Annotated in this window: 216 protein-coding genes, 1 tRNA gene, 1 rRNA gene and 3 pseudogenes (2 of these 221 cut by a window edge); 98 read left to right on the forward strand and 123 right to left on the reverse strand. The window is 71.6% G+C overall.

Translation table 11 applies throughout. From position 1 onward, the window contains the following. From OG738_RS00015 to dnaE, 4 genes are all read right to left on the reverse strand, one after another. Positions 1-132: ribosomal RNA gene (locus OG738_RS00015) — 16S ribosomal RNA — on the reverse strand; it reaches 1,389 nt to the left of the window's first position. 354 nt (positions 133-486) lie between these two features. Next, a complete protein-coding gene (locus tag OG738_RS00020; RefSeq protein ID WP_329050157.1) occupies positions 487-1,686 on the reverse strand; it encodes a low temperature requirement protein A in 1,200 nt (399 codons plus the stop codon). Between the two features lie 424 nt (positions 1,687-2,110). Continuing rightward, positions 2,111-3,592 carry an MFS transporter gene (locus tag OG738_RS00025; protein WP_329056488.1) on the reverse strand — a complete coding sequence of 494 codons (1,482 nt, stop codon included), beginning with the start codon at positions 3,590-3,592 and terminating at the stop codon, positions 2,111-2,113. Between the two features lie 108 nt (positions 3,593-3,700). After that, the gene (dnaE, locus tag OG738_RS00030; protein ID WP_329050159.1) at positions 3,701-7,282 is read right to left on the reverse strand and encodes a DNA polymerase III subunit alpha; all 3,582 of its coding nucleotides are present in this window, start codon (positions 7,280-7,282) and stop codon (positions 3,701-3,703) included. Between the two features lie 379 nt (positions 7,283-7,661). Between dnaE and OG738_RS00035 the strand changes: the two genes are divergently transcribed. The 5 genes from OG738_RS00035 to OG738_RS00055 all read left to right on the forward strand — a co-directional run bounded on the left by OG738_RS00035 (position 7,662) and on the right by OG738_RS00055 (position 13,726). Beyond that, a complete protein-coding gene (locus OG738_RS00035; protein WP_329050160.1) occupies positions 7,662-8,309 on the forward strand; it encodes a FadR/GntR family transcriptional regulator in 648 nt (215 codons plus the stop codon). Continuing rightward, the gene (locus tag OG738_RS00040) at positions 8,306-9,727 is read left to right on the forward strand and encodes an amino acid permease (protein WP_329050162.1); all 1,422 of its coding nucleotides are present in this window, start codon (positions 8,306-8,308) and stop codon (positions 9,725-9,727) included. Before OG738_RS00035 ends, OG738_RS00040 begins: the two co-directional genes overlap by 4 nt. Continuing rightward, positions 9,724-10,641 (forward strand): asparaginase, encoded by a 918-nt coding sequence (locus tag OG738_RS00045; RefSeq protein ID WP_329050163.1) that lies wholly within the window; start codon positions 9,724-9,726, stop codon positions 10,639-10,641. Before OG738_RS00040 ends, OG738_RS00045 begins: the two co-directional genes overlap by 4 nt. Beyond that, positions 10,638-12,029 (forward strand): aspartate ammonia-lyase, encoded by a 1,392-nt coding sequence (locus tag OG738_RS00050; protein WP_329050165.1) that lies wholly within the window; start codon positions 10,638-10,640, stop codon positions 12,027-12,029. Before OG738_RS00045 ends, OG738_RS00050 begins: the two co-directional genes overlap by 4 nt. Before the next feature lie 71 nt (positions 12,030-12,100). Continuing rightward, the gene (locus tag OG738_RS00055; RefSeq protein ID WP_329050167.1) at positions 12,101-13,726 is read left to right on the forward strand and encodes a CocE/NonD family hydrolase; all 1,626 of its coding nucleotides are present in this window, start codon (positions 12,101-12,103) and stop codon (positions 13,724-13,726) included. Here the strand turns inward: OG738_RS00055 and OG738_RS00060 are convergent. Together OG738_RS00060 and OG738_RS00065 are read right to left on the reverse strand one after the other, a co-directional pair. Beyond that, positions 13,716-14,537: a metallophosphoesterase gene (locus tag OG738_RS00060; protein ID WP_329050169.1), complete on the reverse strand. Its 822-nt coding sequence runs from the start codon at positions 14,535-14,537 to the stop codon at positions 13,716-13,718. The two genes, OG738_RS00055 and OG738_RS00060, sit on opposite strands and share 11 nt — an antisense overlap. Further along, positions 14,534-15,163 (reverse strand): GntR family transcriptional regulator, encoded by a 630-nt coding sequence (locus tag OG738_RS00065; RefSeq protein WP_329050170.1) that lies wholly within the window; start codon positions 15,161-15,163, stop codon positions 14,534-14,536. The genes OG738_RS00060 and OG738_RS00065 overlap by 4 nt, the downstream gene beginning before the upstream one ends. Positions 15,164-15,209: 46 nt before the next feature. Here OG738_RS00065 and OG738_RS00070 point away from each other — a divergent pair, with 46 nt between their 5' ends. Beyond that, a complete protein-coding gene (locus OG738_RS00070; RefSeq protein WP_329050172.1) occupies positions 15,210-16,379 on the forward strand; it encodes an aminotransferase class V-fold PLP-dependent enzyme in 1,170 nt (389 codons plus the stop codon). On the opposite strand, the gene OG738_RS00075 is transcribed toward OG738_RS00070, so the two are convergent. Beyond that, positions 16,376-17,323 carry an SDR family NAD(P)-dependent oxidoreductase gene (locus tag OG738_RS00075; protein ID WP_329050173.1) on the reverse strand — a complete coding sequence of 316 codons (948 nt, stop codon included), beginning with the start codon at positions 17,321-17,323 and terminating at the stop codon, positions 16,376-16,378. The two genes, OG738_RS00070 and OG738_RS00075, sit on opposite strands and share 4 nt — an antisense overlap. A 55-nt stretch (positions 17,324-17,378) precedes the next feature. Next, positions 17,379-18,515: an acyl-CoA dehydrogenase family protein gene (locus OG738_RS00080; protein ID WP_329050174.1), complete on the reverse strand. Its 1,137-nt coding sequence runs from the start codon at positions 18,513-18,515 to the stop codon at positions 17,379-17,381. A gap of 31 nt (positions 18,516-18,546) precedes the next feature. Here OG738_RS00080 and OG738_RS00085 point away from each other — a divergent pair, with 31 nt between their 5' ends. Both OG738_RS00085 and OG738_RS00090 read left to right on the forward strand, forming a co-directional pair. Next, complete coding sequence (locus OG738_RS00085; protein WP_329050175.1) at positions 18,547-20,034, forward strand: AMP-binding protein; 1,488 nt, start codon at positions 18,547-18,549, stop codon at positions 20,032-20,034. A 52-nt stretch (positions 20,035-20,086) separates the two neighbouring features. Then, on the forward strand, positions 20,087-20,503 hold the full coding sequence (locus OG738_RS00090; RefSeq protein WP_329050177.1) for a cupin domain-containing protein: 417 nt from the start codon (positions 20,087-20,089) through the stop codon (positions 20,501-20,503). Here the strand turns inward: OG738_RS00090 and OG738_RS00095 are convergent. Further along, the gene (locus tag OG738_RS00095; RefSeq protein WP_329050179.1) at positions 20,500-20,964 is read right to left on the reverse strand and encodes a MarR family winged helix-turn-helix transcriptional regulator; all 465 of its coding nucleotides are present in this window, start codon (positions 20,962-20,964) and stop codon (positions 20,500-20,502) included. The genes OG738_RS00090 and OG738_RS00095 overlap by 4 nt on opposite strands. Positions 20,965-21,089: 125 nt before the next feature. On the opposite strand from OG738_RS00095, the gene OG738_RS00100 reads away from it, so the two are divergent. Continuing rightward, positions 21,090-21,584: a carboxymuconolactone decarboxylase family protein gene (locus OG738_RS00100; protein ID WP_329056490.1), complete on the forward strand. Its 495-nt coding sequence runs from the start codon at positions 21,090-21,092 to the stop codon at positions 21,582-21,584. Between the two features lie 324 nt (positions 21,585-21,908). On the opposite strand, the gene OG738_RS00105 is transcribed toward OG738_RS00100, so the two are convergent. Then, positions 21,909-22,373, reverse strand: a complete 465-nt coding sequence (locus OG738_RS00105; protein WP_329050180.1) for a hypothetical protein — start codon at positions 22,371-22,373, stop codon at positions 21,909-21,911. Between the two features lie 146 nt (positions 22,374-22,519). Here OG738_RS00105 and OG738_RS00110 point away from each other — a divergent pair, with 146 nt between their 5' ends. Next, entirely contained in the window at positions 22,520-23,974 is a 1,455-nt protein-coding gene (locus OG738_RS00110) for an MFS transporter (protein ID WP_442875920.1), read from the forward strand. Here the strand turns inward: OG738_RS00110 and OG738_RS00115 are convergent. The 3 genes from OG738_RS00115 to OG738_RS00125 all read right to left on the reverse strand — a co-directional run bounded on the left by OG738_RS00115 (position 23,934) and on the right by OG738_RS00125 (position 25,013). Continuing rightward, a tRNA-Val gene (locus OG738_RS00115) sits at positions 23,934-24,005 on the reverse strand. The two genes, OG738_RS00110 and OG738_RS00115, sit on opposite strands and share 41 nt — an antisense overlap. Positions 24,006-24,047: 42 nt before the next feature. Next, positions 24,048-24,509 (reverse strand): peroxiredoxin, encoded by a 462-nt coding sequence (locus tag OG738_RS00120; RefSeq protein WP_329050181.1) that lies wholly within the window; start codon positions 24,507-24,509, stop codon positions 24,048-24,050. Between the two features lie 72 nt (positions 24,510-24,581). Next, complete coding sequence (locus OG738_RS00125; protein ID WP_329050182.1) at positions 24,582-25,013, reverse strand: DUF3052 domain-containing protein; 432 nt, start codon at positions 25,011-25,013, stop codon at positions 24,582-24,584. Positions 25,014-25,438: 425 nt separating this feature from the next. Between OG738_RS00125 and aceE the strand changes: the two genes are divergently transcribed. The 3 genes from aceE to OG738_RS00140 all read left to right on the forward strand — a co-directional run bounded on the left by aceE (position 25,439) and on the right by OG738_RS00140 (position 31,444). Continuing rightward, on the forward strand, positions 25,439-28,234 hold the full coding sequence (gene aceE / locus OG738_RS00130; RefSeq protein WP_329050183.1) for a pyruvate dehydrogenase (acetyl-transferring), homodimeric type: 2,796 nt from the start codon (positions 25,439-25,441) through the stop codon (positions 28,232-28,234). 97 nt (positions 28,235-28,331) lie between these two features. Then, entirely contained in the window at positions 28,332-29,543 is a 1,212-nt protein-coding gene (locus tag OG738_RS00135; protein WP_329050184.1) for an alpha-hydroxy acid oxidase, read from the forward strand. 290 nt (positions 29,544-29,833) lie between these two features. Then, positions 29,834-31,444, forward strand: a complete 1,611-nt coding sequence (locus tag OG738_RS00140) for an L-lactate permease (RefSeq protein WP_329056493.1) — start codon at positions 29,834-29,836, stop codon at positions 31,442-31,444. Here OG738_RS00140 and OG738_RS00145 read toward each other — a convergent pair. The 4 genes from OG738_RS00145 to OG738_RS00160 form a co-directional block, all read right to left on the reverse strand. Continuing rightward, positions 31,425-32,060 (reverse strand): nicotinamide mononucleotide transporter family protein, encoded by a 636-nt coding sequence (locus OG738_RS00145; protein ID WP_329050185.1) that lies wholly within the window; start codon positions 32,058-32,060, stop codon positions 31,425-31,427. The genes OG738_RS00140 and OG738_RS00145 overlap by 20 nt on opposite strands. A 183-nt stretch (positions 32,061-32,243) precedes the next feature. Continuing rightward, on the reverse strand, positions 32,244-33,017 hold the full coding sequence (locus tag OG738_RS00150; RefSeq protein ID WP_329050186.1) for a mechanosensitive ion channel family protein: 774 nt from the start codon (positions 33,015-33,017) through the stop codon (positions 32,244-32,246). Between the two features lie 274 nt (positions 33,018-33,291). Then, positions 33,292-34,488: an ABC transporter permease gene (locus OG738_RS00155; protein ID WP_329056495.1), complete on the reverse strand. Its 1,197-nt coding sequence runs from the start codon at positions 34,486-34,488 to the stop codon at positions 33,292-33,294. Between the two features lie 23 nt (positions 34,489-34,511). Next, entirely contained in the window at positions 34,512-35,417 is a 906-nt protein-coding gene (locus OG738_RS00160) for an ABC transporter ATP-binding protein (RefSeq protein WP_329050187.1), read from the reverse strand. A gap of 127 nt (positions 35,418-35,544) precedes the next feature. On the opposite strand from OG738_RS00160, the gene OG738_RS00165 reads away from it, so the two are divergent. The 5 genes from OG738_RS00165 to OG738_RS00185 all read left to right on the forward strand — a co-directional run bounded on the left by OG738_RS00165 (position 35,545) and on the right by OG738_RS00185 (position 40,451). After that, the gene (locus tag OG738_RS00165) at positions 35,545-36,759 is read left to right on the forward strand and encodes a PucR family transcriptional regulator (protein WP_329050189.1); all 1,215 of its coding nucleotides are present in this window, start codon (positions 35,545-35,547) and stop codon (positions 36,757-36,759) included. Positions 36,760-36,942: 183 nt separating this feature from the next. Further along, on the forward strand, positions 36,943-37,866 hold the full coding sequence (locus OG738_RS00170) for an ACP S-malonyltransferase (RefSeq protein WP_329050190.1): 924 nt from the start codon (positions 36,943-36,945) through the stop codon (positions 37,864-37,866). Next, positions 37,863-38,846, forward strand: a complete 984-nt coding sequence (locus OG738_RS00175; protein ID WP_329050191.1) for a beta-ketoacyl-ACP synthase III — start codon at positions 37,863-37,865, stop codon at positions 38,844-38,846. The genes OG738_RS00170 and OG738_RS00175 overlap by 4 nt, the downstream gene beginning before the upstream one ends. An 81-nt stretch (positions 38,847-38,927) precedes the next feature. Beyond that, positions 38,928-39,173: an acyl carrier protein gene (locus tag OG738_RS00180; RefSeq protein WP_004559006.1), complete on the forward strand. Its 246-nt coding sequence runs from the start codon at positions 38,928-38,930 to the stop codon at positions 39,171-39,173. A gap of 27 nt (positions 39,174-39,200) precedes the next feature. Further along, positions 39,201-40,451 carry a beta-ketoacyl-[acyl-carrier-protein] synthase family protein gene (locus OG738_RS00185; protein ID WP_329050192.1) on the forward strand — a complete coding sequence of 417 codons (1,251 nt, stop codon included), beginning with the start codon at positions 39,201-39,203 and terminating at the stop codon, positions 40,449-40,451. 49 nt (positions 40,452-40,500) lie between these two features. Here OG738_RS00185 and OG738_RS00190 read toward each other — a convergent pair whose 3' ends face one another. Both OG738_RS00190 and OG738_RS00195 read right to left on the reverse strand, forming a co-directional pair. Beyond that, positions 40,501-41,088 carry a hypothetical protein gene (locus tag OG738_RS00190; RefSeq protein ID WP_329050193.1) on the reverse strand — a complete coding sequence of 196 codons (588 nt, stop codon included), beginning with the start codon at positions 41,086-41,088 and terminating at the stop codon, positions 40,501-40,503. 135 nt (positions 41,089-41,223) lie between these two features. Continuing rightward, positions 41,224-41,727 (reverse strand): DUF3145 domain-containing protein, encoded by a 504-nt coding sequence (locus OG738_RS00195; protein ID WP_329050195.1) that lies wholly within the window; start codon positions 41,725-41,727, stop codon positions 41,224-41,226. Positions 41,728-41,999: 272 nt separating this feature from the next. Between OG738_RS00195 and OG738_RS00200 the strand changes: the two genes are divergently transcribed. Next, entirely contained in the window at positions 42,000-44,132 is a 2,133-nt protein-coding gene (locus OG738_RS00200; RefSeq protein WP_329050196.1) for a hypothetical protein, read from the forward strand. 1 nt (position 44,133) lies between these two features. Here the strand turns inward: OG738_RS00200 and OG738_RS00205 are convergent, their stop codons facing one another. Beyond that, positions 44,134-45,528, reverse strand: coding sequence for a dihydrolipoyl dehydrogenase family protein (locus OG738_RS00205; RefSeq protein WP_329050197.1), 1,395 nt, complete (start codon positions 45,526-45,528; stop codon positions 44,134-44,136). A 136-nt stretch (positions 45,529-45,664) separates the two neighbouring features. On the opposite strand from OG738_RS00205, the gene OG738_RS00210 reads away from it, so the two are divergent. Beyond that, the gene (locus tag OG738_RS00210; protein WP_329050198.1) at positions 45,665-46,138 is read left to right on the forward strand and encodes an Lsr2 dimerization domain-containing protein; all 474 of its coding nucleotides are present in this window, start codon (positions 45,665-45,667) and stop codon (positions 46,136-46,138) included. Between the two features lie 22 nt (positions 46,139-46,160). Here the strand turns inward: OG738_RS00210 and OG738_RS00215 are convergent, their stop codons facing one another. The 5 genes from OG738_RS00215 to OG738_RS00235 form a co-directional block, all read right to left on the reverse strand. Further along, complete coding sequence (locus OG738_RS00215; RefSeq protein WP_329050199.1) at positions 46,161-46,892, reverse strand: lipoate--protein ligase family protein; 732 nt, start codon at positions 46,890-46,892, stop codon at positions 46,161-46,163. Next, positions 46,889-48,277: an NAD(P)(+) transhydrogenase (Re/Si-specific) subunit beta gene (locus tag OG738_RS00220; RefSeq protein ID WP_329050200.1), complete on the reverse strand. Its 1,389-nt coding sequence runs from the start codon at positions 48,275-48,277 to the stop codon at positions 46,889-46,891. The genes OG738_RS00215 and OG738_RS00220 overlap by 4 nt, the downstream gene beginning before the upstream one ends. Continuing rightward, entirely contained in the window at positions 48,274-48,585 is a 312-nt protein-coding gene (locus OG738_RS00225; RefSeq protein ID WP_329050201.1) for an NAD(P) transhydrogenase subunit alpha, read from the reverse strand. The genes OG738_RS00220 and OG738_RS00225 overlap by 4 nt, the downstream gene beginning before the upstream one ends. Beyond that, positions 48,582-49,694: a Re/Si-specific NAD(P)(+) transhydrogenase subunit alpha gene (locus OG738_RS00230; protein ID WP_329050202.1), complete on the reverse strand. Its 1,113-nt coding sequence runs from the start codon at positions 49,692-49,694 to the stop codon at positions 48,582-48,584. Before OG738_RS00230 ends, OG738_RS00225 begins: the two co-directional genes overlap by 4 nt. Before the next feature lie 123 nt (positions 49,695-49,817). Continuing rightward, a complete protein-coding gene (locus OG738_RS00235; protein ID WP_329050203.1) occupies positions 49,818-50,471 on the reverse strand; it encodes a TetR family transcriptional regulator in 654 nt (217 codons plus the stop codon). A gap of 93 nt (positions 50,472-50,564) precedes the next feature. On the opposite strand from OG738_RS00235, the gene OG738_RS00240 reads away from it, so the two are divergent. The 6 genes from OG738_RS00240 (at position 50,565) to OG738_RS00265 (ending at position 55,745) form a co-directional block, all read left to right on the forward strand. Further along, positions 50,565-51,632 carry a ferredoxin reductase gene (locus OG738_RS00240; RefSeq protein ID WP_329050204.1) on the forward strand — a complete coding sequence of 356 codons (1,068 nt, stop codon included), beginning with the start codon at positions 50,565-50,567 and terminating at the stop codon, positions 51,630-51,632. Positions 51,633-51,643: 11 nt separating this feature from the next. Then, complete coding sequence (locus OG738_RS00245; protein WP_329050205.1) at positions 51,644-52,759, forward strand: fatty acid desaturase family protein; 1,116 nt, start codon at positions 51,644-51,646, stop codon at positions 52,757-52,759. A gap of 7 nt (positions 52,760-52,766) precedes the next feature. After that, positions 52,767-52,967, forward strand: a complete 201-nt coding sequence (locus OG738_RS00250; RefSeq protein WP_285998769.1) for a hypothetical protein — start codon at positions 52,767-52,769, stop codon at positions 52,965-52,967. A gap of 359 nt (positions 52,968-53,326) precedes the next feature. Next, positions 53,327-54,643: a sensor histidine kinase gene (locus tag OG738_RS00255; protein ID WP_329050206.1), complete on the forward strand. Its 1,317-nt coding sequence runs from the start codon at positions 53,327-53,329 to the stop codon at positions 54,641-54,643. Between the two features lie 29 nt (positions 54,644-54,672). Further along, the gene (locus OG738_RS00260; protein WP_329050207.1) at positions 54,673-55,317 is read left to right on the forward strand and encodes a response regulator transcription factor; all 645 of its coding nucleotides are present in this window, start codon (positions 54,673-54,675) and stop codon (positions 55,315-55,317) included. 17 nt (positions 55,318-55,334) lie between these two features. Beyond that, the gene (locus tag OG738_RS00265) at positions 55,335-55,745 is read left to right on the forward strand and encodes a secondary thiamine-phosphate synthase enzyme YjbQ (RefSeq protein WP_329050208.1); all 411 of its coding nucleotides are present in this window, start codon (positions 55,335-55,337) and stop codon (positions 55,743-55,745) included. Here OG738_RS00265 and OG738_RS00270 read toward each other — a convergent pair. Then, the gene (locus OG738_RS00270; RefSeq protein WP_329050209.1) at positions 55,683-56,687 is read right to left on the reverse strand and encodes an ABC transporter permease; all 1,005 of its coding nucleotides are present in this window, start codon (positions 56,685-56,687) and stop codon (positions 55,683-55,685) included. The genes OG738_RS00265 and OG738_RS00270 overlap by 63 nt on opposite strands. Before the next feature lie 105 nt (positions 56,688-56,792). Between OG738_RS00270 and OG738_RS00275 the strand changes: the two genes are divergently transcribed. Next, positions 56,793-57,488 (forward strand): HAD family hydrolase, encoded by a 696-nt coding sequence (locus OG738_RS00275; protein WP_329050210.1) that lies wholly within the window; start codon positions 56,793-56,795, stop codon positions 57,486-57,488. 121 nt (positions 57,489-57,609) lie between these two features. Beyond that, entirely contained in the window at positions 57,610-59,724 is a 2,115-nt protein-coding gene (locus OG738_RS00280; RefSeq protein WP_442875855.1) for a bifunctional lysylphosphatidylglycerol flippase/synthetase MprF, read from the forward strand. 1 nt (position 59,725) lies between these two features. Here OG738_RS00280 and OG738_RS00285 read toward each other — a convergent pair whose 3' ends face one another. Further along, complete coding sequence (locus OG738_RS00285) at positions 59,726-60,610, reverse strand: hypothetical protein (protein ID WP_329050211.1); 885 nt, start codon at positions 60,608-60,610, stop codon at positions 59,726-59,728. After that, positions 60,610-62,358: a proline--tRNA ligase gene (locus tag OG738_RS00290; protein WP_329050212.1), complete on the reverse strand. Its 1,749-nt coding sequence runs from the start codon at positions 62,356-62,358 to the stop codon at positions 60,610-60,612. Before OG738_RS00290 ends, OG738_RS00285 begins: the two co-directional genes overlap by 1 nt. Positions 62,359-62,612: 254 nt before the next feature. On the opposite strand from OG738_RS00290, the gene OG738_RS00295 reads away from it, so the two are divergent. Continuing rightward, positions 62,613-63,515, forward strand: a complete 903-nt coding sequence (locus OG738_RS00295) for a 2-hydroxyacid dehydrogenase (protein ID WP_329050214.1) — start codon at positions 62,613-62,615, stop codon at positions 63,513-63,515. On the opposite strand, the gene OG738_RS00300 is transcribed toward OG738_RS00295, so the two are convergent. Further along, entirely contained in the window at positions 63,496-64,461 is a 966-nt protein-coding gene (locus tag OG738_RS00300) for a GNAT family N-acetyltransferase (protein WP_329050215.1), read from the reverse strand. The two genes, OG738_RS00295 and OG738_RS00300, sit on opposite strands and share 20 nt — an antisense overlap. A gap of 156 nt (positions 64,462-64,617) precedes the next feature. Between OG738_RS00300 and yaaA the strand changes: the two genes are divergently transcribed. Continuing rightward, complete coding sequence (gene yaaA, locus OG738_RS00305; protein WP_329050217.1) at positions 64,618-65,364, forward strand: peroxide stress protein YaaA; 747 nt, start codon at positions 64,618-64,620, stop codon at positions 65,362-65,364. A gap of 98 nt (positions 65,365-65,462) precedes the next feature. Here yaaA and OG738_RS00310 read toward each other — a convergent pair whose 3' ends face one another. Continuing rightward, positions 65,463-66,533 carry an NAD(P)/FAD-dependent oxidoreductase gene (locus tag OG738_RS00310; protein WP_329050218.1) on the reverse strand — a complete coding sequence of 357 codons (1,071 nt, stop codon included), beginning with the start codon at positions 66,531-66,533 and terminating at the stop codon, positions 65,463-65,465. 84 nt (positions 66,534-66,617) lie between these two features. Here OG738_RS00310 and OG738_RS00315 point away from each other — a divergent pair, with 84 nt between their 5' ends. After that, positions 66,618-67,172: a suppressor of fused domain protein gene (locus tag OG738_RS00315; protein WP_329050220.1), complete on the forward strand. Its 555-nt coding sequence runs from the start codon at positions 66,618-66,620 to the stop codon at positions 67,170-67,172. Here the strand turns inward: OG738_RS00315 and OG738_RS00320 are convergent. Continuing rightward, positions 67,142-68,008 carry a LysR family transcriptional regulator gene (locus OG738_RS00320; protein ID WP_329050221.1) on the reverse strand — a complete coding sequence of 289 codons (867 nt, stop codon included), beginning with the start codon at positions 68,006-68,008 and terminating at the stop codon, positions 67,142-67,144. The genes OG738_RS00315 and OG738_RS00320 overlap by 31 nt on opposite strands. Before the next feature lie 365 nt (positions 68,009-68,373). Here OG738_RS00320 and OG738_RS00325 point away from each other — a divergent pair, with 365 nt between their 5' ends. After that, positions 68,374-69,258, forward strand: coding sequence for an MBL fold metallo-hydrolase (locus OG738_RS00325; RefSeq protein ID WP_329050223.1), 885 nt, complete (start codon positions 68,374-68,376; stop codon positions 69,256-69,258). Positions 69,259-69,267: 9 nt separating this feature from the next. Here OG738_RS00325 and OG738_RS00330 read toward each other — a convergent pair whose 3' ends face one another. Further along, complete coding sequence (locus tag OG738_RS00330; protein ID WP_329050224.1) at positions 69,268-70,797, reverse strand: phytoene desaturase family protein; 1,530 nt, start codon at positions 70,795-70,797, stop codon at positions 69,268-69,270. Between the two features lie 272 nt (positions 70,798-71,069). Here OG738_RS00330 and OG738_RS00335 point away from each other — a divergent pair, with 272 nt between their 5' ends. The 3 genes from OG738_RS00335 to OG738_RS00345 all read left to right on the forward strand — a co-directional run bounded on the left by OG738_RS00335 (position 71,070) and on the right by OG738_RS00345 (position 75,261). Continuing rightward, positions 71,070-72,029 (forward strand): serine protein kinase RIO, encoded by a 960-nt coding sequence (locus OG738_RS00335; protein ID WP_329050226.1) that lies wholly within the window; start codon positions 71,070-71,072, stop codon positions 72,027-72,029. A 353-nt stretch (positions 72,030-72,382) separates the two neighbouring features. Next, complete coding sequence (locus tag OG738_RS00340) at positions 72,383-73,984, forward strand: DEAD/DEAH box helicase (protein WP_329050228.1); 1,602 nt, start codon at positions 72,383-72,385, stop codon at positions 73,982-73,984. A 101-nt stretch (positions 73,985-74,085) separates the two neighbouring features. After that, the gene (locus OG738_RS00345; protein WP_329050229.1) at positions 74,086-75,261 is read left to right on the forward strand and encodes an 8-amino-7-oxononanoate synthase; all 1,176 of its coding nucleotides are present in this window, start codon (positions 74,086-74,088) and stop codon (positions 75,259-75,261) included. Here OG738_RS00345 and OG738_RS00350 read toward each other — a convergent pair. The 4 genes from OG738_RS00350 to OG738_RS00365 all read right to left on the reverse strand — a co-directional run bounded on the left by OG738_RS00350 (position 75,258) and on the right by OG738_RS00365 (position 78,008). Then, positions 75,258-76,100, reverse strand: a complete 843-nt coding sequence (locus OG738_RS00350) for an NmrA family NAD(P)-binding protein (RefSeq protein ID WP_329050231.1) — start codon at positions 76,098-76,100, stop codon at positions 75,258-75,260. The genes OG738_RS00345 and OG738_RS00350 overlap by 4 nt on opposite strands. Beyond that, positions 76,097-76,663, reverse strand: a complete 567-nt coding sequence (locus tag OG738_RS00355; RefSeq protein WP_329050233.1) for a TetR/AcrR family transcriptional regulator — start codon at positions 76,661-76,663, stop codon at positions 76,097-76,099. Before OG738_RS00355 ends, OG738_RS00350 begins: the two co-directional genes overlap by 4 nt. 76 nt (positions 76,664-76,739) lie before the next feature. Continuing rightward, a complete protein-coding gene (locus tag OG738_RS00360) occupies positions 76,740-77,174 on the reverse strand; it encodes a GNAT family N-acetyltransferase (RefSeq protein ID WP_329050235.1) in 435 nt (144 codons plus the stop codon). An 18-nt stretch (positions 77,175-77,192) separates the two neighbouring features. Beyond that, complete coding sequence (locus tag OG738_RS00365; protein ID WP_329050237.1) at positions 77,193-78,008, reverse strand: S1 family peptidase; 816 nt, start codon at positions 78,006-78,008, stop codon at positions 77,193-77,195. A gap of 198 nt (positions 78,009-78,206) precedes the next feature. Between OG738_RS00365 and OG738_RS00370 the strand changes: the two genes are divergently transcribed. Next, the gene (locus OG738_RS00370; RefSeq protein WP_329050239.1) at positions 78,207-79,079 is read left to right on the forward strand and encodes a M15 family metallopeptidase; all 873 of its coding nucleotides are present in this window, start codon (positions 78,207-78,209) and stop codon (positions 79,077-79,079) included. Positions 79,080-79,175: 96 nt separating this feature from the next. Then, entirely contained in the window at positions 79,176-80,570 is a 1,395-nt protein-coding gene (locus tag OG738_RS00375) for a mycothione reductase (RefSeq protein ID WP_329050240.1), read from the forward strand. Positions 80,571-80,584: 14 nt separating this feature from the next. On the opposite strand, the gene OG738_RS00380 is transcribed toward OG738_RS00375, so the two are convergent. Beyond that, positions 80,585-81,817, reverse strand: a complete 1,233-nt coding sequence (locus tag OG738_RS00380) for an MFS transporter (RefSeq protein WP_329050242.1) — start codon at positions 81,815-81,817, stop codon at positions 80,585-80,587. Positions 81,818-81,866: 49 nt separating this feature from the next. Here OG738_RS00380 and OG738_RS00385 point away from each other — a divergent pair, with 49 nt between their 5' ends. The 5 genes from OG738_RS00385 (at position 81,867) to OG738_RS00405 (ending at position 85,836) form a co-directional block, all read left to right on the forward strand. Then, the gene (locus OG738_RS00385) at positions 81,867-82,550 is read left to right on the forward strand and encodes a FadR/GntR family transcriptional regulator (RefSeq protein ID WP_329050244.1); all 684 of its coding nucleotides are present in this window, start codon (positions 81,867-81,869) and stop codon (positions 82,548-82,550) included. A gap of 92 nt (positions 82,551-82,642) precedes the next feature. Beyond that, positions 82,643-83,134 (forward strand): toxin-antitoxin system HicB family antitoxin, encoded by a 492-nt coding sequence (locus tag OG738_RS00390; RefSeq protein ID WP_329050245.1) that lies wholly within the window; start codon positions 82,643-82,645, stop codon positions 83,132-83,134. Between the two features lie 71 nt (positions 83,135-83,205). Continuing rightward, positions 83,206-84,048, forward strand: coding sequence for a DUF4097 family beta strand repeat-containing protein (locus tag OG738_RS00395; RefSeq protein ID WP_329050246.1), 843 nt, complete (start codon positions 83,206-83,208; stop codon positions 84,046-84,048). A 28-nt stretch (positions 84,049-84,076) separates the two neighbouring features. After that, positions 84,077-85,033 (forward strand): ATP-binding cassette domain-containing protein, encoded by a 957-nt coding sequence (locus OG738_RS00400; RefSeq protein WP_329050248.1) that lies wholly within the window; start codon positions 84,077-84,079, stop codon positions 85,031-85,033. Continuing rightward, entirely contained in the window at positions 85,033-85,836 is an 804-nt protein-coding gene (locus OG738_RS00405; protein ID WP_329050250.1) for an ABC transporter permease, read from the forward strand. The genes OG738_RS00400 and OG738_RS00405 overlap by 1 nt, the downstream gene beginning before the upstream one ends. On the opposite strand, the gene map is transcribed toward OG738_RS00405, so the two are convergent. From map to OG738_RS00430, 5 genes are all read right to left on the reverse strand, one after another. Continuing rightward, positions 85,837-86,694 carry a type I methionyl aminopeptidase gene (gene map, locus OG738_RS00410; RefSeq protein ID WP_329050251.1) on the reverse strand — a complete coding sequence of 286 codons (858 nt, stop codon included), beginning with the start codon at positions 86,692-86,694 and terminating at the stop codon, positions 85,837-85,839. It lies immediately after the preceding gene. 23 nt (positions 86,695-86,717) lie between these two features. Beyond that, positions 86,718-88,517, reverse strand: a complete 1,800-nt coding sequence (locus OG738_RS00415; protein WP_329050253.1) for a penicillin-binding transpeptidase domain-containing protein — start codon at positions 88,515-88,517, stop codon at positions 86,718-86,720. Between the two features lie 62 nt (positions 88,518-88,579). Beyond that, positions 88,580-89,434 carry a GNAT family N-acetyltransferase gene (locus OG738_RS00420; protein WP_329050254.1) on the reverse strand — a complete coding sequence of 285 codons (855 nt, stop codon included), beginning with the start codon at positions 89,432-89,434 and terminating at the stop codon, positions 88,580-88,582. Between the two features lie 112 nt (positions 89,435-89,546). Next, complete coding sequence (locus tag OG738_RS00425) at positions 89,547-89,936, reverse strand: VOC family protein (protein ID WP_329050255.1); 390 nt, start codon at positions 89,934-89,936, stop codon at positions 89,547-89,549. Next, complete coding sequence (locus OG738_RS00430) at positions 89,926-90,735, reverse strand: helix-turn-helix domain-containing protein (protein WP_329050258.1); 810 nt, start codon at positions 90,733-90,735, stop codon at positions 89,926-89,928. Before OG738_RS00430 ends, OG738_RS00425 begins: the two co-directional genes overlap by 11 nt. Positions 90,736-90,815: 80 nt before the next feature. On the opposite strand from OG738_RS00430, the gene OG738_RS00435 reads away from it, so the two are divergent. Continuing rightward, positions 90,816-91,070: a hypothetical protein gene (locus OG738_RS00435; RefSeq protein WP_329050259.1), complete on the forward strand. Its 255-nt coding sequence runs from the start codon at positions 90,816-90,818 to the stop codon at positions 91,068-91,070. On the opposite strand, the gene OG738_RS00440 is transcribed toward OG738_RS00435, so the two are convergent. The 4 genes from OG738_RS00440 to dxr all read right to left on the reverse strand — a co-directional run bounded on the left by OG738_RS00440 (position 91,059) and on the right by dxr (position 95,371). Further along, positions 91,059-91,646 carry a class I SAM-dependent methyltransferase gene (locus OG738_RS00440; protein ID WP_329050261.1) on the reverse strand — a complete coding sequence of 196 codons (588 nt, stop codon included), beginning with the start codon at positions 91,644-91,646 and terminating at the stop codon, positions 91,059-91,061. The two genes, OG738_RS00435 and OG738_RS00440, sit on opposite strands and share 12 nt — an antisense overlap. Before the next feature lie 34 nt (positions 91,647-91,680). Next, positions 91,681-92,832, reverse strand: a complete 1,152-nt coding sequence (gene ispG / locus OG738_RS00445) for a flavodoxin-dependent (E)-4-hydroxy-3-methylbut-2-enyl-diphosphate synthase (RefSeq protein ID WP_329050263.1) — start codon at positions 92,830-92,832, stop codon at positions 91,681-91,683. A gap of 118 nt (positions 92,833-92,950) precedes the next feature. After that, a complete protein-coding gene (locus OG738_RS00450; protein WP_329050264.1) occupies positions 92,951-94,165 on the reverse strand; it encodes a M50 family metallopeptidase in 1,215 nt (404 codons plus the stop codon). Positions 94,166-94,168: 3 nt separating this feature from the next. After that, positions 94,169-95,371, reverse strand: coding sequence for a 1-deoxy-D-xylulose-5-phosphate reductoisomerase (gene dxr, locus OG738_RS00455; protein ID WP_329050266.1), 1,203 nt, complete (start codon positions 95,369-95,371; stop codon positions 94,169-94,171). Positions 95,372-95,614: 243 nt separating this feature from the next. Here dxr and OG738_RS00460 point away from each other — a divergent pair, with 243 nt between their 5' ends. The 3 genes from OG738_RS00460 (at position 95,615) to OG738_RS00470 (ending at position 97,901) form a co-directional block, all read left to right on the forward strand. Continuing rightward, positions 95,615-95,872 (forward strand): DUF2631 domain-containing protein, encoded by a 258-nt coding sequence (locus OG738_RS00460; protein WP_329050267.1) that lies wholly within the window; start codon positions 95,615-95,617, stop codon positions 95,870-95,872. 25 nt (positions 95,873-95,897) lie between these two features. Further along, positions 95,898-96,560, forward strand: coding sequence for a peptidylprolyl isomerase (locus tag OG738_RS00465; protein WP_329050269.1), 663 nt, complete (start codon positions 95,898-95,900; stop codon positions 96,558-96,560). A gap of 243 nt (positions 96,561-96,803) precedes the next feature. Further along, positions 96,804-97,901, forward strand: a complete 1,098-nt coding sequence (locus tag OG738_RS00470; RefSeq protein ID WP_329050271.1) for an acyltransferase family protein — start codon at positions 96,804-96,806, stop codon at positions 97,899-97,901. Between the two features lie 248 nt (positions 97,902-98,149). Here OG738_RS00470 and OG738_RS00475 read toward each other — a convergent pair whose 3' ends face one another. Together OG738_RS00475 and pdxR are read right to left on the reverse strand one after the other, a co-directional pair. After that, positions 98,150-99,919: an MFS transporter gene (locus OG738_RS00475; protein ID WP_329050273.1), complete on the reverse strand. Its 1,770-nt coding sequence runs from the start codon at positions 99,917-99,919 to the stop codon at positions 98,150-98,152. Between the two features lie 285 nt (positions 99,920-100,204). Further along, entirely contained in the window at positions 100,205-101,650 is a 1,446-nt protein-coding gene (gene pdxR / locus OG738_RS00480; RefSeq protein ID WP_329050275.1) for a MocR-like pyridoxine biosynthesis transcription factor PdxR, read from the reverse strand. Positions 101,651-101,678: 28 nt separating this feature from the next. On the opposite strand from pdxR, the gene OG738_RS00485 reads away from it, so the two are divergent. Both OG738_RS00485 and OG738_RS00490 read left to right on the forward strand, forming a co-directional pair. Further along, positions 101,679-102,476, forward strand: coding sequence for a methyltransferase (locus tag OG738_RS00485; RefSeq protein ID WP_329050277.1), 798 nt, complete (start codon positions 101,679-101,681; stop codon positions 102,474-102,476). After that, positions 102,473-102,709 (forward strand): hypothetical protein, encoded by a 237-nt coding sequence (locus OG738_RS00490; protein WP_329050278.1) that lies wholly within the window; start codon positions 102,473-102,475, stop codon positions 102,707-102,709. Before OG738_RS00485 ends, OG738_RS00490 begins: the two co-directional genes overlap by 4 nt. On the opposite strand, the gene OG738_RS00495 is transcribed toward OG738_RS00490, so the two are convergent. Together OG738_RS00495 and OG738_RS00500 are read right to left on the reverse strand one after the other, a co-directional pair. Then, entirely contained in the window at positions 102,634-105,873 is a 3,240-nt protein-coding gene (locus tag OG738_RS00495; RefSeq protein WP_329050280.1) for a tetratricopeptide repeat protein, read from the reverse strand. The genes OG738_RS00490 and OG738_RS00495 overlap by 76 nt on opposite strands. 229 nt (positions 105,874-106,102) lie before the next feature. Then, entirely contained in the window at positions 106,103-106,831 is a 729-nt protein-coding gene (locus OG738_RS00500; protein WP_329050282.1) for an alpha/beta fold hydrolase, read from the reverse strand. 46 nt (positions 106,832-106,877) lie between these two features. Here OG738_RS00500 and OG738_RS00505 point away from each other — a divergent pair, with 46 nt between their 5' ends. From OG738_RS00505 to OG738_RS00515, 3 genes are all read left to right on the forward strand, one after another. Then, positions 106,878-108,140, forward strand: coding sequence for a cytochrome P450 (locus OG738_RS00505; RefSeq protein ID WP_329050284.1), 1,263 nt, complete (start codon positions 106,878-106,880; stop codon positions 108,138-108,140). Further along, the gene (locus tag OG738_RS00510) at positions 108,140-109,039 is read left to right on the forward strand and encodes a LysR family transcriptional regulator (protein WP_329050286.1); all 900 of its coding nucleotides are present in this window, start codon (positions 108,140-108,142) and stop codon (positions 109,037-109,039) included. The genes OG738_RS00505 and OG738_RS00510 overlap by 1 nt, the downstream gene beginning before the upstream one ends. A gap of 91 nt (positions 109,040-109,130) precedes the next feature. Next, positions 109,131-109,877 carry an SDR family NAD(P)-dependent oxidoreductase gene (locus OG738_RS00515; RefSeq protein ID WP_329050288.1) on the forward strand — a complete coding sequence of 249 codons (747 nt, stop codon included), beginning with the start codon at positions 109,131-109,133 and terminating at the stop codon, positions 109,875-109,877. Positions 109,878-109,894: 17 nt separating this feature from the next. On the opposite strand, the gene OG738_RS00520 is transcribed toward OG738_RS00515, so the two are convergent. Together OG738_RS00520 and OG738_RS00525 are read right to left on the reverse strand one after the other, a co-directional pair. Further along, the gene (locus OG738_RS00520; protein WP_329050290.1) at positions 109,895-110,737 is read right to left on the reverse strand and encodes a carbon-nitrogen hydrolase family protein; all 843 of its coding nucleotides are present in this window, start codon (positions 110,735-110,737) and stop codon (positions 109,895-109,897) included. Further along, on the reverse strand, positions 110,704-111,498 hold the full coding sequence (locus OG738_RS00525) for a DUF1295 domain-containing protein (RefSeq protein WP_329050291.1): 795 nt from the start codon (positions 111,496-111,498) through the stop codon (positions 110,704-110,706). Before OG738_RS00525 ends, OG738_RS00520 begins: the two co-directional genes overlap by 34 nt. A 30-nt stretch (positions 111,499-111,528) precedes the next feature. Between OG738_RS00525 and OG738_RS00530 the strand changes: the two genes are divergently transcribed. Together OG738_RS00530 and OG738_RS00535 are read left to right on the forward strand one after the other, a co-directional pair. Further along, the gene (locus tag OG738_RS00530) at positions 111,529-112,020 is read left to right on the forward strand and encodes an EXPERA domain-containing protein (protein WP_329050292.1); all 492 of its coding nucleotides are present in this window, start codon (positions 111,529-111,531) and stop codon (positions 112,018-112,020) included. An 11-nt stretch (positions 112,021-112,031) separates the two neighbouring features. After that, positions 112,032-113,243: a threonine synthase gene (locus tag OG738_RS00535; RefSeq protein WP_329050293.1), complete on the forward strand. Its 1,212-nt coding sequence runs from the start codon at positions 112,032-112,034 to the stop codon at positions 113,241-113,243. Here the strand turns inward: OG738_RS00535 and OG738_RS00540 are convergent. Continuing rightward, the gene (locus OG738_RS00540; RefSeq protein WP_329050294.1) at positions 113,240-113,593 is read right to left on the reverse strand and encodes an arsenate reductase family protein; all 354 of its coding nucleotides are present in this window, start codon (positions 113,591-113,593) and stop codon (positions 113,240-113,242) included. The two genes, OG738_RS00535 and OG738_RS00540, sit on opposite strands and share 4 nt — an antisense overlap. 53 nt (positions 113,594-113,646) lie before the next feature. Between OG738_RS00540 and OG738_RS00545 the strand changes: the two genes are divergently transcribed. Both OG738_RS00545 and OG738_RS00550 read left to right on the forward strand, forming a co-directional pair. Beyond that, positions 113,647-114,240 carry a TetR/AcrR family transcriptional regulator gene (locus OG738_RS00545; protein WP_329050295.1) on the forward strand — a complete coding sequence of 198 codons (594 nt, stop codon included), beginning with the start codon at positions 113,647-113,649 and terminating at the stop codon, positions 114,238-114,240. Further along, positions 114,237-114,854, forward strand: coding sequence for an enoyl-CoA hydratase/isomerase family protein (locus OG738_RS00550; protein ID WP_329050298.1), 618 nt, complete (start codon positions 114,237-114,239; stop codon positions 114,852-114,854). The genes OG738_RS00545 and OG738_RS00550 overlap by 4 nt, the downstream gene beginning before the upstream one ends. Before the next feature lie 99 nt (positions 114,855-114,953). Here the strand turns inward: OG738_RS00550 and OG738_RS00555 are convergent, their stop codons facing one another. The 5 genes from OG738_RS00555 to OG738_RS00575 form a co-directional block, all read right to left on the reverse strand. After that, positions 114,954-116,219, reverse strand: coding sequence for an RNA polymerase sigma factor (locus OG738_RS00555; RefSeq protein ID WP_329056496.1), 1,266 nt, complete (start codon positions 116,217-116,219; stop codon positions 114,954-114,956). Positions 116,220-116,226: 7 nt separating this feature from the next. Continuing rightward, positions 116,227-116,577 (reverse strand): YciI family protein, encoded by a 351-nt coding sequence (locus tag OG738_RS00560; RefSeq protein ID WP_329050300.1) that lies wholly within the window; start codon positions 116,575-116,577, stop codon positions 116,227-116,229. A gap of 119 nt (positions 116,578-116,696) precedes the next feature. Beyond that, positions 116,697-117,584 carry a M48 family metalloprotease gene (locus OG738_RS00565; RefSeq protein WP_329050302.1) on the reverse strand — a complete coding sequence of 296 codons (888 nt, stop codon included), beginning with the start codon at positions 117,582-117,584 and terminating at the stop codon, positions 116,697-116,699. 84 nt (positions 117,585-117,668) lie between these two features. Then, positions 117,669-118,493 carry an NAD(P)H-binding protein gene (locus OG738_RS00570; protein ID WP_329050304.1) on the reverse strand — a complete coding sequence of 275 codons (825 nt, stop codon included), beginning with the start codon at positions 118,491-118,493 and terminating at the stop codon, positions 117,669-117,671. Positions 118,494-118,545: 52 nt separating this feature from the next. Further along, positions 118,546-118,917 carry a YciI family protein gene (locus OG738_RS00575; protein WP_329050306.1) on the reverse strand — a complete coding sequence of 124 codons (372 nt, stop codon included), beginning with the start codon at positions 118,915-118,917 and terminating at the stop codon, positions 118,546-118,548. A 166-nt stretch (positions 118,918-119,083) separates the two neighbouring features. Here OG738_RS00575 and OG738_RS00580 point away from each other — a divergent pair, with 166 nt between their 5' ends. Together OG738_RS00580 and OG738_RS00585 are read left to right on the forward strand one after the other, a co-directional pair. Then, positions 119,084-120,166 carry a WD40/YVTN/BNR-like repeat-containing protein gene (locus tag OG738_RS00580; RefSeq protein WP_329050307.1) on the forward strand — a complete coding sequence of 361 codons (1,083 nt, stop codon included), beginning with the start codon at positions 119,084-119,086 and terminating at the stop codon, positions 120,164-120,166. Between the two features lie 2 nt (positions 120,167-120,168). Then, positions 120,169-120,453, forward strand: coding sequence for a MoaD/ThiS family protein (locus OG738_RS00585; RefSeq protein WP_329050308.1), 285 nt, complete (start codon positions 120,169-120,171; stop codon positions 120,451-120,453). Here the strand turns inward: OG738_RS00585 and OG738_RS00590 are convergent. Beyond that, positions 120,428-121,822 (reverse strand): MFS transporter, encoded by a 1,395-nt coding sequence (locus OG738_RS00590; protein ID WP_329050309.1) that lies wholly within the window; start codon positions 121,820-121,822, stop codon positions 120,428-120,430. The genes OG738_RS00585 and OG738_RS00590 overlap by 26 nt on opposite strands. A gap of 24 nt (positions 121,823-121,846) precedes the next feature. Here OG738_RS00590 and OG738_RS00595 point away from each other — a divergent pair, with 24 nt between their 5' ends. Continuing rightward, positions 121,847-122,275, forward strand: a complete 429-nt coding sequence (locus OG738_RS00595) for a MerR family transcriptional regulator (RefSeq protein WP_329050310.1) — start codon at positions 121,847-121,849, stop codon at positions 122,273-122,275. A 37-nt stretch (positions 122,276-122,312) separates the two neighbouring features. On the opposite strand, the gene OG738_RS00600 is transcribed toward OG738_RS00595, so the two are convergent. The 13 genes from OG738_RS00600 to OG738_RS00660 all read right to left on the reverse strand — a co-directional run bounded on the left by OG738_RS00600 (position 122,313) and on the right by OG738_RS00660 (position 136,701). Beyond that, the gene (locus OG738_RS00600) at positions 122,313-123,359 is read right to left on the reverse strand and encodes a radical SAM protein (RefSeq protein WP_329050311.1); all 1,047 of its coding nucleotides are present in this window, start codon (positions 123,357-123,359) and stop codon (positions 122,313-122,315) included. 56 nt (positions 123,360-123,415) lie between these two features. Next, a complete protein-coding gene (locus tag OG738_RS00605; protein WP_329050312.1) occupies positions 123,416-123,943 on the reverse strand; it encodes a flavin reductase family protein in 528 nt (175 codons plus the stop codon). Then, positions 123,943-125,289: an FAD-binding oxidoreductase gene (locus OG738_RS00610; protein ID WP_329050313.1), complete on the reverse strand. Its 1,347-nt coding sequence runs from the start codon at positions 125,287-125,289 to the stop codon at positions 123,943-123,945. The genes OG738_RS00605 and OG738_RS00610 overlap by 1 nt, the downstream gene beginning before the upstream one ends. Then, positions 125,286-125,624 (reverse strand): hypothetical protein, encoded by a 339-nt coding sequence (locus OG738_RS00615; protein WP_329050315.1) that lies wholly within the window; start codon positions 125,622-125,624, stop codon positions 125,286-125,288. Before OG738_RS00615 ends, OG738_RS00610 begins: the two co-directional genes overlap by 4 nt. Next, entirely contained in the window at positions 125,621-126,919 is a 1,299-nt protein-coding gene (locus OG738_RS00620) for an ATP-grasp domain-containing protein (protein WP_329050316.1), read from the reverse strand. Before OG738_RS00620 ends, OG738_RS00615 begins: the two co-directional genes overlap by 4 nt. Next, positions 126,916-128,142 (reverse strand): NAD(P)/FAD-dependent oxidoreductase, encoded by a 1,227-nt coding sequence (locus tag OG738_RS00625; protein ID WP_329050317.1) that lies wholly within the window; start codon positions 128,140-128,142, stop codon positions 126,916-126,918. The genes OG738_RS00620 and OG738_RS00625 overlap by 4 nt, the downstream gene beginning before the upstream one ends. Then, positions 128,139-129,677 (reverse strand): class I tRNA ligase family protein, encoded by a 1,539-nt coding sequence (locus OG738_RS00630; protein WP_329050319.1) that lies wholly within the window; start codon positions 129,675-129,677, stop codon positions 128,139-128,141. Before OG738_RS00630 ends, OG738_RS00625 begins: the two co-directional genes overlap by 4 nt. Then, positions 129,674-130,045 (reverse strand): cupin domain-containing protein, encoded by a 372-nt coding sequence (locus tag OG738_RS00635; RefSeq protein ID WP_329050320.1) that lies wholly within the window; start codon positions 130,043-130,045, stop codon positions 129,674-129,676. Before OG738_RS00635 ends, OG738_RS00630 begins: the two co-directional genes overlap by 4 nt. Continuing rightward, entirely contained in the window at positions 130,042-131,376 is a 1,335-nt protein-coding gene (locus OG738_RS00640) for a SidA/IucD/PvdA family monooxygenase (protein WP_329050321.1), read from the reverse strand. The genes OG738_RS00635 and OG738_RS00640 overlap by 4 nt, the downstream gene beginning before the upstream one ends. 59 nt (positions 131,377-131,435) lie before the next feature. Then, entirely contained in the window at positions 131,436-133,103 is a 1,668-nt protein-coding gene (locus OG738_RS00645; RefSeq protein WP_329050323.1) for a peptide ABC transporter substrate-binding protein, read from the reverse strand. Positions 133,104-133,132: 29 nt separating this feature from the next. Further along, positions 133,133-134,308: an acyl-CoA dehydrogenase family protein gene (locus tag OG738_RS00650; RefSeq protein WP_329050325.1), complete on the reverse strand. Its 1,176-nt coding sequence runs from the start codon at positions 134,306-134,308 to the stop codon at positions 133,133-133,135. A gap of 161 nt (positions 134,309-134,469) precedes the next feature. Further along, positions 134,470-135,294 (reverse strand): isocitrate lyase/PEP mutase family protein, encoded by an 825-nt coding sequence (locus OG738_RS00655; RefSeq protein ID WP_329050326.1) that lies wholly within the window; start codon positions 135,292-135,294, stop codon positions 134,470-134,472. A 21-nt stretch (positions 135,295-135,315) separates the two neighbouring features. Then, positions 135,316-136,701: an AlkA N-terminal domain-containing protein gene (locus OG738_RS00660; protein ID WP_329050328.1), complete on the reverse strand. Its 1,386-nt coding sequence runs from the start codon at positions 136,699-136,701 to the stop codon at positions 135,316-135,318. Between the two features lie 176 nt (positions 136,702-136,877). On the opposite strand from OG738_RS00660, the gene OG738_RS00665 reads away from it, so the two are divergent. The 6 genes from OG738_RS00665 (at position 136,878) to OG738_RS00690 (ending at position 142,039) form a co-directional block, all read left to right on the forward strand. Beyond that, positions 136,878-137,162: a putative quinol monooxygenase gene (locus OG738_RS00665; protein ID WP_329050330.1), complete on the forward strand. Its 285-nt coding sequence runs from the start codon at positions 136,878-136,880 to the stop codon at positions 137,160-137,162. Between the two features lie 235 nt (positions 137,163-137,397). Further along, entirely contained in the window at positions 137,398-138,609 is a 1,212-nt protein-coding gene (locus OG738_RS00670) for an MFS transporter (RefSeq protein ID WP_329050332.1), read from the forward strand. A 203-nt stretch (positions 138,610-138,812) separates the two neighbouring features. Further along, on the forward strand, positions 138,813-140,138 hold the full coding sequence (locus OG738_RS00675; RefSeq protein ID WP_329050334.1) for a helix-turn-helix domain-containing protein: 1,326 nt from the start codon (positions 138,813-138,815) through the stop codon (positions 140,136-140,138). Positions 140,139-140,344: 206 nt separating this feature from the next. Continuing rightward, entirely contained in the window at positions 140,345-140,917 is a 573-nt protein-coding gene (locus OG738_RS00680; RefSeq protein WP_329050336.1) for a hypothetical protein, read from the forward strand. Positions 140,918-141,007: 90 nt separating this feature from the next. Continuing rightward, on the forward strand, positions 141,008-141,154 hold the full coding sequence (locus OG738_RS00685; protein WP_329050338.1) for a hypothetical protein: 147 nt from the start codon (positions 141,008-141,010) through the stop codon (positions 141,152-141,154). A gap of 87 nt (positions 141,155-141,241) precedes the next feature. Further along, complete coding sequence (locus tag OG738_RS00690) at positions 141,242-142,039, forward strand: dimethylarginine dimethylaminohydrolase family protein (protein ID WP_329050340.1); 798 nt, start codon at positions 141,242-141,244, stop codon at positions 142,037-142,039. 267 nt (positions 142,040-142,306) lie between these two features. Here the strand turns inward: OG738_RS00690 and OG738_RS00695 are convergent, their stop codons facing one another. The 4 genes and pseudogenes from OG738_RS00695 to OG738_RS00710 all read right to left on the reverse strand — a co-directional run bounded on the left by OG738_RS00695 (position 142,307) and on the right by OG738_RS00710 (position 149,718). Next, on the reverse strand, positions 142,307-142,540 hold the full coding sequence (locus tag OG738_RS00695; RefSeq protein WP_329056498.1) for a hypothetical protein: 234 nt from the start codon (positions 142,538-142,540) through the stop codon (positions 142,307-142,309). Next, positions 142,523-142,699 (reverse strand): annotated as a pseudogene (locus OG738_RS00700) (23S rRNA (adenine(2503)-C(2))-methyltransferase RlmN); the annotation flags it as partial. The gene OG738_RS00695 and the pseudogene OG738_RS00700, both read right to left, overlap by 18 nt. Positions 142,700-142,855: 156 nt before the next feature. Next, positions 142,856-143,386: a hypothetical protein gene (locus tag OG738_RS00705; protein ID WP_329050341.1), complete on the reverse strand. Its 531-nt coding sequence runs from the start codon at positions 143,384-143,386 to the stop codon at positions 142,856-142,858. 35 nt (positions 143,387-143,421) lie between these two features. Then, positions 143,422-149,718, reverse strand: a complete 6,297-nt coding sequence (locus tag OG738_RS00710; protein ID WP_329050344.1) for a PA14 domain-containing protein — start codon at positions 149,716-149,718, stop codon at positions 143,422-143,424. Positions 149,719-150,056: 338 nt separating this feature from the next. Between OG738_RS00710 and OG738_RS00715 the strand changes: the two genes are divergently transcribed. The 3 genes from OG738_RS00715 (at position 150,057) to OG738_RS00725 (ending at position 154,695) form a co-directional block, all read left to right on the forward strand. Further along, positions 150,057-151,709, forward strand: coding sequence for a DUF2079 domain-containing protein (locus OG738_RS00715; protein WP_329050346.1), 1,653 nt, complete (start codon positions 150,057-150,059; stop codon positions 151,707-151,709). A 115-nt stretch (positions 151,710-151,824) separates the two neighbouring features. Next, entirely contained in the window at positions 151,825-154,023 is a 2,199-nt protein-coding gene (locus OG738_RS00720) for an ATP-binding protein (RefSeq protein ID WP_329050347.1), read from the forward strand. A 102-nt stretch (positions 154,024-154,125) separates the two neighbouring features. Next, positions 154,126-154,695 carry an RICIN domain-containing protein gene (locus tag OG738_RS00725; protein WP_329050348.1) on the forward strand — a complete coding sequence of 190 codons (570 nt, stop codon included), beginning with the start codon at positions 154,126-154,128 and terminating at the stop codon, positions 154,693-154,695. A gap of 166 nt (positions 154,696-154,861) precedes the next feature. On the opposite strand, the gene OG738_RS00730 is transcribed toward OG738_RS00725, so the two are convergent. Together OG738_RS00730 and rlmN are read right to left on the reverse strand one after the other, a co-directional pair. Next, entirely contained in the window at positions 154,862-155,128 is a 267-nt protein-coding gene (locus OG738_RS00730) for a hypothetical protein (protein WP_329056499.1), read from the reverse strand. Positions 155,129-155,158: 30 nt separating this feature from the next. Next, positions 155,159-156,265 (reverse strand): 23S rRNA (adenine(2503)-C(2))-methyltransferase RlmN, encoded by a 1,107-nt coding sequence (gene rlmN / locus OG738_RS00735; protein ID WP_329050350.1) that lies wholly within the window; start codon positions 156,263-156,265, stop codon positions 155,159-155,161. 188 nt (positions 156,266-156,453) lie between these two features. On the opposite strand from rlmN, the gene OG738_RS00740 reads away from it, so the two are divergent. Next, positions 156,454-157,047, forward strand: coding sequence for a hypothetical protein (locus OG738_RS00740; protein ID WP_329050351.1), 594 nt, complete (start codon positions 156,454-156,456; stop codon positions 157,045-157,047). Here OG738_RS00740 and OG738_RS00745 read toward each other — a convergent pair. Next, positions 157,040-159,343, reverse strand: a complete 2,304-nt coding sequence (locus OG738_RS00745; RefSeq protein WP_329050352.1) for a transketolase-like TK C-terminal-containing protein — start codon at positions 159,341-159,343, stop codon at positions 157,040-157,042. The genes OG738_RS00740 and OG738_RS00745 overlap by 8 nt on opposite strands. 107 nt (positions 159,344-159,450) lie before the next feature. Next, a complete protein-coding gene (locus OG738_RS00750; protein ID WP_329050353.1) occupies positions 159,451-159,936 on the reverse strand; it encodes an Lrp/AsnC family transcriptional regulator in 486 nt (161 codons plus the stop codon). Positions 159,937-160,030: 94 nt separating this feature from the next. Between OG738_RS00750 and OG738_RS00755 the strand changes: the two genes are divergently transcribed. After that, positions 160,031-160,693, forward strand: coding sequence for a PadR family transcriptional regulator (locus OG738_RS00755; protein ID WP_329050354.1), 663 nt, complete (start codon positions 160,031-160,033; stop codon positions 160,691-160,693). On the opposite strand, the gene OG738_RS00760 is transcribed toward OG738_RS00755, so the two are convergent. Next, positions 160,615-161,442: a class I SAM-dependent methyltransferase gene (locus OG738_RS00760; protein WP_329050356.1), complete on the reverse strand. Its 828-nt coding sequence runs from the start codon at positions 161,440-161,442 to the stop codon at positions 160,615-160,617. The genes OG738_RS00755 and OG738_RS00760 overlap by 79 nt on opposite strands. A gap of 111 nt (positions 161,443-161,553) precedes the next feature. On the opposite strand from OG738_RS00760, the gene OG738_RS00765 reads away from it, so the two are divergent. After that, positions 161,554-162,399 carry a VOC family protein gene (locus OG738_RS00765; protein WP_329050358.1) on the forward strand — a complete coding sequence of 282 codons (846 nt, stop codon included), beginning with the start codon at positions 161,554-161,556 and terminating at the stop codon, positions 162,397-162,399. Here the strand turns inward: OG738_RS00765 and OG738_RS00770 are convergent. From OG738_RS00770 to rpsB, 6 genes are all read right to left on the reverse strand, one after another. Next, positions 162,387-163,706 (reverse strand): MFS transporter, encoded by a 1,320-nt coding sequence (locus tag OG738_RS00770; protein ID WP_329050359.1) that lies wholly within the window; start codon positions 163,704-163,706, stop codon positions 162,387-162,389. The two genes, OG738_RS00765 and OG738_RS00770, sit on opposite strands and share 13 nt — an antisense overlap. Before the next feature lie 95 nt (positions 163,707-163,801). Further along, entirely contained in the window at positions 163,802-164,920 is a 1,119-nt protein-coding gene (locus OG738_RS00775) for a phosphatidate cytidylyltransferase (protein WP_329050360.1), read from the reverse strand. Further along, positions 164,920-165,477 (reverse strand): ribosome recycling factor, encoded by a 558-nt coding sequence (gene frr / locus OG738_RS00780; RefSeq protein WP_329050362.1) that lies wholly within the window; start codon positions 165,475-165,477, stop codon positions 164,920-164,922. The genes OG738_RS00775 and frr overlap by 1 nt, the downstream gene beginning before the upstream one ends. A gap of 49 nt (positions 165,478-165,526) precedes the next feature. Next, positions 165,527-166,270, reverse strand: a complete 744-nt coding sequence (gene pyrH / locus OG738_RS00785; protein ID WP_003065595.1) for a UMP kinase — start codon at positions 166,268-166,270, stop codon at positions 165,527-165,529. Between the two features lie 113 nt (positions 166,271-166,383). Then, positions 166,384-167,199, reverse strand: coding sequence for a translation elongation factor Ts (gene tsf, locus OG738_RS00790; RefSeq protein ID WP_329050365.1), 816 nt, complete (start codon positions 167,197-167,199; stop codon positions 166,384-166,386). A gap of 94 nt (positions 167,200-167,293) precedes the next feature. After that, positions 167,294-168,169 (reverse strand): 30S ribosomal protein S2, encoded by an 876-nt coding sequence (gene rpsB / locus OG738_RS00795; RefSeq protein WP_329050366.1) that lies wholly within the window; start codon positions 168,167-168,169, stop codon positions 167,294-167,296. A 549-nt stretch (positions 168,170-168,718) separates the two neighbouring features. Between rpsB and OG738_RS00800 the strand changes: the two genes are divergently transcribed. Then, on the forward strand, positions 168,719-169,336 hold the full coding sequence (locus tag OG738_RS00800) for a M23 family metallopeptidase (RefSeq protein WP_442875921.1): 618 nt from the start codon (positions 168,719-168,721) through the stop codon (positions 169,334-169,336). On the opposite strand, the gene OG738_RS00805 is transcribed toward OG738_RS00800, so the two are convergent. The 17 genes from OG738_RS00805 to ffh all read right to left on the reverse strand — a co-directional run bounded on the left by OG738_RS00805 (position 169,337) and on the right by ffh (position 183,932). Continuing rightward, a complete protein-coding gene (locus OG738_RS00805) occupies positions 169,337-170,185 on the reverse strand; it encodes a FliA/WhiG family RNA polymerase sigma factor (protein ID WP_329050367.1) in 849 nt (282 codons plus the stop codon). Between the two features lie 109 nt (positions 170,186-170,294). Beyond that, positions 170,295-171,278 carry a tyrosine recombinase XerC gene (locus OG738_RS00810; RefSeq protein ID WP_329056500.1) on the reverse strand — a complete coding sequence of 328 codons (984 nt, stop codon included), beginning with the start codon at positions 171,276-171,278 and terminating at the stop codon, positions 170,295-170,297. A gap of 103 nt (positions 171,279-171,381) precedes the next feature. Continuing rightward, a complete protein-coding gene (dprA, locus tag OG738_RS00815) occupies positions 171,382-172,521 on the reverse strand; it encodes a DNA-processing protein DprA (RefSeq protein ID WP_329050369.1) in 1,140 nt (379 codons plus the stop codon). Further along, complete coding sequence (locus OG738_RS00820) at positions 172,518-174,029, reverse strand: YifB family Mg chelatase-like AAA ATPase (RefSeq protein ID WP_329050370.1); 1,512 nt, start codon at positions 174,027-174,029, stop codon at positions 172,518-172,520. The genes dprA and OG738_RS00820 overlap by 4 nt, the downstream gene beginning before the upstream one ends. Beyond that, positions 174,029-174,406 (reverse strand): YraN family protein, encoded by a 378-nt coding sequence (locus OG738_RS00825; RefSeq protein WP_329050372.1) that lies wholly within the window; start codon positions 174,404-174,406, stop codon positions 174,029-174,031. The genes OG738_RS00820 and OG738_RS00825 overlap by 1 nt, the downstream gene beginning before the upstream one ends. A gap of 267 nt (positions 174,407-174,673) precedes the next feature. Beyond that, positions 174,674-174,997 (reverse strand): DUF2469 domain-containing protein, encoded by a 324-nt coding sequence (locus OG738_RS00830; RefSeq protein WP_003096226.1) that lies wholly within the window; start codon positions 174,995-174,997, stop codon positions 174,674-174,676. Continuing rightward, a complete protein-coding gene (locus OG738_RS00835) occupies positions 174,994-175,836 on the reverse strand; it encodes a ribonuclease HII (protein ID WP_329056501.1) in 843 nt (280 codons plus the stop codon). The genes OG738_RS00830 and OG738_RS00835 overlap by 4 nt, the downstream gene beginning before the upstream one ends. A gap of 91 nt (positions 175,837-175,927) precedes the next feature. After that, positions 175,928-176,866, reverse strand: a complete 939-nt coding sequence (gene lepB, locus OG738_RS00840) for a signal peptidase I (protein ID WP_329050373.1) — start codon at positions 176,864-176,866, stop codon at positions 175,928-175,930. A gap of 31 nt (positions 176,867-176,897) precedes the next feature. Next, positions 176,898-177,266, reverse strand: coding sequence for a 50S ribosomal protein L19 (gene rplS / locus OG738_RS00845; protein WP_329050375.1), 369 nt, complete (start codon positions 177,264-177,266; stop codon positions 176,898-176,900). A 165-nt stretch (positions 177,267-177,431) separates the two neighbouring features. Next, complete coding sequence (trmD, locus tag OG738_RS00850) at positions 177,432-178,178, reverse strand: tRNA (guanosine(37)-N1)-methyltransferase TrmD (RefSeq protein WP_020644462.1); 747 nt, start codon at positions 178,176-178,178, stop codon at positions 177,432-177,434. Between the two features lie 91 nt (positions 178,179-178,269). Next, complete coding sequence (gene rimM, locus OG738_RS00855) at positions 178,270-178,782, reverse strand: ribosome maturation factor RimM (RefSeq protein ID WP_329050376.1); 513 nt, start codon at positions 178,780-178,782, stop codon at positions 178,270-178,272. 20 nt (positions 178,783-178,802) lie between these two features. Continuing rightward, complete coding sequence (locus tag OG738_RS00860) at positions 178,803-179,042, reverse strand: RNA-binding protein (protein ID WP_003103110.1); 240 nt, start codon at positions 179,040-179,042, stop codon at positions 178,803-178,805. Continuing rightward, positions 179,039-179,482 carry a 30S ribosomal protein S16 gene (gene rpsP / locus OG738_RS00865; RefSeq protein WP_086680523.1) on the reverse strand — a complete coding sequence of 148 codons (444 nt, stop codon included), beginning with the start codon at positions 179,480-179,482 and terminating at the stop codon, positions 179,039-179,041. The genes OG738_RS00860 and rpsP overlap by 4 nt, the downstream gene beginning before the upstream one ends. Before the next feature lie 159 nt (positions 179,483-179,641). Beyond that, the gene (locus OG738_RS00870; RefSeq protein WP_329050377.1) at positions 179,642-180,445 is read right to left on the reverse strand and encodes a CPBP family intramembrane glutamic endopeptidase; all 804 of its coding nucleotides are present in this window, start codon (positions 180,443-180,445) and stop codon (positions 179,642-179,644) included. Between the two features lie 103 nt (positions 180,446-180,548). Next, positions 180,549-181,274, reverse strand: coding sequence for a CPBP family intramembrane glutamic endopeptidase (locus OG738_RS00875; RefSeq protein WP_329050378.1), 726 nt, complete (start codon positions 181,272-181,274; stop codon positions 180,549-180,551). Between the two features lie 46 nt (positions 181,275-181,320). Then, complete coding sequence (locus OG738_RS00880) at positions 181,321-182,397, reverse strand: amidohydrolase family protein (RefSeq protein WP_329050379.1); 1,077 nt, start codon at positions 182,395-182,397, stop codon at positions 181,321-181,323. Beyond that, a complete protein-coding gene (ffh, locus tag OG738_RS00885) occupies positions 182,394-183,932 on the reverse strand; it encodes a signal recognition particle protein (protein WP_329050381.1) in 1,539 nt (512 codons plus the stop codon). Before ffh ends, OG738_RS00880 begins: the two co-directional genes overlap by 4 nt. 218 nt (positions 183,933-184,150) lie before the next feature. Between ffh and OG738_RS00890 the strand changes: the two genes are divergently transcribed. Both OG738_RS00890 and OG738_RS00895 read left to right on the forward strand, forming a co-directional pair. After that, positions 184,151-185,941 carry an ABC transporter ATP-binding protein gene (locus OG738_RS00890; RefSeq protein WP_329050384.1) on the forward strand — a complete coding sequence of 597 codons (1,791 nt, stop codon included), beginning with the start codon at positions 184,151-184,153 and terminating at the stop codon, positions 185,939-185,941. A 9-nt stretch (positions 185,942-185,950) separates the two neighbouring features. Continuing rightward, positions 185,951-186,415: a MarR family winged helix-turn-helix transcriptional regulator gene (locus tag OG738_RS00895; protein ID WP_329050385.1), complete on the forward strand. Its 465-nt coding sequence runs from the start codon at positions 185,951-185,953 to the stop codon at positions 186,413-186,415. Between the two features lie 270 nt (positions 186,416-186,685). On the opposite strand, the gene ku is transcribed toward OG738_RS00895, so the two are convergent. Beyond that, positions 186,686-187,558: a non-homologous end joining protein Ku gene (ku, locus tag OG738_RS00900; RefSeq protein ID WP_329050387.1), complete on the reverse strand. Its 873-nt coding sequence runs from the start codon at positions 187,556-187,558 to the stop codon at positions 186,686-186,688. Positions 187,559-187,610: 52 nt separating this feature from the next. Then, positions 187,611-187,970: a hypothetical protein gene (locus tag OG738_RS00905; RefSeq protein ID WP_329050389.1), complete on the reverse strand. Its 360-nt coding sequence runs from the start codon at positions 187,968-187,970 to the stop codon at positions 187,611-187,613. A gap of 121 nt (positions 187,971-188,091) precedes the next feature. Between OG738_RS00905 and OG738_RS00910 the strand changes: the two genes are divergently transcribed. The 6 genes from OG738_RS00910 to OG738_RS00935 all read left to right on the forward strand — a co-directional run bounded on the left by OG738_RS00910 (position 188,092) and on the right by OG738_RS00935 (position 193,994). Continuing rightward, positions 188,092-188,679, forward strand: a complete 588-nt coding sequence (locus OG738_RS00910) for a TetR/AcrR family transcriptional regulator (protein WP_329050390.1) — start codon at positions 188,092-188,094, stop codon at positions 188,677-188,679. Positions 188,680-188,701: 22 nt separating this feature from the next. Continuing rightward, on the forward strand, positions 188,702-189,454 hold the full coding sequence (locus OG738_RS00915) for a glucose 1-dehydrogenase (RefSeq protein ID WP_329050391.1): 753 nt from the start codon (positions 188,702-188,704) through the stop codon (positions 189,452-189,454). Between the two features lie 578 nt (positions 189,455-190,032). Next, positions 190,033-191,337: a GGDEF domain-containing protein gene (locus OG738_RS00920; protein WP_329056502.1), complete on the forward strand. Its 1,305-nt coding sequence runs from the start codon at positions 190,033-190,035 to the stop codon at positions 191,335-191,337. A gap of 71 nt (positions 191,338-191,408) precedes the next feature. Further along, on the forward strand, positions 191,409-192,011 hold the full coding sequence (locus tag OG738_RS00925) for a TetR/AcrR family transcriptional regulator (protein ID WP_329050393.1): 603 nt from the start codon (positions 191,409-191,411) through the stop codon (positions 192,009-192,011). Then, positions 192,008-192,670: a VC0807 family protein gene (locus OG738_RS00930; protein ID WP_329050395.1), complete on the forward strand. Its 663-nt coding sequence runs from the start codon at positions 192,008-192,010 to the stop codon at positions 192,668-192,670. The genes OG738_RS00925 and OG738_RS00930 overlap by 4 nt, the downstream gene beginning before the upstream one ends. Beyond that, positions 192,663-193,994 carry an FAD-dependent oxidoreductase gene (locus tag OG738_RS00935; RefSeq protein WP_329050397.1) on the forward strand — a complete coding sequence of 444 codons (1,332 nt, stop codon included), beginning with the start codon at positions 192,663-192,665 and terminating at the stop codon, positions 193,992-193,994. Before OG738_RS00930 ends, OG738_RS00935 begins: the two co-directional genes overlap by 8 nt. A gap of 15 nt (positions 193,995-194,009) precedes the next feature. Here OG738_RS00935 and OG738_RS00940 read toward each other — a convergent pair whose 3' ends face one another. Genes OG738_RS00940 through OG738_RS00950 form a run of 3 tightly spaced genes read right to left on the reverse strand, consistent with a single transcriptional unit; the run spans position 194,010 to position 198,048 of the window. Continuing rightward, the gene (locus tag OG738_RS00940; protein ID WP_329050398.1) at positions 194,010-196,319 is read right to left on the reverse strand and encodes a [protein-PII] uridylyltransferase; all 2,310 of its coding nucleotides are present in this window, start codon (positions 196,317-196,319) and stop codon (positions 194,010-194,012) included. A gap of 11 nt (positions 196,320-196,330) precedes the next feature. Then, positions 196,331-196,669, reverse strand: coding sequence for a P-II family nitrogen regulator (locus OG738_RS00945; protein ID WP_247062350.1), 339 nt, complete (start codon positions 196,667-196,669; stop codon positions 196,331-196,333). Then, a complete protein-coding gene (locus OG738_RS00950) occupies positions 196,666-198,048 on the reverse strand; it encodes an ammonium transporter (RefSeq protein WP_329050400.1) in 1,383 nt (460 codons plus the stop codon). The genes OG738_RS00945 and OG738_RS00950 overlap by 4 nt, the downstream gene beginning before the upstream one ends. 174 nt (positions 198,049-198,222) lie before the next feature. Here OG738_RS00950 and OG738_RS00955 point away from each other — a divergent pair, with 174 nt between their 5' ends. From OG738_RS00955 to OG738_RS00965, 3 genes and pseudogenes are all read left to right on the forward strand, one after another. After that, positions 198,223-199,071 carry a putative RNA methyltransferase gene (locus OG738_RS00955; protein WP_329050401.1) on the forward strand — a complete coding sequence of 283 codons (849 nt, stop codon included), beginning with the start codon at positions 198,223-198,225 and terminating at the stop codon, positions 199,069-199,071. A 24-nt stretch (positions 199,072-199,095) separates the two neighbouring features. Beyond that, positions 199,096-199,272 (forward strand): annotated as a pseudogene (locus tag OG738_RS00960) (Fe-S oxidoreductase); the annotation flags it as partial. A gap of 423 nt (positions 199,273-199,695) precedes the next feature. Then, positions 199,696-200,136: pseudogene (locus OG738_RS00965) on the forward strand ((2Fe-2S)-binding protein); the annotation flags it as partial. A 6-nt stretch (positions 200,137-200,142) separates the two neighbouring features. Here the strand turns inward: OG738_RS00965 and OG738_RS00970 are convergent. The 4 genes from OG738_RS00970 to OG738_RS00985 form a co-directional block, all read right to left on the reverse strand. Then, positions 200,143-201,000, reverse strand: coding sequence for a sigma-70 family RNA polymerase sigma factor (locus OG738_RS00970; RefSeq protein ID WP_329050402.1), 858 nt, complete (start codon positions 200,998-201,000; stop codon positions 200,143-200,145). Positions 201,001-201,275: 275 nt separating this feature from the next. Next, positions 201,276-201,713 carry a VOC family protein gene (locus tag OG738_RS00975; RefSeq protein ID WP_329050404.1) on the reverse strand — a complete coding sequence of 146 codons (438 nt, stop codon included), beginning with the start codon at positions 201,711-201,713 and terminating at the stop codon, positions 201,276-201,278. After that, positions 201,710-203,008, reverse strand: a complete 1,299-nt coding sequence (locus tag OG738_RS00980) for a serine hydrolase (RefSeq protein ID WP_329050405.1) — start codon at positions 203,006-203,008, stop codon at positions 201,710-201,712. Before OG738_RS00980 ends, OG738_RS00975 begins: the two co-directional genes overlap by 4 nt. 40 nt (positions 203,009-203,048) lie before the next feature. Continuing rightward, entirely contained in the window at positions 203,049-203,561 is a 513-nt protein-coding gene (locus OG738_RS00985) for a DUF3887 domain-containing protein (protein WP_329050407.1), read from the reverse strand. Between the two features lie 293 nt (positions 203,562-203,854). Here OG738_RS00985 and OG738_RS00990 point away from each other — a divergent pair, with 293 nt between their 5' ends. From OG738_RS00990 to OG738_RS01005, 4 genes are all read left to right on the forward strand, one after another. Beyond that, a complete protein-coding gene (locus tag OG738_RS00990) occupies positions 203,855-205,141 on the forward strand; it encodes an O-acetylhomoserine aminocarboxypropyltransferase/cysteine synthase family protein (RefSeq protein ID WP_329050408.1) in 1,287 nt (428 codons plus the stop codon). Then, positions 205,138-205,614 (forward strand): CoA-binding protein, encoded by a 477-nt coding sequence (locus tag OG738_RS00995; protein WP_329050410.1) that lies wholly within the window; start codon positions 205,138-205,140, stop codon positions 205,612-205,614. Before OG738_RS00990 ends, OG738_RS00995 begins: the two co-directional genes overlap by 4 nt. A 35-nt stretch (positions 205,615-205,649) precedes the next feature. Continuing rightward, complete coding sequence (locus OG738_RS01000; protein ID WP_329050412.1) at positions 205,650-206,399, forward strand: MBL fold metallo-hydrolase; 750 nt, start codon at positions 205,650-205,652, stop codon at positions 206,397-206,399. 337 nt (positions 206,400-206,736) lie between these two features. Further along, positions 206,737-206,913 (forward strand): hypothetical protein, encoded by a 177-nt coding sequence (locus OG738_RS01005; RefSeq protein ID WP_329050413.1) that lies wholly within the window; start codon positions 206,737-206,739, stop codon positions 206,911-206,913. Here OG738_RS01005 and alc read toward each other — a convergent pair. Further along, positions 206,910-207,926 carry an allantoicase gene (gene alc, locus OG738_RS01010; protein ID WP_329050414.1) on the reverse strand — a complete coding sequence of 339 codons (1,017 nt, stop codon included), beginning with the start codon at positions 207,924-207,926 and terminating at the stop codon, positions 206,910-206,912. The two genes, OG738_RS01005 and alc, sit on opposite strands and share 4 nt — an antisense overlap. 1 nt (position 207,927) lies before the next feature. Further along, the gene (allB, locus tag OG738_RS01015) at positions 207,928-209,256 is read right to left on the reverse strand and encodes an allantoinase AllB (RefSeq protein WP_329050416.1); all 1,329 of its coding nucleotides are present in this window, start codon (positions 209,254-209,256) and stop codon (positions 207,928-207,930) included. A 231-nt stretch (positions 209,257-209,487) separates the two neighbouring features. Here allB and OG738_RS01020 point away from each other — a divergent pair, with 231 nt between their 5' ends. The 6 genes from OG738_RS01020 to OG738_RS01045 all read left to right on the forward strand — a co-directional run bounded on the left by OG738_RS01020 (position 209,488) and on the right by OG738_RS01045 (position 214,173). Beyond that, complete coding sequence (locus tag OG738_RS01020) at positions 209,488-209,964, forward strand: helix-turn-helix domain-containing protein (RefSeq protein ID WP_329050417.1); 477 nt, start codon at positions 209,488-209,490, stop codon at positions 209,962-209,964. 78 nt (positions 209,965-210,042) lie between these two features. Beyond that, positions 210,043-210,507 (forward strand): 2-oxo-4-hydroxy-4-carboxy-5-ureidoimidazoline decarboxylase, encoded by a 465-nt coding sequence (gene uraD, locus OG738_RS01025; RefSeq protein WP_329050419.1) that lies wholly within the window; start codon positions 210,043-210,045, stop codon positions 210,505-210,507. After that, positions 210,504-210,821, forward strand: coding sequence for a hydroxyisourate hydrolase (gene uraH, locus OG738_RS01030; RefSeq protein ID WP_329050420.1), 318 nt, complete (start codon positions 210,504-210,506; stop codon positions 210,819-210,821). Before uraD ends, uraH begins: the two co-directional genes overlap by 4 nt. A gap of 3 nt (positions 210,822-210,824) precedes the next feature. Then, positions 210,825-211,706 (forward strand): factor-independent urate hydroxylase, encoded by an 882-nt coding sequence (gene pucL, locus OG738_RS01035; protein ID WP_329050422.1) that lies wholly within the window; start codon positions 210,825-210,827, stop codon positions 211,704-211,706. A 167-nt stretch (positions 211,707-211,873) separates the two neighbouring features. Beyond that, positions 211,874-212,458 (forward strand): TetR/AcrR family transcriptional regulator, encoded by a 585-nt coding sequence (locus tag OG738_RS01040; protein ID WP_442875856.1) that lies wholly within the window; start codon positions 211,874-211,876, stop codon positions 212,456-212,458. Positions 212,459-212,586: 128 nt separating this feature from the next. Further along, on the forward strand, positions 212,587-214,173 hold the full coding sequence (locus OG738_RS01045) for a glycoside hydrolase family 27 protein (protein WP_329050424.1): 1,587 nt from the start codon (positions 212,587-212,589) through the stop codon (positions 214,171-214,173). On the opposite strand, the gene pucD is transcribed toward OG738_RS01045, so the two are convergent. From pucD to OG738_RS01065, 4 genes are read right to left on the reverse strand one after another with little or no spacing between them, the layout of a single operon-like run. Further along, positions 214,160-216,418, reverse strand: a complete 2,259-nt coding sequence (gene pucD / locus OG738_RS01050; protein WP_329050426.1) for a xanthine dehydrogenase subunit D — start codon at positions 216,416-216,418, stop codon at positions 214,160-214,162. The genes OG738_RS01045 and pucD overlap by 14 nt on opposite strands. Beyond that, positions 216,415-217,755, reverse strand: coding sequence for an 8-oxoguanine deaminase (locus tag OG738_RS01055; RefSeq protein ID WP_329050427.1), 1,341 nt, complete (start codon positions 217,753-217,755; stop codon positions 216,415-216,417). The genes pucD and OG738_RS01055 overlap by 4 nt, the downstream gene beginning before the upstream one ends. Continuing rightward, positions 217,752-218,234, reverse strand: coding sequence for a (2Fe-2S)-binding protein (locus OG738_RS01060; RefSeq protein WP_329050428.1), 483 nt, complete (start codon positions 218,232-218,234; stop codon positions 217,752-217,754). Before OG738_RS01060 ends, OG738_RS01055 begins: the two co-directional genes overlap by 4 nt. Further along, entirely contained in the window at positions 218,225-219,088 is an 864-nt protein-coding gene (locus tag OG738_RS01065) for an FAD binding domain-containing protein (RefSeq protein ID WP_329050430.1), read from the reverse strand. The genes OG738_RS01060 and OG738_RS01065 overlap by 10 nt, the downstream gene beginning before the upstream one ends. Positions 219,089-219,212: 124 nt before the next feature. Between OG738_RS01065 and OG738_RS01070 the strand changes: the two genes are divergently transcribed. Both OG738_RS01070 and OG738_RS01075 read left to right on the forward strand, forming a co-directional pair. Continuing rightward, a complete protein-coding gene (locus OG738_RS01070; RefSeq protein WP_329050432.1) occupies positions 219,213-220,544 on the forward strand; it encodes a PucR family transcriptional regulator in 1,332 nt (443 codons plus the stop codon). 8 nt (positions 220,545-220,552) lie between these two features. Further along, entirely contained in the window at positions 220,553-221,041 is a 489-nt protein-coding gene (locus OG738_RS01075; RefSeq protein WP_329050434.1) for a MarR family winged helix-turn-helix transcriptional regulator, read from the forward strand. On the opposite strand, the gene OG738_RS01080 is transcribed toward OG738_RS01075, so the two are convergent. Continuing rightward, the gene (locus OG738_RS01080; RefSeq protein ID WP_329050436.1) at positions 221,038-221,364 is read right to left on the reverse strand and encodes a DoxX family protein; all 327 of its coding nucleotides are present in this window, start codon (positions 221,362-221,364) and stop codon (positions 221,038-221,040) included. The genes OG738_RS01075 and OG738_RS01080 overlap by 4 nt on opposite strands. A gap of 56 nt (positions 221,365-221,420) precedes the next feature. Here OG738_RS01080 and OG738_RS01085 point away from each other — a divergent pair, with 56 nt between their 5' ends. Then, positions 221,421-222,620: a DUF2786 domain-containing protein gene (locus OG738_RS01085; protein WP_329050437.1), complete on the forward strand. Its 1,200-nt coding sequence runs from the start codon at positions 221,421-221,423 to the stop codon at positions 222,618-222,620. A 41-nt stretch (positions 222,621-222,661) separates the two neighbouring features. Here OG738_RS01085 and OG738_RS01090 read toward each other — a convergent pair whose 3' ends face one another. Together OG738_RS01090 and aceB are read right to left on the reverse strand one after the other, a co-directional pair. Further along, entirely contained in the window at positions 222,662-223,849 is a 1,188-nt protein-coding gene (locus OG738_RS01090) for a DUF6986 family protein (protein WP_329050438.1), read from the reverse strand. Continuing rightward, complete coding sequence (gene aceB / locus OG738_RS01095; protein ID WP_329050439.1) at positions 223,849-225,426, reverse strand: malate synthase A; 1,578 nt, start codon at positions 225,424-225,426, stop codon at positions 223,849-223,851. The genes OG738_RS01090 and aceB overlap by 1 nt, the downstream gene beginning before the upstream one ends. A gap of 113 nt (positions 225,427-225,539) precedes the next feature. Between aceB and OG738_RS01100 the strand changes: the two genes are divergently transcribed. After that, positions 225,540-226,316, forward strand: a complete 777-nt coding sequence (locus tag OG738_RS01100) for an IclR family transcriptional regulator (protein WP_329050442.1) — start codon at positions 225,540-225,542, stop codon at positions 226,314-226,316. Between the two features lie 63 nt (positions 226,317-226,379). Here the strand turns inward: OG738_RS01100 and OG738_RS01105 are convergent, their stop codons facing one another. Further along, positions 226,380-226,880, reverse strand: coding sequence for a GNAT family N-acetyltransferase (locus tag OG738_RS01105; protein ID WP_329050444.1), 501 nt, complete (start codon positions 226,878-226,880; stop codon positions 226,380-226,382). Between the two features lie 138 nt (positions 226,881-227,018). Between OG738_RS01105 and OG738_RS01110 the strand changes: the two genes are divergently transcribed. Together OG738_RS01110 and OG738_RS01115 are read left to right on the forward strand one after the other, a co-directional pair. Next, on the forward strand, positions 227,019-227,492 hold the full coding sequence (locus OG738_RS01110) for a hypothetical protein (protein ID WP_329050445.1): 474 nt from the start codon (positions 227,019-227,021) through the stop codon (positions 227,490-227,492). A gap of 70 nt (positions 227,493-227,562) precedes the next feature. Next, positions 227,563-228,302, forward strand: partial view of a hypothetical protein gene (locus OG738_RS01115; protein ID WP_329050447.1) — the 5' portion only. The gene runs 103 nt beyond the window's last position; the window shows 740 of its 843 coding nt (coding positions 1-740); its start codon is at positions 227,563-227,565; its stop codon lies beyond the right edge, outside the window.

A 228,302-nucleotide genomic window follows, 5' to 3' on the forward strand; every position in this document is an offset into this window, starting at 1 on the left:
CAGGGCAGATTACCCACGTGTTACTCACCCGTTCGCCACTCATCCCCCACCGAAATGGGTTCAGCGTTCGACTTGCATGTGTTAAGCACGCCGCCAGCGTTCGTCCTGAGCCAGGATCAAACTCTCCAACAATGTCTTCGAATTCAATCGAGGCAAAATACTTGCTCTCAAAGGAACCTCATACGAGGTTCAAAACAATAAGCTCTACTGGCTTAGTTCACTAGCACACTGTTGAGTTCTCAAGCAACACACTCCGAATCCGCCCGCTTTATCGGCGGCTGAGACTCTCGGCGTTTGTTTCAAGCTTTGTTCCGAGGCTAGCACCTCGGTTCAGGACCACCCACTCTACCACGTTCGTGGGAGCTTGGTTCGTGGCCCCGGCGGCCGCCCGGTTTCCCCGGCGACTTGGAGAAGTTTACATGCCCCCGAAACCCCCTCGCGCCGGGGGGTCCCTTTTATCGCGCCAGGCCGCTGACCTGCGTCGATCTACGTCCGGGGCGCCCCGTGGGTCACGACGACCGTCAGCGCGACAAGCGCGGCCGTCAGCACCGCGGCGACGTGGATCGGCGCCGGCGTGAACGACGCCGCCAGGACGAGCACCGCCGTCACCGGGAAGCCGATCGCGATCGGACGGCACTCGTTGGTCGGCCCGATGTGCAGCAGCCACACGCTGAGCAGGAAGACCGCGACCGGCAGCGTGGTCGGCACCGCCGCGGCGACTCCGCCGAGGTGCAGCGTCCCCGTGTCGTAGGCGACCGCCACCTCGAGCCCCGCTCCCACGGCCGCTGCGGAGGCGAAGACGAAGTAGTGCCCGTAGCCCCAGCTCATCGCCGTGAACATGGTCCGGCGGCGGACGAGCCGCAGGTGCCCAGGGCGGTCGAAGTACAGCCACCACATCGAGAACACCAGCACCAGCCCGGCCGCGGCCAGCGAGATCAGCGAGCCGAGGTGCCCGGGCTCCGCGGTGCCTTCCTTGATCGCGTTGGTTGCGCTCAGCACCGTCTCGCCGAGCACGATCAGCGTGAACAGGCCGTATCGCTCGGCGATGTGGTGCGGGTGCCACGTCGTTTTCGCGCGGCGCTCGGCGATCACCGGCACCGCGAGCTCGCACAGCACGACGGCCACGAACGTCACGCTCGCGAGCGACGCGGGCAGGAACAGCCGGAGGACCCAGAGCACCTGGCAGAACGCGATGCCGGCGGCGAACCGCAGCGCGGCGGGCCGGGTCTCCGGCGCCGAGCGCGCCGCCCGCAGCCACTGGGCGACCAGGGACAACCTCATCAGGACGTACCCGGCGACGATCGCGCGGAAGTCGCCGTCGAACGCGCGGTCCACCCCGGCCGCGACGGTCAGCCCGCCCGCGATCTGCACGAGCGTGGCCAGCCGGTACGGGACGTCGTCGGTGTCGAACGCCGAGGCGAACCAGCTGAAGTTCAGCCAGCCCCACCAGATCGCGAAGAACACCATCGCGAACGACGAGACGCCGTGGGCGGCGTGCCCCTCGGCCAGCGCGTGGTGCAGCGAGGCCGCGGCCTGGCCGACGGCGACCACGAAGCAGAGGTCGAACAGCAGTTCCAGGGGCGTCGCGACGCGGTGGTGCTCACCGCTGTCGCGCGACCGCATCGGCCGGTACCACACCTGGATCCGGCTTGCGGGCCGCGACGGCTGCGACGGCTGCTCGGTCATGGGGCTCCCCGCGTCTGCGTCGGACGAACGCGTCCATCCCAGCATGATCAGCGCGGCGGGGCCGCACACGACACGGGCGAAAGACGGGCGGGCCCGGTTCCCCCTCACCCGGGCCCGCCCGCTGCCGTCACGCGCCGGCGGCTGTCGATGGGCATCCCTTCCGCGACTGCCGGACGGTCCCCCGCGGACGCCGACATTCACTGGATGGAAGGTGACCGAGTGTGTCCATTCCCTCGAACTCCGGACGCCTCGATCGCTCGGGCCGGTCACCCCATCCCCGGGTGGCCGACCGATTGCCACTGTCGGTAGCCGAAGCCGCGCAGTGAAGGCTCCACTAGATCTACTCGGTGGCTCTCCGTAGCACCAGTGCCTTTCCGCGCTCGTCACTCGGATGGAGCATCGCAAATCTGCCGAAAGTAGTGTCTCAGCCCCGCTGGACGTCCGCGGCGGACGTCTCGGCTTTCCGAGCCTCGTCCTCGTCCCCGGAATGTTGCGCACGGTGGCGCCGCGCCCGGAGTTCGGCGATCGCGAGGGCCAGCGCGGTGCACGTCAGGACGGCCGCGCAGCACAGCGCGACGGTGAGCGCGAGCGGGTAGTCCTTCACCGCGCCGACGACCGTGCCGAACACCGACGCGAGCACGGCGGTGCCGATCGCCGTGCCGATCCGCTGGCCCGTCTGCAGCGCGCCGCCCGCGACGCCGGCCATCCGGACCGGCACGCACTCCAGCGTCAACGTCGTGTTCGGGGAGATCACCATGCCGCCGCCCACGCCCGCGAACAGCAGCGGCAGCGCGAACGCCCACCCGGACACCGACGGCGGGACGAGCTGGGCGAGCAGCGCCACGGCCAGCAGGCCCAGCGCGACCATGGCCAGCCCGGTGACGGTCAGCCGCCGGCCGTACGTCGGCACGAGCCGTCCGGCGACGGCCGCGGACACCGCCGACCCGAGCGCGAACGGCGTCACCGACAGCCCCGACTGCAGCGGCGTGTAGCCCAGGCCCTGCTGGAAGAACATCGCGAAGACCAGCCAGATCCCGGCGAACCCGCAGAAGTAGAGGGCGCCGACCGACGCACCGGCGGCGTATCCCGGCGTGCCGGTGAACAGCCGGGTGTCGAGCAGCGGCGTCCGGCCGCGCCGGACCACCGAGCGCTCCCAGCGCACGAACGCGAAGCCGAACACCAGCGCGACGACGAACATCCACCACAGCCGCGCGGGCCCGTCGGAGTCGGAGTCGATGACCGGGAGCAGCACGCCGAGCACGGCGACCGCGAGCAGGGCGATACCGAGGAAGTCGATCTCCGAGCGCATCCGGAACTGTTTCTTCTCGCTGCGCGGCAGCAGCCGCAGGGCCAGCGCGAACGCGACGACCCCGATCGGCACGTTGACGTAGAACACCCAGCGCCAGCCCTCCTGGGTGCCGAAGACGGCGAGGATGAACCCGCCGAGGATCGGCCCGACCGCCGTGGAGATCCCGACGACGGCGCCGAACATCCCGAACGCGCGGCCGCGCTCGGCGCCGCGGAAGAGGTCCTGGATCAGGCCGGTGTTCTGCGGCGTGAGCATGCCGGCCGCGACGCCCTGGGCGAGCCGCGCGATCACGAGCGTCGTCTCGTTCGGGGCCGCGCCGGCCAGCGCGCTCGTGACGACGAACGCCGCGAGGGCGCCGAGGAACATGGTCCGGCGGCCGAACGCGTCGCCGAGCCGGCCGCCGGTGACCAGGACCAGGCCGAACGCCAGCGCGTAGCCGGAGACGACCCAGCGGATGCCGCCGCTGCTCGCGTGCAGGCCGGACTGCATCGACGGGAGCGCGACGTTGACGATGCTGACGTCGAGCAGCCCCATGAACCCGGCCGTCAGCGAAACGGCAAGCGCTTTCCAGCGCCGGGGATCGGGTTCGTACGACATCGAAGAGCTGACCTCACGCGTGTTCACCGGCCGGGGATACCCCACCCAGCAAACACGAAAGGCGGGATCCGCGCGCGTTGTACGCCCACGGATCCCGCCCTCGGCGACTCAGGTGGAGGCAGTGATGCCCCGGATGCCCTTCAGCTCGCCGATCAGCATCGAGCTGACCTTGACCGGGTAGTCGTAGAGCGCGAAGACCGTCTGGTTCTTGCCCACCAGCTTGAGGTGGACCGGGGTCTCCCCCTTGTGGGCGAGCAGCGTGGACCGCAGCTCGCTGACCACGGACTGGTCGATCTTCTCCGCCGCCGCGAGCAGGACCAATGGCGGCTCGTCGTCGCCGTTGCCCGTGCCGACCTCGGACAGGTCCAGTGTCGCGAGACCGCCGCCGAAGACGGACATCTTGTCTTCGCGCCAGTTGACCCGGCCCTTGACCAGCACCGCGTTGTCTTCGATCAGCTCGCTCGCGAACAGCGCGTACGACTTCGGGAAGAAGAGCACCTCGAGGGAGGCGTCCATGTCCTCGACCGTGCAGATCGCCCAGGGCTCGCCCTTCTTGTTGACCCGCCGCTCGAGCGACGTGATCAGCCCGGAGATGACGATTTCGCCTTCGCGCGGCGGATCGGCGAGGATCCCGGCGATCGGCTTCGGGGCGTGCTTGCGCAGGATCCGCTCGGCGCCGTCCAGCGGGTGGGCCGAGACGTACAGGCCGAGCATCTCGCGTTCGTAGGCGAGCAGCTGCTTGCGCGGGTACTCCTCCTCGCCGAACTTCAGGTGCGCGAGCGGCGACGAGGCCACTGTTTCATCGTCGTCCCCGCCGAAGCCGAAGAGGTCGAACTGGCCCATCGCCTCCTGGCGCTTGAGCGGGACGACGGCTTCGACCGCGTCCTCGTGGACCTGGATCATCGACAGCCGCGTGTGGCCCAGCGAGTCGAACCCGCCGGCCTTGATCAGCGACTCGATGACCCGCTTGTTGCAGGCCACGAGCTCGGACTTGTCGAGGAAGTCGATGAAGGAGGCGTACTTCCCCTTCTCCTCGCGGGTCTTGATGATCGACTCGACGACGTTCGCGCCGACGTTGCGGACGGCACCCAGCCCGAAGCGGATGTCCTCCCCGACGGCCGCGAACCGCAGGGCCGACTCGTTGACGTCCGGCGGGAGCACCTTGATGCCCAGGCGGCGGCACTCGGACAGGTAGACCGCCGACTTGTCCTTGTTGTCGCCGACCGACGTGAGCAGGGCCGCCATGTACTCGGCGGTGAAGTTCGCCTTGAGGTACGCGGTCCAGTAGGAGACCAGGCCGTACGCGGCCGCGTGGCTCTTGTTGAACGCGTAGCCGGCGAACGGGAGGATCGTGTCCCAGAGCGCCTTGACGGCCTCGGCGGAGAACCCGCCCGGGACCAGGTCACTGGCCTTCATCCCGGCCTCGAAGCCCTCGTATTCGAGGTCGAGGACTTCCTTCTTCTTCTTGCCCATCGCGCGGCGGAGCACGTCCGCGCGGCCCATCGTGTAGCCGGCCACCTTCTGGCCGATGTGCATGATCTGCTCTTGGTACACGATCAGGCCGTAGGTGTCGGCCAGGATCTCGCGCAGCGGCTCGTCGAGCTCCGGGTGGATCGGCTTGACCTTCTGCCGGTTGTTCTTCCGGTCCGCGTAGTCGTTGTGCGCGTTCATGCCCATCGGGCCGGGGCGGTACAGCGCGCCGACCGCGACGATGTCGTCGAAGACCGTGGGCTCCATCCGGCGGAGCAGGTCGCGCATCGGCCCGCCGTCCAGCTGGAACACGCCGAGCGTGTCGCCGCGGGCGAGCAGCTTGTACGTCTCCGGGTCCTCGACGCCGAGGGTGTCGAGGTCGATGTCGATTCCGCGGTTGGTCTTGATGTTGTCGATCGCGTCGCCGATGACCGTGAGGTTCCGCAGGCCCAGGAAGTCCATCTTCAGCAGGCCGATGGCCTCGCACGACGGGTAGTCCCAGCCGGTGATGATCGAGCCGTCGTCACGCTGCCAGAGCGGGATCGCGTCGGTCAGCGGGTCGCACGACATGATGACCGCGCAGGCGTGCACGCCCGCGTTGCGGATCAGGCCCTCGAGGCCGCGGGCGGTCTCGAAGATCGTCTTGCACTCTTCGTCGGTCTCGACCAGCGCGCGGACCTCGGCGGCCTCGCCGTAGCGCTCGTGCTTCGAGTCGACGATGCCCGAGAGCGGGATGTCCTTCGCCATGATCGGCGGCGGCAGCGCCTTGGAGATCTTGTCCGCGATCGCGTAGCCGGGCTGGCCGAAGTGGACCCGCGCGCTGTCCTTGATCGCGGCTTTGGTCTTGATCGTGCCGAAGGTGATGACCTGGGCGACCTTGTCCGCGCCGTACTTGTCGGTCGCGTACCGGATCATTTCGCCGCGGCGGCGGTCGTCGAAGTCGATGTCGATGTCGGGCATCGAGACGCGCTCGGGGTTGAGGAACCGCTCGAACAGCAGCTTCTGCGGGATCGGGTCCAGGTTCGTGATGCCGAGGACGTACGCGACGAGCGAGCCGGCGGCCGAACCACGGCCGGGGCCGACCCGGATGCCGACGCGGCGAGCGTAGCTGATGAGGTCGGCGACGATCAGGAAGTAGGCCGGGAAGCCCTTCCCGATGATGACGTCGAGTTCCTTGTCGATGCGCTCCTGGTAGCCGTCCGGCGCGCCCTCCGGGAATCGCCACTTCATGCCGCGCTGGACCTCTTCGCGCAGCCAGCCGCCCTGGTCGTAGCCCTCGGGCACCTCGAAGAACGGCAGCCGGTCCTTGTGCGCGTACACCTCTTCGTACGACTCGACGCGCTCGGCGATCATCAGCGTCGTGTCGGCCGCGCCCGGGACCTCCTTGTCCCAGTACTCGCGCATGTCGGCGGCGGACTTGAGGTAGTAGCCGTCGCCGTCGAACTTGAACCGGGTCGGGTCGTTGAGGGTCTTGCCCGCCTGGACGCACAGCAGCGCCGAGTGCGTGTCCGCCTGGTCCTTGGTGACGTAGTGCGAGTCGTTGGTGGCCAGCGGCTTGAGGTCGAGCAGCCGGCCGACCTCGAGCAGGCCCTCGCGGACCGACCGCTCGATCGGCAGGCCGTGGTCCATCAGCTCGAGGAAGAAGTTGTCCGCGCCGAAGATGTCCTTGTAGTCGGACGCGGCCTGGATCGCCGCCTCCTTCTGGCCCAGCCGCAGCCGGGTCTGCACCTCACCCGACGGGCAGCCGGTGGTCGCGATGATGCCGGCGTGGTTCTCGGCGATCAGCTCGCGGTCCATCCGGGGCTTGCGGTAGTAGCCCTGCATGCTGGCAAGCGAGGACAGCTTGAAGAGGTTCCGCAGGCCGGTCGCGTTCGCGGCGAGCATGGTCATGTGCGTGTACGCACCGGCGCCCGAGACGTCGCCGCCCTCGCCCAGCTCGTCGGAGCCGCGCTGGTTCGACTGGCCCCAGAAGACCGGCTTCTTGTGGAACCGCGACTCCGGCGCGACGTACGCCTCGATGCCGATGATCGGCTTGAGGCCGTGCTTCTTCGACTGCTGGTAGAACTCGTCGCCGCCGTACATGTTGCCGTGGTCGGTCATGCCGACCGCGGGCATGCCGAGGCGCGCCGCCTCCGCGAAGAGGGGACCGATCTTCGCCGCACCGTCGAGCATCGAGTACTCGGTGTGGACGTGCAGGTGGACGAAGGAATCGTTCGACACCAGCGAAAACCTCCCCTGTGTGGATGGGTCCGGCGCGCCCGGGTCCCCCAGCCTATCCCGCACTCGCCGGGCTCGATTGTGCGCCTCTGGAGCCCGCACCGGGTGGCGCGACGCGCCACCGTTTCGGGCAGTGATGATCACGGTGCGGCCGGCGGGCACGGGGCGCGGTCGGGTGGTCACCCGGCGACGCCCGACGCGTTGCGCATCGGGGCCGGCCGGGTTCGCACCCCGATCGGACGCGCACGAACGGACCGGTGAGCTGAGCCACACCGACGTCTGCTCGCGTTGACAGGCGCCGGGCGGGACACCGAGCATCCCTTCCATGAACCTGTCTGACAGCCAGACAGCCGGACAAGGTGGTCCCCGGCGGGTCAGTGCCATGGAGGCCGTGCTGGCCCACCTGCGGCAGCTGATCGAACGCGGCGACTACCCCGTCGGCGCCAAGCTGCCCTCCGAAGCGACCCTGAGCAGGGAGTTCGAGGTCAGCCGCTCGGTCATCCGGGAAGCGCTGCGCGGCCTGCAGGCGCTCGGCATGACCGAGTCCAAGACCGGCAAGGGCACCTTCGTCACCGCCACCGGGCCCGCCGACAACCCCACCTTCGGGCCCTACTCCGCCCGCGACCTCATCGAGGTGCGCCGGCACGTCGAAATCCCCGTCGCGGGCTACGCGGCCGTGAGACGGAGCCAGGACGACCTCGACCTGCTCGGCCACCTCGTCGAGCGGATGGACGCCGAGACCGACAACACCGCCTGGGTCGCGCTCGACTCGCTCTTCCACATCACCATCGCCCAGGCCTCGGGCAACCCCGTCTTCGGGAAGGTGATCGAAGAGATCCGGGACGCGCTGGCCCGCCAGTCCGCCTTCCTCAACCAGCTCGGCGACCGGCGGCGGCAGTCGAACGTCGAGCACCGCGAGATCGTCACGGCCATCGAGAGCGGTTCCGAAGAGCAAGCCGTCGAGGCCATGACCGCGCACCTCACGCACGTCGAAGCCACTCTCACCAGCATCGTGAACGGGGACCAGTGACCGAGCAGACCCTCACGGCCACGACCGCGGACGCGGGCGACGCCGGCTACCGCAAGGCCCTCAAGCCCCGGCACGTGAACATGATCGCGATCGGCGGCGCGATCGGCACCGGCCTCTTCCTCGGCGCCGGCGGGCGGCTCGCCCAGGCCGGGCCGGCCCTCGCGATCGTCTACGCCGTGTGCGGGCTCTTCGCCTTCTTCGTCGTCCGCGCGCTCGGCGAGCTGATCCTGTACCGGCCCTCCAGCGGCGCCTTCGTCTCCTACGCCCGCGAGTTCATGGGCGAGAAGGGCGCGTACGTCGCCGGCTGGATGCACTTCCTCAACTGGTCGACCACCGGCATCGCCGACATCACGGCCATCGCGCTGTACGCGCACTTCTGGTCGTTCTTCTCGCCGATCCCGCAGTGGGTGCTGGCGCTGATCGCGCTCGCCGTCGTGCTGACGCTCAACCTCGTCTCGGTGAAGCTGTTCGGTGAGATGGAGTTCTGGTTCGCCATCGTCAAGGTCGCCGCGCTCGTGCTGTTCCTGGTGATCGGCATCTTCCTGCTGGTGACGCAGACGCCGATCGACGGCACCGCGCCCGGCCCGCAGCTGATCACCGAGCACGGCGGGATCTTCCCCACCGGCCTGCTGCCGATGGTGCTGATCGTGCAGGGCGTCGTGTTCGCCTATGCCTCAGTGGAGCTGGTCGGCGTCGCCGCCGGCGAGACCGAGCACCCGGAGAAGATCATGCCGAAGGCGATCAACTCCATCATGTGGCGGATCCTCGTCTTCTACGTCGGTTCGGTCGTCCTGCTGGCAATGCTGCTGCCGTGGAGCTCCTACACGAAGGACCAGAGCCCGTTCGTCACCGTGCTCTCGCACCTGGGCGTGCCCGCGGCCGACAGCGTGATGAACCTGGTCGTGCTCACCGCCGCGCTGTCCAGCCTGAACTCCGGCCTCTACTCGACGGGCCGGATCCTGCGGTCGATGGCCAAGGCGGGCTCGGCGCCGAAGTTCACCGGCGTGCTGAACCGCAACCAGGTGCCCTACGGCGGCATCCTGCTGACCGCGTCGGTCTGCGTGCTGGGTGTCGGGCTGAACTACCTGGTGCCGAAGGAGGCCTTCGACATCGTGCTGAACTTCGCCGCGATCGGCATCCTGGCGACCTGGGCGATCATCGTGCTCTGCCACCTGCTGTTCGTCCGCAAGACCCGGCGCAACGGCCTCGAGCGGCCCGCGTTCCGGCTGCCGTTCTCGCCGTACACCGAGATCGCGACGCTCGTGTTCCTCGCCGCCGTCGTCGTGCTGATGGGCTTCGACGAGACCGGCCGGATCACCCTGCTGGCGCTCCCCGCGATCGCCGTCGCGCTGGTCGTCGGCTGGTTCGCCGCCCGCAGGCGGATCGACATGCGCGCGTTCGACGAGGAGGGCATGTGACCACCGAACCCCTGGTCGAGCTGGTCCGCGACGGCATGGTCGAAGGCGGGCACCACGGCTCGGCGATCGTGCTCGCCCCGGACGGCACCACGCGCTTTTCCGCGGGCGACCCGGACGCGCCGATGTACCCGCGGTCGACGGCGAAACCCTTGCAGGCCACGGCGATGGCGCGACTCGGGCTGCGCCTGTCCCCCGCCGGGTTCGCCGTCGCGGCGGCCAGCCACTCCGGCGAGCCGATGCACCTCGACGCCGTCCTGGACGTGCTCGGCGGACGCTCCCCGGACGCGCTGGGCAACCCCGCGGACTTCCCGTTCGACCCGGTCGAGCGCGACCACTGGATCGCGGCCGGGCGGGCTCCGGGCAAGCTCGCGCACAACTGCTCCGGCAAGCACGCGGCGATGCTCGCGACCTGTGACCTGAACGGCTGGGCGGCCGAGGGCTACCTCGACCCGGCCCACCCGCTGCAACGCGCGATCGCCGCGACCGTCGAGGACCTGACCGGGCACGGCATCGAGCGGGTCGCCGTCGACGGCTGCGGCGCACCCCTCTTCGCGACGACGCTGCGCGGTCTCGCCACCGCCGTTTCGAAGATCGCCACGGCCGCGCCCGGGACGCCGGACCACCTGGTCGCCGACGGCATCCGACGGCACCCGGAGCTGGTCGGCGGCAGCCGCCGCGACGTCACCGCCGTCATGCGCGCGGTGCCGGGGCTGCTCGCGAAGGACGGCTTCGAGGCCGTCCAGGTCGCCGCCCTGCCGGACGGCACGGCGATCGCGTTCAAGATCGCCGACGGCGGTGACCGGGCGCGCTACCCGGTGCTGGCCGCGACGCTGAAGCTGTGCGGCATCGACGTGCCGCCCGGGCCGGAAAACCTGCGCGTGACCGGAAACCTTTCGGTGGGGAGCCTCCTGTGACCACTCGTCGCGAACACGACCTGCTCGGCGACAAGGACGTCCCCGCCGGCGCCTACTGGGGCGTGCACACCGCCCGCGCCCGCGAGAACTTCCCCATCACCGGCACGACGATCGCCGCCTACCCGCACCTCGTCGAGGCGCTGGCCGCGGTGAAGGAAGCCGCGGCACGCGCCAACGCCGAGCTGGGGCTGCTCGACCCCGAGATCGCCGATGCCATCGGAAAAGCCTGCCGGGAGATCCGCGCAGGCGCGCTGCACGGCGAGTTCGTCGTCGACGTCATCCAGGGCGGCGCCGGGACGTCGACCAACATGAACGCCAACGAGGTGATCGCGAACCGCGCGCTCGAGCTGCTCGGGCACGCCAAGGGCGACTACCACGTCGTGCACCCCAACGAGCACGTCAACCTCGGGCAGTCGACGAACGACGCGTACCCGACCGCGGTCAACGTCGCGACGATCATCGCGGTGCGCGAGCTGTCCGAAGCGATGGTCGTGCTGGAGAAGGCGTTCGCCGCCAAGGCCGTCGAGTTCCACGACGTGCTGAAGATGGGCCGCACGCAGCTGCAGGACGCGGTCCCGATGACGCTCGGCCAGGAGTTCGGCACCTACGCGGTGATGCTCGGCGAAGACCGGCTGCGGCTGAACGAAGCCGTCGCGCTCCTGCACGAGATCAACCTCGGCGCGACCGCGATCGGCACCGGCCTCAACGCCGCGCCGGGGTACGCCGAGGCCGCGTGCCGGCACCTGCGCGAGATCACCGGGCTGCCCGTCGTCACCGCCGCGGACCTGGTCGAGGCCACGCAGGACTGCGGCGCGTTCGTGCACCTGTCCGGAGTGCTCAAGCGCATCGCGGTGAAGCTCTCGAAGAGCTGCAACGACCTGCGGCTGCTGTCGTCCGGCCCACGCGCCGGGCTGAACGAGCTCAACCTGCCGCCGGTGCAGGCCGGGTCGTCGATCATGCCGGGGAAGATCAACCCGGTGATCCCCGAGGTGGTCAACCAGGTCGCGTTCGAGGTGATCGGCAACGACGTCACCGTGACGATGGCCGCCGAGGCCGGCCAACTGCAGCTCAACGCGTTCGAGCCGATCATCCTGCACGCGCTGTCGGAGAGCATCACGCACCTGGGCGCGGCCTGCCGGACGCTCGCCACCAAGTGCGTCGAGGGGATCACGGCGAACGTCGACGTCCTGCGTTCCTCCGTCGAGAACTCGATCGGCCTGGTCACGGCGCTGAACCCGAGCATCGGCTACGCGGCCGCGACCGAGATCGCGAAGGAGGCCCTCGCCACCGGGCGCGGCGTGGCCGAGCTGGTCGTCGAGAAGGGCCTGATCCCGGCCGAGGAGCTGGCCAGGCTCCTGCGGCCCGAGACGCTCGCCCGGGTGCGCTAGCGGGGCGGGCACGCCCGGCAGCCGGTATCGTCGATCCGGAAGGTAGGACTCCACTTCGGAAGGCGGCGCCCGTGCTGGACCGACTTGTCGACAGGATGCTCGGGCTCCCCCGCTCCGAAGGGCCGAAGCCGGTCGTGACGCGCGACCTGACCGTGCCGATGCCCGACGGCGTCACGCTGCTCGCCGACCGGTACGCCCCGGCCGGGACGACGTCGGCGCCGGTCGTGCTGATCCGCACGCCGTACGGGCGCAAGGGCATCCTCTCGAAGCTCTTCGGCGACACCTTCGCCCGGCACGGGCTGCAGACGGTCGTCCAGAGCACGCGCGGCTCGTTCGGCTCCGGCGGCGAGTTCCGGCCCTTCCACCTCGAGCGCGAAGACGGCGTCGCGACCGCCGAGTGGCTGCGCGCGCAGCCGTGGTGCGACGGCAACCTCGCCATGGCCGGCGCCAGCTACCTCGGGCACACGCAGTGGGCGGTCGGGCCCTACCTCGACCCGCCCCTGGCCGCGATGTGCCTCGGTGTCACGGCGTCGGAGTTCATCTCGACGTTCTACCCGGGCGGCGTGCTCGCGGCGGACAACATGGTGTCGTGGTCGGCGATGATCGGCCGCCAGGAAGAGCGCTTCGCCGCGCTGCCGAACCCGCTGCAGAAGCGCAAGACGCGCAAGGCGATGTCGTTCCTGCCGCTGAGCCGCGCCGACGTCGCCGCGATCGGGAAGCCGGTGCAGTTCCTGCAGGACATCACCGAGCACTTCGTGCCCGAAGACGACTACTGGGCGATGTCCGACCACAGCGCCGAAGTCGCGAAGCTCGACATCCCGGTGTCGATGGTGACCGGCTGGTACGACCTGTTCATCGGCTCGCAGCTGCGCGACTTCCGGCTCCTCGCCGAGGCGGGCAAGACGCCACGCATCACGATCGGGCCGTGGGCGCATGGCGAGCCCGCCAGCATGGGCCCGATGATCCGGGACCAGCTGGGCTTCCTGCGCGCCCACCTGCTCGGCGACCGGACGCAACTGCAACGCGCGCCGGTCCGGCTCTTCCTCCAGGGCGCCGGCACCTGGCTGGACTTCGAGTCGTGGCCGCCGCCGTCGACGGCGACCGCGTCGCACCTGCGGCCGATCGGCGGGCTCGGCGAACAGGCCGGCGACGAGGCGCGGCCGACGACGTTCACCTACGACCCGGCCGACCCGACGCCGTCGGTCGGCGGGCCGCTGCTGACCGGCGACTGGAAGCAGAAGGACAACCAGGAGGTCGAGGCGCGCCCGGACGTCCTGGTGTTCACCGGCGAGCCGCTGCCGTCGGACCTCGACGTCATCGGCGAGGTGGCCGCGACCGTGCACGTGCGCACCGAGCTGCCGCACGCCGACGTCTACGTCCGGCTGTGCGACGTCGACGCGAACGGGGTCTCCCGCAACGTGACCGACGGGATCCTCCGGCTGCGGCCCGGTTTCCCGTCAGCGGACGCGGACGGCGTCGTGACGGCGGAGGTCGCGCTGGACCCGACGGCCTACCGCTTCCGCCGCGGCCACCGGCTGCGCGTCCAGGTGGCGGGCGGCGCGTTCCCGCGCTTCGCGCGCAACCACGGGACCGACGAGCCGATCACGTCGGCGGTGCACGGGAAGCCGAACCGGTTCGAGGTGTTCCACGACGCCGCCCGGCCGTCGAAGATCACGCTGCCGGTGTTCAGCAGCTGACCGTGCGGTGGTGGCTGGTGACGCGGCCGTCGTCGTGCAGGACGTGCAGCAGCAGCGAAGGCGGCCGCTCGTAGTCCAGCGGCCCGCCTTCGTCCCAGCCTCGGTCGGCACCCGGCTCGACCGGCAGCAGCGACTGCGACACCACGCCCGGCGCGATGCGCAGCGGCACGCCGGCGAACGTCGTCGACGCGCCCGTGTGCACGTGCCCGGCCAGCAGCGCCACCACGCGCGGGTGGCGGCCCAGCACCGCCGCGAGCCGGTCCTCGCCCGATTGGCGGATGGCGTCGACCAGCGTGACGCCCACCTCGACCGGCGGGTGGTGGAACGCGACGAACGCCGGGCCGTCGCCGCCGGCGAGCGTGTCGTCGAGCCATTCCACCGTCGAATCGGCCAGGAACCCCGCGCCACGGCCGGGGATCGTCGAATCGCAGAGCGCGAACAAGACTCCGCCTACTTCCCGCACGGCGTCGATCGGATCGTCGGAGGCGGGAAGACCGTGACGACCGGGGCTTCGCCCCAGGCCGGGGGCTCCGCCACCCGGAACCCCCGAAAGGCGGCTGAGCAGCCCGGTGCGGAACGCCGCGCGGACGTCGTGGTTGCCCGGGCACACCAGCACCGGGGCCGGGTGCTTCAGCAGCTCGGCGGCGCGCGCGTACTCCGACGCCGCGCCGTGGTCGGCGATGTCGCCGGTGACGACGACCGCGTCGATCGGGCGGGCCAGCCCACCGAGCCACGCCATCACGGCGGCGACGCGGTCTTCGGCCCGCTGCCCGCCGTCCAGGTGCAGGTCACTCAGGTGCGCGATGATCACCTTTCGTCCTTCCCCAGGTACGCCAGCGCTTTCACCCAGTTGCGGACCAGCACCGCGGACGCGGCCGGCAGGTCGCCGTCGCGCAGGGCGGCGGCGATCCGGCGGTGCTCGCCGATGCTCTCCCCGGCCCGGCCCGCGCCGCCGAAGTACTGCGATTCGTACCGCTTGAGCAGCGGCCTGGTCTGCTCGATCAGCCGCAGCAGGTGCGGGTTCGGGCACCGGGACAGCAGCAGCACGTGCCACCGTTCGTCCACTTCGGACAGATCGGTGTCGGCGGGCGCCGCGGCCATCTCGTCGGCGACGGCGTCGAGCGCGTCGGGCAGCCCGGCCAGCTCCAGCGGCGACGTCCAGCGCAGGGCGAGCGCTTCGAGCTCGGCCACGAGCGGGTAGAGGCGGCGGGCCTCGTCGAGGTCGAGCGGCGGCACCAGGAACCCGCGGCCCGGCGCGGAAACGAGCAGGCCGCGGTCGGCGAGCCCGATCAGCGCCTCCCGCAGCGGCGTCCGGCTGACGCCCAGCTCGCGGGCCAGGTGCACCTCGTTGAGGCGGGCGCCGGCGGGCAGGCGGCCGTCCAGCACACGGGCGGTGATCTCCTCGATGAGGTCGCTGCGCAGCGGGGTGCGGGCCATGGCGGGCAGTATTGCATACAGAACACCGCTACTGTATTCAGTTCACATGACCTTCGACGTCGACCGCGCCCGCCGTGAAACGCCCGGCTGCGCCGAAGTGGTCCACTTCAACAACGCCGGTTCCGCGCTCCCGCCGTCCGTCGTGACCGACACCGTCGTCGACTACCTGCGCCACGAAGCGCTGGTCGGCGGGTACGAAGCGGCCGCCGAGGCGGCGGACCGGCTCGACGCGGTGTACGCGTCGGCGGCGCGGCTCGTCGGCGGCGAACCGGACGACATCGCGCTCACCGACAACGCGACCCGCTCGTGGCAGGCGGTGTTCTACGCGCTGCCGTTCAAGACCGGCGACCGGATCCTCACCTCCCGAGCCGAGTACGCCAGCAACGCCATCGCGTTCCTGCAGGTCGCCAAGCGCACGGGCGCGGTCGTCGAGGTGATCGGGGACGACGAGTCGGGGCAGCTGGACGTCGAACAGCTGCGGCGGCGCGTCGACGGCGACGTCAAGCTGATCGCCGTCAGCCACGTGCCCACCCAGGGCGGGCTGGTCAACCCGGCCGAGGAGATCGGCGCGGTCGCGGAGGCGGCGGGCATCCCGTTCCTGCTCGACGCGTGCCAGTCGGCCGGCCAGGTCGACCTCGACGTCACGCGCCTGAAGTGCGACGCGCTGTCGGCGACCGGCCGCAAGTACCTGCGCGGCCCGCGCGGCACCGGGTTCCTCTACGTGCACCCGCGGCTGCGCGAGCACCTGGAGCCCGCGATGCTCGACCTGCATTCGGCGAGCTGGGAGTCGCCCACGGAGTACGTCGTCGACCCGACTGCCAAGCGCTTCGAGGTGTGGGAGCGCGACTTCGCGGCGGTGTTCGGCCTCGGCGCCGCGATCGACTACGCGCTCGAGTGGGGCCTGCCCGCCATCGAAACGCGGGTCGCCGCACTGGCCGCGACGCTGCGCGCCCGGCTCGCCGACGCCGGGGCGCGCGTGCACGACGTCGGCGCCCGCAAGTGCGGCATCGTGACGTTCAGCGTCGACGGCACCCCGGCCGAGGCGATCAAGGCCCGGCTCGCGGAGGCGACCATCACCACGTCACTGTCGACGCGGACGTCGGCCCAGTTCGACTTCACCGCGCGCGGCCTGCCGGACCTGGTGCGGGCGTCGGTGCACTACTACAACACCGACGACGAGATCGACCTGCTGATCCGGCAGGTGGAGAAGCTCTAGAAGGCGGTCACCCCGGTGAGCTCCGCGGACACGGTCCACAGCCGCTCGGCCTGCGCGGGGTCGATCGCGTAGCCCTTGACCCCGGTGCGGCCGCCGTCGGCGGGCGCGGGCTCGGCGATGTCGCAGTCCTCGAGGTAGACGCCGCCGAGGCCGTCGAGCTGCGGGGACGTCGCGGCCCAGACCTGCGTCGCGGCGCCCTGCTCCGGCGTCTTCGCGCCGCCGGTGACCTGGCCTTCCGCGTCGACCATGCCGGCGTCGACCAGTTCCTGCCGGTCGAGGTAGCGCACCAGGTCGGTGAGGATGCGGCCCGGGTGCAGGGCGAACGCGCGGACGCCGTGCTCGCGCGCCAGCTTGTCGAGCTGGACCGCGAAGAGCACGTTGGCCGTCTTCGCCTGGCCGTACGCGAGCCACTTGTCGTAGCCCTGCCGGAATTCGAGGTCGTCGAAGCGCACCGGGCCGAAGTGGTGGCCGCGCGAGGACACCGAGACGACGCGCGCACCGGAGGTGAACGCGGGCCACAGCCGGTTCACCAAGGCGAAGTGGCCCAGGTGGTTGGTCGCGAACTGCGCTTCCCAGCCCGGCCCGACGCGCGTCTCCGGCAACGCCATGATCCCGGCGCTGCCGATGAAGATGTCGATCCCACGTCCGGAAGCGAGGAACCGCTCGGCGAACGCGCGGACGCTGTCCAGGTCACCGAGGTCCAGCTCGTCGACCTCGACGTTTTCGAAGCCCCGCAACGCTTCTTCCGCCGCGGCGCGGCGGCGGGCCGGAACGACGACGTGCGCGCCGGCGGCGGTCAGCGCCCGCGTCGTCTCCAGGCCGATGCCGGAGTAGCCGCCGGTGACGATCGCGAGCTTGCCGGTCAGGTCGAGGCCGGCCACGACCTCGGCCGCCGTCGTGGTGGCGCCGAACCCCGAACCGATCTTGTGCTGTGCAGTGGTCATCCCCCGACGCTACGAGCTGGAGTGAACTCCAGCGCAACTCCGAGTGACGCAGGGATCAGTCCTTGAGCAGCTGGCGCGCGATCACGAGCTTCTGGATCTCGCTGGTGCCCTCGTAGATCCGGAACAGCCGCGCGTCGCGGTAGATCCGCTCGACCGTGACGCCGCGGACGTACCCCATGCCGCCGTGCACCTGCACCGCGCGGTCGGCGACGCGGCCGAGCATCTCGGTGCAGAACAGCTTCGCCGACGACGGCCCGAGCTTGCGGTCCTCGCCCGAGTCGTACTTCGCGGCGGCTTCGTGCGCCATCGCGCGGCCGGCCGCCAGTTCGGCGTGCGACTCCGCCAGCAGCGCCTGGACGAGCTGGTACTCACCGATCACCCGGCCACCCTGACGCGCCGTCCGCGCGTACTCGACGGCTTCGGCGAGCGCGCGCTCCGCCATCCCGACGCACAGGGCCGCAATGTGCAGCCGGCCGCGGGCGAGCGAGGCCATCGCGATGCCGAAGCCCTTGCCTTCCTCGCCGATCAGCGCATCGGCCGGCAGCTCGACGTCGTCGAAGACCACCTCCGACGTCCACGCGCCGGCCTGGCCCATCTTGGCGTCGTGCGGGCCGACCGTGACGCCGTCCGCGCCCGCGCACACCAGGAACGCCGAGATCCCGCGGCTGCCCGTGCTGTCGGGGTCGGTGCGCGCGAACACGACGAAGACCTCGGCCAGGGGCGCGTTGGTGATGAACCGCTTGGTGCCCGAGAGCCGGTAGCGGTCGCCGTCGCGGACCGCGCGGCTGGTCAGGCCGCCCGGGTCCGAGCCGGCCTCGGCCTCGGTGAGCGCGAACGACGCGATCGCCTGGCCCGCGGCCAGCCGCGGCAGCCAGCGGGTGCGCTGGTCCGGCGTCCCGTAGTGCACGATCGCCTGGCCGGCGATGCCGTTGTTGGTGCCGAACAGCGACCGGAACGCGGGCGTCGTGTGGCCGAGCTCGATCGCGAGCCGGACATCCTCGGCCATGCCGAGGCCGAGGCCGCCGTACTCCTCGGGCAGCGCCCAGCCGAACAGGCCCAGCTCGGCGGCCTTTTCCCGGATCTCCGCCGGGATCTCGTCGCGTTCGTCGATCTCCGCCTCGCGCGGCACGACCTCCTTGCGCACGAACTCCCGCACCGCACCGAGCACCTGCCCGAAAAGCTCCGCGTCCATGCGTCGCACGGTACCCGGTAGCGTGCGGGGCGTGAGCACCTTCTTCGACGTCGCCGAGCAGCACCCGGACCGGCTCGCGGTGCTCGCGCCCGACGGGACCACCGCGACCTTCGGCGAGCTGGCCGCGCGGGCGAACCGCCTGACGCACGCCCTGCACCGGCTCGGCCTCGGGGCGGGCGACGGCGTCGTCGCGATCGTCCACAACGGACTCCCCTACTTCGAGCTGCTGTTCGCCACGCTGCAGGCCGGGATGTACTTCACCCCGGTCAACTACCGGTCGTCGCCCGCCGAAATCGCCTACGTCGTGGAGAACAGCGGCGCGCGGGTCGTCGTCGCCGACGCGGACATCGCGCGCGAATGCGACCTCGACCTGCCGCGGTTCGCCGTCGGCGCGGCCGACGGCTGGGGCGACTACGCGTCCTGGGGCGAGGACGAGCCGTCGACGCCACCGGAGCCGCGGACCGCGGGCCAGACGATGCTCTACACGTCGGGCACCACCGGGCGGCCCAAGGGCGTCCGGCGCGCGCTCAGCGGGAAACCGCCGTCGCTGCACCCGATCCACCGCGACCTGCTGGCGATGTTCGACGTCGAGCCGGGGCCGGGCGTGCACCTGGTGGCCTGCCCGCTCTACCACGCCGCACCCGGCTCGTTCGCCGTGAACGCGATGCACCTCGGGCACCGCGCGGTGCTGATGGACCGCTTCGACGCCGAGGAGACGCTCCGGCTCATCGAAGAGCACCGTGTCACCGACACGCACCTCGTGCCGACGATGTTCCACCGGATGCTGCGGCTGCCCGACGACGTCCGCGCGCGGTACGACCTGTCGAGCCTGACCAGCGTGATCCACGGCGCGGCGCCCTGCCCGCCCGAGGTCAAGGAGCGGATGATCGCCTGGCTCGGCCCGGTGGTGCACGAGTACTACGGCGCGTCCGAGGGCCTGATCTGCGGCGTCACCGCCTCGGAGTGGCTCGAAGCGCCGGGTACCGTGGGCCGGCCGCTGACCGGCGTGCAGGTGAAGATCCTCGACGACGACGGTTCCGCGGTGCCGGACGGCGAGCCGGGCACGCTCTACTTCAGCTCCGCCCACACCGCGCTCGACTACCTCGGCGACCCGGAGAAGACCGCGGCCGGCCGGTCCGGCGAGTACATCACCGTCGGCGACTTCGGGTACCGCGACGCCGAAGGCCGCGTCTTCCTGCTCGACCGGCGGACCGACCTGATCCTCTCCGGCGGCGTCAACATCTACCCCGCCGAGATCGAGGCGCGGCTGCTCGGCCACCCGGACGTCGCCGACGCGGCGGTGGTCGGCGAGCCGGACGAGGAATGGGGACAGCGGGTCGTCGCCGTCGTCGAGCCGGTCCCCGGCGTCTCCCCGGACGACGCCCTGGCCGCGCGCCTGGCCGAGCACTGCCGGGCGGCGCTGGCCGGGTTCAAGACGCCGAAGCGGTTCGACTTCACCGATCGCCTGCCACGCACCGAATCGGGCAAGATGATGCGGCGCACCCTGCGCCGGGACTGACTGCCCGATCGGCCGCCCCCAGGGTCACGGCGGTTCGCGGTAGCTTTTGCCCATGCGCAAGCCGATCACCGTGACCCTGGCCGCCGTCGCGGCCGCCGTGCTGCTGCCCGCGACGGCGTCCGCGACGCCCGGCAGCGGCGTCACCGGCACGATCCTGACCCAGAAGACCATCGGCCACACCGACTACACGCTGCGGGAGATCACCATCCAGCCCGGCGGCTACACCGGCTGGCACTTCCACGACGGCACGCTCTACGCGTACGTGAAGGCCGGGACGCTCACGCACAACATGGCCGACTGCAGCCTCGACGGCGTCTTCGGCACCGGGCGCGCGTTCACCGAGAAGCCGGACCAGGTGCACATCGGCCGCAACCTCGGGTCGACGCCGCTGGTGCTGGACGTCCTGTACGTGCTCCCGGCGGGCAGCCCGCTGTCGGAGGACGCGCCGGACCCCGGCTGCGGCTTCTAGCTGGAGAACCAGCCCGCCGCGTCGAGCCGGTAGGCCGCCGGGCCGACGACCGCACGCAGGTCGGTCTCGAGCGCGGTCATCCGCTCGGCGCCGACCGTGCGGGCCCAGTCTCGTCGCAGATCGTCGAAGATTTCCGCGGACTTCGTCAGCGCGTCGACGCCGTGCGCGGTGAGCCGCACGATCTTGCGGCGCGCGTCGTCCGGGTCGTCGGCGCGCTCGGCGTACCCGAGTGCCTCGAGCCGCTCGACCGTCTTGCCCGCCGCCTGCTTGGAAACGCCGAGCCGGCGGCCGATCTCCGACGCCGTCGCGCCCCGGACCCCGATGGCCTGCATCGCGAAGCCGTACGACGGGCGGACGTCCGGGTGCCCGCGGCGCGCGAGCTCGGCGTGGAGGCGGTCGATGAGCGTGCGGAACCCGCCGAAGAGCAGGAAGGGCAGCTCGTAGCCGGGCGCGTCGGTCATCGCCCCTTGCCCTTTTCGACAACCAGGTTTACGGTTCCGACAACCACATTGTCGATCCTACGTCTGGAGCCGTCTTGTTCCCCGATCACACCCCGGAGTCTGCACCCCCGGCCGCCCGCCCGGCGATGGCGGCCACCGCGAAGAAGTTCGGCCGGGTCCCGGCCGCCGTCGCGCGCCTCGCGACGTCGCCGGAGCTGCTGAACGGCTTCCTGAAGCTCAACGCGATCTTCGAGTCCGCGACACTGCCGGCGCTGGACCGCGAAGTGCTGGTCATGACGGTGGCCGCACGCAACGGGTGTCACCTGTGCGTGGCGATGCACACGGCGACCCTGCACGGCCTTTCGGCTTCACCCGAGCTGGTTTCGGCACTGCGGGCGCAGTCCGCCCTGCCCTCGCCGCAGCTGGAGGCACTGCGGCGGTTCGTGCTGACCGTCCTGGACACGACGGGCGACGTCCCGCCCGCGGAGCTGGCCGCTTTCACCGACGCCGGCTACACGGCCCGGAACGCCCTGGAAGTCGTGCTGGGAATCGGGACGTACACGCTGTCGACATTCGCGAACCGCCTGACCGCGGCCCCGCTCGACGAGGCCTTCGCCGGCCACGCCTGGCACGCGGCGTGAAGCCCGTGGGGGCCGCCTTCACCGGCGGCCCCCACCCTTCTGGAACGGCGTGGTGCCCGCCGGCACCGCGGTCGCAGGTCAAGCACGACGTCATCATCCGCGTTGTCGAGATCCGACCACAGGTCGCGGAAATTGTTGGCACCGGAGCAAAACGCAGCAAGCGGTAGCGGGTGATCGGCCGCCAGGATCCCGCCCAGGCCGCTGCCCGGGATCGGCTCGTCGAACGTCCCGCCGGTGAGCGTGATCAAGCCACCGTCGGTGATCTTCACGCTTGCGACGCTACCGTCGCCAACCTCCGGTCTTCGTCGAGATCGCCCGAGAAGCTCAGAACGGCCGGGAGAAGTTGCCCAGGACCATGCAGTCCGGCGGCAGCCCGTTGGGCGTCTCGAGGTAGGAGCACCGGGTGATCCGGATCCGGTCGAAGCCGCCGACCAGGTCGGGGTTGCCGAGGGTGAAGTGGATGGACCGGGTCCCGTGCGGGTAGTCGTCGAAGGTGACCGTGCGGCCCTCCGACGCGATCCGGGTGGAGCCCTTCATGGCGTCGAACACGATGTTGATCATCGTGACCGGGTTCGCGTCGCCGCTCATCCGCCAATCCGCGATGTGGACGTCCCCCTGCACTTCGGTGACCCGGTTCCACCAGGTGAACGAGCCGGCAGTGCCGTAGCTGTACCCGACGTCGAACGTCGTCGAGTCGCCGACCTGCCCGGCGCTCGCCGTGCCGGTCGCGACCACGAGGCCGCCGGCCAGTGCCAGGCCCACCAACAGTGCGCGCAGCTTCCGATTCATCGATGACCCCTTCACGTCCGCGCTTGTCACCGACTACTCGCGTGCCAGGCCGTTCCGGTTTATGTGACCCAGGTCTCCTTTCGTCGTGTCCGGCCGGCTCGTCCCGCTCCGACCCCCAGGTGAACAACCACCGAGAAGGAGTCGACATGGACAAGCCGGCCGGACGGCGGGAGTGGCTGGGGCTGACGGTGCTCGTGCTGCCCACCCTGCTCGTCGCGATGGACATGACCTCGCTGTTCCTCGCACTGCCGCGACTGAGCGCCGACCTCGGGGCGAGCGCCACCGAGCAGCTCTGGATCACCGACAGCTACGGCTTCGTCGTGGCCGGGTTCGTGATCACCATGGGCACCCTCGGCGACCGCATCGGGCGACGCCGGCTGCTGATGATCGGGGGCGCCGCCTTCGCGGTCACCTCGGTCGTGGCCGCGTTCTCCACGAGCCCGGCGATGCTCATCGTGGCCCGCGGCGCGCTCGGCATCGCCGGGGCGACGCTGATGCCGTCGACGCTCGCCCTGATCACCAACATGTTCCGCGACGAGAAGCAGCGCGGGAAGGCGATCTCGATCTGGGCGACGTGCCAGTTCGCGGGCGGCTCGGCCGGTCCGGTGCTCGCCGGGTTCCTGCTGCAGCACTTCGCGTGGGGCTCGGTCTTCCTGGTCGCCGTCCCGGCCATGGGTGTCCTGCTGATCGCCGGGCCGGTCCTGCTGCCGGAGTTCCGGGCACCGGCGTCCGGACGGCTCGACTTCGCCGGCGTCGGGCTTTCGCTGGCCGCCGTGCTGCTGATCGTGTTCGGGCTCAAGCAGCTGACCACCGGGCAGCTGCTCGTGCCGGTCGCCGCGATCGCCGTCGGCGCCGCGCTCGGCGCCGTCTTCGCCCGCCGTCAGCTGACCACGTCGTCGCCGCTGCTGGACCTGCGCCTGTTCCGGAACCGGCCGTTCACCGCGGTGCTGGTCGCGCTGGTGGTCGCCGGGGTCGCGATGGCCGGCGTCGGACTGCTCGTGACGCAGTACCTGCAGAGCGTCCTGGGGTATTCGCCGCTCGCGTCGGCGGTGCTGTTCGCGCCGATGGGCCTGGGCGTCGCGGCGGGCACGATGACGGCGCCGGCGCTGACCCGCCGGATGACCCCGGCCACGGCGATCGCGGGCGGCCTGGTGGTCTCGGCAGCCGGCGGCGTCCTGCTGGCCTTCACCGGCGGCGTGGGGCTGGTCATGGTGGGCATCGCGGTGCTGACGCTGGGCACGGGCCCGCTGTTCGCGCTGGGGATCAGCCTGGTGCTGGGCGCGGTCCCACCGGAGCGAGCGGGCTCGGCGGCCTCGATGGCGGACACGGGCAACTACCTGGGCGGCTCACTGGGCATGGCCCTGATCGGCCTGACGGCGACAGCGGTGTACCACGCGGCGTTCCCGGCGGGCACCACCCTGGCGGCGGACGTCACCCACCCGGAACTGGCGAACCAGGCGAAGGAAGCCTTCACGACGGCCGTGAACGTCACGGGCGTGATCGCGGCGGTGCTGTTCGCGGGATTGGCGGTGCTGGTGCGGACGATGAACCGCACGAGGGTGGGCGCAGCAGGGTTCGAACCTGCGACCGCTCGGGTGTAAGCCGAGTGCTCTCCCGCTGAGCTATGCGCCCGTGCGGCGGCGGCCCCACGCCGGGAGCCGCCGCCGACGAAGATCAGGCCAGTTCGGCCACGGCCTTCTTCCAGCCCTGCTGGTCACGCGCCTCGCCCGGCGCGTTGACCTCGGCGAACCTGACCACACCGGACGTGTCGATCAGGAACGTGCCGCGGACCGCCAGGCCCGCCTGCTCGTTGAAGACGCCGTACGCCTGCGCCACCTCGCCGTGGGGCCAGAAGTCGGACAGCAGCGGGAACTGGTAGCCCTCCTTCTCGGCCCACGCCTTCAGCGAAAACGGCGTGTCGACCGAGACGCCCAGGACCTGGACGCCCTTGTTGTCGTAGTCGGCGAACTCGTCGCGGAGCTGGCACAGCTCGCCGGTGCAGATGCCGCTGAACGCGAACGGGTAGAAGACCAGCAGGACCGGCTTGTCGCCCCGGAAGGACGACAGCTGCACGGGCTGCTTGTTGTAGTCGTTGAGCGTGAAGTCAGGGGCCTCAGAACCGACCTCGACGGTCATACCGCGTTTCCTCTCCCGTACGGACACGTGCCTGCGACGACAACCCTATCGTGTCAGCCGGGCGGGACCTGTTCAGCGCTGCTTCGACTTCGACTTCGGCGAGACCAGGCGGGTGCCGATCCAGTTCGCGCCGACGCTCATGTTGGCGGTCTGGGCCAGTCCGACGGCAGGCACCGCTTCGGCGATCTCGCTCGGCTCGACGTGCCCCGGCTGCCCGTTCTTCGGGGTCAGGACCCAGATCACGCCGGTCTCCTCCAGGGGGCCCCTGGCGTCGATGAGCGCGTCGCCCAGGTCGCCGTCGTCCTCGCGCCACCAGAGCAGCACCACGTCGATGACCTCGTCGGCGTCCTCGTCGAGGATGTCCCCGCCGATCTGCTCCTCGATCGCCGCGCGGAGGTCGTCGTCGACGTCCTCGTCCCAGCCGATCTCCTGGACCACCATCTCGGGCTTGATGCCGAGCCTCTCGGCGACGCTGCTCTGATCAGCGTCTCCCGCGGCGACCACTGCTTTCACTCCTCCAACTACGACGGAGCGTGGCGTCCGACCCCCGTTGCGAGGGTACGGCCGCGCCACACTCGGCGACCCGGTTGCCGATAGCGAACACTGGTGCGGCTCCGCGCGCAACCGTCCACACCGGATCTTTGACAACTCGTGTCGCAGGATACGGCCCGCGACCGGCTCACCATGGCGGCGTTGACGGCGTTTCGGGGCCTCGCGAGACCGGTCTGCCACCCCTTCGGGTGCCGTCCCCTAGGGTGGGGGAGAAGAAAACGCGCGCGCGATACACCGCGCGCGGGGAGTGGCTCGACCGGGTCGGCTGATGTTACCGCTGAGTAGCGGTGCGGAAGCCGGGACGGAAGACGACGATGGAGAGTCGTACACCCCCGAGTACGAGCACCACCGGCTGCAACTTTTCGCAAGGAGACCCCTTGGCCCCGCAGAACGACGGCGCCTCCGGCAAGGAGACCCCGGCACGCGTACGCGTCATCCGTGACGGATTGGCGGCGCACCTGCCCGACATCGACCCGGAGGAGACCGCCGAGTGGCTGGACTCCTTCGACGAGGCGCTGGCCAGGGGAGGTCAGCAGCGGGCCCGGTACCTGATGCTGCGCATCCTGGAGCGCGCCCGGGAACGCAACGTGGGCGTCCCGGCGCTGACCTCCACGGACTACGTCAACACCATCCCCACCGAGAACGAGCCCTGGTTCCCCGGCGACGAGGAGATCGAGCGCCGCTACCGGGCCTACATCCGGTGGAACGCCGCGATCATGGTGCACCGCGCGCAGCGTCCGGGTGTCGGCGTCGGCGGGCACATCTCGACGTACGCCTCGTCCGCCGCGCTCTACGAAGTCGGGTTCAACCACTTCTTCCGCGGCAAGGACCACTCCGGCGGCGGCGACCAGATCTACATCCAGGGCCACGCCTCCCCCGGCATCTACGCCCGCGCGTTCCTCGAGGGCCGGCTCTCGGAGTCGCAGCTCGACGGCTTCCGCCAGGAGTACAGCCACGCCGGTGAGGGCGGCGGCCTGCCGTCGTACCCGCACCCGCGGCTGATGCCGGAGTTCTGGGAGAACCCGACGGTGTCGATGGGCCTCGGCCCGATGAACGCCATCTACCAGGCGCGGTTCAACCGCTACCTGCGCGACCGCGGCATCAAGAACACCGACGACCAGCACGTCTGGGCGTTCCTGGGCGACGGCGAGATGGACGAGGCGGAGTCGCGCGGCCTGATCCACGTCGCGGCCGGCGAGGGCCTCGACAACCTGACCTTCGTGATCAACTGCAACCTGCAGCGCCTCGACGGCCCGGTGCGCGGCAACGGCAAGATCATCCAGGAGCTGGAGTCGTACTTCCGCGGCGCCGGCTGGAACGTCATCAAGGTGATCTGGGGCCGCGAGTGGGACTCGCTGCTGCACGCCGACCGCGACGGCGCGCTGGTCAACCTGATGAACGTCACGCCGGACGGCGACTACCAGACGTACAAGGCCAACGACGGCGCCTTCGTCCGGGAGCACTTCTTCGGCCGCGACCCGCGGACGAAGGACCTGGTCAAGGACCTCTCCGACGCCGACATCTGGAACCTCAAGCGTGGCGGGCACGACTACCGCAAGGTGTACGCGGCCTACAAGTCGGCGCTGGAGCACCACGGCCAGCCGACGGTGATCCTGGCCCACACGATCAAGGGCTACGGCCTGGGCCCGGCGTTCGAGGGCCGCAACGCCACGCACCAGATGAAGAAGCTCACCCTCGACGACCTCAAGCTGTTCCGCGACTCGCAGCGGATCCCGATCAGCGACGAGGAGCTCGAGCGCGACCCGAAGCTGCCGCCGTACTACCACCCGGGCGCGAACTCGCCCGAGATCGAGTACCTGATCGGCCGCCGCAAGGCGCTCGGCGGCTTCCTGCCGGAACGCCGTCCGAAGGCCGCCAAGGCGCTGGTCCTGCCCGGCGACAAGGTCTACGAGGGCATCCGGAAGGGTTCCGGCAAGCAGGAGGTCGCCACGACGATGGCGTTCGTCCGGCTGGTCCGCGAGCTGGCGAAGGACTCCGAGATCGGCAAGCGCGTCGTCCCGATCATCCCGGACGAGGCCCGCACCTTCGGCCTCGACTCGATGTTCCCGACGGCCAAGATCTACAACCCGCACGGCCAGACGTACACGTCGGTCGACGCGAGCCTGATGCTGGCCTACAAGGAGTCCGAGAAGGGCCAGCTGCTGCACGAGGGCATCAACGAGGCGGGCTCGACCGCGTCGTTCACCGCCGTCGGCACGTCCTACGCGACGCACGGCGAGCCGATGATCCCGATCTACATCTTCTACTCGATGTTCGGGTTCCAGCGGACCGGTGACGGCCTCTACGCCGCCGCCGACCAGATGGCCCGCGGGTTCGTCCTCGGCGCCACCGCCGGGCGCACCACGCTGACCGGTGAGGGCCTGCAGCACGCGGACGGGCACTCGCTGCTGCTGGCGGCGACCAACCCGGCCGCGGTGGCCTACGACCCGTCGTGGTCGTTCGAGATCGCGCACATCGTGAAGGACGGCCTCCGCCGGATGTACGGCGAGACCGGCCCGGACGGCAACGGCGAGAACGTCTTCTACTACATGACGATCTACAACGAGCCGTACCAGCAGCCCGCCGAGCCGGAGAACCTCGACGTCGACGGCCTGCTTCGCGGGCTCTACAAGTACGCCGACGCGCCCTCGGGCGACGGTCCGGAGGTGCAGATCCTCGTCTCGGGCGTCACGATGCCGGACGCGCTCAAGGCGCAGAAGATGCTGGCCGAGGACTGGGGCGTGCGGGCCGCGGTGTGGTCGGCGACGTCGTGGACCGAGCTGCGGCGCGAGGCCGTCGAGATCGACCACGACAACCTGCTCTACCCCGGCAGCGAGCCGCGGGTGCCGTTCGTGACCGAGAAGCTGCAGGGCGCGAACGGGCCGGTCGTCGCGGTGTCGGACTGGATGCGCGCGGTACCGGACCTGATCCGCCCGTACGTGCCGACCGACATGCTGACGCTGGGCACGGACGGCTTCGGGTTCTCCGACACCCGGCCGGCGGCGCGGCGGAAGTTCCTGGTCGACGCCGAGTCGATCACCGTCGGGGCGCTGTCGATCCTCGCCAAGCGCGGCGAGGTCGAGCAGGCGAAGGTCCTCGAAGCGGCCACGAAGTACCGGCTCGACGACATCGCGGCCGCCGGGCCGCAGACGTCGGATTCCGGCAGCGCGTGACTTGCTGTTAGAAGCACAGTGCTAGAAAGGGACCCGGCAGACATCCGATGTCTGCCGGGTCCCGCTTGCCGTGATTGGTCGTAGGGAGTTGATGAAGGTGACGAAGCGCCGACTGCCGAAGCCGGACGAGCTGAAGCAGCTCCTGCGACCGAAGCCGATCGTGCTGAACCCGACCGACCGGCGGCTCGCGAACGCGCACACCATCGCCGACCTGCGGATGATCGCCCGCAAGCGGACCCCGCGGGCGGCCTTCGACTACACCGACGGCGCGGCCGAGCTGGAAGACAGCCTGCGTCGCGCCCGCCAGGCCTACCGGCGGATCGAGTTCCACCCGAACGTGCTGCGCGGAGTGTCCGATGTGGACACCACGCGCGAGATCCTCGGGAAGCCGTCGGCACTGCCGTTCGCCTTCGCCCCCACGGGGTTCACGCGGATGATGAACCACGAGGGCGAGGCCGCCGTCGGCCGCGTCGCGCAGCGCAACGGCATCCCGATGGGCCTCTCGACGATGGCGACGACGTCGATCGAGGACCTCGCCGCGGCGGCACCCGAAGCGCGCAAGTGGTTCCAGCTCTACGTCTGGCGCGACCACGGCGCGGGCGAAGATCTGATGAATCGCGCGTGGGCGGCGGGCTACGACACGCTGATGCTGACCGTGGACACCCCGGTCGGCGGCGCGCGCCTGCGCGACGTCCGCAACGGCCTGACGATCCCGCCCGCGTTGACGCTCAAGACGTTCCTCGACGGCGCGACGCACCCGGCGTGGTGGTTCAACCTGCTCACCACCGAGCCGCTGCAGTTCGCGTCGCTCAGTCACTTCGACGGCACGGTCGCGGAGCTGCTGAACAAGCTGTTCGACCCCACGCTGAACTTCGACGACCTGGACTGGGTGCGCCAGACCTGGCCCGGGAAGCTCGTGGTCAAGGGCGTGCAGAACGTCGACGACGCCCGCGACGTCGTGAAGCACGGCGCGGACGCGGTGCTGCTGTCCAACCACGGCGGCCGCCAGCTCGACCGCGCCCCGACGCCCCTGGAGCTGCTGCCGGCGGTACTGGACGAGATCCAGGGCGGCGCCGAGGTCTGGATCGACACGGGCATCCTGTCCGGCGGCGACATCGTCGCGGCGATCGCGCGCGGCGCGGACGCCGTGCTGATCGGCCGCGCGTTCCTCTACGGCCTGATGGCCGGCGGCGAGCGCGGCGTCCAGCGGTGCGTCGACATCCTGCGCACGGAGATGGTCCGCACCATGCAGCTGCTCGGCGTCCGGACGCTGAAGGACCTCACGCCGTCGCACGCGACCCTGCGTTAGACCTGCGCCTGGCCGCCGTCGACGACGACGGGCATCACGCGTGATCCGGCGGGCATCACGGCGATGCCGCGCCAGTCACGCGTGATGCCCGTCCAGTCACGCGTGCTGCCTCTCCAGGCACGCGTGATGCCTCTTTCCGCACGCAGCCCGGCCGTGAAGCACTGACTCGTTGGGCCAACCGGTCTCAGCTTCTTGACGGACCGACCAGTTTGTGACGAAGATCTCGGGCACTCGCCGAAAGGCCGTTTTCGCATCGTGGAAAACGGAGGTCGCCCGTGTTCGTGCAGGCCGTGTTCGTGCAAGACGTGACTCCCCTGGGTTCGCTGGGCCTCTCGGCGCTCGTCGCCGTGCTGCCGCTGGCCACCGTCCTCGTCCTGCTCGGCGTCGTCCGGCTGCGGGCGCACCACGCCGCCCTGCTCGGGCTGCTCGTCGCGCTCGTCGTCGGGATCGCCGCGTACGGCATGCCGATCGTCCAGGCCGTCTCCGGCGCGCTGCAGGGCGCCGCGTTCGGGCTGTGGCCGATCATGTGGATCGTCGTCAACGCGCTGTGGGTCTACCGGCTCACCGTGCGGACCGGGCACTTCGACGTCCTGCGCCGCTCGTTCGGCCGGATCTCCGACGACCCGCGGATCCAGGCGCTGATCATCGCCTTCTGCTTCGGCGCGCTGATGGAAGCCCTCGCCGGGTTCGGCGCGCCGGTCGCGATCAGCGCCGTGATGCTGGTCGCCGTCGGCTTCCACCCGGTGAAGGCCGCGGTCGTCGCGCTGGTCGCGAACACCGCGCCGGTCGCGTTCGGCGCGATGGGCACGCCCGTCGTGACGTTGGCCCAGGTCACCGGCCTGCCGCTGCAGCAGGTCTCCTCGATCGTCGGCCGCCAGACGCCGTTGCTCGCCCTGGTCGTGCCGCTGCTGCTGGTGATCATCGTCGACGGCAGGCGCGGCCTGAAGGACACCTGGCTGCCCGCGCTGGTCTGCGGAGTCGCGTTCGGGCTCGTGCAGTTCCTCGCGTCGAACTTCGTGTCGCCGCAGCTGGCCGACATCGGCGCCGCGCTCGCCGGCGCCGCCGCGCTGGTCGCGCTGCCCCAGACTCGCCGTGCGGTGCCCGAATCCGTCCGCGTCGGGATGGGCGGGACGGCGACCGAGGAAGCGCCCCAGGCGGACTCGCGCAACGACGTCGTCAAGGCCTACCTGCCCTACGCGCTGATCATCGTGATCTTCTCCCTGGCCGTGCTGCCGCCGATCAAGAAGCTGCTGGACAAGGCGACCTGGAAGTTCCACTGGCCGGGGCTGAACGTCGCCGGGCCGAACGGGAAACCGGTGTCCGGCAACACGTTCTCGCTGCCGTTCCTCAACACCGGCGGCACGCTCGTGCTCCTGGCCGGCGTCATCACGGCGGCGATCCTGGCGGTGTCGGCGAGCGGCACCGTGCGGGAATGGCTGGCGACGGTCAAGGAGCTGCGGTTCGCGATCCTCACCGTCACCGGCGTGCTCGCGCTGGCCTACGTGATGAACCTGTCCGGCCAGACCACCACGATCGGCACGTTCATCGCGGCCGCGGGCGCCGGATTGGCGTTCCTCTCGCCGGTGCTGGGCTGGTTCGGCGTCGCCGTCTCGGGCTCCGACACGTCGGCGAACGCGCTGTTCGGGGCACTGCAGGTGACGGCGGCTAACAAGACGGGCCTGCCGGCCGACCTCCTGGCCGCGGCCAACAGCTCCGGCGGCGTGCTCGGCAAGATGGTCTCCCCGCAGAACCTCACGATCGCCTGCGTGGCGGCGAACCTGCCGGGCGAGGAGGGCAAGCTGCTGCGGAAGGTGCTGCCGTGGAGCGTGGGGCTGCTGCTGGCGATGTGCCTGATCGTGCTCGGGCAGAGCACGCCGGTGCTCAGCTGGATGCTGCCATGACCTGACGCTCGGCGACGCGGCGCGCGGAGCGGTTCCAGCTCCACCAGCCGTGGATGACCAGCCCGGCGAAGACGATGTAGATCGCGGCCGAGAAGTAGAGCCCGGACGAGATCTGCAGCGGCACGCCGATCGCGTCGACGACCAGCCAGACCAGCCAGAATTCGACGAGCCCGGCGCCCTGCGCCCCGAAGGCGACGAGCGTGCCGACGAAGATGGCGGCGTCCGGCCAGGGTGCCCAGGAGGCGTTCAGCGCGTCGAGCACCAGGGCCATCACGGTGGTGCCGGCGAGGAAGGCGCCCAGCATGGCGAGCCGTTCTACCAGCCGCCCCTGCCGCACGACGACGCCGAACACCGGGTCCTGGCGGCGCGTCCAGGCCCACCAGCCGTAGACGGAGATAGCGAGGATGGCCACCTGACGGGCCGCGAGCCCGCCGAGGTGCGCGGAGGCGTAGACGGCGAAGAGCAGCACGGTGGCCCCGACCTGCACGGGCCACGTCCACAGGGTGCGACGCTGCGCGAGGAACACGACGGCGAGCGCGAACACCTGCCCGGCGAGCTCCGCGATCGAAATCCACTGACCGAGCACCGTGATTCCGTGGTGCAGCAGGAAATCCACCTGACGCCCCTTTCGTCCTACCGCATCAAACATGCTCCGGACGGGGTGAATTCCCTAGAGACTGTGAGCCGCGGAACCTCCCGGATCGTGGGACATGGACCGTGGTGCGGGCGGACGTGAAACAGGGCGGGTCCGGCGTCTTCCCCGACCGCCGGACCCGCCCCGAAACCCCGCCTGCTTCGCTCAGACCTGCGGGCGCGGCGTGCCCGCCGGCGGCGTCGGGGTGTTGTCCGCGCCGACCGTCGCGCGCGGCGGCGCGCTCGTGCCCATCTCGCCCCTCCGCTGCTGCGGGGTCTCCAGCTGGTGCTCCATGTTCGCCATCCAGCCGCGCCAGCGGTCCTGCGCCGGCTTGATCAGGCCGCCGCCGAAGCCGACCACGATCACGCCGCCGATCGTGGCCAGCACCGCGATCAGGACCGGGCCGGTGATGGCCGTCGCGATGTTCACCTGGCCGAGCGCCGCGATGATGCCGAACGCCATGATCAGCCAGTAGGCGCCCAGCGACAGCGGCCGCGCCGCCCCCCGGCCGGACAGCGCCGACGCCACGACGTCACGCACGACCTTCGCGATCGCGGCGGCGACCACCACGAGCACCAGCGCCACCACGATCCGCGGCAGGAACGCGATGATGTCGTTCAGCAGCTGGCTCACCGGGTTCGTCGGCCCGAACACCCCGAACGCCAGCTGCAGCGCGATCAGCAGAATGAAGTAGTAGACCAATTTGACGAGGATCCCCGTCGCGTCGATGTTCTGCTGGCCGATCTTCCCGCTCAGGCCGGTCCGCTCGACGAGTTTCCCGAAACCGGCTTTCCCGAGCACGAGCGCCAGCCCTTTCGAGACGGCTTTCGCGATCAGCCAGCCGATCAGCAGGATGATCAGGAATCCCACGAGTTTCGGGACGAATGTGGCCACCATGGCCCACGCCTGCCCGAGTCCGTCCTTCAGTTGCTGGCCCATACCGACTCCCTCCACGGATTTGCACCGGATCGTTGATCAGGTACCCGGCGGCGGCAACTCGTGCGCCCCACGATCGAGTGAGACGACTGGCGCGCGAAGATCAGCCGTGGCCATACTGGTTTCACCGGTGGGGACCGGGGAGACGAGGCCGTCCGGCGCAGCGTAAACCGCAAGCGCCGGGCGGCCTCGAGCATTCACCGGGTTCGACGCTCCATCCGAAAAGCGGCCCCCGGAAGCCGGAGCTTCCGAGGGCCGGGTGAACGATCGGCGAACTTCAGGCAGCGCGCAGGGCGTCGCGCAGTTTCACCTTCGCGCCGGTGCGCATCACCGCGTTCCGGTAGATCCGCGCGGCCAGCCAGATCAATCCCGGAATCATCAGCACCACCAGCACCACCGACAACGCGGCCTCCCACACCGGCACCCCGCCCATCGCCAGCCGGATCGGCATCAGCGTCGGCGCGAACACCGGAATCACGGAAAGCACCTCGACGAACGTGCTGCCCGGGTTCGACGGCAGCACCGAAATGCCGATCACGTACCCGGCGATCACGAACATCAGCGCCGGCATCGTCGCGCCGCCGACGTCTTCCTGGCGCGAAACCAGCGCGCCCAGCGCGGCGAACACGATCGAGTACATGAAGAACCCGAGCAGGTACCAGACGATCAGCCACACGACGGTGCCGACGGCCGAGGACAGCGAGAGGTCCGGCAACGCGCCGGTGGCCGTCACCGTGACCAGCCCGCCGACGCCGATCACGAGCATCTGGATCAGCCCCACCACGCCGATGCCGAGCACCTTCCCGGCCATCAGCTGCCACGGCTTGATCGTCGACAGCAGCAGCTCGACGACCCGTGACGTCTTCTCCTCGACGACGCCCTGGGCGACGCTCTGGCCGTTGATCATCAGCGACAGGTAGATCAGGATGCCGGCGGCGATGCCGAGGCCCAGCTGCGCGCCGTTGTAGTCGTACGGCTGCTCCAGCGGCGGGTCCTCGACGTACTTCGCCGACGCGATCGCCGCCTTGAACCGCGCCGGGTCGCCGCCCAGCGCGGTGATCTGCTGGTCGATCGCCACCTGCTGGGACAGCAGCTGCAGGACGTTGGCCAGCTTGCCGTCGAGGTCCTTCTTCACCTGGACGTGCACGGTCCTGCCGTCGCCGGTCAGCAGCGCGTCGAGCGAGCCGTCGGCGAGCTTCGCGCGGCCGGCGGCCTCGTCGGCGACCTGGGTGACGTCGATCTTCTCGCCGACCGTCTTCCCGCCCGCCTGCAGCGGCGCCGAGAGCGCGGCGGTCGCCGGGGTGTAACCGACGGTCGCGTCGGCGCCGCTCCCGCCCGAGATCAGCTTGAGCAGCACGATGCCGACCACGATCAGCAGCAGCATGACGACGGTGGCGACGCGGAAGGCCTTCGACTTCACGCGGGTGGTGATCTCGCGGGAGGCGACCAGCCCCACCGCCGCGACCGGGCTCATCCGGACGTCCTGGACCGGGGTACTCACGCGGGGACCTCCTCGGTCACGACGGAACGGAACAGTTCGGTCAGGGACGGCTGTTCGCGCGCGAACTCGCGGACCGGCCCGGCGGCCAGCGCCGCCTTGAGCACGGCCTGGTCGTCGGCGCCCTCGCCCAGCTCGAGCTCGGTCACCGACCCCTTCCGGCCCAGCACCTGCACACCGGCGAGGCCGGCGGCCCAGCCGTCGCCGGCCTCGGGCACGTCGACCCGCAGCCGGACGGCACCACCGGCGCGCAGCTCGCCGACCGTGCCGACCTCGACCATCTGTCCACTCCGGACGATCCCGACCCGGTCGCAGAGCCGCTCCACCAGGTCGAGCTGGTGGCTGGAGAACACGACCGGCACGCCCTCGGCGGCCTTCTCCTTGAGCACCTGGCTCATCACGTCGACCGCGACCGGGTCGAGGCCGGAGAACGGCTCGTCCAGCACCAGGATCCGCGGCTCGTGCACCAGTGCCGCGGCCAGCTGGACGCGCTGCTGGTTGCCGAGGCTGAGCTTCTGCACCTCGTCGTCGCGGCGGCCGGCGACACCCAGCCGTTCGGTCCACTTCTCCGCCGACGCCCGCGCGTCGGCGGCCGGCATGCCGTGCAGCCGCGCGAGGTAGGTCAGCTGCTCGGCCACCTTCATCTTCGGGTAGAGGCCGCGTTCTTCGGGCATGTACCCGATGTGGCGGCGCGTTTCGTGCGTGACGGGCGCGCCGTCGTACCGCACTTCGCCGCCGTCGGCGGAAAGCACGCCGAGCGCGATCCGCATGGTCGTGGTCTTGCCGGCGCCGTTGCTGCCGACGAAGCCGAACAGCTCGCCGGGCCGGACGTCGAACGTCATTTCGTGCAAAGCGACCACGTCGCCGAAGCGTTTGGAGATCCTGTCGATCTCTAAACCGGTCATTCCGGTTCCCCCGTTCATTTGTGGCTTCCCCGCTGGTGATCCTAGGCAGTGGAGACACGCTCGGCATACCGTCGCGCGTTGCCACCGGGGGCTACGAAAGTTGCGGGAACGTAGGATCGCGTCCGTCATGGATGGAACCACCGCCCCGCGCCGGGTGCCGAAGCACCACGGACTCTCCGCGAAGACGCTTCGGCGGCTGGAGCACGCGTCCGGCAGCCTCGCGAGCGCGAGCGTCGCGGTGATGGAGCGGCGGCTGACGTGGTTCGCCCGGCTGCCCGCCGACCAGCGCGCGAGCGTGCTGCTGATCACCCAGGCGGGCGCCGCGGGTTTCGTCGACTGGCTGCGGGACTCCAAGGAGGCCCTGAAGCTCACGACGGAGGCGTTCCGCGACGCGCCGGCCGAGCTGTCCCGGTGGGTCAGCCTGCGGCAGGCCGTCGGCATGGTCCGCCTGGCCATCGAGGTGTTCGAGGAGCAGCTGCCGGAGTTCGCCGCGAACGAAGCGGAACGAGCGGCGCTGATCGAGGGAATCCTGCGCTACGGCCGGGAAATCGCGTTCGCGGCGGCGAACTCCTACGCGGCGGCGGCGGAAGCGCGCGGCGCGTGGGACGCCCGGCTGGAGGCACTGGTCGTCGACGGGATCGTCCGTGGCGACGCCGAGGAGTCGGTGCTTTCGCGCGCGACGGCGCTGGGCTGGGAGCCGTCGGCGGCGGCGACGGTCCTGGTCGGCAACCCGCCGTCGGAGGACCCGCCGACGGTGGTGTTCGAGGTCCGCAGCCGCGCGGCCCGCGTCGGGCGCCCGGTGCTGCTGTCGGTCCAGGGCTCCCGCCTGGTGGTCGTGGTCGGCGGCCCGACCGACGGCGGCGTGAAGGAGCGCGAAATCCTCGCCCGGATGTCGGTGGCGTTCGCGGACGGCCCGGTGGTGGCGGGCCCGACGGTGCCGACGCTGGCGGAGGCCCACCACAGCGCGACGGAGGCGTTGTCCGGGCTGCGCGCGGTGGTCGGCTGGCCGGGCGCGCCCCGCCCGGTCCGCTCGGCGGACCTGCTGCCCGAGCGCGCGTTGTCGGGTGACGCGGAGGCGGAACGCATCCTGGTCGACACGATCGCGCGGCCGCTGGAGGAGGCGGGTCCCACGCTCCAGCGCACGGTCGAGGCGTACCTGGAGAGCGGCGGGGTCCTGGAGACGTGCGCGAAGACGCTGTTCGTCCACCCGAACACCGTCCGGTACCGGCTCCGCAAGGCGGCGGACCTGACGGGCTGCCAGCCGACCGACCCGCGGGACGCGCTGGTGCTGCGGATCGCGCTGACCGTCGGCCGGCTGGCGCGAGCACGCGGCCTCTGGTGACCCCTTCCCGAGACGGGCGTCACGTGATGGACTTAACAGCGAAAGGTGATTGAACCCGACAAGGCATCCGGGTTACGCGCGAGCTTCTCCGGCGCGTCTTTGGAGGGTTCCGACAAAGACGCCGCGTAGACGCTGTGAGCGTCGGCATCACGCCGAGGCGCCGTGAACGTGTTGTCTTGAAGGGTGACAGCAGCAGTCCTCGCTCCCGGTCAGGGGTCCCAGGCCCCCGGTATGTTCACGCCCTGGCTCGACCTCGACGGCGCGCGCGAGCGCGTCGCGCGGTGGTCCGAGCGCGCGGGGCTCGACCTGCTCCGCCTCGGCACCGAGGCGGACGCCGACGAGATCCAGGACACCGCCGTCGCGCAGCCGCTGATCGTCGCGCTGTCGCTGCTCACCTTCGAGCACCTCCAGGCCACCGCGCCGGTGCCCGCGGACGCGCCGGTCGCCGGGCACTCCGTCGGCGAGCTCGCGGCCGCCGCGATCGCCGGGGTGCTCGAGCCCGAAGACGCCGTCGCGCTCGCCGCCGTCCGGGGTGCCGAGATGGCGAAGGCGTGCGCGCTGGAACCGACGTCGATGGCCGCGGTCATGCTCGGGGACCCCGAGCAGGTCGTCGCGTGGCTCGAAGCGCAGGGCCTGACCGCGGCGAACCGCAACGGAGCGGGGCAGATCGTCGCCTCCGGTGCCGCCGACGCCATCGCCAAGATCGTCGCCGAGCCCCTCGAAGGCACGAAGATCCGCGCCCTCAAGGTCGCCGGCGCGTTCCACACGCAGTACATGGCGCCCGCCGAGGAGGCGTTGCGCGCCCACGCCGCCAAGCTGACGCCGGCCGACCCCACCCGCCCGCTGCTGTCCAACGCGGACGGCGCGGTCGTCACCAGCGGGGCCGAGTACCTGGACCGCCTGGTCGCGCAGGTCACCCGATCGGTCCGCTGGGACCTGACGATGGACGGCCTGGTCTCCCTCGGCGTCACCCGCACCGTCGAACTCGCGCCCGCGGGCACGCTGACCGGCCTGGTCAAGCGGCAGCTCAAGGGCGTCGTCACCACTACCACCGCGCTGAAGTCGCCGGCCGAGCTGGCGGCGCTGCGCCAGGAGGACGCCTCGTGACCGATCGACCCGCCCTGAGCCTCAACCCCGGCTCCCGCGGCAGCCGCGTGCTGGGCGTCGGCAGCTACCAGCCCGAGCGGATCGTCGGCAACGACGACCTCTCGAAGATCATGGACACCAACGACGAGTGGATCCAGACGCGCGTCGGCATCATCGAGCGCCGCTTCGCCGAGAAGGACGAGCTGCTCACCGACATGGCGGTCGCCGCCGGCACCGCCGCGCTGGCCGACGCCGGCGTCGATCCGTCCGAAGTGGACACGGTGATCCTGCCGAACTGCACGATGCCGACGCAGATCCCGAACGCCGCCGCGCAGGTCGCCGCCCGGATCGGCATCCCGGGCCCCGGCGCGTTCGACCTCAACGCCGCGTGCGCCGGGTTCTGCTACGGCCTGGGTGTCGCGTCGGACCTGATTCGCGCGGGCTCGGCGAAGAAGGTCCTCGTCATCGGCGCCGAGAAGCTCACCGACTCGGTCAACCCGACCGACCGGGCGAACGCGATCATCTTCGCCGACGGCGCGGGCGCCGCGGTCGTCGGCGCGTCCGACGAGCCGCAGATCGGCCCGGTCTCCTGGGGCAGCGCCGGCGACCTCGTCGACCTGATCGGGATGACCGAGGAGAAGTTCATCTACCAGGAGGGCCAGTCGGTCTTCCGGTGGGCGACCACCCAGATCGCGCCGATCGCCATGCGCGCGCTGGAGGTCGCCGGGCTCAAGCCGTCCGATGTGGACGTGCTGATCCCGCACCAGGCGAACCTCCGCATCGTCGAGGCGATCGCGAAGAAGCTGCGGGCCAACGGCGCCCGCGACGACATGGTCGTCGCCGACGACATCAAGTACTCCGGCAACACCTCGTCGGCGTCCATCCCCCTCGCGCTGGACCACATGCGCAAGGCCGGGACGGCGAAGTCCGGCGACGTGGTGCTGGCGGTCGGGTTCGGCGCGGGCCTGTCCTACGCCGGGCAGGCGTTCGTCTGCCCCTGATCGATCACCGTTACGCTCCCCGCGGGCATTCGCCCACGGGCAACCCAAGACCCCCAGATGGACCGAGAAGGGAACTACCCCATGGCTGACAACGCTGAGATCCTCGCCGGCCTCGCCGAGATCGTCGAAGAGGTGGCCGGTGTGGCTCAGGACGACGTCACCGCCGAGAAGTCGTTCGTGGACGACCTGGACATCGACTCGCTGTCGATGGTCGAGATCGCCGTGCAGGCCGAGGACAAGTTCGGCGTCAAGATCCCGGACGACGAGCTCGCCAACCTCAAGACCGTGGGCGACGCCGTCAACTACGTGTCGGCCAACTCCAAGTAAGTCTGTTCCCTCCTTGAGGAGACTCCCATGAGCAACATCGACGTCGTGATCACCGGTCTCGGCGCCACCACACCGCTCGGCGGGGACGTGACGTCCACCTGGGACGGTCTGCTGGCCGGGCGGAGCGGGATCCGGGCGATCGAGGCCGACTGGGTCGAGGAGCTGCAGCTGCCGGTCAAGATCGGCGGCATGCTGGCCGTCGATCCGTCGGAGGTCCTTCCGCGGGTGCAGGCCCGCCGGCTGGACCGCTGCGAGCAGGTCGCACTGATCGCCGCCCGCCAGGCGTGGGCCGACGCCGGGTATGCGGAACCGACGGACGAGCACACCGACGTCGACCCCGACCGCCTCGGCGTGTCGATCGGCACCGGCGTCGGCGGCCCGGTCACCCTGCTCACCCAGAACGACCTGTTGCACCAGCAGGGTCTCCGCAAGGTGTCGCCGCTGACCGTGCCGATGCTGATGCCGAACGGCCCGGCCGCGCACGTGGGCATCGACCTGAAGGCGCGGGCCGGGGTGCATTCCCCGGCCTCGGCCTGCGCTTCGGGTGCCGAAGGCATCGCGAGCGGGGTGGAGATGATCCGCTCCGGGCGTGCGGACGTCGTGGTCGCTGGTGGTGCCGAAGCGTGCATCCACCCGATCACGCTGGCCGGGTTCGCCCAGGCCCGCACCGTGTCCACGCGCAACGACGACCCGGCGAGCGCGTCGCGGCCGTTCGACGCGAGCCGCGACGGCTTCGTCCTCGGCGAGGGCTCCGGCGTGGTCATCCTCGAGCGGGCGGACCAGGCGAAGGCCCGCGGAGCGCGGATCTACGCGACGATCGCCGGGCACGGCATCACCTCGGACGCCTACCACATCACGGGCAACCACCCCGAGGGCATCGGCCAGATCGCCGCGATGCGCGCGGCGATGAAGATGGCCGGCGTGACGCCGGCGGAGGTCGGGCACGTGAACGCCCACGCGACGTCCACTGTGGTCGGTGACATCGGCGAAGCGGCGGCGATCCGCAACGCGGTCGGGGAACACCCGGTCGTGACGGCGCCGAAGGGCGCGCTGGGCCACCTCGTCGGCGGCGCCGGCGCGGTGGAGGGGATCATCACGATCCTGTCGCTCTACCACGGCATCGTGCCGGCGACGCTGAACCTGACGGACCTGGACCCGCGGGTGCAGCTGGACGTCGTCTCGGGTGAGGCGCGCAAGGTCGAACTGACCGCGGCGATCAGCAACTCGTTCGGCTTCGGCGGGCACAACACCGCGCTGCTGTTCACCCCGGCTGCCTGAGTTCCACCAGCACGAAGAAGGGCCCGGCTTCGGCCGGGCCCTTCTTGGTTCAGCATTTTTCGTGCTCGGGTGGCGGGCCCTTCTCGACGGAGTCGATCTTCAGGGCGTTGTCCTCGACGATCACCGGCAGCACGAGCCGCCACTTGATGCACGGCTCGGGGAAATACGTGGGCGCGTCCGCGACGTTCTGCTCGCTCGTGAACCCGACCAGGACTCGCAGCGAGGAGCCGGCGCCGCGCTCGATCCGGTAGACGAACGCGTTACTGTCCTTTGTGGTGCGGACGCCGTTCTTCCAGTTCGTCGGTGTCTGCTCCGACACGCGCTGGGCGCTGGCCACGCTCGTCCACGCCTGGTACTCCTTGGCGTTGATGGCGTGGAAGTACTTCACCAGCAGCTCGCGCACGGCCTCGGCCTGCGGGTGCGCCTGCGCGTCGTCGCTCATCCGGACGGTGCCCGACTCGGCGCCGGCACCGGCCGAGGACGGCGCCGGCTGCGCGGCGGAGGTGTCGTCGGCGGGCTGGTCGGGCCGGCGGTAGAGCTCGCGCGCCAGCAGGCTGGCGCCCACGGTGAGGGAGAGCACCACGACCACGACGGGTGCCAGCCAGCGCTGGCGGGAGCGGGGAGCTGGGGTGGTCACCCCGCAGAGCGTACCGGCCCGGGCAGGGCACGCCGGTACAGCAGGGTGGGTGCCCGCGCCCGGACGCGGACGGCCCGGCGCGCCGGGATCACCCGTGGTCGCGCCGGGCCGCCCGCCGGAAGCCGTTCGCCCCGGTCAGCCGACCTGGTGCAACCAGGTCACCGGTGCGCCGTCGCCGGCGTGGCGGTAGGGCTCGAGCGCCTCGTCCCAGCTCGCGGCGAGGAGCTCGTCGAGCTTGTGCGCGAGCGACTCACCTCCGCGGGTCATGGCGACGAGCGCGCGCAGCTGGTCTTCGCCCACCACGATGTCGCCGTTGGCGCTGGTCCGCCCGTGCCACAGGCCGAGGCCGGGCGCGAAGCAGAACCGTTCGCCGTCGACGCCCGCGCTGGGCTCTTCGGTGACCTCGAACCGAATCATCGGCCACGCCTTGAGCGCCGCCGCCAGTTTGGCGCCGGAGCCCGCGGGCGCGCGCCAGCCGCACTCGGCGCGAAGCTGACCCGGACTGGCCGGCTGCGCCGTCCACTTCAGGTCAACGCGGGCACCCAGGGTGCCCGAAATGGCCCACTCGACGTGCGGACACACCGCAGACGGCGACGAGTGGACGTACACCACACCTCGGGTGCTGCCACGGGTGCTCACTGCTACCTCCGCTTGTTGCTCGACGAGGGACGTCTTCCCCTACGCCCTACTCCGAGCTGCAGCGCGGCCTCAGTGCGGCTCCCGAATGCCGCCTCCGATGCGTTGTAGCACATTCTGCACCCCAACCGTGCTGTTTGGCCACACGAACACCACAAGTCACCCGGGGCACCACTTTCGGAGGGCACGCGGCCGCGTCGTCCCCGTGTCGCACGGTTCCTTGCGCCGGGCGCGCTAGCGTGATGACCCGGAACGACGAGCAGGGAGGGATTTCGGTGCGACTGGTGCGCCTGGAGCGGCAGCAGTCCCGGGTGGCCGACGACGTCCGGGCGGCACTGGCGTCCCTCGGCCGTGGCAGCACCGTCATCGGCGGGATCGCCCTGGTCGGCGTCGGCTCGGTGACCGAGCGCCCGATCGAGGCGGTGGTCCTGCTCCCCCACGGGGTGATCATCGTGATCGGCGTGGACCTCCCGGACCCGGCGCTGCGGCTGGAAGCCCCGCTGGGAGCGGCGTGGAAGGCCGACGGCTGGCCACTGATCGCCGACGACGACGCGATCAACCCGGCGACGGAGGCACTGGACATCTCCCAGGCGTGCGAGCAGCGGATCCTTTCCCTGGTCCCGGGCACCGCGCCGGTGGGGACGATCGTCGCGGTAGGACCGTACGTGGAGACGGTCGACCAGCCGGCGGGCGACCTGGCGGGCCCGGTCCGGGTCCTGCACCCGACCCCGACGACGATGCTGGCGGCGACGGTCTCGCTGGCCACGGCGCACCGGCCCCGGTCGGTCGACCAGGTGCGGGCGCTGATCCGCGGGCTGGCACCGGATGCCCCGGAGTTTTCGGACGACATCCTGGTGGGAGAGGGTTTCAGCCGCTTCACGGACGACTCGCCACCGGAGTCCCTTTGGGACAGTGCGCCGCCGGTGCCCGAGCAAGCGGCAGCCCCGGCCCCGGGCAAGGCAGGCCCGGTAGCGGGTTCGGCGGTGGCCGGTCCCCCGGTCGCGGCCCGTTCGGACGGCGCGGGAGCGGGGCCGGCCGTTTGGCAGACCAAAACCCCGGCTTCGCCCGATCCCGCACCGGCCCCCAGCGAAGGGCCCACCGAGCCGGAGTCCGCTCCTGTCGCTGACTCGGAGGACCACGGGCCGACGCCCGCCTCTGCCGGAGTTCCGGGGCGCACCGAACCGGCGCTCGCACCTACCGAAGACTCGGAATCCACCGAGCCAACGCTCACCTCTGCCGCAAACCCAGACGCCACCGAACCGACCCTCGCCGCCGCCGAAAACCCCGAGCCCACCAAACCGACGCTCGCTGCCGCCGGAGTTCCGGGGCCCACCGAACCGGCGCCCACCTCCACCGCAAACCCCGAGCCGACCGGATCCCCGGCCGAAGAACCCGCGCCCGAAGCGGATCTCGCCAACTCCCCCGAAGAGCCGGCTGCCGCGGCGCCCGCCGGGCCTGCGCACACTCGCGCCGAGAACTCGGGGCCCGCCGAACCTCGGCTCAGCCCGGCCGCAAGTTCCGGAACGCCAGCCGCGGAAGCGGATCCCGCAGGCTCCTCCGCGCTTTCCGCCGACTCCGAGCGCACCGAAGTACTCCCCTCTCCCCCACGCGACAGGGCTCGACCCGGCTCCGCCCAGCAGAGTGACACCGAACGAACCGAGAATCTCGCCTTCCCCGCCGAGCCCGGACCGGCCGAACCCAAGCCGAACCCACCCCGGCCCGTCACGCTCGGCCAGATCACCCTGCCCCCGGAGCCCGAACCGCGCGCGTTCCCCACTCCGCGCCCCGCGCCCCGCGAAGCCTCGACCTCGAAGACCGTCCGCTGGCTCCCCTTGGCCGCCATCGGTCTGCTGGTCGCTCTCGTCGTCGCCGCGATCGCCGTTGCCACCTCGGGGGATGACACCGTCTCCGCGCCCACCGGGCCGCCCACACCCGCGACCCAGCCGCCGCCGCAGAGCTCGACGGCTCCCGCGCAGAGCCTCCAGTTCTCCCTGCGCGCCGCCGACCACGACCAGCGGTGCGCCTCCCACGCCTTCGGGGACGCCCAGGCCAGCCTGCAGCAGACCAGCTGCTCCGGCGTCCGGCGCGCCTCCTACGCCGCCACCGTCGACGGGCGGGGCGCCGCTGTCACCGTCGGGATCGTCGAGTTCCCCGATGCCGCGCAGGCCGCCGCCTTCAAGACCGTGGCCGACACTCCCGGCGGGGGCGGGATCCTCGACCTCGCCTCCGAGACCGGCACGTGGGGCGCCACGCCCGCGCCGCGCTTCGAAAACGCCGCCTACACCTCGAAGGTCGAGGGCACGTCCGTGCGGCTCGTGCAGGCGGTCTGGGCGCCGGGACCGTCCACTCCGGACGATCCCGGCCTGGCCAGGGCCGCGAAAGCCGCCCTGGACCTGCCCGCGCAGTGACTCAGAGGCCGTACGCCTCCAGCAGCCGCAGCCAGACCTCGCTGATCGTCGGGAACGACGGCACCGCGTGCCACAGCCGGTCGAGCGGGACCTCGGCGACGATCGCGATCGTCGCCGAGTGCAGCAGCTCCGAGACGTCCTGGCCGACGAACGTCACGCCGAGCAGGACGTTCCGCTCGGTGTCGACGACCATCCGGGCCTTGCCGGTGTAGCCGTCCGCGTGCAGCGACGAGCCCGCCACCGCGATGTCGATGTCGACGACGCGGTCGGCCGAGCCGGGCCGCGCGTCCGCCAGGCCGACGGCCGCGACCTCCGGGTCGGTGAACACCACCTGCGGCACCGCGTGGTGGTCGGCGGTGGCGGTGAAGCGGCTCCACGGCTCCGAGGACACCGGCGTGCCCGCGGCCAGCGCCGCCACCGTGTCGCCCGCCGCGCGGGCGCCGTACTTGCCCTGGTGGGTCAGCGGGGCGCGGCCGGTGACGTCGCCCGCCGCGAACAGCCAGTCACCGTCCACTGCGGACACCCGGCCGGTGTCGTCGACCTCCAGCGCGTGACCGGGCTCGACGCCGAACGCCTCGAGCCCGAGCCCGGCCGTCGCGGGCCGGCGGCCGGTCGCCACGAGGAACTCGTCGACGACGAGCCGCTCGCCGTCCTTGAGCACCACCTCGGTCCCGTTCCCGGTGTCGGACACCTCGGAAACGCCCGACTCCGTGTGCACGTACACGCCGGCTTCGCGCAGCCCGTGCAGCACGAGGTCGCCGGCGAACGCGGCGTTGCGCGGCAGCGGCCGCTCGCCGGTGATCACCAGGTGGACCTCCGAGCCCAGCGACGCGAACGCCTGCGCCATCTCGACGCCGACCACCCCGCCCCCGAGCACGCCCAGCCGGCGCGGCACCGACTCCGCCGACGTCGCCTCGCGCGAACCCCACGGCCGGATCGTGTCGAGCCCGGGGATCGACGGCGTGCTCGGCACGCTGCCGGTGCACACGATCACCGCGTGCCGCGCGGTCAGCACGCGGCCGTCGTCGAGGGTCACCTCCCGCTCGCCGCTGAGCGCGCCGTGGCCGCGGATCGGCTCGATGCCGGCGCCGCGGGCCCACTCGACCTGCCCCGAGTCGTCGCCCTTGCCGGTGAACCAGTCCCGGCGCGCGAAGACCGCCGCGGGGTCGAGCCGGTCACCGACCGGCACGCCGGGGATCCGCTTCGCCGCGGCCAGGAGGTTTCCCGGCCGCAGCAACGCCTTGCTCGGGATGCAGGCCCAGTAGGAGCACTCGCCACCGAAGCGCTCGTGCTCGACGAGGGCGACCTTGAGGCCTCCGCGGGCCGCCCGCTCGGCGGCCACCTCCCCCACCGGACCCGCGCCGATCACCACTACGTCAAAAGTCTGTCCAGACATGGCTTCAGCGCACACCACCACGCGAGTTCGCGCAAGCCAGCGGCTATCCTCGTCTCCGAAGCTGCAGGACATCGGCGGCCCGGGTGCCGTCGGCCCGGTGCGCGCGAATACCACGTTCGAGCACGGGAGGTTTGTCGTGGCCAAGAACACGGCTGTGCGGGTCCTGGACGATCTCACCGGCGAGCCCGCCGCCGAGACCGTCGGGTTCGGGATCGACGGCGTCGACTACGACATCGACCTCTCCTTCGCCAACGCCGACGCACTGCGTGAGCTGCTGCAGCGCTACGCCGACGCGGGTCGCCGCACCGGCGGCCGCAAGCGCCGGCCGCGGATCGTCCCGGGCGCGAAGCGGCCACGGGCGAAGGCGGCCCCGAAGACGGCGAAGGCGTCCACCAAGACCACCAAGACCACCAAGACCGCGAAGGCCGAGCCCAAGGCCACCACGACCCGCGCGAAGGCGGCGGCGAAGGCCACGTCGGCCCGCGCGAAGACCACTAAGGCCGAGCCGGTGAAGACCACCCGCACCCGCAAGGCGGCGGAGCCGAAGAAGACCACCCGCGCGACCGCGCCGAAGGTCCCGGGCGTCACGTTCTCGGCGGCCGAGAAGTAGCTCCACAGTAGACAGACGTGCGTCAAGCCGCGCGCTGGGCACCGTCCGCGTGCCACGCCGGGTACCGGTACCGCGTGTGGAGCAGTGCGCGCTGCCGCGTCAGCTCGGCGGCGGACGGCGGGCGCGGCACGAACGTCCCGAGGATCTGTGACGCCGCCGCCCGCACCGCCGCTTCGACCGACGGGAACCCGGGACGCAGCCCGTGCTCGGCCAGCGAGGCGACCGGGCTGCGGTGGGAGTCGAGCGGCCGCGGGTCCGGCGGCGCGCTCGTCAGGTAGCGCCCGACCAGCGACGCCGACGTCTCGACCAGCAACGTCGAATGCGCCAGCAGCCCGCCCTTGGTGCGGAACACGGCGAAGCCGCACAGCTTCGCGTCCTCGACGAACAGGCCGCGGTCGCCGATCCGGGGCACCAGGCCGAGCTGGTCGACGGCGGCGCTCATCACCTTGCCGAGCGTCTCCAGCGGCCGATCGGCCGGGCCGGGCAGGACCAGCGTCACGTTCAGGTTGCCCGGGTCGTGGAACACGGTGCCGCCGCCGCTGGCCCGCCGCAGCACCGGGACGGCGTCACGCTCGCACTCCGAAACGCGCACCTCGCGCGCGATCCGCTGGCCGCGCCCCACCACGACGCAAACCGGGTTGCGCCAGAGCCACAGCACCGGTGACTCGGGCGCAACCCGGAGGAGCGCTTCGTCGAACGCGAGGTTCTCGGCGGGGTCGGTGAACGCGGCACGCACATCCGACCCGGTCGTCATAGCGCCTTGAGTTCCTCCACGATCTCGCCCACCGACGACTTGGCGTCCCCGAAGAGCATGCTGGTCTTCGGATCGTAGAACAGGTCGTTGTCGATGCCGGCGAAGCCGGAGCTCATCCCGCGTTTCAAGACGATCACGGACCGGCTCTCGTTGACCTTGAGGATCGGCATCCCGTAGATCGGCGAGCTCGGGTCGGTCTGCGCGGCCGGGTTCGTGACGTCGTTCGCGCCGATCACCAGCGCGACGTCGGTCTGGGCGAACTCGGAGTTGATCTCGTCCATCTCCTTGAGCTGCTCGTACGGCACGTCGGCCTCGGCGAGCAGCACGTTCATGTGCCCGGGCATCCGCCCCGCGACCGGGTGGATCGCGTACTCGACCGTGATCCCCTTCTTCTCCAGCAGCTTCGCCATCTCGCGGACGGTGTGCTGCGCCTGCGCCACGGCCATGCCGTAGCCGGGCACCACGACGACCTTGCTCGCGTACGCCATCTGGATCGCGGTGTCGGCCGCGCTCGTCGAACGCACCGGGCGCGCTTCCTTGGTCCCGCTGCCGGCCGCGACCGCCGGCCCGCCGCCGAAGCCGCCCGCGACGATCGCCGGGATGGACCGGTTCATCGCCTTGGCCATCAGATTGGTCAGGATGGAACCGGACGCGCCGACGATCATGCCGGCCACGATCAGCGCCGTGTTGTCGAGCGCGAGGCCCATCGCCGCGGCCGACAGCCCGGTGAAGGCGTTGAGCAGCGAGATGACCACCGGCATGTCCGCGCCGCCGATCGGCAGCACGACGGTGAGGCCGAGGATGCCCGCCGCGACGAGCAGCCCGATGATCAGCAGCTCGTTGTCGCCGCCGGTGACGATGACGACGGCGCAGACCAGCGCGATCAGCAGGAGCAGCGCGTTGACCGGCTGCTGCAGCTTGCCCATGGTGATCGGGCGGCCGCTGATCAGCTCCTGGAGCTTGCCGAACGCCACGTTCGAGCCCCAGAAGGAGATCGAGCCGATGATCGCGGCGAACAGGGACGCGATCGCGATGTAGGTGGGTTCGTGCGCGTAGCCGTCGGTGGAGTTGAACTCGACCCAGGCGATGAGCGCGACCGCGCCGCCGCCGACGCCGTTGAACAGCGCCACCATCTGCGGCATCGCGGTCATCTTGACCTTGCGCGCGGACGGCACGCCGACGACGGCCCCGATCCCGACGCCCAGCACGATGAGCAGCCAGTTGCCCATGCCCGGGGTGAGCAGGGTGGCGATCACGGCGATGCCCATGCCGACCGCGGCGATCCAGTTGCCGCGGACGGCGGTGCGCGGGCCGGTCAGGCCCATCAGGCCGTAGATGAAGAGGGCGAACGCGATGACGTAGAGGATCGCGATGAAGTCGGTCACTTCTCGTCCTCCTCGGCCGGAGCGGGTTTCTTGCCCTTGAACATCGACAGCATCCGGTCGGTGACCAGGAACCCGCCGACGACGTTGATCGTGCCGAAGGCGATCGCGATCACGAGCAGGATCTTGTTGAAGACGCCGTCGACGCCGAGGCCGAGCACGACCAGGCCGCCGAGCAGCACGATGCCGTGGATGGCGTTGGTGCCGGACATCAGCGGGGTGTGCAGGGTGTTGGGCACCTTCGAGATGACGGCGAAGCCGACGAACCCGGCGAGCACGAGCACCGCCAGGTTCTGCACGAGTGGGCTCACGACGAACTCCCTTCGCGCCCGGCCACGCAGGCACCGGCGACGATTTCGTCTTCGAAGTTCAGCTCCAGCGCGCCTTCCTTCGTCACGAGCAGCTCCAGCAGCTCGACGACGTTGCGCGCGTACAGCTCGCTGGCGTGCGAAGGCATTTCGGCGGGCAGGTTCAGGGGGGAGGAGATGGTGACGTCGTGCTCCACGACGTCCTCGCCCGGCTTGGTCAGCTCGCAGTTGCCGCCGGTCTCGCCCGCGAGGTCGACCACGACCGAGCCGGCGGGCATGCCCTTCACGGCGTCGGCGGTGACCAACGTCGGCGCCTTGCGGCCCGGCACCAGCGCCGTGGTGATCACGACGTCGAACTTCGTGATGGCCTCGGTGAGCCGGCGCTGCTGCTCCTCGCGCTCCTCCGGCGTCAGCTCGCGGGCGTACCCGCCTTCGCCGACCGCCTCGATGCCGAGGTCCAGGAACTGCGCGCCGAGCGACTTGACCTGCTCGCCGACCTCGGGCCGGACGTCGTAGCCGGTGGTCTGCGCGCCGAGCCGCTTCGCCGTGGCCAGCGCCTGCAGGCCGGCGACGCCGGCGCCGAGCACCAGCACCTTCGCCGGTGGCACGGTGCCCGCCGCGGTGGTGAGCATCGGGAAGAAGCGCGGCAGCTTCTGCGCCGCGAGCAGCACGGCGCGGTAGCCGCCGATGCTGGCCTGCGACGACAGCGCGTCCATCGCCTGGGCCCGGGAGATCCGCGGGATCGCCTCCATCGCGAACGCCCGCAGGCCCGCTTCTTCGAGCTTCGCGAGCCCCTCCGGGTTGCCGCGCGGGTCGAGGAAGCCGACGAGGACGGTGCCCCGGGCCAGCTTCGCGACTTCTTCGGGCGCGGGCGGGTTCACCTTCACGACGATGTCCGCGCCCCACGCGTCGCCGAGTTCGGCGCCCGCCTGGGTGAACGCGTCGTCACTCAGGTGCGCGCGGGATCCGGCGCCCGGTTCGACCAGGACGCGCAACCCGCGTTGCGCGAGCCGCCCGACCAGTTTGGGCACCATCGCCACCCGGCGCTCCCCGGGGCGTGACTCGGTCACCACACCCACGGTGAGCTGCTGATGCTGTTCGCTGTCGGCCACACGACCTCCTCATCGGCGAGGCACGATCCGAGGGTTGTACCACGCCGGACCGACAGTCCCCAGTGACGTGGGTCGCAAGTCTCGGGGTTGTGCCAGAAGATACGAAGGTCGTGCGGGAAACGTTCAGCTCGTTTTCCAGTGGGGGATGCCGAGCAGGATCAGGCGCAGCCGTTTTTCCGCCGTTCCGGTGATTTTCGGATCTTCACCGGGCCGGGCTTCCAGCAGTTCGACCGTCGTCGTGATCATCACGGAAACGATCAAGTCGGCCAGCATGTGCAGGTCCTCGGTGCTCCACGCGCGCAGCGGCGCGAACCGGGCGAGGTCGATCGCGAGGTCGCCGGCGAACATCCGCAGTTCGACGGCGATGGACCGGGCGAGCGGGCCGCCGCCGTAGCGCTCGCGCGTCAGGAACCGGAAATGGTCCTCGTTCGCCCGGACGAATTGGTGCACCGTGGCCACCGAGGCACTGATCATCCCCTGGTAGGTGTCGGGATCGGTGCGCGCCGAGCGCATCATGCCGCGCAGCGTGCGCGTCGCTTCTTCGACGAGCGCGACGCCGAGTTCCTCCATCGAGGCGAAGTGCCGGTAGAACGCCGTCGGCACGAGCCCGGCACCCTTCGCGACCTCGCGGAGGGAGAGCGTCGCGAACGGACGTTCGGCCAGCAGGTCCAGGGCAGCGTCCAGCAGCGCCTGGCGCGTGCGCTGTTTGCGCTCCTGGCGGGTCACCGGCTCTTCCGACACGTCCACCAGCGTACGGATGTCCACCGCGTTGCTCACGTCACATCCTCCGCTTCCCGCGTTGACAGGCAGTCCACTCCTGCAGTGCACTGTTGAGTGTACAGACGTTCACTGTAATCGAGGAGGTTCCCGATGACGGCGCTCATCCCCCGGCGGGTGCGCAGCCTCGCCTCGCTGGCCGAGGCGCTGCTGACGCCGCACGGGATGGACCGCTACCTGGAGCTCGTCGACCCGATGCTGGTGCGCCGCGAGATCCGCGGCCTGGTCACGGCGGTGCGCAAGCAGACGCCGGACAGCGTCACCCTCACCGTCAAGCCCAGCCGCGCGTGGCCCGGCTTCACCGCCGGGCAGTACGTCCGCCTGCAGGTGGAGATCGACGGCGTCCGCCGCACGCGCTGCTATTCGCCGTGCGGCTCGCAGTACGACGGCGAACTCGAGTTCACGGTCAAGGAGCAGGGCCTGGTGTCCGGGCACCTGAACCGCGCGCTCGGCGCCGGCTCGGTCGTCCATCTGTCCACTCCGGACGGAAGCTTCACGCTGCCCGCCGTCCGGCCGGACCGCGTACTGCTGATCAGCGGCGGCAGCGGTGTCACGCCGGTGCTCGCCATGGCCCGCACCCTGATTGACGAGGGCCACGCCGGCGAGATCGTGTTCCTGCACTACTCGAACGGCCCGGCCGACGCGCTCTACCGCACCGAACTGGCCGAACTCGCGGCCCGGCACCCCGGGCTGAAGGTCGTGCACGCCTACACGCACACCGAGGGCGGGGACCTGCACGGGTTCTTTTCGCCGGAGCACCTGTCGCGGGTCGCACCGTGGCACGCCGACGCGGAAGCGTTCGTCTGCGGCCCGAAGCCGCTGATGGACGCCGTGCGCGAACAGCTCGGTGAACGTGTGCACACCGAAGAGTTCACGCCGCCGGCGTTGACCTTCGACACGGCGAACGCCGAAGGCCAGGTGCGCTTCAAGCGCAGCGGGCGGGAGTGCGCCAACTCGGGGAAGCCGTTGCTGGAGCAGGCCGAGGAAGCGGGCCTGTCGCCGGAGCACGGCTGCCGGATGGGCATCTGCTTCTCCTGCACCCAGCGCAAGACCGCCGGCCGCGTCCGCAACGCTCGCACCGGCGAGGTTTCCGGCGACGAAGACGAAGAAATCCAGCTCTGCATCTCCGTCCCGGTCGGGGACGTCGAGATCGACGCTTAGGGAGAACCGCCATGACCGGTCTGCAGGACCGCCTGACCCCGGAACAGGTCGAGGAGTTCGGCCGCGAGCTCGACGCGCTGCGGCAGCGGATCGTCGACGACCTGGGCCAGGAGGACGTCGACTACATCCACACCGTCATCAAAACGCAGCGCGGCCTGGAGGTCGCCGGGCGGGCGCTGCTGTTCGCCGGGTTCTTCCCGCCCGCGTGGCTCGCCGGCGTCGGCGCGCTGTCGGTGGCCAAGATCCTGGACAACATGGAGATCGGCCACAACGTCATGCACGGCCAGTACGACTGGACGCGCGACCCGGCGCTGAGCTCGCAGCGCTTCGAGTGGGACACCGTGGCGCCGGCGGAGAACTGGCGGCACTCGCACAACTACATCCACCACACGTACACGAACATCGTCGACAAGGACCGCGACGTCGGGTACGGGATCCTGCGGATGGACACCGCCCAGAAGTGGCACCCGTACTACCTGGGCAACCCGGTGTACGCGACGCTGCTCGCGCTGTTCTTCCAGTGGGGCGTGATGCTGCACGACCTCGAGGTCGAGAACGTCGTCAAGGGCGAGCGGTCGTGGGCCGACAACGTGCCGGTGCTGCGCCGCATCCTGCGGAAGGCCGGACGTCAGGTGGGCAAGGACTACGTCCTGTTCCCGCTGCTGACCGGCCCGCTGGCCCCGCTGACGTTCCTCGGCAACGCGACGGCGAACCTGACGCGCAACCTGTGGGCGTTCGCGATCATCTTCTGCGGCCACTTCCCCGCCGACGTCGAGAGCTTCAGCGAGGAGGAGACGGCTTCGGAATCGCGCGGGCAGTGGTACCTGCGCCAGATCCTCGGCTCGGCGAACATCTCCGGCGGCCCGCTGTTCCACATCATGAGCGGCAACCTGTCGCACCAGATCGAGCACCACCTGTTCCCGGACATCCCGGCGCGCCGCTACCCGCAGATCGCCGGCGAGGTGCGGGCGATTTGCGAGAAGTACGGCCTGCCGTACCACACGGGACCGCTGCACAGGCAGCTCTGGTCGGTGGCGAAGAAGATCGTGAAGCTGGCTCTCCCGTTCCCGCCGAGTTCGCCTTCGCCGACTACCGTGGAACCCGACCGGCAGCTCCGAGCAGCGTGAGGGCGACATGGTGGGCCAGTTCGAACGAGACAAGGACACCCTGCAGGTGATCACCGAATCAGCCGCGACGCACGTCGGCAACATAGCTTCGATCATCACGGGCGCGATCCGCGACATCGCCCGCGAGACGGGTGACTGGCTGACGGACGTCATCGAGATGCGCGAGGCGGCGCAGAAGGCCCGGGAAGACGACCCGGACGCGCCCTGACCCGAGACGGTGCGGGCCACCTTGTGGACAAGAGGTGGCCCGCGCCGGTTCGCGGCGCCGGAACTGTCGGTGCCCGCCGGTAGCGTGGAAGACGGGGGCGCCCCCGCGCGGGCATGGGGAACTGGGCGGGCGCAGCCAAGGCCGCGGGGCTCGCGCGCCCGCAGTGGCATTCGCTGTAGCCCACACGCCCGCAGCGACTCACCCGCGCCCCCAAAGCGGCAATCGCGGCGGCCCACACGCGCCGAGGCGACTCAACCCGCACATCCGAGACGACTCGCCCCGCGCACCGACGCGACTCGCCCCAAAGCCCCCAAAGGGCAGCCGGGTGCTTCCCCGGGCCGCAGTAGGGGGAAAACCGGATGGGCACGCGCCCCCCACCGGGCGAAACTGGCTCCGTGACCAGCTACGACCTGCCCGCTCCCCACCCCCTGCGCCGCGTCTTCGGGCCGCTGGCTTCGCGGGACTTCTGGGCCGAGTACCTCTGGCTCTGGCTCTCCGCCCCGCTGACCGTCTTCGCTCTCCTCAGCTTCCTCGTCTTCCTCGCGCTCGGCCTCTGGCTGACGCCGGTCCTGCTCGGCTTCCTCGTCCTCGCCGGCGCGCTGCTCTACGCCCGCGGCCTCGGCGCCGTGCACCGGGGGCTGGCGAAAGCGCTCCTCGGCGTCAGCGTGCCCGTGCCGCGGCGGCCCGAGCTCAAGCCCGGGCTGTGGGCCTGGGTCAAGGCCCGCGTCGGCGATCCGGCGGGCTGGCGCGCCGCCGGGTACCTGCTGCTGCGGCTGCCGCTGACCCTCGCCGGGCTGTTCACCGTCTCCGCCGCGAGCGTCTACGGCCTCGCCGCGACCACCTACTCCTTCCTCTGGTTCCCGCTCCGCGAGACGCGGATGCCGGTCTTCGGCATCCACGCGGACGGCTGGCCGGGCGCGCTGGCCTGGACGGCGTCCGGGGTGCTGGTACTCGTGGTGCTGCCATGGGTGACGCACGCCTTCGTCGCGCTCGACCGGCTGCTGGTCGTCGGCCTGCTCGGTACACGGGTGCTCTCCGAACGCGTCCGCGACCTCGAAGCGAGCCGCGCGACCGCGGTGGAGGACGCCGCGCTGCGGCTGCGGCGCATCGAGCGCGACCTGCACGACGGCGCGCAGGCCCAGCTCGTCGCCCTCGCGATGAAGCTCGGGCTGGCCAAGGACGAGCTCGAGGACGTCGACCTTCCGCAGGTCAAGGAGCTGGTCGCGGCGGCGCACGCGAACGCCAAGCAGGCGCTGACCGAGCTGCGCGACCTCGCCCGCGGCATCCACCCCGCCGCCCTCGACGCGGGGCTCGACATCGCCCTCGCCACCCTCGTCGCGACGTCCGGGATGGACGCGCTGGTCACCGTCGACCTGCCGCGCCGGCCGCCGCCGTCGGTGGAGACGATCGTCTACTTCAGCGCCGCCGAGCTGCTCACGAACGCCGCGAAGCACGGCGGGCCGACCGACGTCGAAGTCACCGAGGAGCACGACGTCCTGTGGCTCCGGGTGCGTGACCGCGGTTCCGGCGGCGCCCGGCTGGTCCCCGGTGGCGGCCTGGCGGGCGTCGCCGAACGGCTGCGGACGGTCGACGGCGAGCTGGCCGTCACGAGCCCGCCGGGCGGCCCGACCGAGGTGACCGCGCGGGTACCACTGCCTTCCGACGGCCCGGGGTGAAGCCCGATGTCACCGCTAGGGTCGGCGGCATGCGGATCGTCATCGCGGAGGACTCCACCATCCTGCGCCAGGGCCTCGCCGAGCTGCTGACCTTCCGCGGCCACGAGGTCGTCGCCGCGGTGAAGGACGCCGACGCGCTGCGGGCCGCCGTCGAAGGCCACACCCCCGATGTGTCCATTGTGGACATCCGGATGCCGCCGACGCACACCGACGAGGGCCTGCGGGCGGCGATTTCCCTGCGTCGCGAATCGCCCGGCCGCGCGATCCTGCTGTTCTCCCAGTACGTCGAGACGAAGTACGCGGCCCAGCTGCTGGCCGACCGCGCAGGCGGCGTCGGCTACCTGCTCAAGGACCGCGTCGCCGAGGTGTCGGACTTCCTCGACGCGCTGCGCCGGGTGGCGGACGGCGAGACGGTGCTCGACCCCGAGGTCGTCAGCCAGCTGTTCGCCGCGACGCGCCAGACCGACGCGCTCGGCGGGCTCACCCCGCGTGAACGCGAGGTCCTGGGCCTGATGGCGGAAGGCCGGTCGAACTCCGCGATCGCCGCGAAGCTGTTCCTTTCGGCCGGCTCGGTCGAAAAGTACGTGACGTCGATCTTCGGCAAGCTCGGCCTGCCACCGTCCGAAGGGGACAATCGCCGGGTGCTGGCGGTGCTGCGCTACCTGGACTCCTGAGCCTTACGCTGGGACCCATGTACTCCACCGAGATCGAGGTCCGCACCGGCGCCGAGGCCGTCGTCCACGACCTCACCCACGAGGCCGAGTCGTTCCTGCGCGACGCCGACGCGACCGACGGGCTGCTGCACGTCTGGGTCCCGCACGCCACCGCCGGGCTGGCGATTCTGGAGACCGGCGCCGGCAGCGACGAGGACCTGCTCACCGCGCTCGACGAGCTGCTCCCCCGCGACGGCCGCTGGCGGCACCGGCACGGGAGCCCGGGCCACGGCCGTGACCACGTGCTCCCGGCGCTGGTGCCGCCCTACGCGACGATCCCGGTGCTCGGCGGCGTCCTCGCGCTCGGCACCTGGCAGTCGATCTGCCTAGTGGACACCAACCTCGACAACCCGGTCCGCAAGGTGCGGTTCAGCCTCCTGGCGGGCTGACCGGCCGGGCCACACCGCGAGCAGCAGCCCGGCGGCCAGCAGCGCGCCGAGCACCCAGACGCCGGTCGTGACGTCGGGCGCGTCCGGCACGCCCTGGAGCAGGCTGCGCAGGCCTTCGGCCGAGAACCGGAACGGCGTCCACGACCACAGCAGCGTGCGGTAGGCCGGGTTCAGCAGCTCCGGCACCTGCCCGGCGACCGCGGGCGCGACCAGGTACAACGGACCGAGGACGGCCATCGCCCGCAGGCCGAGCAGACGCAGGAGCCCGGCTTGCAGGGCAGCGAACGCCGTGGCGGCGAGGAAGACGAACCCGAGGACGTCGAAGGTCAGCGGCAGCGCGGAATCCCAGAGCGCGAAGAACCCGGCCACCGCGGACGTGACGAGCACGCCGGCCCCGGCGACCTGCAGGAGCCGCGCCCCCGCGCCGACCGTGCGGCCGGTGCGCTTGGCCAGCTGCGTCAGCGCGAGCCCCGCGGCGAGCGCGCCGATCCAGGCCAGCGCGGACGCGGCCAGCGGCGCGGTCCGCCCGGCGACGCTCACCGGGTGCAGCACCTCCTGCTTCGGCGTGCCGCCGAGCGCGGCCGCGCCCGCGGTGAGCGCCTGCTGCGCGACCTGGGTGCCCGCCGGGTTGACCGCGCCTGACGTCACGACGGTCGCGGACGGCCCGGGTGCGAGTTCGAGCACGCCGTAGACCTTCTTGTCCTCCAGCAACTTCCGCGCGGCGGCCGGATCCGTGACGGTCCAGGCGAGCTGGCCGCCACCGTGCGCCACGATGCGCTGCGCGACTTCGGGTGGCGCGGCGACCGCGACCGGGACGCCGTCCGGCGCGGCCGTGGCCTGCGCACCGAAGGTGAGGAACCCGAGCACCACGGCCACCAGCGCGCCGGCCACGGCGGCGACCAGGGCGAGCGCCCCGGCGGGGCGCCGGACAGGACCGGTCATGACAACCTCCAGTTATTCGTCGCTTGTTGAATTACTGGCCAAGGTACGACCGTGCCGCCCGAAAGTCAACGCGTGTTGAATAGTGTCGCCGGTAACCTCGACCTCGTGACGAAGAAGCGGCTGGTGCTCTGGGACATCGACCACACGCTGGTGGACTTCGCCGGGCTGGGCGCGGCCTGGTACGCGGCCGCGTTCACCGCCGCGACCGGAGCGACCTTGCGCGTCGACCCCGTGTTCGGCGGCCGCACCGAACTGGCGACCACCACCGAACTGCTCACCGCGAACGGCATCGAACCCGCGCCCGACACGATCCAGGCGCTGTTCAAGGCCCTGGTGGCGGAGTCCGAACGCGCGGTGCACCGCTTCGCGGCGGAAGCCCGCGCGCTGCCGGGCGCGACCGAAGCGCTGACCTCGTTCGCCGGGGACGACGGCGTCGTCCAGTCGCTCGTCACCGGCAACCTGCCGGAGATTTCGCGGCACAAGCTCGCCGCATTCGGCCTGCACGAACACCTCGACCTGGCCATCGGCGGCTACGGCACGCTCTCGGTGCACCGCCCCGACCTGGTCCCGCACGCGGTGGGGCTGGCGGCGGCCAAGCACGGCACCCGGTTCGACGCCGCCGCGGTGGTCGTCGTCGGCGACACGCCGAACGACGTCCAAGCCGCTCTGGCCCACGGTGCCGTCTCGATCGCGGTGGCGACGGGGCTCTACAGCGCCGGCGAACTGCGGGCCGCGGGCGCGCACATCGTGCTGCCGGACCTCGCGGACACCGACGCCGTGCGCACCGCCGTGTTCAGCTGAAAGTCGTCCGAGTCGTCCTCGGGAGGGGGATGACCCTCAGTCGAAGGGACGACTCCCCTAAGGGAAAACTCGTTCCTTCGCCCGATGTGGCCGGCGGCCGCGACTCGCCAGACTTCCGGGCATGACTGAAGCAGCGTCGGCGGCCAGGGCCGCCGGAGGGGGACGCATCCGCGGCACGGTCGCGGTGCTCAGGCAGCGCCTGCCGTTCACCAGCGGCGTCGTGCTCGCGATGCTCGTGCTGGCCGTCGTGACGGGGGCGCTCTGGAACGCCGCCGAAGACCGCGCGGCCTACCCGTTCGTCGCCTACGGGCTGCCGTCGCTGGAGACGGGCCGGTGGTGGACCATGCTCACCGGGCCGTTCTTCGCCGTCATCCCCTGGTACTACCTTCCGATGGTCGGCAGCTTCGCGCTCTTCGCCGGCTTCGCCGAATGGCAGCTGGGAACGCGGCGCGCGATGGCCGTGACCATCGGCGGCCAGTTCGCCTCGGTGCTCGTCGCGACGCAGTTCCTCGCGCTGAGCCGCAACTCCGGCTGGCTGTGGGCCGAGCGGATGGCGGGCAGCCTCGACGTCGGGTTCTCCGGCGGCGCGCTCGCCGCGATCGCCGTCGCCAGCGCGACGCTGCGGCCGCCGTGGGCGCTGCGGCTGCGGGCCGGTCTCTGCGTGTACGCCGGGGTCGCGATCGTCTACGTCGGCACGCTGGCCGACCTCGTGCACTTCTTCGCGCTGCTGCTGGCGATCCCGCTCGGCAACCGGCTCGTCGGCTCGCGGCGGGTGCCGTCGGCGGGGCCGAACCTGCGGGAGTGGCGGCTGCTGACTGTCGCCGGCCTGCTGCTGCTCACCATCGCCGAGATCGTGATGTTCCTCGTTCCCGGCGAAGGCCCGTTCGGCTCCACCGAAGGGGTTTCGCTGTCGGCACCGGAGCTGGCGGTCCTCGTGCTGGTCGTGGTGCCGATGCTCAACGGGCTGCGCAAGGGCGGCCGCGTCGCGTGGCGCTGGGCGATCGCGTTGTCCGCTTTCGTTACGCTGCAAGGGCTCGCCGCGACCACGGTCTACGGGCTGGCCGACCTCTTCGGGGCGGACTACGACGCCACGGGCCTGCCGCTGTTCTTCGTGGACAATCTCTTGTGGACGGTTCTGCTGATCGTCCTGATCGCCGGGCAGCGCGCCTTCCGCGTCCCGTCGCGGCGACGGCTGCGGCGGCACGCCCAAGGTCCCGGGCCGGCGCTGGCCCGCACGCTGCTCGGGCACCACGGCGGCAGCACGCTGTCGTGGATGACGACCTGGCCGCGCAACACGTACTTCGTCCGCGAAGACGGCCGGTCCTACCTCGCCTACCGCCGGCACGCGGGCGTCGCCGTCGCGCTCGGCGACCCGATCGCCCCGGACGGCACGGCGGCGGCCACGGTCACCGAGTTCACCGCGATGTGCGAGAACACCGGCCTGGTGCCGTGCGTGTTCTCCGCGACCGAAGCGACAGTCGCGGCGACGCGGGAGCAGGGCTGGCAACACGTCCAGATCGCCGAGGACACCGTGCTGGACCTGGAGGGGCTGGAGTTCCGCGGCAAGGCGTGGCAGGACGTCCGCTCGGCGCTGAACAAGGCCGCCAAGCAGGAGATCGACTTCCGGCTGGTCCGCTTGGCCGACCAGCCGGAGCCCATCCTCGCCCAGGTCCGGGCGCTGTCGGAGGAGTGGATGTCGGACAAGGGCATGCCGGAGATGGGCTTCACCCTCGGCGGCCTGGACGAGGCGATGGACCCGGCGACCCGCGTCGGCCTGGCGGTCGACGCGGAGGGCACGGTCCACGGCGTGACGTCGTGGCTGCCGGTCCACACGGGCGCGGGCAAGGTGGGCGGCTGGACGCTGGACGTGATGCGCCGCAGCGCCCACGGTTTCCGCCCGGTGATGGAGTTCCTGATCGCCTCGGCGTGCGTGCAGTTCCGCGCGGAGGGCGCGCGGTTCGTCTCGCTCTCGGGCGCGCCGCTGGCCCGCAGCGGTTCCGGTGCTCCGCCGCGCACGGTGGACCGCGCGCTGGAGTCGCTGGGCCGCGTGATGGAGCCGTACTACGGATTCCGTTCCCTGCACGCGTTCAAGGCGAAGTTCCAGCCCCGGCACGTGCCGCTGTACCTGGCTTACCGCGACGAAGCGGACCTGCCGCGGATCGGGCTGGCGCTGAGCCGGGCCTACCTGCCGGACGTCCGGCTGCGGGAGCTGGCGAAGCTGGCGCGGAAACGCTGATTCAGCGGCGGGTGGTCGGCGGCGGAGTGGTCGTGCTCCGGTTCGCCACCGGCACGAACCGGTAGCTCTCCACGATCTTGACGAGGTCCTCGCGGATCGTCGGTCCGGAACGGTCGCGGTCCGCGTACGCCACCACGACCGCCGACTCCCCGGAAGCTCCGCCGAAGCCCATCGCCGCCACCAGCGCGTGCTTCGCCCCGCACTCCCCCGGCTCCGCCGGGACCACTTCGGCGACCACGACGCGGGCGGGGATCTTCGTGCCGTCCGCCTTCGTGACCTGCGCGTCCGTGGCCGAACCCAGCTGCGGCACGCTGCCGTAGGCGCCCGCCGCCACGTCCGTCGCCGCCGTGCGGGCGGCCGCCTCCGGGTCGGGCACCGGTTCCGTCGTGACTCCCGCGCCGCCGAGGTCGGCGTGCGCGCAGAAGTCCTTGCCCAGGAACGCGCTCGTGACCAGCCGGATCCCGGATTCGGACCAGCCGTGCTGCGTGCCCGGGGCCGGTTCCCAGCCCGCCGGCACGTCGTAGGCGTACGCACCGTCGCGGCCCGCCACCGGCCGGCCGCCCGGCACCGCGGCCGGGACGACCACCCGCGGCGACGGCGTCACGACCACCGGCGACGGCGGTTCCGGCGACGAAGCAGCCGGACGCGGCTTGCCGACACCCAGCGCGTTCAGCACCCCCGCGATCAACGCGATGAGCGCCAGCCCGAGCCACGGCGCTCGCCGCCACCTCTGCGGCTTCGGAGCCGGGCGGATCCGCTTCGGCCGCGCCCGCGGAGCTTCGGGCGGCGGCGCGTCCGCGGGTTCGTAGCCGCCGAACCCGCGAAGCGCCGCGTTGTCCTCGTACCCCGGCGTCGGGTCGTCGGCACGCCGGGAGAACCGCCCCATCAGGAGCGGACGAGCTTGACCAGGTGCTCGACGACGGCGTCGACCGCGATCTCTTCGCGCTCGCCCGTCCGCCGGTCCTTGACCTCGACGACGCCGCTGGCCAGGCCGCGCCCGACCACGAGGATCGTCGGCACGCCGACCAGCTCCGCGTCGGCGAACTTGACGCCGGGGGTCGCCTTGCGGTCGTCGAGGATGATCTCGAGGCCGGCCGCGTCCAGCTCGGCGGCGATCTTCTCGGCGCCGGCGCGCACCGCGTCGTCCTTGCCCGCGATGACGACGTGCACGTCGAACGGCGACACCTCGCGCGGCCAGATCAGGCCGAGGTCGTCGTGGTTCTGCTCGGCGAGCACGCCGACCAGCCGGGAGACGCCGACGCCGTAGGAGCCCATCGTGATCCGGATCGGCTTCGAGTCGGGGCCGAGCGCGTCGACCTCGAACGCGTCGGTGTACTTGCGGCCGAGCTGGAAGATGTGCCCGATCTCGATGCCGCGCGCGGCGACCAGGGTGCCGTGGCCGTCCGGCGACGCGTCGCCCTCGCGGACCTCGGCGGCCTCGATCGTGCCGTCCGGGGTGAAGTCGCGGCCAGCCAGCAGGTCGACGACGTGGTGGTCGACCTTGTCGGCGCCGGTGACCCAGGCGGTGCCGGGGACGATCCGGGGGTCGGCGAGGTAGCGCACGCCGTTGTCCTGCAGGGCCTTCGGGCCGATGTAGCCCTTGACCAGGAACGGGTTCTTCGCGAAGTCGGCCTCGTCGAGCAGCGCGACCTCGGCGGGCTCGAGCGACGCTTCGAGGCGCTTCATGTCCACTTCGCGGTCACCCGGGACCGCGACGCAGACCAGCTCCCACTCCTTCGCGCCCGGCTGACGCGTCTTGAGCATGACGTTCTTCAGCGTGTCCGCCGCCGTGAACGTGCGGCCCAGGTCCGCGTTGTTGAGGAAGTTGACCAGCGTCTCGATGGTCGGGGTGTTCGGCGTGTGGTGCACCTGCGCCTCGGGCCGGCCCTCGATCGGCTGGGCGGGCGGCGCGGGCGTGACGACGGCTTCGACGTTCGCCGCGTAGCCCGACTCGGTGCTGCGGACGTAGGTGTCCTCGCCCGTCTCGGCGACGGCGAGGAACTCCTCGGACGCCGAGCCGCCCATCGCGCCCGACGTCGCCTTCACGACGACGTACTCGAGGCCGAGGCGGTCGAACAGCTTGACGTAGGCGTCGCGGTGGGCCTGGTAGGAGCGCTCCAGGCCTTCGTCGTCGAGGTCGAAGGAGTAGGAGTCCTTCATGACGAACTCGCGGCCGCGCAGGATGCCGGCGCGGGGACGCGCTTCGTCGCGGTACTTGGTCTGGATCTGGTACAGCGTGACCGGGTAGTCGCGGTACGAGCTGTACTCGCCCTTCACAGTGAGGGCGAAGAGCTCTTCGTGCGTCGGGCCGAGGAGGTAGTCGGCGCCCTTGCGGTCCTTGAGGCGGAAGAGGGCGTCGCCGTACTCGGTCCAGCGGCCGGTGGCCTCGTAGGGCTCCTTCGGCAGCAGCGCGGGGAACTGGATCTCCTGCGCGCCGATGGCGTTCATCTCGTCGCGCACGATGTTCTCGATGCGGCGCAGCACGCGGAGGCCCAGCGGCAGCCAGGAGTACCCGCCCGGGGCGACCCGGCGGACGTAGCCGGCGCGTACCAGGAGCCGGTGGCTCGGTACCTCGGCGTCCGCCGGATCCTCGCGCAACGTGCGAAGGAACAACGACGAAGTCCTGGTGATCACTGGGGGGCTCCCTGCGCCGGGCGGGTGTGAAAGTCCCGCTCAGGGTAGTCAATCGCCCCGCCGTGACTCCAACGGGTTACTCGGCGGCCCGTTCTTGTCGGTGGTGGCCGCTAGTGCTGTGAGCAGAAACTTCACCGGATCCCGGAAACCTGCCGCACCGGCGATCCAAACGGGTTCTGCGTGTCGGGATGAGACATAAGGCCTGGTCACGGACCTGCGCGGCCGGTCGGCGCGGCAGCGGGTAGAAAGGCGGCATGAGCGCTCGCGTACTGCTGCCCTGGACCGACATCGACGTGCCGGAAGGGATCGAAGCCGCCTATTACGACGGCGTCGAGCCTCCCCCGGCCGACCTGGGTGACGTCGAGTTCTACGTGCTGCCCTACGACCGCGGGCCCGCGCCGCCGAAACTCGTCAAGGAGCTGCCGTCGCTGCGCGTGGTGCAGTCGCTGTCGGCCGGCGTCGAGGCGCTGGTGCCGCTGCTGCCCGAGGGCGTGCTGCTCGCGAACGGGCGAGGGCTCCACGACCTGAGCGTCGCCGAGCACGCGCTCGCGTTGATCCACGCGGCGCAGCGCGACCTGCCTCGCTGGTTCGCGCAGCAGACGCGGGGCGAGTGGGTGCGCGAGCACACGCGCTCCCTGGCGGACAGCCGCGTGCTCCTGGTCGGCCACGGCTCGATCGGGCAGGCGATCGAACGCCAGCTCGTCGCCGCCGAGGCCGTCGTGACGCGGGTGGCGAGCCGCGCGCGCCCGGACGACGGCGTCCACGGCGTCGCCGAGCTGCCGGGCCTGCTGCCCGAGGCGGACATCGTGGTGCTCGTCCTCCCGGACACGCCCGCGACGCGTGGCCTGCTCGACGCGAAGGCCCTGGCCGCGCTCCCCGACGACGCGCTGGTGGTGAACGTCGGCCGCGGCACGGCCATCGACACCGACGCCTTGGTGGCGGAAACGCGCACCGGGCGGCTGCGCGCGGGCCTCGACGTCGTGGACCCGGAACCGCTGCCCGCGGACCATCCACTGTGGACGGCGCCGGGCGTGGTCATCACCCCGCACATCGCGGGCGGCTCGGCGTCGTTCTATCCGCGCGCGAAGAAGCTGGCGGCCGAGCAGCTGCGGAGGTACGTGAAAGGCGAGGAGCTGCTCAACCTCGTTCGGCGGTGAGCACGTAGACGTGCCATTCGTCGTCGACGCGGTATCCGCACCGCTCGTAGACGCCCAGGGCGCGGTGCGCGTTGTCGACGTCGACGTTCAGCGCCGACCGATCGAAGCCCGCGGCCTTCGCCGCCGTGAGGGTGTGCCCCAGCAACCCGGACGCGACGCCGCGGCCGCGCAGCACCGCCCGCGTGCCCACCCAGGTGGCGTAGTGCTCGCGGATGCCCGTCGCCGCGGCCTCGGACGCGTAGAAGTGGCTCAGCACGAACGCGAGCACCTTGTCGCCGTCGAGGACCAGGAACGACAGGTCGGGGCGGAAGTCCTTCGAGCCGGTGACCAGGTGGCGCCAGGCGGCGGGCTCGTAGACCGTGCTGCCCCAGTGGTCACCGAAGGTGTCGTTGCGGGCGTCGAGCACGGCGAGGTCGCGCTCGAAGTCGAACGGGACCGCGGCGAAACCGTCCGGCAGCGGCGGTTGCGGCGGCAGGTCGGCGAGGCCGACGCGCATGTTCACCATCGTCCGCGCGTGGACGTACCCGGCGCCGGTGAGGACATCGGCGATCCAGCGCTCGTTCTGGTGCCGGCCGTGGTGCAGTTCGAAAGGCGCGCCCGGGAAGGTGCGCTCGTTGACCTCGCGGCCCGTCCGCGAGAACCACTCGACCAGGTGAGCGCCGACGGCGTCGGTCCGGTACCCGGGGTGCACGACCGACTGGATCCGCAGCATGTGGACGGGGTTCGCGGCGTCGCGGCGGCGGACGAGGCCGTAGCCGACGAGAGTGTCGCCCGCCCAGGCGCCGGTGGTGGCGCGGGCCAGGTCGACGTTGGGTCCCTCGAGCTCCTCGCGGAGGTCTTCGGCGCTGAAGTGCTCACCCGTCCGGTCGACCTCCTCGGCCGCGGCGTACAGCCGGGCGAGCGCGGGGACGTCGTCCAAGGTCAACGGGCGCCAGGTGAGGTCCATGGCGGGAGGCTAGGCCGGACGGCGGCGGCCGCGCACCCCGATTTGCCGATCCGGCCACCAGCAGGCTGCCACCTGCACGGCAGTAATCGTTGACACGAAGCCGTTCGGCCGTGGCTGTGGCCGGATGGGCGACCATCGGCACAGTACGCTCGGTGCGTGCTGGTGCTCCTTCCTCCTTCCGAGACCAAGGCCGACGGCGGCCGCGGCGGTCCGCTCGACCTCGGTGAGCTTTCGTTCCCCGAGCTGAACCCGGCGCGCGCGAAGCTCGCCGACGCACTGGTCGAGCTGGCCGCCGACGTCCCGGCCAGCGTCGCGGCCCTGGGCCTCACCGAGCGCCAGGCCGGGGAGGTGGCGCGCAACGCGGACCTGTGGAGGTCGCCGACGATGCCGGCGCTGCGCCGCTACACCGGCGTGCTGTACGACGCGCTCGACGTGAAGAGCTTCACGAAGGCAGGCCTGGCGAAGGCGCACCGGCGGCTGGCGGTGACGTCGTCGCTGTTCGGCGTGGTGTCGGCGGCCGACCCGATCCCCGCGTACCGGCTGTCGGGCGGCAACTCGCTGCCGTCGGTCGGGACGGTCCGCGGGCTGTGGAAACCGGTGCTCGAGCCGGTGCTGCAGCAGGTCGAGGGCCTGGTGGTGGACCTGCGCTCGGGCACGTACTCGGCGTTCGCGAAGCTGCGCCCGGACGCGGTGACGGTCCGCGTGGTGACGGAGAACGCCCGCGGCGAGCGCGTGACGGTCAGCCACTTCAACAAGGCGTACAAGGGCCGCCTGGCGCGCGAGCTGGCGATCACGCGCGCCGAACCGTCCACTGTGGACCAACTGGTGAAGGTGATCACGAAGGCGGGCTTGGTGGTCGAGCGCACGGGCGAGCACGCGCTGGAGCTGGTCACGGAGGGCTGACGGCCCGTTCGAAGAGTGCGCCCGAGCCAGGCGGCCGCGCCGCCGAGGATCGCGAGTAGCGACAGCAAGTCCTCCTCGGCACGCAGGGCTGAAGCCCGTCAAAACCGGTCCGGGGCGAACGGTGTCAGGTCGAACCCCGGGTCCTCCCCGAGCGCCACCGACGCGATCAGCTTCCCCGCGTACGGCGCGTTCGTCAGCCCGCCCGCGCCGAAGCCCGTGCACACCGCGAGTCCGGGGCGCAGGGAACCCAGCACCGGCAAGCCGTCCGGGGTGCCCGGGCGGAAGCCGACGCGGGTCTCCGCCAGTGTCGCGTCCGCGAGGCCCGGTGCCACCGTCAGCGCGTTGTCCAGCACCTCGCGCTGGCCGGCCACCGTCACGCGGTAGTCGAAGCCGGACTCCGCCTCGCGGGTCGCGCCCGCCACCACGCGGCCGCCGGCGAAGGCCAGCAGGTAGTGGCTCGTGCGCGGCAGCACCACCGGCCACGCCGACGTGTCCGTGCCCGGCAGGTCGAAGTGGCTGATCTGGCCGCGGTGCGGCGTCACCGGCAGGTCGATCCCCAGCGGCGCCAGCAGTTCCCGGCTCCACGCGCCGGCCGCGACCACGACGCTGTCCGCTTCCACGGGGCCCGACGGACTCGCCACGGTCCCGTCGGCCCGGAACGCCACCTCGCCTTCGACGAACTTCGCGCCCCGGCGCTCGGCGTCCGACAGCAGAGCCCGCCGCAGCTGGTGGCCGTCGACGCGGCCCGCGCCCGCCAGGTGCACCGCGCCCAGCCCGGGCGCCAGCGCCGGGAACAGCGCCCGCGCCTGCGCCGGGTCGAGCCGCCGGATCTCGCCGATCTCCGGCGCGTCCGCCGCCCGCGCGGTCAGCCGCTCCTGGGCCTCGGCCAGCTCGCTTTCCTCGGCCGACACGATCATCCCGCCGACGACTTCGAACGACGAACCCGCCAGCTCGGCGGTGAGCTCCCGGTAGTACCGGCCGGCCGCCGACGCGAGCGGGTACAGCGCGTCTTCCCAGCGCGACGTCCACGGGCTGACGATCCCGGCGCCCGCTTCGGTCGCCGCCCCCGGGCGGGCCGCGTCCGCCACGACCACCTCCGCGCCCCTCGCCGCCAGGTGCCAGGCCGTTGCCGCGCCGCCGATTCCGCTGCCGATCACGAGGACTCGCATGTCCCCCACCCTGCCCGATCCAGCCGCGCCCGGGCCACCGGGATTGCCCCGCGCGCTCGGCCGTCCGGTCGTATGCTGCCCGCCATGCCAAGCCGTGCCGAGCGGTATGTCGCCCATCTCGACACCCTGACCGGGAGCACCCAGCCCCGGCTGCAGCCGATCCCGTCGACCCACCCCGGGCTCGACGACGTCGTCGCGTTCGTCTACGCCGACGAGCCGGAACCGCGGTACCTGACCGGCGCGACCTACGGCCTTTCGCTCGCCGACCACGCCGAATGGCACGGCGTGAAACCGGAACTGTGGATCAGCGTCCGGTCCGACGACCCGGTCTGGGCGCTCGCCATCGGCTACCTCGCCGAGCAGTTGCGGGGCACCTGCCCGTTCGTCTACGGCGACACCATCGACTTCGGCGAGCCGATCGCGCCCGAGTCCGCCATGACGGCCTTCGCCGTGTGCGCGCCCGCCGGCCTCGACGCCCACCAGTACACGCTGATCGACATCGGGGGCGCGCCCATCAGCATCGCCGGCTGCTTCCCGGTGCACGACACCGAGCGCAGGTACATCCGCGAGCACGGCATCGACGCGTTCTGGCAGCTGGACTGGGACCTCTACGACGTCCGGCGCCCGCCGGTCGTCTGATACGCGTCGCTCGCGAGCCGCACGAACGACCGGACCAGCGGGCCGGCGGCCTTCCACGCGACGACCACGGGATTCGGCGCCAGGTCGGTGACCGGCACGACGGTCAGCTCTCCCGGCGGCCGGTGGCCGAGCGGCATCAGCCCGACGGTCCCGTTCCACAGCACGGCCTGCAGGCATTCCTGGACCGCGCGCACCACCGGCCCCTCGCGGGGTTCGCCGCCGTGCCAGTACGCCTGCCAGACCGGGTCGGTGCCCTCCGGGAACCGGAACCAGCGCCGCCCGGCCAAGTCGGCCAGCTCGAGGTGGTCGCGGCGGGCCAGCGGGTCGTCGGCGCGCAGCACCGCGCCCACCGGGTCGGCGCGCAGCCGGTGCACGGTCAGGCCGGTCTCGTCGAACGGCCCGCGGGTCAGCGCGACGTCGACCAGCCCGGCGCGCAGCCCGCACGTCGGGTCGGTCAGGTCCGTGTCGCGGACGCGGACCTCGACGCCGGGGTGCTGCCGGCGGTAAGCGTCGGCCAGCCGCGTCGCGTCCGGGTCGGCGCTGTCGGCGAGGAGGCCGACGGTGATCGTCGCAGCACCGGCCGCGGCGGCCACGCGCACGCGCGCCTGCTCGGCCTGGCGGAGCAGGGCGCGCGCCTCCTCCAGCAGGGTCGCGCCGGCCGGGGTGAGCGCGACACCGGCGGCGGAACGCACCAGCAGCACGGCGCCGACGTCGGCTTCCAGCTGCTTGATCGCCCGGCTCAGCGGCGGCTGGCTCATGTGCAGGCGCACGGCGGCCCGGCCGAAGTGGAGTTCTTGGGCGACGGCAACGAAGTACCGCAGCGTGCGCAGCTCCATGACCAGGGACGATAGGCGGTTCGCACGGCAGTCGGCACGGCGGAGGTCACACGCGAACCAGTGCGGTCGGACGCCCGCAGGCCGCAGAGCACGCCGACGGCGCCGGTAGCAGCCCCGATCTTCTCCCGCGGGTGTCACGCGCACCGAACCCGCGCAGCTTCAAGACCTCCCAGCGGCACGGCGGTTTCACGGCGTGGGCGGGAGTCCGGTGCAGCGCTCGTCAACGCCGAACCGTCGTCGAAGCGCAGCACCGCCGCCCCGAACCGGCTCGGCGGGTGACGCCGACCGGCGACGATGTCCACCGGGTATCGGCGCCACGCAATCGGTCTTGGACGGCGCCGGTGTCATGGCGGTGGAATCGGGACATGACCGACCTGACCGATCCCGCCGTGCGGGTGACCGGCGCCCAGGAGCTCGCGCCGGACCTGCTGGTGATCCCGAACCACGGCGTCGACCTCGTGCCCAACATCGGCGTCGTCGGCGGCACCGAAGCCGTCCTGGTCGTCGAGACGGGCCTCGGCACCGCGAACGCCGCGGAGGTGCTCGCCTTCGCGGCCGAAGTCGCGAACGGCCGTCGCCTGTACCTGACCACGACGCACTTCCACCCCGAACACGCCTACGGCGCGCAGGTGTTCGCCGGCGAGGCCACGTACCTGGTCAACCGCGCCCAGGCCGACGACCTCGCCACCAAGGGCGCGGGCTACCTCGAGATGTTCCGCGGCCTCGGCGAGGTGGTCGCCCGCCGCCTCGAAGACGTGCGCGTGCCCGTCCCCGACGTCGTGTTCGACGGCGACCACGAGCTGGACCTCGGCGGCCGGACCGTCCGCCTGCGCCCCACGGGCCGCGGCCACACCATCGGCGACCAGGTCGTCGAGGTACCGGACGCCGGCGTGCTGTTCACCGGCGACCTGGCCGAGACCGGGCAGTTCGCGATCCTCCCGTGGTTCCCGCCGCACGACACCGACGCCACCGGCGTCGGCTGGCTCGCGGTCCTGGACCGGCTGGCGCCGGCCGCCCCGCGGACGGTGGTGCCGGGGCACGGAGAGGTCGGTGGCGTCGCGGTGCTCACCGACGTCCGGGACTACCTGCGCGAGCTGCGCGACGAGACCTGGCGCCGCCGGGACTCGGGCCTCGGCGTGGCCGCGATCGCCGCCGAGGTGCGGGAGGTGCTCGTCGGGCGCCATCCGGAGTGGGCCGGGCAGGAGTGGATCGAGCCGGGCGTCCAGTGCCTGTGCACCGAGCACGCGTGACCACCGCGCTCACCCACCCAGTACCGCCATCGCCGCGTTGTGGCCGGGGATGCCGCTGACACCACCTCCCCTCGTCGCGCCCGCGCCGCAGAGCAGGACGCGTTCGTGCGGTGTCTCGACGCCCCACTTGCCCGCCTGCGCCGGATCCGAGGCGAACGGCCAGGACAGGTCCCGGTGGAAGATGTGCCCGGCCGGCAGGCCCAGCTCGGCCTCCAGGTCGAGCGGGGTCTTCGCCTCCACGCAGGGTTTTCCGTCCGGCGCGGTCAGCAGGCAGTCCTCGATCGGTTCGGCCAGCACGCTGTTCAGCGAAGCCAGCGTCGCACGCAACGCCGCTTCGCGCGCCTCTTCGTTGCGTCCCTCGAAGAGGCGGGCGGGCATGTGCAGGCCGAACAGCGTCAGGGTCTGCGCGCCGGCCGCGCGTTCGGCCGGGCCGAGGATCGACGGGTCCGTCAGCGAGTGGCAGTAGATCTCGCACGGCGGCAGCGTGGGGATCTTCCCCGCCGCCGCCTCGCGGTACGCCGTTTCGAGCTGGGTGTACGTCTCGTTGACGTGGAACGTGCCGCCGAACGCCTCGACCGGGTCGACGTGCGGGTCGCGCAGCTTCGGCAGCCGCGACAGCACCATGTTCACCTTCAGCTGCGCGCCTTCCGGCCGCCGGCGCGGCTCCTCGCCGAGCAGCCGCGCCAGCGTGTCCGGCGCGACGTTGGCCAGGACGTGCCCGCCGCGGACGACGTGCTCGGCGTCGTCACTGCGGTAGCGCACCTCGCCGTCCGGGTCGAGCGAGAGCACCTCCGCCCCGGTCACCAGCCGCGCGCCCGCGGCGGCGGCCACCGCCGCGAGCGAGCCGGTGACCGCGCCCATGCCGCCGACCGGGACGTCCCAGTCGCCGGTGCCGTTGCCGATCACGTGGTAGAGCAGGCACCGGTTCTGGCGCAGGCCGCCCTCGCCCGCCGCGGCGAACGTGCCGATCAGCGCGTCGGTGAGCACGACGCCGCGGACCGTGTCGTCGCCGAACCACGACGTGAGCGTCTCGCCGATCGGCCGCTCGAACAACACGGACCACGCTTCGGCGTCACCGACCCGGTCGCGGAAGTCCACTTCGGACAGCAGTGGCTCGGTGAGGGTGCCGAAGACGCGTCCGGCGACGCCCCCGGTCAGCTGGGAAAAGCGGCGCCACGCCGCGAAGTCCGCCGCCGACCCGGTGACCGCGCGGAAGGACGCCGCCGTCCGGCCGCCGTCCCCCGTGTCGACAAGGAGACCCGAGTCGCCCGTGGGCGTGTAGGACGACATCCGGCGCCGCAGCAGCCGCACGTCGAGGCCGAGATCGGCCACGATCTTCCGGGGCAGCAAGCTGACCAGGTAGGAGTAGCGCGACAGCCGGACGTCGACGCCGTCGAACGCGCGGAACGACACGGCGGCGCCACCGGTCTCCCCGCGCCGTTCGAGCACGAGCACCGACCGGCCCGCCCGCGCCAGGTACGCGGCCGCCACCAGCCCGTTGTGACCGCCGCCGACGACCACGACGTCGTAGGAATCCATCCGCCCCTCCTCGGGTGTTGCCTGCCCGTTCATCGTGGTCACGGCAGCGGGGCGAATTCAAGGAAACGTCGCGAACGGTCCGTTCGCGCTATTCGGTTGCGCGGCCGCGGATCGGTCCGGCAAGCTGAACCGCATCCGGCAGGGAGCCGGGGTCGAGAGCGGGGAGGTGCCGTCGTGATGGATGTCCGGGCCTGTTCGAGCCCTCACCCACCCGCCCCCCGAGGCTGATCACGCGCCCGGTGGGGCATCCCTGACCAAGGAGAACCCCACCAGTGCGCCAGCACGATTCCGAAGACTTCGACCTTCCCGACGACCGCTTCGCCCGCCGCGCGCGGCCGGGCCGCCGCGAGCGGTTCGACGAACCCGAACCCGTCCGCCGCGGCCGGCTCACCGAAGGCGAGCGCGTCCGGCTCGCCAAGCTCCGCGACGACGCCTACACCGAAAACCGGCTGCCGGACGGCGCCGACCGCTGGTCCACCTGGGACGACGCCGAACACGGCCCGCTGCCCCGGCCCGAGTGGGTCGTCACCGAGCTCGCCGCCGTCGACACCGACCTCGGCGTCCTCAAGACCGGCAAGGAGGCCGACGTCCACCTGCTGCGGCGCGGGCTGCCCGGCACCCCCGGCACGCTGCTCGCCGCGAAGCGCTACCGCAGCGACGAACACAAGCTGTTCCACCGCGACGCGGGCTACCTCGAAGGGCGCCGGATGCGGCGGTCCCGGGAGAACCGGGCGATGGCGCAGCGCACCGCGTTCGGCCGCAACCTCGTCGCCGAACAGTGGGCCGTCGCGGAGTTCGCCGCGTTGAGTCGCTTGTGGACACTGGGCGCGCCGGTGCCGTACCCGGTGCAGCGCACCGGCACCGAACTGCTCCTCGAGTTCCTCGGCGAGGACGACGGGACGGCCGCGCCGCGCCTGGCCCAGGTCCGCCCGGAGCCGGACGAGCTGACGGACCTGTGGTTCCAGGCCACCGCGGCGCTCGAGCTGCTCGCGTCGGAAGGCCTCGCGCACGGCGACCTCTCGGCGTACAACCTGCTCGTGCACCGGGGCCGGCTGGTGGTGATCGACCTGCCGCAGGTGGTCGACGTCGTCGCCAACCCCGGCGGCGTCGAGTTCCTCGCGCGGGACGTGCGCAACCTCGCCGGCTGGTTCCACGGCCGGGGCCTCGGCGAGCACGTCACCAGCACCGATGAGCTGCTGGCGGCGCTCGTTTCCGCCGCCGGGCTCGGGTGAATCCGCGGCGGCGTCGCGGGTTGTGGCGTGGAACACGCCTGCGACGCCGCCCACAACGGGTCACCTCGATGCGGAGGACCAGCTCCCCTTCAGGTACAGTCTGTACAGACCGCAACCGGCGGCGTGGATGAGTTGGTGTCCGTCGCCTCCAGAGCCACCGAATGGCTCGCGGTGATCCGCAATCCCACCGTAATTCCACTGTAATTCCAAAAAAAGCGGCGCGCAGTGTCGGAAAGTGCAAGACACAGTGTGCCGGGGTCCGTCCCTGTGAACGCCCACCGCACACCATCTTGCCCTGCCTGCGCGCGGGGAGCCCGGGCCTCCTTGTGACGAACCACGTCCGAGAGGCATTTGTGACAGTCACGTTCAATTCCGGCCACACCTCGACGTCCGCGCGCGCGGACCGTCCCGACCGCAAGCCGCGCCAGCGCCCGGCCGGCGGGGACATGCTGCGCGACGACGCGGTCGAGACCGTGGCCACCAAGACCTTCGCCCAGCTGGGCCTGCCGGAGCCGCTGCTTCGCGCGCTGGCCGAGGCGGGCATCGCCAACCCGTTCCCGATCCAGTCGGCGACCATCCCGGACGCCCTGGCCGGCCGCGACGTGCTGGGCCGCGCCCAGACCGGCTCGGGCAAGACCCTCGCCTTCGGCCTGGCCATGCTCGCCCGGCTCGACGGCGGCAAGGCCCGTCCGAAGCGCCCCCGCGCGCTGATCCTGGTGCCGACCCGCGAGCTGGCCATGCAGGTGGCCGACTCGCTGACCCCGCTCGCCAAGTCGCTCGGCCTGTGGTGCCGCACGGCCGTCGGCGGCATGGCCTTCGCCCGCCAGGCGGACGCGCTCTCCCGCGGCGTCGACCTGCTGATCGCCACCCCGGGGCGGCTGTCGGACCACGTCCGGCAGGGCACCGCGCACCTGGGCGACTGCAACTTCATCGCGCTCGACGAGGCCGACCAGATGGCGGACATGGGCTTCATGCCGCAGGTCCGCGAGATCCTCGACCTCACCCCGCCGGGTGGCCAGCGGCTGCTGTTCTCGGCGACGCTCGACGGTGACGTCAACCGCCTGGTCCGCCAGTACCTGACCGACCCGGTCACGCACTCGGTCGCGCCGTCGACCGCGAGCGTCGACACCATGGACCACCACGTGCTCCAGGTGTCGCACCAGGACAAGCAGGACATCATCACGCAGATCGGCGCCCGCGAGGGCCGCACGATCATGTTCGTGCGGACGAAGCACCACGTCGACCGCCTCACCGAGCGCCTGCGCGAGCAGGGCGTGAACGCGCAGGCGCTGCACGGCGGCAAGACGCAGGGGCAGCGCAACCGCGTCCTCGCCGACTTCAAGGAAGGCCACGCCCCGGTGCTGGTCGCCACGGACGTCGCCGCGCGCGGCATCCACGTCGACGACATCTCGCTGGTGCTGCACGTCGACCCGGCGGCCGACCACAAGGACTACCTGCACCGCGCGGGCCGCACGGCGCGCGCCGGCGCGTCCGGTGTCGTCGTCACGCTGGTCACCAACGACCAGCGCCGCATGGTCAAGCGGATGACCGACCGGGCCGGCGTGCGCGCCGAGTCCACGATGGTCCGTCCGGGTGACGACGCGCTGTCCCGCATCACCGGTGCCCGCGAGCCCAGTGGCGAACCGGTCATCGAGCGGCGGCGCGAGAACCCGCGTCGCGGCGGCGGTGGCTACGGCCGGGGTGGCGACCGCGGCGGCTACAGCCGGGGCGGCGACCGCGGCGGTTACCGCGGCGGCGACCGGGACCGCGGCGGTGACCGGGGCAGCTACACCGGCGGCGACCGCGACCGCGGTGGCGACCGTGGCGGGTACGCCCAGGGCTCCCGCGAGGGTCGTCCCGCCGGCTTCGGCGGCCGCGGCCGTCAGCCCCGCTCGGGCAACGGCGGTGGCTACGGCCGCCCGAGCCGTGGCCCGCGTCGCGGCTACGACAGCTGATTTCCCGCTTCGGAAGCCCCGGACCGCACCGGTCCGGGGCTTCCGGCGTTTCCGGGCCCTGCTGCACGGGCACGCCGCGCCCGGATGCGAGACTGCAGGACGTGACTACGCCGCCGACGCTCCCGCCTGATGAGGTTTTCGACTGGCTCGACACCGAGGCGGAGAAGCGGGCGAACGCGGGGCTCGTGCGGCAGCTGCGGCCGCGTCCCGCGAAGGCGGACGAGCTGGACCTGGCCGGTAACGACTACCTCGGGCTGGCCCGCGACAAGCGCGTCGCCGGGGCCGCCGCGGCCGCCGCGCTGCGCTGGGGCGCCGGTTCGACCGGGTCCCGGCTCGTCACCGGGTCGACCGAGCTGCACACCGAGCTGGAGCTGGAGCTCGCCCGGTTCTGCGGCGCGCAGGCGGCGCTGGTGTTCTCGTCCGGCTTCACCGCGAACCTCGGCGCGGTCACGGCGCTGTCGGGAGCCGAGTCCGCGATCGTCACCGACAAGTACATCCACGCGTCGCTGATCGAGGGCTGCCGCCTCTCGCGGGCCGACGTCGCCGCGGTAGCCCACGCGACGCCGTCCGCGATCAAGAACGCGCTGGCGACCCGGCGCAAGCCGCGGGCGCTGGTGGTCACCGACTCGGTGTTCTCGGTCGACGGTGACCTCGCCCCGCTCGGCGAGCTGGCCGGGATCTGCCGTTCGCACGGCGCGGCGCTGGTCGTGGACGACGCCCACGGCTTCGGCGTCCTGGGTGAAGGCGGCCGCGGCGCGGTCCACGCGGCCGGGCTGTCGAGCGCGCCCGACGTCGTCACGACGGTGACGCTGTCGAAGTCGCTCGGCGCCCAGGGCGGTGCGGTGATCGGGCCGCGTCGCGTGATCAAGCACCTGGTGGACACCGCGCGCAGCTTCATCTTCGACACCGCTCTGGCGCCCGCGAGCGTCGCGGCCGCGTTGGCCGCTTTGCACGCGCTCAAGGAAGAGCCAGGGCTGGCGGGCAAGGTGCTGGAGAACTCGGGCAACCTGGCGATGTCGCTGAAGGCGGCCGGGCTGAAGGTGAGCCTGCCGGAGGCGGCTGTGATCTCGGTACAGGCGCCGTCCGCGGAGACGGCCGTCGCTTGGGCGGCGGCGTGCGCGGAGCAGGGCATCCGGGTCGGGTGCTTCCGGCCGCCGTCGGTGCCGGACGGGATTTCGCGGCTCCGGCTGACCGCGCGAGCCGACCTCACGGAGTCCGATGTGGACCGTGCGGCGAAGGTGATCACGGCGACGGCGCCCCGGGGCGCGACGGTCTAGGCCGCGAGCGCAGCCGCCACCGGCCGCGGCTCCCGTCCGAGGAGTTCGCTCAGCCGGGGACCGGTTTCCGCGAAGTCGCCCCGCCGCGCGGCGGGGAAGAACGTCAGCAGCATGCGGGCCATGGGTTCGGGTGTGCCGGCCGCGATCCGGTCGGCGACCCACCGCTCGTCGTCGACGACCACCCGCTTGACCTCGCGACCGGTGCGGTCGGCGGCGAGCGCGGCGAGGTCGTCGAAGGTGACGGCCGTGGGGGTGGTGATCGTGACGGGACCGTCGACGGTTCGCCCGGCGAGGATCACCGCGGCTGCTTCGGCGGCGTCCTCGCGGTGGGTCCACGAAACCGGGCCGTCTTCGGGCGCGACGATCTCGCCGGTCTCCCGCCACGGACCAAGGAGCCAGGCGAGGCTGTGGGCGTAGAACCCGTTGCGCAACGACGTCCAGGCGACCCCGGACCCGGCGAGGATCTCCTCGGTGGCCTTGTGGTCCCGGGCCGGGGCGAACGAGCTGTCCGTGCGCACGTTCTGGTGGCTGGTGTAGAGGATCCGCCGGGCGCCCGCGGCGACGGCCGCCTCGATCGCGGTGCGGTGCAGGGCGACGCCGTCGGCGGCCGGGTCGTTGGACGACACGAGCAGCACCTGGTCGGCACCCTCGAACGACTCGCGCAAGGCGGCGGGGTCTTCGTAGGAACCGGGCCGCACCCGCACGCCGCGGTCGGCGAAGGACCGCGCCTTCGCGACGTCGCGCACGCTGACGCCGATCTCTTCGGCCGGTACGCGGGTGAGCAGGTGCTCGACGGTGGCTCCGTTGAGGGCGCCGGTCGCGCCGGTGATCACGATCATCGCGGGGATTCCTCTTTCAGCAGGGGCAACAGGATGTCGTCGACGAGGTGCTCGAGGAAGGGCTCGTCGCCGGGCTCTCCGGCGACGACCAGCCGGTGGACGAGCATCGCCGGGACGATCTCGGCGAAGAGCGCGGCGCCACGCGAGTCCAGGAGTCCGTCACGCAGCGGCTTCCGGGTCATCGCGGCCTGGTCGCGGTGCAGGATCCGCCGCATCGCCGCGGCGAGGTCGGGATCGCCGCGCATCCCGGCGAAGACCGCGCCGAGCAGCCCGACTTGCTGCTCGGCGATCTCCCGCGCGAGCCAGCTCACGGTCTCGAGGAGCGCGCCGCGGAGGTCGCCGGCCGAGGGATCGGGCGGTGTCGCGCCCGCGCGGTGGTCGACGGCCGCGGCGACCAGCGCGGCCTTGCCCGGGTAGCGGCGGTAGATCGTCGCCTTCCCCACCCCGGCCGCCGCCGCGACGGCTTCGATCGACAACCGGTCGTAGCCGACGTCGATCAGCAGCGCCAGCGTCGCGTCGAAGATGGCGACGTCGCGGCCGGCGTCTCGCGGTCTTCCTGGCACAGCGTCTCCCCTCGATACGAAACGGTACCGTCTCGTATCGAGAGTAGACCCGACGCCGGATCTTGTCGAGGAAGCGTCAGCGGGGGAGGCGGCGCATGCGGATGTGCGGGATTCCGTCTTCGTCCGTGTACTCCGCGCCTTCCGCGACGAAGCCGTAGCGCGCGTAGAAGCCTTGGACGTACGTCTGGGCGTCCAGGACGTACTCGCCGGGGATGGCGAGGGCCGCGTCCATCAAGCGGGCCGCCAGGCCCTGGCCGCGAGCCGACGCCGCGGTCACCACGCGGCCGATGCGGCGGACGCCACCCGGGTCGGCCAGCACCCGCAGGTAGGACGTGACCCCGTCGGCGTCCGAGAACCACAGGTGACGCGTGCCCGGAAGCAGGTCACGGCCGTCGAGTTCGGGGTAGGCCGCTTTCTGCTCCACCACGAACACGTCCACGCGCAGGCGGAGGATGTCGTGCAGCTGGGCGGCCGTCAGCTCGGGCCCGGTCGCGTCGTGCAGGGTCGGCATGCCCCCTGCCTATCACGCTCAGCCGAAGAGGCGCGGGTTGGCCTGGGCCTCGATGTCGGCCGTGTACGTCGACACGCGCGTGTAGACGCCCGGTTTGCCCGCCTTGCCGCAGCCGTCGCCGAAGGACACGATGCCGATCAGCGTGTCGCCCACGACGAGCGGGCCGCCGGAGTCGCCCTGGCACGCGTCGACACCGCCCTCGGCGTACCCCGCGCAGACCATCGTCTTCTGGTCGTACACGGAATAGTCGGCGCGGCAGGCACTGTCCGACACCACCGGGACCCGGGCGCTGCGCAGGTAGTCGGACCGGTCGCCGCCGTCGGCGACACGGCCCCAGCCGAGCACCGTCGCTTGGGTGCCTTCGCGGTACGAAGCGGCGTCACTGCTGTCCGGCAGCTTCGCGGGCCGGTAGCCGAACTGGCCGCGGACGGTCATGACCGCGACGTCGTCGCCCTGCGTCGGATCGTTGTAGCCCTTGCTGATCCAGACCTTCGACACGGTCAGGACGTCACCCTCGTCGGTGCGCTTGTCCTCCCGGCCGGCCACCACGCGGACGTCCTGCTTCGCGACCGCTTTCGCGCAGTGCGCCGCCGTCACGACCGCGGTCGAGCTGACGATCACCGCGCCGCAGAACTGGTTGCCGCCCGCGTCGGTCAGGTACACCGCGTACGGGTGGTCGGCGAGCGAAGCCTTGTCGCCGCCCACGATCCGCGGCTGGTTGGCCGACGCCGGGTCCGCCGACGCCGTGCCGACGACCACCGGGACGGCCACCGCGGCGACCGCGAGGAGCGCGCCGCTCGCGAGCAGCAGGGATCGGCGGGACTTCACGGACATGGGACGTTCCCCCTCTTTCACATCAACACGAGTCACATCAACACGAGCAAGACCAGCACACGACGAAGCGCTCAGCACCCGGATGACTCCGGTGCGTGAACGAGCGGCGCTGAATACCCTAATCGGAGTGGGCCCGAAACGGTGTCACTGAAACGGGTGGACTCCGCGCTCACCGAACGCTTCTGTCAAGCTGATCCGATGCGACGGACAGCGACGGCGGCGTGCGGGGCGGCCATGGCCCTCACGCTGGCCGCATGCTCGTCCGAGGTGCCCTCGACCGCTCAGCCGGCCGTCACGACGCCGTCCTCGACGGCCGTGGCCAAACGCCCGCCCTCGGTGACCTCGGCGCCCCCGGCGACGTCGAGCGCGCCCGCCGTCACCTGGCAGGTGGGTGCCCACCCGCTCCCCCTCGGCCCCGGCGGCTTCGGCGAGATCGAGCCGACGCCACCCGAACTGGTGAACCGGGCACTTCCGACAAAAGACCTCTTCCCGCCGCCGGTCGACGGCCGGTACCACGCGACCGCCACCGCCGTGCCCGCCGACGTCCTCGCGCGCAGCACCTGGCAGCCCGCCTGCCCGGTCGCGGCCGGCGACCTGCGGTACCTGACGATGTCCTTCTGGGGATTCGACGGCCGCGCGCACACCGGCGAGATGCTGGTCAACGCGAAGGGCGCCGCCGGGATCACCAAGGTGTTCGGACAGCTCTTCGCCGCGCACTTCCCGCTCGAGGAGATGCGGGTGACCAGCCCCGCCGAGCTGACCGCGCCGCCGACCGGCGACGGCAACAGCACCAGCGCGTTCGTCTGCCGCCCGGCGCGCGGGCAGACGAGCTGGTCGGCACACGCCTACGGGCTCGCGGTGGACGTCAACCCGTTCTGCAACCCCTACACCCAGGGCGCCCTGGTGCTCCCCGAGCTGGCCTCGGCCTACCTCGACCGCGCGAACCGGCGGCCGGGCATGGTCCTGGCCGGCGACGCGACCGTGCGCGCGTTCGCCGCGATCGGGTGGAGCTGGGGCGGCGCCTGGACCAGCCCGACGGACCGGATGCACTTCACCGCGACCGGCCACTGACCATGTAATACGACGTTGAGCACAACGGGGAACACCCGCTCTCCGGAGCCGGTTGGCTAGGGTGAATCGACCGGACCGGACCCCGCGGAGGATGCAGTGCCCCACTACGACCTGGTGATCGTCGGGACGGGATCGGGAAACTCCATCCCCGGCCCCGGTTTCGCCGGCAAGAAGACGGCGATCGTGGAGAAGGGCACCTTCGGCGGCACCTGCCTGAACGTCGGCTGCATCCCGACGAAGATGTTCGTGTACGCCGCCGATGTCGCGTACACGCCTTCGCGCAGCGCGAAGTACGGCGTCGACGAAGAACTGAAGGGCGTCCGCTGGCGCGACATCCGCGACCGCATCTTCGGCCGGATCGACCCGATCGCCGCGGGTGGCGCGGAGTACCGCCGCAGCCACGAGGACAACGCGAACGTCGACGTCTACGAGGGCACCGGCCGCTTCACCGGGCACAAGGAGCTGCGCGTCAGCTTCGCCGACGGCCGTGCCGACGAGGTGCTGACGGCGGACAACTTCGTGCTCGCTGCGGGCGGCCGCCCGGTCATCCCGGACGTCCCCGGCCTGAGCGACGTCGAGTACTACACGTCCGACACCGTGATGCGGCTCGACGAGCTGCCCGAGCGCATCGTGATCCTCGGCGGCGGGTACATCGCGGCCGAATTCGCGCACGTCTTCGCGTCCTTCGGCGTGCGGGTCACGCTGGTGAACCGCTCGGGACGGCTGCTGCGCTCCGAGGACGAGGACGTCAGCGAACGCTTCACCGAGCTGGCTTCGGACCGCTTCGACGTCCGCCTGGACCGGAAGACCGTGCGGGCGCGCAAGACCGGCACCGGCGTCGCGCTGGACCTCGAAGGGCCGCAGGGCGCCGAGACCGTCGAGGCCGACCTGCTGCTGATCGCCACCGGCCGGAAGCCGAACTCCGACCTGCTCGACGTCGCCGCCACCGGAGTGACCACAATGGACAGTGGGCACGTCGTGGTCGACGACTACCAGGAGACCGCCGTCGAGGGCATCTACGCGCTCGGCGACCTCTCCTCGCCACACGAGCTGAAGCACGTCGCGAACCACGAAGCCCGCGTGGTGCAGCACAACCTGCTGCACCCGGACGAGCGGATCACCGCCGACCACCGGTTCGTGCCGCACGCGGTGTTCACCCACCCGCAGGTCGCCTCGGTCGGGCTCACCGAGCAGAAGGCCCGCGAAACGGGAGTGTCCTATGTGGTCTCGAAGCAGGACTACGCCGGGATCGCGTACGGCTGGGCGATGGAGGACACGACGGGCTTCGCGAAGCTCCTCGCCGACCCGGCGACCGGCAAGCTGCTCGGCGCGCACATCATCGGGCCGCAGGCGTCGTCGGTGATCCAGCCGCTGATCCAGGCGATGAGCTTCGGCCTGGACGCGCACGCGATGGCGCGCGGACAGTACTGGATCCACCCGGCGATGCCGGAGCTGGTCGAGAACGCCCTGCTCAACCTGCCCCTGGACTGAGTCTTTCAGAGGAATCAGACGAACCGGCGGCGGCCGGCGAGCGCTCCGAACACCAGCTGGACGAGCAGCAGGCCCAGCAGCATGGCCAGCGGCACGGGCCAGCCGCCCGCGACGTCGTGCAGCAGGCCGAACAGGAACGGCCCCAGCGCGGCGAAGAGGTAGCCGAAGCCCTGGGCCATGCCGGACAGCCGGGCGGTGTCGGCGCCGGTCCTGGCACGCAGCGCGATCACCGTCAGCGCGAGGGAGAACACGCTCATCCCGAGCCCGACCAGCAGGCTCCACAGCAGCGGCGACCACGACGGCGCGAGCATCAGCCCGGTCGTCCCGGCGAAACCGAACACGCCGAGGGTGACGATCCACGCGCCCTGGCCACCGCGGGCACGAGCCGCCATCGGCGCGATGAAGAGGCTGATCGGCACGGCGATCAGCGACACCAGGCCGAACAACAGGCCGGCCTCGTCGCGCGGCACGCCGGCGTCCATCAGGACCTGCGGGAACCAGCCCATCGCCGCGTAGGCGTAGAACGCCTGCAGGCCGAAGAAGATCGTGACGATCCAGGCGAGGCGGTTGCGCAGCAGCGACCGGCCGGCGTCGGCGGCGTCGGCGTGACGCGGTGCCCGGCCGGTGCCGCGGGCTGCGAGAATCCACGCGACCAGCGCGACGACGGCCACCACCGCCCACGCGCCCAGAGCCGGGCGCCAGCCGCCGAACGCGTCGCCGAGCTGGGGGGTCACCGCCGAGCCGAGGGCGCCGCCGCCCTGCAGGGCCGCGGTGTAGACACCGGTCATGACGCCGATGCGGGCCGGGAAGGAGTCCTTGATGACCACCGGGATCAGCACGTTGACCAAGGCGATCCCGGCCGTGGCGACGAGCGTCCCGCCGAGCACCACGACCGGGCCGTCGAGCACCCGCAGCACGAGCCCGGCCGCCAGCGCGGCCAGGGCGATCGCGATGGCGGTGCCGATCCCGGCCCGGCGGGCCAGCAGCGGCGCGGCCAGCCCGGCGCCGGCGAAGCAGAGCGTCGGCAACGTCGTGAGCACGCCCGCCCAGACGACGGAAGTGCCCAGGTCGCCGCGCATTTCGGCGAGCATCGGCCCGACCCCGGTGATGGCCGGGCGCAGGTTGAGGGCGGTGAGCACCACCGCGACCGCGAGCAGCGCGCCGGCGGCGACCACGCCCGGCGTCCGGACCTCCACGGCGGCGGCCGGCTCGGGCTCGAGGGCGGATTCACGGTGTTCGACGCGCATGACCGCTACTATCGCATACGTAGGATGATTGGATGAAGGGATAATTCCTGTGCCTCTGGCCACCACCCGCCGGGCCGGCCTGGTCGACCAGGTCATCGAGCAGCTGCGGACCGCGGTCGCGCAGGGCGAATGGCCCCTCGGCGAGCGCATCCCCACCGAAGTCGAGCTGGGCGAACAGCTCGGCGTCGGGCGCAACACCGTCCGCGAAGCCGTGCGCGCGCTCGCGCACACGGGCCTGCTCGAAGTCCGCCAGGGCGACGGCACCTACGTGCGCGCGACCAGCGAGGTCTCCGGCGCGATCCGCCGCCTCTGCGGCGACGAGCTGCGGGAGGTCCTGCAGGTCCGGCGCACCCTCGAAGCCGAAGGCGCCCGGCTCGCGGCGATGTCACGCACCGACGAAGAAGTCACGGAGCTGCGCTCGCTGCTGGCCCGCCGCGAGGCCGCCCTGCGGGAACGACGCTGGGAGGACTTCGCCCACACCGACGCCGAATTCCACACGGCCGTCGTCCGCGCCGGGCACAACGGCCTGCTCACCGAGCTCTACCGCGGGCTGACCGAGGTCATCACGGCCAGCGTCGCCGCGACGTCGAGCATCACCCCGGGCGTCGACTACGTGCCCGAGATCGGCCACGAAGGCCTCGCCGACGCCATCGCCGAGCGCGATCCGGACCGGGCCGCCGCCGAGGCCTGCGGCTTCCTGGACGAGCTCCTGGAGCGCCTCAGGCACGCCTGACCTGCGTATTCATCCCGCATGGCACCACTTTCGACCCTTAAGGGTGCCATTTCAGGGTTGTCGTGGTGCCACGGCGGTGCCACAGTAGTGCCATGGACCTGACGCCCTTCGTGGACGAACTCCGCCGGGAGCTCGCGGTCGCCGCCGAAGCGGCGGGCGAGGAAGCCGTCGCCCTCGCCGAGCGGCTCACCGCGCCGCTCGAATCGGCGATCCGGCTCACCCTGCTCGACGCGCTCTCGGCCGCGACCGACGAGATCACCCGCGACCTCGCCCCCGGTTCCGTCGAAGTGCGCCTCCGCCGCCGCGACGCCGAGTTCGCCGTTTCCCTGCCCACGACACCCGAACCGGCGCCCGCGGAACCGCCGCCGCCCCCGCCCGAGGCCGACGACGGCGCCGTCTCCCGGATCAACCTCCGGCTGCCCGAGCAGCTCAAGCAGCGCGTCGAAGAAGCCGCCGGCCGGGACCGGATCTCCATCAACGCCTGGCTCGTCCGGGCCGCGAGCAGCGCGCTCGGGCCCGATCGCACGCACCCCACCCAGCGCCGGTCGGTCTTCGGCGAGAAGTACACCGGCTGGGTCCAGTAACTCTTTCTTCTTCTTCCTGCACGTCTCCGACCTGCGGAGACGCCACCCGAGCACCCCAGGAGGGCGCAGCCATGCCCGTTTTCCCCACGCCCGAGCCGATCACGGCCACGATCGACGTCAGCGTCGCCGACGTCCGGATCGTCGCCGGCGAGCGCGCGGAGACCACCGTCGAGGTCACCCCGGCCGACCCGGCTGACTCCGAGGACGTCAAGGCCGTCGCCCGGACCCGCGTCGAGTTCGCCGACGGCGAGCTGCTGGTCAAGGGCCCGAAGTACGTCACGAAGCTCTGGGGCAAGGCCGGTGCCCTGCACGTCACCGTCGAACTGCCCGCCGGCTCGCGGATCCGGGCCACCGCCGCGATGGGCGACTTCCACGTCGGCGGCCGCCTCGGCGACAGCCGGTTCAAGACGTCCGTCGGCGACATCGACCTCGACGAGGCCGCGCGGCTCGAGGCGAGCACTGCGACCGGCGACGTCCGCGTCGACCGCGCCACCGGGCACGCCGAGATCGGCACCGGCTCGGGCGAGCTGCGGATCCGCGAAATCGACGGCACGGCCGTGCTGAAGAACTCCAACGGCGAGACCCGCGTCGGCGAGGTGACCGGCGACCTGCGCGTCAGCACCGCCAACGGCGACATCCTCGTCGACCTGGCGCACGCGGGCGTGCACGCCAAGACCGCGTCCGGCGACATCCGGGTCGGCGCGGTCGTGCGCGACCGGGTCGTCCTCGAAACCGCCGTCGGCGAGATCGAGGTCGGCATCCGCGAGGGCAGCGCCGCGTGGCTCGAGCTGAACTCCCTGACCGGCACCGTGCGCAACACGCTCACCGCCACCGACGGGCCCGGCGGCAGCACCGAGACCGTCGAGGTCAAGGCCCACACCTACACCGGCGACATCGTCATCCGCCGCGCCTGAAGACTCCACACACCGAAGGGGAAGATCCATGGCAGACGCCATCGTGGCCGAGGGACTGGTCAAGAAGTACGGGAAGGTCACCGCGCTCGACGAGATGTCGCTGCGGGTGCCCGAAGGCACGGTGCTCGGCGTGCTCGGGCCGAACGGCGCCGGGAAGACCACCACCGTGCAGATCCTCACGACCCTGCAGAAGCCGGACGCCGGCCACGCGACGGTCGCCGGGTTCGACGTCGTGAAGGACGCGCACGAGCTGCGTTCGCACATCGGTGCGTCGGGGCAGTACGCCGCCGTCGACCCGGAGCTGACCGGGGCCGAAAACCTCGAGATGGTCGGCAGGCTGTACCACCTGGGCACCAAGCGGGCCAAGGCGCGCGGCCGGGAGCTGCTGGCCCGGTTCAGCCTGGCCGACGCCGCGGACCGCCCGGTCAAGGGCTACTCCGGCGGCATGCGGCGCCGGCTCGACCTGGCCGGCGCGCTCGTCGCGAACCCGCCGGTGCTGTTCCTCGACGAGCCCACGACCGGGCTCGACCCGCGGGCGCGCACCGAGCTGTGGGACGTCATCACCGAGCTGGTCGCCGGCGGCACCACGCTGCTGCTGACCACCCAGTACCTCGAAGAAGCCGACCGGCTGGCCGACAGCATCGCCGTCGTCGACCACGGGCGCGTGATCGCCCGCGGCACCGCCGACGAGCTCAAGGACCTCGTCGGCGGCGAGCGGATCGAACTGGTCGTCGGCACGCACGACGACGTCCTGGTCGCGCGGCGGACGCTGGCCCGGCTGGCCAGCGGCGAACCGCAGGCCGAGGGCTTCCGGCTCACCGTGCCCGTGACCCACGGCGCGAAAGCGCTTACCGAAACGCTGGCGCTGCTCGCCTCCGAAGGCGTCGAAGTCCGCGACGTCGGCCTCCGCCGCCCCACCCTCGACGACGTTTTCCTCACTCTCACCGGCCATGACGTGGCCGAGACCGCGAAGGAGGCCGTGTGATGAACGCGGTACAGCTGGCCGTGACCGACGGCGTGACCATCGCCAAGCGCAACTCGATCAAGATCTTCCGGTCGCTGGACCTGCTCGGGTCCCTCGTGTTCACGCCGGTGATGTTCGTGCTGCTCTTCGGCTACGTGTTCGGCAGCGTGATCGACATCCCCGGCCTGTCGTACCGGGAGTTCATGCTCCCGGGGATCTTCACCCTCGCGGTGGCCATGGGCGGCATCGTCACCGGCTACGGGCTGACCGACGACCTGCAGAAGGGCATCATCGACCGGTTCCGCTCGCTGCCGATGTCACCCGCGGCCGTGCTGATCGGGCGGACCACCGCGGATCTCATCCTCAGCACGGCGAGCCTGCTGATCATGGGCCTGGTCGGCCTGCTGGTCGGCTGGCGCATCCACACCGGCGTCCTCGAAGCGCTCGGCGGGGTGGTGCTGCTGCTCGCCTTCTCCTACGCGCTGTCGTGGGTCATGGGCGCGCTCGGCCTGGCTGTGCGCAAGCCCGAGGTGTTCAACAACGTCTCGATGGTGGTCGTCTTCCCGCTCACGTTCCTGGCCAACACGTTCGTCGACAGCGGCCGGCTGCCCGGCCCGCTGCGGGCGATCGCGGACTGGAACCCGGTCTCGGCGGTCACGCAGGCGGCCCGGGAGATGTTCGGCAACACGAGCGCGGCGCTCCCGCCGCGCGACGTCTGGCCGATGCAGCACGCGGTCTTGGCGTCGGTGCTGTGGATCGCAGTGCTGCTGGTGGTATTCGTGCCGCTTTCGGTGCGCTGCTACAAGAAGGCGACCAGCCACTGACTACGGCAGCGTGAGGATCTCGCTGCCGTCGGCCGTCACCACGAGGGTGTGCTCGAACTGGGCCGTCCACTTCTTGTCCTTCGTGGTGACGGTCCAGTCGTCGGGCCAGATGTCGTAGTCGATGGTGCCCAGGGTGATCATCGGCTCGATCGTGAAGGTCATGCCCTCCTCGATGATCGTGTCGACGGAGGGCTCTTCGTAGTGCAGGACCGTCGGCGGCGTGTGGAATGCCGGGCCGACGCCGTGGCCGGTGAAGTCGCGGACCACGCCGTAGCCGAAGCGCTTGGCGTAGGCCTCGATGACCCGGCCGATGACGTTGAGCTGCCGGCCCGGCCGGACCGCCTTGATCGCCCGCAGCGTCGCCTCGCGGGTGCGCTCCACCAGCAGGCGCGCCTCCTCGGAGACGTCGCCGGCCAGGAACGTCGCGTTCGTGTCGCCGTGGACGCCGCCGATGTAGGCCGTCACGTCGATGTTGCAGATGTCGCCGTCCTCGATCAGCGTCGAGTCCGGGATGCCGTGGCAGATGACCTCGTTGAGCGAGGTGCAGCACGACTTCGGGAACCGGCGGTAGCCCAGCGTCGAGGGGTAGGCGTGGTGGTCGAGCAGGAACTCGTGCACCACCTGGTCGATGTCGTCCGTGGTGGCGCCCGGCTTGACCGCCTTGCCGCCCTCCTCCAGGGCCTGCGCCGCGATCCGGCTCGCCACGCGCATCGCCTCGATCACCTCGGGCGTGCGCACGCCGCTGCCGGTGTCCCGCTTCGGCGCCGGCTTGTCCACGTACTCGGGACGGGAAATGGAACTGGGGACGTCACGGCGCGGCGTCTGGACGCCGGGAACCAGCGGGGCACGAACGGACATGCCCCCAGTTTACGACGGTCCGCTCAGCCGAGCCCCGTCAGGAACCGGTGGGCGGCCTGCACCGCCGGTTTCGACGACCCGGCCTCGGTCAGCAGCACGGCGAACGCCAGGTCGCCGCGGTAGCCGACGAACCAGCCGTGCGACTGCGAGCCGTCGCCGAACTGGGCGGTGCCGGTCTTGCCCGCGACGTCGGGGATGTCCCGCAGCCCGGTCGCGGTGCCCGCGGTGACGACCTCGCGCATCATCGCGCGCAGCGCGCCCAGGACGTCGTCCGACGGCGGGTCGCCGACGTTCTGCGTCGCCGCCGGCAGGCCCTTGACGATCGACGGCGTCGGCACCTTCCCCGCCTGCACGGTGGCCGCGGCCAGCGCCATGCCGAACGGGCTGGTCACCACCGTGCCCTGGCCGAAGCCGTTTTCGGCCCGCTGGACGGCCGAGTCGCTGGCCGGGACGGCGCCGGTCACCGTGGTCAGGCCGGGGACGACGAAGTCCGCGCCGATCCCGAACGAGCGGGCGGCGTCGGTGAGCGCCGACGACGGCAGCCCCGCGGCGAGCCGCGCGAAGGTCGTGTTGCACGAGCGCGCGAACGCCGTCTTCAACGGGACGCGCCCGAGGTCGAACCGGCCTTCGTTCGGGATGACGCGGTTCTCGATCGTCGTCGTGCCGGGGCAGTCGACCGGGCTGTCGGCTTCGACGTCGCCCGCCGACAGCGCGGCCGCCGCCGTGACGATCTTGAACGTCGACCCCGGCGGGAAGCGGCCGGCCAGCGCCAGCGAGCCTTCGTCGTCGGCGACCTGGTTCTGCGCCACGGCGAGGATGTCCCCGCTCGACGGCTGGATCGCCACCAGCGCGGCCGGGTAGGGCTCGGTTTCGAGGGCCTTCTCGGCGGCGGCCTGGATCCGCGCGCTGAGCGTGCTGGTGACCGCGGGCGACGGACGCGGCGGCTCGGCCTTCAGCTCGGAGACCTCGGCGCCGGTGACGCCCCGGGTGACGATCCGCCAGCCGGCCGCCCCGGCCAGCTGCTGCTCGACCAGGGCGCGGATGCCGGGTAACACCTGCTGCCCGGAACCGCGGGTGACCGGCAGCAGCCGCTCCTGGCTGGCGAACCGGACACCGGGCAGGTCGTAGATCACCGGCTTGACCCGCTGGTAGTCCCCGGCCCGCAGGCTGATCACCGAGTAGGCGTCGCCGGGCTTGGTCTTGCTCATCCCGTCCAGCACCGAGCGGCCGGTGACCGACGGCTCGTACCGGTGCAGCGCCTTGGCGAGCGACCCGGCGACCGCACTCGCGTTGCCGGTCTTCTGCGGGTCGACGACCACCCCGATCACGGTCTGCGGGCGCATCAGCGGCACACCGTCGCGGTCGAGGACCGGCGCGGTCTCCGGCAGCTGCGGCAGCACGCCGAGGGTCTGGCCGACGGCCAGCTGCGGGTGCACGACGGTCGGCTGCCAGTGCACCTGCCAGCCGTTCTCGGCCGCGCGCAGCTGGGCGTCGGCGCGGTAGGTCCAGGTGCGCCCGTGCGGCAGGTGCCAGGTGAGCTGGTAGCCGGCGGTGACGGTGTCACCGCTCGCCGGCTCCTTGACCTCTTCGTCGTCGACGTCGAGGGACTCCGGCTCGAGCACGCCGCGGACCTGGGACAGCACGGTCTTGGCGGCGTCCGGGGAGTCGGTTTTCGCGGCCGCGGCGGCGACGTCCCCGGACGCGACGGCGTCGAGGAACGCGGAGAGGGCGTCCTCGGGACCGTCGCCCGAGCACCCGGCCGTGGTCGCGGCGACGAGCAGCAGCAGCAGCACCGCGAGGGCACGGTGTCGACGTGCACTCATGGCGGGATGATGCCTGGTCAGCGGGGGTGTCCCCGGCTCGAAACGCCGCCACGGAAGAGTGGCTAGAAGAGCACCGTCGCGTACTGGCCGACCTGCTGGAAGCCGATCTTGCGGTAGGCCGCGAGGGCCGGGGTGTTGAAGGCGTTGACGTAGAGGCTGGCGGTGCGGCCCAGTCCTTTGACGAGCCGGTTGACCACGGCGGCGGTGCCGGCGGTGCCGAGTCCGTCGCCGCGGCGGTCGGGGTGCACCCAGACGCCCTGGATCTGCCCGACGGTCGCCGACATCGCGCCGATCTCGGCCTTGAAGACGACCTCGCCGTTCTCGAACCGCGCGAAGGCCCGCCCGGCGCCGATCAGCTCGGTGACGCGGGCGCGGTAGCTGGCGCCGCCGTCACCGCTGCGCGGGTCGACGCCGACTTCTTCGATGAACATCGCGACGGCCGCGGGCAGGTACCGCTCGAGCTCGTCCGGCCGGACGGGCCGCACCAGCGGATCGGCCTTGACGAGCGGCGTCGTGTCGAGGGCCATCAGCGGCTGGTCGTCGCGGACTTCCCGGGCCGGGCCCCACTCGTCCTCGAGCTCGTCCCACAGGCCGAGGACCTGCTCGGCCGGGCCGACGAGCGACGAGCAGGTGCGTTGCCGCCGCAGCGCGCGGTCGGCGAAGGAGCGAAGTGCGGGGGCGTTGCCGCGCAGCGGGATGAGGTTGGGCCCGGAAAAGCACAGGCCTTGGAGCCGTCCGGCCCGGACCGGACGGTTGTCGGCGGCCCAGAGCTCACCACCGAGCCGCCACGGGTCGAGACCGGCAGCCTCGACCCGGGCGCTGACCATGCAGCTGCCCACCGGGTCGGCGGCGAGCGCGGCACGGACCGCCGGATAGTCCCGATCATCGAGCAGCCGTGCACCTGCAAGCCGCAACACGGGGTCCAGGGTGCCAGATTCGGCGCCTGAACGGAACGCGAGGCCCTGGACACGGTGAGATGAACAGCCCGGTCCGCCGCGGCGGATCGGCGCGGCCGGCCAGGCTGCCCGGTCAGGCGCCGCGGTAAGTGCCGATCGTCCAGGCATTTCCCTCCGGGTCGCGGAGGCTGAAGGTGTGGGAGCCGTACTCGGTGTCCGTCAGCTCCGCCGTGATCTCCGCTCCCGCCTCCTTCACGCGCCCGTACACCTCGTCCACCTTGTCCGACACCACGTACACCGCTGCCGTGCCGGGCTTCATCGCGTCGTGGATTCCGTCCGGTGGGCGGACGCTGCCCAGCATCACCGCGCCGCCCTCGGGCCAGCGCAGCTCCGCGTGGGCGATCGACGCACCCTCCGGCACCACCAGTGCCTCGGTGAAGCCCAGGACGTCGACCAGGAAGCGGACCGCCGCCGGGGCGTCGTCGTAGCGGAGGGCGGGCCAGACGTTCGGTTCAGGAGTCATGCCCGCGAGTCTCGCCCGCCGCCACCTCCTCGTCTTGGAGGAACGGGAGCTCCTCGGCGATCCACGTGCCCGGCGTGCAGCCCGCCAGCGCCCGCCACTCGTTGGTCAGGTGCGCCTGGTCGTAGTAACCGCATTCGACGGCCACCGCCGCCAGGTCCGAACGCCCCTGCCGCAGCAGCCGGCCGGCGCGCTCGAACCGCAGGACCCGTGCCGCCTGCTTGGGTGCCAGGCCCAGCTCCGCGCGGAACCGCTCCCCCAGGTGACGACGGCTCCAGCCGACTTCGCCGGCCAGCTCCGTGACGCGGACCCGGCCGTCCGCGCCCCGCATCCGCCGCCACGCCTCCCCCAGCTCCGGCGGCGGCGCCACCGGCGAGACGGCGCGGGCGGCCAGCACCTCGTCGAGCAGCGCGAACCGCTCCTCCCAGGCGAGCGCACGCAGCCGCTCCGGCAGCGATCCCAGACCGAACTCGGCGAGGTCCACGACCTCGCCGCTCAGCTCCGCCGCCGTGACGCCGAAGAGCGTCCGCACGCCCAGCGGGTCGAGCTCCAGCTGCAGCCCCTCCTGCACGCGGTCCTGCCGGATCAGCACCGCACGGGTGTGCAGCCCGCCGACGAGCGCCTGCAGGCTGTGCCCGGCCATGCGGACCGGCTCGGCCAGGCTGATGACCAGCGTCACATACCGGGACGGCAGCCCGCGGTGGACCGGCAGCGTCACCTCGTCCTGCGCGTACCCGACATAGCGCGTGACCAGCGGCCGCACCACGGGGTGCGGCTGCCGGACGGCCCAGGTCACGCTCACGAATGCCAGCGTAAACGTCACCACCGACAGTTCGGGTTCTGCTAACACGGAAGGTGCGTCCCCGCCGCGGAAGGAAGCCCATGACGATCCAGGAGCAGGCGCAGCAGCTGGAGCTGCTCGCCGACCAGGTGCCCACCGGCATCGCGCTCGCCACCAAGAGCGACCTCGAAGACCTGCAGGCGCAGGTGCTGGGCCTGCTCGGGGAGACCTCGAGCGCGACCGCGATCCAGGGCTCGATCCAGCTGGCGTCGCAGCAGATCGACGAGGTCGCCGCCGCGCTGGAGAACGTCCGCCTGCAGATCCGCGACGCCGCCCAGCACCACCTACAGGGCTGACTCGTAGTACGAGCGGACCGCCGGCTGGCCCGTGTAGTTCCGGCCGGCCCGGTCGTCCGCGCCGAGGTAGCGGAACGGCAGCGTGCCGGTGAAGCGACCCTCACGGCGGATGCGGCGAGCCCGCGAGTCGTAGCTGAACCCCGCCGCGCGCAACGCGGGGAGAAGCCGCCGCGCGCCACCCGGCAGGCGGACGCCCGAGGCGTCGAAGTCGGCCACGAACACCCCGCCGTCGCTCAGCCACGACGCCGCCCGCAGCAGGGCGCCCAGCTTGTCGCCGACGTAGTGCAGCCCGTGCACGCAGGTGACGAGGTCGAACCGGTTCGCCGGCCGCCACGCCGTGACCGACGCCGTCACGAACCGCACGGGACCGGCCGCCGCGAAGTAGCCGACCAGGTCGACGCCGGTGATGTCCAGGTCCGGCCGGATCACCGCGGCGTCCAGCAGGGCGCGCCCACTGCCGCAGCAGAGGTCGAGCCAGCGGGCGCCCGGCCGCAGGGCGAGAACGTCGAACAGGCGCGAGTAACCGTCACGGCCGGCCAGCCGGCGGTCGCGGTTCATCGCGTTGTTGGCCACCACCGACGATGCCTCCAGAGCGTCGTCGGTGAGCAGCTCAGCCAGCGGTCACGACCGGGGCGCCCTCGCCGAGGGACTCCCCTGCCTCTTCGGCGATGCGCATGGCCTCTTCGATGAGCGTCTCGACGATCGCGTGCTCGGGCACGGTCTTGATGACCTCGCCCTTCACGAAGATCTGGCCCTTGCCGTTGCCGGACGCCACGCCCAGGTCGGCCTCGCGGGCCTCGCCGGGGCCGTTGACGACGCAGCCCATGACGGCGACGCGCAGCGGGATCTCCATGCCTTCGAGCCCGGCGGTGACCTGCTCGGCGAGCGTGTAGACGTCCACCTGCGCGCGCCCGCACGACGGGCACGACACGATCTCCAGCTTGCGCTGCTTGAGGTTCAGCGACTGCAGGATCTGGATGCCGACCTTGACCTCTTCGACCGGCGGCGCCGACAGCGAGACGCGGATCGTGTCGCCGATGCCCTGGCGCAGCAGCGCGCCGAACGCGACGGCCGACTTGATGGTGCCCTGGAACGCCGGGCCGGCCTCGGTGACGCCGAGGTGCAGTGGGTAGTCGCACTGCTCGGCGAGCAGCTCGTACGCGCGGACCATGACCACCGGGTCGTTGTGCTTCACGGAGATCTTGATGTCGTGGAAGTCGTGCTCGGCGAACAGCGACGCCTCCCACAGCGCCGACTCGGCCAGTGCCTCCGGCGTGGCCTTGCCGTACTTCTCGAGCAGGCGCTTGTCGAGCGAACCGGCGTTGACGCCGATCCGGATCGGCGTGCCGTGGTCCTTCGCGGCCTGCGCGATCTCCTTGACCTGATCGTCGAACTTCCGGATGTTGCCCGGGTTCACGCGCACCGCGGCGCAGCCGGCCTCGATGGCGGCGAAGACGTACTTCGGCTGGAAGTGGATGTCGGCGATCACCGGGATCTGCGACTTCTTCGCGATCGCCGGCAGCGCCTCGGCGTCGTCGGCCGACGGGCACGCGACGCGGACGATGTCGCAGCCCGCGGCGGTCAGCTCGGCGATCTGCTGCAGGGTCGCGTTGACGTCGGAGGTGAGCGTCGTCGTCATCGACTGGACGGAGATCGGGAAGTCGCTGCCGACACCGACCGGGCCCACCTGGAGCTGGCGGGTCTTGCGGCGCTCGGAGAGGACGGGCGGGGGCAGGGCTGGCATACCGAGTGCGACGGTCACGGCTTCCAGCGTACCTACCCCGACCGGGCCACCTTCACCATGTCAACCGTCACGGTGAGCAGCGTTACGGCCTGAGTGGTCCGCCACGGACGGGCCGGAACCCGTCCGTGGCGGGGCACTACTGCAAACGAATCGGGTTGACGATGTCCGCGGTCACCGTGAGCAGGGTCACCGCGCCGCCGACGAGCACGAGGGCCATCGTGATGCCGGACAGCTTCGTGTAGTCCACCGGGCCGCCGGCCGCCTTGCCGCGCCGGGCGCGGATCCAGTCGCGGACGCGCTCGTACCAGACCACCGCGATGTGCCCGCCGTCGAGCGGCAGCAGCGGCAGCAGGTTGAACACGCCGATGAAGAAGTTCAGGCTGGCCAGCAGGAAGAAGAACAGCACCCAGATGCCCTGCTCGACGGCCTCGCCGCCGATCCGGCTCGCGCCGACGACGCTGACCGGGGTGTTCGGGTCGCGTTCGCCGCCGAAGATCGCGGTGACCACGGCGGGGATGCGCTGCGGGAACTGGACGAGCCGCTGCGCCGTCTCGGCGAACATCGTGCCGGTGAAGCTGAACGTGGCAGGAACCGCGGCGACCGGGCCGTACTGGATGGTCCGGTCGGGCTGCTGGGGCGACGCCCCGATCATCCCGACCTCCTTGACGCCGGAGGTCGTCCAGCGCTGCACCTTCGGCACGTCGACGATGAGCGCCAGGCGCTGGTCGCCGCGCTGGACGTCGAACTCCGTCGGGCCGCTGGTGGCCTGCACGGTGGCGAGCATCTCGTCCCAGGTCGCGACCGGCTTGCCGCCGATCGCCAGTACCTTGTCGCCGGCCCGCAGCCCGGCCGCTTCCGCGGGGCGCGCGGCACCCGGCGGGCAGCTCGGGTCCTGCGCCTGCTCCTTCGTCGTGGCCGCGCGGGCGCAGGACGTCGCCGACAGCACCGGCTCGGTCGCGGTGATGTTCAGGTTCGGCAGGCCCATCGTCACGGCCATCAGGTAGAGCACGACGAAGCCGAGGATGAAGTGCGTGACCGACCCGGCGGACATCACGACGGTGCGCTTCCAGGTCTTGAACCGCCACATCGCGCGCGGCGCCTCGTCCGGCGTCACCTCGTCGAGCGCGGTCATGCCCGCGATGTCGCAGAACCCGCCGAGCGGGATCCACTTCAGGCCGTATTCGGTCTCCCCGCGGCGCCACGAGAACACCGTGGGCCCGAAGCCCACGAAGTACCGGCGGACCTTCATGCCGAAGGCCTTCGCGGTGACCATGTGGCCGGCCTCGTGCAGTGCGACCGAGACACAGATCCCCAGCGCGAAGAGCACCACACCGATGATGTAGGCGAGCACCCGCTACTTCCCCTCGATGATCGAACCGGCCCGCGCGCGAGCCCAGCGCTCGGCGGCGAGAACGTCCTCGACGTCGCGCGGTTCGCGACGCCACTCGTCGGCGGCTCCCACCACCTCGGAAACAGTGTCCACTATCGACGTGAAGCCGGTGTTCTGCGCGAGGAAAGCGGCGACCAGCTCCTCGTTCGCGGCGTTGTAGACGGCGGGCAGGCAGCCGCCCTCCGTGCCGCAGTGGCGAGCGAGCTCGACCGCCGGGAACGCCTCGTTGTCGAGCGGCTCGAAGGTCCAGGTCGCGGCGTTGTCCCAGGTGCAGGCGGGAGCGGCGGCGGGGACGCGGTCGGGCCAGTGCAGCGCGAGCGCGATCGGCAGCCGCATGTCCGGCGGGCTGGCCTGGGCGATCGTCGAGCCGTCGGTGAACGTCACCATCGAGTGCACGATCGACTGCGGGTGCACGGTGACGTCGATCCGCGCCGGCTCGATGTCGAACAGCAGCGCCGCCTCGATCAGCTCCAGGCCCTTGTTGACCAGGGTCGCGGAGTTGATGGTGATCAGCGGTCCCATCGACCAGGTCGGGTGCGCCATCGCCTGCTCGACGGTGACGTCGGCCAGTTCGGCGCGCGTGCGCCCGCGGAACGGGCCGCCGGACGCGGTGAGGACGAGCCGCGCGACTTCGCTCCGGTGCCCGGACCGCAGGGCCTGGGCGATCGCGGAGTGCTCGGAGTCGACCGGCACGAGCTGGCCGGGCTTGGCCGCGGCGAGCACCAGCGGCCCGCCGGCGATGAGCGACTCCTTGTTGGCGAGCGCGAGGGTGGCGCCGGTGGCGAGCGCCCGCAGCGTCGGCTCGAGGCCGCGGGAGCCGGGCAGGGCGTTGAGGACGGTGTCGACCGGGACGGCGTCGATGAGGTCGGTGACGGCGTCGGAGCCCGCGAAGAGCCGCGGAAGCTTGAAATCACCCTGCGCGTAGCCGCGTTTCTGCGCTTCGGCGTACAGCGCGAGCTGCACGTCTTCGGCGGCCGTGGCTTTCGTCACGGCGACGGCCTCCACGCCGTGGGCGAGCGCCTGCGCCGCGAGCGCGGCCGGGTCGGCGCCGGCCGCCGCGATGCCGGCCACCCGGAAGAGGTGCGGGTTGCGGGCCGCGACGTCCAGGGCCTGCACGCCGATGGACCCGGTCGAGCCGAGCACGAGAACGCTTCGCGAGGTAGTCATCGAGGGTCATTGTCGCGCGGGGCGTCTCCGCGGCGCACCCGGAGGTGCGGGACCGCGGACGGGCGCTGTGCGAGCCGGTCGGCAGCCTCATGGACCTCTCCGCGCACCCGGGCGTTCCCGCGCCGCGCCGACGCCGTCGGCGGCCCTCGCCAGAACCCGCGCCGCGCGGGGCGTCTCCGCGGCGCACCCGGAGGTGTGGGATCATCGCGGCGTACGCGGTTCACGGGTCTTGAGGAGTTCATCGTGGCAGGCAAGGCGGTCGAGAAGCGGCGTCCCGAGGTCGACCCGCGCGACGAGCCGTCGGCGGCCTGGGGCTGGCACGGCTCGTTCCCGAAGGCCACCCGGATCGCCGGCTGGGTCAGCGCGATCATCCTGCTGGTGATGCTCAAGGGCAACCACGAGAACAACACCGAGAACGTCTGGCTGATCGGGCTCTCGCTGTTCCTGATCCTGCTGCTGGTGCTGGACATCCGTAAGCAGCGCACGGCCTGGCGCAAGTAGTTCGTGAAGGGCTAACGTCCCCGGCATGAAGCTGCGCTGGGGTCTGGCTCTCGTCGGTGTCCTGGGTGCCCTGCTGGTGCCCGCCGCTCCCGCTTCGGCCGCGTCCGCGCCGGTGATCCGGTGCGTGTTCACGCCGACCCCGTCGAATCCGGCGGCTCGTCCTGTGGTGCGCCCGCTGCCGTTCGCGTCGACCCGCGGGGCGGTGGATGTGACGTTCCGCTTCAACTACGGGCCGGTGACGGTACGGCTGAACCGCGCCGGGGCGGCGCCCTGTGCCGTGCACAACATGGTTTCGCTGATCCTCCAGCGGTTCTACGACCGGTCGCAGTGCTGGCGGCTTTCGAATTCTTCTCGTCTCGGCGTTCTCCAGTGCGGGGACATCTACGAAGTCGAGAAGGGTGGGCCGGGGTACAAGTTCCCGGACGAGGTCACCGGCGCGGAGACGTACCCGCGCGGGACCGTGGCGATGGGGAACCAGGGACCCGGGACCAACGGGTCGGAGTTCTTCATCGTGCATTCGTTCGCGAACATCCCGGCGAACTATTCGGTGCTGGGGACCGTGGTGCGCGGGATGTCGGCGATCGACCACATGGTGGCCGACGGGATCATCCCGACCGACCCGAACGGGCCGCTGGACGGGGCGCCGGCACACCCGGTGAAGATCCAGCGCGCGACACTCGGCTGGTGACCCTCCGGTAGTCCTCCGGCTGCACAGCCACTCGCCGCGCCGGTTCGCGGTCGCTCGAACCCCCTCGGATGCTGCGTCGCGAAGCCCGTCTCCGGACCACTGTCGGGTGACGTCGCGCTCGCGAACTTGGTCACCCTCGCGCACGCTACCGGCCCCAACGTCCGAAACGTCACCCCAACGAGTGAATGGCTGCATCGCCCGATTACATTGGGCGAGCTGTGAGCAGCCTGTGAGGGGGACGCGATGATCACGCACGACCAATACCTGGGCACCCGAAGATTCGCCGCTCTCGACGGAGTCCGGGCCATCGCGGCCGTGCTCGTCGTCGTCTTCCACTACGGCGGGCCGAACTGGGAGCGGGCCAACGGCTGGATCGGCGTGCACCTCTTCTTCGTGCTCTCCGGGTTCCTGATCACCACGCTCGCCCTGCGTGAAGAGGACCGCAACGGCCGGGTCTCCCTGGCGGAGTTCTACATCCGGCGGGGGTTCCGCATCCTCCCCGTCTACTACGTCGTCCTCGGCGTGGTCGTCGTCTTCGCCTACTTCCGAGGCATGGGCCTGCGGCACAGCGGGATCCTCGCCGCGCTTCCGTGGAACGTCGGCTTCGTCGGCGAATTCCACCAGCTGACCATGTTCGGCCAGGCCTGGACGCTCGGCGTCGAGCAGAAGTTCTACCTCGTCTGGCCGCTGCTCGCATTCGGCGTCGGCGCGCTCGGCTTCGTGAAGCGCCTGAGCCTCTCCCTCGGGCTCGTCGTCCTCATGCTCGCTCTGATCCCCTTCATGCCCTACGCCGGCGCGTACTCGCCGATCCTCATCGGCTGCACGCTGGCGATCGTGCTGCACCACCGCAAGGGCTTCGCCACGATGCGGGTGTTCACCCACCCCGTCGCCGGGCTGGTGGTCGCCGCTGCGCTGGTCGCGGTCCAGACCATGTTCGCCGAGATCGCCGAGCTGCTCAGCGACGACGGCGGCTCGATCACCGGCACGATCTACATCCTGCTCGCCGCGTTGCTGGTGCCGTCGCTGGTCGCCGGGGGCGGGCCGCTGGCCTGGGTCCTGTCGCGGCGGCCGATGCGGTTCGTCGGGGAGCGCTCGTACTCGCTGTACCTCATGCAGGGCGTCGTCGCGGTGGCGCTCGCGGGCGCGATCCCGCAGTTCGCTCCGCACCGGACGCTCACCGCGGTCGCCGTGACGATCGTCGGGCTGCTGGCCGCCGACCTGCTCTACCGCTGGGTCGAGGTCCCGATGATCGACGTCGGGCGCCGGATCATCGCCCGCCGCCGCGCCAAGAAGACCCTGCCGGTGCCCGCGGTCGCCGAACCCGCGCTCGCCGCGGCCTGAGGCTTCCACCCGCCGCCTCCGGCGCGTCCTCGATCAACCCGGAGCGCGCTGGGGTACGGCTCGGCGGCTGGCGTGCTCCCGGCAGCCGTAGAGCGACGCAGGCCTTGCGTCGGTTGAGTCGCGCTCCCAGAAGCCGACCGGCGTGCCCGCCGACGGCGCGGGCCGCCTTCGTGCTCGCGAGCCATCCCGCTCCCCAGAACGGAAAACCGGGTGCCGCGCAGTGCGGCACCCGGCTTCGGAAACCACCGTCAGCGTTCGCTCGCCGGCGACACCAATTCGCTCGGGCCGCCGCTCGACTCGCCCGCCACGGCAGCCAACTCCTCGCCCACCGACTCGCGGTCCTCCGGGCGCGCGTCCTTCGTCAGCAACGATGCCACCGCGCCGATCAGGCACACCGCGATCGCGAAGCCGAACGCCACCGCCAGGCCCGACTGGAACGGGCCCGAGATCAGGTTCGGGAAGAAGCTGCGGCCCGTCAGGAACGACGCCTGGTCCGGCGGCAGCGACGACAGCTGGCCGCCCAGGAGCTGCTGGATCGGGTTGTAGCCCAGGAACGCCGCGAACAGCACCGCCACCGCCGGCAGGTTCGCCACCTGCGACGCTGCCGCTTCCGGGACGCCGTGGGCGAGCAGGCCGTCGTGCATCGTCGACGGGAGGCTGCTCGACAGGCCCGAGATGATCAGGCTGAAGAAGAAGCCGATCGACAGGACCATCGCCGCGTTCTGGAAGGTCGTCATCATGCCCGCGCCGGAGCCGCGCGCGTCCGCCGGGAGGCTGTTCATCACCTCGGCGCGGTTGGGCGAGGAGAACATGCCCATGCCGATGCCGTTGATCAGCAGGATCGCCGCGAACGCCCAGTAGTCGAAGTTGACCGGCAGGATGATCAGCAGCAGGAACGTCACGGCCGTGATGAACAGGCCACTCGAGGCGAGCAGGCGGCTGCCGATCCGGTCGGCGAGGATGCCCGACGTCGGCGCGGCCAGCAGGAAGCCGACCGTCATCGGGAGCATGTAGATGCCCGCCCACAGCGGCGTCTGCTCGAACGTGTAGCCGTGCTGCGGCAGCCAGATGCCCTGCAGCCAGATGATCAGGATGAACTGGAGCCCGCCGCGCCCGAGCGACGCGGTCAGGTTGGCGATGTTGCCCCAGGTGAACGACCGGATCTTGAACAGTGACAGCCGGAACAGCGGGTTGTCGACCTTGGTCTCGATGATCACGAACGCGACCAGCACCGCGACGCCGCCGATCAGGCAGCTCAGCACCATCGGGCTGCCCCAGCCGGTCGGCGACGAGCCGTAGGGCTGGATGCCGTAGGTGATGCCGATCAAGACGGCGATCAGGCCGACGGCGAAGGTGATGTTGCCCCACCAGTCCATCCGCGCGTGCTTGCGGATGCCGGTGTCGTGCAGCTTGAGGTACGCCCAGATCGTGCCGATCACGCCGAAGGGCACCGACACGAGGAAGATCAGGTTCCAGTCGACCGGGGCGAGCACGCCGCCGACGACCAGGCCGAGGAACGAGCCCGCGATGGCCGCGACGCCGTTCATGCCGAGCGCGAGCCCGCGCTGGTTGGCCGGGAAGGCGTCGGTGAGGATCGCCGAGGAGTTCGCCATCAGGAAGGCGCCGCCGACGCCCTGCACGATCCGCCAGCCGATCAGCCACAGCGCGGCCGCGTCGCCGCCGAACCAAGTGACGGCCAGCATGATGGAAGACACGGTGAAGACGGCGAAGCCGAGGTTGTACATCCTCGCGCGGCCGTACATGTCGCCGAGCCGCCCGAAGCTCACCACCAGCACGGCGGTGACCACGAGGAAGCCCATGATCATCCACAGCAGGTAGCTCGTGTTGGCCGGCTCGAGGGGGTTGATGCCGATGCCCTTGAAGATGTCCGGGAGCGCGATCAGCACGATCGAGGAGTTGATCGTGGCGATCAGCATGCCCAGCGTCGTGTTGGACAGCGCGATCCACTTGTACCGCGGCCCCAGTTCCGCGATCGAATACGTCCGGCGTTCCGCCACTGTGCAACCCTTCTGCTCGCAAAGTCCCTTAGCTAGGCTAAGCAACTTGCTTGCGTATGGCAACCAAGTTGGGGAATCACCTGGGAGAGCATGATCACACTCGCTTGACTGTCCTTTGTGGAGTCTTTACTTGAAGTGGCCGGGTGCCGGGTCGGGCGCGCTTCGGCCTGGGGACAGCTCGAGCGGGCTGTGGACAACTCCGTCGCGCCGGCCGGGAACTGTCGGTGCCCTCCGGTAACGTCGAAACCGGGGGTCCCCCTCACGGCCCGAGGGATCGAAGGCGGGTCAGCGCAGCAGCTTGCCCAAGGTGGCCACCCCGTCGGCGATCTCCGTCGCCGTCCGGGCCGCGTAGCCCAGGACCAGCCCAGGGCGTCCCGGGAGCTGCCGGTGCCACGACAGCGGCTGCACCTTCACCCCCTCCGCCAGCGCGGCCGCCGCCAGCGCGACATCGTCCAGGTCCGCGCCGAACGTGATCGTCAGGTGCAGGCCCGCGGCCGCGCCGTGCACCGTCGCGCCCGGCAGCGAGGATGCCAGCGCGCGGATCATCGCGTCGCGGCGACGGCGGTGGCGCGCCCGGACCACCCGCAGCTGCCGCTCCAGCTCGCCCGTCGCCATCAGCCGGGCCAGGACCAGCTGCGCCAGGACCGGGTTGCCCAGGTCCGCGAACCGCTTCGCCGCCACCAGGTCGTCGCGGAACCGAGCGGGCGCCAGCAGCCAGCCGACGCGCAGCGCGGGCGCCAGGAGCTTCGAAACGCTGCCCGTGTAACACACCTCCGGCAGCATCGACCGGACCGCGGGCACCGGCGCGCGGTCGTAGCGGTGCTCCGCGTCGTAGTCGTCCTCCACGACGATGCCGCCCGCGGCCGCCCAGCGCATCAGGGCGCGGCGGCGCTCGCCGCCCAGCACCACGCCCATCGGGAACTGGTGGGCCGGCGTCAGCAGCACCGCCGGGGCACGCAGGGCGTCGACGCGCAGGCCGTCGTCGTCCACCGGGACCGGCGGGGTCGCCAGGCCGCAGTGGTGCAGGTGCTGGCGCGCGCCGAGCGAGCTGGGGTCCTCGACGGCGATCTCGTCGACGCCGCGCTGCCGCAGCACGTCCCCCACCAGCGTCAGCGCCTGCGCGACGCCGGCCACCACGATGATCTCGCCGGGGTCGACGCGGATGCCGCGGTTGCGGGCCAGCCAGTGCGACACCTCCAGCCGCATCGCCGGCGCGCCCCGCGGGTCGCCGTAGCCGAAGTGCGACGGCGCCAGCTCGTCGAGGACCGCGCGCTCGGCTCGCAGCCACGCCGCGCGCGGGAACGCCGTCAGGTCCGGGACGCCCGGGGTGAGGTCGATCCGGGCCGCCGCCGCGCGGACCGCGTCGAAGACGTCGGCGCCCGGCATCGGCGTGATCACCTTCGACGGCGGCCGGACGCGCGCGGGTTCGGGAGCGAGCACCGGCGCGGCCACCACCACGGTGCCCGCCCGGCCGCGGCCCGCCGCGTGGCCGTCGTCGATCAGCCGCTGGTAGGCCTCGGTGACGACCCCGCGCGACACCCGCAGGTCCGCGGCCAGGACCCGGGACGCGGGCAGGCGGCCGCCGACCGGCAGCCTGCCGTCGGCGACGGCGGCGCGCAGCTGCCCGGCGAGCCAGTCCGCGAGCCCGCCCGGCGGCGCCTCGCGGACGTCGAGCTGGAGGAAGTCCGACCCTATGGACCCCTCCGGCAGCGACGTTTTGGCTCTGTCCATCGAGCCATTGTCGCAGCACGCTGGTCTGGTGACCACCACATACGTGCACGGGTACACCGAACCCGAGGCCCGCCGCCTGGGCGATCAGGCCGACACGCTCGCCGCGCTGTTGCACGCCGGGACGGCCTACCCCGCCGGGAGCCGCGTGCTGGAGGTCGGCTGCGGCGTCGGCGCCCAGACCGGCCACCTCGTGGCCCGCAGCCCCGGCGCGCACCTGACCGCGGTCGACGTCTCCGCGGACTCCCTCGACCAAGCGAGACAGCGGGTCCCGGGCGTCGACTTCCGCCGGGCCGACCTCTTCGACCTCGACGGCGAATGGGACCACCTCTTCGTCTGCTTCGTGCTCGAACACCTGCCGGAGCCGGGGAAAGCGCTGGCGCACCTGATAACCCTGCTGCGGCCGGGCGGGACGATCACCGTGCTCGAAGGCGACCACGGCTCGGCGTTCTTCCACCCGCGCAGCGAGCACGCCCAGGCGGCGATCGACTGCCTGGTGCGCCTGCAGGCCGACGCGGGCGGTGACGGCCTCCTGGGACGACGGCTCTACCCGTTGCTCGCCGACGCCGGTTTCGGCGACGTCGAGGTCGAACCGCGGACGGTGTACGCCGACGCGTCGAAGCCCGCTCTGGTCACCGGTTTCACCCGCGACACGTTCATCGCGATGGTCGAGGGTGTCGGCGAAACGGCCGTGGCGAAGGGGCTCACGACGGAAGCCGGCTGGGCGCGCGGGATCGCCGCTCTTTACCGCACCACCAGGGAATACGGAACCTTCCATTACACGTTCTTCAAGGCAACAGCTCTGCGCACTCCGGGAGGAGCGTCATGATCATCGCCGTTCTCGCCGCCGCCGTCCTGCTCGCCTGGGCGCTCGACCACGCGTACCGCCGCCGCCCGTACCCGCACGACCGGCTGGCCGGCAGCTCCGACGTGCCCGACCGGGACGTCCAGCGCCTCGAAGGCGACCTCGTCGCCGACGAACGCCACTACCCGGCGGCACGGTCCAGGGCCGCCAAGAGGTCCCTGACGCGGATCGCGCCGGGCACGCACTCCCCGGCGTAACAAGCCAGCGCCCGTTCCCAGTGCTCGCGCGCGGCCACGGGGTCACCCAGTCCACAGTGGACTTCGCCGAGTCCGCAGTGGGCCTTGCCCTGCTCGGGACGGCAGCCCGTTTCCTTCGCCACGGCAAGGGCTTCACGGTGGTACGCGAGCGCGTCCGATGACGCGCCGCGGGCGGCCGCCAGCGCGCCGAGGCTGTTGAGCACCCGGGATTCCACGCCGCGGTCACCGCATTCGCGGGCCAGGCCCAGTGCCTCTTCGAGGTGCTGGGCCGCTTCCGCGTACTCGCCCTGCGCCAGCCGGACGTCGCCGAGGTGCTTCAGCGCGACGCCGCGGTTGGTCGGGCTTCCGGTCTCCTGCGCGATTTCCAGCGCCCGCTCGAGGTGCGCGGCGGCTTCGGGGTACCGGCCGCGCGCGTGCTCGACGTCGCCGAGGATGCCCAGCGCGTAGCCCTCGCTCACCCGCACGCCCATGGCGCGGAAGTGCACCAGCCCCTCTTCCAGCGCACGGACGGCTTCGTCGTGCCGGCCCAGCGCCGACAGCGAATCGCCCGTGTTGACCAGCGCATAGCCCTCGGTGGTGCGGTCGGCGGTCTCGCGGGCGAGCGCGTGCGCTTCTTCGAGGTAGCCGATCGCCTCGCCGTAGCGGCCGATGCCGCGGCTGGAGCAGCCGAGCACCACCAGCACCAGGCCTTCGCTGGTGCGGTCGCCGGTCTTGCGGGCCAGTGACAGGGCTTCCGTCGAGTACGTGATCGCCTCGGCGAACCGGCCGAGCGCCCGGCAGACCAGGCCGAGCGTGTTGACCGCGTGGATCTCGGTGCGCCGGTCGCCGGTCTCGCGGGCGAGGGCGAGCGCTTCCTCCAGGTACCGCCGCGCTTCCCGCGACCGGCCGACGCGCCAGTGGCCGACCGCGATCAGGATGAGCGGCTCGGCTTCGGCCACCCGGTCGCCGGCGTCGTGGGCCAGCGCCGACGCGTGCGTGTGCAGCACCAGCGCTTCCTCGTGGTAGCCGCCGACGTCGAGGTAGTGCCACAGGATCCCGGACAGCAGCCGCAGGTGGTCGGGCCACCCGTGCCGCGTCGCGTGCGCGGAGACGGCCAGGAGGTTGCGGCGCTCGGCCTCCAGCCACGCCGGCGCGTCGATCACCTTGACGTCGGGATCCGGCACCTGCGGGCGCAGGTGCCGTTCCTGCGGCAGGACGGCGTCCATGGCCTGCGCGGCCGACCGGACGTAGAAGTCGAACAGCCGCTCCTGCGCCGCGTGGCTCTCGGCGGGTGCCTCGGCCGCGAGCTCGGCGGCGTAGACGCGCAGCAGGTCGTGCTGCTGGAAGCGGTCCGCACCGGTCTCCTGCGCGAGGTGGGCGCGGACCAGCGTGGCCGTCAGCCGCTCCGCCTCCGGCAGCGGGACGCCGGCGAGCGCGGCGATCGCGGCGGCGGTCAGGTCGCGGCCGGGGTGCAGGCCGCAGAGCCGGAACACGCGCGCGGCGTCGGGCGCCAGGTGCCGGTAGGACCACGAGAAGACGGCGCGGACGGCGGTCAGCGGGTCGCCGCCGCCGTCGAGCAGGTCCAGCCGCCGTCGTTCGTCGGCCAGCTCTCGTGCGAGCGCCGCGAGCCGCTCCCCCGGCCGGCTCAGCGCCAGCTCCGCGACCAGCCGCAGCGCCAGCGGCAGCCGGGCCGAGTAGCCGATCAGCGCCTCGGTGGCGGCCGGTTCGCCGTCGACGCGCTCGCCGAGCAGCGCCCGCAGCAGGTCGAGCGCTTCGGCTTCGGTCAGCAGGTCGACGAGCACGCGGCGGGCGCCGTGCCGGGCGACCAGCCCCGGCAGTGCGTCCCGGCTGGTCACCAGGACCAGGCACGACGGCGAGCCGGGCAGCAGCGGGCGGACCTGCCCGACCGAGCCGGCGTTGTCCAGCAGCAGCACCATCCGCCGTCCGGTGAGCGCGGTGCGGAACTTCGCGGCGCGCTCCTCCTGCTCGGCGGGGATGTCCGCGCCGTCGACGCCGAGGGCGCGCAGGAACCCCGAGAGCGCGTCGCCCGGCTCGACCGGCCGGACCGTGCCGTAGCCGTGCAGGTCGAGGTACAGCTGGCCGTCCGGGAACTCGGCGAGGGACCGCTGGGCCCAGTGGACGGCGAGGGCGGTCTTGCCGACCCCGCCGGTGCCGGAGAGCACCGCGATGCGCGCGCCCGTGCCGTCGCCGTCCAGGAGGGCGTCCAGCTCGGCCAGCCGGCCGGTGCGGCCGCGGAAGCCGGCGACGTCCGCGGGCAGCTGGGCGGGCACGCGGGCCGGCGGTTCCGGCGCGGCGAAGTCCTGCCGCAGCACCTGACGCTGGGCCGCGCGCAGCTCGGGGCCGGGTTCGATGCCCAGGTCGCCGTCCAGCCGCCGCCGGATCTCCTCGAACACGGCCAGGGCGACGGCCTGGCGTCCGGACGCGGCGAGCACCTGCATCAGCCGGGCGTGCGCGGACTCGTTCAGCGGCTCCTCGGCGGTGAGCATGCGCAGCTGCACCGCCGCCTCCTCGGGGTCGGCGACTTCGGCGTACGCCATCACCGCCTTCGCGCGCTTCATCGCCAGGGCCAGCCGCGCGGGGTGCTGCCGGAGCGGTCCGAGGTCGGCGAGCGCCGGGCCGCGCCAGAGCTCGAGGGCCTCGCGGAGAGCGCCCTCGTTCACCAGCCCCTCGAACCGCAGCAGATCGAGGTCGTCCTCGCCGGCGGACAGCCGGTAGCCGCCCTTGTCGGTGGTGATCAGGCCGGCGGGCCGCAGCGCCCGCCGCAGCCGCGCGACGTAGGTGTGGAGCAGGTCCAGGCACGACGGCGGCGGCTCGTCCCAGAGGACGTCGACGAGGTCTTCGCGCCGGACCGTGCGGTTCGGCTGCAGGGCCAGCATCGCGAGCAGCACGCGCTGCTTCTCGGCGCCGATCTCGACCGGGGCATCCCCATGCCGCACGGTGAGCGGCCCCAGGACGCCGATCCGCACCGGCTCGGGTGGGGCTTCGGCAAGCGCTTCCCGCAACCGGCGTTCCGTCTCCGGCCGGGGCCTGCGGACGCTGCCGAGCTCGGCGTTGCGCACCGCGCGCAGGCTCAGCCCGGTGCGCTCGGCCAGCTGGGCCTGGGTGAGGCCGGCGAGCACGCGCCGGTCCCGCAGCCATCCGGCGAACGACAGGCCTTCGTCCACAGGCGTCCTCTCCGGAGCGGAACGTACCCCTCCAGGATTCCGATCGTGCCGCTTCACCTGTACCACCGAACGGCGAAGATAACCGTTTCCGCAGGTACCGACCGTGACGGCGGCGCGGGCGGCCGGTACAGGCGCACGTCCACCCCGGTTCCCTAGGCTTTCCGGGTCCGGTGGTGGCGAGGGGTTCGGAGCAGCCGTCGCATGGGGTACGACGGCTGCACCCGGGCCTTCAGACGCCGAAGCGCCGCAACAGGGCGCGTACGGCGGCTGGATCCTCGACGTGGGCGTTGTGCCCGAGGCCGGCGAGGGTGACCGCGTCCGGGTCCAGCGCGCGTAGCTGCTCCGGACGGCTCATCGGGTCGTTCTCGCCCGCCGCCAGCACGACCGGGCACCGCGCCGCGGCGAGCAGCGCCGGCAGGTCCGGCGCGCCGACGCCGAACGCGGCCGGGTCCATCGCGAGGCGCCAACCTCCCTCGGTCTCGCGAAGCCCGGCCGGGTCCGCGGGCGCGATGCCGAGCAGCCCGGACACCTTCAGGTAGGCCTGCTCGGCGTCCACCCTCGTCGCGAAGACGCGGGCCGGGCGGGCGGCCATCGTCGCCGCGCGGCCCAGGTCGTCCTGGGTCCACTCGACCTTCATCCCGAGCGCGAGCACGCCCGCGACCTCGACGTCGTACTCGCCGGACGCCAGCTCGAGCGCGAGCACCCCGCCGAGCGAATGGCCGGCGACGACGTACGGGCCCTTCCCGGGCAGCGCCCGGGCGACGGCCCGGGTGAGCGTCTGGAAGCTGTAGTGCGGCAGCGGCGAGGACGGGCCGTGGCCGGGCAGGTCGGGCACCAGGACCCGCCGGGCGAGCAGAGGGGCGAAGTGGGCCCAGACGGCGCCGGTCGCGCCGAGGCCGTGCAGCAGCAGGACGGCAGGCTCGCCCTGGCCGCCGGTGCGCATGTTCAGGGTGTCCATCCCCGCAGCGTCTCGTAGTGTCGGTGGGCGCGGCTAGGGTCGGTTCGTGGGGATCACCGATCCGGACACCTACGTGCGAGGTGTCCCGCACGACGAGCTGGCGCGGCTCCGGCAGGAGTCGCCGGTGGTGCGCGTCGACGACTTCTGGGCCGTGCTGCGGCACGCCGACGTGCGGCGCGTCCTGCGCGATCCCGGGCTGTTCTCCTCGCAGCTCGGCGGGACGCAGATCCGCGACCCGGGCACCGTCGCGGACCTCGCGTACGTGCGCCGGATGATGCTCAACATGGACCCGCCGGAGCACGGCCGGCTGCGCGGGCTGCTCACCCGGGCGTTCACGCCGCGGGCCGTCGCGAAGCTGACGTCGCAGATCGAGGCGCGGGCGCGGGAGCTGGTCGCGCGGGTCGCCGGCCGGGGCTCGTGCGACTTCGCGGCCGTGGCCGCCGACCTGCCGCTGCTGACGCTGGCGGCGGTGTTCGGCGTGCCGGAGCAGGACCGGCGGCTGATGTACGACTGGAGCAACCGCGTGATCGGCTACCAGGACGCCGACTACGCGGTCAGCTCGACGGTCGACGCCGCGTCGGTGAGCGACCTCGCACGAGCCGCGCTGGCCGTCCGCCCGTCGCCCGGCCCCGACGGCTCGATGCCGGACCCGCGGACCCGCGCCGGGATGCCGGACCTCTACGCGTACGCGAACGCGCTCGGCGAGTACAAGCGCGGGCACCCGGGCGACGACGTCATGAGCACCCTGATGCGGCACGTCGACGGCGACGGCGGCCGCGTCTCGCTCGCCGAGTTCGAGAACCTCTTCTGGCTGTTTTCCGTAGCGGGCAACGAAACGCTGCGCAACGGCCTGCCCGGCGGGATGCTGGCGCTGCTCTCGCACCCCGAGCAGTACCGGCGGCTGCTGGCCGACCGGTCGCTGCTGCCGTCCGCGGTCGAAGAGATGCTCCGCTGGTGGACGCCGGTCATGAACTTCCGGCGCACCGCGGTTTCGGACACCCGGCTGTCCGATGTGGACATCCGGGCCGGCGACAAGGTCGTGGTCTGGTTCTCGTCGGCCAACCGCGATCCGGCCGTGTTCGACGACCCGGCCACCTTCGACGTCGGCCGGACCCCGAACGACCACCTGACCTTCGGCCACGGGCCGCACTTCTGCCTCGGCGCGCAGCTCGCCCGCGTCCAGCTGCGGGCGATGTTCACGGCGGTGCTCGACCTGCTGGGCGAGGTGTCGCTCGACGGCGAGCCGGTGCGGCTGCGGTCGAACTTCCAGAACGGCCTCAAGTCCCTGCCGATCCGGTGGGCGCGCTGATGGAGATCCGCGAGCTGCGGGCGTTCGTCGCGGTCGTCGAGGCGGGCGCGATGTCGAAGGCGGCGCGGCAGCTGCACGTCAGCCAGCCGGCGCTGTCCCAGACGATCACCGCGCTCGAACGCCGCCTCGGCGTCCAGCTGCTGGTCCGCACGAGCACGGGTGTCCAGGTGACCGACGCCGGGACGACGCTGCTGGGCGAGGCCCGCGCGGTGCTGGCGCGCCACGACCGGGCCGTCGCCGCCATGACCCGGCACGCCACGACCGGCGTGCTGCGCGTCGGCGTCCCCCTGGAACTGCCGCCGGACCTGCTGCCGTCGGCGCTCGCGCGGCTGGCGCGGGCGTACCCGGACACGCGGGTGCAGGCGCGGCACCTGTCGTCGGTGGCGCAGGTGGCGGCGCTGCGGGCGGGCGAGCTGGACGTCGGGCTGGTGCGCGAGCGCCCGCCCGGGCCGGACCTGGACGCGGTGCTCGCGGTGGCGGAGAACGTCGGCGTCCTGCTGGCGGCGGACCTGGCGGAGAAGCTGGGCTCGCCGGTCCGGCTGGAGGACCTCGCGGGGCTGGAGTGGTTCGCCTTCGCCCGCGCGGGCAGCCCGGCCTGGTACGACGAGCTGGCGGCGACCCTGCGCAGCCACGGCCTCGACGTCGGGCCCGAGGTGCCCGAGGAGCAGCGGCTGATCGTCGAGCTGAAGATCCCCGCGGTCAGCTCGGGTGGGGCCTACGCCTTCGCGCCGCCCGAGTGGCCGTACCCGATGCCGGACACGGTCCGGTGGCGGCCGCTGGCCGGGAACCCGATCGTGCGGCGGACCTGGGCCGTGTGGCCGGCGACGTCGCACCGCCGGGACGTCGCGGAGTTCGTCGCCGCGCTCGAAGACCATCGGCTCGGCGAATCGGGGGCATAAGCAGCGCCGAACGCTCCTCCGGAAGTCCTTGCCGGCGCTCGTCCTTGGACTCTGCGACCGGGGAAGCACCCCGGCCGCGAGGAGATGAGTGATGACTGAAGGACTGTCCGGCACCACGGCGCTCGTGACCGGCGGAACCAGCGGGATCGGGCGGGCGACGGCGGTGGCGCTGGCCGGGCTCGGCGCCCACGTCGTGCTGTCCGGCCGGGACGCGACCCGTGGCGAGGAGGTCGTCTCGCGGATCCGGGCGTCGGGTGGGAAGGCCGACTTCGTCGCGGCCGACCTGACGGACGCGGCGTCGGCGCGTTCGGTGGCCGCGCGGGCGCGGGAAGCGGGCGGGCACGTCGACGTGCTGGTGAACAACGCCGGGATCTTCCCGACCGGGCCCACCGCGGACATCCCGGAGGCGGAGTTCGACCGCGTCTACGCGACGAACGTGAAGGTGCCCTTCTACCTCGTCGCCGAGCTGGGCCCGGAGATGGCCGCGCGCGGGCGCGGCGCGATCGTCAACGTGTCCACGATGGTGGCGACGCGGGGCATGGCGGGCATGGCGCTCTACGGCTCGTCGAAGGCGGCGATCGAGCTGCTGACGAAGGCGTGGGCGGCGGAGTTCGGGCCGTCCGGCGTCCGGGTCAACGCGGTCAGCCCGGGCCCGACCCGCACCGAAGGCACCGCGGTCTTCGGCGACGGCCTCGACGAGCTGGCGGCCGCGGGCCCGGCCGGCCGGGTGGCCGCCCCGGAGGAGATCGCGGCGGCGATCGCGTTCCTGGTGACGGCGGAGTCGAGCTTCGTCCAGGGCGCGATCCTCCCGGTGGACGGCGGCCGGCTGGCGGTGTGAGCCCTCGCGGGACGGCGTCACCGCAGGAAGGTGACGCCGTCCCGCGGTCGCTCGTCCACGGTCAGGGCGAACACGTCCGGCCGCGCGTAGTGCCCCGAGACGTCGAGGCTGTGCCGCGCGGCCACTACCTCCTCGAGGTCGATCGACGCCGTGACCAGGCCCTCCGAGTCGCGCAGCGGGCCCGCCAGGACGTCACCGAGCGGGCCGACGATCACGCTGCCGCCACGGAAGGGATCCGCACCGGACGACTCGTACGGGCACGCCGAAATCACGAAACACCGGCCCTCGTCGGCGATGTGGCGCATCGACGCCTGCCAGACGTCGCGGTCGTCCGCCGTCGGGGCGCACCAGATCTCGACGCCCTTCGCGTACATCGCCGCGCGCAGCAGCGGCATGTGGTTCTCCCAGCAGATCGCCGCGCCCGCCAGGCCCGCCGCCGTCGGGACCGCCGGGAGCGTCGAGCCGTCGCCGCGGCCCCAGACGAGCCGCTCGCGCGCGGTCGGCACCAGCTTGCGGTGCTTCGCGACCAGCCCGAGATCGGGGTCGAGGAACACCGCCGTGCTGTACAGCGTCGAGCCGTCGCGCTCGATGACGCCCACGACCAGCGTCGCGCCGGTCCGCGCCGCGAGACCGGCCAGCTCCGTCACCTCGGGGCCCGGCACCGTGGTCGACGCACGGAAGTACTCGGCGAACGGGCCACCGCGCGGGTATCCGCCGAGGACGGCTTCGGGGAGCACCACCAGGGCGGCGCCGCGGATCTCGTTCTCGAACTCCAGGATCCGCGCGAGCGGAACGCCCGTCGCGATCTGGAGGGCCGCGACGACCGTCACCCGCGGACGGGCTCGCGCTTCGGCGGCCACGGCACCACCGCGGACACGCGGCGCTGGTAGTCCGCGTACTCCGGGTAGCGCGACTTCGTGATGCTCTCGGTGAACCGCGTCGACCCGACGAACAGCAGCGTCAGCAGCACCGCGCCGACGACCGTCCACTGCAGACCGCCGGCGACGATGCCGAACACCGCGATCACCCACCACTGCGCCTGCTCGAAGAAGAAGTTCGGGTGCCGCGAGAAGCGGAACAGCCCCTCCTGCAGGAACCGCGTCGAGGCCCGGCCCGCGTGCTTCTCGCGGTGGAACGCCCACTGCTGCTGGTCGGCGACCGTCTCCCCGACCAGGAACGCGGCGAAGACCACCGCGACGACGACGTCCGCCACGCCGAACGAGCCCTGGTGGTCCGACGCGGTCAGCGCGGGCAGCGTGATCAGCAGCAGGATCGCGTTCTGGTACAGCGAGATGAAGAAGAAGTTGAACACCTGGAACTGCCACGGCGCCATCCGCTCGCGCAGCACCGCCCACCGGTAGTCCTCGCCGCCGCGGGCGTAACCGCCCTTCCGGGCGAAGTTGAACGTCAGCCGGATCCCCCAGAGGGTGACCAGCGCGAACATCACGTCGAGGCGCGCGTCGGCGAACCCGGCCGCGCCGGCGAAGATCGCCAGGTAGGCGACCGGAACGATCGACCAGATCCGGTCGACCCAGGAGTATTCCCTGGTCAGCACCGACAGCACCCAGGTTCCGAGCGTCACCCCGGCGAAGACGTACAGGCAGACCCGCAGCGCGTCCATGCGCTCACCTTAGGACCTAGGATCGCGCTCATGAACCTGCCGCTGCGGGACCGGAAGATCGATGTGTTCTTCGCGGTACTGTTCTCGGCCTTCACGGTCACGTCGTTGATCAGCGATCTGCTGCCGACGGTCGGCGTCGACTTCTCGAAGCCGTCGGACAATTTCTTCGTCAACTCGAACTACTGGTACGCCCACGACGCCGACCCGCTGTTCATGCACCCGCCGGACTGGATGCGGATCGTCACCGGGCTCTCGGCGTTCGGCTACATGCCGTTCTACGTCGTGCTCGTCTTCGCGCTGCTGACCGGCCGCAACTGGATCCAGCTGCCGTCGGTGATCTACGCGACGATGATCGTCACGCTGACCGGGATCGTCGTGTTCGGCGTCGAGTTCTTCGGCGACCCGGCCTTCCGCACCGGCAACCCGGCGAAGTTCCTCGCGTTCAACCTGCCCTACGTCCTGGTGCCGCTCCTGCTGCTGGTCCGGATGCGCAAGCCACTGCCGTTCACCCGCCGTTTCTGACCGGAGGCGCCGTGCCGTACTCGTTCCTCAGCCACCTCGAATGCTCCCGGACCGGCGAGCGCCTCGACGCCGACGCGGTCCAGGGCCTCTCGCCGTCGGGTGCGCCGCTGCTGGCGCGGTACGACCTCGACGGCGTCCGCGAAGCCGTGACGCCGAAGGAGATCGCCGGGCGCGAGCCGACGCTGTGGCGTTACCACGAGGTGCTGCCGGTCCGCTCGGCCGAGCGGGTCGTGAGCCTGGGCGAGGGCATGACGCCGTTGCTGCGCCTGCCGCGCTACGGCCGTGAGCTGGGACTTTCGCGGCTGTGGATGAAGGACGAAGGCCTGGTCCCGACCGGCACGTTCAAGGCGCGGGGCGCGGCGGTCGGCGTCTCGCGAGCGGCCGAGCTGGGCGTCGGCGGGATCGCGATGCCCACGAACGGCAACGCGGGCGCCGCCTGGGCGCTGTACGCGGCGCGCGCGGGTCTGTCGAGCCTGATCGCGATGCCGGACGACGCTCCGAAGATCACCATGCGGGAGTGCGTCGCCGCCGGGGCCGAGCTGTACCGGGTGGACGGTCTCATCGGCGACGCGGGGAAGCTCGTCGCGGCGGCGGTTCCGCGTCGTCCGGGTGTGCAGGACGTTTCGACGTTGAAGGAGCCTTACCGCATCGAGGGCAAGAAGACGATGGGGTACGAGATCGCCGAGCAGTTCGGGTGGCGGCTGCCCGACGTCATCCTCTACCCCACCGGCGGCGGGGTCGGGATCATCGGGATCTCCAAGGCCCTGCTGGAAATGCGCGCGCTCGGCTGGGTTTCCGGGCCGCTGCCGCGGCTGGTGGCGGTGCAGGCCACCGGGTGCGCGCCGATCGTTTCGGCCTTCGAGCGGGGTGACCGGGAGAGCGTGCCGTTCCCGGACGCGCGAACCGTCGCCTTCGGCATCACCGTGCCCAAGGCGCTGGGCGACTTCCTCGTGCTCGACGCCGTGTACGCCACCGGCGGCACCGCCGTCGCCGTCACCGACGAGGAACTGCTTGCGGCGCAACGGGAACTGACCACCTTCGAGGGAACGTTCGTCTGCCCGGAAGGTGGAGCGTGCTTCGCCGCGGTGCGGCACCTGCGCGAGTCGGGGTGGCTCGGCGGCGACGAAGACGTCGTCGTGCTCAACACCGGCGCCGGGATCAAGTACCCGGAGACCGTGCCCCTCGACGTCCCGCTGCTCCCGCGGGACGGCCGCATTCCTTAAAGGACCGAGCGTACGGTTTCGGAGTCGCGGGCGACGACCGTCGTGCCGTCGTCGGCCGTGATGATCGGGCGCTGGATCAGCTTCGGGTGCTTGCTGAGCGCCTCGATCCACTTCGGCCGGTCGGCGTCGGTGCGGCCCCACGTCTTGACGCCGAGTTCCTTCGCGACCGGCTCCGCGGTGCGCGTGATGTCCCACGGCTCGAGACCGAGCCGCTTCAGCACGGCTTCGAGTTCCGCCACGGTCGGCGGGTCCTCGAGGTAGCGGCGCACGGTGTACTGCGCGCCGGCTTCGTCCAGCAACGACACGGCGGACCGGCACTTCGAGCACGCCGGGTTGACCCAGATCTCCACGGGCGGCAGCTTACCGCCTGGTTTTGGAGCATGTGTTCTGTTACGGTCGTGGCATGCCCCGCCCCCGCGTCCACGACCTCGACGCGCTGCTCGACGTCGCCGAGCGGCTCGTCGCCTCTTCGGGCGAGGTCACGGTGCGTGGCCTGGCCGCGACCGCGGGCGTGCCGAACGGGACGATCTACCACGCGTTCGGTTCGCTCAGCGCACTGCTGGCCCAGGTCTGGCTACGCGCCGCGACGGCGTTCCTGGACTTGCAGACCTCGCTCGTGGACCAGGCTTCCTCGCCGGAGGAGGCCGTCGTCGCGGCGGCTGACACGCCCGCGGTGTTCGCCGGGCAGCGGCCCACCGCGGCGCGGATGCTGCTGAAGGTCAAGGCGGACAGCCTGTTCGGGCCCGAACTGCCCGGCGAGCTGGCGGATGCCCTGCACGCGCTGGACAAACGCCTGGTCGCGCTGCTCGTGCGGCTCGCGCGCGGGCTGTGGGACCGCGGCGACGGCCTGGCCGTCGAGGTGATCACCACCTGCGTCGTCGACCTGCCGACCGCGTTCTTCCGGCGGGACATCACCGATCCCCTGGTGCGGGACCGGCTCGCCGCCGCCGTGCGGGCCGTGCTGACCGTGCCCCCTCGAGAAAAGGACCGACCGTGACCGTTGTGCACCTGGGCGACGACGAGAACCGCTTCTCGCCGGACTGGCTCCAGCGCGTTCATTCCACTTTGGACGACGTGGAAGACGTGCTGGTGACCACCGGCGGCGGCAAGTTCTACTCGAACGGCCTGGACCTCGACTGGCTGACGGCGCACGGCGACCAGGCCACGCGGTACGTCGCCGACGTCCAGGAGCTGTTCGCGCGGGTGCTGACGCTGCCGGTCCCGACGGTCGCGGCGATCACCGGCCACGCGTTCGGCGCGGGCGCGATGCTGGCGATGGCGCACGACTTCCGGGTGATGCGAAGCGATCGCGGGTACTTCTGCTTCCCGGAAGCCGACATCGACATCCCGTTCACGCCGGGGATGGCGGCGCTGATCCAGGCGAAGCTGACCCCGTCGGCGGCGATCGCGTCGATGACGACCGGACGGCGCTTCGGCGGTCCGGAGGCGGCGGAGCTCGGGTTGGTGGACGAGATCGCGGCCGAGGGTGACGTCGTGAAGGTGGCTTCCGAGCGGGTGGCGGCGTTGGCGGGCAAGGACAAGGGCACGCTGGGCGCGATCAAGGCGACGATGTTCGCCCCGGCGGTGGCGGCTTTGCGCGCCTCCGCGTAGGCCTCCGGCCCCCGGTTTCCAGCTTACCGGGGGCCACCGACAGTTTCGGGTTACCGGCCGGAATGCCATGAAGGGCACCCTCATGGCACCTAAAAGCCCTCATGGCTTTGCGCAGGCGGCGAGGCGGCGGCGCAGGTGGGCGCGTTCGGGTTCCGTGCCGGCCAAGGCGAGGGCTTCCTCGTACGCGACCGCCGCTTCACCCGCGCGGCCCGCGCGGGTGAGGAGGTCGCCTCGGGCCGCCGGGTACGGGCTGTACTCGCGGAGCTTCGGCTCGTTCGCCAGTGAGTCCAGCAGCGCCAGGCCCGCCTCCGGGCCGTCGCGCATCGCCACGGCCACCGCTCGGTTCAGTTCGACCACCGGGGACGGCGTCAGCCCGCGCAGCACCTCGTACAGCCCCACGATCTGCGGCCAATCGGTGCGAGAGACGGCCGGCGCCTCGTCGTGCAGGGCCGCGATCGCCGCCTGGACGCCGTACCGCCCCGGTGGGCCGCCCGTCAGGGCGACGTCGACCAGCCCGGTCCCCTCCGCGATCATCGCGCGGTCCCAGCGGCCGCGGTCCTGGTCGTCGAGGAGCACCAGGTCGCCGTCCGGGCCCGTGCGGGTGTCGCGGCGCGCGTGGATCAGGAGCAGCAGCGCCAGCAGGCCCGCGACCTCCCGCTCGCCCGGCAGCAGCCGGCGCAGGATCCGGGCCAGCCGGATCGCCTCCTCCGCCAGGTCGAGCCGCTGCAGGTCCGGGCCCGAGCTCGCCGCGTACCCCTCCGTGAAGATCGAGTAGACGACCTGGAGCACGCCCGGCAGCCGGCCGGGCAGCTCGTCGGGATCCGGGACCCGGAACGGGATCCGGGCGGTGCGGATCCGGTTCTTCGCCCGCACGATCCGCTTGCCCATCGTCGCGCTGGGCACGAGGAACGCGCGCGCCACCTCCGGCGTCGTCAGCCCGGCGAGGCAGCGCAGGGTCAGCGCCGTCCGGTCCTCGGCGGGCAGCGCGGGGTGGGCGCAGGTGAAGAACAGCTGGAGCCGCTCGTCCGGCAGGCCGCCGTCCGGCGGCGGGGCGGGCGCCGCGCGGTCGGCCTCGACCTGCAGCACCGCGAGCCGGGCCGCGTAGGCCTGGTCGCGGCGCAGCCGGTCGACGGCCTTGCGCCGGGCCGTCGTCATCAGCCAGGCGCCCGGGTTCGGCGGCACGCCGTCGGCCGGCCAGCGCACCAGCGCGGCCTCGATCGCCTCCGACGTCACCTCCTCGGCCAGGTCGAGGTCGCCGAACCGGCGGACGAGCGCGGCGAGCAGCAGCCCGCGCTCCTCCCGGAACACCGCCTCCAGCGTCAGCCGGGGGCTCGGCCCCCCGAAAGCGCCGTCCGACGCCCCCACCACGCCGTCAGTCCCCGTACGAAGCGAGCGGCCGGACGACGATGTGCCCGCCGTCGCGGGCGCCCGGGCAGCGCGCCGCCCAGTCGAGCGCGACGTCGAAGTCCGGCACGTCGACGACGAAGTAGCCGCCGAGCACCTCGCGGGATTCGGCGAACGGCCCGTCGGTGACGATTCGCTCGCCGCGCTCGTCGACGCGGACCGCGGCGGCCGTGGTGAAGTCGGCGAGCGAGTTCCCGCCGACGTGGACGCCGGCGTCCTTCATGGCCTTGTCGAACAGCATCCAGTCCTCGGGCGTGCAGCAGCCGGTGGGCGCGCCGTCCGCGTCGAGCGAAGCGTTGATCAGCATCAGGTACTTCACGGGGATCCTCCTGTGGCTCGGTTGCCGTACGGGGGAACTACGCACGGCGGACCGTCCCTTGGACACTTCGCCGAAGATTTTCTCACCTTGCCGGAGCCGTTACGGGAGCCCGGACGTCCTCATCCCCGGAACCCGCGGTCCGTCAGCTTCTTGATGCGGTCGATGTGCGCCGGGTGCCCGGCCAGCAGCCGGGCCCACAGCCGCCGCTCGTCGCCGCCACCCAGCCGGATCCACTCGCGGAACAGCCGGATCAGCTCCGGTCCGTAGCCCAGCCGCGCCGCCATCAGGTCGGCCCGGTATTCGCCGAGCCGCTTCGACCAGGCGAGGACCGGGCCGAGCAGCGGCGTCAGCAGCAGCCACGGGTCGAGGAAGGCGAGCGCGGTGAGGATGCCCAAGCCGAGCAGCACGGTGACCAGCGCCTCGGCCGACCGGCCGAAGGAGCGGACCGCGCGACCGACGTGCGGCACGACCCAGGCGACCAGCCGGAGCAGGCGGGCGAGCACCCGGGCCGGCAGCTCGAGCCAGTGGACCAGCAGGGTGCCCCGCGTGTGCCCGGCCAGGTGGTGGCCCAGCTCGTGGGCGAGGATCGCTTCCAGGCCCGGGCGCGGGAGGTCGAGGGCGATCCGCGTCACCGCGACGGTCCGGCCCCCGGCGGCGAAGGCGTTCAGCTCGTTCGACGGCTCGACCCACAGCCGGTACCGGTCGCCGTCGACCCCGGCCGCGGCGCAGACGGCCGCCCAGCTCGGCGCGAGCCGGGTCAGCTCGCCCTGGCTGGGCGCGCGCATCTTGAGCAGCACGGACAGCACGAGGTGCTCGTAGCCGGGGACGAACGTGATCGCGCCGGCCACGGCCCAGCCGGCCGGGAGCACCCAGAAGTACTCCGGCCACACCAGCTTCCCGACCAGGCCCAGCACCAGCAGGCTGCTCGCGACCACCGGGACGGCGAGCACCGCCCCCAGCACCACGGACAGGTCCACCCGCACCCGGGCTCGCTCGTTGTCGCGCACGCTCCCCCTCCCGGCCGACGGCGAACCCACCTTGGCCCGCCGCCCGGCGGAGCACAACGGCCTGCCGGAACTGTCCGGGAGCGGTCAGGAAAACGCGTCCGCGTGCGCGGCCGCCCAGTCGGCGAACGTGCGGGCGGGGCGGCCGGTCACCTCGGCCACCGCCGGGTACACCGTGGCCTCATCCAGGGTGCCGCCGACGTAGAAGTCCCAGAACGCTTCGACGTACTCGCGCGGCATGCTCGCCTCCAGCTCCGCGCGCGTCTCCTCGTTCGAGAGGCCGACGAACTCGAGCTTCCGGCCGAGCACCTCGGCCAGCACCGCGACCTGGTCGGCCGGCCGCAGCGCCACCGGGCCGGTCAGGTCGTGGATCCGCCCCTCGTGGCCGCCCGCGAGGGCGAGCGCCGCCACCGCGGCGATGTCCGCCGGGTCGACGCACGCCGCCGCGACGTGCGGGAACTGCGCGCGGACCGTGTCGCCTTCGCGCAGCTGCGGCAGCCAGCGCAGCGCGTTCGCCATGAACGCGCGCGGACGCAGGAACGTCCAGTCCAGGCCCGACTCGCGCACCGCGCGCTCGGCCAGGGTCATGTACGCCGAAACGGCGTTGTCCAGGTTCTCCAGCGCCGCCGAGCCGCCGGACAGCAGCACGATCCGGCGGACCCCCGCGTCGCGCGCTTTCGCCAGCATGCCGGGCATGTCGTGGTAGCCGGGCAGCAGGAAGATCCCGTCGACGCCCGCGAGCGCGTCGTCGAGACTCGCCGGATCGTTGAGATCGCCCGTGACGGCTTCGGCGCCGTGCGGCAGCACGGCGCCGGGCCGGCGTACCAGCGCCCGGACCGGTTCACCCGCTTTCGCCAGTGCCGCAACCACTTCCGCGCCGACGTTGCCGGTGGCGCCGGTGACCAGGAACATCGCTCTACCCCCCAGAGTCGGTTCCCGGCCAGCCTAGCGCCACCGGTGGCCGTCAGTCCCGCGCCGGCAGGTCCTCGAACTCGACGACCTGGCGCACCTCGACCTCGATCTCGAGGTCGAACAGCTCGACGTAGCGCTTGGCGAACTCGACCGCCTCGGCCTGGTCGGCGGCGTTGATCAGCGCGAACCCCCCGATGACCTCCTTGGCCTCGGCGAAGGGCCCGTCGGTGACGCGGATCGCCGCGCCGCGCGGCTTGCGGACCAGCGCCCCCTTGTCCGACTTGTGCACCCCCTCGGCCGTGATCAGGATGCCCTTTTCCGCCGACTCCTGGATGAACCCGCCCATCTTCTCCATGAACTCCGGGCTGGGGTTCCACGCCTGCGGGTCGTTCTCGTCGATCCGGTGCACCATGAGGAAACGCATGGTCGTTCTCCCTGCTTCTCGTCGGCCGGGGCCCGGGTCGTCCCGGGCTCGGTGACCGGCCTTCACCCCCGCGTCGATCGGCCGCGCACGGCGTTCGACATTTCTCCCCGGTAGATTTTTCCGGCAGCGTACTGTGACACCGGTCACTTCGAGAGGAAGGTGCCGGATGACTGTCGTGCTCGCGATCGGGACGCGCAAAGGACTGTGGCTGGCGACCGGCCCGGACGACCGGGCGAGCTGGGAGGTGACCGGCCCGCACCACCCGATGACCGAGGTCTACGCGGTCGGCATCGACACGCGCCGGGCCGCGCCGCGGCTGCTGGCCGGGGTCACCAGCGAGCACTTCGGGCCGAGCGTGGCCACCAGCGACGACCTGGGCGCGACCTGGCACGAGCCCGACCACGCCCCGATCGCGTTCCCGCCCGACACCGCCGAGTCCCTCGTCCGGGCCTGGCAGCTGGTGCCCGGGCCGCCGAGCGAGCCGGACGTCGTCTACGCCGGCACCGAGCCCTCCGCGCTGTTCCGCTCGGACGACGGCGGCCGCACCTACGAGCTGGTCCGCGGCCTGTGGGACCACCCGCACCGCGAGCACTGGACGCCCGGGGGCGGCGGCAAGGCCATCCACACGGTGCTGCCGGACCCGGTCGAGCCGGGCCGCGTCACCGTGGCGATGTCGACCGGCGGCGTCTACCGGACCGAGGACGGCGGCGCGTCCTGGCGGGCGAGCAACACCGGCATCAAAGCGGTGCACGTGCCCGACCCGTACCCCGAGTACGGGCACTGCGTGCACAAGGTCGCGATGCACCCGAGCGCGCCGGACCGGTTCTTCGCGCAGGTGCACCACGGCGTCTACCGCAGCGACGACGGCGGGGCGAGCTGGCAGTCGATCGCCGACGGCCTGCCCAGCGATTTCGGCTTCCCGATGGTCGTCCACCCGCACCGGCCCGAGGTGATCTACACGTTCCCGCTGACCGCCGACGTCATGCGGTTCCCGCCCGAGGGCCGGTGCCGGGTGTACCGCAGCGAGGACGCCGGGAAGTCGTGGGAGGCCGTGGGCCCCGGCCTGCCGGACGGGTACTGGGCGGGCGTGATGCGCGACGCGATGTGCGCCGACGACGCCGATCCGGCCGGGATCTACTTCGGTTCCCGGACCGGCGACGTCTACGCCAGCCGGGACGACGGCGACAGCTGGCAGCTGGTCGTCTCGCACCTGCCGGACGTGCTGAGCGTCCGCGCCGCGACGGTGTGACCGTGCGGATCACCGTGCTGGTGCCCGGGCCCCTGCGGGCGAAGACCGGCGGCGAGTCCTGCCTGGAGGTCGAGGTCGCCGGCCCGGCGACGCTGGGTGCCCTGCTCGACGTGCTCGCCGAGCGGTACCCGGCGCTGGAGCGGCGGCTGCGGGACGAGCAGGCGGGCCTGCGCCGCTACGTCAACTTCTACGTCGACGGCGAGGAGTGCCGCCGGCTCGGTGGCCCGTCGGCGGCGTTGCGCGACCGCGGCGAGGTGCAGATCATCCCGTCGGTCGCCGGAGGCTGACCGGCTCGCCCTCCACCTCGGCGAACAGCGCGGCCGCGCGGCGGGCGGTCGCCGCGGCCCGGCGTCCCGTGCTCAGCAGCCCCAGCGCGAGGACGCCGACGCCGAGCGCGGCCACCAGCCACCACACGCCGGCACCGGTGATCGCCCCGGCGAGCGCGACGCCCAGGGTCGTGCCGGTCTGCCGGCCGGCCGAGGCCAGCGAACCGGCCACGCCGGCCATCGACGCGGGCATCCCGGAGACGGCCGTGTTCGTGATCGGCGGGTTGACCGTGCCGAGGAAGACGCCGAACAGCAGGGAGACGGCCAGCACGAGCGGCAGCGGCGTCGCCGGGCCGAGCCACGCCGACGCGGCGCCGCCGAGCGCGAGCGCGACGCCGGCGACGACCACCGGCAGCCGTGGCCCGCGCGTGCCGACCAGCCGTCCCGTCCGCGGCGACAGGACCAGCACGAGCACGCCGACCGGGAGCAGGCACAGGCCCGCCGTCAAGGCCGTCATGCCGCGGGTGTCCTGCAGGTACTGCGTGGTGACGAAGAGGAAGACGCCGAAGCCGCAGAGCGCGAACAGGGCCGTGACGATCGCGCCGCTGAACGCGACGCTGCGGAAGAGGCGCAGTTCGAGCAGCGGGTCGGCGCGGCGCGGTTCGTGGCGGCGGAGGCCCGCGACACCGAGCCCGGCCACGAGCAGCAGGCCGAGGATCACCGGCGACGTCCAGCCCAGCCGGGGCGCCTCGATGATCGCTTCCACCACGCAGCCGAGCACGAGGACCACCAGCACCTGCCCGAGCGGGTCGAACCGGCGCGGGCGGGCCGCCCGGGACTCGGGCACGAACCGGAGGGTCGCCACGATCGCGACGGCGATGACCGGCACGTTGACCCAGAAGACGGCCCGCCAGCCCAGGCCGTCGACGAGCGCGCCGCCGAGGATCGGCCCGAGCGCGAGCGCCAGGCCCGACATCGAGCCGAACACGCCGATCGCCCGGGCGCGGTCGGCCGGGGCAGGGAAGGTGGTGACGACGATGGCCAGCGCGACCGGGTTGAGCATGGTGCCGCCAACCGCCTGGACGGCGCGGGCGGCGATCAGCCAGCCGATGCCGGGCGCGACGCTGCACAGCAGCGACCCGAGCCCGAAGACGGTGAGGCCGGTCAGGAAGACGCGCTTGCGCCCGAACCGGTCGGCGGTCGATCCGGCGAGCACCAGGAACCCGGCCAGCACCAGCGTGTAGGCGTCGACCGTCCACTGCAGACCGGAGACGGAGGCGCCGAGGTCGCGGCGGATCGACGGCAGGGCGACGGTGACGATCGAGATGTCCATCACCGCCACGACGATGCTGACGCAGCAGACGGCCAGCACGAGCGCGGGAGATTTCATGCCGTCGACGCTAGGATTTAGAGCGTGCTCGAAGTCAAGCCGATCCCCGAGGCCGGGCTGACCATCGCCGAGGCGGCGCGCCGCTCCGGCGTCAGCGCGCACACGCTGCGCTACTACGAACGAGCGGGCCTGGTGGTCACGCGGGTGGACCGCACTTCGGGCGGCCGGCGCCGGTACCGGCGGCTGGACCTGGAGTGGATCAAGATCTGCACCAAGTTGCGGGCCACCGGCATGCCGATCAAGGTGATCCGCCGGTACGCGGAGCTGGTGAGCGCGGGCCGCGGGAACGAGCCGGAGCGGCTGGAGCTGCTGGAGGCGCACCGGGACGACGTCCTGGCCCGGTTGGCGGAGCTGCAGGAGAACCTGCGGCTGATCGACCGGAAGATCGGGGTCTACCGCGGCCGCCTGGAAGCGGGCGACGCCGACGGCCTGTGGGCACCCGGTCGTGAGTGAGAAACAGGGTCAGCACACTGTTTCTCACTCACGAGCGTCAGAACAGCGTGGCCTGGGCCGGTTCCTCCGGCGGCTGCCCCCGGCGGCCGTTGAGGGCGAACTTGTCCTCGATGTCCGCACCCGGCTCCGGAAAGCCCGCCGCGGCGATCAACGGCCGGATCCGCGCCCCGATGTCGTGGCGGTAGGACGTCTCCGAGCCCGAGGAGTACAACCGCGTGTACTCCGCCACCAACGACGGGTGCGCGGAACGCAGCCACGCGAAGAAAACCTCCTTCACTCCGCTCGACAAGTACAGCGGGTGGTACAGCACGTCCGTCGCCCCGGCGGACGCCACCGCCGCCACCAAAGCCTCCAGCTGCTCGGCCGAATCCGACAGGTGCGGCAGGATCGGCGACAGGAACACCGTGCACTCCAGCCCCGCGTCGCGGATCGCGCGGACCGTCGCCAGCCGGGCCGACGTCGTCGCCGTGCCGAACTCCACCGACTGCTGCAGTTCCTCGTCCAGCATCGACAGTGACACGCCCAGGTGCACCGTCGTCCGCTGGGACGTCCGGGCCAGCAGACCGAGATCGCGGCGGATCAGCGGCCCTTTCGTCAGGATCGAGAACGGCACCCGGTGCCCGGAGAGGGCGTCGATGATGCCCGGCATCAGCTCGTAGCGGCCCTCCGCGCGCTGGTAGACGTCCGTGTTCGTGCCGAACGCCACGCGCGGCGGGAGCTTCCGCTTGCGCGCCAGCTCGGTGCGCAGCACCTCCACGATGTTCGTCTTGACGATGATCTCGTTGTCGAAGTCACCGCCGCCGTCCAGGCCGAGCCGCGTGTGCGTGGGCCGCGCGAAGCAGTACTGACAGGCGTGGGTGCAGCCGCGGTACGGGTTGATCGTGTACTCGCCCGGGAGCATGCGCGCGTCCGCCGGGACGTGGTTCAACGCGCTCTTCGCGAGCACCTCGTGGAACGTCACGCCCCGGAACTCCGGCGTCCGGACGCTGCGCACGAACCCGGTCAGGCGGGCCAGGCCCGGCAGCGTCCCCACGTCGACCCGGTCCGCGCGCTGGCCGCTCCAGCGCATCGCTTCTTCACTCACTCCAGCGAGCATGCCCGGCCCCGGGAGGCCGGGCTAGCCAGATTCGGACATGACCCCTAGAGCGCCTCGCCCCACTGCCCCGGCCCGGAAACCTGCCGCGGGTCGGTGACCGTGTGGTAGCCGCCGTGCACGAAGACCAGCGCCGGTGCGTGCCGGTCGTGGCCCGTCGCCAGCACCTCGCCGACGACCAGCGTGTGGTCGCCCAGGTCGAACTTCTCGGTCAGGGCGCACTCCAGCCAGCTCGCGCCGTCCAGCACGAGCGCCCCGGTCCGCTGCCCCGGCTTTGCCTCCAGCAGCGCAATCTCGGAGAAGCGCGACGCGCGCGGGCCGGCGAACCGGCGGGCCACCTCCCGCGCGTCCGCCGGGAGGATCGACACCACCCAGCGGCCGGTTTCGAGGAGGTCCGCCAGGAACGCCGACTCCTTCCGGAACGCCAGCGAAACCAGCGGCGGGTCGAGGGAGATCGACCCCAGGGAGTTGACGGTGACGGCGTCGTGCCGCCGTCCGCCCGGCGTGTCGAGGTACGTCGTGGCGACGCACACGCCGGTCGCGAAGGTGCGCATCGCACCACGGAGGTCGGCCATCACAACGCCTGCGGGAAGGAGAAGAACCGGTCCGGGTCGTACCGGCGCTTGACCTCGGCGAGGCGCGCGGCGTTCGGGCCGTAGTAGGCGCCACGCCAGTCCTCGAGGTCCGGGTCGGTGAAGTTGACGTACGACGCGTCCGGCGCGAACTCGCCCGTCTCGGCGTGCAGTGCGTGCAGCCAGTCCAGGTTCGCCCGGACGACGTCCGGCGTGTCCCGCTCGGTCCACGACGTGTCGAGGCTCAGCAGGAACTTCGTGTCCCGGTGCGGGAACGCGGTGTCCGCCACCGGGACCCGGCCGATCGCCCCGCCCCACGCGAACAGCGCGGCCCCGGCGCCGTCGGGGTTGCCGCTGCCGGGCCACTTCTCGACGGCCCGGACGAGCGCCTCCAGCCCGGCGTCCGCCAGCGCGTGCGGCGCGCACCGCGTGCGGACCGCGAACGCGCCGCCTTCGCTGCTGTGGTGCAGGAAGGAGGCCGCGGCCCAGAAATCGCGGTCTTCGATGTCGACGCGGTCGGGAGCGGCGACGGCGAAGGCGGGCGCCAGCAGCTCCCACAGGTCCGACGCCGGGCCGAGGTGGTGGCCCACGACCGAGACGACGCCGTCTTCGCCCGCCGAGCGCGCGACGCCGATCCGTGCGGAGAACTCCTCCGGCGCGGCCAGCATGATCTCCTGCATCGCGGCCAGGACCTCGACCGCGTGCGGCCACGCCCAGAGCACGACGCACGTCGAGCCGGCCGGGGCCGGGCGCGCCTGGAACGTGAAGCTCGTGTTCACGCCGAAGTTCCCGCCCCCGCCGCCGCGGCAGGCCCAGAACAGGTCCGGATGCTCCGACGCCGACGCGGTGACGACCTCGCCGGAAGCGAGCACGATGTCGGTCGAGACCAGCGCGTCGCACGTGAGGCCGTGCGCGCGAGAGATCGTCGTGACGCCGCCGCCGAGGGTCAGGCCGCCGATGCCGACGGTGTCGGAGTTGCCGAGCGGGAACGTCAGGTCCCACGGCCGCAACCCGGCGTAGAGCGCCTTCATCGGCGTCCCGCCGCCGACGGTGACCCGTCCGGTGCCGTCCTCGACGCGGATCCCGGACAGCCGCCCGAGGTCGAGCAGCAGGCCGGGGCCCGCCGAGTGGCCCGCGTAGCTGTGCCCGCCGCCGCGGACCGCGACGGGCACCGACTCCGCCCGGGCCCATTCGACGGCGCGGGCGACGTCGGCCGCGCTCGTCACGGTCAGCACCGCCGCGGGGCGGGTGGCGGCGAACCGCCGGTTCACCGGCGTCACGGCCGCGAAGCCGGAGTCGCCGGGGAACCGCAGTTCGCCCCATCCCCGCAAGGCTTCCCAGGCCGTCACGACGCCACCGCCACCGGAACTTCTTCGAGGTAGGAGACGCCGGTGGCCGCGTGCTCGCCGTAGCGTTCCCAGACCTCGCGCAGCACCAGGGTGCCGCCGTGCCACTGCGGGGTGTTGGTGCTGTGCCCGGCGATCACCTCGCCGCTCGCCAGGACCATCGTGTAGGCCAGCCGCAGGACGCCGGCGGCGTCGCAGGTGCCGGTCACCGTGCCGCGCAGGACGTGGCCGCCTTCGAACTCGGCCCACACCAGGTCGCCCTGCTGGCGGTACTCCGCGTACGTGCCGTCGCCGCCGCCCAGCGCGCGGAACCGGCGGCCGTCGTAGTGGATGCTCATTCGTCCACGTCCAGGAGTCCGGCCGGCATGGACAGGGTGGTGCCGGTGGGCGGCGGCTCGATCTCGACGGCGGCCACCTCGACCAGCGCGGCCGCGTGCGCCAGCCGCTGCCGGCACGTCTCGGCGTCGTCGGCCTCGCACACGACGAACGAGTGACGCGCGATGTAGCCGCCCGGCGGCAGCCGCAGCGTGGTGCCCGGCTCGACCATGGGCGAGGCCATGACCAGGCCCGGCGCGTCCCACGGCACCTCGACCGAGTGCACGACGCAGTCGTGGTCCGGGTAGCCGAAGCGGATGCCGGCGACCCCGGAGCGCGTCGGGGCGACGTCCGAGCGCTGGCCGGTGGCGACGTCGAACAGCACGCTGCCCGGGTCGATGCCGGTGGCCGTCTTGCCGAGGAACGGGATGAGGTCGCCGCCGAGCCTGCCGTTGATCTCGATGATCACCGGGCCGTTCGTGGTGAGCCGGACCTCGGTGTGGGTGATGCCGTTCTCGATGCCGAGCACGCGGTGGGCTTCGGTGAGGACGTGAAGCAGTTCTTCGTCACGCAACAGCGGGTCGTTCGCGTCGACGACGTGGCCGGTCTCCTCGAAGAACGGCGGCATCCCGGTGCTCTTGCGGGCGACGAACATCGGCAGGTACTCGCCCTTGTGGATGGCGCCGTCGATGCTGATCTCGGGACCGTCGGCGAAGCCCTCGATGATCGCGCCGCCGCGGTAGGGCTCGTCGCCGACCAGGCTGGCCTCGTGGGCGACGCGGTAGGCGGCGTCGAACTCCGCCGCGTCCCGGGCGAGCGAGACGCCCATGCTGGCGCCGAGCGCGCGGGGCTTGACGACCACCGGGAAGCCGATCCGGGCGACCGCCGCGCGGGCGTCGTCGAGGTCGGCGGCGAGGTGGAAGCCGGGCTGCGGCAGGCCGGCGGCGGTGAGCCGGACGCGGCAGCTGTGCTTGTCGCGGCAGCCGTGCACGCCGGGGATGCTCAGGCCGGGCACGCCGAACTCGGCGGCCAGCTCGGCCGCGGGCATGACCAGCGGTTCGTCCCAGCAGAGCACGCCGGCCACGGTGTAGCGGGTCGCGAGGTCGCGGGCGGTCTCGGCGAGCAGCGCGTGGTCGAAGACGTTGACCACGGTGATGTCGTCGAAGTACTCGTGCTGCCAGGTGGGCTTGAGGTTGTTGATCAGGACCAGCCGCAGGCCGTGTTCGCGGGCACGGCGGGCGACGGAGCGGACGAGGTATTCGCGGTAGAGCTTGAGACCGCTGCCGATGACGAGCAGCGCGCCCGGGTTCGAGGTCATCGAAGGTCCTTTCGCAGCAAGGGAACGAGGGTTTGGCCGGCCAGTTCGGCGACGACGGCGTCGGCGGCCAGCGGGGCGGTGCGGAAGCCGTCGGGGCCGCTGGCCGGGCGGGCCCATGCGGCGAGCCCGACGCGGACGAAGCCGGTGTCGCCGCCCTCGGCGGTGGCGTAGTGGCAGTGCTTGACCCGCACGACGTCGTAAGCGTCCACATCGGACACGACGCCGGCCGCGAGGACGCGGGCCGCCCAGCCCGCGTCGTCGTCGGGGCCGGAGAGGGTGGTGACTTCGCGCCGGACGGCGTCGGTGCTGACCTTGAGCAGGGTGCCCGCCACCGAGGGCAGCAGCCAGGCCCGCCCGTCGGCGCCGAGCCCGCCCGCAGTGGGCGTCGCCGCCCAGGCGTGGGCGAGCGCGGCGGGCGGGCGCAGGTAGACCATGGTCTGCCGGTGCAGCTCGACCCGCTGGTCGAGCAGCGCCCCGGTCCAGGGCCCGGCGGCGACGAGGACGACGTCGCCGGACTCGGCCGTGCCGTCGGCGAGGTGGACTTTCGCCCGGTCCGCGTCGACGGCGACGGCTTCCCGGCCGGGCCGCAGCTCGGCGTCCGGGTGGTGCCGCAGCCAGCGCGCGGCGGCGTGCAGCACGCGGTCGGCGAGCAGCGTCCCGGCGTGCGGTTCGAGCACGGCGCCGCTGCTGCGCGGGAATCCGACGAGGGGGTAGGCGGAGGGGTGCACGATCCGGATGGGCACCCCGGCGGAGCTCGCCGTGGCGACCGCCGCCGGGACGAGCCCGGGCGGCAGGGCCTGCAGCACCCCGACCCGCCGGTAGAGCCCGGCACCCGGCAGATGGTCGCAGAGCAGCGCGTCCAGCTCACGCCACCGGCGGTGCAGCTCCGCGGCCCGCCGCGTGGCCGCCCGATCCCCGACGACGAGCGCCCGCAACGCGCGGTGCTGGTCGAAGGAGGTGGCCCCCGGATGCGGCACGGGACCGCGTTCGAGGAGGACCACGCGGTGCCCGTCGAGAACGCACCGGATGGCGGTGAGCAGCCCGGAGATCCCCGCGCCGACCACGACGACCCGGAGGCTGTCGCGACGGGTACCAGTGGTCCGGCCACCACGGGACGCGGCCGGCAGCGTTGCGACCCCGCCGAACTCGGCCGCCACCTCGCTCGGCAGGTCCGCGGCCGCGCGCGTGACCGTCGCACTTCCCTGCCGGGTGCCGGCGGTCATCTCCCGGCCTCCGCTTCCCGCAGCCGCGGCAGGGCGGCCGGGGTGAACGACTCCGCGTCCACCCCGGCGTCCGCCACCGGGAGCCGCGATGCCAGATCCACGAGGATCGGCGCCGCGCCGCGCAGGAGGCGGTCGACCTCGAAGCAGAAGTCGCCCGCGTTCGCACCCGTCACCGTGCGGCCGTCCAAACGCGCCAGCTGCTCCGCGATCGTCTCCGCCGCGCGGTTCAGGCTGAACCCCGCCAGCTCGTACGACTCGGCGAACCGCGCAGCCATCCGCGAAGCCGCGCGACGCGACCGTGCCGACACCGGCAGCGGGCCGAGCCCGACCCACCGGTTCACCTTGTCCGCCACCCGGTTCCACGGCTCGACGAGCCGCGACGACGTCACCCGCGCCAGGCCGTCCCGGCTGAAGCTGGTGCGCTGGTGCTCGGGACTGGTCGCGGCCAGGTGGAACCGGATCAGGTCCCGCGGCACCTCGGCGGCCAGTTCCCGGCTCCACACCACGTGCCCGCGGCTGGTGGAGAACTTCCGGTGGTCCAGCTCGTAGAACTCGTTGGTGAGGTACCGCGTCGGCAGGTCGTAGCGCCCGTCCAGCGCCAGCAGCATGGCCGGGCCGGCGATCGCGAACGGGTAGATGTTGTCGAACCCGAGGAAGTACACGATCTCCGAACCCGCGCCGGCCAGCCACAACGCGTCTTCCGAAGGCACTGGGCCGGAACGCTTCTCCGCGGACAGCGCGGAACAGTGCATGCTCCACGCCATCGGCTCGGCGTTCGGGTTGACGCGCTGGCCCGCGACCTCGGGGAAGGGCACCTCGATGCCCCACGAAGTCGGGTACGTCACCGGGAAGTCCGGCAACGGCCGCGCCAGCATCGAAGCCATCGCCTGCGCCATGTGCGGCCGCATCCCCGCCGCGTGACGCGAGAAGTGCTCCTGGAGCCGCACCCGGTACCGCTCGACGGGCAGCACGAGCACGTCCGCTTCGCGCAGCACGACCGGGTCCGACGAGTCCAAAGTGGACCGGACGTCCAGCAGGTCCCCGGCGGCGACCAGCTGCCCGCAGCTCTCGCAGAGCCCCGCGCAGCATTCGGCGAGGCACTCCGGGCAGCTGCCGGCCGCGAACCCGTCCACGAGGAACTGCTCCGAACGCGAGGAGTACGGGAACTTCATCGTGCGCAGTTCCAGCTTGCCCGCCGAGTACAGCCGGCCGACGAAGTCGACGACCCACTGGGTGAACCGGTCGTCGTCGCCGGTGTAGCCGTCGACGCCGATGCCCATGGCCTCGAGGCTGGCGGAAATCTGCGCCGCCGAAGTGGCGACCAGCTCCTCCGGGGTGACGCCGCGGCGGTGCGCGGTCGTCACCACGAACGTCGAGGTGTCCTGGAAACCCGTGCCCAGCAACACTTCCCGGCCCTGGGACCGGGCGTAGCGCGTGTGGACGTCGGCGGCCAGGAACGGGCCGGCGATGTGCCCGAGGTGCAGGTCGCCGTTCGCCGTGGGGGCGGGCGAGATGACGACCGTCCGGGCGCTCATGACACGCCTGCTTCGTGGCGGGCCGTGAACTGGGCGGCCATCTCCGGATCCCACCAGACGCCGTAGTACTCGAAGTCCGCCTCGCCTTCGTTGGTGACGCAGTGCGTCGAGCCCGGCGGCAGCCGGACGACGTCCCCGGCGGTGAACGGGTGCCGCACGCCGTCGACGACCAGCGTGGCGGCACCGGCCACGGCGATGAAGATCTCGTACTCGTGGTGCGAGTGCGCGGTGGACGTGGTGCCGGGGCGCAGGATGCACCACGCGCCTTCGAACGGCGCGTTGAGCTCCGGCCAGGGCAGCAGCCGCTGCGAGTCGAGCCCGTACGCGCGTTCCAGGTGGTCGCGGTCGAGGCGGCGGATGTCGATCACACCCCCACCCCCACGGACTCGTCGGAGCGGCGAAGGTCCTCATCCGCGCCGCGCCGTTCGACGATGTCGCCGGCGATCTCGGCCGAGCGCTGGGCCAGCACGCTGATCAGCGAGTCCGAGATGCCGTGCGTCGCCTCGTTGACGCCCTGCAGGTACAGCGCGCCGTGGGCGCCGTCGCCGAGGTCGGCCCGGTAGCGCCGGTTGACGGAGACGGCATCCAGGCCGATCGCGTCGGCCAGGCCGCGGACCATCGAAGGCATCCGCGGGTCGAAGCCGGTGCCGAGGAACACCGCGTCGCAGCGGACCTGCTCGACCGTGTCGTGCTTGAGGTCGCGGACGTCGAGCACGATCTCCTCGCCGCCGCCGGGCAGCGCCTCCGTCCGGGAGCCGACGACGTCGGCGGAGCCGCGGATGGTCGAGACGGGCTGGCCGAGCATCTTCTGCTTGTAGAGCATCGTGTAGAGCTCTTCGAGGAAGGGCGCGGCGAGGCCGCCGTAGTTGGTCAGGTGCATCTCTTCCAGCACCTTCGCCCGCGCCTCTTCGGACATCGTGAAGAATTCGTCCACGAAGGACGGGAAGAACAGCTCGTTGACGAACTTGCTGGTCTGGTAGTCCTTGAGGGCGATCGAGCGCAGCAGCAGCGTCGGGGACGAGCCCGGCGCCTCCTGGTGCAGGGCCATGAACATCTCGGCCGCGCTCTGCGCGCCGCCGACGACGACCGGCCGCAGCGGCTTGCCCGGACGGGCCAGTCCGGTGGTCTCGGCGATGCGGGTGCTGAACTCGGTGCTGTGCACGACCCGCTCGGCCGGCAGCCCGCGGAAGACCTCCGGCACGTGGGCGTCGCGGCCGCCGCCGATGACCAGGTCGCGGCAGAGGATCGTGTCGCCGTCGGACAGCGGGACGGTGAAGCCGAGCACCCGGCCCGACTCCGCGTGGATCGGCAGGACCCGCTCGGCGCGGGCGTTGTAGCGGACCTTCACCTGCTCCAGCGAGTCGGCCACCCACTGCAGATAGGCCGAGATCTGCCAGCGGAACGGGTTGAACGTGCCGAGGTTGACGAACTCGTCGAGCTCGCCGCGCTCGTGCATGAAGTTGAGGAAGGAGAAGCGGCTGCGCGGGTTGCGCAGGGTCACCAGGTCCTTCACGTAGGACACCTGGCTGCGCGCCCACGGCAACATCAGGTTGCGCTGCCACTTCACGTCTTCGTACTGCTCGAGGATCAGCGCGCCGCGGGCCACGCCGGACCGGCCGCACTCCTCGAGGGCGACGGCCAGCGCGAGGTTCGCCGGGCCGGCCCCGATCATCAGGACATCCACTTCGTGGACGGTCATGTCTGCTCTTCTTTCCGGATCGACCTGCGGCGCGCCGGGTCACGGCGCGCCGCAGGGAGCTACTTGCCGACGGTGACGCTGAACAGGTCGAGCTCGCGGAACTGGGTGGGCTGGACGTTGTGCAGCCGGGACGCCCAGGCGGCCGTGCCGGACTGCCACCAGATCGGGATGGTCGGCATGTCCTGCAGGACGAGCTTTTCGGCCTGCTGGTAGAGCGCCTGGCCCTGCTGCTGCGAAGGCGCGGCGTCGGCCTGCTGGAGCAGCGCGTCGACCTTCGGGTTCGAGTACTGGCCGACGTTCGAAGCCGCGCCGGTGCGGAACAGCGGGTTGAGGAAGTTCTCGATCGACGGGTAGTCCGCGACCCACGCCGAGCGGTAGATGCCCGTGACCGTCCGGTTGTTCAGCTGCTTGCGGAAGTCGCCGAGGGTGGTCTGCGGGGTGAACTTGCAGGTGCGGCCCAGCGAGGCCTGGATCTGCTTGCAGATGACCTCCATCCACTCCTGGTTGCCGGAGTCGATGTTCGAAGTGAGCTCGATGTCACCCTGGAAACCCGAGGCGTCGAACAGCTGCTTCGCCTTCTGCGGCTGGTAGGTGCACAGCTCGCCGCACTGGTTGTCGAGGTGGCCCTGGACGTTCGGGGCGACCAGGCCGTCGGCCGGGGTGCGGCCGCCGTTGAAGACCTGCTGGATCATGGCCTTCCGGTCGATGGCCATGGAGATCGCCTGGCGGAACTGCGGGCTGGCGTAGCGCTTGTCGAACAGCGGGAACGCGATCGCCTGGTAGCCGAGGTAGGTGTAGGTCTTGCGCCGGTCCTCGGGCAGGTCCTTCTTGATCTTGCCGCCCTGCGTCGACGTCCACGGCGTGAACGACAGGAAGTCGAGCTTGTTCTTCAGGACGTCGGCGTAGGCCTGGTCGAGGTCGGTGTAGAAGCGGAAGTCGACGCCGCCGATGTTCGGCTTCTGCGCGCCGGCGAAGCCGTCGAACCGCTTGACGACGAGGTCCTTGCCCGGCGTGTAGGACTCGAACTTGAACGGCCCGTCGCCGACGGGGTGCGCCTCGAACGCCTTGCGGTCGGCGAAGAAGCTCGCCGGCAGCGGGAAGAACGCCGCGTAGCCGAGCTGGACGCCGAACTCCGAGAACGGCGCGTCGAGACTGACGGTGAACGTCTTGTCGTCGACGACCTTCAGGCCGGACAGCTCCTTGGCCGCCGGCAGGGTCGCCGGCTGCTTGCCGTCCGCGGTCGCGTTGTTGACCTGTGAGAAGCCGACGACGTGCGAGAAGTAGCTGGCGCCGGCCATCAGGTTCGGGGAATACGCGGTGTAGTTCCACGCGTCGACGAAGCTCTTCGCCGTGACGGGCGTGCCGTCGTGGAACGTCCAGCCGGGCTTGAGCTTGATCGTCCACACCTTGGAGTCGGTCGTGGTGACCGAGTCCGCGACGGCGTTGTGCGGGGCGGCCGTCTTGGCGTCGTACTCGATGAGGCCGCGGAAGAGCGTGCCCAGCACGCTGATCCCGCCGACCTCCGTGGTGTTGCCCGGCACCAATGGGTTGGCGGGCTCGGTCTCGCTGTAGCTGATGACCGCGTCACGGTCGATGGTCGCCGCGCCGGCGGGCGCGGCGGCGCCGTCGGGCGGCGGAACGGCGGTGGTGCCGCTCGGGGTGCTGCACGCGCTGAGCGTCACGGCCAGCACGGCGGCCGCGCACACGGCGGCCTTGAGCTTTCTCATTGTTTCTTCCTTCTGTGGGTGGGGTGGAGTCAGCGCCGGCTGGAGGTGATGCCGAGGGCCAGCGGGAACGCGGGGCGGCCACCGAGCAGGTGGGCGCCGGCGGTCTGCAGGATCCGGTCCTGTGCCACGATGTGCTGGCACATCGTGGTGGTGTCGCGCAGCCAGCGGTCCAGCGGCGACGGCCGGTAGATCGCGGTGGTCTGCACCAGGTCGTAGAGACGGGTGACGATCGACCGGGCGGTGCGGAACGCGTGCCGCCGCGAGAGCGGGAGCGCGGCCCGCTCGCGCGGGGTCAGGTCGTCGAGGGTGCCGCCCGCGGACAGGACTTCGTGCTGGCGCCGCAACGCGCCGTAGACGCCCTCGCGGGTGGCGGCGAAGTCGCCTTCGCAGTCGGCGATCGTGGTCTGCGTGCGGTAGTCGTCCTCGCGGCCGGCGGAGACGGCGGCGTCCGTGGCGTGGTCCAGCGCGGCACGGGCGACGCCGAGCGCGACGCCCGGCATGTTCCGCATGTGCACCTCGGGCTGGGCCAGCGGGCCCGTGCCGCCGCGGACGTCCGCGAAGACGAGGGTGTGCTCGGCCGGCACGAACACGTCGGTGATCGTGTAGTCGCAGCTGCCGCTGCCCGCCAGGCCGGTGGTGTGCCAGGTGTCGAGCACCTCGACGTCGGCCTTCGGCACCATGAGCAGGATCGAGTCGTGCTCGGGCTCACCGTCGCGGTACAGGAACGCTCCGGAGACGACCCAGTCGGCGTGCGTGACACCGCTGCCGAACTGCCAGCGGCCGGTCAAGCGGTAGCCGCCGGAGACGATTTCCGCGCGGCCGTTGGGGAAGAGCAGCCCCGCGGTCGCCGTGTCCAGGCTGGGGAACATCTCTTCGGCGACGGCGTGGTCCAGGAACGAGGCGTAGAGCCCGGTGTCCGACCCGATCATCGCGCACCACCCGGCCCCGGCGTCGCCGTAGGACAGGGCCTCGATCACCTCGGTCTGCTCGATCGAGGTCAGCTCGGGACCGCCGTGAGCGCGGGAGAACCCCATCCGGAAGACGCCGGTGCCGCGCAGGAGGTCCACGACGTCCGCGGGCAGCCGCCGGGCCCGCTCGATCTCTTCGGCGCGGTCCCGCAACACCGGGGCAAGGGCCAGCGCCCGGGCGAGGATCTCCGCGGCGGTCTCGGGCGGCCGGACGGACAGCGGCTCGACTACGGTCATCACATCACTTCCTTCGAGGTCTTCTTCTCGGTCGTGGAAGTGATTGAAGCCAGCGGATTAATTGATGGAAACGGTTGTCCACCAAGGAAAATCAACGGGGTGCAACCGGAAGTAGACAGGGCCGCGACGAAAATCCGTCGCGGCCCTGCCCGGGGGAAGGATCAGGCAGTCACGGCGCTGTTGACCGCGCCGAAGTCGAGGCCGCCCGCCAAAGCGGTGTAAGTGCCCTGCTCCAGCAGTTCGGCCGCCGCGCGCTGGGCGACCGCGTAGGCGGCCTGCGCGATCGCCGTGCCGACGCTGATCCGCCGGACGCCGACCGCTTCCAGCTCGGCCACCGTCGGAGCGCCCGGCCACACCATCACGTTGACCGGCAGCGGACTCTCCTTGACGAGGACGCGAAGCGTCTCGAGGTCGATCAGGCCGGGTACGAACAGGCTGTCCGCGCCCGCCGCGGCGTAGGCGCCCGCGCGCGTCAGAACGTCGTCCAGGCGGCCTTCCGGCTCGCCGATGCCGAACAGGTAGACGTCGGTGCGGATGTTGATCCACAGCTCGGGCAGGCCGGCCGCGGTCGCCGCGTCGCGGGCCGCGCGGACCCGCCCGACCTGGGCCGGGACGTCGAACAGCGGGCCGCCGGGGGCGGTCGAGTCCTCCAGGTTGATCCCGACCGCGCCGGCCTCGACGATCGCGCGGACGGTCGCGGCGACGTCGTCCTCGGCCGGGCCGTAGCCGCCCTCGATGTCGGCGGTCACCGGGACGTCGACGACGCGCACGATCCGCGCGACCGACTCGGCCATCTCCTCGCGGGTCAGGCCGTGCCCGTCGGGCCGTCCCGCGGACCAGGCGACCCCGCCGCTGGTGGTGGCGATCGCCGGGGCACCGGCCCGCGCGATGAGGGCCGCGCTGGCGGCGTCCCAGGCGTTCGGCAGCACCAGCGTGCGGTCGGTGTGCAGGGCGCGCAGCCGTTCGGCGAGCCGCTTGGTGGACATCCGTTCTCCTTTTGCGTGTGTTCAGGCGGCCGGCGTCGGTACGCCGGCGGCGATCAGGTGGGTGGCGGCGAAGGCGCGCCACGGGTGCCAGGCGGCGGCCAGCCGGCCGGCGTTGGCGGAGACGTCGTGCTCGAGCAGCATCGTCTCGAGCGTGCGCTCGGTGGCCGGGAAGGCGTCGGCGTGCCCCAGCCGCAGCGCGATCTCCTGGGCGGTGCTCTGCTCGATGCCGGGCAACGCCGTCAGCGCGGCGGTGCAGTCGGCCAGGCTCGCCCCGGGGTCGAGCAGGGTTTCGTCCGCGGCCACGGCGGCGGCGAACGTGCGCAGCGTCCGCGCGGTCGTGGCGGGCAGCCGGGCTCCCGCCAGGTCCGCTTGGGCCAGGGTCTCGGCCGAGGGGAAGAGGTGGGTCAAGCCGTGTTCGAGGCCCGGCACGCGCTGGCCCGCCGCTTCGACCAGCGCGGCCAGCTGCCGCCGCACCCGCGCGCGGACGCTGTACTGGCTCAGCACGGCTTCCACCGCGACCTCGAAGAAGCCCCAGGCGCCCGGCACCCGCAGGCCGGGCCGCTCGCGCAGCAGCGGACCCAGGACCGGGTCGTCGGCCAGCGCCGCCTCGGCGGGCGCGGTGTCGGCGTCGACCCCGACCATCCGCCCGACGCGGTCGACGACGTGGATCAGCCCCTCCCAGAACGGCATGTGCGCGGTCAGCAGCAGGTGGTCGTCGCCGCCGCGGCCGACCTCGATGACGCCCGCTTCGCCGTCGAGGCTGATCGTGCGCCGGTAGACGCCGTCGCGCACCGACTCGACGCCCGGGACCGCGCGCTCGGCGAGGAAGGCGCTGAGCGCCTCCCAGTGCAGTGGCGGGGCGAACGGCAGCCGCATCGTCAGGCCGCCGTCCGCGGCGATCCGGTCGGCCTTGCGGCGCCGGTTGCGCAGCTCGACCGGGGACGCGCGGAAGACCAGCTTCATGTCCCGGTTGAACTGGCGCAGGCTGCCGAACCCGGCGGCGAACGCCACGTCCGCGACGGTCAGGTCGGAGTCGTCGAGCAGGCGGCGCGCGAAGTGGGCGCGCCGCGACCGGGCGAGCTGGTCCGGCGTCACGCCGAGGTGGTCGTGGAAGAGCCGGCGCAGGTGCCGCGGCGACACCGCCAGCCGCTGGCCGAGCGCCGCTTCGGTGCCGGTGTCCAGCGCCCCGGCGATGATGAGCTGCACCGCGCGGCAGACGAGCTCCGGCGCGTCGGCGGCGACCGGGCCGGCGACGCGGTAGGGGCGGCAGCGCAGGCACGCCCGGAACCCCGCGGCCTCGGCCTCGGCGGCCAGCTCGAACGTCTTCACGTTCTCCGCGAGCGGCTTCGCCCCGCATCCGGGACGACAGTAGATGCCGGTCGTGACCACGGCCGAAAAAGTCGTCATGTCCCAGGTGTAGGCGATCCGGCGGGGCCGCGCTAGCCAGATCCGGACATGACCGCCGCAGCTGCGCACCCCGCGAGAAGACGTGTCCGGATCTGGCCGGACGCGGGTGCCCGCGCTCGGCAGAGTGGGTCCCGATCACGTACCGCACTACCGAGAGGTTTCCCATGCTGGCGAAGGTGTTCCCCATCCCCCTCAAGCCGGGCAAGCAGGCCGAGGCCGAGCGGCTCGTGCACGACTTCGCGCCGCTCGGCCCCGGACAGGAGGACGGCACCCTGTCCTTCCGCGTGTACCGCGACCCCGCCAAGCCGGACTTCCTGCTGTTCGTCGAGCACTTCGCCGACCAGGCCGCCTACGACGCGCACACCGGGTCGGCCGCCTACAAGGAACTGATCGCGGGCAAGTTCGCCGACCTGATCACCGAGTTCGTCGAAATCGACCACGAACTGATCGTCGGGCTCTGATTCCCGCGCGGACCGGCCGGATGCAGCAATCGCTGCGTCCGGCCGGGCGCGGGCAAGGCGAATTCCGCGACAACGGCGTCACGCTCCGATTACCGGAGTAGTCCACGTCACGCAGGAATTGATTTTCCGGTAAAACCAACTCTGCCGGTCAACCGGCCAGGCCGCTGCAATGAGGAAGCCGGCACCACGGATCGCGGTGCGGTACCCCCTTCGCAAGCCACCTGGAGGCTCGGCCGTGACCACCACCGAAGAACCCACCGGCGTACTGGCCGTCCTGCGCCGGACGCCAACGCCGGTCCGCTCCCTGCTCGCCGGCGTGCTCGTCAACCAGCTCGGCGCGTTCGTCCAGACGTTCATGGTGCTGTACCTGGTCTTCCGCGGGTTCTCCGTGGGACAGGCGGGCATCGCGATCGCCGCGTACAGCGTCGGCTCGGTCCTCGGCGGGCTGGTCGGCGGCGAGCTGGTCCACCGGATCGGCCCGCGGGCCACGATCACCGCCGCGATGTCCGGTTCGGCCGTGATCCTCGCCCTCGTCCCGTTCTTCGGCCGTCCCGGGCTCTTCGCCGCGCTGATGGCCGCCTTGCTGCTCGCCGGGCTCGCGACCCAGAGCTACCGGCCCGCGGCCGCCGTTCTGCTCAGCGAGCTGATGCCCGACGCCGACCGCGTCATGGGCTTCTCGATGATGCGGATCGCCCTCAACCTCGGCGCGGCGCTCAGCCCGCTGATCGCGGCCGGCCTGATCCTGCTCGACTGGAACCTCCTGCTGTGGTTCGACGCGGCGACCGCGCTGCTCTACGCCGTGCTGGCGGTCCGGCTGCTGCCCGACCTCCGGGTCGGGCGCGAGACGCCGGCCGAGCGTGGAACCCGGGCCGCGTACGGGATCCTGCTGCGCGACGGCCGGTTCTGGTTCTTCCTGGCCTCGGTGCTCATCGGCTCGGTCATCTACGTCCAGTACACGGTTTCGCTGCCGCTGAAGATCACCGCCGAAGGGCACTCCGCCGGGCTCTACAGCGTCGTGCTCGTGACCGCGTCGGCCGTGCTGATCCTGTGCGAGCTGAAGATCACCTCGTACGTCACGCGCTGGCCGGGCCACGTCGCCGCGACGGCCGGGACCGTGCTGATGGGCCTGGGCGTCGCCGGTTTCGGGATCAGCGGCGGGTCCGCGGTCGCGCTCGTCGCGTGCACGGTGGTGTTCGTCTTCGGGATCATGATCAACGGGCCGACGATGTTCGCCTACCCCTCGACGTTCCCGGCCGCCGTCAAGGCGCGCTACATCAGCGCCCACCAGGCGACTTTCGGCCTCGGCATGGCGCTCGGGCCGCTGTTCGGCGTCGCCGCGTGGGTCGCGCTCGGCAACGGCGTCTGGTGGCTGTGCGGCGCGCTCGGCCTGGTGGCCGCGCTGTGCGCCCTGCTCGGCATGACGGCGGGCCGCCCCGCCACCCCCTGAAACCACCCACCCCGACGGCCGTCCGCTGCGCGCGGGCGGCCGTCGAGCGTTGCCATAATTCACCGGAATGACGTAAAAAAGCACCGCAAATGATCCACGAAGCGTCAGAGAAATCCACGAACGGTCTAACAAGACCGCCAGACAGCGGAAGAGACACCGGCCGCGAAGAGCGACGCTGAGTGAGTGAGGGGAAGGGGATTCACATGGGCCGACCAGAAAAACCCGTCAACACGTCCGGTGGCATCGCCACCCAGTTCGCTCGGGAATTGCGCGAACTGCGCGCACGAGCCGGAAATCCGACTTATCGGGAAATGGCCCGGTCGGCGATGTTCTCGTCGTCGGTGCTCTCCAGCGCGGCGAGCGGCAACCGGATGCCGTCGCTGCAGGTGACGCTCGCGTTCGTGGCCGCGTGCGGCGGCGACGACGAGGCGTGGCGCCGCCACTGGCACGCCGCGACGAGCGGCTATACGCAGCCTCCGTTCGGGGCGCGCAAGAGAAGACCCACCCTGTTCCACCGGCGCGGCACGCCGCCGCGCCCAGCGCAGCTGCCGCAGCGACCCCGGCGCTTCACCGGCCGGACGGCCGAGCTGGACCGGCTGCGGTCCCCGCGCGACACGCCCGTGGTGATCAGCGGACCGGCCGGCGTCGGCAAGACCGATCTGGCTTTGCACTACGCGCATTCGATCGCGGCGGAACAGGCCGACGGGCAGCTGTACGCGGACCTCGGCGGCCTGCGCCACGGCGGCGGCGCTCCACCGGCACCGGCGACGGCCGACGTCCTCGACGGCTTCCTGCGCGCGCTCGGCGTCGAGGACGACCAGCTGTCGGGCACCTTCGACCACCGGGCCGGGCTGTACCGCACGCTGCTCGCCGAACGCCGGCTCGTGGTCGTGCTGGACAACGTCCAGGACGAGCAGCAGGTGCGCCCGCTGCTGGCCGAAACGACCACCAGCACGACGGTGCTGGTCAGCCGCAAGCGGTTGCTGGGCCTGCGCGACGTGCACCGGCTGCAGCTGGCGCCGTTGCCGCGCGGCGACTCGATCGCGCTGATCACCGCGGCGCTCCCGCACGTCGCCGGCTCGGCCGGTCCCGACTGCGACCGCCTCGCCGAGCTGTGCGGCGACCTGCCGCTCGCGCTCGACCTGGCCCTGCGCAAGATCGCGTCGCGGCCGCGGCTGACGCTGCGGCGGGTCGTCGAGGAATGGCGCCTCAACGGCACGTCCGTGGACTGGCTGAGCGTCGGGGACCTGTCCCTGCGCGACTCCCTGGAGTCCGCCTACCGCACGCTGAGCCCGCCCGCGCGGGAGCTGCTGGCCCGGCTGGCGCGGACGCCCTCCGGCGGGTTCGACGCGGCTTCCGCGACGCTGGACGAGCTCGTCGAGGAGATCGCGGACGCCGGCCTGCTCGCCCACGCCGACCCGTACTTGGACGGCCACGGCGTGCCGCCGCCCGTGCGCGATTTCGTGCTCAGCACCGTCGAGCCCACCGGTGACGACGTTTCCGTCCTCGCGGGGCCCGTGTCCGCGTAGCCCGGGACGGTCCGGCAACGGCGCCGCCGTCCCTGTCTTCTCCCCGCGGCCACGGGATTGATTGTCCTTTGCGGACAACGCTCCCAGCCAAGTCCGCGATGGCCTGTAATCAGCACAGCACGGGTTTTCCGCTGACGCAGGCAGGTCGGACGCACCGGTCGTTCCGGCGGAACCCGTTCCCACGGATTTCCCCGGAAGGACAGGTCATGCTCGACAACGGCATCCCGGTACGGATCCCGCCCGCCCCGCGTCCGCCGGGGCTCGGTGTTCACCGACGCTACGCGGCCTACTACGCCATGTCTGCTTCGATCATGCTGCTCGCCGGCGCGATCTGGCTGTCGACCCGAGTCAGGCCGAACCCGGCGTGGCACGACATCGCACTGTTCGCGCACCTCGCGTCGCTCGTGGTCGGCCTCGGCGCGGTCCTGGTCGCGGACTACTTCTTCGCCCTGTGGGCGTTCGGCCGCCTGTCGTTCGCCGAAGCCGTGCACAGCGCGTCCCGGCTCCACCTGCTGGTCTGGACCGGCTTGACGGGCCTGGTCGCGAGCGGCGCGCTGCTCGCACCCGACCTCGGTTCCGCGGCCACGGTCGTCAAGCTCTGCCTCGTCGGCGTGCTGGCCGTCAACGGCGTCCACGCGACGGTGCTGGGCAAGCGGATGGCGCTGGTCGACGACCCGGTCCCGGTCCGCCTGCTCGTGCGCGGCGGGCTCACCACGGCGGTGTCGCAGCTGTGCTGGTGGGGCGCGGTCGTCATCGGCTTCCTGAACGCCACCCGATGACCGGGAAGCTGTCCGGATCTGGCCAGACCCGCGGCCGGGTGCCCGGGCACCCTGGGTTTCCCCGGAGTTCCGCCAACAAGAGGAGAAGAGATGATCACCAAGCTGGTGCGCGCGGTGGGCGCGGCCCTGCGGCCGGTCCCGTCGGCGTCGACGGTCGCGCAGCGGATCGACGCGGCCCGGTCGCAGCCGGGCTACCTCATGACGATCGAGCTGTTCCGCTTGCGCGGACTGGGTTAGCCCGGCTCGCTCGTTTCGCCGGTCGCGCGCCGCCCGGGCTGGGTCCCGTCCCCAGCCCGAACCGCCCGCCCGACGAATCGAGTGATCATGACCCACCAACGGCTCCTGATGTGTTCCGCGCGCTATTTCCGCATCGACTACGAAATCAACCCGTACATGCACGTCGGCGTCCAGCCCGACCTCGAAGCCGCCATCACCGAACACGAGAACATCGTGGAGGCGCACCTGGCGGCCGGCCGCAAGATCGAGTTCGTCGACGCGGACCCGTCCTGCCCCGACATGACGTACACGGCCAACGCGGCAGTGGTCCAGGGAAACCGCGCGGTACTGGCGACGCTCCCCCCGGAGCGCGCGGCGGAGACCCCGCACCACCGGGCGTGGCTGGAGTCCCACGGGTTCGAGGTGACTTCGACGCGCTACGCGTTCAGCGGCCAGGGTGACGCGCTGGCGTGCGGCCCCCTGCTGCTGGCGGCGCACGGCCAGCGCACGGACGCCCGGGCGTTCCGGACGCTGGCGCGTCACCTGGACTACGAGATCGTCCCCCTCCGCACGACGAGTTCCCAGTGGTACGACCTGGACCTGGCGGTGGCGGTGATCGCCCCGGCCGTCCTGGCGTACAACCCGGCGGCGCTGGACGCACCGAGCCTGCGCACGCTACGCGGACTGGGCGTCGAGCTGATCGAGGTGGCTCCGGCGGAGGCGGCGGCGTTCGCGCTGAACCTGATCAGCGACGGCCGCACGGTGACGATGACCGCGGGAGCCCCGCGACTGGCGGCGGACCTGAGATCGCTGGGCCTGACGGTGACCGAGCTGGACACCACGGAACTCCGCAAGGGCGGCGGCGGAATCCGCTGCACGGCGTTGACCCTGGACAACCCCGCCTGACAACGGTGCCTGGCGAGGCCTCCCCTCGCCAGGCTCGGTCTTCGAAGACCGAGAACGGCCGCGCGTGCTGTCCTGGTCGTCGACACCAAGGAGTTCGGCAGCCATTCCGACCGTGGTCAAGCGATTCTCGCCGATGCCGTTCCCGACGTCCTGGCTTTGGCATTCGAGCGCGCCAGCGGTCGACGTCGGCATGGATCCATCTTGACGCAGACTTCACCAGCGCCGCCAGCCCCGTGAATCCGCTCGTTGCAGATACGACTCGAAACGTCAGTGGCTGAGCCAGGGAGCGAGCAGCTTCTCCAGATCAGCGTCCGACAACGCACGCGGCCCGCCATGGAACTCGTGCCACCGCGACGCATCACACGCCGCCGAGTACTCCACCTCGAACGCCCGCATCAACACATACATGAACGTCACCGAACTGAACCGCTCACCCAGCAACGTCCGCGCCTCACGAGCGACCTGCGTCGCACCACGGAAGTCCGCCAGCCGCACGTGCATCTTCTCATCCGCCAGCTTGCGAATCGCCGGCGCCAGACCCACCGTCGACACCGTCACCGACCGCTGCCCAATCCCCAACCCACCCGGCGCTGGATCGGTGATCCGCCGGACCGCCGCCACCACACGCTTTTAGTTGGCCAGAGGCTCACCTATACCCACCCTTTTACAACGCCTCCACCAGCGAGGACGTACGCACACCCCTTCGGCGACCGGCTTTCGCGACCTGCGGCGATCTTTCCTCTCCGCATCAGCCAGAGCATCTTGCCTACGTCACACGAAGATGGAACGCCTACAGACGCGGCACCGATCGGTCCGTCAGGACCTCTCCGTAAACCGGCCGAAGAGTCCCCGTCGTCGCCTGGGCAGTAGGTCCATATCTTCCGGCGGGAGACGGACCAGGACAGCGGCGAGCTCGTTCTCGCTACCTGCGCCCAGCCAGAATCCGCCGGAACTGAAGGTCCACCGCTCCACGTCCTCTGGCTCAGCCTGTCCCGCATAGAAGCCGTCTTCGAGCTCATAGCGATACGTGAACTTGTCCGAGTATTCATAGGCGTGTCCCGGTTCGGGCTGAAAGTCGACCGCCAGCCGAGTACTGTGCGGCTCTGTTGGAACCGTCAGAGCCGCGGAGCGGCTGAGATAGCGCCGAAGCGATAGCTTCGCGGCGAATGCGAAGATCTTCAGCGAATCGACGGCCACCTCGAATTCCATCTCGTCGACCATGATCGTGGCTGTGGCGATGCCGTCGACCACAGCTTCGGAACCGGCGGTGAAGAGCTCGACCCAATCCCGCTGACCTGGCAGCAGATCCGCGCGAATCGAGGCGTGCGCGGGCTGCGGGCTGCCCACGACGACCAGCGGGAGGGGCGAGTAGTGTGTTTCCATTATTTCCGGCTCGAGTAGTGGAAGTGGTAGATAGTCCGGCTACGGGGATGGATCACGAGGTGATAGTAGCCGCTGCTCTTGTTCCAGGAGCCCTTCACACGCCAGGCGACTGCACCTCGCGCGCCTTGCGGATCCCGTATTGGCTTGTTCTTCATGATTTCACGCATGAGGAGCCGGCTGCTCTGGTATCCACGCACGGTTCCCTTGAATGCCGTCCGACTGTACTTGAGGCTGCTCAGCGCTCTGCGGGCTTGGCTTGCACGCCGGGCCAGGACGACCGAGTGAGCGACAGCGGTCACCTTGCGCGCGGCTTTCACGATCATCCCGCCTACGCCGCCGGTGATCGCCCCGAACGCGTACTGGGCCGCGGCGACCCAGTTGCCCTGGATGGCGTTGCCCACCGCGGCGACACCGCTGGCAACGGCGCCGATCGGGCCCGGGATCCATGACGCGACTTCAGCCACCTTGGTGACGACATTGACAGCGGCGCTGAACCAGCCCCACATGGATCCGTCGAGATCCTTGGCGTTGATCGGGTCTCCGACGACATAGTCGTAGTCGTTGGCCGAACCGCCTTCGACCGGGTCGACCGACAGGAACCGGCCGAGCAGCGGGCTGTACGGCCGGGCACCCATCTGCACCAGGGAGAGCCCACCGGTGTGTTCATAGGCCCTCTGGTACTGACCGAGCCAGCCGTAGTCCATCGAACCGGGCAGGTTGTCCGGGACGTTCTGACTGTCGACCGCGCCGCCGGTGGTGAGCGGCTGCCCGTAGGGGTCGAACGTACGCAATTCACCGGCTTGGTGGCCGGCGGCGTCGGTGGACAGGACGAGGTCGCCCCGAACCGACGGGTGGTCGTAGGCCGGAGTGAACGCTCCGTCGGAACCGACCTTGGTCGTGTAGAGAACGCCGCCGGGCAGCGTCAAGGTCAACGACGTGAGCCGTCCATCAGTGTTCAGTGTGAGGTCAGCCGAGTCACCGTCGCCGGTGAAGCCGTAGCGGACGACAGCGTTGTTGTCGCAATCTCGCGGGTCGCGGCGCACGATGCGGTTGGCCGCGTCGCGGGTATATGCGATGTCGGCGTTCAGCGCCGGAGTGGGCCCGACGGTCCGGGCGCCGATGTTGCGGTCGGAGCCATCCCAGGTCAGGGTCGTGGTGGTGCCATCCGCCGCGGTCCATCCAGTCGTGTTGCCGTCCGTGTCATAGCCGACGGCGGTGAGGGCGGTGGCGCCTTGGGTCGACAGGAGCCGGTCGGCGGCGTCGTAGCAGTAGCGAGTTTCCGCCGTGCCGGATGCCGTCTGGTCGACCAGGCGCATCCGGTTGGTGTTCACCCCTGCGTTGGCCTGGGTACCGGCGGGGCAGGTGGCTGACGCGGCCGAGGTGTAGTCGTACGTGTAGTGGTGCCCGGCGACATAGGCCTCGGTCAACCGCCCGATGCTGTCGTACAGGTAGTTGGGTGCGTTCGGGCGGGCGTCGATCCCTCCCAGAGATTCGTCGACGATCGTGCCGGCTGATGTGCGACCGACCTGCGAGACGATGTCCTTGCCGTCGCTGGTCTTCCAGCCGAGACCCAGGAGTCGTGCGCCGTTGTCCTTCGTCACCGATGCCAGCGACGCACCGTTGCCGTACGTTGCCGTTGCGAGCTCGCCGGCGCCGTCGTAGGTGACCGACGCCAGGACCTGGTCGTCCAGCTTTTCGGCCTGCACCCGCCCGGCGTCGTCATAGGTGTACGACACGACGCGCGGCGCGTCGGCTGGGTCGGGTGGGGTGACCGTCGAGGTGGCGACGCGGCCCACCTGGTCGTATGTCGTGCTGGTGCGGACGCCGTTCACGTCGGTGTAGGAGACGACACGGCCGAGCAGATCGCTCACCGTGGTGATGGTGCCCTTGTCGTCGCTGATCGATGCCGTAAGGGGATCGCCGCCGACCGCGTAGTCGTGGGTGACCGTCCGAGCCGGAGCGTCCTTGCTGGCCGGCACCTTCTCCTGGACCGGCCGGTCCCGGGCATCGTAGGTGGTGCAGGTCCATTCACCGCCGGTCGACTCCGCGACGGTCCGGCCGGACGCGTCGTACACCTGCTCGTCGACCCTCGCCGGTCCGGACGCCGGAGTGGCGCCGGTCGTCAGCTTGGCCATGCCCGCTTGGTTGATCGCAGATGTCCCCGGAGCGCAGGGATTGACGCGGGTTTCGGTGTCGCCGTAATAGGAGTAGGTCGTCTTCGCGCCGCTGGGCATGGTCTTGGCGGTCTTGCGCAGATACCCGGTTCCGGGTGCCTCGTAGGACACGCTTCCGGTGACGGTGAGCCCATTCGGGTTGGCCTGGCCGGATGTCGCCAGGCCGTATGCCGGGTCAATCCCGTCGTCCCCGAACTTCGTCGTCCCGACCTTGTCCGCGACACCGTCGGATTCTGCGGCGGTGGTCGAGGTCTTGAGTCCGTAGTGCGGACGCAACTGGGCGCCCGGGACGGGCTGCTGGGTTCCGGACGGTGTGGTCCAGTGCAGTTCCAGCTGAGCGGTCTGGTCGAATTCGTAGTAGTCGATGCGGATCCGCTTCGCTTGCCCGGCCGCATCGGAGTGCACCACACCCTGGCGCCAGGCCGGCGTGGTGTTGCGCCAGTCGTCGATGACCAGCTGGTCGTCGATCCATACCCGCACACCGTCGTCGGCGAGCAGCCGCAGCGTGTAGTCGCCGGCCGACGGGAAGACGATGTCTCCCCCAGCCCGTAAGGAGAAATGGTCCGCCGGGATGCCGGCCGTCGGCGCGTCGGTATTCCAGTTCTTCACCAACGAGCCGTCGGCGGTGCCCAATCCCGTCGTGTAGGCCTTCGGGGCACCAGCGAGCTGGTCGTTGTCGTACCAGGCGACAGCGAGGCCATTGATGCCTTCGTCGTAACCGTTGTGCGCGTGAGCCATGCCACCGGCGCAAGTACCGCTGGGCTGCTGACCGCTGAAGCAGGACGTGGGTGCCGGTCCGTAGGTATCGACGGGCCGGTCGGCGTAGTCGTAGATCGTGGTCGTCTTGCGACCGGCGGGGTCGGTGCTCGACAGCGGCAGGTCCTTCGGTCCCCACTCCTGCAGCGAGGTCTTGCCCGCGCCGTCCGTCGTGGAGGTGGTGCGGTCGGCGTCGTCGTAGGTGACCTTGCTGGAATACCCCACGGCCGGGGACAGTCCGGCGATGTCGACGAACGTGGTCCGGTTGGCCGGGTCGTACCGGTATGTGCTCCCCTGCCGCGGCCGGCCGATCGCGGGGACCGCGGAGCTGACGTTGGTCGCCTTCGGCTTGGCGCCGGTGTCGTAGGTGATGGTGGTGGTGACATCACCTTCGTTGCCCTTGCGGTTGACCGGGTCGGCGGCGATCCAGTCGTTCGCGAGACTGCTGCGTTGTCCGGCCAGGAGACCGGCGGCGTTGTAGCCGTAGTCGGTGATCTCCGAGCCTGGGTCTTCGATGCGGCCGAGGTTGCCACCGACGTACCAGAGACGGGTTTCCGTACCGTCCCAGTAGCTGATCCGGCACAGCATCTGCGCCGGCGGCAACGCTTGTGCCCCGGCAGGCGGGGTCGCGCCGCCGTAACAGTCGTCGCCGGTGCGGTTGTAGTGCAAGATGTGCGCCCGGCCGGAAACCGGGTCCTTGATCTGGGCGAGGCGGGACGGGTTCCCGTCGTAGACGTACTGCAGCGCGGCTGGTTTACGTGAGTCCGTCGTCGAGGACTGGGTCTCGAGCTTGCCATCGGCACGGAAGACGAACACGTCGCCGCCGGCGGCCAGGGTGACCTTGCCTGCGGTGTCGAGGCCGAGGACACCGTCTTCGTCGGCAGGCGGCGCATAGCCACCGGTGCTCTTCTTGGTCCAGGTGTGCTTGGCGCCGGAGGCGTCGGTGAGCACGACGTTCTGGTCGGTGACCTTGGCTTCGGTGTAGCTCGCGCCGTCGCCGTCAAGGTCGGCCGAGAGGGTCCAGCCTTGCGGCAACACCGGCAGGTCACTGGTGTAGAGCCAGTCCGCCGGCACGATCTGGGGAGCGACCGTGGTGTTGTCGGTGGTGCGGACGAACAGACGCATCTTCGCCGCGCCGGTCGCTTCGGCACTTTCGACCTTGATCGGCACCCGCTGCCCGGCGGTCAGCGAGACGCCGGTCGCCTGGGTCCAGTTGAGGTCGCTGGCGGTGTTGACCTCGTAGACCTTGGCGTTGTTGATCCACACGGTGCCGCCGTCGTCGTGCACCCCGGCGAACTGGTAGGTGCCGGTGACCGGGGCCTGGAAGAAGCCTTCCCAGCGGGCGACGAACCAGTCCGCGGGTAGCGCCGGCGCGAACGGGGAGTCGGTGCCCCAGTCGACGTTGACCTGCGGCTCGGTGCGCACCAGCACCGGCTGCTGAGCATCGTTGATGATGCCGTTGTGCGAAAGGTCGACGAAGTAGGACGCCTTCAGGCCCTTGTTCTGGACTTGCTGCGAGTTGTAGGTGAAGGAGAGACCTGCGTTGCCGCCGACTGTCGTGAACGACGGCGTCTGCTCGGCGGTGGAGACGTTGCCGTTGGCGAGGTTGACGCTGACCGGTCCGGCGTCGTCCACCGGGGAGGGGCCGTGGTCACCGATGCGCTGGTCGATCTTGAAGTGACCGATCCACGTCGGGGTGATCGTGGTGGTGCCGCTGTAGGTCATCGCCTGCCAGGTGTAGGCGACACCGTCCTGCAGGATCCCCGCCGGAACCGTCCAGGTCGGTGTGGTCAGGCAGCCGGACTCGACCACGACGCCGGACTTCGCGTCCGCGCCGGTCGCGATGCGGAAGCAGTACTTGACCTGCTCGCCATCCGGGTCGGTGACCGGGTTGACCGACAACGTCGGAGTGAGCGACGTCGACACGGTGCCATCCGCCGGACCGACCAGTGTCGCGGCCGGGGCCGGGGAACCGGTGTCCACAGTCAAGGTCGCGTTGAGGTTCTTGTACGTCCAGGTACCGGGGTTCTCCGCGCCGATCATCATGAAGAAGACCGAGCCGTCGCGGGCGTTGACGCGGTCGCGGATGAATCCGGTCATGCCTTCGCCGACGAACGACCCGACGTCACCGACCAGGGCGCTGGTCATGTAGCCGCCGACGCCGTTGTAGTTGAACGCCGACGCGTGGTACAGGTTCGCGTTCCACGTCTTCAGCGACCCGACCACGCTGGTGTTGCGGGTCAGGTCCATCCGCGCGCCGACCACGGTCTTGCCGAACAACGGCGAGTAGTCCATGTGGAAGACGCTGCGGTTGTACGTGTCACCGTTGGCCTGGCTGTTGCCGATCCGCAGACCGCACGCGTCACAGACGGTGCCGTCGGAGCGGTAGGAGTGCGACTCGGTGACGCCGTAGCTGAACGTCGGGTCGACCGACACCGGGTACACGCGCTTGGGGTCGCGCAGCCAGTTCGGGTCGACCGCGACGGTCAGCCACCAGTCCGCGCCGGCCTTGTCCAGGGTGTAGGTGCCCCCCGTCATGGCCGGGGCCGTCTCGCCGTGGCCCGCGGAGTCCCAGGTCTCGATCGGCGGCAGCACGATCTTCGCCACGCCGGCCTTGTCGGCCAGGGTGACCGAGCCGTTCTTCTCCAGCTTCGGCGTCAGGTCACCGGTGGTGAGCTTGAACTTCCACGACGAGCGCCCGTCGGCCGGCGGCCGCTTGAGCTTGATGGTCTCCTTCACCGCACCCGGGGTGACCTCGTAATCCAGGTCCGTGCCCGCGGCGACCTCCGGGTAGGTGACCGAATCGCCCTTCACCGCCGCGGACGCCGGGGCGGCCTGGTCGAGCGCCAGACCGGCCGTGTGGCCGCCGGACTCGACCTGCAGTACGGCGGCGTCGTTGGCCTTGGTGGCCAGGGACGGGCTCAGCGGGTGATGGTCGGCGTCGGCGCGCTCGGTGGCCGGGTCGGTGGCCAGAGTGGTCTGGACCGGCTGCCACTGGCCCTTCTCGTCCTGCACGTTCAGCGGCTGGTTCGACTGGCGCACCGAGTGCGTGCCGTCGGCGTTGACGTACTCGGTGGTGAACATCGACCGCGACACCGGCGTCGAGCGCTGCGGGTCGAAGTGCGTCCCGGCACCCCCGTCCAACCGGGTCTGCGCCGCGAAATCCGCCTTCGACGGCGCTTGCGGCGCCACGGGCGCGGGCGGCGCCGAAGACAGCAATCCGACGTCGCGCGGATCGATCGGCCTCGGCGCTTCCGGCGGGGCCGCGATGGCTTCGGCACCACCGACGACCAGGGTCATCGTCAGGGCGAGCACGAGTGCTCTGACCCAGCGGACCAGCTGGACAGGACGCGACAACCGCAGCACGGCCAGTTCCTCCCCCGGCAGCCCGGCATCCCGCCGCGGCCGCCCCCCAATGGCCCGCGGAGCCCGTCATGCCGCCGCGGGGTCTGGCGGGGCGCACCGGGCACGTTGTGCCTGGTTCACCCCAGGGTCGGGAATTCTCGTCCCTCGCCCGCACCCTGCATCGCCGCGACCTCACATCGTCGTTACACCGTCGAGCGAGATCAAGCACACAGTTGCCAGCTGGTCACCGATCCAGTAAAAGCCCTGGTCACCGCCGTCCGCGGGCGAAGGCTCACCGGTTACGATCGCTGCCGGTCCCGCCGTCGCCGGACCTGATACACCATTTCGGCAGGAGACTCATGCCCCAGCCCGCGCTTGACGCCCCGGACGTCGCCGCACCGATCCCGCGCACGACCGCGAAGATCCGACGGACTTTCGCGCCCCGGCCCGGTGTCGCGGCGCTGTGGGTCTTCGCCACCGTTCCCTTCGCGCTGGCCCTGCTGGCCGCGGTGCGCGCACCGAAGATGCACGTGCTGCTCGACTACTGGCACGTCTTCGCGAAGATCACCGACGACAACGGCGATCTCCTGCTCGGCCAGGTCTTCACCTACCACCTCGACCAGCCGTTCGTCGTGCCGTCACTGCTGTTCTACGCCGACGCCGCGTGGTTCGGCGGTGACAACCGCGTCCTGACCGTCCTGACGGTCGCCCTGCTCGCCGTCGCGGTCTTCGCACTGCACACGATGGTGCCGCGACAGCTGAATCCCGTGACACGCGTGGCGCTGACCGCCGCCATGTCCTGGCTGCTGTTCACTTCTCACGCGACGGAACTGTGGTCGCAGAGCACGAACGGCATCAGCTGGGTCCCCGCGGTGACGTTCTGCACGATCGCGATCGCCTGCGCGCACCACGGTCGCCCGATCGGCGCGTACGCGGCCGCCGTGCTGGGCTGCCTCAGTTTCGGTGCCGCGTTGCCGATCTGGTTCGTGATTGCCTTCATCGCCTGGCTCCGCAAGGAATCACGGCTTCGCGTCGTACTCCCGTCGGCGGTCGGTCTGGTCGTCCTCATCGGCTGGTGGCTCACCAAACCCGCCGGAACCCAGTCCGGGGCGACGGCCGCCTTCGACCCGGACGGACGGCTTTCGGTCGTCGCCGCCGCGGTCGGCGGACTGTGGTCGGTGGACGTCGCCGTCCTCGCGGTCGTCGCCGGAGGCCTGACCATCACGATTCTCGCTCTGCTGCTGCGCCGGACGATCGCCGACCGGCCGGCGGCGGACGCGGGCTGGGCGGGTTTGGCTTGCTACGCCGTCGCTTTGGCCATGATGCTCGCGCTCGGCCGGACCACGACGAGCGTTCCCGGCGGCAACGTCGGACTGGTCAGCCGATACGTCCTGGTCGCGGCGCTGGCCACGATCGCGCTGCTGGTGCTGACCACATCGCACCGTCCACAGTGGCCACATCGGTACGTCGTCGCGGGGATCGTCGCACTGTCCCTCGTCACGCACGCCATCGGCGGCGGCAAGGCCGACGAAGTCCGCGGCAGCTACGCACCCCTCAGCCTCTCCGCCATCGCTCTCCGCGTCGACGCACCCGCGGCGCTGGCGGCACTGCACATCCAGCGCGCCGCCGCCCCCGCGGCCCGCGCGTTGCACGCCTACCCGTTCACCGATGCGTTCACCCTCGGCTGCCACGGCCCCGAACTCGGCAGCCACGTCGACCTGACGACCGCACAACCGACGTCAGCCAACGCAGCCGGAGCACTCGACAAACCCGCCACCGGCCCCGGCGCCATCACCACCGGCTGGGCCGTCGTCAACGGAACCCAGCCGGACTGCATCCTCATCACCGACCAGACCGGCACGGTCATCGGCGGCGGCATCACCGGCCTGCCGCTCACCGCCGGACAAACAGCCTCACCAGGAGCGACAGCCTGGCAGGCAACGGCAGGGCCCACGAACGGACCGCTCACGGTGCTCACCGTCCAGGCCGGGCACCTCTACCGGATCAGCTGAACCGCAAATCAGCGTGTCCCGGCCGGGGCCGCCGGACCGACCGGTGACCGGCTCGGAGCCTTCGTCGAGCCGAGCCTTTGCTTGCTCCGTCGCGCGGCATCTCTACTATGGCGCGGTGCAATCGGGGCAGACGCTGTCCGAGATGGTGGCAGGACTGCGGAGCAGTCGCGGCCTGTCGCAGGAGCAGCTGGCGGAGCAGAGCGGGATCAGCGTTCGCGCCATCGGAGAGATCGAGCGCGGCGCTACGCGGCGCCCGCACCGCGAGACGCTGCGTGCCCTCGCCGGCGCGCTCGGCCTGACGCCGGACGAGCAGGAGGCGTTCGCGCGGAGCGCCCGCACCGCGCCGCCGCCGGACACGCGTCGACGGCGGACCGTACGCCCGGCGCTGCCGGCGCCGGTCACCTCGATCGTCGGCCGAGCCGACGACCTCGCCGCCGTGCTTCGGCTGGTTCAGGATCCCGCGGTGCGGCTGGTCACGATCACCGGCACCGGCGGGGTCGGCAAGACGCGCCTGGCGCTGGAGGCCGGCTGGCAGGCGGCGAGCCGGTTCGAGGCCGTGCACGGCCTCGACTTGAGTGCCCTGAGGGAGCCGGATGACGTGCCGCAGGCCCTGGCGGAGTCCCTGCGCGGCCCGGACCCGGCCACGGTGATCGGCGACGGGCGATGGCTGCTGGTGCTCGACAGCTTCGAACACGTCGCCGCCTCGGCCACCGCCATCGCCGCGCTGCTCGCCGGGTGCCCGCGGCTGACCGTGCTGGTGACCAGCCGGTCGCCGCTGCGGCTCCGGGGCGAGCACTTGTGGCCACTGACCCCACTGTCCACTCCGGACAGTGACGACCCGGCGGCCATGGCCGGCCATGCGGCCGTCGAACTCCTGGTCGAGCGTACCGCCGCGGTCCGGCCGGGATTCGCGCTCACCGGGGACAACGCCGCCACGGTCGCCGCGCTGTGCCGTCGGCTGGACGGTCTGCCGCTGGCCCTGGAGCTGGCCGCGGCACGACTGCGCACCCAGGCGCCGTCGCAGGTGCTCGCCCAGGTCCGTGACCTGCACGGCGACACGGTGGATCTGGCCGACCGGCACCTGAGCCTGCGCCGCACGGTCGAGTGGAGCACGCGCGGGCTCACCGGTCCCGACCGGCGGCTGTTCGGCCTGCTGGGTGCGTTCGCCGGTGGTGCCGACCCGGTCGACGTCGAGGCCGTGTTCGGCGCCCAGCCGCATTCGCTGGCGACGCTGGCCGCGCACAGCCTGGTCACCGTCACGGACCGGGCCGGGCACCCCCGGATCGGCATGCTGGACACCATCCGGGAAGTCGTGGAGGACCAGCTCACCAGCACCGGCGATCGGGACGAGCACGCAGCACACTTCTTCCGCCTGGTCTGCGCCGGCGATCCGCGGCTGGGCAACGAGCAGGACAACGTCCGTGCCGCCATCCAGCACGCCGTCGACGCCGCACCCGCCCTGCTGCACGTGGCGACCGTGCGCGCGCTGACCGGCCATTACGTCGCCCGGGGCCGGTTCGCCGAGGGACGCCGGATGCTGGCCGGGGCGGCCGCCACCGCGCCCACCGAGCAGGCCCGGGCGTGGGCCTGGCACGGCGCCGCGGTCGCCGCCAACCAGAGCGGCGACCCGGAGGCGGCGCTGGCGCTGGCGGCCTCCGCCGCCGCGGCCTTCGGCGCCGATCCGGACGGCCGGGCGGCGACACTGACCCTGATCGGCAACGCCCACAAGTTCGCGGGCCGGTACACCGACGCCGCGGCCGCGTACACGGACGTCCTGGATCAGGCCCGGACGACCGGCGACGTGCGCCGCGAGGCGATCGCGCTGAACAACCTGGGCGCGCTCGCGCACGACCGCGGCGCTCACGCACAAGCGATCGAGTACCACGATGCCGCGTTGCGCCGCAAGCACGAACTCGGCGATCGGCGCGGCGTCGCGGTGGCGCAACTCAACCTCGGCGCCGTGCGGAACGACACCGGCGACCACGCCGGCGCGGCCGTCCTGCTGACCGAAGCCGCAGCGACCTTCGCCGCCCTCGGCGAACCCGGCTCCGAGGCTTTCACGCTGGCGCTGCTGGCCCGGTCCCACGCCGGACTGGCCCGCTGGGACGACGCCACGGCAACCGGCAAGCGAGCGCTGGACCTGGCTCGCCGAGCCGAGCACGCTCAGGCAACCGGGCTCGCGCTGCTCGCGCTCGGCGAGACCGCCGCCGCCAACGGCGACCCGGCCGGCGTTGCCTTGTTGCGCGAGGCCCTGACGTTCCCGATCGGCCTTCCGGACCAGGCCCGCATCCACGACCACCTCGGCGGCCGCTGAGTTTCCGCCGGCTTTTCCGCCGGTTCCTCCTGGAGTCCCGATGTGGTGATCCCTAGTGTTTCCCGCGTCACCGACCCGCATCCGTGCCTTCCGAGGAGACCCATGCTGCATTTGCCCCGCGCGATCCGCACCGCGGTGCTGGTTCCGCTCGCCATCGCCGTCGTGGCGCTGACGGGCTCCACCCCCGCCTACGCCGACCGGACCATCATGCCGCCGGTGAGCGGCGACGTGGTGGCTTGGCAGACCGTCAGCAGCAGTCCTCCCATCGGCCTCAGGTGCATGCAGGTCGACAAGGGACACTTCGACGACTTCGCCCTGGTGGACCAGTTCACCTGCGAGTACGGGAACAACCAGAGATGGCGGCTGGGACAGGCCACCGACGACCCCGACGTTTTCTGGCTGCAGAACGTGGCCACCGCGAAGTGCCTCGACGACTACGCGTACGGAACGGGTCAGGGGAACCCCATCATCCAGTACGACTGCCTCGTCGGCACGAACCAGCAGTGGCGGATGCTCTGGGACTACTACAACGGGAACGCGCAGTTCCAGAACGTCAACAGCGGCCTGTGCCTGTCGGTGGACGGCATCACCAACAGCAACTACCGCCGTTTCGTGCAGAACCCCTGCTACGGATTCGTCAACGAACGGTTCGAGCCGATCCTGCCGAACTAGCCGAGCGGGCCCTGCTCCACCGGCGGCGACCGGCGCATTCCCGGTCGCGGTCGTGGACGGAGATCCAGGACGAATTCCACGCCCGTGACGAAGGCATCGCATGCGGGCAGGTCGGCGAACCGGTCGCGACCCAATCCGGATCGGCGCAGATCAGCTGAACCGCAAATCAGCGGTCGAGCCAGGGAGCCAGCAGCTTCTCCAGATCAGCGTCCGACAACGCACGCGGCCCGCCATGGAACTCGTGCCACCGCGACGCATCACACGCCGCCGAGTACTCCACCTCGAACGCCCGCATCAACACATACATGAACGTCACCGAACTGAACCGCTCACCCAGCAACGTCCGCGCCTCACGAGCGACCTGCGTCGCACCACGGAAATCCGCCAGCTTCAACGATTCCGCAGCCGGATCCAACAGGCTGGGCGCATACATCACGACAGAATCTCCATCACCGAACCGAACTCAGCCTTCAGCGGCAAGCTGACCACACGCCGCCGCGATCTCCTGGCCCCGGGTGTCCCGCACCGTACACGCGACACCACCCGCGTTCACCAGCCGCACGAACTCCCGCTCCACCGGCTTCGGCGACGCATCCCACTTCGACCCCGGCGTCGGGTTCAACGGGATCACGTTCACGTGCACCAGCTGACCCAGGTGCTTGCGCAGCCGCTTCGCCAAAAGCTCAGCCCGCCACGGCTGATCGTTGATATCGCGGATCAAAGCGTACTCAATGGACACTCGCCGCCCGGAAGTGTCGGCGTAGTACCGGGCCGCGGACAAAACCTCGTCCACCGACCAACGCTCGTTCACCGGTACCAGCGTGTCACGCAGCTCGTCATCCGGCGTGTGCAACGACACCGCCAGCCGCACCTGCATCTTCTCGTCCGCCAGCTTGCGAATCGCCGGCGCCAGACCCACGGTCGACACCGTCACCGACCGCTGACCGATTCCCAGCCCACCCGGCGCCGGATCGGTGATCCGCCGGACCGCCGCCACCACACGCTTGTAGTTGGCCAGGGGCTCGCCCATGCCCATGAAGACGATGTTGGACAGCCGCCCGGGGCCGCCCGGCATCGTGCCGTCGCGCATGACCGCCGCCGCCGAGCGGACCTGGTCGACGATCTCCGCCGTCGACAGGTTGCGGTCGAGCCCGCCCTGGCCGGTCGCGCAGAACGGGCACGCCATGCCGCAGCCCGCCTGGCTCGAGATGCACAGCGTCGCTCGGTCCGGGTAGCGCATCAGGACGCTCTCCAGGAGCGTGCCGTCGTGGGCCCGCCACAGCGTCTTGCGCGTCGCGCCGTTGTCGGCCGCCAGCGCGCGGACCTCGGTCAGCAGGGTCGGCATCAGATCAGCGACCAGCCGCGACCGAGAGGCCGCCGGGATGTCGGTCATCTCCGCCGGGTCGACCGTCAGGCGCGAGAAGTAGTGGTTCGACAGCTGCTTCGCCCGGAACGGCTTCTCCCCCAGCTCGGCCACGGCGGCGGCGCGCTCGGCCACCGAAAGGTCGGCGAGGTGACGCGGCGGCAGGCCGCGCTTGGGGGCGTCGAAGACTAGCGGGAGGGCAGTCATAACCGAACCAGTGTCCCACGCGGCCCCAGCCGTCGCCCGAGCCGCCCTCGCCGGGTGTACGCCAGGTCACCTGCCCGCCGGGCCCGGTCGACGACACCGCCTCCACCCGCCCTGGCTAGATTGACGTCCGCTCGGCGAAACCGGCTGGGGCGGTCGTGAGTCCAAGGGCGGACGAAAGAGGTGAACCCGTGCGGAGCCGTTTCCTCCTGGCCGTCGCGGTGGTGCTGGGCACCGCGGCGTGCAGCACCGCCACCGGCGGTCAGGCGCAGCCCGTGGCGACCGTGACCAGGGTCGCCGGGCCGCAGGTCGTCGTCGGGACGATGCACGTGGCCCTGCCCGTCGGCGCGAAGTACACCGACAAGAGCCAGGACGGCCTGCTCGACGGCTGCGTCGCCGAAGGCACCGCTGTGTGCCAGGCGCGGCTGCTCGACCTCCGCGAAGCGACTTCGGACCCCAACGCGCCCATCAACCTGCCCAGCGCGAAGCGTCCCTTCGGCTGGTACACCGGCACGGACGTCCCGACGTGCATCACCGCCGCCTCGCCGCCCGGGGCCGCCGCCGTCGCGACCGGCAGCGACCTCCTCGAGTCCGGGTTCAAGCCGATCGGCCCGAAGAAGGCCGAGTACGGCAAGTGGCAGGTCACCTGCGAGGACGCGACCCAGAACAACCAGGTCCGGATGTGGTGGCTGCCGACGAGCAAGATCCTCGTCGTCGAGTACGGGTCCGCCGCCGACTGGGACGCCGAGATGGACGCGATGCTCGCCGCGGCGACGTTCAGCTGACGACGTCGAGCGCCGCCCGGATGATCGCGTCCGTGTCGATGCCGTGATACCGGTAGACGTCCTCCAGCGACCCGGACTGCCCGAAGCCCGTGACCCCCAGCGCCACCGACGGCACCCGGTTGATCCCGGCCAGGAACGCCAGCGTGTGCGGATGGCCGTCGAGCACCGTGACCAGCGGCTTGGCCCGCGACGCCGGGAATGCCTGGTCGAGGATCCACGACTCGCCGCTCCCCCGCCCGGACCGCGACTGGAGAGCCTCGAACAGCAGGCCGGGGCTGGTCACGCAGACGACGTCGGCCTCGACACCCACCTGCGCCAGCCGCTCGGCCGCCGCCAGGGTGTCCGGCACCAGCGCGCCCATCGCGGCCAGCGTGACCGCCGGGGAAGCCGCCCGCCGCAGCAGGTACGCCCCCGCCACCGCCTGACGGCGACGGCGTTCGCGCGCGGCCGGGTCCGCGGGCACGCCGGCCAGCGTCTGGTCGACCGGACGCGTCGAGAGCCGGAAGTACGACGACGTGCCACCCGGCTTGCCGAGCCGGCCGAGCGCGGCCAGCAGCGTCCACTCGGTGTCGATCGCGAACGCCGGTTCGTAGCTGACGCAGCCGGGCTGCTCGATGCCGATCGACGGCGTGGTGATCGACTGGTGCGCGCCGCCTTCCGGGGCGAGCGTGACGCCGGACGGCGTGCCGATCAGGATCGACTGCCCGCCCGCGTAGATGCCGAACGACCACGGCTCGAGCGCGCGCTCGACGAACGGGTCGTACATGACGCCGATCGGCAGCAGCGGCTCGCCCCAGCGGCTCCAGGTCGCGCCGAGTTCGCCCAGCAACCCGACCAGGTTCGTCTCGGCGATGCCCAGCTCGACGTGCTGGCCGGTCGGCTTCTCGCGCCAGTGCATGATCGTCTCGGGGTCGTCCTCGAACCAGTCCCGGCGCTCGGTCGCCGACCAGACGCCGACCTTGTTCACCCAGCCACCGAGGTTGGTCGTCGAGCTGACGTCCGGGCTGACCGTCACGACGCGCTTCGCCGCTTCGGGCGCTTCGCGCGTCAGGTCGAGCAGGACGCGTCCCAACGCGGCCTGCGTCGTCGCGGTCCCGGACGGCGTCCGCCCGATGTCGACCGGCAACTCCAGCGAAGGAGCCGAAGGAACGTCCGGACGGCGAAGGCGTGAAGCAACTTCAGCGCACAACGCGGCTTCGGGTGAGCCCGATGCGAAGCCCTCCCACGGCGAAGCGAGGTCAGTCCCCAGCGAAGAAGCCAGTTCTTCCATCTGCTCGACGGTCAGCAGCGACGAGTGGTTCTGCGGATGTCCCTGCGTGGGGAGACCGCGGCCCTTGACCGTGTAGCAGAAGATCACCGTCGGCCGACTGTCCGAAATGGACGCGAAGACTTCGTCGAGCGAGCCGAGGTCGTGGCCGCCGAGGTTCCGGATCGCGGCCAGCAGCGTCTCGTCGTCCAGCGACGCCACCAGATCGGCCAGCGCGGCGTTGCCGGCCGGCAGCCGGTCGCGCACCTGGGCGGCGTCGCAGCGCAGCAGCCGCTGGTACTCCGGGTTCGGCATCCCGTCGATCCGCGCGCGCAGCTCGGCACCACCGGGCCGGGTGAACAGCTCTTCCAGCAGCCGTCCGTACTTCAGCGTCAGCACCTGCCAGCCGGCCGCGTCGAACATGCCCTGCAGCCGCCCGGCCGCGATGTTCGGCACGACGCGGTCGAGCGACTGCCGGTTGAGGTCGACGATCCAGACGATCTCGCCCAGCTCGGCGACGCCCGGGTCGAGGATGGCCTCCCAGATCGCGCCCTCGTCCAGCTCGGCGTCGCCGACCAGCGAGTACTGACGGCCGGTGCCGGCCGACGAACCCCGGGTCGTCAGGTAGCGGCGGGCCAGCGCGCCCCAGATCGGCGCGGTCGCGCCGATGCCGACCGAGCCGGTCGAGTAGTCGACGGGGTCGGGGTCCTTGGCGCGGCTCGGGTAGCTCTGCAGGCCGCCGAACTCGCGCAGCGTCGGCAGGTACGCCTCGTCCAGCTCGCCGAGCAGGTAGTTGATCGCGTGGAGCACGGGCGACGCGTGCGGCTTGACCGAGACGCGGTCCTCGGGGCGCAGGTGCCGGAACCACAGCGAGGTCATGATCGACACCAGCGACGCGCACGACGCCTGGTGCCCGCCGACCTTCAGCCCGGACGGGTTCGGCCGCACGCGGTTGGCCTGGTGCACGATCGCGGTGGCGAGCCACAGCACCCGCTGCTCGATCGAGGCGAGCGTGCCCGTCGCCCGAGCCGTCGGGGTGGCCTGAGTCATCGTCGACACCTTTCGTGCAGGAAGCGCACACCAGGACACCACTGGTGGACGCAACGCACAACCGACACCCTCACGAGTGCGCAGAATGCACACCGGAATCGGACGGCTCAGGTCTCCGGGTGCGCAGAATGCACGCGCTCCAGGAGGGGCGCGAGGCGGTACGGGACGAGCTCGCGCATGACGAGCGAGATGTTCGTCCGCTCGACGCCCGGCGAGGCCAGGATGCGCCCGGCGATGCGGTAGAGGTCGTCGGCGTCGACGGCCACCACCTGCACCATCAGGTCGCTCGCCCCGGTCAGCCCGCACACCTCGGTGACCTCGGGGACGGTCGCCAGCGCGTCGGCGATCTCCGCCAGCCGCCGCTGGTCGACCTGCGCGTTGACGAACGCGCGCAGCGGATAGCCCAGCCGAGCGGGGTCGATGCGGCGTTCGAAGGACCCGAGGACGCCGCGCTGCTCCAGCCGCGCGAGCCGGGCCTGCACGGTGTTGCGGGACAGGCCCAGCCGCTCGGCCAGCGCGACCGCCGTGGACCGGGGGTCCTCCCCGAGCGCCTGGAGCAGGCGCGCGTCGATCTCGTCGATGGTTTCCGGCACGCCGCCGATCATCCCAGGTCGGAGCCGGGTTGCCATCCGACTGTTTCCGATATATCGTGAAGCAGTCGCAATCGTTCGAGAAAGGAACACCGACATGCGTAGGCAACGACACCCCTTCACTCAAGAACACCCCTTCGCCCAGGAACGTGGGCGTGCACCCTTCGGTGGCTTCGGCGACTTCGGCCCGGGCTTCGGGCCGGGTTTCGGTCCGCGCGGTGGCCGCGGCCGGGGTCACGGACCGGGCCGGCGGGGTCACGGCGGACGGCGCAGCCGCCGCGGTGACGTCCGCGCCGCGATCCTCGCGCTGCTCGCCGAGCAGCCCCGGCACGGCTACGAGATCATCCGCGAGATCGGCGAGCGCTCCGGCGGCTTCTGGCGGCCGAGCCCCGGCTCGGTCTACCCGACGCTGCAGCTGCTGGCCGACGAAGGCCTGGTCGTCAGCAAGGACGAGCACGGCAAGAAGCTCTTCGAGCTGACCGACACCGGCCGCACCGCCGCGGAGGAGCAGGACAGCACCCCGCCGTGGGAGCAGATCGCGCAGGACGTCGACCCGTCCGAGGTCGGGCTCGCCAAGGCGGGCAAGAACCTGGCCGCCGCCGTCGTGCAGATCATGCGCGCGGGCACCGAGAGCCAGCAGGCCCGCGCGGCCGAGGTGCTCAACGACGCCCGGCGCTCGCTCTACGGCATCCTCGGCGAAGACGACGAGGAATCCGCTTCCCCCCAGGGCGAAGCTGCTTCCGAAGCCGACGCCGAGTGACCTGGCAGGACGAGGCCGGTGGGCTTGACCCGCGCATGGACGCGGTAGCCCACCGGCAGCGTCAGGTCGTGCGCGCGATTCCCATTACGCTGCAACGACTCCGCGATCGCCTGTTCGGCGACCCGCTTGCTGAACTCGATCTTCAGCACGGCTTCGAGGTCGGCGGCGGTCGCGAAACCCCACTCGGTGGCGACCCGGCGTAGGCCGAACCCGGCGCGGACGAAGAACCGCTCCACCGCCACCGGGTCGTAGTGCGGCAGGTCCGCGCGCATCCAAGAGCCGTAGGGCTCGCTGGTCACGTCGAGGTCGACGATCAGGAGCACCCCACCCGGTCGCAGGACCCGGTCGGCCTCGGCCAGTCCCGGCTCGCAGCCGGGTCCGAAGAAGTAGGCCGTGCGCGCGTGGACGACGTCGACGCTCGCGCTGCGGACCGGCAGCCGCTGGGCCCGGCCCAGCCGGACGTCCACGTTCGACAGACCCTTCACGCGCTCCAGCGCGCTTCGCACGAGCGGCTCGTGCGGCTCCACTCCGAGCACCGAGCGCGCGTCACGGGCGAAGCGCGGTAGGTGGAACCCGTCCCCGCAGCCGACGTCCAGCACGTCCCGGCCGGCCCAGTCGCCTTCTTCACGCAGCACGCGCCAGATCTCGCCGCCGACGTCCTGCGCCCGGTTCTCCAGCTCGTAATCGGCCTGGTAGTACCAGATGTTCGGGCTCGGCACGACCTCCGCGCGCCGGGACGACCACCGCACCGCTGCTCCTTCCGGGGCCTACTTCGCCGACAGTGATCTTCCCGCGGCGAATTCTTGGCGGAAACCACACGGATCACGCATAGAATTCGGTGGGTCTCGGGAGGAGCACCCATGGCGATCGGCCCGTCCAGTACCCCGTCCCCGGTCCCGGCCGGAATTCCGTGCTGGATCGAGCTGGCCTGCCGCGAGCAGACCGTGGCGGAGAGATTCTACGGTGCCCTCTTCGGCTGGACGTACGCCACTCAGCGCGACCCGGCGACGTCCGACGGCCGGTACGCCATCGCGACGCTCAACACGGTCCCGGTGGGTGGTCTCTACCGCGCCGCCGAGGGCGCGCCGCTGGGCTGGGTGCCGCACCTGTCCGTGCCGCACACCGCGAGCGCGGCCGAATGGGTGGAACACCTCGGCGGACGGCTGACGCTCGGGCCGATGCCGATCCCGCAGCGCGGCACGATCCTGCACGCCTACGACGCGTGCGGCGCGCCGGTGGTGTTCTGGGAGGTGCCGCCGGACTGGGAGTTCGTCACCGGGATCCCCAACACCTTCAGCGGCGCGGACCTCAACACCCACGACGGCGTCGCGGCGGATCACTTCTACACCAAGCTCTTCACCTACGGGAGCCACCAGATCGGCGACGGCGAGTCGCTGGACTACGTCGAATGGCTCATCGAGCACGAGCCGGTGCTGTACCGGTACGTGATGGGCTCGGAGTACAGCCTCGACACCCCGCCGCACTGGCTCGTCTACTTCGACATCGACCCGGCCCGCGGCGTCGACGCGGTCGCCGGCGAAGCGCTGATGCACGGCGGCACCGTCGTGATCCAGCCCTACGACACGCCGTTCGGCCGGATGTCGATCCTGGCCGACCCGGAAGGCGCCGTCTTCGCGGTGATCGACCACTCGCGCGTCTCTGAGGACTGGGGCCGCGCCGAGGTCGACGACCCCTACGACGACTGACGCGCGACCAGCGCCAGCCCCGCGACCAGCGCGTATCCGCCCGCCACCAGCCACATCCCGGTGGCGGGCAGCAGCGCGCCGACGAGCGCGACCCCGATCGCGCCGCCGGTCTGGCGGGACGCGTTGAGCACGCCCGCGGCGAGCCCGGCCTTGTCCGGCAAGGAGTTCATCGCCAGCGACGTCATCGCGGGCATGGCCAGCGAGCAGCAGCCGAACACCACCGAGACCACGACGAACGGCACGAGCGCGCGGTCCGCGGGCAGCAGCGCGAAGCCCGCTGAGCCGATGAGCCCGGCCAGCGCGCCCGCGACCATCGGGACGCGCGGGCCGAACCGCCCGGTCAGGCGGCCGCTGAAGAACGCGTTGAGCCCGACCGCGACCGTCAGCGGCACCAGCGCGAAACCGGCGGCGAGCGCGCCGAGCGTCCAGGCGCGTTGCAGGTACAGCGCGAGGCAGAAGAGCGTGCCGTAGAGGCAGAAGTTGAACAGGCCGCCGATCCCGGTCGCCACCGCGAAGTTCCGGATCTTGAGGATCCCCAGCGGCAGCACGGGATCCGGGACGCGCTTCTCGACCCCCACGAACACCGCGCCGGCGACCACTCCGCCCGCGAGCAGCGCGATCGTCGTGGGCGCGAACCACCCCGCGTGCCCGGATTCGATGAACCCGGCGACGAGCCCCGCGAGCGACGCCGTGCCCGTCAGCTGCCCGGCCAGATCCAGCCGGGTGGCGGCGTGGCGCGGCGGTTCGGCGACCGCGCGGCGCGTCAGGACGATCGCGACGACGCCGACCGGGACGTTGACCGCGAAAACGAGCCGCCAGTCGGCGAGGCCGACCGCGAGGCCGCCGAGCATCGGCCCGGCGGCGAGCCCGGCGCCGCTCATGCCACCCCACACCCCGAGGGCGCGCGCTCGCTCCCGCGCGTCCGGGAACTGGTGGACGATCAGCGCGAGCGAAGACGGCAGTAGTGCCGCGGCCCCCGCGCCTTGCACCGCCCGGGCGGCGATCAGCCAGGTCGTGTCGCCGGCGAGCGCGCAGGCGATGCTCGCGACGACGAAGACGGCGACGCCCACCTCGAAGACGCGTCGCGAGCCCCACCGGTCACCGGCCGCGCCCCAGGTGAGCAGGAACGCGGCGAGCGTGACGGTGTAGGCGTCGACGACCCACTGCAGTGCCGCCGTCGACGGCTCGCCGAAGTCGGCGCCGATCGCGGGCAGCGCGAGGTTCACGATCGTCGCGTCGAGCGTGATCATCAGGAAGCCCAGGCAGACGGCAGCGAGCGCGAGCCGGGCACGGGTTTCGGTGAGCATGTCCCGAGTCAAACCCGGGGAAGCTTCGGTGGTCCACGAACCATCGCCTACGTCTGTTAGGCGGAACCTCGCACCGCAGGTCTACCGATCCGCACTCAGCCCAGCGGCACGAACGCCGAGAGCAGCAGCCAGGACACCACCGCTGAGGGCAGCAGCGAGTCGAGGCGGTCCATGATCCCGCCGTGGCCGGGCAGCAGCGTGCCCATGTCCTTGACGCCGAGGTCGCGCTTGATCAGCGACTCGACGAGGTCGCCGAGAGTCGCGGTCAGCACGATCGCGACGCCGAAGAGCACGCCCTGCCAGACGTGGCCGTCCAGCAGCAGGCTGAGGGTGAGCGCCCCGGCCACGACCCCACCGACCAGCGAACCCCCGAAGCCTTCCCAGGTCTTCTTCGGGCTGATGCTCGGCGCCATCGGGTGCTTGCCGCCGAGCACGCCGGCGATGTAGCCGCCGGTGTCCGACGCGACGACGCCGATCAGGAACGTCAGGACCCGCCCGACGCCGTCCGGCGGCGGCACGAGCATGGCCGCGAACGCGCCGAAGAGCGGCAGGTAGGCGGCGGCGAACACCGAAGCGCTGATGTCGCGCAGATAGCCCTTCGCGCCGCCGGGCAGGCGCCACAGCAGGCAGGCGAGGACGGTGAGGACGAACGCCGTGAGCGCGCCCTCCCGGCCGAACGGCCAAGCGAGCCAGAGCATCGCCTGCCCGCCGACGAGCACCGGGATCATCGCGACCCGGATGTCGGCGACCCGGCGCAGCACCCCGGCGAACTCGAAGGTGCCGACCGCGATCGCGAGCGCGATGATCCCGATGAACAGGAAGCGCACGGTGAGCAGGGAAACGATGATCGCGGCGCCGAGCAGCAGTCCGACGCCGATGGCCGCGGGCAGGTTCCGGCCGGCCTTGGAGGCCTTCCCGGCCTCGGTCGCCGGAGTCCCCGGCGTGTCCGCCGCGGCCGTTCCGGCCGCCGACAACCGGTCCGCTTCGCCGGTTCCCAAGGCCCCGGATCCCGCCGGTGTCCCCGGCGCCCGCCCGGTTCCCGAGGTCGCGCTCGCGCCCGGCGTCTCCGGCGTTTCCGCCGCTGCGCCGGTTCCCGGGAACTCCGGCGTGGCCGGCACACCGGCGTCGGCGGGCTCCGGCGTCCCGGGAGCGGCCGCCGGGTGCTCTCCGGTGGCGTCCACCCGGTCCTCGCGTTCCTCGCTCACCTGTGCCATCAGACCTCGAGCAGCTCGGCTTCCTTGTGCTTGACCAGCTCGTCGACCTTGTGCGAATAGGTGTCGGTGAGGTTCTGCAGTTCCTTCTCCGCGCGCACGACCTCGTCCTCGCCCGCTTCGCCGTCCTTGCCGATGCGGTCGAGCTCTTCCTTGGCCTTGCGGCGGATGCTGCGGATGGTGACCCGCGCGTCCTCGCCCTTGCCCTTCGCGACCTTGACCATCTCCTTGCGCCGCTCTTCGGTGAGCTGCGGGATGACGATCCGGATCACGTTGCCGTCGTTGCTCGGGTTGACCCCGAGGTCGGACTCGCGGATGGCCTTCTCGATGGCGTTCAGCTGCGACTGGTCGTAGGGCTTGATCAACGCCATCCGGGCTTCCGGCACGTTCACGCTGGCCAGCTGGTTCAGCGGGGTCGGCGCGCCGTAGTAGTCGACCACGATGCGCGAGAACATCGACGAAGTCGCCCGGCCGGTGCGCACCGACGTCAGGTCGTCCTTGGCGACGGACACCGCTTTTTCCATCTTCTCCTCGGCGTCGAGGAGGGTCTCGTCGATCACGGCTACTCCCGGTGTTGTGATGGTGTGGCGCTTGCTGATCCCAGCAGGTCTAGGCCGGCACCCCGTCGGCGGGGGTGCTGACCAACGTGCCGATTCTTTCACCACTCACCGCGCGGGCGATGTTCCCCTCGGTGAGCAGGTTGAACACGATGATCGGCATGTTGTTGTCCATGCAGAGGCTGAACGCCGTCGCGTCGGCGACCTTGAGGTCCCGCTCCAGCACCTCGCGGTGGGTGATCTCGCGGAACATCTCGGCGGTGGGATCGGCCTTCGGGTCCGCGGTGTAGACGCCGTCGACGGCCTTCGCCATCAGCACGGCCTCGCAGCCCAGCTCGAGCGCCCGCTGCGCCGCCGCGGTGTCGGTGGAGAAGTACGGCATGCCGACCCCGGCGCCGAAGATCACGACGCGGCCCTTCTCCAGGTGCCGCTCGGCGCGGCGCGGGATGTAGGGCTCGGCGACCTGGCCCATCGTGATGGCGGTCTGCACGCGGGTGGGGAGGCCCTCCTTCTCCAGGAAGTCCTGCAGCGCCAGGCAGTTCATCACGGTGCCCAGCATCGCCATGTAGTCGGCGCGGTCGCGGTCCATGCCACGCTGCGAAAGCTCGGCGCCGCGGAAGTAGTTGCCGCCGCCGATCACGACCGCGACCTGGACGCCGGTGCGGGCGACGTCGGCGATCTGCTGCGCGACCGAGTGGACGACATCCGGATCGACGCCGATCGAACCACCGCCGAACATCTCGCCGCCCAGCTTCAGCAGCACCCGCCGGTAGCCACCTTCGACCCGGTCACCCATCTATGTCGCCTCCTAGGCCCCTCGACCTGTGTTCCCTATCTGGACCTGACAGTGCCCCGTCCCCGATGGACGGAGACGGGGCACTGGGGTGAAACCTACGCCCGGACCTGGCCTCAGGCCTGGCCGACCTCGAAGCGCGCGAACTTGGTCAGCGTCACGCCTGCCTCGTCGAGCAGGGCCTTGACGGTCTTCTTGTTGTCCTTGACCGACGGCTGCTCGAGCAGGACGTTGTCCTTGTAGTAGGCGTTGACCTTGCCCTCGACGATCTTGGTGAGGGCCTGCTCCGGCTTGCCTTCTTCGCGGGCGGTCTGCTCGGCGATGCGGCGCTCGTTCTCGACGATCTCGGCCGGCACCTCGTCGCGGGTCAGGTACTTCGCGCGCAGCGCGGCGACCTGCATGGCGGCGCCGCGGGCGGCGTCGACGTCGTCACCGGTGAACTCGACGAGCACACCGACGGCCGGCGGCAGGTCGGAGCCACGGCGGTGCAGGTAGGTCGCGGTCTGGCCCTCGAAGGCCACGACGCGGCGCAGCTCGAGCTTCTCGCCGATGCGGGCCGAGAGCTCCTGGATAACCTCGTTGACGGTCTTGCCTTCGAGCTCGGCGCCCTTCAGGGCCTCGACGTCGCTGGTCTTGAGGGTCTTGGCGACCTCGACGACCTTCGCGGCGAGCGCCTGGAAGTCGGCGTTCTTCGCGACGAAGTCGGTCTCGGAGTCCAGCTCGATCAGGACGCCGCCGTCGCCGGTGACCAGGCCCTCGGCGGTGGCGCGCTCGGCGCGCTTGCCGACGTCCTTGGCGCCCTTGATGCGGAGGAATTCGACGGCCTTCTCGAAGTCGCCGTCGTTCTCCTCCAGCGCCTTCTTGCAGTCCATCATGCCGGCGCCGGTCATCTCGCGCAGGCGCTTCACGTCAGCGGCGGTGTAGTTCGCCATTCTGGTAAATCCGTCCTTTTCAGGTACGTGAAATCTGTGGGTTGCGACGCCCGTGCGGCCGGCCCCGTGGGCCGGCCGCACGGGCGGTGGGACATCAGGAGGAGGCGGTCGCCTGCTCGGTGGCGGCCTCGGCCGGGGCCGCCTCGACGGCAGCGGCGGCTTCGGTCGCGTCGGCGGTGGCGGTCTCGGAGCCGGCGAGCAGCTCCTTCTCCCACTCGGCCAGCGGCTCGTCCGCAGCGACACCCGGCTCCGGCTTGGCGTCGGCCGAGGCACCGTTGCGGCTGGAACGCTGCATGAGACCGGCGGCCGCGGCCTCGGCGACGACCTTGGTCAGCAGCGCGGCGGAGCGGATCGCGTCGTCGTTGCCCGGGATCGGGTAGTCGACCTCGTCCGGGTCGCAGTTGGTGTCCAGGATCGCGACGACCGGGATGTTCAGCTTGCGAGCCTCGCCGACGGCGATGTGCTCCTTCTTGGTGTCGACGATCCACACCGCGCTCGGCACCTTCGCCATGTCGCGGATACCGCCGAGGGTCTTCTCGAGCTTGTCCTTCTCGCGGGTCAGCGTCAGGATCTCGCGCTTGGTGAGGCCCTCGAAGCCGCCGGTCTGCTCGCGCGACTCGAGCTCCTTGAGGCGGAGGAGGCGCTTGTGCACGGTCTGGAAGTTGGTCAGCATGCCGCCGAGCCAGCGCTGGTTGACGTAGGGCATGCCCACGCGCGCGGCCTCGTTGGCGATGGCTTCCTGAGCCTGCTTCTTGGTGCCGACGAACATGATCGTGCCACCGTGCGCGACGGTTTCCTTGATGAACTCGAAGGCGCGGTCGATGTAGGTCAGCGTCTGCTGCAGGTCGATGATGTAGATGCCGTTGCGCTCGGTGAAGATGTAGCGCTTCATCTTCGGGTTCCACCGACGCGTCTGGTGCCCGAAGTGCACGCCGCTGTCGAGCAGCTGCTTCATGGTGACGACGGCCATTGCCGGAATCACACCTCTTCTGTGTCGTGCGCGCCCGCGGGACTGCCGGTGACGCGCTACTCGGTTTGTCGCTCCCGGCCGGGTGGCCGGTCGCCCTGGTGCCCGTGGCGGCGTCCGGACCCCGAGATGGTGAGGAACCCCAGGGACCGCCGGACCCCGTGCGACTCGCCGGCTGCTGCCGGGGAACGCGCACGTGCACGCGAAGTCAGCCCGCTCATGCGGACCGCGGAAAAGATTCTACCCCCTGCCACCAGCCCCTCCCCCACTGGAGGCCGCGGACGAACGGAGTTGTCCACATCGGGTCCGGTTATCCACAGATTCGCCACCGGGCCCCCACAGCGCGGCGGGCTGCCGCAGGCTGGGGTCATGGAGTTGATCAGCGATGTCCGACAGTGGGCGACAGGTCGTGTTCCGGGTGTGATCGCCCTGGTCACGGCAGGTTTGGTGATCGTAGGCGGTGGGGTGACCTGGATCCAGGCGACGGTCCCCGACGGGTCGGCGAGCGTGCATGAGGCGGCGCCTGTGCTTCTCCTGTCGCGGCCGTTCCTTCTGGCGAAGCCTCAGCCACCGTCACCCACGACGGATCCTGGCCCGCTGCCGGCAGCGGCCGTCCTGGGTGCCACGCCCGCGTCGGCGTCGACCGCTTTCTGGGGCGCCGCGCTCACGGCGCCCCCGGCATGGGCGGCCGCCACCGCGTCCACCGGAGGCTGGCTTCCGTGGGGTGGTCCGCGCACCGTGCCGCAAGGGCGGCTGTCCTGGCCACTGTCACCCGTTCCGGTGGTCACGAAGTACTTCGACGCCCCGGAAACGCCCTACGGCGCCGGGCACCGCGGCGTCGACCTGGCCGCCGTGCCCGGGCAGGAGGTGCTCGCTGCCGATGCCGGCGTCGTCGTCTTCGCCGGGCTGCTGGCCGGGCGGCCGGTCATCTCCGTCGACCACGACGGCGGCCTGCGCACCACCTACGAGCCCGTCGAGCCGAAGGTGGCCGCCGGGGACCAGGTCTACCGGGGGCAGGTGCTCGGCACCGTCCTCGCCGGGCATCCCGGCTGCACGGTCGCCGCCTGCCTGCACTGGGGTGTGCGGCAGGGCGACGAGTACGTCGATCCCCTCGCCCTGACCGGCGAGGTGGGCGAGTTCCGGCTCAAGCCGTGGGGAGGTGGCCCCTGATCAGGCGCCGGTCTGCTCGACCAGCTTGGCGCGCAGCCGCATGACCGCCCGCGTGTGCAGCTGGCTGACCCGCGACTCGGTGACGCCGAGGACCTTGCCGATCTCGGCGAGGGTCAGGCTCTCGAAGTAGTAGAGGCTGACCACGATCTTGTCGCGCTCGGTCAGCTGCGCGATGGCCTGCGCGAGCTGGCGGCGGTTGTCCTGGTCCACGAGCACCGCGACCGGGTCGACGGCGTCGTCGTCGGGCAGCGTGTCCACCAGCGAGCCGCTGTCCTTGCCCGCGGCCACCAGGTCCTCCAGCGCGACGACGCTGGTCAGCTGCAGCTGGCCGTAGAAATCGCGCAGGTCGTCGAGGCCGATGCCGAGCTCGGCGGCGAGCTCCGCGTCGGTCGGAGTCCGGTTCAGCCGGGCGCCGAGGCGCTCCATCGCACGCTCGGCCTCCTTGGCCTTGCTGCGGACGGCACGCGGCACCCAGTCCTGCGAACGGAGGTCGTCGAGGATCGCGCCGCGGATGCGCTGCATCGCGTACGTCTCGAAGCGCAGGCCGCGCTCGGGGTCGAACTTCTCGATCGCGTCGACGAGCCCGAAGATGCCGGACTGCACGAGGTCACCGACGTCGACGTGGGTCGGCAGCCCGGTGCCGACCCGGCCCGCGACGTACTTGACCAGCGGGGCGTAGTGCAGCACGAGCCGATCGCGCGACGCCTGGTCGGGGCTGTCGGCGAACTGCCGCCACAGCGCCGCGATCCCGGCGTCGACGTCGTGGCCGGCCCGCGCTTCCGCGGGCACGGCGGCGTCACCGCGAGTGGTCACTCCGGTGGCGTCGGTCACGTGCGGTCCTGCGGTCATTGCACAGTCGTTCGCGGCATGCGGCTCAGTGTCGTCTCCGTGCTCGTGCGGATGCGCGTGCGCCGCCGGGCCTGCTGGTCGAGACCCCGGCGAGACTCCCCGGGGCGCCTCAGGCCCTGGGGTGCGCTCGGTCATGGATCGCTTTCAACCGGTCGACGGTCACATGAGTGTAGAGCTGCGTCGTGGCAAGCGTAGCGTGACCAAGCAGTTCCTGAACGCTCCTGAGATCGGCACCGCCCTCCAGCAGATGCGTCGCCGCCGAATGCCGCAGGCCGTGGGGCCCCATGTCGGCCGTTCCGGGCACCGCCGTGACGGCGTCGTGAACCACGCGCCGCACGGCACGCGGGTCGACGCGTTTTCCCCGGACACCGAGGAAAAGCGCGGGCTCGACGCCGCCACCGGCGGTTTCCGCGACGATCTTCGGCCGCCCCTCGGTGATCCAGTCGTCGAGCGCTTCCGCGGCCGGTACGCCGAACGGCACCACGCGTTCCTTGTCGCCCTTGCCGAGCACCGTCACGACACGACGGGAGAAATCGGCCCCACCGACGTCCAACCCGCACAACTCGGACACCCGGATGCCAGTAGCGTAGAGCAGTTCGACGATCGCGCGATCACGCAGTGCGACGGGATCGCGCTGAGCCGCGCCGGCCGCCGACGCACGCATGACGTCTCCCGCCTGCGCGGCGCGCAGCACCCCGGGCAGGGTCCGGTGGGCCCGCGGGGCGGCGAGCCGCCCACCCGGGTCGGTGGCGAGGACGTCGATGCGGTGCGCCCAGGCGGTGAACGTCCGCGCCGAAGCGGCCCGCCGCGCCAGCGTCGTCCGGCTGGCTCCGCCTGACTGCTGGGAGGCGAGCCACGCCCGCAACCGAGCGAGGTCCAGCTCCGCGAGCGTGCCACCGCCGTCCACGACGAACCCCAGTAGCGACACCGCATCGCCGACGTACGCCCGGACGGTGTGCGCGGACAGGCCGCGTTCCAGCCCGAGGTGCCGTTCGTAGCCGGTGACGACGGCCTGGACCGGCGCGGGCAACGCGGCCCGGAGCGCACGCAAGTCCGGGCGGCGGCCTCGGCCGGAGCGTGATGGCGGCGGCATGGATGTCACGCTGCGCGAACAACCGCCTCCGGTCAAGGATCGCCACGCGAGCCCACCGGACCGGCCGAACATTTTCGACGATTTCGCCCGGAATTCGTGGCGTTCACGCGCTTTCCCTCCGTCGCCGCCAGCCCGCGTCGCCGCGGACGGCGAATCCGTCGATCTCCAGCGCCGGCATCAGGGCCCGCACTTTCCGCAGCGGAAGCCCAGATTCGGCCGCGATTTCGGCGTCTGAACGGTCGCTTCGTGCGACCAAAGCCTCGTAAGCCCGCAACGCCTCGGGACCCAGCCGGTCAGTGGGACGTTTTTGCCGGGCGGCCTGGTCCTCGGCGATACCGAAGCGGCCCACGGTCTCGAGGACTTCGTCGACCGTCGAGACGAGCGTCGCCCGCGAGTCGCGGATCAGCTCATGGCATCCCACGGACATCCCGGACGAGACGGGTCCCGGCACCGCCATCACCACCTTGCCCAGGGCGCCGGCGGTACTGGCGGTGTTGCGCGCGCCGCTACGTCGCCCGGCTTCGACGACCAGCGTGCCCTCGGTGAGCGCCGCGATGAGCCGATTCCGGACGAGGAACCGGTGCCGCGCCGGCGGGGTGCCGGGCGGGTATTCGCTGACGACCGCACCACCGTTGCGGACGATCCGGTTCAGCAGCCCGACGTGGCCCGCCGGATAGCCCGCATCGACGGCACAGCCGAGCACGGCGACGGTGATCCCTCCGGCGGCGAGCGCCCCGCGATGGGCGGCGCCGTCGATGCCGTAGGCGGCACCCGAGAACACCGGGACGCCCCGGGTGGCCAGGCCGTAGGACAGCTCGGCGGCGTGGTGCTCGCCGTATTCGGTGGCCGCACGAGCCCCGACCACGGCGACAGCGCGATCGGCGGCGGTGCCGAGCGCGACGTCGCCGGAGACCCAGAGCGCCAGCGGAAGCACGGCTTCGGTGACGCCACGCCGAGCCGCGAGATCGAGGGCGAGCAGCGGCCACGCGGGCCACTCGTCGTCCTCGGGCACGACCAGCCGCGCACCGGCCGCGGCGGCCCGCGCGAAGTCCCGATCGACGAGGTCGTATTCGCGGCGCGCCTCGGTCGCCTTGAGCACCTCGGCCGGACAGTCACCCCGGCGAACCCGCGCCGCGGCTTCTACCGGCCCAACCTCGCCCACGAAGGCGATCAGGGCCGGTGCCGGAGGCTCGGCTACGCGCAAGAGGTAGGCGCGGGCTTCGCGCAGCTCGTCGGGGCTCATGCCGCCACCCGCTCTCGAAAGGCCAGTGCCGAGCTGACTTGATCTGTTCCGGGGCGTTTCTCGCCGTCCAGATCGGCCAATGTCCAGGCGATCCGCAAGCACCTATCGGCTCCTCGACCGCTCAAGGCGCCGCGTTCCATCGCGCGATCAAGCAGAGTGGTCGCTTCTTTGTCCAACGCGAACTGGCGCCGCAGCGCCGGTCCGGGCACCTCCGAGTTGGACAGCCAGCCGTGCTCACGCCATCGGCGGGCCGCACGTCCACGAGCCTCGAGCACTCGTCCGCGGACGGCTTCCGACGATTCCGCCACCCCGGTGTCGTGCGCGCTGATCGCGCTCAGCGGTCGTAACCGCACCCGCAGGTCGACACGGTCGAGCAACGGTCCGGAGAGCCGGCCGAGGTAGCGACGCCGGGCCGTCGGCGAGCACACACAGTCGGCGTCCTTCGGTGGTGCGCATGCACACGGATTCGTGGCCAGCACGAGCTGGAACCGCGCCGGGTAGGTGATTGAGCCCTTGACCCGGGCGATGCGCACCTCGCCCTCTTCGAGGACGGTCCGCAGCGATTCGAGGCACTGTGCACCGAACTCGCAAACTTCGTCGAGGAACAACACACCGCGGTGAGCCCGGCTGATCGCGCCGGGCGACGCGATTCCGCTGCCGCCGCCGATCAGTGCGGCGATGGAGATCGAGTAGTGCGGGGCTACGAACGGTGGCACTACGACCAACGGCGAGGACTTCGACAACGAGCCGTCGACCGAGTGCACCGCCGTGACCTCCAACGACTCCTCCTGCGACAACTGGGGCAGCAAGCTGGGCAGCCGTCTCGCCAACATCGTCTTGCCGACTCCGGGTGGCCCGGTGAGCAGCAGGTGGTGCCCACCCGCCGCGGCAACCTCGAGAGCCCACCGCGCTTCCGGCTGGCCGACGACGTCGGCCAGATCCGGGACCTGCGGCGGAGTCGTCGGACCGGATGGTTCGGGACGCTCCAGGTCGGCTTCGCCTTTCAGCCAAGCCACGAGATCGCGAAGATGACATGCGCCCATGACCTCGATGCCATCGACAAGTGCCGCCTCGGCCAAAGAGCCCACCGGCACGACGGCTCGCTCATAGCCACCCGCGCGCGCGGCAAGCAGGCCTGGAAGGATTCCGCGGACCGCGCGGATCCGACCGTCCAGGGCGAGTTCGCCCAACAGCACACTGCCCAGCAGCCGGGTCGCAGGGACCGCACCTGTTGCCGCGAGAACAGCCGCCGCGATGCCGAGGTCGTACGCCGAGCCAACCTTCGGGAGGTTTGCGGGAGACAGGCCCAAGGTCACCTTCCCGTCGGGCCAAGGCTGCCCGGAGTTGCGAACTGCGGAACGGACCCGATCTTTCGCTTCGCGAAGTCCCGCGTCGGGGAGGCCGACGAGCGTGATACGGCTCAATCCGCCTCCCAGGTCGGCTTCGATCTCGATGACCCGGCCGTCGATGCCCAGGAGCGCCGCCGACCAGGCTTTGGCGATGGGCATCAGAACGCCGCCTCGATGTGCTGGACGCGGGGGCGCGTGCCCGGCTCCGCGAGGATCGTCACGACGTCGTAGCGGACTGGGCACCAGCCGATGCGGAACTCGCGCAGCCAGCGTTGGGCGGCTCGGCGGACTCGGCCGGCTTTCTCTTCGGTGACGGTCTCCGACGGCAGGCCGTATTCGGTGCCCGTGCGGGTCTTGACCTCGCAGAAGACGACGCGGGTGCGGTCGGTGAGGATGAGGTCGATCTCGCCTTCGCGGCAACGCCAGTTGCGGCCGAGCAGGACGAGGCCGCGGTCCTGCAGGTGCCGGGAAGCGAGGTCTTCGCCCCACGCGCCCAGGTCGCGGCGGTGTCTTGCGAGCTGGTCGGTGCCCGTCATCGTGGTCGCCCCCTCGTCGGTGCACTGGTCACCGGGACGATCCCGGCGATCACGGTGCGTGTGCGTTCGACGATGCCAGGGGGCGGGGCGGCGAAACCAGAGCAGGATCGCCGGACTGTGGACAACCGGGGGCATGTGGACAACCGGTCCACGGAACATGGGGAAAGCGCCGAACTGTCGGCCCGGTGTGCTAGCGCGCGAAGAGATCACGCAAACGAACCGCGCCGGCCCGTCGAGGACGGGCCGGCGCGGAGCGGAAGAACCAGCTCAGCCCGAGAACGGGCCGTCTTCGGGCAGCCGGAGGTCCGGCTTGTCGAGCTCCTCGACGTTGACGTCCTTGAACGTGATGACCCGGACGTGCTTGACGAAGCGGGCGGGGCGGTACATGTCCCAGACCCACGCGTCGGACATGCGGACCTCGAAGTACACCTCGCCGCCGCCGTCGCGGACCTGGACGTCGACCGCGTTCGCCAGGTAGAACCGCCGCTCGGTCTCCACCACGTACGAAAACTGGCCGACTATGTCGCGGTACTCGCGGTACAGCGAGAGCTCCATCTCGGTCTCGTACTTCTCGAGATCCTCTGCGCTCATGAAATCCGCGCCCCTCCTCGGGATCGTGCTGCTGCTCCGCCGGCGGAGCGTTCATTGTGACCCACACCCGCGGCCGGGGCATGCAGCGGCAGGCTGAGTTGTGGCTCGAGCGCCTCGTCGAGGACCGCGGCGAGCCCCGCCGCGGACCCGCCCTCCATGGCCTTTTCCAGCGCCGCGTAGGTCAGCAGGACCGGCCGCGCCGGCCGCACGCCGTGCTTGATGGCCACCGTCGCGACGTTCGTGTACGACCACCGGTGGACGTCGCTGGGGCCGTGCTCGCGCAACGCCGCCAGGTGGTCGGTCGTGCTGTAACCCTTGTGCACGTCGAAACCGTAGTGCGGGAGGTCGTCGTGGTAGCCCGCCATGATGCGGTCGCGCGTCACCTTCGCCAGCACCGACGCGGCCGCGATGCACGCCACCGAGCGGTCGCCCTTGATCACCGCCGCGTTCGGGGCCGTGAGACCGGGGACGCGGAATCCGTCCGTGAGGATGTACCCCGGCGACACGCGCAGCGCCGCCGCGGCGCGCCGCATGCCCTCCAGGTTCATCACCCGGATGCCGTAGAGGTCGACCTCGGCGGTGGGAACGACGATCACGGAGTAGTCGACGGCCCGGGCGAGGACCAGGTCGTAGACCCGGTCGCGCGCCTTGGCCGTCATCAGCTTGGAGTCCGTCAGCTCGGTCAGCCTCGCCGCGTCACCCTGCTTGAGCACGCAGGCCGCGACCACCAGCGGTCCCGCGCACGCCCCGGCGCCGGCTTCGTCCACTCCGGCGACCGGGCCGAGGCCACGGCGGACGAGCGCGCCCTGCAGGCCCCAGAAGAGGTCGCCGCGCACCACGGCCCGCGGCGGCCGGATGGGCTCCGCCGCGGTGAGGGGAACGGGAAGAGTCAAGGCTGGATCACCCGTCTGCCGACACGGATCGGGGTGGCTAGCGTTTCCGCCCGGCCGCCCGGCGCAGTCCGGACTTGAGCTTGCGCCCGACGAAGAGCGCGGGCCACGCCGCCGCGATGCCGGCCCCGAGCGGGAGGCCGCTCTGCCAGGCCGGCGCGCCGAGCGCCGCCGGCTGGGCCGACGTCTGCGGGTTGTGGTCGGTGATCCCGCCCCACCGGCTCGGCGGCAGGACGATGATCCGCGCCTTGCCGATGATGTTGTCCACGGGGACCGCGCCGTTCACGCCGCCGCCGCCCTGGAACCGGGAGTCGTCGGAGTTGTTCCGGTTGTCGCCCATGACCCAGACCGTCCCCGCGGGGACCTTGACCGGCTCGAAGGTCCGTTCCGTCTGGTTGGCCGCGTTTTCCCAGTAGACGTACGGCTCGTCGAGCCCCTTGCCGTCCACGACGACCCGGCCCTGCGTGTCGCAGCACTGGACGGTCTGGCCGCCGACCGCGATCACGCGCTTGACGAAGTCCCGCTCGTCCGGCGGGGCGAACCCGACCAGCGAGCCCAGACCGCGCAGGCCCTGGACGACGATGTTGCTCGACTCCTGCGGCGCGACCTCGTTGTTGACCCACGCCGGCGGGCCCTTGAACACGACGACGTCGCCCGGCGAGGGCTCGGTGAAGTCGTAGGTGACCCGGTCGACCAGGATCCGGTCGCCGGTGCACCCGGGGCACCCGTGCAGGGTGGCCTCCATGGACCCCGAGGGGATCATGAAGACCTTCGCGAGGAATGTCTGGATCAGAATCGTGAGCACCAGGGCGATCACGAGCAGGATCGGCAGTTCCTTCCAGAACGACCGTTTCTTGGCGGGCTTGGCTCGCCGCCGTCGGGACCCCCCGCGCTCCTCGGAGCGGGACCGCCGGGGCAGGTCCTCTTCGGAGCGATCGGGGTCATCCTCAGGAGCGTTCTGGGACACGGGTTCGGCCACGTCGTCAGGCTACCGGTAACCGGGTTGTGACTCAGTTAGCCGAGGCCGTCTCGCGGTTCTCGCGGCGCTCCTTGATCTTGGCCTTCTTGCCGCGCAGGTCGCGCAGGTAGTACAGCTTCGCGCGCCGCACGTCACCGCGCTTGTGGACCTCGACCTCGGCCAGGTTCGGCGAGTGCACCGGGAAGGTGCGCTCCACGCCGACGCCGAAGGAGACCTTGCGGACGGTGAAGGTCTCGCGGATGCCGCCGCCCTGGCGGCGGATCACGACGCCCTGGAAGACCTGGTTGCGCTCGCGGTTGCCCTCGATGACGCGGACGTGCACCTTGAGGGTGTCGCCCGGGCGGAAGTCCGGGATGTCGGAACGCAGCGACTGCTTGTCCAGCGCGTCCAGGGTGTTCATCGGTGGTCCGTCCTCGTCTTCGTATGGCTTGCGTACAGATCCCGGGCGCGCAACGGTGCCGCTGCGGGCGACCCGGGGGGCTGATGGCGGGCTCGTGGACGAGGAGGTCCACTCACGCCAACCTGTCAAGTATGGCAGACCGGGGTTCCGGCGGAAGCACCGGCCCTACGCCTGCTCGGGGTCCAAGCCCTCCAGGACCCCGCGATCGTGCTTGTCGAGACTACCTTCCGGCAGCGCCGCCAGGAGATCGGGGCGGCGGCGGGCGGTCCGCTCCAAGGCCTGGTCACGCCGCCAGCGGTCGATCAGCGCGTGGTTTCCGGACCGCAGGACGTCCGGCACCGCGAGGTCGCGCCACACCTCCGGGCGGGTGTAGCTGGGCCCTTCGAGCAGGCCGTCGGAGAACGAGTCCTCGGCCGCGGACCGCGCGTTGCCGAGCACGCCGGGCAGCAGCCGGACGACGGCCTCGACGATGACCAGCACCGCCGCTTCGCCGCCGACCAGCACGTAGTCCCCGATCGACACCTCGTCGACCGGCATCCGGCGCGCGGCGTCGTCGACGACCCGCTGGTCGATGCCCTCGTACCGGCCGCAGGCGAACACCAGGTGCTTCTCCGCCGCGTAGGCGTGGGCCAGCTCCTGGGTGAACGGCCTGCCCGCCGGCGTCGGCACGACTAGCCGTGTCTCCGGGCGGCAGACGTCGTCCAGGGCCGGGCCCCAGATCTGCGGCTTCATCACCATGCCGGGGCCGCCGCCGTACGGGGCGTCGTCGACCGCGCGGTGCACGTCGTGGGTCCACTCGCGCAGGTCGTGCACGCCGACCTCGATCAGGCCGCGGTCGATCGCCCGGCCCAGCAGCGCGGCGCGCAGCGGGTCGAGGTACTCGGGGAAGATCGTGACGACGTCGATCCGCATTTCAGAACCTTATTCTGGTTAGGTCGGCGCAACGAACCGAAGCGCGCCTGCCTGCGTGACTCTCGCGCCGACCGATGGCTGAATAAGGTTCTCAGGCGTCCAGGAGCCCTTCCGGCGGGTCGAGCACGACCCGGCCGCCCGCGACGTCCACCGTGGGGACGATCGCGCGGACGAACGGGACCAGCACCTCTCGGCCCTCGACGTCCAGCTCCAGGAGCTCGCCGGCGGGCGAGTGGACGACCTCGACGACCTTGCCGACGACCGTCCCGTCCAGCAGCTCGGCGCGCAGGCCCGCCAGCTCGTGGTCGTAGAACTCGTCCGGGTCGGCGGTCGGCGGCAGCGTGTCGGTGTCGGCGAGCAGGAGGGCGCCCCGCAGCGTCTCGGCGACGTCGCGGGTCAGGACCTCCTCGAAACGCACCAGCAGCCGCCCGCTGTGTTCGCGGGCGGCTGCGATGGTGAGTTCCCTCTTGCTGCCGTCACGCAGCTTCGTCGTCACGGCCGCGCCGATCCGGAACCGCTCGTCCGGCGAGTCCGTGCGCACGTCCACCGCGAGTTCCCCGCGGATTCCGTGTGCCTTGGCGATGCGACCGACTACGACGTCCATGACCGTTTCCGAAACAGGTTTCAGCGGTCGGTGTCGACGACGTCCACGCGGACGCCGCGGCCACCGATGCCACCCATGACGGTGCGCAGGGCGGTCGCCGTGCGACCACCCCGGCCGATCACCTTGCCGAGGTCGTCGGGGTGCACGTGCACCTCGAGCGTCCGGCCACGGCGGGTGGTCAGCAGCTCGACCCGGACCTCGTCCGGGTTGTCGACGATCCCGCGCACCAGGTGCTCGAGGGAGTCAGCCAGAAAGCTCACTCGGCCTTCTCACCCTCGGCGGCTTCGGCCTTCTCGGCCTCGGCCTTCTTGGGGGCGGACTTCTTCTTCGGCGTGGTGGCCTCGGTGGAGGGCTCCTCGCCGGCGGCGGCCAGCGCCGCGTTGAACAGGTCCTGCTTGGACGGCTTCGGCTCGGCCACCTTCAGGGTGCCCTCGGCGCCCGGCAGGCCCTTGAACTTCTGCCAGTCACCGGTGATCTCCAGCAGGCGCTGGACCGGCTCGGTCGGCTGCGCGCCGACTCCCAGCCAGTACTGGGCGCGCTCGGAGACGACCTCGATCAGGCTCGGCTCTTCCTTCGGGTGGTACTTGCCGATCGTCTCGATGGCCTTGCCGTCCCGGCGGGTGCGCGCGTCGGCGACGATGATGCGGTAGTACGGCGCACGGATCTTGCCGAGGCGCTGCAGCTTGATCTTGACGGCCACGGGTGTGGGTTCTCCTCGAATCTCTCTGGTGCTGGGCTGGGCGCACGCGGGCCGAGTGGGGACACGGTCGCGGGCACCCGAAGGTCAGGAGCTTTCGCACGGTGAGAGGGTCCGGCGGAAGCAGGCAGTGACCCATTCTGCCAGACGGGCCCCGCGCACTCAGAAAGAGGCCACCCCGAGCGCGCCGAGCAGGATCGTCAGCGCCGGGAGGAAGTTGTTCACCTGGTGCGCGACGATGCTGGCGGGCAGCCGCCCGGTGACCAGCCGGGCCAGGCCGATCGGCACCGCGATGACCAGCAGCAACGTCGTGCGCAGCGGCTCGAGGTGGCTGGCCGCGAACACCGCCGTCGACAGCAGGAACGCCGCGACCCGGCCCCAGCGTTCGCTCCGCCACTGCAGTTGCTCGGCGGCGCCCCAGAGCAGACCGCGGTAGATGATCTCCTCGCAGATCGGGCCGAGCAGCCACAGGTAGACGAACATCACGATCGCCGCCGAGATCGACATCTTCCGGTCCTCGACCAGCGCGCTGATCGCGGATGTCGCGTTGGCGTTGCCGACCAGCCGCGTCCAGAGGTAGGCGCCGATGGTCGTGAAGACGAGCCCGACGCAGCCGAAGCGGAACCCGGTGCGAACGTCGGCCCATCGCCACTCCAGCCGCAGGTCGGCGACGGGGCCGTTGCCGCGCAGGTAGGTGATCAGCACCGCAACGGCGGCCGCGATCATCGTCGGCAGCATCGTGCCGAGCAGCACCACCCGGATCGGCAGCGGGCCGGGCCCGGTGTCGCCGACCAGCACGGACACGAACGCCGCCGACGCCAGCAGCACGGCCTCGACGAGCAGGAAGGCCCCGAAGCCCCAGCGGTGCCGCCGCGCGGGCGGCAGGAACGCGGTCGCGGCGGGCTCCTCGGGCTCGGGGAACGGCGTGGCGTCGGGAGCCGGGTCCCGGGGCTGGGAAGTGGTCACGCGTTGCCCTCCGCGATCGGTCGGCTCCTGGCCTCGAGCCTAGCCGCCGGAGGGTGATCGCACAGTATCCGTCCGACTACTGTCCATCGATCTTCGCAGGCGCTCAGTGCGCGACGAACAGCAGGACCGCCGGCGGCAGGTTGTTGGCCGCGTGCGCGATCACCCCGGCGCTCACCCGGCCGGAGAGGTGCCGGGCCAGCCCGATCGCGATGCCCTGGCCGAAGAGGGCGATCGTGCGGGTCGGCTCGCCGTGCAGCTGGGCGAACACCAGCGAGGTGAGCACGAGCACCACCCACGGCGGGACCCGGTGGAACGACAGCGCGTTCCACAGCGTGCCGCGGACCAGCAGCTCCTCCGTGATCGGCGCGCCGGCGATGACGATCACCGCGGCGAGCACGAGCCAGACGGTGTCGCCGTCGAAGGTGTCGGCGAGGTCGCTCAGCGGGCTGTCGGAGACGTCGTCGGCGCCGTAGACGGCGATCAGCACCAGGTTGAGCCCGTAGCCGACGACCAGCGCGAGCGCCCCGCAGGCGAGGCCGATCCGGACGTCGCGCCAGGTCGGCTTGAGCCCGAAGTCCGCGCGCAGGCCCTCGCCCCAGAGCCACGAGCCGGCGGCCGGGCCGAGGCCGAGCAGCAGGTTGGGCACGAACGCCAGGAGCAGCAGCGGGCCGATGTCGTGCAGCTCGAGGGGGTCGAACTCGCCGACGTTGCGGTTGACCGCCGCGGCGATGATCAGGTTGATGAGGTAGTAGCCGGCGATCCCCGCGAAGAACGCGACGAAACACCAGTGCGCCTTCAGCACGCGCCGTGCGCCGTCGTCGTCCGTCACGCGCCCCACGCTAAAGTGCCGTCCCCGCAAGGAAATCGGCGGGGGTCTAGGCGTAGACGACGCCGCCCAGCACGACGTGCGAAGGATGCCGGAGGACACCCAGGTCCTCGCGCGGGTCGCTCGCGTAGACGAGCAGGTCGGCGGGTGCGCCGTCGGCGATGCCCGGGTGGCCGAGCCAGTCGCGGGCGGCCCAGGACGCGCTCGCCAGCGCCGCCTCGCGGGTCATGCCCGCGCGGTGCAGCGCTTCGATCTCGTCGACGAGCCGGCCGTGCTCGACCAGGCCGCCCGCGTCGCTGCCCGCGAAGACGCGTACGCCCGCTTCGACGGCCGTTGCGACCATCTCGCCGACGCCGGCGTGCAGGGCCCGCATGTGCGCCGCGTACGCCGGGTACTTGCCCGCCTTGTCGGCGATGCCCGGAAAGTTCTCGATGTTGATCAGGGTCGGCACCAGCGCGACGTCGGTGCGCGCCAGCTCCGCGAGCTGGTCCGCGCGCAAGCCCGTGCCGTGTTCGAGGCAGTCGATGCCCGACGCGATCAGCCCGGGTAGCGCCGCCTCGCCGAACACGTGCGCGGTGACGCGGGCGCCGTGGTCGTGCGCGACCTTGACGGCTTCGGCCAGGACGTCGTCCGGCCAGAGCGGCGCGAGGTCGCCGACGCCGCGGTCGATCCAGTCGCCGACCAGCTTGACCCAGCCGTCGCCGTCCCGCGCCTGCCCGGCCACCGCGGCCGGCAGCTGGGACGGGTCGTCCAGCTCGATGCCGAGGCCGGGGACGTAGCGCTTGGCCAGTGCGAGGTGCCGGCCGGCGCGGATGATCGTCGGCAGGTCGGCGCGCTCCTGCAGCGGCCGGACGTCGATCGGCAGGCCGCAGTCGCGGATCAGCAACGTACCCGCGGCGCGGTCGGCGATGGCCTGCTCGGTGGCTTCCTCCAGGGTCACCGGCCCGCCGATGCCGATGCCGGGGTGGCAGTGCGCGTCGACCAGCCCCGGCACCAGGAAGACGTCCCGGCCCAGCATCTCGGCGTCCGACACCGGCTCGAACGAGATCCGGCCGTCGGTGATCCAGAGGTCCCGGGACTCCCCGCCGGGCAGGACCACTCCGGCGGCGTGCAGCGCGCGGCTCAATTGTCCTTGGGGTTCTTCGGCAGCTTGAACTTCGTCGGGTCGAAGCCCGGGACGTCGTTCATGCCGCCCAGCTGCGACAGGTCGGGCAGCCCGCCCGGCATCTTGCCGCCCGGGGGCAGCATCGGCATGCCGCCGGGGAAGCCACCGCGGACCTTGGGCTGCGTCGGGCCGCGGCCTTTCTTGCCCTTCTTGCCCTTGCGCGACTTGGAGCCGCCGCCCCCGCCGCCGAAGCCGAACCGGCCGGCCATCTGGGCCATCATCTTGCGGGCCTCGAAGAACCGGTTGACCAGGTCGTTGACCTCGCGGACGGTGACGCCGGAGCCGTTGGCGATGCGCAGCCGGCGCGACCCGTTGATCATCTTCGGGTCGTCGCGCTCGGCCGGGGTCATGCCGCGGATGATCGCCTGCAGCTTGTCCAGGTGCTTGTCGTCGACCTGGGCCAGCTGGTCCTTCATCTGGCCGGCCCCCGGGAGCATGCCGAGCAGGTTGCCGATCGGGCCCATCTTGCGGACGGCGAGCATCTGCTCGAGGAAGTCCTCCAGCGTCAGCTGCCCGCTGGACAGCTTCGCGGCGGCCTTCTCGGCCTGGTCCTGGTCGAAGGCCTGCTCGGCCTGCTCGATCAGGGTCAGCACGTCACCCATGCCGAGGATGCGCGAAGCCATCCGGTCCGGGTGGAAGGTGTCGAAGTCCTCGAGCTTCTCGCCGTTGGAGGCGAAGAGGATCGGCTGGCCGGTGATCTCGCGGACGCTCAGCGCGGCACCACCGCGGGCGTCGCCGTCGAGCTTGGTCAGCACGACGCCGCTGAAGCCGACGCCGTCCTGGAACGCCTGGGCCGTGGTCACGGCGTCCTGGCCGATCATCGCGTCGACGACGAACAGCGTCTCGTCCGGCTGGACGGCGTCGCGGATGTCCGCGGCCTGCTTCATCAGCTCTTCGTCGACACCCAGGCGGCCCGCGGTGTCGACCACGACGACGTCGTGCTGCGCGTGCTTCGCCTCGGCGATGGCGCGGCGGGCGACGTCGACCGGGTCGCCGACGCCGTTGCCGGGCTCGGGGGCGAAGGTGACGACGCCCGCGCGCTCGCCGACGACCTGCAGCTGCGTGACGGCGTTCGGGCGCTGGAGGTCGCAGGCGACCAGCATCGGCGCGTGGCCCTGCTTCTTCAGCCACAGCGCGAGCTTGCCGGCGAGCGTGGTCTTGCCGGCACCTTGCAGGCCGGCCAGCATGATCACGGTCGGCGGGTTCTTGGCCAGGTTCAGCCGGCGCGTCTCGCCGCCGAGGATGCCGACGAGCTCCTCGTTGACGATCTTGATGACCTGCTGCGCGGGGTTGAGCGCCTGGGAGACTTCGGCGCCCTTCGCCCGCTCCTTGATCCGCGCGATGAAGGCCTTGACCACGCCGAGGGCGACGTCGGCCTCCAGCAGCGCGATCCGGATCTCGCGCGCGGTGGCGTCGATGTCGGCGTCGGACAGCTTCCCCTTGCGCGTGAGCGTCTGCAGGGCGGCGGTGAGCCGATCGGACAGGGTGTCGAACACGGGTGTGCACGCTCCAGCTGGGTCGAGAGTGGCGCGCCGGACGAGGCCGGCCCCTCCGAGGGTAGTCGCTCCGTCTGCCCGCCCTCGCGGGTACGCGAAAGTCGCGCGCGCGATTAGTACACAGAGGTGTACTACTACGCGCGCGAAATCAAGTAAAAATGGCTTTACTCCCGCGAAATTCACTGGCCGACCTCGCCGAGATCGGTAAACATGCGTGTATGACTTCCGCGACCAGACCCCGGCCGTCGCTCGCCGAACCGGCCACCGACACCGACGAGCCGGTCCCCTTCCGGCGGATCGCCGGCCTGTTCCGGCCGCACCGCCGGCGCCTCGCCGCGCTGTTCGCCCTGATCGTCGTGCAGGCCGGGCTCGGCGTCACCTCGCCGTTCCTGCTCCGCGAGATCCTCGACGACGCCCTGCCGAACCGCGACACGCTGCTGATCAGCCTGCTGGCCGGCGGGATGATCGCCTGCGCGGTCGGCAGCGCCTCGCTCGGCGTCGCCACCACCGGCCTGTCCAACACCATCGGGCAGCGGGTGATGAACGAGCTGCGCGTCTCGGTCTACGGCCACCTGCAGCGGATGTCACTCGGCTTCTTCACCCGGACGAAGAGCGGCGAAGTGCTCTCGCGGGTGTTCAACGACATCGGCGGCGTCGACAACGTCATCACCACGACCGCCGGGTCGATGGTGCAGAACCTGACGACCACGACCGCCATCACGGTGGCGCTCGTCCTGCTCGACTGGCAGCTCGCGGCGCTCTCGCTGATCGTCGTGCCGCTGTTCCTGCTGTTCACCCTCCGGCTGGGCAAGAAGCGGCGGAACCTGGCCCGCGGCCGGACCCGGCGGATGGCCCGGCTGACCACGATGGTCGAGGAATCCCTGTCGGTCACCGGCGTGCTGCTCGCCAAGACGATGGGCAACGAACGGGCGATGCGCGAGCGGTTCGGCGCCGAGTCGCGGGAGATCGCGTCGCTGGAACGCGCGGCGGCACTGGCCGGACGCTGGCAGATCGCGTCGCGGGCGATGAGCCTGACGGTGATCCCGGCGCTCGTCTACTGGATCGCCGGGCTGGCGCTGGCGGGCGGCGCGTCGCCGATCTCGCTCGGCACCGTCGTGGCGTTCACCAGCATGCTGAACCGGCTGGTCGCGCCGGCCAGCGCGATGCAGACCATCGGGCAGAACGTGGCGACGTCGAAGGCGCTGTTCGGCCGCATCTTCGAGGTGCTGGACCTGCCGGTGGAGATCGGCGACAAGCCGGGCGCGCGGTCGCTCGAGGTGCGCCGCGGCGACGTCTCGATGCGCGGGGTCTCCTTCCGCTACGACGAAGACGGCCCGCTGACGCTGAAGGACATCGACCTCGACGTCCCGGCCGGGACCACGACGGCGCTCGTCGGCTCGACCGGCTCGGGCAAGACGACGCTCGCCTACCTCGTGGCGCGGCTGTACGAAGTGACGTCCGGGTCCGTGGAGATCGACGGCACCGACGTCCGCGACGTCACGCTGGCCTCGCTCGCGGCGGGCGTCGGGATGGTGTCGCAGGAGACCTACCTCTTCCACGACACCGTCCGGGAGAACCTGCGCTTCGCGAAGCCGGACGCGACCGACGAAGAGATCGAGGCGGCGGCGAAGGCCGCGCACATCCACGACACGCTCGCCGGGCTGCCCGAGGGGTACGACACGGTCGTGGGCCAGCGCGGCTACCGGTTCTCCGGCGGCGAGAAGCAGCGGATGGCGATCGCGCGGATCCTGCTGCGCAACCCGCCGGTGCTCGTCCTCGACGAGGCGACCAGCGCGCTCGACACCCGCACCGAGCGCTCGGTGCAGGCCGAGCTCGACCGGCTCGCCGCGGGCCGCACGACCCTGACGATCGCGCACCGGCTGTCCACTGTGGAGCACGCCGACCAGATCGTGGTGCTGCACGAGGGCCGGATCGTGGAACGCGGGACGCACGACGAGCTGCTGGCGCGCGGCGGGCGTTATGCCCGGCTGGTCCGGGGAACCGCCTAACCTGGGTCCATGCAGCCCGAACCCGACGTCGCACCACCGGTCAGCGCGGACCCCGAGCTGGCCGACCTGGCCTGGCGGGTGCGCGAAGGCGTCGGACGGCTGAACTGGCGGATGCGCGCAGAGCGGGACCTGGGCGGCCCGGGCCCGGCGGTGCTGGCGGTGCTGAGCCGCCTCTACCGGGCGGGCACGCACACGCCGACCGAGCTGGCCGAGGCGGAACGGCTGCAGCCGCAGTCGCTGACCCGGATCCTGGCCTGGGTGACCGAGCGCGAGCTGGTGACGCGCTCGCCGGACCCGGCGGACGGCCGCCGTTCGCTGGTGAGCATCACCCCGGCCGGGCTGGCGGTGCTGCGGGAGTACAGCGTCCGCCGGGAACGCTGGCTGGCCGGCGCGATCGAGACGACGCTGTCGCCGACCGAACGGCAGCTGCTGAAGCTGGCGTCGGAGCTGATGCTCCGGGTCGCGGACGCCTGAAAGCCGCCGCGGAGACCCCTCGATCCCTCCACGGCGGCTTCGGCGTCCGTACCGCCTCCCCGCGGTGCGGTGCGGTGCGGGTTCCGGGTGCGGGCCGCTCCTCCGTCGGCCCGCCCCGGAACCCTGGTCCCCGGACGGCTCACCTCCCCAGGGGCCGTCCGGTTCTCCCCCCTCACCAGCGGTCCGGTACCCGCTGGCAGGACGAAGTCTGCCGCGCCCGGCACCCGGCCAGCAGTGGGAGAACCCTCAATTACCCGTGGGTAGTACTACTCAAGGCGTCTTCGTGCGGTTGCGCGTCGCGGCTCGCTTCGCCGTCGTACGCGCCTTCGCCGCCCTCGACGCGGCAGCCTTCGCCTTCGCGACGGCCGCATTGCGTGCGTCGTCGGCCTCGGACGCCGTCTCCTGCAGGGCCGCCAGCAGGCGCGTGACACCCTCCGCCTGCTCGGCGGCCGTCGGCTGGACGACCTCGGCACCGTCGATCTTCGCCTGGACCAACGCCTGGAACGCCTCGCGGTAACGGTCGGGGTACCGGCCGGGGTCGAACTCGCCGGTCAGCTCTTCGACGAGGTTGACCGCGCGCCGCAGCTCACCGGGCCGGATGTCGACGTCGGCGTGCCGGAACGGGAAGTCGGGCGCGCGCACCTCGTCCGGCCACAGCATCGTCTCCAGCACGATCACCTGGTCGCGCACGCGCAGCGCACCCAGCGTCTCGCGGCGGCGCAGCGCGACCGTGACCAGCGCGATCCGCCCGGACTGCTGCAACGCCTCGCTGAAGAGCACGTACGGCTTGGTGCCCGCCGGCTCCGGCTCGAGGTAGTAGCTCTTCGCGAACCAGATCGGGTCGACGTCGGCCAGCGGCGCGAAGCCGCGGATGGCGATCGTGCGCCCGGGCATCGGGAGGGACGCCAGCTCGTGGTCCGACAGCAGCACCACGTCGCCGCCGGGGACCGCGTACCCGCGGACCATCTGCTCCGGCGGCACCTCGGCGCCGTCGACTTCGCACACCCGCTTGACCCGGACGCGGCCGCCGTCGGCCTCGTGCACCTGGTGCAGCGGGATCTCGCGATCCTCGGTCGCGCTGTACGCCTTCACCGGAACGGCGTAACTGCCGAACCCGATCTTGCCCGTCCACACCGCACGCATGCGACCACCTCCGCAGCTCCCAGGCTAGGCAGGCAGGCGGACGCGCCGACAGCTACAAACGGGTGTCAGGCGCGACGGATTCGCTCACACATTCGAACGACGGCGTGACTTCGTCGAGCGCTTCGGCCGAACAGCGGGCCGCGATGGCCGCCGCGCGGAGCACTTCGGTGACGACCTCGACGTCCAGGGGCGGAGCCGCGGCGAGCGCGTTCGAGCCGCCTTCGACGCGGGCCGCGAGACCGGCCAGCGCGTGGGAAATGGCCTCCTGGCCCGCGACCAGCTGCGCGACGACGTCGGTCAGCTCGGCGGTGGTGGCGCCCGGGCCGCCGCAGCGCAGGCTCGCGGCGAGCTCCTCGGCGCAGGAGCGCAGGTGGGTGGCGACGACCGTCGGCGGCAGCGTCAGGTCCTGCATCACGCACCCCCTCCGACCGGTCAGGCCCGTCATGGTGCCACCGCACCCGCCGTGATCGGAGCCGACACACCGTCGACTCTTTATTTGACCGACCGTTCTCGAATCGGCTAGGGTTTCGATCATGTCCCGGGTCAAGGAGTTCGACGTCGACGAAGCCTGCGACGCCGCGCTCGCGCTGTTCCGGCGCCAGGGCTACGAGGCGACGTCGGTCAGCGACCTCGTCACGCACCTCGGCGTCGCGAAGGCGAGCCTGTACGCCACCTTCGGCACGAAGCACGACTTCTACGTCACGGCGTTGAAGCGCTACGCCGAGCGGACCGACACCCGGGTCATGGCCGAGCTGTCGAAGCCGGGACCGGGCGTGGCCGCAGTGCGGCGGCTCCTCGAGGGGTACGTCGCGGACATCCTCGGCGAAGACGGGCCCGTCGGCTGCTTCGTCGTCAACGCGGCGATCGAGCTGCTTCCCCGCGACCCGGCGGTCGCCCGGATCGTCGAGCGCAGCTGGGACACCCTCGAAGTCGCCCTGACCATGGCGCTCGAACGCGCCAGGACCCAGGACGAACTTCCCGGCGGCAGCGACCCGGCGACGCTCGCCCGGTTCCTGCTCACCGTGCTCCAGGGACTGCGCGTCCTGGGCAAGGGCACCGACGCGGCCGGCCGGCTGAACGCGGCCGTCTCGCAGGCCATGCGCGTACTCATTCAAGACTGATCGGACCAGAAAGAAGGCAGACATGGGGGCACGGTTCGCGAGCAAGGTCGTCCTGGTGACGGGCGGCGGCTCGGGCATCGGGCGGGCGACGGCGCGGGCGTTCGCGGCGGAGGGCGCGACGGTCGTCGTCGCGGGCCGGGACGAGCGGCGGCTCGCGTCCGCGGTCGAGGAGATCGGCGGCGACGCGAGCGCGGTGACCGTCGACGTGACCGACTCGGCGGACGTGGCGCGGATGGTCGAGACGATCGTCTCGCGGCACGGCGGGTTGGACGTCGCGTTCAACAACGCGGGCATCCTCGGATCGCCGGGCCCGGTCGCGGACCTCGACGAGGACGACTTCGCCGCGGTGCTGGCCACGAACGTGACCGGCACCTGGCTCTGCCTGAAGCACGAGATCGCGCACATGCGGGCCCACGGCGGCGGCGCGATCGTCACCATGGCGTCGAACATCGGCGCGCACGGCAGGCTGCCGAACATGGCGGCCTACGCGGCGTCGAAAGCCGCGGTGAGCGCGTTGACCCGCACGGCGGCGCGCGACCACATCGCCGACGGCGTCCGCATCAACGCGGTCAGCCCGGGGGCGACCGCCACGGACATGTCGCTGCGTCCCGGCGAGACGGACGCGGAGCGTGCCACGCGCCTGAAGGACGCGATCCCGCTGGGCCGGGTGGGCGCCACCGCCGAGGTGGCCGCCGCGGTGCTGTGGCTGGCTTCGGACGAAGCGGCCTTCACCGTGGGGCACGACCTGGTGGTCGACGGCGGCGCGACCGCCTGAGCGGCCCACCCGGACCCGCGGGTACTGGGGTCGGCCGGAGCTGGTCCGGCGGGAGTTCACGACTCACGGTTGCGCATGGTGACGTTCCCCTCTCCTACTGGGACGGACTCGGGTGCTCGGCAGGGTCAGGACTCGCGGTTGCGCACGGCGCATCCCCTCTCGGGCGTCCAGGCAGGGTTGGCGGCGATTCACGACTCGCGATTGCGCACGGGCCTTCTCCTCTCGCGGCGTTCCGGCAGGGCTGGCGGCGGCTCAGGACTCGCGGTTACGCACAGGGCACTCCTCTCGCACGTTGCGGCGGGACATCGGACCTCAGGACTCGCGGTTACGCACGACACGTCTCCTTCCGGCGTGTGATGACGGGTGGCGTGGGCTCACGACTCGCGATTGCGCACGACGACCTCCTCGCTGGTCCGCGGCGAAAAATTCGGACTCGGTGCCTCAGGACTCGCGGTTGCGCATGGCGGCGGCCTCCCTTCACTGCTCCGATCGTGTGGTCATCATCGATCGCGGCCGCCCGATGTGATGGGGTGGACGCGGATCGTCGGATCACCCAGGGGAGTTGCACCGCCTTGAGTATGGACGGCGCCCGTCCGGCCGAACCCCGCGTGGGCCGGATCCGTGGGGCGCTGAATCCTGCTCGCTGGACCCTCTGGCGCCAGCGCGGGTCGCTGATCTCCTACTGCTTCCTCGTCGAGGCCGTGGCGCTCGTGGCCACCGCCTGGACCGCCGCCGTGGTGCCCGTGCACGAGTGGGACCTGGTCGTCTTCGGCGTCCTCGCCGCCCTCGGCGTGCTGCAGGCGGAACTCGGCCGGCAGATCGAGCGGGTCCGGCGGCTGGTGTCCGACACCCCGCACATCAACCTGACGTCGGTCTGGACGTTCGCCGGGGTGCTGCTCCTGCCGCCCGCGCTCGTCACCGCCCTGGTCGCCGTCCTCTACCTGCACCTGGCGACGCGCAGCCTCGCGCGGATGAAGCGCGTGCCGCCGTTCCGGACGACGCTGAACGCGACGCTGGTCGTCGTCACCTGCTTCTCGGCCGAGCTGGTGCTGAACCGTCTCGGCATCCCCGACATGTACGCGGCGCTGACGTCGGGCTGGCGCGGCGTCACCGCCATCGCGCTGGCCGCGGTCGCGTACTTCCTGGTCGCGGCGATCACGATCCTCCCGGCGCTGACGATCACGAAGCGCACGGTCAAGGCGTTCTTCGGCGGCCTCGGCGACAACCTCCTCGAGGTCGCGACGCTCTGCCTGGGCCTGCTCACGGCGTTGACGCTGGCGACGCTGCCCGCGCTCGCCGTCGCGATCGTGCCGCCGCTGCTGGTGCTGCACCGGGCGGTGCTGATCAAGCAGCTGGAGATCGCCGCGACGACCGACGAGAAGACGGGTCTGTTCAACACGACCGGATGGCACTTGCTCGCTTCACGCGAACTGGCGCGTGCCCAGCGCAGCACGCGCAGCACGTTCGGCGTGCTGATGATCGACCTGGACTACTTCAAGCTGATCAACGACGAACACGGTCACCTGGCGGGCGACACCGTGCTGCGCGCGGTCGCGGCGACGATCAAGAGCGCGGTGCGCGACTACGACTCGGTCGGCCGGTTCGGCGGCGAGGAGTTCGTCGTCCTGCTGCCGGACATCGGCCCGGCCGCGGTGCTCACGGTCGCCGAGCGCATCCGGTCGGCGATCGAGAGCCTGCGGGTCGAGTACGAGGACGGCAGCCGCGTCCGCGTCATCGACGCGCTGTCCGCCTCGATCGGCGTGGCGACCTACCCGGACGGCGGCACGGCCGTCGAACGGCTTCTGCAGGCCGCGGACAAGGCCCTCTACCGAGCCAAGGACGCAGGCCGCAACCAGGTCGTCGACGGCACCGCGACCGCCTGACCCATTCCCCCCGCTTCCTGGCCTGGACCAGTCGACTTGCACGATTTGCTCGGCTGAGCTAAATTTTGCTCATGCGAGCAAGAACGTTCACGGAGTCCGGTCGCCGGGCCCAGATCGTGCGGGCGGCGATCGAGGTGATCGCCGAGGCCGGCTACGCCAAGGCGTCGTTCAGCCGGATCGCGAAGCAGGCGGGCCTGTCCAGCACCGGCATGATCAGCTACCACTTCGCCGGCAAGGACGACCTGCTCGAAGCGGTCGTCACGGAGATCGAAGTGGTCACCGGGGCGTTCATGCAGCCGCGCATCGACGCCGCCGTCGGGCACGTCGCGCAGCTGCGGGCCTACGTCGAATCGAACGTCGACCTCGTCGGCGAGTACCCGGCCGAGGTCCGGGCGCTCATCGACCTGGTGAAGAACGCCGGCTCGCAGAGCGCCGCCGTCAACGGGCGGCTCGCGCTGTTCGAAGAGCACTTCCGCACCGGTCAGGCGGCCGGCGCCTTCGGCTCCTTCGACACCCGGACCGCGGCGCTGTCCTTCACCGCGGGGCTCGACGCCGTCGTCGCCACCGCGGCGGCGGCCGTGCCCGAACCCGCCGAGCTCGCGCGCATCGGCCGTGAGCTCGCCGACCTGTACGTGCGGGCGACCGCACCGGAATCCACTGGGGGATCCACATGATGATCGAAGAGAAGACCGTGCCCGACGCCGGCCTGCGCCGGGTGATCCGCGCGAACGTGCGGACCGTGGTGTTCGAAGTGCTCGTGCCGATGGCGCTGTTCTACGGCCTGCGTGCCGCGGGCGTGAGCCAGTGGTGGGCGCTGATGGCCGGCGTCCTGGTGGCCGCGCCGTACGTGGTGTGGACGATCGTGCGCAACCGCAAGGTCGACCTCGTCGCCCTGGTCACGCTGAGCGTCATGGTCCTGTCGGTGGTGCTGGGGCTGCTTTCGGACGACCCGCGCACGCTGGTGATCCGCGAAGGCTGGACAGCGGCGCTGGGCGGCGTGTTCGGCGCGTGGATGCTGGTCTCGGTGTTCGTCGGCCGGCCGGCGCAGCTGACGCTGGGCCGCACGATCGCCGAGGTCAAGCGCGGCGCCGAGGGGGCGGACGCGTGGGCAGGCCGCTGGGACACCGACGCGCGGTTCCGGCGCGGCCTGCGGATCAACACAGCCGCCTGGGGTGCGGTGCTGCTGGCCGGCGCGGTGCTGCACATCGTGCTCGTCTACACGCTGCCGATCGACCTCATCGCGCTGGTCACCAACGTGACGTGGTTCGGCGCGCTGGCCCTCCTGATCGCCTGGCACGTCTGGTACCTCAAGAAGGAGAACCTCGATGCCTGACGTCCTGGTCGCGGGCGCCGGCCCCACCGGGCTGCTCACCGCGTTCGAGCTGGAGCGCGCCGGGCTGGACGTGCTGGTCCTGGAGCGTGACTCCCGGCCCACCACGCAGTCGAAGGCCCTCGGCCTGCAGCCCCGGTCGGTCGAGGTGCTGGCCGACCGCGGCCTGCTCGCCGCGATCGAGCCGCACGTCCAGGCGAAGCTGCCCGCCGGGCACTTCTCCGGCGTCCCGATCGACTACACGGACCTGCCGACGTGCTTCCCGTACCAGCTCGGCGTGGAACAGGCGCACGTCGCGGCGGCGATCGAGGCGCGGCTGCGCACGCCGGTGCTGCGCGACGCGGCCGTCACCGCGGTGGCCCAGGACGCCGACGGCGTCACGGTCACCGCGGGCGGACGCGAGCACCGGGCCGGGTGGCTCGTCGCCGCCGACGGCGGGCACAGCACGGTGCGCACGCTGCTGGGCGTGGAATTCCCCGGCAGCGCGGCACGGATCTCGCTGGTCGTCGCCGACCTCACGCTGTCGGCCAAGCCCGCCGGCGTGGCGGACGCCTGGTCGTTGCCGGCCGGCGCTTCGGGCTACCTGGTCCCGCTGTCCGGTGGTCGCCACCGCACGATCGTGTTCGGCGAGGAGCAGCAGCGGCTCGGCCGCGACGAGCCGGTCACGGCCGACGAGCTGCAGCGGGCCCTGACCGCCGCGCACGGGCCGGACATCGAGGTGGGCGAGGTGCTGTGGGCGTCGCGCTTCGGCGACGCGGCCCGGCAGCTGGAGCGCTACCGCCACGGCCGGGTGCTGTTCGCCGGCGACGCGGCGCACGTCCACCTCCCGGTCGGCGGGCAGGGGCTCAACCTGGGCCTGCAGGACGCGGTCAACCTCGGCTGGAAGCTGGCCGCGACGATCCGCGGCACCGCACCGGAGGGCCTGCTCGACAGCTACCACGACGAGCGGCACCCGGTCGCCGCCCGCGTGCTGGTCAGCACCCGCGCGCAGGCGGTGCTCGGCGTGCCCGACCCGGACGCGGCGGCCGTCCGGGAGATCGTCACGGGGCTGCTGGCCGTCCCCGAGGCCCGACGCGCCGTCGCTTCGGAGCTGTCGGGCATCGGAGTGGCCTACCCCGGGACCACCGGGCGCGCCACCGACGTCCCGGCTTCGGCGGACGGCCGCGCTGTGCTGGTCGGCGCGACCGTGCCGGCGGGCTGGGCCGGGCGGGTCGAGGGCCGCGAGGGGGCGGCACCTCGGCTCGTCCGGCCCGACGGGTACGTCGCGTGGGACGGCGGACCGGGCCTGGACGAAGCGCTCCGCCGGTGGCTCGGAGCGCCTGCCTAGCGGGGTAGCCGCCGGCTACGAAGCCGCGGCCAGGATCGCCTGCTCCACCTCGCGCCGCCAGCCCGGTTCGATGCGGCCGCTGCGGGGTGTCACCGCGAACGAGTCGACCACCGCGCCGCCGAGCGTCGAAACCTTCGCCCAGCTGACCTCCGCGTCACAGCGGCGCAACGCACCCGCGACGCGGAACAGCAGGCCGATCCGGTCGGCGGCACGCAGTTCGAGGACCACCGTGTCGGGGCCGCTCGTCTCGTCGTCGAACCAGAGGACCTTCGGCGCGACGGGGGCCGGCGAGCCGTAGTCGCGTTCCTTCGCCGCCAGGCGCTGGGTGAGCGGCAGGGTGCCCGCGACCGCGCGGGCGAACTGCTCGCGCAGCAGCGTCGCGTCCGGCAGGGAGCCGAACTTCGGGGACGCCGTGAACACGCCGGCGCGCCCGCCGTCGTGGCCGCGCAGCACCGCCGAGTGCACTTCCATCGAGTTCAGCGCCAGCACTCCCGCGGCCGGCGCCAGCAGCTCCGCGCGGGCCGGGACGGCCAGCAGCACCGTGACGACCTTGCCGTGCGCGCTGATCCGGATCTCACCGGTGCCCGAAGCCACGGCCTGGGCGACGAGCTCGCGCTGGTCGTCGTCCATCGGCTCGGGCGCGGTGAACCCCTTGCCGTGCAACACTTCTTCGCACCCGGTGACGAGCTCGGCCAGCAGCCGGGCCTTCCAGTCCGTCCAGACGCCGGGGCCGGTGGCCAGCGAGTCGGCCTGCGTGAGCGCGTGCAGCAGCTGGACGAGGACGATGTCGCCATCCAGCGTCTTGACCACCCGCGAAACCGTCTCCGGCTCGCTGATGTCGCGGCGCGTCGCGGTGTGCGGGAGCAGGAGGTGGTGGCGGACCATCGCCGACACCGTCGCCGCGTCCGCCGGGCTCAGCCCGAGCCGGGTCGCGACCTGGGCGGAGATCTTGGCGCCCAGCTCCGAGTGGTCGACGTCGCGGCCCTTGCCGATGTCGTGCAGCAGCGCGCCGACCAGCAGCAAGTCCGGCCGCGACACCGTCGTGGTCAGCTTGGCCGCCTCGACGCAGGTGCGCACGAGGTGCCGGTCGACGGTCCACTGGTGCACCGGCGAGCGCGGCGGCAGGTCGCGGACCGCCCCCCACTCGGGGAACAGCCGGGCCCACAGGCCGGTCCGGTCGAGCGACTCGACCGCGTCGACCAGGCCCTCCCCCGCGCCCAGCAGCTCGATCAGGGCGTTCAACGCGTCGGGCGGCCACGGCGCCCGCAGCTCGGGGGCCGATTCCGCCAGCGCCTTGAGCGTGCCGAGCGCGATGGGCTTGCCCGTGCGCGCCGACGCGGCGGCGACCCGCAGCAGCAGCGCCGGGTCCTTGGCCGGAACGGCGTCACGGGCGAGCGCGACCTCGTTCCCGTGCAGCACCACGCCTTCGGTGAGCGGAGTCCGCGCCGGACGCCGTCCGAACCGCGGCTTCGGCGGCTCCACAGTGGACCGGAGGGCGACGTCCAGCGCGTACGCGATCGTGCGGCCCGCCCCGGAAAGCTTGCGGGCCAAGGTGAACCGGTCGCCGAAGCCGAGTTCGGCGGCCACCAGCTCGGCCTCCGGAGCGGACAGGATGTCCCGCTCGCGCCGGATCTCCCGCCGCAGCTCGGTGCGGACGTCGAGCAGGAGTCCCTTCGCTTCCAGGAGCTCCTCGCCGGGCCGTGCGGTGAGCTGCGCCGCGGCCAGTGCTTCCAGGACGGCGAAGTCCCGCAGCCCGCCCCGCCCGTGCTTGAGATCGGGCTCGGCGGACTGCGCGATCTCGCCGCTGCGAGCCCAGCGCTGCCGGACCGACGCCGTCATGTCCGGGATCTGCTTGCGCGCGGTGCGGCGCCACTGGTCACGCGCCGCGGAAACCAGCCGTCCGCTCAGCTCGGCGTCCCCGGCGAGGTGCCGGGCGTCGAGCAGGCCCATGGCCACGCGAAGGTCCTCCGAAGCGACCTTCAGCGCTTCGCCGGGCGTACGGACCGAGTGGTCCAGCCCGACTTTCGCGTCCCACAAGGGATACCAGAGCGCGTCCGCGATCTCGGCGACGCCGCTGGTGCCGTTGTGCACCAGCAGCAGGTCGAGATCGGAGAACGGCACCAGCTCCCGGCGGCCGAGCCCGCCCACGGCGACCAGCGCGACACCCGGTTCCGCGGTGTCGACGCCGGCCGCCGAGGCTCCCCTGCCCAGCCAGAACTCGTAGAGGTCGACCAGGGCCGCCCGCAGTGCGGACGCCCCCAGCCTCCCGTGCCTGCCCTCGAGCAAACGCTCGGTGGCCTTGACCAGTTCGCCCCCGTCGGCCATGTCCCGGTCGCCTATAGCGCGTCCGTGCCGCGCTCGCCGGTCCGTACCCGGATCACCGTCTCGACCGGGGTCACCCACACCTTGCCGTCGCCGATCTTGCCGGTGTGCGCGGCCGTGGTGACGGCGTCGAGCACCTTCTCCACGTTGGTGTCGTCGGTGACGACCTCGATCTTCAGCTTGGCCACGAAGTCCACCGAGTACTCCGCGCCGCGGTAGACCTCGGTGTGACCCTTCTGCCGGCCGTAGCCCTGGACCTCGCTGACCGTCATGCCCAGCACGCCCAGCTGCTCCAGCGCGGAGCGGACGTCGTCCAGCGTGAACGGCTTCACAATCGCCGTGATGAGCTTCATGCCTTGCTCTCCTCGAGTTTCGCGGCCGGGGCGGTCTTGACCGGAAGGGTGGACGGAGCGCCACCGCCGGACAACCCGGTGAAGTCGTACGCGCTCTCCGCGTGCTGGGCCTCGTCGATGCCGGTGACCTCGTCCTCGGTGCTGACGCGGAAGCCGCCCGCCTTCTTGATGGCGAAGCCGATGATGAAGGACAGGACGAAGGAGTACGCGAGCACCGCACCGGCGGCCGCCGCCTGACGACCCAGCTGGGTGAACCCACCGCCGTAGAACAGGCCGTCGGCGCCGAGCGCGTTGACGCTCGTGGTGCCGAAGAAGCCGATCAGCAGGGTGCCGACGATGCCGCCGACCAGGTGGACGCCCACGACGTCGAGCGAGTCGTCGAAGCCGAACTTGAACTTGAGCGAGATGGCCAGCGCGCAGAGGACACCGGCGACCAGGCCGATCGCGATGGCCCCCAGCGGGCTCACGAAACCACACGCCGGGGTGATGGCGACCAGGCCGGCGACCGCGCCGGAAGCTGCGCCGAGGGTGGTCGGCTTGCCGAACTTCAGCTGCTCCACGATCAGCCAGCCGAGGACGGCGGCCGCGGTGGCGACGGTGGTGTTGGTGAACGCGACGGCGGCGAGGTCGCTGGCGGCCAGCGCCGAACCGGCGTTGAAGCCGTACCAGCCGAACCACAGCAGGCTCGCGCCGAGCAGGACGAACGGCACGTTGTGCGGGCGGCCGGTGTCCTTCGGCCAGCCCTTGCGCTTGCCGAGCACGATCGCCAGTGCGAGACCCGCGGCACCGGCGTTGATGTGGACCGCGGTACCACCGGCGAAGTCGAGTGCCTTGAGGTTGTTGGCGATCCAGCCGCCGACGGCGTTCGGGCCGACGAAGCCGTTGAACGAGAACACCCAGTGCGCGACCGGGAAGTAGACGACCGTCACCCAGATGACGACGAACAGCGTCCAGCCCCAGAACTTCGCGCGGTCGGCGATGGCGCCGGAGATCAGCGCGGGGGTGATGATGGCGAACATCAGCTGGAACATGACGAACGCGAGCACCGGCAGCGCGTCGGTGCCGGGCCACGCGACGGCGGGTGCCGAGTCGGTGGCGGCGACCGCGAAGCCGGCGAGCTTCCCGAAGGTGTTCTCCAAGCCGGCGAAGTGGAAGTTACCGACGAAGCCGCCGAAGGCGTCGTCGCCGAACGACATCGAGAAGCCGTACAGGGCCCAGAGCACCCCCACCACGGCCAGCGCGATGAAGTTCATCATCAGCATGTTCAAGACGCTCTTCGCGCGGACCATGCCGCCGTAGAAGAACGCCAATCCTGGGGTCATGAGCATGACCAGCGCGGCGCTGGCCAGTACCCATGCGGTGTCTCCTGCGTTCAGCACATCGTCCTCCCGTGCCCTGGGTGTTCTGCGAAGGCAGTTTTGGCGCGCGGTGTTTCACGAGGCGGCGCGAGAGGTTTCGCCCGCGTGAACTGTCCGCGCCCGGTTGTTACGGCCAGGTTTCCCGGGACGTGTCCTGGAGTGTCCGGTTGCGTTACGTCGTGGTCGAATATCCCCATGACCGCGAGCGACCACGGAAATGACCCACTGCCACCCCGGGTCGTGGAAGCGTTGCGCTGTTCGGTGTGCGCCGAGCCACTGCAGGCGGTCGATCGCACGCTGTGTTGCGCAACGGGCCACTCGTTCGATCTAGCCCGCCAGGGTTACGTGAACCTGTTGCACGCGCGAATCCCGGCCGGGACGGCGGACACGGCGCCGATGGTCGCGGCCCGAGCGGACTTCCTGGCGTCCGGCGCGTACCGGCCGCTGGCGGACGAACTGGCCCGCGTGTGCGCGGACGCCGACGGCCTCGTGATCGACGCGGGCGCCGGCACGGGCTACTACCTGGCCCGGGTCCTGGACGCGTCGGCGGCTTTCGGCCTCGCGCTGGACGTCTCCGCGGTGGCCTTGCGACGCGCGGCCCGCGCCCACCCACGCTTGGGGGCGGCGGTGTGGAACCTGTGGGAGCCGTGGCCGGTGGCCGACGAGGTGGCATCGGTGGTGCTGAACGTCTTCGCGCCGCGCAACGGGCCGGAGTTCCACCGGGTGCTGCGGCCGGGCGGCCTGCTGACGGTGGCGTCCCCGGCCCCGGACCACCTCGGTGAGCTGGGCGACCTGGTGCTGTCGGTCGACGACCGCAAGGAGGAGCGCCTGGACGGCACCCTCGGCGAGTACTTCGCCCGCACGGGCCGGACGGAGGTCCGCCGGACGGTGGAGCTGACGCCCGGGCAGATCCGCCAGGCGGTGGAGATGGGCCCGACGGCGTTCCACCTGGATCGAGGCGATCGCCGTGCGCGCCTGGACGCGCTGACGGAGGCTCAGCCGGTGACGGTCTCGTTCACGGTCTCCACCTACCGGCGGCTGTGAAGACGGTCTGGAAGGCTGGGTGCCGTGAAGCCCGACTGGACCGCGCCCGCGACCCTGCTCGCGGACCCGGAGTGGGTACGCGCCCGCATCGGCGGCGCGGCCAAGCTCTACGGCTGCGCCCGGCCGGAGGTGCTCGGCACGATCTGGTGGTACTCGCTCTCATCGGTGCTGGTGGCCCCGGCGGTGGAGACCCTGGCCGCGGCGGCCGACGTGGCGTGGGCAGCACCGTCGACCGCGGAGTCGGACGGCTTCCGGTCGACAGGCCGACCGGCCGTTGGCCACTCGCCCCAACCCTCCCCCGCCGACCGGTCCCCCGAACCTGCACCAGTCGATCACTCCGACCAACCCGCACCAGCTAGTCGCTCCGCCCGACCCGGCGGCCCCGCCGACCACTCCCCCGGACCCGTGCCAGTCGATCACTCCGACCAATCCGCACCAACTAATCGCTCTGCCCGACCCGGCGGCCCCACCGACCATTCCCCCGGACCCGCACCAACCAATCGCACCGCCCAACCCACCCCCACCGACCACTCCCCCGGACCCGCAAGTCGCACCGTCCAATCCACCCCTGCCGATCACTCCCCCGGACCCGCGCCAGCCGACCATTCGCCTCGGCTGGCGTTGGCCGACCCGTCGCTCGACGCCATGGAGATCGACCTCCTCGCCGACGGGCGGGTCCTCGGCGCCCGGTCCACCCGTCTGCTCTCGGGCGGGCTGCCCGAGCTGGGCGCCGCGTTCGGCCAGGCGCTCGGGGCCGCCATCGCCACGATCGCCGCTGTCACCGGGGCGCGTGCCCGCGCGCTCGGCGCCATCGCCACCGACTCGATCGGCAACCGGCTGCTGTGGACGCCCGACCCGGAGCGCGCGATGGCCCTGGCCGAACCGCTGGTGGCCGCGATCGGCCTGGACCTGCCGAAGCCCCGTTTCGTGCGCGTCGGCCGGACGCCTGCCGTGCGCCGAGCCTCGTGCTGCCTGATCTACGAGGTCGGCAACCCGAAGTGCGTCAGCTGCCCGCGCCAGACGCCGGCCGAGCGCGAAGCACGCCTGCGCGCCGCTCTGGGCTGACCCGCGTCAGTCGAGGACGGTCAGCTCCAGCCCCCGCAGCCGGTCGGGGTCGGCGATGACCTCGATGCCGCTGATCCGGTCGCCGTCCACCTGGAACGCCAGGACGACCGACAGCCGGCCGTCCTGGATCCACAGCAGCCCGGGCGAGCCGTCGACGAGGACCAGCTCGCTGGCGCGGGCCCGTTCGGCGGCCAGCACCGCGCCCTTGCGCACGTTCTCGACACCGCGTAGCACCACCGGCGCCGGGCTCGGGCCGACGAACCGGTCCGCGTGCAGCACGACGTCCGGGTCGAGCAGGGCGAGCAGCGCGTCGAAGTCGCCACCACGGGACGCCGCCAGGAACGCCTCGACGACCTTGCGTCGTCTCGGCAAGTCCGCGTCCGTCGTCGAGCCGCCCTTGACCCGCCGCCGGGCCCGGCTCGCGAGCTGCCGCGCCGCGGCCGGGGTCTTGTCGATCATCGGCGCGATCTCGTCGAACGGCACGGCGAACATGTCGTGCAGCACGAACGCGACCCGCTCGGCCGGCGCGAGCGCGTCGAGCACCACCAGCAGCGCCAGCCCGACCGTGTCGGCCAGTTCCGCCTCCTGCTCGGGGTCCCGGCGGTCCGTACCCTGCTCGGGCCGGCCGTCCAGCGACTCCTCGCGGTGGTTGCGACGGGTCCGCAGCATCGACAGGCACACCCGTGCGACGACGGTCGTCAGCCACGCGCCGACGTTCTCGACCTCGCCGAGCTCGGTGCGGTCGAACCGCAGCCAGGCCTCCTGGAGGGCGTCGTCGGCTTCGCTCGCCGAACCGAGCATCCGGTAGGCGACCGCGCGCAACCGCGGCTGCTCCTGCTCGAACCGCTCGGTCAGCGTGTCCACAGTGTCCTGTTCCTCCCGCCGGCTCCGTAGCAGTAGACCCCGCGGCGGCGGCCGATGTGACCGGAACGCGAGTGATCCGGGTCATTCCCGGCGGTGAACCGCCCTCCTCGGCTCGTACCGGCAAGGTCGCCCGCAGCCCTAGCCCGACCAAGCCCGTCCGTTCCACGGGTTCGTCCGCCGCGCCGGTCGTCCACCACCAGCGCGACCTTCCGGCGGCCGGCGGCGACGTTCCGGAACTTGCGGGTCGCCAGGACGGCACCGGTGCCGCCGACCGCTCAGAGCACGCAGAACTCGTTGCCTTCGGGATCCGCCATCACCAAGTGGTCGGGACGCCCGTCCAACCGGTCTTCACGTAGCACGGTCGCCCCGGCCGCCGTGAGCCGGGCGACCGCCTCGACGACCCGCTCCCAGCGCGTCTCCCACGGCACCTCGCGACCCCCGCCGGCCTGGACGTCCAGGTGGAGACGGTTCTTCACGACCTTCGCCTCGGGAACCTTCAGGAAGCTCATGCTCGGCAGGACGCCCTCGGGATCGCTCAGGAACGCGCCGCCGTCCCACTCCGCCTCGGGCACGCCCTGCTGCTCGAACCACGCTTCCCAGCTCGCGAACCCCGCTGGTGGCGGGCGCTCGATGTAGCCGAGGGCCACTGCCCAGAACCTCGCGAGCTCGCGAGGTTCCGCGCAGTCGATCGTCAGGCTCCAGCGCACCGTCACGGACGAAGCGTAGCCGCGAGAAGCGCCACCGCGCCCTTCGCGACGGCGATCCCCCGTGCCGCGACGTGGTTTTCGTCCAGCGGCGCGGCCGGGTCCGAAACCATGACGCTGGTGACGAATGACCGGCCGTCCGCGGTGCGCGCCAGGTAGTTCAAGGTCAGCACGCCGGGTTCGCTGCCACCCTTGAACCAGACGTCCGGGAACTTCGCCCGATCGAGCCCCAGGCTGCCGTCGTTCAGCGACAGCGCGTGCCCGATCTCCGGCTGGTTTTCCTTCTGCAGTCCGGAAAACGCCCGGCAGATGTCGTCCGGCGAACCGAACCACTCGATGTCGTCGATCTTCTCGGGTGCCTGCCAGCCTTGGAGACCGGTGAGCTGGAGCCGTTCCAGTCCGGCGACCGCCGCCGGACGCGCCCAGCGCGGCAACGCCAGGTAGGCATCGGCGCGAGCCGGGTACTGCGTGGCCTTGAGCTCGAACATCGCTTTCGTGGTCAGGAACGGGATGTTCGCCGACGGCCGCTGGTTCCCGAAGGCGATCAGCTGCCGCTGCACGGCCTCCCGGCCCAGTCGGCGGATCAGGTGGTCGGTCGCGGTGTTGTCGCTGATCGAGATCATCTTGTCGGCGTACGCGGAGAGCGGGAGCTGCGTGCCGGCCGGTTCGTTCTGCAGCACGCCGGACGGTAGGCTCTTCCAGTCGTCGCGGATCGCCAGCTGCTCGGTCCAGGACGCCTTGTGCTCGGCGACCGCCTTGCCGAGCGCACCCAGGACGTAGAGCTTGAAGGCCGAGCCCAGCGGCCGTTGCACGTCGTCGCGGACGCCGTGCACGTCCCGGCAGCGCCCGTCCGGGAGGATCTCCGACGCGCCGAACGACACGCGGGCGCCGAGCTCCGCGAGCTGCGTGTCGACTTCCGGCCAGGATGCCGGGACCGGGTCGTCCGGGCTCGTCTTGAGCCCGTCGATCAGCCCGGCCTGGTCGACGTGGAGATCGAGCAGGTAGTCGTCGGCGGCCCCGTGAACCGCGGCCTCGACGTGATCCGGCGCCTCGGTGACGATCCGTTCGACCTCGCTCGGACCGAGCTTGGCCAGGCCGCCGTTGACGCCCGCCGGGCCGCCGACGGCGGTCAGCAGGACTTGGGCGACGTGCTCGCGCACCTCGGCGTCGGACACCGGGACGCGCCCGGTCGCGTCGACGACCCATTCGAGCTGGTTCGCCGCCGTGGGCACTTCGGCGGCCTGGGCGGCCGGAGCCACCAGCGGCGCCAGGACCGCCAGCACGCCCGCTATCGCTGTCTTCATCTTTCCCCCTGTGCTGCCATCGTTCCCCCTTGGTCACCGGCTACTCTTCGGGCGGCCGGATCCACAACCCGGCCACCTGGCCGTCTTCGCGGTAGGTCACCAGCACGGTCCGGTCACCGGCCTCGAAAGCCAGCGGCATGTGGACGACCGTGTACTCGCCCGTGGACCGCGCATACGGCTCCCCCATCCGCTCGTACCGGCCGACCGACCCGGCCACCTGGGCCCAGGCGAGCCGCAGCTCGTCTTCCCCGACGGCTTCGCGCATGCGGTCGTCGAAGTCCCGGCGTACCTGGTGCCACTGGCAGTCGACGAGCTCCGCCACGAGCCCCTCGGCGCGGTGGATCACGTCGGGCGGCCTCAACTCCGTCATCGACGCGCCCGTCGCCGGGTCGACCGGCCGGCCGAACCGCTGGAAGGCGGCCTGCCGGCTGGTGCCCAGCAGGTCGCCGAGCTCCTGCCAGGTGTGCCCGGCCGCCCTGGCCGCGTCCACGGCGTCCCGCAGTGTCGCTTCGGCGTCACGGACCTTCCGCAGCGCCTCGCCGACGGCGGCCAAGGGCTTTCCTTGCACGGTGTCAAGAGTGGATTGACGCGGCCGAGTTGTCAAGTCGTTCTTTACGTGCGCCCGCTGGCGGCGGGCGGCGCTTCGGCAGGTGGCGTCGCAGTACTGGCGATTCCGGCCCGCTCCTCGCCGAGGTGGCAGCGGCTTGCCACACGCAGCACATTTCATGCTTTCGAGTGTAGCGCACGGAATTTGAAATCGTGCTACGCTCGGCAGCACGAAATGGCCTCGCCCACCACTTGGAAGGCGTGGCCACCCGGAGGGGAGGACGGTTACGGTGAGAACCGATGAGTGAACGCACCTGGGGCTTCCGCACCCGCGCACTGCACGCGGGCGGCACCCCCGATCTGGCGACCGGCGCGCGGGCCGTGCCGATCTACCAGACCACGAGCTTCGTCTTCGAGGACGCCGCCGACGCGGCGAACCTCTTCGCGCTGCAGAAGTACGGCAACATCTACAGCCGGATCGGGAACCCGACCGTGGCCGCGTTCGAGGAGCGGATCGCCAGCCTCGAAGGCGCCATCGGCGGCGTCGCCACCGCGAGCGGGCAGGCCGCGGAGTTCCTCACCTTCAGCGCGCTCACCGAGGCGGGCGACCACATCGTGTCGGCGAGCGGCCTCTACGGCGGCACGGTCACCCAGCTCACCGGCACGCTCCGGCGGTTCGGCGTGGAGACGACGTTCGTCAGCGGCGGCATCGACGACTACGCGGCCGCGATCACCGATCGGACCCGGCTGCTCTACACCGAGGTGATCGGCAACCCCGGCGGCGGCATCGCCGACCTCGCGGCGCTGGCGGATCTCGCGCACTCCCACGACATCCCGCTGGTGGTGGACGCGACGCTGGCGACGCCGTACCTGTGCCGCCCGATCGAGCACGGCGCCGACATCGTGGTGCACTCCGCGACGAAGTTCCTCGGCGGCCACGGGACGACGCTCGGCGGGATCGTCGTCGAGTCCGGCAAGTTCGACTGGGGCAACGGGAAGTTCCCGCGGATGACCGAGACCGTGGACAGCTACGGCGGCCTCAGGTACTGGGAGAACTTCGGCGAGTACGCGTTCTGCACGCGGCTGCGCGCCGAGCAGCTGCGGGACATCGGTGCGGTCCTCTCACCTCACTCGGCTTTCCTGCTGCTGCAAGGGGTCGAGACACTGCCGCAGCGGATGGACGCGCACGTGGCCAACGCCCGAGCGGTCGCCGAGTATCTCCAAGCGGACTCGCGGGTGGCGTGGGTCTCGTACGCCGGGCTGCCCTCCCACCCGCACCACGAGCTGGCGAAGAAGTACCTGCCGGCGGGGCCGGGCGCGGTGTTCTCGTTCGGCATCGACGGCGGCCGCGCGGCGGGCGAGAAGTTCGTCGAATCGGTGGAGCTGCTGTCGCACCTGGCGAACGTCGGCGACGCGCGGACGCTCGTGATCCACCCGGCGTCGACCACGCACGCGCAGCTGTCGGAGGACCAGCTCGCGGCCGCGGGCGTCGGGCCCGACCTGATCCGGCTGTCGGTCGGCCTGGAGGACGTCGACGACATCCTCTGGGACCTCGACCAGGCGCTGGGGAAGGCGGTGGCCGGATGATGCCCGCGGTCGGAGCGGTCGAGCGGCGGGCGATCCTCGGCCGGACGAAGTCGGTGACCTTGGTGGGCGCGTCCGCCAACCCGGCGCGGCCCAGCTACTTCGTCGCGACGTACCTGCTCTCGTCGACGCGCTACGAGGTCAACTTCGTCAACCCGCGACTGGAGACGTTGTTCGGGAAGCCGGTGTACGCCTCACTCAAGGACATACCCGGGGAACCGGACCTGGTCAGCGTGTTCCGCAAGCACGACGACCTGCCCCAGGTGGCCGAAGAGGTGATCGACGCCGGCGCGCGGACGCTGTGGCTGCAGCTCGGGTTGTGGCACGAGCCCGTGGCCGAGCGGGCGCGGGACGCCGGGCTGGACGTCGTGATGAACCGGTGCGTGAAGATCGAGCACGCGCGTTTCGCGGGCGGGCTGCACCTGGCCGGGTTCAACACCGGCGTGATCAGCTCACGGCGGCAGTCGGCGCCCTAGGGAAGAGAACGACCGTTCCCGCTGTTGGCCCGACTATGACCCTGGGGATCACGTTGTCCGGCGGCCCGACCGCACTCCTGGAACTGGGCGGCGTCCGGCTGCTCACCGACCCGACCTTCGACCCACCCGGTGACCACCCGGTCGGCGAGCGCGTGCTGGTCAAGACCGAGGACTCGGTGCTGACCGAGGACGCGGTCGGCGTGGTGGACGCCGTCCTGCTCTCCCACGACCAGCACCCCGACAACCTCGACGACCGCGGCCGCGCGTACCTCGCCACGGTGCCGCTCACGCTGATCACGCCCGTCGGTGCCGCGAGGCTCGGCGGGACCGCCAAAGGCTTGGCGCCCTGGGAGGAAACGCGAATAGGACCATTGACCGTCACCGCCGTCCCGGCATTGCACGGACCGGCGGGCGCTGAGCGGTTCACCGGGGACGTGACGGGGTTCGTGCTGACCGGCGACGGCCTGCCGACGGTGTACGTGAGCGGCGACAACGCCTCGGTCGACCTGGTGCGGGAGATCGCCGCACGGTTCCGCGTCGACATCGCGGTGCTCTTCGCCGGCGCTGCTCGGACCGTCTTCTTCGACGGCGCTCCCCTGACGTTGACCAGTGCGAACGCCGTCGAAGCGGCGAAGGTACTCGACGCGGCGAAGGTCGTCCCGCTGCACTTCCGCGGCTGGCAGCACTTCAGCGAAGGCCCGGACGCGCTCCGCAAGGAGTTCGAGGCGGCCGGCCTGGCCGACCGGCTGGTCCTCCTGGAACCCGGGGAGCACGCGGAGGTCTGACGCCGGAAGTGCACGGAAGGCCGATTCCACCGCAACCAGGCGGACGGCCGACTCCACCGCAAGCGCGCGACGGTCCGATGCCGACCACGACCGCGGAGGGCCGACGCCAACCGCGAGTGCGCAGGGCCAACGCCGACCATGAGCGCCGCGGGGCATCCCGATCGGATCCAGACAGACGGCTGACTCCGCCCTCGACGCCTACAGCCGTCTGCCCACCGGCGGGCAGACGGCTGATTGCCTCGAGACCGCGGGGCCGTCCGGACTGACTGCCGTAGCCCAGCCCCTGTCGCTCCCGGGCGCGCGGCGCACCACCGAGCGTCCGTGAGAGGCTGGCGACATGGCCAAACCGACCCCGCTGCAGTTCCGCAACCTCCTGGTCGCCCTCCTGGCGGCGGCGTGCTTCGTCTGGAGCATCGTGACGGGCCTGCCGTGGTGGGTGAGCGCGATCGTCGGGTGCGCATGCGTCCTGTCGCTGGCCTCCGCCTACCTCAACCGCCCCGGCGCGAACAGCTAGCGCGTCTTGGCGTAGCGGGCCTTCAGGTTCGTCCGGCCCGCTTCGGTCAGCCGGCCGAACAGGCGAAGCCGGGCCAATCCACCGTCCGGATAGATGTCCAGGCGGGCTTCGGTGACCTCCGGGCCGTCCTTCAGCGCGAACCGGTGGCGGGTGTCCGGCTGCAGGCGAGTCTTCGGCAGCAGGTCGACCCACTCCCCGTACGTGTCGCGGCCGCTGATCGACGCCCAGCCGGGGGCGTTGCCCTTGAGGTTGCTCGTGTCCAGCTCGGCGAACCGGACGATGCCCGCGCCCGCCAGGCGCAGCGTCAGCCAGTCGTTGCCGTCGTCGCGGCGGCGAGCCGTCTCCCAGCCCTCGGCCTGATGCGCGGCCAGACCCGGCGAAAGCACGTTGTTCGGCGACGAATAGAACTTGTTGCTGCACCCGGTGACCAGGGCGCCGTTCTCCAGGGCCGCCAGGTCGAGCGCGTCGAGGTCGAGCAGGTCGGGGTCCGGGATCGGGGCGCCGTGGACCCGGAGCCGGGCGACGCCGCCGTCCGGGTGCTGCGTCAGCCGCACGTGCGTGTACCGGCGGGAACCGTTGACCGCGTAGAAGTTCTCCGTGTGCCCGGCCGCCGGGGCGCGGTCGACCAGGACGTCCCAGTCCGCTTCGGTCACCTCGGCCGCCGACGGGTAGCCCGGCACCGACGCCGCCTCCACCGAGACGAACGGCGGGTAGTTGCCCTTGAAGAACGCGGTGTCGACGACGACGCCGGTGACCGTGCCGGCCAGGCCGAGCCGCACCACGGCCTGGTCGTCGCCCGGTTCGCGGTGACGGCGGGTCTCCCAGCCGTCGTAGACCTGGCCCTTCGGGCCGAACGTCTCGGCGCGGTGCGCCGGCGCCCACGGGTTGACCAGGTTCTCCTTCTCGGCGAACAGCTCGTCGGTTGCCCACATCACCGTCCCGCCGAAGCGGCGTGACGCGAGGTCGGGCAGTTCTGTCCACTCAGGACGATCAGACGACAACACAGCCTCCATTTCAGCAGTCCCCCCGGGTCAGCAACTCACCGTGTGGCTCGTCGCCGGTGATTTCGGTGCCCCGCAACCAGGTCGAGCGCACGACGCCGGCGAGCGGCCGCCGGTCGTAGGCGCTGACCGGGTTGCGGTGCTTCAGCTTCGCGACGTCGACCACGAACGCCTCGTCCGGCGCGAACACGCAGAAGTCGGCGTCGTAGCCGGCCGCGAGGTGGCCCTTGCGGCGCATCCCGGCCTGCGCGGCCGGGCGCTCCGCCATCCAGCGGACGACGTCGGTGAGCGCGAAGCCGCGTTGGCGCGCCTGCGTCCAGATCGCCGGCAGCCCCAGCTGCAGGCTCGAGATCCCGCCCCACGCGAGCCCGAAATCGCCGCTGTCGAAGCGTTTCAGCTCCGGCGTGCACGGCGAATGGTCGCTGACGATCGTGTCGATCAAGCCGTCGGCGAGCCCCTGCCAGAGCAGCTCGCGGTTGGCCGCCTCCCGGATCGGGGGGCAGCACTTGAACTGCGTCGCGCCGTCGCGGATCTCCTCGGCGATGAAGCTGAGGTAATGCGGGCACGTCTCGGCCGTCAGCGCCACGCCGTCACGGCGCGCCGCCGCGACCAGCGGCAGGGCCTCCGCGGACGACAGGTGCAGGATGTGCGCCCGCGCGTCGTTCCGGCGGGCCGCGTCGATCACGTGCGAGATCGCGAGGTTCTCCGCGAGCCGCGGCCGGGACCGCAGGAAGTCGACATAGCGACCGCCGTGCGGCTCTGGCGCTTCGTCGATCTCGTGGGCGTCTTCGGCGTGGACGATCATCAGCGCGTCGAAGGAACTCAGCTCCCGCAACGCTTCGTCGAGGCCGGCCGGGTCGAGCGGCGGGAACTCGTCGACGCCCGAGTGGAGCAGGAAGCACTTGAAGCCGAACACGCCCGCGTCGTGCAGGCCGCGCAGATCCGCGACGTTGCCCGGGATCGCGCCGCCCCAGAAACCGACGTCGACGTGCACCCGGCCGGTCGCCGCCTGGCGCTTGATCTCCAGGGCCGCGACGTCGACGGTCGGGGGCAGGCTGTTGAGCGGCATGTCCACGATCGTGGTCACCCCGCCGGCAGCGGCCGCTCGCGTCGCCGTCTCGAAGCCCTCCCACTCCGCGCGGCCGGGATCGTTGACGTGGACGTGCGTGTCGACGAGTCCGGGCAGCAGCACGACGTCGTCGCCGAGGTCGAGCACGCGGTCGCCGGACAGCGAAGCGCCGCCGGGTTCGACCGCGACGATCCGGCCGCCGTCGACGCCGACGGTCGCCGGAACCTCGCCGTCGGCCGTCACGGCCCGGGCTGCGCGCACCACAAGATCCATCCGAAAACCCTTCTCCGGGAGGATTGACCACCGTCGATTCCACAGAACGGAAAGACGGTTTCGCACAACGACAGTAACCACGGCGCGCGCCGCTCGTCAACGACGGACGCGGCGCGTTGCCAATCCGGCCGAAAGCAGGCGGAGACGGTCCCAAGTCCACCCGCTCGCCGGCACTCGTTCCGCCGTGGCTGCCGGTCGAACGGCAACAGTCGACGCAGTACGGTCATCCTCGTGCGGCTTGAAGCGGAGTTCACCAGCGAACCTTTCCACGGCGAGGGTTCGCCGCCCGAGCACGCCGTCGCCGCGCGCGACGCCGCCGCGGAAGCCGGACTGGAGACCGACTTCGGACCGCTCGGGACGCTCGCCCGAGGCGAGGCGAAGGAGCTGTACGCCGCGCTTCCGGCGATCGCGAAGGCCGCGCTGGACGGCGGCGCCACCCGCGTCACGCTGCAGCTGCGCCGCGCCGACGACGACCGGAGCGCCCCCGTCGTCGAGCTGAACGACGCGCTCGCCCGGCTGATCGCCGACGTCGAGCGGGAACTCGGCGCCAAGCTGGGCGAGCTCGACCGGCCCGGCAAGCAGCGCGCGGTCCGGCTGCTGCGCGAACGCGGGGCCTTCGGCCTGCGGAAATCCGTCTCCTCGGTGGCCGACGCGCTGGGCGTCACGCGGTTCACCGTCTACAACTACCTCAACCGGGAAGCGGACTGACCAGCGCGTTCAACAAAATGTTGACGGAGCTCCGGCGCCAACGTACGGTCAGCGGGACGCCACTCACGAGGAGTCCCCGTGCCGCTCACCCTCACCGACTTCAACGTCGCCGACGCCGATGACGTGCGTCCGGCGCTGACCGCCTGCCTCGCCGTCCCCCGCTGGGTGGACGCGATTCTCGAGCACCGGCCCTACGAAAGCCGGGAGGCGCTGATCGCCGCCGCCGAGCGTCCGTTGAGCAGCGACGAGATCCGGCAGGCCATGGCCGCGCACCCCCGGATCGGCGAACAGCCGGCGGACGGCTGGGCCCGTTCCGAACAGTCCGGTGTGGACAACGCCGACGCGTTCGTCGCGGCGAACGCCGAGTACGAGGCCAAGTTCGGACACGTGTACCTCGTCTGCGCCAGCGGCCGCAGCGGCGAAGAGCTGCTGAAGATCCTGCAGGCCAGGCTCGACAACGACGCCGCGACCGAGCTGGCCGTCGCCGGCCGGGAACTCCTGAAGATCGCCGAACTCCGACTCGCGAAAGCGGTGACCGCGTGAGCCTCGTGACCACCCACGTCCTCGACACGGCGACCGGACGCCCCGCCAAGGGCATCGCCGTCCGGTTCGAGACCGCCGAGGGGAAGCCGATCGCCGACGGGCGCACCGACGACGACGGCCGCATCCGCGACCTCGGCCCCGAGACCCTGGACCCCGGCGCCTACCGGCTCGTCTTCGACACCGGCGCCTACCTGGGCCCGGACGCCTTCTTCCCGGAGGTGGCCCTCACCTTCCGGATCGCCGACGGCACGTCGCACCACCACGTGCCGCTCCTGCTCAGCCCGTTCGCCTATTCGACCTACCGAGGGAGCTGAACCGTGGCCATCACCCTGGGCCCCAACCAGTACGGCAAGGCGGAGGTCCGCCTGGTGACGGTGCGCCGCGACGGCCCCGTGCACCACCTCAAGGACCTCACCGTGTCGACGTCGCTGCGCGGCGAACTCGCCGCGACGCACCTCACCGGCGACAACGCCGGCGTGCTCGCGACGGACACGCAGAAGAACACCGTGTACGCCTTCGCGAAGGAGGCGCCGGTCGGCGAGATCGAGGACTTCGCGCTGCGCCTGGCCCGCCACTTCGTCGGCACGCAGGAGAACATCACCGGCGCGCGGATCAAGATCGACGAGCACGGCTGGGACCGCATCGCGGTCGGCGGCGAGCCGCACGACCACGCGTTCAGCCGCTCCGGCGACGAGCGGCGCACCACCGCGGTGACGGTCCGGGACGGGCGCGCGTGGGTCGTCTCCGGCATCGACGGTCTGACCCTGCTCAAGTCGACGGGTTCGGAGTTCCACGGCTTCCCGCGCGACCAGTACACGACCCTCGCCGAGACCGACGACCGCATCCTCGCGACGGCCGTGACGGCGAAGTGGCGCTACCAGGGCGAGGGCATCGACTGGGCGGAGAGCCACCGCGAGATCCGGCGGCTGATGCTGGAGACGTTCGCGACCAAGCACAGCCTTTCGCTGCAGCAGACGCTCTACGCGATGGGTTCGGCCGTGCTGGAGGCGCGGTCGGAGGTGGCAGAGGTCCGGCTGTCGCTGCCGAACAAGCACCACTTCCTGGTGGACCTGAGCCCGTTCGGGTTGAAGAACGACAACGAGGTGTTCTACGCGGCGGACCGGCCGTATGGGCTGATCGAGGGCACCATCGTGCGCGACGACGCCGAGGACGCCGGTCCGGCCTGGGACATCCACTAACGCAGCCCCCGCCCTCTCCGGGGGGACGGCCCCGCATCCAGTGTATCGGGGGTGGCCGACGAAACCCGCGAAAAGCCGTGGTCGGCGCCGGCTTGTCCACATCGCCGCCGGGGTGTGGACAAGCCGGAATCGGTAGAACGCTCTAGTGAGCGAGTATCCTCGGATCCGTGGCAGGGACCAAGGAACGCATCATGGCCGCCGGCGCGGAACTGTTTCGGCGCAACGGCTACAGCGGTACCGGGCTCAAGCAGATCGTCACCGAGGCGAATGCTCCCTTCGGGTCGCTCTACCACTTCTTCCCCGGTGGCAAGGAGCAGCTCGGCCAAGAGGTCATCCGCTCCTCCGGGCTCGCCTACATCCAGCTCTTCGACCTCTTCATCGCGCCCGCGCCCGATCTCGTCAGCGGGATCGAGGCCTTCTTCGCCGCCGGGATCGCGACGCTCGAAGCCACCGACTACGTCGAAGGGTGCCCGATCGCGACCGTCGCCCTGGAGGTCGCCGCGACCAACGAGCCGCTGCGGCAGGCCACCGCCGACGTCTTCACCGCGTGGATCGACGCCGGGACCGAGAAGTTCGGCGAGTTCGGGCTGACCCGGGAAGCCGCGCGGACGCTCACCATCACCGCCGTCAACAACCTCGAAGGCGCCTTCGTCCTCTGCCGGTCGCTGCGGGACACCGAGGCCATGGCCGTCGCGGGGGCAGCGACCGTGGACGTTGCCCGTCGACTTCTCAACGAGAACGCACAACTTTAGTCGGTAATCCAACACGAATACTCAAAATGGCGCTTGACCGCGCAGCATCCGACACGGATGCTGCGCAGTGCTGGTCCACCAGTGGTCTAGTCCTCCTGCCTCACACCGCCGTCCGGTTGGGAGCCGCCATGCGCCGAGTCTTCGCCGTCCTTGCCACCGCCCTCGCGGCCGCCGCCCTGAGCAGCCCGCCCGCCGACGCCCTCGAAAACGGGCTCGCCCGGACGCCGCCGATGGGCTGGAACACCTGGAACACCTTCGAGTGCAACATCAACGAGACGCTCGTCAAGCAGACCACCGACCTCATGGTCAGCTCCGGGATGCGCGACCGCGGCTACACCTACGTCAACCTCGACGACTGCTGGATGACGCACAGCCGTGACGCCGCCGGCCACCTCGTCGCCGACTCCGCGAAGTTCCCCAGCGGCCTCAAGGCGCTCGGCGACTACATCCACGCACGCGGGATGAAGTTCGGGATCTACGAGAGCGCCGGCAGCGAAACCTGCCAGCACTACCCCGGCAGCCTCGGGCACGAGCAGACCGACGCGAACAGCTTCGCGAGCTGGGGCGTCGACTACCTCAAGTACGACAACTGCGGCAGCCCGAGCGGCGAAACCCAGCAGGACTACGTCCGCCGCTACTCCGCGATGCGCGACGCGCTCAAGGCCACCGGCCGCCCGATCGCCTACAGCATCTGCGAATGGGGGAACTTCAGCCCGTCGACGTGGGCGCCGGACGTCGGCAACCTGTGGCGCACCACCGGCGACATCACCAACAACTGGGGCAGCATCGACTCGATCTACCACCAGAACGTCGGTCTCGCGTCCGCCGCGAAGCCCGGCGCGTGGAACGACCCGGACATGCTCGAAGTCGGCGACGGCATGGACTTCCAGGAAGACCGCGCGCACTTCACGCTCTGGGCGGCGATGGCCGCGCCCCTGATCGCCGGCGCCGACCTGCGCAGCGCCAGCGTCGCCACCTTCTCGACGTACCTCAACTCGGACGTCATCGCCGTCGACCAGGACCCGCTCGGCAAGCAGGCGACGCGCATCGCGACCGGCGGCGGGCTCGACGTCCTCGCGAAGCCACTCCAGGGCGGCGACGTCGCCGTCGTGCTGTTGAACGAAAACGGCACCACGAAGACCATCTCCACGACGGCCGCCGCGGCCGGGCTGCCCAGCGCGTCGAACTACCGGCTGACCAACCTGTGGTCGAAGGAGCTGACGACCAGCACCGGGACGATCAGCGCCAACGTGCCGTCGCACAGCACCGTCATCTACCGGGTGAAAGCCAATGCGAGCGGCAGCAGCATCGGCACCGCCCAGCCGCTGCAGGGCGCGTCGTCGTCACGCTGCATCGACATCAACGGCAACGTCACCACGCCCGGCACGAAGGTCGACATCTGGGACTGCGACGGCGGCTCAAACCAGAGCTGGACCTTCACCAGCGCCGGGGAGCTGAAGGCCGGCGGCCTCTGCCTGGACGCCTACGACGGCGGTACGGCCGCGGGGACGAAGCTGATCGTGTGGACGTGCCACGGCGGCGCGAACCAGAAGTTCAAGCTGAACCCGGACGGCTCGATCACCGGCACCCAGACCGGCCTGTGCGTCGACGTCACCGGCGGCGACAAGCCCGCCGGCAACGTCAACGGCGTCCAGCTGGAACTCTGGGGCTGCAACGACGACGCCAACCAGAACTGGCAGCTCAAGTCCCCGTGAGGTGCTCCGGCCGCACCGGGACGCGCGTGAGCGCGAGCCCGGTCGCGGCGCGGATCGCCGCCACGATCGCCGGGGTCGACGAGATCGTCGGCGGCTCGCCCACCCCGCGCAGGCCGTACGGCGCGTGCGGGTCCGGGCGCTCCAGGACGTCGATGCTCATCGGCGGCATGTCCAGGACCGTCGGGATCAGGTAGTCGGTGAAGGAGGGGTTCCGGATCTTCCCGCCGGAGGTCTGGATCTCCTCCATCACCGCGAGCCCGAGTCCCTGCGCCGAACCGCCCTGGATCTGGCCGAGCACGGCCTGGGGGTTCAGCGCCTTGCCGACGTCCTGGGCGCAGTCCAGCGCGACCACCTTCACCAAGCCCAGTTCGGTGTCGACGTCGACGACCGCCCGGTGCGCGGCGAAGGCGTACTGCACGTGCGCGGTGCCCTGCCCGGTTTCCGGGTCCAGCGCAGAAGTCGGCCGGTGCCGCCATTCCACGGTTTCGTCGTGGACGTCGTCGCCGAGGACGTCCACCAGGTCGGCGAGCACCTGGCCGTCCGCCGCGACGAGCTTGCCGCCGACCACGCGCACCCGCTGGTCGAACCGGGACAGCAGCCGCGCCCGCACCGCCACGCAGGCGGCCTGCACCGCACCGCCGGTGACGTAGGTCTGGCGTGACGCCGACGTCGAGCCGCCGTTGCCGATCGAGGTGTCCATCGGCAGGACCGTGACCTGGTCGACGCCCAGCTCGGTCCGGACGATCTGCTGCATGATCGTGACGAGGCCCTGGCCGACCTCGCAGGCCGCGGTGTGCACGGTCGCGGCCGGTTCGCCGCCGACGAGCTGCAGGCGCACCCGGGCCGTCGAGTAGTCGTCGAAGCCTTCGGAGAAGCAGACGTTCTTGATCCCGACGGCGTACCCGACCCCGCGGACGACGCCTTCGCCGTGCGTCGTGTTCGACACCCCGCCCGGCATGTGCCGCAGGTCGAAGGGCCGCTCGGGCGGCATCGGCTTGGCCCGCACCAGCTCCAGCAGCTCCGCGACGGGGGCGGCCGAGTCGACGACCTGGCCGGTCGGCATGAGGTCGCCCTCGCTCAGTGCGTTGCGGACGCGGATCTCGACGGGATCGAGTCCGCAGGCGAGAGCGAGCTTGTCCATCTGCGACTCGTAGCCGAACGCCGCCTGCACCGCGCCGAAGCCGCGCATCGCGCCGCACGGCGGGTTGTTCGTGTAGGTGCCCCAGCAGTCGACCGACACACTGTCCACTTCGTACGGGCCGACGCCGAGCGTCGCGGCGTTCGCGACGACTGCGCCCGTCGAGGACGCGTACGCACCGCCGTCGAGGTACAGGCGCGTACGCACGTACACGAGCCGCCCGTCGTGGGTGGCGCCGTGCTCGTAGTACATCTTCGCCGGGTGGCGGTGGACGTGACCGTAGAAGGACTCTTCGCGGTTGTAGACCATCTTCACCGGCTTGCCGGTGTGCAGCGCCAGGAGGCACGCGTGCACCTGCATCGACAGGTCCTCACGGCCGCCGAACGCGCCGCCGACGCCGCCGAGCGTCAGTCGCACCTTCTCGACCGGCAGCCCCAGCGCGGCGACGATCTGCTGCTGGTCGACGTGCAGCCACTGCGTCGCGACGTACAGGTCGACGCCGCCTTCGGTGTCCGGCACGGCGAGCCCGGACTCCGGCCCGAGGAACGCCTGGTCCTGCATGCCGACCTCGTAGACGCCCGAGACCACGACGTCGGCGCGCAGGTCCTGAGGACCGCGGCGGATCTTCACGTGCCGGACGACGTTGCCGCCGTCGTGCAGCGAAGGCCCTTCGCCCGCGACGGCGGCTTCGGAGTCCGTCACCGGGGAAAGCTCTTCGTAGGAGACGACGATCCGCTTCATCGCGCGGCGCGCGGTTTCCGGGTGGTCGGCGGCGACCAGCGCGACCGGTTCGCCCTGGTAGCGCACGACTTCGGACGCGAGCACCGGCTGGTCGGAGTGCTCGAGGCCGTAGCGGTTGACACCGGGAACGTCCTCGTGCGTCAGCACCGCGTAGACGCCGGGCACCGTGAGGGCGTCAGTGATGTCGATCGCCGTGATCCGCGCGTACGGGTGCGGGCTGCGCAGGGTCACGCCCCACACCATGTCCTCGTGCCACAGGTCCGAGGAGTACGCGAACTCACCGCGGACCTTCACCGTCCCGTCCGGACGACGCGGCGACGTGCCGACGCCGTTGACCGTCTGCGTGGTGACGGAAGTGGTGGTCATCGGTCCTCCCGCAGCCTGGCGCTCGCGGCCGACAGGTCCCGGGCGATTTCGGACTCGTCGGCTTCGCGCAGCGTGGCGTCCTCGACGACGGCCTTGCCGCCGACGAACAGCCGGCGCACCGGCGGGGTGGTGCCCAGCACCAGCGCCGCGACCGGGTCGGTGATCCCGGCGTGGTTCAGCCCGGTCAGGTCCCAGACCGCGAGGTCGGCGAGCTTCCCGGGTTCGATCGACCCCAGGTCGTCCGCGCGGCCCAGGCAGCGGGCGCCGCCCATCGTGCCCATCCACAGCGCTTCCCGCGTGGTCAGCCCGCGCGGGCCGCCGCGCTGGCGAGCCTGCAGCAACGCCTGGTGCAGTTCCTCGCCGAGGCCGCCGGACTCGTTGGACGCGGCCCCGTCGGCGCCGAGGCCGACCGGGACTCCGGCGTCGAGCAGGTCGCGGATCGGCGCGATGCCCGCGCCGATGCGGCCGTTGGACGTCGGGCAGTGCGCCGAACCCGTGCCGGTCGCGCCGAAGCGGCGGATCGCCTCGGGCGCGAGGTGGATGGTGTGCGCGAGCCAGACGTCGTCGGCGAGCCAGCCGAGCTTGTCGGCGTACTCGGCGGGTGTGCAGCCGACCTCGGCGAGGCACTGCTTCTCCTCGTCGAGGGTCTCGGCGAGGTGGGTGTGCAGGCGGACGCCCTTGCGCCGCGCCAGCTCGGCCGCGCCGGACATCAGCCGCTCGGTGACCGAGAACGGCGAGCACGGGCCCGCGGCGATCTGCAGGTGCGCTTCCGGCGCGGCGTCGTGGAAGCGGTCGATCGCGGCTTCGGTGCCGGTCAGCGCGTCCTCGGTCGACTCGACGAGGTTGTCCGGCGGCAGGCCGCCGTCGGACTCGCCGCGGTCCATCGACCCGCGCACGACGTGCAGCCGGACGCCGATCCGCAGGCGGGCCGCGGCCAGCGCGGCGACCTGGTCGCCGCCGTCGCGCGGGAAGACGTAGTGGTGGTCGGCGACGGTCGTGCAGCCGGTCAGCGCCAGCCGTGCCATCCCGGCGGTGGCGGCGGCGTGCGTGATCTCGGCGTCGAGGCGGCCCCAGACCGGGTAGAGCGCGACCAGCCACTGGAAGAGCGTGTGGTCGGCGGCCAGCCCGCGGGTCGCCCACTGGTAGAGGTGGTGGTGGGTGTTGACCAGGCCGGGCGTGACCAGGCAGCCCGACGCGTCGACGCGCTCGTCGAACTCGCCCGTGTAGATGCCTTCGCCGACTTCGGCGATCCGGTCGTTCTCGACGACGACGTGCCCGCTCGCGTACTCCTCGCCGGTGACCGTGGCGATCGCGCCGCCGCTGATGAGCGTCCTCACGCGACAGCATCCTTTCCGACCGGACCCTTTGCCGCCGCGCGCACCGCGTCGAGGATCTTCTCGTAGCCCGTGCAGCGGCACAGATTGCCGGCCAGAGCCTCGCGGATCTCCTCGTCGGACGGATCCGGGACGCGGTTCAGCAGGTCGTGCGCGGCGACGACCAGGCCCGGCGTGCAGAAGCCGCACTGGACCGCGCCCTGGTCCACAAAGGACTGCTGGACGGGGTCGAGCGTGTCGCCGTCGGCCAGGCCCTCGACCGTGCGGACGACGCGGCCCTCGGCCTGCCCGGCCGCGACCAGGCAGGCGCACACCGGGACTTCGTCGAGGTAGACCGTGCACGAGCCGCATTCGCCCTGCTCACAGGCGTTCTTCGAGCCCGGCAGGCCGAGCCGTTCACGCAGCACGTACAGCAGGCTTTCGCCCTCCCAGACGTCGTCCGCCTGCCGTTGCTCGCCGTTGATCCTGACATTCAGGCGCATGCGCGCTCCCCCGTCCGGTGGTCGTCCCAGGCCCACGTCAACGTACGCCGCGCGAGTACCCTCAGCGCGTGCTTTCGATACGCGGCGCTGCCCCGGACGTCGTCGATCGGCGACGTCGCTTCGGCCACCAGCTCGCCGAAGCGGCGCTTCAGGGAGTCCGGCAACGCCTCCGTCGAGCCCCACGGCAGTTCGGCCGCGAGGAAGTCTTCGGCCGCGCGAGCCCGGCGCGGGGTCGGTGCGGCGGACCCGATCGCGGCGCCGACCCGGCCTTGCCGCAGGGAAAGCGCGAACGAGCAGACCGCGATGACCATGGCGTTGCGCGTCCCGACCTTGGCGAACTGCTGCGGCCCGGCGTGCGCGGGCAGGTGGACGGCGGTGATCAGCTCGTCCGGGTCGAGCGCGTGCCGTTTCACGCCGACGTAGAACTCCTCCGCGCGGAGGATCCGGGTCCCCCGGACGGAGGCCGCCTCGATCCGCGCGTCCAGGGCGAGCAGCACCGGGTGGGTGTCCCCGGCGGGCGAGGCCGCGCCGAGGTTGCCGCCGACGGTGCCGCGGTTGCGGATCTGGGGCGACCCGACCGTCCGGGACGCCATGGCGAGCGCCGGGACGGATTCACCCACTTCGGCGATGACGCGGGAGTACGGGACGCCGGCCCCGAGCCGGATCGTGCCGTCCGATGTGGACCATTCGGCCAGTTCGGGGACCGTGGTCAGGTCGAGCAGCGCTTCGGGGCGCCGGTGGTCGAAGTTCAGCTCGACCATGACGTCGGTGCCGCCGGCGATCGGCACGGCGTCCGGCCGCTCGGCCTTGAGGGCGAGGGCCTCGGCGAGCGTCGCGGGACGCAGGAACTCCACCGTCGTTGCTCCTTCGTGAGGGCGATAGACCAGTAGACGCCGAACCCGGTCCGGGCGGCAACGGCACGACGCATGAAACGCACCCGAGCGAAACCCGGGGGCTTTGTGCTTTCCTACAAGCCTCATGACGACGGTGAAAACTCTGCTCGGCCTGCCGGGGCTGCGGCTGCGCCCGCTGGCCGGGGCCGACCTGCTCGACCGGCCCGTGACGCGCATCTACGTCACGGAGCTGCCTGACCCCGGACGGTACCTGTCGGCGGGCGAGCTGGTGCTGTCCGGCCTGCTCTGGTGGCGGCGCCCGGGCGACGCCGAGCCGTTCGTGGCCGCGCTGGCCAGGGCGGGTGCGGCCGCGCTGGCCGCGTCCGGCGCCGACTCCGGCGGGATCCCGGACGAGGTCGTCGAGGCCTGCGAGCGGCACCGGATCCCGCTGCTGGAGGTGCCGGCGGACCTGTCGTTCTCGGTGATCACCGAGCAGGTGGTGCTCGCGCTCGCGGCCGCGTCCGAGAGTGCGCGCAAACGTTTGCAGGCCGCCGCGGACGCGCCCGTCGAGACGCTGCTGGCGAGCGCGTCGGCGGAGCTCGGCCTGCCCTGCTGGGTGCTGTCCGGCCTCGGCCGGGTGGTCGCCGGGGCCGCCGCGCTGCCGGTACCGGCGCCGGACGTCATCCGGCGGTACGCGGCGAAGGAATCCGGGTCGCTGACGGTGGTCCCGGTCGAGGGACGGCACGCGGTGCCGTGGCTGGTCGCCGTCGGCGGGTCGTTGAGCACCGCGCAGGCCGAGCTGGCCGAGGAGCTGGCCGGGCTCGTGGGGGTCACGCGGGCTCGTTCGTCGTCGCCTGACGTCGAGTTGCCCGACTCGGCGCGCGTGGTCGCGTTGCGGACCGAAGGCAGCGACGAAAGCCGGGACGTCCTTCGGGAGCTGCTGCCGGACGGACTTCTGCTCGAGTCCACTGGGGACACTTCGTACGCGGCGACCGCGGGCCGGCCTTCCGCGGTTGAGCTGTCCACTGTGGAACCTTTGCTTCGAGCGCGGCGGATCCTCTGCGGTGTCAGCGATCCCGCGTCACGCGGGGAGGCACGCGAGGTCGCGGGGTACGCGCTGGCCGTGGCGGCCCGGCGGCCGGGACGCGTCGTGGTCGTCCCGGCGGCCGAGGTGGACGTGCACCAGCTGCTGCTGGCCGGGGCCCCCGACGGGCTGCGCGCGGCGGTGCGGCGGCGCGTCCTCGGGCCGCTGCTGGACTACGACGCCGAGCAGCACACGGACCTGGTGCACACGGTCCGGGTGTTCCTGGAGTGCTCGGGGTCGCCGACGCGGGCGGCGAAGGCCCTGCACGTCCACGTCAACACGCTGCGCTACCGCATCGGCCGGGCGGGCGAGCTGCTCGGCGCGGACCTGACGGAGTTCACCGACCAGCTCGACGTCTACCTCGCACTGCGCGCCGGCGATCAAGCGGGATGATGGACGGCGTGGACCCGGAGATCACGACGGCCCGGCAGGCGGGGTACGACCCGCGCGTGCTGGCCTTCGGGCGGCTGCAGGGCGCGGCGAACCGGCTGGAGTACCTGCTCGGGCGGGCGCTGGAACGCGAATGCGGGATCACGCACCTGATGTACGAAGTGCTGCTGATCGTGGGCCGCGCGGGCGCGGACGGGCTGACGATGCGCTCGATCGCCCAGGAGCAGGTGCTCACGACCGGCGGCGCGACCCGGCTGGTCGACCGGATGGAATCACTCGGCCTGGTGACGCGGACGGCGTCGGCGCGCGACCGCCGGGTGCAGCTGGTGCGGCTGACGTCACTGGGTGAGGAGACGACGGTCCGGGCGAGCCGGCTGCACGTCGAGAACATCGAGCAGTTCTTCTTGCGGCCGTTGCCGCCGGACCACCGCGAGCGGTTCGCCGAGGACCTGCGGAGGCTCAGCCACTTCGCCCGGGACGCCCTCCCGCGGTTGCGTTAGAGCAGCGTCGCCGCGACCAGCCCGAGGAACAGCAGCGGAGCGGCTCCGGTGGCGAACTTGCGGGCTTTCAGGTGCGCGACGATCGCGCCGACGTAGAAGAGGACGAGACCGATCGCGGCGGCCACGCCCAGCGGTGCGAAGCCCAGCAGGCCGGCGAGCAAGCCTGCCGCGCCGGCGAGCTTGAGCGTGCCCAGCACGGGCAACCAGCTCGGCGGGACGTCGACGGCGTTCGAGGTGGCCAGCACGAACGGGGCCTTGACCAGGTCGGCGGCGCCGATTCCGGCGTTCAGGACGATCACGGTGACGACGAGGGCGGTGTGCATGCCCTCCCGACGGGCCGGGCGCCGGGAAGGTGACCGGCCTGCGGCACACTCGCCCCGTGGGCAAGCAGAAGCGACGCGTCCCGGCCGAAGGGACCCAGCGGCCTCGGACCGCCGAAGAGTTCGGCGACGCGCTGCTGGCCGCTGCCTCCGAGACCGCGAAGGGAGTCCGCGGCGCGGCCGGGCACCATGCTGATCAGCTGGCGCCGGATGTCGAGCTGCCGGCCGAGGCGGCCGAAGGTGCCCGCCGGGCCGGGCACTTCCTGATCTCCCGGGCCTGCCGGAGCGGCTGGCTGCCCGAAGACCTCGGCCAGGCGGCCCGGCGGCGGGTCGACGAGTTCGCCCGGTCCTTCGTACTCGACGCACTCGTCGCGTACGCCGAGCAGCTCGATGCCCCATCCTGGCGGGACCGGCTCGACGAGGTGGGCGCCGTCCGGTGGTGGACGGCGTCCGAGCCGCACCTGGCGCAGTGGGCGGCGAAGCACATCCTGACCCCGGCCGAGGCGCTGACCTCCGTCATCGAAGCCCTCGGCTTCCTGATGACCTTGCCCGTCCTGACCCCGCCGGGGACGGCGACACCGGACCGTTCGGCGCACCACGCCGTCGACGAAAAGAAGCTGAGCCGGGTCCGCGCGCTGCTGGCCAAGGCCGAGTCGAGTTCGTTCCCGGAGGAGGCCGAAGCCCTTACGGCGAAGGCGCAGGAACTCATGACCCGGTACGCCTTCGACCGCGTGCTGGTCGAGGCCGGCGAGTCCCGGCCCGACGTGCCCGCGTCCCGCCGGATCTGGCTCGACACCCCGTACGTCGACGCCAAGTCGCTGCTGGTCCACGTGGTCGCGAAGGCCAACCGCTGTCGCGCCGTCTTCGACGCGCGCTGGGACTTCGTCACCGTGGTCGGCGACGAGGACGACCTGGACGCCGTCGCGCTGCTGACGACGTCCCTGCTCGTCCAGGCGACGCGGGCGATGATCGCCGACCCCGCCGGCCGGGACCGGGCGTTCCGGAAGTCGTTCCTCGTCGCTTACGCCACCCGGATCGGCGAGCGTCTCGAACGGGCCGCCGCGGCGACGCTCAAGGCCACGCCCGACCCGGACCGGCTGCTGCCGGTGCTGGCGTCGCACGAGCTGAGGGTGAACGCGGCCTTCACCACACTCTTCCCGCAGGTGGTGGGCAAATCGGTGACCGTGCGCAGCCACGAGGGCTGGGACGCGGGCCGCGAGGCCGCCGACCGCGCCCGGCTCGGCGACACCCGCTCGTGAGTGAGAAACAGTGTTCTAGCCCTGTTTCCCACTCACGACCCTCACGCGAGCCGCAGCGCGTACTTCTCCAGCTCCGGCCGCCCGAACGGCAGCTCGCCCTCGTCGAGTGCACCGCAGTCCACGCCCCGTAGCAGGTACACCGCCAGGGCCTGGGCCGTCGCCGGTTCGTCCAGGACTCCCCCGGCCTGCTTGTCCGCGTACGCCCGCAGCCGGTCCACCGCCGCCGAGAACCCCGAGCGGTAGAACGTGTACGTCGCCGCGAACCGCGTCGGCAGCTGGTGCGGGTGCAGGTCCCAGCCCTGGTAGAAGCCGCGCTCCAGCGACCGGCGCACCAGCCGCAGGTGCTCGGCCCACGCGTCCGGGAGCGCGTCGCCGAGCGGAAGCTTGTTGGTCGAACCGTCGGACAGCCGGACGCCGGTGCCCGCCGTCGCGACCTGCATCAGGCCCTTCGCCAGGTCCGCCGCCGGGTGTTCCATGCTCTGGTACGCGGCCGCGATGCCCAGGCCCGCGCTGTAGTCGTACGTCCCGTAGTGCAGCCCCGAACACCGGCCCGACGCCGCCTGCACGATGCGCGCCACCGACAACGTCCCATCGGTGTCCACAATGGACTGAGCGGTCTCGATCTGGACCTCGAACCGCAGCGTCCCGGCGGCGAGCCCGTACGCGGATTCGAGGCGCTCCAGGACTTCCGCGGCCACCGACACCTGCTCGACCGCCGTCACCTTGGGCAGCGTGACGACGAACCCGGGCGGCAGCGGCCCGTTGTCGAGCAGCGAACCCAGGAACAGGTCCAGGGTCCGGATGCCGCGGCGGCGGGTCGCCGCTTCGAAGCTCTTGAAGCGGATGCCGCAGAACGGTGTCCCGCCGGTCGTCGCGAGGGTCTGCCCGGCCGCCAGCGCGGCCGCGTCCTCGACGTCGTCGGGCACGCGGCCGAAGCCGTCCTCGAAGTCGATCCGCAGGTCTTCGATCGGCTCGGTCAGCAGCTTCGCGCGGACGCGCTCGTACACGTCCGCGTCGACGCCGAGCAGGTCGCCGTGCTCGATGAAGACGCGCATCGCCTGCTTGCCCCAGTCGGCGACCAGGCGGGTCCGGTACTGCGACGCCGGGACGTACACCGTGTGCACCGGCTGCCGCCCCGGCCGCTCGCCCGGGTACGACGCCGCGACGCGCGCGTCGGCCTCGGCCAGGCGCGCGTCGGCGGCGTCGTAGACGTCGTCGGGAAGACGCACTACTTGATCCGCTCGTAGGCGGGCAGCGTCAGGAAGTCGGGGAACTCGTCGGCCAGCGCGACCTGCTCGAACAGCTCGACGGCCGGCAGCAGCCGGTCGGCGGGCAGCTCGCGGGCGAGCTCGCCCCGGACGTCGGCCAGCACGCCGCGCACCAGCTCCTTCGTCACGACGTCGCCGGTGTCCAGCGTCGTCCCGTTCTTGACCCACTGCCAGACCTGCGACCGCGAGATCTCCGCCGTCGCCGCGTCCTCCATCAGGTTGTGGATGGCCGCCGCGCCGTTGCCGCTCAGCCAGGACGCGATGTAGCGGACGCCGACATCGACCGCGGCACGCAGGCCGGCCGCCGTCGCGCCGCCCGGCGTCGAAGCGACGTCCAGCAGCTGGTCGGCGGTGACGCTGACGTCGTCACGGGTGCGCCCGAGCTGGTTCGGCTCGTCGCCGAGGACCTTGTCGAACTCCTCCTTGCACAGCTCGACCATGCCCGGGTGCGCGACCCAGGAGCCGTCGAAGCCGTCGTTCGCCTCGCGCGACTTGTCCGCGTGCACCTTGTCGAAGGCACCCTTGTTGACCTCGGGGTCCTTGCTCGGGATGAACGCGGCCATGCCGCCGATCGCGAACGCGCCGCGCTTGTGGCAGGTGCGCACCAGCAGCTCGGTGTAGGCGCGCATGAACGGCGCGGTCATGGTGACGGAGTTGCGGTCCGGCAGCACGAACTTCTCGCCCGCGTCGCGGAAGTACTTGATCACGCTGAACAGGTAGTCCCAGCGGCCCGCGTTGAGGCCCGACGCGTGTTCGCGCAGCTCGTAGAGGATCTCTTCCATCTCGAACGCGGCCGGGATGGTCTCGATCAGCACGGTCGCGCGGACGGTGCCGTGCTCGATGCCCAGCGCCTTCTCCGAGTGGGTGAAGACGTCGTTCCAGAGCCGCGCTTCGAGGTGGCTCTCCATCTTGGGCAGGTAGTAGTACGGGCCCTTGCCGCGCTTGAGCTGCTCGGCCGCGTTGTGGAAGAAGTGCAGGCCGAAGTCGACGAGCGCGCCGACGGCCTCGCGGCCGCCGAAGGACAGGCCGCGCTCGGGCAGGTGCCAGCCGCGCGGGCGGACCACGATCGTGGCGTGCTCGACGTCGTCCTTGAGCGCGTAGCTCTTGCCGCCGCTCTCGAGCGTGATCGTCTCGCGGACGGCGTCGTACAGGTTGACCTGGCCGGACACGACGTTCGCCCAGTGCGGCGTGTTGGCGTCCTCGAGGTCGGCGAGCCACACCTTCGCGCCGGAGTTGAGCGCGTTGATGGTCATCTTGCGGCTGGTCGGCCCGGTGATCTCGACGCGGCGGTCGCGCAACGCGGGCGGGGCGCCGGCGACCTGCCAGTCGCCCTCGCGGATCTCCTTCGTCTCCGGCAGGAAGTCGAGCCTGCCGGTGGTCCGGGCCTCCTCGCGCCGCTTGCTCCGCGCCTGGAGCAGCTCGTCGCGACGGCCGGCGAACGCGTCGTGCAGGCCGGCGAGGAAGTCGAGCGCCTCGGGCGTGAGGATCTCGTCACCGCGCTCGACCGGCTCGCCCAGCACCTGGACTTCAGAAGACATGGGGAAACACCTCGAAGGTTCGGATCTTTGGATAACGGCCCTACGGTTTTCTACCAGCCGGACTATAGTTTCTGCATAGCGGAACCTCAACGCCGACGTAAGGAGGGCCACCGGTGGCAGCGGAGAAGAACGGACGCGACGGCGGCGTCCAGTCCCTGCAGCGTGCCTTCGAGCTGCTGGAACACCTCGCGGACACCGGCGGGGAGGCCAGCCTGTCGGAGCTCGCGACGCTGTCCGGCCTGCCGATGCCGACGATCCACCGGCTCATCCGCACCCTGGTCGACCTGGGGTACGTCCGCCAGAACACGAACCGCCGCTACGCGCTGGGCGCGCGCCTGATCCGCCTCGGCGAGAACGCGAGCATGCAGTTCGGCGCGTGGGCGCGGCCACTGCTGGCGGAGCTGGTCGAGGAGGTCGGCGAGACGGCGAACCTGGCGGTCCTGGAGCGCGACGAGGTCGTGTACGTGGCCCAGGTGCCCTCGAAGCACTCGATGCGGATGTTCACCGAGGTCGGCCGGCGGCTGCTGCCGCACGGTACCGGCGTCGGCAAGGCGATGCTGGCCCACCTCCCTTCGGAAGACGTCCGTTCGCTGCTGGAGCGGACCGGGATGCCCGCGTACACCGAGCACACGTTCACCGACGCGGACCTGCTGGCCGTCGAGCTTTCGCGGATCGCTTCGCAGGGTTACGCGCTGGACGAGGCGGAGCAGGAGCTGGGTGTGCGGTGCGTCGCGGTGGCGGTGCCGGGCGCGCCGGTGCCGGCGGCGGTTTCGGTGTCCGGGCCGTCGGGGCGGCTGACCGCCGAGGCGGTGGCGCACATCGCCCCGGCGGTGCAGCGGGTGGCCGACGCCCTGGGTGCGAGCCTGTCCCAGTCTGCGGTCACGGTCTGACGGTCCGTGAAGACCTGCTCGAGATCACCCGGCTCGTCCAGCTCGCCGACAGGGACTGACCGCTCAAGTCAGCTCGCCGACCAGCAGGTCCATGAGCAGGCCGTCGTGCCAGGTGCCGTCCGGGCCGCGCTCGTACCTGCGCAGCACGCCGACCGGGCGGAATCCCACCTTCGCGTACACCCGGATCGCCGTCTCGTTCGACGCCGCCGGATCGATGGTCAGGCGGTGGTGGCCTTCGCCGAACAGATGCCGGGCGAGGGCGCGCAGGGCGTCCGTGCCGATGCCGCGGCCGTGGAAGTCCGGGTGTACCGCGATGTCGATGCCCGCGTGGCGGTACTGCGGGTCCAGCTCCGCGGAACTCTGGATCAGCCCCACCGCCACGCCGTCGAATTCGATGATGTAGCAGGAAAAGCCCTCCTCGACCGCGAAGAGGCCTTCGGTCTCGTGGTCGGGGTCGCCCCACCAGCGGGCGACCTCCGGCGTCGCGAGGATTTCGCGGGCCCGGGCGCGGTCGGTTGCGACGATCGGGCGCAACCGCACCCGTTCGCCGGTGATGACAGTCATGATTGTCCTCTCTCGTAACGCATGACGGCTTCGGGGCGTCTGCTACGAGGAGGGGCACGAGCGGACGTGCGTCAACCGGGCATGCCCGGATTCTGCGCCGGCGCGCGCGGCCCGTCATCCGAATATCGGAGGGACCGCATGGACCCGCACCCCGGCGGTGCACTCGCCTGGCTCGCGCAAGGCGCCGCCTCGAACCTCCTGGACCGGCTCGTCGACCGCGCGCTCGACGGCCCGCCGCAAGCACCCGCCTGGCCGCGCCCGGCCAAGACAGCGGCGGGGACGGTCGAAATCACCGTGCGGTACCACCCGGCGGTGAAGATCCGCACGCCGGTGATCCTCACGCTGCAGGAGGACGGCAGCCGCACCGGAACGGCGTTCTCGATCGTGCTCGGGCACACCGCGCGGGTCGCCCTGCCCGGCGGCCGCTACCTCGGGGCGGCGATGGTGGTCAACCCGCACGGGCACACCCTGCAGGGCATCGGCTGGGCCCGGCTGACGGTCGCGGCGCGCCGGACGTCGCCGTTCCTCATCCCGGTCCAGCGCCCGACGGCGCCGGTGCTGCTGCAGCTGGGCCTGCGCAAGGCGGACGGGACACCACTCTTCCGGCTCTGACCGGCGATCGGTATCACTCCGCGGGGCTGGAGCGTCTGATTCGACAGCACGTGCCTGCGGAGGAGACGAAGTGCCCGAACCGTTCACCATGTCGCTGATCTGGCTGGGCCAGGCGGCCGGCGCCGCCATCGTCGGACGGCTCGCCGAGCGAGGGGTCGACCGGCTGCTCGACGGCCGGCGCCAGACGGTCCTCGTACCGGACACCCCCGCCGCGCCGAGGCGGCACCGGCTCGGGGACGTGACCAGCGACGTCGACATCTTCGTGCGGCACCGCACCGCGCCGCTGCCGCGGTCCGTGCTGCTCGCCTTCCAGACCGCACCCCGCGACGGCGAGCTGGCGCGCGGGGTGACCGTGCCGATGGTGCTCGGCGAGACCGCGCACCTCACGCTGCCCCGCGACGACTACCTAATCAGCGCCCTGGTCCTCGACCCGCCCGCGGACCTCGGCGGCAAGCCGGTGCTGCACGGCGTCGGCTGGGTCCGCCACTGGGTCGCGAGCAACGGGACCGAGCGGCTCACCATCGCGAGCCAGGCCCCGACGCAGCAGCTGCTCGAGAAGCTGGGGCTGCGCTCGGCGGACGGGACCAGCCCATTCGAAATCGCCCCGCGGACCACCACGCCCAGTGCCGCTCCACGGCAGCTACCCAGCGCCGGCGACGCAGCGGCGGGCGCCGCGGCGATCGCGGCCGCCGCCGCCCGCCACGCGACGTTCGCCGCGAGCGCGAACCGGTTCGGCCGGTTTGCCCAGGGCACCGGGCGGAGGCAGTGCCGGGCGGCGATCAGCCGGTTCGGCGGGCGCTGCTTCCACCA

This window comes from Amycolatopsis sp. NBC_01488 (assembly GCF_036227105.1).
Classification (GTDB): Bacteria; Actinomycetota; Actinomycetes; order Mycobacteriales; family Pseudonocardiaceae; genus Amycolatopsis.

Bases quoted from the DNA above. Each gene is read 5' to 3' on its own strand.
- OG738_RS00020 (WP_329050157.1), bottom strand. From the start codon at position 1,686: ATGACCGAGCAGCCGTCGCAGCCGTCGCGGCCCGCAAGCCGGATCCAG.
- OG738_RS00025 (WP_329056488.1), bottom strand. From the start codon at position 3,592: ATGTCGTACGAACCCGATCCCCGGCGCTGGAAAGCGCTTGCCGTTTCG.
- OG738_RS00035 (WP_329050160.1), top strand. From the start codon at position 7,662: ATGGAGGCCGTGCTGGCCCACCTGCGGCAGCTGATCGAACGCGGCGAC.
- OG738_RS00065 (WP_329050170.1), bottom strand. From the start codon at position 15,163: ATGGCCCGCACCCCGCTGCGCAGCGACCTCATCGAGGAGATCACCGCC.
- OG738_RS00070 (WP_329050172.1), top strand. From the start codon at position 15,210: ATGACCTTCGACGTCGACCGCGCCCGCCGTGAAACGCCCGGCTGCGCC.
- OG738_RS00075 (WP_329050173.1), bottom strand. From the start codon at position 17,323: ATGACCACTGCACAGCACAAGATCGGTTCGGGGTTCGGCGCCACCACG.
- OG738_RS00080 (WP_329050174.1), bottom strand. From the start codon at position 18,515: ATGGACGCGGAGCTTTTCGGGCAGGTGCTCGGTGCGGTGCGGGAGTTC.
- OG738_RS00090 (WP_329050177.1), top strand. From the start codon at position 20,087: ATGCGCAAGCCGATCACCGTGACCCTGGCCGCCGTCGCGGCCGCCGTG.
- OG738_RS00095 (WP_329050179.1), bottom strand. From the start codon at position 20,964: ATGACCGACGCGCCCGGCTACGAGCTGCCCTTCCTGCTCTTCGGCGGG.
- OG738_RS00100 (WP_329056490.1), top strand. From the start codon at position 21,090: ATGGCGGCCACCGCGAAGAAGTTCGGCCGGGTCCCGGCCGCCGTCGCG.
- OG738_RS00105 (WP_329050180.1), bottom strand. From the start codon at position 22,373: ATGAATCGGAAGCTGCGCGCACTGTTGGTGGGCCTGGCACTGGCCGGC.
- OG738_RS00110 (WP_442875920.1), top strand. From the start codon at position 22,520: ATGGACAAGCCGGCCGGACGGCGGGAGTGGCTGGGGCTGACGGTGCTC.
- OG738_RS00120 (WP_329050181.1), bottom strand. From the start codon at position 24,509: ATGACCGTCGAGGTCGGTTCTGAGGCCCCTGACTTCACGCTCAACGAC.
- OG738_RS00150 (WP_329050186.1), bottom strand. From the start codon at position 33,017: ATGGGCCAGCAACTGAAGGACGGACTCGGGCAGGCGTGGGCCATGGTG.
- OG738_RS00155 (WP_329056495.1), bottom strand. From the start codon at position 34,488: ATGAGCCCGGTCGCGGCGGTGGGGCTGGTCGCCTCCCGCGAGATCACC.
- OG738_RS00160 (WP_329050187.1), bottom strand. From the start codon at position 35,417: ATGACCGGTTTAGAGATCGACAGGATCTCCAAACGCTTCGGCGACGTG.
- OG738_RS00165 (WP_329050189.1), top strand. From the start codon at position 35,545: ATGGATGGAACCACCGCCCCGCGCCGGGTGCCGAAGCACCACGGACTC.
- OG738_RS00180 (WP_004559006.1), top strand. From the start codon at position 38,928: ATGGCTGACAACGCTGAGATCCTCGCCGGCCTCGCCGAGATCGTCGAA.
- OG738_RS00185 (WP_329050192.1), top strand. From the start codon at position 39,201: ATGAGCAACATCGACGTCGTGATCACCGGTCTCGGCGCCACCACACCG.
- OG738_RS00205 (WP_329050197.1), bottom strand. From the start codon at position 45,528: ATGTCTGGACAGACTTTTGACGTAGTGGTGATCGGCGCGGGTCCGGTG.
- OG738_RS00215 (WP_329050199.1), bottom strand. From the start codon at position 46,892: ATGACGACCGGGTCGGATGTGCGTGCCGCGTTCACCGACCCCGCCGAG.
- OG738_RS00240 (WP_329050204.1), top strand. From the start codon at position 50,565: ATGACGGCGCTCATCCCCCGGCGGGTGCGCAGCCTCGCCTCGCTGGCC.
- OG738_RS00245 (WP_329050205.1), top strand. From the start codon at position 51,644: ATGACCGGTCTGCAGGACCGCCTGACCCCGGAACAGGTCGAGGAGTTC.
- OG738_RS00250 (WP_285998769.1), top strand. From the start codon at position 52,767: ATGGTGGGCCAGTTCGAACGAGACAAGGACACCCTGCAGGTGATCACC.
- OG738_RS00255 (WP_329050206.1), top strand. From the start codon at position 53,327: ATGGGCACGCGCCCCCCACCGGGCGAAACTGGCTCCGTGACCAGCTAC.
- OG738_RS00260 (WP_329050207.1), top strand. From the start codon at position 54,673: ATGCGGATCGTCATCGCGGAGGACTCCACCATCCTGCGCCAGGGCCTC.
- OG738_RS00265 (WP_329050208.1), top strand. From the start codon at position 55,335: ATGTACTCCACCGAGATCGAGGTCCGCACCGGCGCCGAGGCCGTCGTC.
- OG738_RS00270 (WP_329050209.1), bottom strand. From the start codon at position 56,687: ATGACCGGTCCTGTCCGGCGCCCCGCCGGGGCGCTCGCCCTGGTCGCC.
- OG738_RS00280 (WP_442875855.1), top strand. From the start codon at position 57,610: ATGACTGAAGCAGCGTCGGCGGCCAGGGCCGCCGGAGGGGGACGCATC.
- OG738_RS00285 (WP_329050211.1), bottom strand. From the start codon at position 60,610: ATGGGGCGGTTCTCCCGGCGTGCCGACGACCCGACGCCGGGGTACGAG.
- OG738_RS00295 (WP_329050214.1), top strand. From the start codon at position 62,613: ATGAGCGCTCGCGTACTGCTGCCCTGGACCGACATCGACGTGCCGGAA.
- OG738_RS00300 (WP_329050215.1), bottom strand. From the start codon at position 64,461: ATGGACCTCACCTGGCGCCCGTTGACCTTGGACGACGTCCCCGCGCTC.
- OG738_RS00310 (WP_329050218.1), bottom strand. From the start codon at position 66,533: ATGCGAGTCCTCGTGATCGGCAGCGGAATCGGCGGCGCGGCAACGGCC.
- OG738_RS00315 (WP_329050220.1), top strand. From the start codon at position 66,618: ATGCCAAGCCGTGCCGAGCGGTATGTCGCCCATCTCGACACCCTGACC.
- OG738_RS00320 (WP_329050221.1), bottom strand. From the start codon at position 68,008: ATGGAGCTGCGCACGCTGCGGTACTTCGTTGCCGTCGCCCAAGAACTC.
- OG738_RS00325 (WP_329050223.1), top strand. From the start codon at position 68,374: ATGACCGACCTGACCGATCCCGCCGTGCGGGTGACCGGCGCCCAGGAG.
- OG738_RS00330 (WP_329050224.1), bottom strand. From the start codon at position 70,797: ATGGATTCCTACGACGTCGTGGTCGTCGGCGGCGGTCACAACGGGCTG.
- OG738_RS00350 (WP_329050231.1), bottom strand. From the start codon at position 76,100: ATGATCGTGATCACCGGCGCGACCGGCGCCCTCAACGGAGCCACCGTC.
- OG738_RS00360 (WP_329050235.1), bottom strand. From the start codon at position 77,174: ATGCCGACCCTGCACGACGCGACCGGGCCCGAGCTGACGGCCGCCCAG.
- OG738_RS00365 (WP_329050237.1), bottom strand. From the start codon at position 78,008: ATGTCCGTGAAGTCCCGCCGATCCCTGCTGCTCGCGAGCGGCGCGCTC.
- OG738_RS00370 (WP_329050239.1), top strand. From the start codon at position 78,207: ATGCGACGGACAGCGACGGCGGCGTGCGGGGCGGCCATGGCCCTCACG.
- OG738_RS00380 (WP_329050242.1), bottom strand. From the start codon at position 81,817: ATGCGCGTCGAACACCGTGAATCCGCCCTCGAGCCCGAGCCGGCCGCC.
- OG738_RS00390 (WP_329050245.1), top strand. From the start codon at position 82,643: ATGGACCTGACGCCCTTCGTGGACGAACTCCGCCGGGAGCTCGCGGTC.
- OG738_RS00395 (WP_329050246.1), top strand. From the start codon at position 83,206: ATGCCCGTTTTCCCCACGCCCGAGCCGATCACGGCCACGATCGACGTC.
- OG738_RS00400 (WP_329050248.1), top strand. From the start codon at position 84,077: ATGGCAGACGCCATCGTGGCCGAGGGACTGGTCAAGAAGTACGGGAAG.
- OG738_RS00405 (WP_329050250.1), top strand. From the start codon at position 85,033: ATGAACGCGGTACAGCTGGCCGTGACCGACGGCGTGACCATCGCCAAG.
- map (WP_329050251.1), bottom strand. From the start codon at position 86,694: ATGTCCGTTCGTGCCCCGCTGGTTCCCGGCGTCCAGACGCCGCGCCGT.
- OG738_RS00415 (WP_329050253.1), bottom strand. From the start codon at position 88,517: ATGAGTGCACGTCGACACCGTGCCCTCGCGGTGCTGCTGCTGCTGCTC.
- OG738_RS00425 (WP_329050255.1), bottom strand. From the start codon at position 89,936: ATGACTCCTGAACCGAACGTCTGGCCCGCCCTCCGCTACGACGACGCC.
- OG738_RS00435 (WP_329050259.1), top strand. From the start codon at position 90,816: ATGACGATCCAGGAGCAGGCGCAGCAGCTGGAGCTGCTCGCCGACCAG.
- dxr (WP_329050266.1), bottom strand. From the start codon at position 95,371: ATGACTACCTCGCGAAGCGTTCTCGTGCTCGGCTCGACCGGGTCCATC.
- OG738_RS00465 (WP_329050269.1), top strand. From the start codon at position 95,898: ATGAAGCTGCGCTGGGGTCTGGCTCTCGTCGGTGTCCTGGGTGCCCTG.
- OG738_RS00470 (WP_329050271.1), top strand. From the start codon at position 96,804: ATGATCACGCACGACCAATACCTGGGCACCCGAAGATTCGCCGCTCTC.
- pdxR (WP_329050275.1), bottom strand. From the start codon at position 101,650: ATGGACAGAGCCAAAACGTCGCTGCCGGAGGGGTCCATAGGGTCGGAC.
- OG738_RS00490 (WP_329050278.1), top strand. From the start codon at position 102,473: ATGATCATCGCCGTTCTCGCCGCCGCCGTCCTGCTCGCCTGGGCGCTC.
- OG738_RS00500 (WP_329050282.1), bottom strand. From the start codon at position 106,831: ATGGACACCCTGAACATGCGCACCGGCGGCCAGGGCGAGCCTGCCGTC.
- OG738_RS00510 (WP_329050286.1), top strand. From the start codon at position 108,140: ATGGAGATCCGCGAGCTGCGGGCGTTCGTCGCGGTCGTCGAGGCGGGC.
- OG738_RS00515 (WP_329050288.1), top strand. From the start codon at position 109,131: ATGACTGAAGGACTGTCCGGCACCACGGCGCTCGTGACCGGCGGAACC.
- OG738_RS00525 (WP_329050291.1), bottom strand. From the start codon at position 111,498: ATGGACGCGCTGCGGGTCTGCCTGTACGTCTTCGCCGGGGTGACGCTC.
- OG738_RS00530 (WP_329050292.1), top strand. From the start codon at position 111,529: ATGAACCTGCCGCTGCGGGACCGGAAGATCGATGTGTTCTTCGCGGTA.
- OG738_RS00545 (WP_329050295.1), top strand. From the start codon at position 113,647: ATGCCCCGCCCCCGCGTCCACGACCTCGACGCGCTGCTCGACGTCGCC.
- OG738_RS00570 (WP_329050304.1), bottom strand. From the start codon at position 118,493: ATGTTCCTGGTCACCGGCGCCACCGGCAACGTCGGCGCGGAAGTGGTT.
- OG738_RS00575 (WP_329050306.1), bottom strand. From the start codon at position 118,917: ATGCGTTTCCTCATGGTGCACCGGATCGACGAGAACGACCCGCAGGCG.
- OG738_RS00580 (WP_329050307.1), top strand. From the start codon at position 119,084: ATGACTGTCGTGCTCGCGATCGGGACGCGCAAAGGACTGTGGCTGGCG.
- OG738_RS00590 (WP_329050309.1), bottom strand. From the start codon at position 121,822: ATGAAATCTCCCGCGCTCGTGCTGGCCGTCTGCTGCGTCAGCATCGTC.
- OG738_RS00605 (WP_329050312.1), bottom strand. From the start codon at position 123,943: ATGGCCGACCTCCGTGGTGCGATGCGCACCTTCGCGACCGGCGTGTGC.
- OG738_RS00615 (WP_329050315.1), bottom strand. From the start codon at position 125,624: ATGAGCATCCACTACGACGGCCGCCGGTTCCGCGCGCTGGGCGGCGGC.
- OG738_RS00620 (WP_329050316.1), bottom strand. From the start codon at position 126,919: ATGACCTCGAACCCGGGCGCGCTGCTCGTCATCGGCAGCGGTCTCAAG.
- OG738_RS00625 (WP_329050317.1), bottom strand. From the start codon at position 128,142: ATGACCGCCGGCACCCGGCAGGGAAGTGCGACGGTCACGCGCGCGGCC.
- OG738_RS00630 (WP_329050319.1), bottom strand. From the start codon at position 129,677: ATGAGCGCCCGGACGGTCGTCATCTCGCCCGCCCCCACGGCGAACGGC.
- OG738_RS00640 (WP_329050321.1), bottom strand. From the start codon at position 131,376: ATGACCGTCCACGAAGTGGATGTCCTGATGATCGGGGCCGGCCCGGCG.
- OG738_RS00645 (WP_329050323.1), bottom strand. From the start codon at position 133,103: ATGAGAAAGCTCAAGGCCGCCGTGTGCGCGGCCGCCGTGCTGGCCGTG.
- OG738_RS00650 (WP_329050325.1), bottom strand. From the start codon at position 134,308: ATGACCGTAGTCGAGCCGCTGTCCGTCCGGCCGCCCGAGACCGCCGCG.
- OG738_RS00655 (WP_329050326.1), bottom strand. From the start codon at position 135,294: ATGTCCACCAAGCGGCTCGCCGAACGGCTGCGCGCCCTGCACACCGAC.
- OG738_RS00660 (WP_329050328.1), bottom strand. From the start codon at position 136,701: ATGACGACTTTTTCGGCCGTGGTCACGACCGGCATCTACTGTCGTCCC.
- OG738_RS00675 (WP_329050334.1), top strand. From the start codon at position 138,813: ATGGGCCGACCAGAAAAACCCGTCAACACGTCCGGTGGCATCGCCACC.
- OG738_RS00680 (WP_329050336.1), top strand. From the start codon at position 140,345: ATGCTCGACAACGGCATCCCGGTACGGATCCCGCCCGCCCCGCGTCCG.
- OG738_RS00685 (WP_329050338.1), top strand. From the start codon at position 141,008: ATGATCACCAAGCTGGTGCGCGCGGTGGGCGCGGCCCTGCGGCCGGTC.
- OG738_RS00690 (WP_329050340.1), top strand. From the start codon at position 141,242: ATGACCCACCAACGGCTCCTGATGTGTTCCGCGCGCTATTTCCGCATC.
- OG738_RS00695 (WP_329056498.1), bottom strand. From the start codon at position 142,540: ATGCACGTGCGGCTGGCGGACTTCCGTGGTGCGACGCAGGTCGCTCGT.
- OG738_RS00715 (WP_329050346.1), top strand. From the start codon at position 150,057: ATGCCCCAGCCCGCGCTTGACGCCCCGGACGTCGCCGCACCGATCCCG.
- OG738_RS00725 (WP_329050348.1), top strand. From the start codon at position 154,126: ATGCTGCATTTGCCCCGCGCGATCCGCACCGCGGTGCTGGTTCCGCTC.
- OG738_RS00730 (WP_329056499.1), bottom strand. From the start codon at position 155,128: ATGTATGCGCCCAGCCTGTTGGATCCGGCTGCGGAATCGTTGAAGCTG.
- rlmN (WP_329050350.1), bottom strand. From the start codon at position 156,265: ATGACTGCCCTCCCGCTAGTCTTCGACGCCCCCAAGCGCGGCCTGCCG.
- OG738_RS00745 (WP_329050352.1), bottom strand. From the start codon at position 159,343: ATGACTCAGGCCACCCCGACGGCTCGGGCGACGGGCACGCTCGCCTCG.
- OG738_RS00755 (WP_329050354.1), top strand. From the start codon at position 160,031: ATGCGTAGGCAACGACACCCCTTCACTCAAGAACACCCCTTCGCCCAG.
- OG738_RS00765 (WP_329050358.1), top strand. From the start codon at position 161,554: ATGGCGATCGGCCCGTCCAGTACCCCGTCCCCGGTCCCGGCCGGAATT.
- OG738_RS00770 (WP_329050359.1), bottom strand. From the start codon at position 163,706: ATGCTCACCGAAACCCGTGCCCGGCTCGCGCTCGCTGCCGTCTGCCTG.
- OG738_RS00775 (WP_329050360.1), bottom strand. From the start codon at position 164,920: ATGGCACAGGTGAGCGAGGAACGCGAGGACCGGGTGGACGCCACCGGA.
- pyrH (WP_003065595.1), bottom strand. From the start codon at position 166,270: ATGGGTGACCGGGTCGAAGGTGGCTACCGGCGGGTGCTGCTGAAGCTG.
- tsf (WP_329050365.1), bottom strand. From the start codon at position 167,199: ATGGCGAACTACACCGCCGCTGACGTGAAGCGCCTGCGCGAGATGACC.
- rpsB (WP_329050366.1), bottom strand. From the start codon at position 168,169: ATGGCCGTCGTCACCATGAAGCAGCTGCTCGACAGCGGCGTGCACTTC.
- OG738_RS00805 (WP_329050367.1), bottom strand. From the start codon at position 170,185: ATGACCGCAGGACCGCACGTGACCGACGCCACCGGAGTGACCACTCGC.
- OG738_RS00810 (WP_329056500.1), bottom strand. From the start codon at position 171,278: ATGCCGCCGCCATCACGCTCCGGCCGAGGCCGCCGCCCGGACTTGCGT.
- dprA (WP_329050369.1), bottom strand. From the start codon at position 172,521: ATGAGCCCCGACGAGCTGCGCGAAGCCCGCGCCTACCTCTTGCGCGTA.
- OG738_RS00820 (WP_329050370.1), bottom strand. From the start codon at position 174,029: ATGCCCATCGCCAAAGCCTGGTCGGCGGCGCTCCTGGGCATCGACGGC.
- OG738_RS00825 (WP_329050372.1), bottom strand. From the start codon at position 174,406: ATGACGGGCACCGACCAGCTCGCAAGACACCGCCGCGACCTGGGCGCG.
- OG738_RS00830 (WP_003096226.1), bottom strand. From the start codon at position 174,997: ATGAGCGCAGAGGATCTCGAGAAGTACGAGACCGAGATGGAGCTCTCG.
- rplS (WP_329050375.1), bottom strand. From the start codon at position 177,266: ATGAACACCCTGGACGCGCTGGACAAGCAGTCGCTGCGTTCCGACATC.
- trmD (WP_020644462.1), bottom strand. From the start codon at position 178,178: ATGCGGATCGACGTCGTCACGATCTTCCCCGAGTACCTCGACCCGCTG.
- rimM (WP_329050376.1), bottom strand. From the start codon at position 178,782: ATGGACGTCGTAGTCGGTCGCATCGCCAAGGCACACGGAATCCGCGGG.
- OG738_RS00890 (WP_329050384.1), top strand. From the start codon at position 184,151: ATGACTTCCGCGACCAGACCCCGGCCGTCGCTCGCCGAACCGGCCACC.
- OG738_RS00895 (WP_329050385.1), top strand. From the start codon at position 185,951: ATGCAGCCCGAACCCGACGTCGCACCACCGGTCAGCGCGGACCCCGAG.
- ku (WP_329050387.1), bottom strand. From the start codon at position 187,558: ATGCGTGCGGTGTGGACGGGCAAGATCGGGTTCGGCAGTTACGCCGTT.
- OG738_RS00905 (WP_329050389.1), bottom strand. From the start codon at position 187,970: ATGCAGGACCTGACGCTGCCGCCGACGGTCGTCGCCACCCACCTGCGC.
- OG738_RS00910 (WP_329050390.1), top strand. From the start codon at position 188,092: ATGTCCCGGGTCAAGGAGTTCGACGTCGACGAAGCCTGCGACGCCGCG.
- OG738_RS00915 (WP_329050391.1), top strand. From the start codon at position 188,702: ATGGGGGCACGGTTCGCGAGCAAGGTCGTCCTGGTGACGGGCGGCGGC.
- OG738_RS00920 (WP_329056502.1), top strand. From the start codon at position 190,033: ATGGACGGCGCCCGTCCGGCCGAACCCCGCGTGGGCCGGATCCGTGGG.
- OG738_RS00925 (WP_329050393.1), top strand. From the start codon at position 191,409: ATGCGAGCAAGAACGTTCACGGAGTCCGGTCGCCGGGCCCAGATCGTG.
- OG738_RS00930 (WP_329050395.1), top strand. From the start codon at position 192,008: ATGATGATCGAAGAGAAGACCGTGCCCGACGCCGGCCTGCGCCGGGTG.
- OG738_RS00935 (WP_329050397.1), top strand. From the start codon at position 192,663: ATGCCTGACGTCCTGGTCGCGGGCGCCGGCCCCACCGGGCTGCTCACC.
- OG738_RS00940 (WP_329050398.1), bottom strand. From the start codon at position 196,319: ATGGCCGACGGGGGCGAACTGGTCAAGGCCACCGAGCGTTTGCTCGAG.
- OG738_RS00945 (WP_247062350.1), bottom strand. From the start codon at position 196,669: ATGAAGCTCATCACGGCGATTGTGAAGCCGTTCACGCTGGACGACGTC.
- OG738_RS00955 (WP_329050401.1), top strand. From the start codon at position 198,223: ATGACCGCGAGCGACCACGGAAATGACCCACTGCCACCCCGGGTCGTG.
- OG738_RS00980 (WP_329050405.1), bottom strand. From the start codon at position 203,008: ATGAAGACAGCGATAGCGGGCGTGCTGGCGGTCCTGGCGCCGCTGGTG.
- OG738_RS00990 (WP_329050408.1), top strand. From the start codon at position 203,855: ATGAGTGAACGCACCTGGGGCTTCCGCACCCGCGCACTGCACGCGGGC.
- OG738_RS00995 (WP_329050410.1), top strand. From the start codon at position 205,138: ATGATGCCCGCGGTCGGAGCGGTCGAGCGGCGGGCGATCCTCGGCCGG.
- OG738_RS01000 (WP_329050412.1), top strand. From the start codon at position 205,650: ATGACCCTGGGGATCACGTTGTCCGGCGGCCCGACCGCACTCCTGGAA.
- OG738_RS01005 (WP_329050413.1), top strand. From the start codon at position 206,737: ATGGCCAAACCGACCCCGCTGCAGTTCCGCAACCTCCTGGTCGCCCTC.
- alc (WP_329050414.1), bottom strand. From the start codon at position 207,926: ATGGAGGCTGTGTTGTCGTCTGATCGTCCTGAGTGGACAGAACTGCCC.
- allB (WP_329050416.1), bottom strand. From the start codon at position 209,256: ATGGATCTTGTGGTGCGCGCAGCCCGGGCCGTGACGGCCGACGGCGAG.
- OG738_RS01045 (WP_329050424.1), top strand. From the start codon at position 212,587: ATGCGCCGAGTCTTCGCCGTCCTTGCCACCGCCCTCGCGGCCGCCGCC.
- pucD (WP_329050426.1), bottom strand. From the start codon at position 216,418: ATGACCACCACTTCCGTCACCACGCAGACGGTCAACGGCGTCGGCACG.
- OG738_RS01060 (WP_329050428.1), bottom strand. From the start codon at position 218,234: ATGCGCCTGAATGTCAGGATCAACGGCGAGCAACGGCAGGCGGACGAC.
- OG738_RS01070 (WP_329050432.1), top strand. From the start codon at position 219,213: ATGACGACGGTGAAAACTCTGCTCGGCCTGCCGGGGCTGCGGCTGCGC.
- OG738_RS01080 (WP_329050436.1), bottom strand. From the start codon at position 221,364: ATGCACACCGCCCTCGTCGTCACCGTGATCGTCCTGAACGCCGGAATC.
- aceB (WP_329050439.1), bottom strand. From the start codon at position 225,426: ATGTCTTCTGAAGTCCAGGTGCTGGGCGAGCCGGTCGAGCGCGGTGAC.
- OG738_RS01105 (WP_329050444.1), bottom strand. From the start codon at position 226,880: ATGACTGTCATCACCGGCGAACGGGTGCGGTTGCGCCCGATCGTCGCA.
- OG738_RS01110 (WP_329050445.1), top strand. From the start codon at position 227,019: ATGGACCCGCACCCCGGCGGTGCACTCGCCTGGCTCGCGCAAGGCGCC.